This is a genomic window from Roseibium sp. QJM3NY_11 (assembly GCF_056173175.1).
This window is the reverse complement of record NZ_CM149660.1, coordinates 4,196,564-4,424,877: the sequence shown is the minus strand read 5'-3', so window position 1 is coordinate 4,424,877 and position 228,314 is coordinate 4,196,564. Positions and strand designations below refer to the sequence as shown.

Genomic DNA, 228,314 nt, shown 5'->3' with positions numbered 1-228,314 from the left:
CCGCGGTTTCCGCGCCGCAGGTGGAACAGAATGAAAGCGGTCTTCTCTTCAGCTTCCTGAAGTCCAGATCGTCTCTGGAAGGTCTCGGGCTCAGAACACCTCGCAACGCCGGTGACACCGAAGCCCTCCTGCTGGAAGTTTCCCTGATCTCGGAGCGCCTCTTCAACAACAACAACGCCGCCAAGGGGATCGCCCAAAGTGTTGCTAAGCGCAATGAGCTGAGCGAGATTCACAAGAATTTCCTCAGTATTGAATCCCTGCAAAACGGCATTCGGACCGAGACCGAAAAAAGAGACGAGAAGCTCGCCGGGAAAGCGGCACTTGAGACCGACCTGTCCGCGCTCCGCCAGCAGGAGAGCGATCTGCTCGTTCTCGTTTCAGGCCTGTCGGGTGATCCGGAAAAGACCGATGAGCTGTCTGTCGCAACGCAGCTATTGAACCAGGTTAGGGAAGAAATCGGTGCGCTTGAGACCGGAATTTCGACGCTTGGTGAAGAAATCGGCCAGTTGGAGGCCACGCTTGGTGAATTGAACGGAATGTTGCAATTCGCGAGTTTTTTCGGCGAATTTCTCGGAAATATATTGTTGAAATTACTGTATCATACAGATATTCAAGAACTTGAGAAGGCGCAGAAACATGCGCACGGAGACGATCAGCAGGAAAAGTCCACGGCAGTCTTGCCCGAGTTCCAGAGAGTGCTGGAAATCGATCTCGAGGACTCCTTCATTCAGGATTTGATTGGTGAAGACCTGCGTCAGGACGAGCTCGAAGAGCTCACGGAACTGACAATCGGCCTGTCCGGGGTCCTGGTTCAGATCTCGGACGTATTGCTTCAACTAGGTGATCTCGCCGAGGTCGATCTCGATGCGGTCGCCAGGGAAAACAACAAGGAGAGAAGGCTGCAGCTTTCTCTTTAAAAAAACGGCTTCAGGCAATCTGTCCAGGTGATCGGCAAAACATCTTTTGCCGGGACAGGAGAAGGTTGCCGGACATTTTTATTATAACAACGTCGTGCCGAGTTTGAGAAACGTAAGGGTTGCTCCATGATTACCCGCGATGAGGCAAATCTGCTGCTGAGTCACTTGGCGAAACGCTTCGACATAGCCTCACTTGAATTGAATGACGTCAACACGGTTGTACTGGCGTTTGGAGAAACCAACGAATTGATCATCGAATTCGTTGAACAGGGAGGCCTGTTTGTCTTCTGGTGCGTTGTCGGCTCGCTCGCGTCCCTGTGCGGGGACAAGAAACAGCTGGAGTTCGCCAAATATCTCCTGAACAAGAACTTTCCGAGCAAGGCTCTTAACGGAGCCTATTTTGCGACCGATTCCGAACTCGATGTCGTTCTGCTTGCGCGCCGGGTTGAGTTCAATCCGTCTCAGAGCGCCGAGTTCATTCAGGGCGCCCGGGTTTTTGCCGAACAAGCGCTTCACGTGACGAAGGAACTGGACAAAGCTGTTCTGGAATTGCCTGGTCATGAGCCTGCCGAGGCCATGGCTCTGCAAAGGGGCGATGAACACGACACCACCTTTATCCGGGGCTAGTGTGACGGTATGAACGATATTACCCGTCCCGGACAAAAGCCCTTCCAGGTTCCCGTTGCGCCCGAGCAGCAGGTTCACGGGACCGGCACGACCCGGGACAGCGGCGAAGGCGTGCAATTCCGCAAGGCGGACGAAAGCTCGATTGCCAGGCTGCTTCAGGGCAAGATCGCGCGTGAGCCTGAGATGCCCGAATTTTCAGGGCAATCCATTATTTTCCGATCGGCACGGGACAACAAGAATTGAGCCGGGCGCTGCCGGCCGAGTTCTGAGACCCTGGCGCTGTTCAATCCTGTCGGTGGCATTGTGAGCGCGACATTGCTCTGGCGACAATCGGCGCGGCCGTAAAAAGAGGGGGGGGCGGACGGAGCCAGGGTGCGCAATATAGGGCTCCCCGTGTTCATGGGCTCAGGCGTTCAGGGGGCCAAGTTACGCCTCACGCCGTTCGGTGCGCCGGTTTTCAGAACTTCGGGCTGGTCCGCTCCCTGGTGTCAGCGATCCGCAGGCGGATCCGGAAACGAGGGGAAGCCGTTCCCGGCGGCACCTGACCCATCGGCCGGTCCGACACGGTGATCGCCGCTCTCCATATCGATGACGCCGTGCAGAAGGGGGGCTGCGTAGAGAGAATGGCGGTTCTGGTTCACCCAGGCCAGGATTTCCGCGATCACATCGAACCATTCATCTGCAATGAAGCCGTCGATCTCCGTATCGGCGTAAAGCGCGCGCGCCAGCGGGACGTTGCGGAAGACCGGCACGCCGGCCAGTTCGGCCTGGGTTCTGAGCTCATGCGCATAAAGATTGCGCCCCTTGGCGACCACCATGGGCAAGGGGGCGATTTCCGGCTTGTAGTCGATCACGACCGCGAAATGCGTGGGATTGACGACGACCGCGGTACTCTTCTTGGTGCGTTCGACGCCGTCGCTCATGATCAGTTCCTGCGCCAGCTGTTTGCGCTGTCCCTTCACGATCGGGTCCCCTTCGCTTTCCTTGTATTCCCGCTTCACCTCGTCCTTGGACATCATCAGGCTCTTGTTGTGGTGATACCGCTGGTACATGAAGTCCAGGGCCGCGACGATGACGAAGGCAAGGGCGGTGTAGAGCAACGTTGTCAGAAGCAGGGAGCTTGTGACCTGTGTCAGACACGGCAATCCGCAATAGATGGAATTCAGGTAGGGCGAAATTGCATCCCGTATCACGTAGAACAGGAGAACCGACAGGAAGACGATCTTGATGATCGACTTCAGCGTCTCCACGACCTGTTTCATGGAAAATATTTTTTTCAAACCCTGGGCAGGGTTCACCTTTTCCAGTTTCGGCATCAGGTTGTCGAAAGCGAAAATGTTTCCGAACTGCAGATAGTTCGCGGCAACCCCGGTCAGAATGACGACACCGATCACAGGCAGAACGATCGCGATGCCGTCGTTGAAGGCAATCCCGATCCCGCGATAGGCACTCGCGTGAAAATCCTGTCCGTGCAGGCTGGCGATCTGATCCATGAGATCGACCAGACGGTTGAAGGTCGAATCCCAGGTGAGCCAGAGATAGGCGATCACGCTCATCAGGGACACGGTGGTCACGACTTCCTGGCTCCGGGGGACCTGTCCCTTCGCCCGGGCATCCCGCGTCTTCTTGGGTGTGGGTTGTTCCGTCTTTTCCCCGGACGACTGGCCGCTCATGGTGTTCCGGTCTCCCGGGGGGCCGGGTCGGAAAGGATTTCAGTGCCCTGTTCCAGGATGGAATACAGCTTGTCGGTCAGTTCGAAGAACAGTGACTGCTGGTCGCTCGCGAAGGGAAACATGATCTTGATGTAGAAGATCAGAATGAAGATCGCGATCGCGCTCTTGATCGGCATGGCGAGGACAAAGACCTGAATCTGGGGGGCGAAGCGGCTCACCAGTGCCAGGGCGAACTCGGACAGAAACATCATCGCAATGACCGGAGCTGCGAGAATGAACATCGTGCGCATGCCCAGATCCAGAACTTCGAAGATGAGGACCGGAAACTGGTCGGAGACCAGCGGAATCATGTTTGTCACCGGCCAGAGAACGAAGCTCTTGTAGAGCAGTTCCACGATCACCAGCATGCCGCCGATGGCATAGAAGTAGGTCACGAAGGCCTGTGAAAACAGGCTGCCGAGCGGAGAGGTCTCGTGCCCCTGCAAGGGATCGATACTGGAGGCGATCGCCGCGCCGCGCTGGTTGTCCATGAAGTCGCCCGAAGCCGTCACCGCCCAGAAGATCCAGCCGATCATGTAGCCGAAGACAAAGCCGATCGCGTATTCCTTGGCGAAATAGAAGGCGAAGACCGACAGGTTCTCGCCGATCGCCTCCGAATACGCCATGTTCACCGGCACCAGCGGCAGCGACAGAATGAGGATGCAGGCGTTGCGGGCCAGCCGGGGAACCGCGGACGCGTTCATGATCCCCGCCATCGCGATGAAGGCATAAACGCGCGGCAGGGAGATCAGCAAGGCGAGCAGCAGGTCTTCAAATGCGAGAAAGATGGACAGGGGACCGCCAAGCATGCCGGGACTACCTTGTCAGCTCGGGGAACGTGTCGAACAGGGTGGCGGTGAAATTGAGCATTTCACTGCCGAGCAGACCGGCCGTCGCGGCAATGGTAAGGGCGACCGCGACCAGCTTGATGGCAAACGAAAGGGTCTGCTCCTGGATCTGCGTGAGCGCCTGCAGAAGGCTGACGATAACGCCGACGACCGACGCCACCACGATAGGCGGCATGGACAGGAGCAGAACCAGCACCATTGCTTCGGTAAGGACATGAAGGGCGTCGGCCGGGGCCATGGCGAACCAACCTCTAAACGTAGGTCTTGACCAGGCCCAGGATCAGGCGTGACCAGCCATCGACCATGACGAACAGGAACAGCTTGAACGGGAGCGAGATGGTGAGCGGAGAAACCATCATCATGCCCATGGCAAGCAGGATGTTCGAGACGATCAGGTCGATTGCGATGAAGGGCAGATACAGGAGGAAGCCGATTTCGAAGGCTTCCCGCAACTGGCTGACCGTGAAGGCTGGCAACATCACGACGATGCTGTTCTCGTCGATCTGGCTTGCCAGATCCGGCGGCCAGAGTTCGGAAGTCGCCTTGAGAAAGAAACTCCGCTCCCGGTTGTCGGCGTGCTTGTCGAGGAATTCCAGAAGAGGGCCCTTGGCCGCGTTATAGGTCTCTCGCAGGCCTTCGAGATTGCCGAACGTGAAGTCTCCGTTCGCCACGATGTCGAAGGTCTGGATAAACACCGGCGCCATCACATAGGCGGACAGAATGATGGCAAGCGCATTCAGCGCCATGTTCGGTGGAATTTGCTGCACACCGAGGGCGTTGCGGACAAGCAGCAGGACGACCGAAATCTTGATGAAGGACGTTGCGACGACCGCCAGGAACGGCACGATGGCGGCACCGGCCAGAACGAGGATGAGATTGAGAGGATCCATGAGGCGCCGTCACCCGTCCTGACGCGACGGGCTGAGCAGGATCCTGTTGAGCCGGACCGCCAGTCTGTCATCGATACGAACCAGATCGCCCTGGGCAACCGGCAGGCCATTTGCATTCACCGTTACCTTGGTGTCGCTGGCGCTGATTTCTTCGGGCAACGCGACCACCGCGCCACTCTGCCAGCTCTCGATCTCGCTGATCGGGAGCCTTGTGGAGCCCAGGGAAAAGGAGACCGCGATCTCGAGCGGGCCGACGGCCAGGGCCTCATCGTCCTGACCGCTGCCTTCTGCCGGCAAAGGCAAGTTCCCGTCATTGGTCATAAGAGCACCTGATTTTTTATTGTCTGTCAGAGAGTTGAACGAGTGAACCGGACCGCACACCCAGCCGTTTTCGCCTGCCTCGAAAATGAAAACATGGTTTTCGGCCAAAATGGCGCATTGGCCCTCAGTGGCAGCCTGCGAGAACAATATGCAGTCTCCGGGCTCCAGCCCGCGCAACTCCGCCACAGTCAGCAGCGCTGTACCGATCAGGCGTTCGGCCGTTACGAGAATGTGGTCGCTGAGCAGAGAGTGATTGTGCCCGGTGGAAGGCGCGTATCGGCACAACTCAGCGCAGAGATCGTCCGGTTTCGCTCCGAGCGTGAGCTCTATCGCGTCATCGTTCGTCATGAAGATGTTGCAGGAAAACCACTGCAAATCGGCGGCTTCCGCATGCCCCAGCAAAGTGGTCATGCCCACCGTGGGTCCCAGCCGCAGCTTCGCGGTCAGATCCTCCGGCAAGGCTGACAGACCTGTCATCAGCATGCCGTCGTTCAGCGCATCGGCGAGGTCCGACGGCATATCGGTCAGGTCGGCCAATTCAAGGTCCAGATCGCAGTAGGACTGAAACGGAAAGGTGTCGACCCTGACATAGGCGTGGCGGTTTTCCCCCAGAAAGACTTTCCGCACCGATGCCGCATCCGGTGGGGTCTGACGGAGGGTGAAGCTCAGGCCGGCGCCTGTGCCAAGCGGGATCGTCTGACCGGCATAGGTCATTGCAGCATTCCACAGAGCAATGTTCTGTTCGCTGAAATGAAAGACGGGAGCCGACCAGGTTTCGACGATCATCCGCAACCGCTCCGGAACGGCAGACCGAACAGGGGTTCGTTCTGTTCCGATCCGGACACCAGGGCGCGGCCTTCGTCCGGGGCGGCATCCGCTCCATCCGAAGACTGCAGGATCTTGATGCGCCTTCCCGGGAAATGGGCCTGCAGGCTTTGCCCGAGCTGATGGGCGGCGGCGAGAAGCTGCTCGTTGACATCCCGGGTGGCCGCGTTGGCGGGCAGACAGAGTTTCACAGTGACCAGGGTGTCCCCCAGGGTCACCTCGATCCTGTTCAGGCCTGTCCCGGCCGTCTCCAGGGGGATGTTGATCTTCACCGGTGCGGAGGGAATGGAAGGTCCGGGTCTGGCCGCCGCCTCCAGACATTTGGTGACGTGTTTGAAGATCTGTTCCACACGCGTGTCGACGTCCGGGCGGGAAGGAGAGGCAGACAACGCGCCCGGTGCGCTGCTCCGGCCGGAAAGACCGGCCTCCAGCAACACGAGAACAACGCCTTCATCAGGATCGTCGTCGTCGCCCCGTTCCCGTGCATCCCGGTCCGCTCCGGTATCGAGGAGTTTCTGCTGAAACAGGGAGGACCGTTGAGACAGCGCCGCGTCGGCTCCCTTGTGCTGCCCGAATGCCGGTTTCTGATCACGGCTGTAGCCCTTGTCGTCCCTGGAGGAGGAGCCCTTTTCTCCCATCGTGGACTGCGACCCGTGCCGGCCGGCATGACGATCGACGCCATGGGAGGTCATCTGCGGCCGGGCGGGGTCAACAGGGGGGCGAATTGAATGGGTCATGCGGGCACCGGCCTTCCTTTGGCGAACAGTTCCTCGATTTCCGCCTCTTCGGCTCTCTCGGCCTGATCGGCGTGTTCGCGCACCAGGTCCTCCAGCATCATGTCGAACTTTTCCCGCGTCCGCTGTGCCACTTGATACGCTCGATGCGCATCATCGACTTCCTCGGTCAGCCTGAGGCACCGCTGGATGGCCATCTCCAGATCGTCTTCGAGATGTTCGTGATCCTTGTGCAGTTGAACGACTTTTTCCTTGGTTGCGTCGATCTTCTGGGCGTCGACGATCTTGCGCATGATTTCCTGGTAGACGGCGGCCTCCCGGTCCGGAAGCGCGGCGGCGCTGTCCTCGACGGCTTTCTCCTGCTGCCGGCGTGACCTGACGGCTTCGGACAATTGCTCGCGCTTCGCCCTGAGCGAGCGCAGTGCCGTGTCCTCCCGGGTTGCCTTGACCTTCTGGAGAATGCGGAACTTCTCGATCATGACAGCACCGTCTTCAGTTTCTTGAGGGACACGTCGAACGCGTCGAACTCATCGGTGCCCTGTTTCAGGAAGTCGTTGATCTGCCGGTTTTTCTCGATTGCCTCGTCGGCCCTCGGATCGCTGCCGGCCTTGTACTCGCCAATCTTGACCAGCAGTTCCACATCGGCGTAGGCGGCGAGAAGCGTGTTGGCTTTCGCCGCCAGAGCCTTGTGCTCCTGGGTGATCACCGCATCCATGACCCGGCTCTTGGAATTCAAGATGTCGATGGCGGGATAGTGGTAGGACGACGCGAGCTTGCGGGACAAAATGATGTGGCCGTCGAGAATGGACCGGGTTTCGTCGGCCACCGGCTCGTTCATGTCGTCGCCTTCCACCAGAACCGTGTACATGGCGGTGATCGAGCCCTTGTCGTTCATGCCGACCCGTTCCATCAGCTTTGGCAGGTTGGCGAAGACGGAGGGCGGAAAGCCTCTGCGTGTCGGCGGCTCTCCCGCGGCAAGGCCGATCTCGCGCAGGGCGCGCGCAAAGCGGGTGACGGAATCCATGAGAAACAGGACGCGCTTTCCCTGGTCGCGGTAATATTCGGCAATCGCCGTGGCGACGAAAGCCGCCTTGGCCCGTTCCATCGAACTCTTGTCCGATGTCGCCACCACCAGTATGGCCTTTTTCATGCCTTCCGGGCCGAGGTCGTGTTCAATGAATTCACGCACTTCTCGCCCGCGTTCACCGATCAGGGCCAGAACGGTGACATCGACATCCGCGCCTTTCACCAGCATGGACAACAAGGTCGATTTACCTCCGCCCGCAGCCGCGAAGATCCCCATGCGCTGGCCTTCGCCAATGGTCAGGAGGCCATCGATGGAGCGGACGCCCATCGAGATCGGTTTGTCGATCACTTGCCGGGTCATGGGATCAGGCGGGTCCTGGTAGACCGGGTAATGGGTCTGAGGCTGGAAGATATCGGGCTTGCCGTCGACAAAGTTGCCGAGCCCGTCCAGCACGCGTCCCAGAAGCCCGTCGCCGACCGGAACCCGAAGCACCTCGCCGGTCGGATAGACCTCGGTCCGCGGCGCGACGCCGTGGGTCTCGCCGATCGGCGACAGCAGGGCTTCGCGATCGACAAAACCGACGACCTCTGCAAGCAGCCGCATTCCCGTGGATCGGGTGTAGAGCTCCACGATCTCGCCGATTTTCACATTCGAAACGACGGCGTGAATGATGGTGCCGAGCACCTTCGTGACCCTGCCGCTCATGACATAGGGATCGTGGTTCTGGACAGCCGTCCCGATGGCCCCGGCAAAACGCCCGAGGCGCCGGTCGATGAGGTCGCGTTTCTGCCGGGTTGCCAGGGCGAATTCGGAGAGAGGCTGCAAGGTCATTCTCCGGTTTCCCGGGCAAGTCTGGTGTCATCCGCGGGCGGCTTCTTTCCCGCAGCCGCTTCATCGATCACCATCGCCAGTGCGTCGAGCTTGTTTCCCAGGCTGCATTCGATGCGGCTGGTGCTGGACTCCACGACCAGATCGGGAACCGTGAGGCCGGCATCCTCGATCAGTTCGATCGACTGGATCTCCGGGAACTGGGATTTCAGCTTGCTGGCGACAGGCGCGAAGCTGTCGATGAGGCTTGGCGGGAGGAAAATCTGAACACGGCTCTCCCGGCGCATTCTCTGCAAGGCACTGTGTGTGGTCGCTTCGGCAAGGGCGGCATCGTCGAAGGTGGAGATGATCTTTCGAACGGACTCCTTCACGAGAGCGGCCAGATCCGCTTCCAGCTCCAGAAGCTTCCTGTCGAGATACACCTGTTCGGAAAGCAGTCTGGCGAACGCCTCCTTGTCTGCCTGCTCCCGCCCCTCGAGATAGCCGCGTTCCTTCTCGCTCTGATAGTGGGCACGTGCCGTCTCGGTGATCTCCGCCGACGTCTGTTCTGCCGCCCGAACGACGGAATGGGCTTCGTCGAGGGCGGCCATGTCCCGTGCCTTGATCACGCCATCGCCCCTGGAAACGGCAAGGTTCACGTTCTCGGGACAGTAGATCAAATTCACCATGTCAGCCCCCGGTGCTTGAGAAGCATCTTCAGTTCCGAGGATTGCTCTGCGCTCAGCACGGGAGCCTTTTTGTGCTCACCCGCCGTCGACCTGGGAAAGCGCCAGGAAAACAGGGAGGCGCAGCCGCGGTCCGCCGATCTGACAAAGGCAACGAGTGTGGCAAGACCCTCCCGGATGGCGGGGTGGATGTCAGCCGGGGAGGCGGGGGCGGCCGCCTCTGCGCCCGCTTCCGTTTCTGCTTCTGTTTTTGCTTCCGGGGGGCTGCTGGCGCTGGTCTCGGTTGAGAACACGTCACTCAGCCGGACCGCTCGGCTGCGTTCGGGCAGACCGGGATAGAAGGCCGGTGTTTCCCTGACCGCGGCGAGAAAGGCGTCCTCGCCGAGGACATCCTCGATCCGCTTGCGTTGGGATTTCAGGACGCAGGACCTGATTTGAGGAAAAAGCTGGACGGCGGCGCAGTGGCGGGCGAAATCGAGAACCAGTGCAGGATCGATCTGCAGAAGTCTGACAGCGATTTGCATGTCTTCATTCGTTTCGAGCTTGTTCGCCAGTCCCTGGCCAAAGGAAAGCTCCGGAAGACCCAGGTTTTTTGAAACCGCTCGATTGAGAGGGCCGCGAAACGGCGGCTGACCGGCCAGACGCCGGACCGCGCCCGCATCCAGGGGAGGCAATGACAGGTGGTCCTCATGGAGAAAATCGAGCGGACGCGCCAGACAGGCCGCCAAATGGGCGAGCTGTCCGATGGTGCGCCGTTCAAAGGATGCAATCCGCTGCCCCATGGTGGTCCCGTTTATTCCGCGATGTCGGTTTGCAGGTCGGCGCCGGCCTCGATTTTCTTTCGGGCACTGCGGGCCCTGACAAAAGCAAACAGGGTGAGCAGGTTCGAAAGAACCAGGACCGCCAGGATGACGCCGGAAATAACGAGAAGCTGCCAGAAATACTGCTGATCGCTGGCGCGCACGCCCAGGCCCGGAAGCACGGTCGCGATCGTGGAGCGGGCCTGGTCACCCATGATCTTCGGCCGTTCCGATCCGACCAGAACCACGGTGACATTCTCGTATTCGACACCCTCGATCGAGTTGCTCACCAGGCGCCGGATCTGGGGGGTGAAGAAGTCGAGATCCACGTCGATGCGGTGCTTGATGAACACAGCAGCGGAAGACGGGCTGACTTCCTCGCCGAGACTTGGATCTTCGGGAAGGACGATGTGGACACGCGCGGTCAGGACGCCGTCGATTTCGCTGAGCGTCTGCGAGACCTCTTCCCCGAGCGCGTAGATGAAACGGATGCGCTCCTCGAACGGAGACGACATGATGCCGCTTTTCTCGAAGACCTTGCCCATGGAAATACGGGTCTCGCGCGGATAGCCGTTTTCCTTGAGAACCTCGATTGCGCGGGCGAGCTCGGTCTCTTCGACCAGCAGGGTGACGCCCTCGTCCCCCTTGTATTCCTTGGTCGCGCTGATGCCGTTCGTCATCAGGATGGCCAGCATTTCGTTGGCATCGCGCTCGGACAGACCCGTATAGAGGTCAAGCTTGCATCCCGAGACCAGAAGACAAAGGCTGATCACCAGGATGCGAATGACATAATTCACGTTCAAAACACCACTCATTTCGTGAATCATCGTGCGGCTACTGGCCCTTCATCAGGGTGTCGAAAGTCTGCGTCGACTTGCCCGTCAGCTTGGAGGTGACATCCATCAGCAAGGAGTATTTGACGACTTCGACCTGGGTCGCGATCAGCATTTCCGTGCCGCTCATGGACTGCGAGGAGATGTTCCCCAAGCGGGCCGTCTGGTCATCGAAAGTGCTGCGCAGGCGGCTCAGACCGTCCAGGATCGTGTCGCCGCGGCTGTCATGCACGGAACTTGCCGCCTCTGTCCCCTGAACGGATTTTTCGAGATCCAGGCCCCGCAATGCGCGGTTCTTCTCGACAGCCAGGGCATCCGCATCCATCTGGCCATACGTCTTGACGGCCTCCGAGGGCGCCTGGGCCTGATTGATATGCTGCCAGTTCGGCTGGATGGAAAACGGGCTGCCTGCCGTGGACGAAGGGGCGGCGATGACGGCCGGAGAGTTGTGAGGCGAAACGGCCATCGGGTCCTGGGCGCGCTGCAAGGCGCCTTGAAACTTGTCTACCGACGCGCCGGGTTTCGACCCCGGAAAGTTCACCTCCTGGACGGAGGAGACGCCGGTTTGTGTGTCCGGCGAGAACTGCGCCAGGCTTGTCGTGCTGGTTAGAAAACTGCTGACCGCTGCCATCTGCTGAACGCCTTGTTGTTACGACCGGCCGAGCCGGAGCATCTCTTGAATGTCGTTCCTGAGTGAATGCCCGGATTGCGGGCCGGACCTTTCACCGGGCTTTCCCGGGATCGGTCCGCAGGCGGCTGAAGGTTTGACCGTCCCTCTCTACGCCTGAATGTCTGTCAGAGTGGTCTCCGCGAGTTGCGCAAACGGGGTATCGGGCGCGGTGGAGACGACGGCTTCAAGCACTTCCCGGCCCCGGGGCACGTTCCCTTGCTGAACGAGGGCAATTCCCAGAAAAGTCCTGGTGGCGACGGTTGTGGGAGCCTTTTCCAGCTCCTTGATGGCCGCGCCGGGGTCGCCCGCCAGAATGCGGATCATCGCGCCGCCAAGAAAGCCGGCTTCCTGTTCGGGACGCAGTGCCCGGATCGCCTCGAAAATGGCGTTCGCGTGATCGTTCATGCCCCGTGATCCGGCGATGAAGCCGATATCCGCAAGAAGCTGCAAGTCCTGCGAGGTGATTATGTCGTCGATCGCTGCCATTACGGATCCAAATGCCCGGCGGCGTGCTGTCCGCCTCAGGGCTGTTCATGTTCCGGGACGCGACAAGCGGCCCCTCTCATCGTTCACACTTACGAAAGAATAAGGAGGGGGACTGTCTCATTTAGTACACCGGTGAATGAAGATTCAGCGTTTGTTCAGCGCACTCTAGCGATATTCAAATCGACGGCTGGCCAATCGTAATGACCCGCATTTTGCACCTGATGTCGAAACGCAACGACGTCATCCTGGCGTTCCTGTTGATCTGCATCGTCTTCATGATGATCCTGCCGCTGCCTACCATTGTTGTAGACACGCTGATCGGTGTGAACTTGTGCCTGTCCGCTATCCTGCTGATGGTCGCCGTGTATCTCTCCGAAGTCGTTCAGTTCTCGGCATTTCCGTCCATTCTTCTGCTGACGACCCTGTTCCGCCTGGCCTTGTCGATCACGACGACCCGTCTGATCCTGCTGCAGGCGGATGCGGGGCAGATTGTCGAGACATTCGGCAATTTCGTGGTGTCCGGCAATCTGGTCGTCGGCGCGGTGATCTTCCTGATCCTGACGATCGTCAATTTCATGGTCATCACGAAGGGCTCGGAACGTGTGGCGGAAGTGTCCGCGCGTTTCTCGCTCGATGCGATGCCCGGCAAGCAGATGTCGATCGATTCCGACATGCGGGCCGGCATGATCGAAATGGACGAGGCCAAGCGCCGACGGGGCAAGCTGGAAAAGGAAAGCCAGTTGTACGGCGCGATGGACGGCGCCATGAAATTCGTCAAGGGCGATGCGATCGCCGGCCTGATCATCATCGCGGTCAACATCATCGGCGGGGTGCTGATCGGAACCGGCCAGCGGGGAATGGAGACCGGCGAGGCCCTGGACATCTATGCGATCCTGACGATCGGTGACGGCCTCGTCTCCCAGATCCCGGCCCTGTTCATCTCCATCACCGCGGGCTTCATCGTTACCCGTGTTTCTTCCGACGAAAATGCCGATCTGGGCAGCGACATCGCGCACCAGCTCGTGAACGAGCCGAAAGCCCTGATGATCGCGTCGGGTATTCTGCTGGGTTTCGCCGCGGTTCCGGGTTTCCCGCCAGCGGTCTTTGTTCCGCTGGCCATTTTGTGCGGTGGCGGCGGTTATTTCATCATGCGCAACCGCAAGCGCGCAGCCACCGCCGAAACCTCCAATGTCATGCCGAGTTTTGCATCGGCGATCGAAGCGAACGGCGCTGCGCCGTCCTTTCCCGCCGTTGACGGTGATTCCGGCACGTTTGAGAAAGTGGAGCCGGTCACTTTCGCGCTCACGGTGCCGCTCATCGTCGACATCGCCTCGACCGTGCGCGGAGCGATCCGGCCGGAAAAGCTGGACAATGAGGTCGCAAGGGTGCGCAGGGCCCTTTATTTCGACCTGGGCGTTCCCTTTCCGGGCATCAACCTCAGGCTGAACGACAATCTCAAGGAGGGCGAGTACCGGATCATGGTCAATGAGATTCCGGTGGCCGCGGGACTGGCGCGGCCCGGTTATTTCATTGCCCGGGAAACCGAGCCCAATCTCAACATGTTCGGCATCCCGTTCGAGGTCGGAGAAGATTTCCTGCCCAACACGCCGAGCTACTGGGTGGCCATGAAGCATCTGGCGACGGCCCAGCGGGCGGGTATCCAGATCATGACCCTGTCCTCCATGCTGACCTTCCACCTGGCCCACGTCCTGAAGAACCACGCGTCCGAGTTCATCGGCATTCAGGAAACGATGTATCTGATGGGCCAGATGGAAGCCAATTTTGGCGAACTGGTGCGCGAAGTGACGCGGGCGCTGCCCGTCACCACCATCGCGGACATCCTGCAGCGGCTCGTGAGCGAGGAGATTTCCATTCGCGACATGCGGACGATCCTGCAGTCGCTGGTGGAATGGGGGCAGAGGGAAAAGGATCCCATCATTCTGACCGAACACGTCCGCAGCGCCCTGAGCCGCTACATCACCTTCAAATTCTCCGGCGGCCAGAGTGTCATTCCGGCCTATCTGCTGTCGAAGGAGGTCGAGGACGAGGTGCGCGGAGCCGTCCGGCAGACCAGTGGCGCCTCCTACCTCGCCTTGTCGCCCGATGTGCACCGCCAGCTGATTGCGGCAATGAAAAGCGCGCTCGGGGACCTGAGCCAGCATGCGATGACACCGGTGATGGTGGCTCCCATGGATATCAGGCGTTTCATGCGCAAGATCGTCGAACGCGACTTTCCCGATCTTCCGGTCCTGTCCTTCCAGGAGCTGGCCCCGGACGTGAACATCCAGCCGCTTGAGCGGATCAAGCTGATGGGCGCCCAGCAGCAGAAGCTCGCAAGCGCTCGATAGAGATTGCCAATGTCCGGACCGCCATGAAACTCGTGATCTACTGTCTGTGCGTGGTTGCCGCGCTTCTTATTCACGCATTGGTCTTCGGCCTGCCGGCCGGGGCCGCCTTCGTTGTCGTGCTGTTTCCGATTGCGGCGGTGCTCTATTGCGTTCTGGCCCTGTTCCTGTGGCATCAGAAAACCGGTCCCGGAAACCAGGTCGGGGCCGTTCTGGCGACATTCAATTTCCTCTTCATCGGCTATTGCGTTCTGTACCCGCTGATCTGGCCCGATGCATTGGCGGACGGCGGCTTGAGAGCTGCGGTTCTGTCGACCACCCTCTGGCCGCAAATTTTCGTCTGCCTCTTTTCCGGCATCGTCTTCGTGCAGCTCGACGGCCTCCAGGCGCTCCGGGAAGGGCATGTTGGCAGGACCGGCATCGCTGCCTATATCGCCTTTGGCCTGGCCATGACACTTGCCTTCTTCGCGGGGCTCAGAACAGTCTATGGACCCGCCCACGGCGAAGCCTTGACGGGGACTGCCCGAGCGGTCTTCGGCGGCTCCGCGATCCACTATCTGATCTTCATCTTCTTCTTCATCGCCATCGCCTACACGATCCACGCGGCAGTCGGTCTTCATGCACCCAATCCCCATGGGGGGCCGAGACGCAGGTTCATCAAGATACTGATCGGAACGCTGCCCCTCCTGGGGTTCCTCGGCACGGTTCTGGGGATCATGGATGCCCTGGGCGGACTGCCCGGGCTGTTTCTGGGGGACAGAACGACCGCCTCGGATCTGTCTTCCGAACTTGCTGCCAGCTTGTCCGGCATTTCGCTGGCCTTCGAAACGACCATGCTGGGTCTGGTGACCAGCCTGGTGGCCACGCTCGGACTGAGTTATGTCGAAAAACGCGAGGCGGAAGCGGTTCTGCGTAGGCAGGAGTTGGCCGATGACATCCTTTGACGAAGACGGCGGCGATGTCGTGAGCTCCTTCGATTCAAGCGCGGATGTGATGATCGGCCTCGTGGCGGTTGTATTGCTGGCGGTGCTGATGGTTATTCCGCTGACCGACTTCGCCCACACGCGCAATCTCGTCCAGGAGCAGACCATCGAGGCGCTGACACGTGCCGGCAAGCTGACTGTCGCCGGCCGGGACGCGCATGTTTTCCTGGCATTGCCCGACCGGCTGGTCCTGCCCGGGTCCGCCGGGCGGGAGGATGCGATCCACGTGGATGACATTCTCGATGACGCCGGTTTGCAGGCGCGGATCGCGAAGCTTCGCCGGGACAATGCGGTTCCGGTCCTGATCGTCACGGAACGGGGGCAGGAAAGCGCCTTTCTGGTCGAGACGGTCCTGAACCGTCTGGGCGTTCCTGCGATCTCGAGGATATTTCTCGACAGCTCGTGCGGTTACCTTGCGAATGATGCGCGACCGGCCTCCTGTGTGCAGGAGACCGTTCTTGCCTCAAGCGATGGATCCTGACCATGCAGCGCGGGATGGCCGTCATTCTGTCCGATATCGCGGCAAGCACGCTCGCGGTCGCATTGTTCCTCTATATGCTTGTGCAGGTGATCGGACAGACGGCGGTCTTGCCGGATCCGGACGCCCCGCAAGTCGGGCCGGAAATCGAGGATGCCTTCAACCTCCTGACGTCCCCGCCGCTGTCTTCCGGGCAAATGGTCGAGGCGCTCCATGCCCGCACAGGTGGGCGCGCGGGTGCGTTCACGTTGATTGACGTCTTTCCCGACAGGCTGGAGATCTCGACCTCCTCGGCGGTGACGGGCGTGGAGACGCCCGTCACCGTGGTGCGGCGGGACGCGGTCCCGCAGGCCCGTTTGAACGCTGTCCTGTCGGACGCTCGGGCAAGGGGGGCAGAAACCATCGTCTACGTGTTTTCCAACCAGTTGCTCAATGTGATCTTGCGGGCGGGAACAGAGGAAACCCGGAATGCCGTATTCATCAACGTGCCGGTGGCCCTGATGCAAAAAGGGACGGACGGACGCCTCGACTGGTCCGTCGGGCTCCGCCGGCTCATGCATGTGCAACCGACGTACCCGCAGTTCAGGTCCTCGCTGGCAAGGCTCCTTGGCGCCGGCTCCGCGCCTGCAGGGAGCACTGCCTCAGCGGGCCATGAGGCTTCCGCCAGCGGTGCCGTCAGCCGAGGCCGCGGACTGCTGGACCGGCTCGCCACCGGGCTGGAAATCGCCGCGGTCTTCGTTTTGTGCGGTGTGAGCGGGTTGATTGTCTGGTGGACGGAGCGCCGGTTCTGACTGTTTGGGGTGATAATTTTATAACTTGTTGAAAAATATCGGTAAATCGGCTTTTTGCCGAACGTGTATCAATGTCCTTTATGCGCTAAATATCAATAAGATTTATGGAAATACGCCCAAAATGAGTACTATTTATCACACTGTTAAGTCGGCTCTGTGGTAGAACTGTTAACAAGAAGTTAAGGGCGGGAAGTTCGATCTCATGAACGGGATTACCAAATACGAGGGCAATTCGACGCAGATCGGTGGGCAGCCGGAAACCCCTTCTAGGGCGGACGGGGCGCAGGGCAACGTTCAGGACAAAAACGGCGGCGGTGCGCGTCTGGATGCGGGCACTTTTGAAAATTACCTCAATCAAAAGGCCTTTCTGGAATTCAAGGACCCTGCCAGTGCGCAGCAATATGAGTTCGATGCCGTCCTCAATGAAATCAAGAGGGAAGCTTCCTATCAGGAGCTGAGCAAGGCGGACAAGCCGTGAAATCCCGCATGCCAACCTTGATTGTCGGTTTGGTTTTTACGTTAGTTCCCAGGTTGAGTAGCGGCGTTCGATAATGATACACTGGTTACCTGAAAATTCTGAGCTCTCCCCGAAGATCAAGGAAGCGATTCTAAAATATTCGGCTCGGAATGTTTATTCCAAGAACGGGATTGTTTATTTTCAGGAAGACAAGGCCGACAAGTTCTACATAGTCCTGTCAGGTTATGTCCGGCTGTCCTACATCATGGAGGATGGCACCGCGATCCTCTATGCGATCGTGCCGCCGGGGCAGAGTTTCGGCGAACTCGGTGTCTTCGACCGCTCGGTCTACACCGATACAGCTTCCGCGATCGGGTCGGTCAGCGTTCTCGCTGTCAGCGCCGGCGTGTTTCACTCCAACGTCCCTTTCAGCTCCGAATTGCGGGAAGCCCTGAGTTCCCTGATCGTGGATCGCTACCGCACCTATATCGACGTCACCAAGAGCCTCTACCTCAGCAATCTCTCGGCCCGGCTTGCCATGTCCCTGCTCAGGCTGGTGAACAGCCTCGGGCAGACGATCGACCTGAACGGCAAATCCTGTCCCTATCTGGGGTCGATGGTCACGCAGAGCGATCTCGGGGCGATGGCACGCGGCACGCGCGGCAACGTCAACCGTGTCCTGAAGAGATGGGAGCGGGAGGGGCTGATCCTCGTTCAGGATCGCAAGGTTATTTTGCTCGATCCCGATGAACTGGAGAATGTTGCGATCAGAGGGGGAGATACACAATGAACGGCCTTCACGATCCAGCCCGGATGGAGACAGGTTTCGATTTCGGCATGACAGACCTTGAAGAACAACTGGCCGGCGAAAATGGCCCTGAATTGAAAAAGGACATCGCGGCGAGACTGGCGGCGAAAGCCACGGCATTGGCCGAGTTGAAAGCCTCCGGACTGGCACCCGCGGAGTACGAAAAGGCGGAACGCGCCAGTGCGGGCCTTGCGGCTGCTTATGACGTCCTCATTCGCTTTCCGGTCAACAAGACCGGCGGCGAACAATAATTCGAAGACAGGCTGCAGGAAGGTAAAAAAATGGCAAACGATGTTTCAAGAGCCCTAGGCTACACAGGGTACGAATTTAAGAAACCCACAACCGATACCTTGCCGGGCGGTGGAAATCCGAGACGGTTCGACGCCACTCGTGACGGTTTCGATCTGGTCTTCCGTCAGACCGAACTGCAGAACCAGATCTCGGCCATCGAGGAAGACATCCGCAATATCGAACAGAACGCCAACCTGTCCGATACGGAAAAGATGTTCTCCATGCAGATGGCGATGAACTCCTGGTCCGCGGTCACCAACCTGCGTACCAACATGCTCAAGAGCGTCGCGGACTCCCTGAAGACGATCACCCGGAACGTCGCCTGATTAGGAAGGCCAGAAGCGGCTTTCGGTACGCCCTGTCAGGGCGCATCGAAAATCGCAAGGCGCTCGGGAATGAGCGCAGGCAGGGCAGTTCCGGATTGCCCTGCTTCGATCTTTCGGTTCCTTCCCGGATGTGCCGGGACATGGCGTGTTTTCAGTTTCTTGTACGGCGACGGGTCCTAATGCCATGAAGTCACGTGGGAAAAACAACGGCCCTTTGATCCTGAAGGCCCTTTCCGGGACCCAGTCCGGGGTTGAGGTCGCATTGGTCGAGGGGGAGTACACGCTCGGCTCCGGCCAGGACGACGATCTCCAGTTCGTCGATGTCTGCTTGAAAAGCGGGCATGCCAGGATTCGGGTCGAGGACCAGATGATTCTCGTCGCCGGCGGAGCCGGCAGTGTTGTCAACCAGGCCGGCGTCGTCATCGATGCCGGTGACGACGAATGGCGGGAATTGGCCGCCCTGGAAGTGATCACCATCGGCTCCAGCAGTTTTGCCATCGGCTCGGCGGACGCCAACTGGGCCGACCTGACCGCATCGCTCGACCGGTCCATGGCCGCGCCACGCAACCCGGACAAGACCAGGCCGGGTAAAAGACACGAGACGGCGGCGGACAGTTCCGGCAGGGGCGACTGGATGAAATATGGCGCGGCCGCTGCAAGCCTGGTGGTTCTGGTGGCGGCGATCTTCTGGCTCACGCTCAATACGGTCATGGCCGAGAAAGGACTGGCCGACGCAAGGCAGTCCGACAGTCTGGACATCGTGCGTGCGGCGCTGGACCAGCACCCGTTCGGCAAGTCGATCGATTTGCGCCAGGAGGTGGACGACGCCATATTTGCCACCGGTTATGTCAAGAAGCCGGTCGAGCGGCGGGCCCTGCACAACGCGGTCGCCGAGACCGGCATTCCGGTCAATCTCCGACTGTGGGTCCTGTCCTCCATCAGAACGCAGATCGACGCCGCCATCGAGAGCTTCGATGTTGAGGTTCAATACGAACTGTCGGACAAGGGGGTTGCCTCCTTTGCGGGCGAAATCCTTTCCGATGACGATGCCGACCGGTTTTTCACCTATGTCCGCGACGAGATTTCCGGAATTTCCGTCCTGAATTCAAGCGTGCACACGGCCAGTTCCTTTTATGACGAAGTCATGAAGCTGGCCGCACGTTCCGGCATCAACAACACGGTTCTGTTTCGTCTGGTCGATCAGCGGATTGAAGCCAGCGGCGTGGTGGTCACCGACAAGCTGGATGCCTGGGTCGGTTTCCTCCAGGCCTATGCCCGCCGATATGCCGATCATATTTCGCTCACTTCCTATGTGCAGCTTGTCAACGAACAGGGGCAGGTGATCGCACAGCCCAATCTGGCGCAGCTCGGGTCGCCGGAGCTGGTGGGCCGGACACGGCTGCCAGGAGAACAGGACGCGCCGGATCAGACCGCCGTGCTGGACCTGGCCCGTGTGAAGCAGGGATCATTTGGCGCCTCTGACATCTTTCAGGGCATCGACGACGGCTTGATCACCAATTCGGTGCCGGACGACAGGCCCTCGGGGCCGCGCTCCGGAACCCCGTCCGACACCAGATCGATTGCCGACAGCAGGCAGAACGCGAAGCTCGATTTGGCAACGGCGCACGTGGATCTCTCCAGCGGCATTCGCAGGCTGCTTGATGCGAAATCCGATCAGGAAAGAACCTCCCGCTCAGACGATACGGATCCCTCCGGCAATTCAGAGGCCGGCCCTGCGCCTGTGACGGGTCCGCAAGATGAAACGGTCGATCGGGTTCTGGAAAAATGGGATCGCGCGCTCGCCAATGGCGGCAGTATCGCGGACAGCCTGCCAATCGGATTTGACTTGCGAGACGATGTCGCCCTCCCTGGTCAGGAAAACATGCCTCGCCAAAAAGACTTGCCCGGCCAGGACAACTTGCCCGGCCGCGAAGCAGATCTGCCCGGTTCGGGGGGGCAGCCGGATGAACTTGTCCCGCCCATAGAGGCCGCGTTGCCGGACAACCCTGCTGCGCGCGACGAAACTGAACCGGCAAGGTTGAAGGCGGGAAAGTCGAAGGATCGGATTCTGTCGTCTGGCCGCGCCCGGTATCTGCCGCTCGTCCTCAATCCTATTTCCAGTCAGGAACGCTGCTGGGACGGCTCCCTGATGAAGATTTCCGAAGTTCCGATCGTGCTGTTCTGGCTGGACTACCTGAGTTTGACGAAGGATATGTCCCTGGTCGATTTCGATCAGGCGAACCAGTATCTGTTGCTTGAGGCCGCGCTCAACCCGGACCGGACGCGCCGATGCGCGCAACAGATGGCCCTGAAGCAGGGCGTGCCTTTCGACAAGATGTCCCTCTACCTCGATGAGGCCGAGCGCAATCCTCTGTTCATCCGGTTCCTGGTGCGCGACTTTCAGGCGGAGACGATGGAGGTTGCAGGTGTGATGCTCCGCGAGCGGGGGCGTTTCATTCAAATGCGGGACGGGACCAAGGTTCGGGAAGGCAGCTCACCCAACGTGGAGAGCAAGCTGGCCAGTGTCGGTGCCCTGGGGGCCCTGCTGCAGCGGGACCGGGGGCTTACGCCAATTATTTACTCAGAAAATCTCGCATGGAAAATGAGTAACTAACTGCCTTTTATAGTGAATTTCGTTCAAGATAAGGCGTTCGTCACGTGCACGGCGTTTCCGGAGCGCGACCAGAGTAAGATATGCGGAATGGACAGATAAAAATGAATGTGGCTCACAGGAAAGGTGGTGTTGGCAATCTGAAACGGCTGCTTGGTGGATTTGTCTTTTCTGTTCTGGCCTCGTGCACAGCGTCCCCCGACAGCGATTTCGACCTGGCGACACAACCGTTTCTGGCAACCGATGGTCCGCATGTCGGCAGGGGCGGAATCAACACGGCGTCCGTGAACCGCGGTCCCTCGGCGAACGCGGCGATCGGCTTTGTCGGCGTTATCGAGAATGAACCGACGAATATCTCGTTTTCGGTGAGGGAAGCCAATCAGAATCTCGTTGACGTCAGGCGCGCCGGCGGCGTGCCCGGAGATCCGAACGAGAGCGTCACCATATCCTTCGACAACGATCCGCTGGAATATGTCGTCAAACAATTGCTCGGCGGCCTGCTGTCGGCCAATTACTTCATGTCCGAAAATGTCGAGGGCCGGGCCACCTTCAAGACCGAAACCCCCGTTCCGCGGGCACTCGTGCCCTCGATCGTCCGCGATATCCTGGCGCGTCACGGATACGTCATGAAGATTGTCAACGGCGTCTACCAGATCGGCACCGCCGAGACGATCGCTGTTCTTGAGGCGAATGCCGCTGTCGGCGTCGCCGGCGAGTATGAGAGCAAGGTGGTTTCCCTGAAGCAGGGCAGCGCGGAGGAGATCGCGGCGGTGGTCGCGCAGATCCTGCCTGCGGGTGCGACCGTCACCCCCGTGCCCTCGAGCAATTCGCTGGTCTTGCGCGTCAGCCCGTCCGACGAGAAGGCGGTCATGGCCCTGGTCCGCGCGCTGATCGACAACAGCAATGGCAATGATCTTGTCGCCGTCCTGCCGCTGCGGGAAAGCCCGCCGGAAAAGGTCGCGGCGTCGATGAACGCCTACTTCAGCACATCGGGCAGTTCGGCGCGTGAAATCCCGCTGATCATTCCGCTTGAGGACCAGCAGGCATTGCTCATCGTCGCCAACAATCAGAGGATCATGCGAAATGCCCGCACCCTGGTGCGTGGTCTCGACAAGGACAACCGGGACACGCCCTCGCTGCGCATCCTGCAACTGAGCCATATTCCGGCAATCGAGATCTCCGAACAGCTGAATGCGATCTTCGCGGCGGGAGGGCCGAATACGCGATCGCCGGATGGCTCTGAAACCGCAGGCAACCGGGACGGGGAAGCCCCTGGAGCCGATGGGGCAACGCAGGTCGGCGGCGTCGAAGGCGGCGACTCCGTCACGGCTCCGCCAACCATCCGGACGTCCAACGGATCCGGTCAGGCATCGCCTGTGGCGGCCCGTTTCGAGCTGGAGCGCCAGCTGTCCGCCCGCAATGCCGGCAAGGTCACGACAAACAGGCAGACGGATCAGGGCATCTCGATCGTTCCGGACAACCGCAACAACGCGCTGCTGGTCTATGCGACCTTCAAGCAGTTCAAGCGTATCCGGGAGGTGGTCAAGGCACTGGATGTGCCGCTGGCCCAGGTGGTGATCGAGGCGACGATCGTGGAAGTCGAATTGAACGACGACCTGAGTTACGGCGTGCAGGCGTTTCTGCGCGGCGACGGTGTGTTTGTGCGCTCGTCCCGGTTGCCTGAACCCGGCGACAGCGGCAGGGCCGGTGGCGTCGCGGGATTCGAAATCGATACCGGCGATATCACCACGACCATCGTTCTGGAGGCCCTGCAAACGGTCACCGACCTCGAAATCATATCGTCGCCGTATCTGACGGTTCTCGACGGGCGCGCCGCACGGCTGTCCGTCGGCGACCAGATCCCCTACCTGGTGCAGTCGACAAACGCTTCTGAAACCGGAACCACCACGACCACGAACGAGATTGAGGTCCGGGATGTCGGCATCATCCTTCAGGTCACGCCGAATATCCGCGCCGACAATTCCGTTTTGCTCAATGTGCAGCAGGAGGTCAGTTCCGCGCAACAGACCGGTGCGGGAGAAGACCTGACCCCGGTGATCTCCCAGCGCACCATCAACTCGGACATCGTCGTCCAGTCCGGCAAGACGGTTCTGCTCGGCGGCCTGATTCAGAGCCGCTCGGAAAAGGTCACCAGCGGTGTGCCGGTCATCTCCAAGGTGCCGGTCGTCGGCAACCTCTTCAAGCAGACGGACGACGTACTCGACCGGACCGAATTGCTGGTCATGATCACGCCACGGGTGGTCCGCCGCTCCCTGCAACTCGACAGCATCACCCGGCTGTTGAAGGGCCGCCTGATCAAGTCCAAGTGATCCCGGATTTGAGTTCGGATTTCGGCCCCGTCCGCGCCGAAAGCATGGTGAGACCCGTGTGACGGACAACGGAAAAACGGCCGGGACGAAAGAATTCGGACCTCCGCTCCCGGCGGCCCGAACAGCCAGGCCCAGGCCCGCAAATGCCATTCCTCAATATAGCGCTGGCACTTGCAGATGCGGATGGCTAGTTTTTTTGAAACCACCCACCACATGCCCGGCGCCAACGCCTGGCATCTCGACCATCCGGACGATTTCTACGCCCGCCTTCTGAATGCCCATGAGGGCCTGGGCAAACCGGAAAGCTATGCTTTGCCGCGGCGACATCCGCTGGGTCACCGGTCGTGCAGCGCCCCGGATTCTGCTTCCGGTCCGGCAGGATCGGGCCGGCGCTACAGGACACGCGCGGTGCACCAGGCTCATTGATCCGAAGGATTCAGCCTGGAAATGAGATCGTGAATACCTTGTGCACCTCCGCCCAGAACAAGGGTTGACACAACAATGTCCAACACCGTCAGTTCGAAGGAGAGGGGATCCGCCCTGGTGCCAAAAACTTGCTCCAGAATGCGGAACCCGCCGGCTGACAGAGCGCCGCCGAGAATGGTCAGGATCAAGGTGGACAAATACTGTTTGGTGATCTTGAGCTGCGCGACGTCCTCTGAACTGGCACGAATTGCGTCGGGGCTGAATGCATCCGGTTTGGTCACATTGCTGGAAACGCCGTCATTGGACAGAAAGGCAATCCGTTCATCCTGGGTTGCCAGTGACTCCAGGATCGCCCGCTCGTGGGCCAGCTTGGCGGACTGAGCGGCTCTGAAGGCCGTTTCCCTTGTCTTGTTGGCAATCTCCTGCGGCCCGCAGATCACCGACAACAAAACTTCGACAGCGCGTTCCAACAGCATTGCCAAGGCCGCGGCCGTGCCAAGGACCGTCATGAGATTGGCTGGAATTTCTTCGGAATTCATCTCGATGACTTTTGAATTCGCGCCCCATACAACGAGCGCTCCCATTGCAATGACAACGAAAATACCGCGGTTCAGCGCTTTTTTCGGAACAAATCTTGCTGGTACCATATCTGTGTCAGACATAAAGTGTCTCCTTGTGTTCACCTGTTGTTTTGGCTCGCTATCACCTTCGAGAGCTTGGGAGCCTCCAATGAGTCTCGTGTGGGGCGCTCTGTTTCATTCCGATTGTGGTGAGCCCCGAGAAATCACCGATGGTTCGGTCCATCGGCCGTCTTGCACACTGCCTCCGTCACCGGGTTTAGCGTTGTTCTCTGGTTCCGATCAGGGTTTGGTGCCTGGCCCGAATTGCGCTGGGGCACGATCCATCAGGTCGTTGCTGACAGCCTGTGAGTGACTGCGGCGCACACCAACGTGAGCCGGCTGGCCAAGGCCGCGCGTTCGAAAACAAGCGCTGTCATCGATCCGTCCTTGTGATCTTGCCGACGCCCAGAATGAACGGGATCGAGTAGCACCATAAGAAAAGTGTATCGAACGCGTCGATGTCGATGGGCGGACGGATCAATCCCGAATGGGGGCCACGAATTGATTGATTGCGCGCCAGGCGCAAGAAGTCCGTCTCAGCCGCAAATTGCTGCGTGAGCGGGTCGTCCCTGTCGCTCGGAACACCCATGGACAAAGCCCAGCCCGGCCCTGGCGAGCCATCGAAAAAGAAATCCATGCTGGCTTTCATGAGGACCCCGTCCGGGCGTTGCGTCAGGGTGAAGGTGCCCTCAAGTTCATGGCCCTGTCCGGGCGTGAACGTGCCGTGTCCGATGAGCATTCTACGTCTCCGTCAAGTTGTGCGGTTCAAGGTGCCCGGCCGGGATGGGAACCTCCCGGCCGGGTCGGGCTCGTCAGGGGGCCATACGCGGTGCAAGGGTCACGCCGTGCAGCACGCCGTCGCGATCGATTTTCACCGCGGTGACCTCGTCGCCTTCCTGCACGCCTTTGCCTTTGGTCAAGAGCGTCGAGGGCAGCGTCCGCCTGGTAAGGAGCGGCACCGTCATCGAGACGTTTTCGTCTCGGTGATAGCAGTTCATTTGCTCGCGCAGGATGCCGAGCGTGATCGCCTCGCCCAGGAGCGCCGACTCGATGTAGTCGGTGTAGTAATGGACCCCGGCGATGTTGCGTCCGTTGGAGATGTTCCAGCACAGTTTGTTCAACTCGCCCTCAAGGGTGAGGCCCTGTTCGATCTTGAGCGTGCGCAGGTCGATGGTCACATCATCCATGCTGACCCCCGGATCGGGAACAATCGCATCTCCTCCCGGCAGCACCACATAGGTCGGCGTTGCCGGGTCATCCTTGTCGCGCATCGCAAAGAATGCCTTGAGCAGCGTCACGCATGCCCCGGCCACTGTGGCATGCCCGGCGCCATAAGCGGGATGCATTGGGGACCCTTCCGGAAAGGCCATCGGCAAGAGCCAACTCGGCGCGTTTCCAGGGCTCTGGAGATCCTTGTTGATCTCCTTGTTGTGCTTACGGACGTTTGTGAGAAGATCCGAAAGCGCGGGCTCTGTCCCCATGCCATTGGGAAACAGATAACGCGCGACAGTTCCCCCAAGTGTGTTGCGGGCTTTGTGTCCGTGCGGAATTTCAACCGGAACTTGATTGCCGTTGCCATCGGTCTCGGTCTCGCCCGAGGGTTTGTAGCCGGACAAAACGGTATGGAACAGCGCTCCCAGAGCCTCCGGCCGCAAGCGGCGATGCACCTGGAATTTCGAAGCGCGTACGGCCCGCAGTGCCCGGCTTGATACCTCGGTCACCAGCGTCAGCAGGTGCGGGCCGCCAAACACTGCGAAAGGCTCGCGGTTGCCGCCGGATCCGCCCGCACCATTGGCCGTGTTGCCATGGAAGGGGATGCCCGGATCGTACGCGTAGCCTTCGGCCAGCATGATCAGCGTGGCGTTCAGATAGGCCTGATACAGCTGGTCGTCATGGACATAGGTTGCCAGGTCGCGCAGCCGGGTGAGCGGGCGATACTGGGCCGCGCCCGTTGCGCTGAGCAAATCCTCGCTGACCTTTTGCTGATCCTGGACGCTTTGCCCGTCTGCTTTGGCCTTTGCCGCAAGCGCCCGCAATACGCCGCGCGCGTCAAGGGCGTTTTGAACGTTGCGCCAATCCTTCCAGGCCGTCATGTAATCGCGCCCCGGCGTCGCGATCCGCACCGCCTGATCGATACGCTGGGTTCCGTAGACGATCTGCCCGGACTTGCGCGGCTCGGTGCGCGCGTCTCCAGGACAGGAACCACCGGTCCCCATCACCATGAACTGCGACAGGAAAGGGGTCGGCCAGGGATCTTCACCTTCGCCCCGATAGAGGTTCTTGGGCTCCTGGGTCGTGCCAAAGCGCCGCCGCCTCCGGCGTTCCTGGAGCTTCTCGTCATTCGGTGCCGCGTGCCCCTTGAACCAGCGAAACCGTGAAAGAAGATCCGCTGAGCCTTGCACCTTGGCATGGTCGTCGTTGATCCGTTTGCGTGCGGCCGCGGTCATCGAAGCAGTCAGTTCATCGATCAGGGATTTGTCCATATACGCCGCGACAGGAAGGTCCCGGTCGAGCGCCATCTGATAGACTTCCGCCATTTCCGCGACCAACTCCGCCGACTGCGCATCCGGTGCGCGCGGGGTGGCAATAGCGAACGCGTCGGGTCCTTGCAGAACATAAGTAAATCCGCCGGTCGGGCTCTCCCACTGACGGAACAATTTGTCGAAGTTCATCGGGTTTCCGCAGGCGTCCGTTGCAGGCGGTTTTGGAACATGCCCGCCATCCAGATCGTCTTCGGCGTACATGGTGACAAGTGGCGCATTGGCAAAAGCCATGGGATCGTGTTCGAGCAGACCGTCGCGAAACTTTTTATAGTCATCAGGATCGACGAGACCGTTCTTGTCGTGCTTCAGACCCTTTCTGAAATTGAAAATATACGGGACGTCTTCACCATTGCAGGGATGCGTATCGAAGGGCAACGCCGTGGATTGATTTGCGGCCTTGATGCGCCGCATGCGGGCCGAATTCCGGCGAGCTTCTGGGTCAGGCAGTTTCATGGTCTCTCTCTCTTTGTCATCAGGCGTGCGTTGCAAAGAGCGGCGGAGCGTGCTGCCGGTGTTTTCAATCGCGGCATATCGGCGTGACCGCCAGTCTTTAGGCGCCGATATTGTGCGGAGCGGCCAATACAGAAATGTTATTAAAACGTTACTGCGCGCAGTTTTTCTTGGTGCAACGCAGTGAAAAGCATGAAAAAATTGTGAATATTATAAAATGAGCATTAAGTATTGCGAGTTTGCTGAGGCTTCTTGAGATTTGTGATGCGCGCGGAGGTGTTGCCGATACGGCCAGCCAATGCGGAAAGGCTGTTCCCGCCTATGCCGCTGCGTGATTGCGCCAACCGTGCGCGCGCACCACAACTGCGACTTTTCCTTGGCCCTAGGAAGCGCTCGATGTGACGTGAAACAGCCTTCGCAAGCCTCGCTCCTGGTCGCGCGAAAGCCCTGCGACGTTGAACAGGTGCCGGTCAGATAGAACTGGCGCCTGCAAAGGTGGATGGTTAGGTTTCCTCACTCACCACATGATTGGTCCGGAATGTCCTTCACGATCCGACAACTTCAGTATTTTGTCGCGGCTGCCGAGCGCAGTTCGATTTCCCGGGCGGCCAAGTCCCTGAACATTTCCCAGTCCTCGGTCACCGAGGCGATCAAGGAACTGGAAAGCGATCTCGGCGTGGCCCTGTTCGAGCGGCATTCCCGGGGGCTGACGATCACCCACAAGGGACACCAGTTTCTGCGCCATGCCACATCCATCATGGCCAGCGTATCCAACGCGAGACGGGCCTTTGTGGAGCCGCCGGACGCGTCGCCGGGACGATTGCAACTCGGCGTGACGTCACTGGTCGCCGGCTATGTCCTGTCGGATATCCTGTCGCGCTTCCGCCGGGCCTATCCCGGCGTGGAGGTGAGCGCCCTCGAGGACACCGGCGAATATCTGGAACACCTGCTGATCGGCGGTGAGCTGGACGTTGCCGTCATGGTGGTCTCCAACTTGCGCGACACCATGGCCCTGCAATCGGAAATCCTGGAAGTGTCGCCCTATCGTCTCTGGCTGCCGATCGGCCACCGGCTGGAAACGCCGGACAGCGTCTCGCTGCCCGATCTGATGGGCGAGCCGCTGATCATGCTGACGGTCGATGAGATCGAGGAGGCGACCGGCAAGCTTCTGGGCGCGCTGGGCTCGCGGCCTCCCGTCGCCTTCCGCACACGCTCGGTCGAGGCGGTCCGATCCCTTGTCGCGACCGGCGCGGGCATTGCCATTCTGCCGGATCTTGTCTACCGGCCCTGGTCCCTGGAAGGGGACCGGATTGAATCCCGCGACGTGAGCGGCAGCCTGCCCGTGGTTCAGGTCGGCATCGTCTGGCGGCGGGGATCCACCCCCAATCCGACCACGGCCAACTTCATCGAACTGGCCAAGGCTCAACGGATGCTGCGCAACCGCTGACAGAGGCTTCCCGGCCTGCACTCTCAGTCCAGGCCGGTTACGGATACAGTCGGTATTTTGATATCGGAAATACCGATGGCACCTTTCTGATTTTTGAAATTGCGATTGCGAAGGCGGCGGAGCACTCTTGCCGGCATAAAAACCAGAAAAAGCGCCTTCCGCACACGTGATCCTTGAAGAGGGGAACCTTTGATGATGAAGAAATTTCTGAGTTGCTGTTCGATAGCAACGATTGTGGCATCCCAGGCCGCAAGCGTGCAGGCCGCAGACATGGTGACGGAATTGGGCGCGCCGGAAGGCACGGTCTCCATCGTCGCCTGGCCGGGCTATATCGAGCGCGGTGAAACCGACAAGAATTTCGACTGGGTCACGTCGTTTGAGGAAAAGTCCGGCTGTTCGGTCGAGGTCAAGACCGCGAACACCTCCGATGAAATGGTTGCCCTCATGAACGAAGGCGGCTTCGATCTCGTGACGGCTTCGGGTGATGCCTCCCTGCGCCTGATCGCCGGCAAGCGCGTTCAGCCGGTCAATGTGGACCTGATCCCGAGCTGGGGCGATGTCGATGACCGCCTGAAGAGCGCGCCCTGGCATACGGTCGACGACGTTCACTACGGCACGCCCTACATGTGGGGTCCGAACGTCCTGATGTACAACACCGAAGCCTTCGCCGAAGCGCCGACCTCCTGGAAGGTCGTCTTCGAGGAAATGACCCTCTCCGACGGCGAAAGCAACAAGGGCCGGGTTCAGGCCTATGACGGTCCGATCCACATTGCCGATGCCGCTAATTATCTGATGTTCCACAAGCCGGAATTGGGTATCAAGAGCCCGTATGAGCTCAATCAGGAACAGTATGACGCCTCTCTTGACCTGTTGCGCGGGCAGCGCAAGCTGGTCTCGCGCTACTGGCATGACGCCTTCATCCAGATCGACGATTTCAAGAACGAAGGCGTTGTGGCTTCCGGGTCCTGGCCGTTTCAGGTCAACCTGCTGAAAGGCGAGGATCTGCCGATCGCCTCCGTCCTTCCCCAAGAAGGGGCCACGGGCTGGGCCGACACCACCATGATGCACGCGGACGCCGAACACCCGAACTGCGCCTATCTGTGGATGGAGCACACACTCTCGTCCAACCTGCAGAGCGACCTCTCGGTCTGGTTCGGGGCCAACCCGTCCGTTCCGGCGGCCTGCACCGACGGGCGCGGCATGCAGACCGCGGAGGGCTGCACCGCGAACGGACTGGACGACTTTGACAAGATCAAGTTCTGGACCACGCCGGTCTCCAAGTGCGACAGCCAGGAACAATGTGTTCCCTACTACCGCTGGGTGTCCGATTATATCGGCGTGATTGGCGGCCGCTAAACCGGGACAGCTTTTCGAAGGAACCTCAACGGACCCGTCTGCCGGCCCAGGTCACTGGCTCATCCATGAGACCGTGACCCGGTCGGCAGGCGAAGGAACCCCTGTGAACATGCAATCTGCCGTCCTTTTCAAGACAGTTTCCCGCCACTACGGCGACATCCGGGCCGTCGATGCGGTCGATCTGGAAGTCCGGGCGGGCGAGTTCTTCGCCATGCTTGGCCCCTCCGGCTCGGGCAAGACGACAAGCCTGCGCCTCATCGCCGGGTTCGAGCAGCCGACCTCCGGACACATCGAGATCTTCGGCGAGACCGCCGAGGGGGTGCCGCCCTATCGGCGCAACGTGAACACCGTCTTCCAGGACTATGCTCTCTTTCCCCACATGAGCGTGCGCGACAACGTCGCCTACGGCCTGATGATCGCCGGCATGGGCAGGAAGCAGCGGCGCGCGAAGGCGGAGGAGGCTCTGGAGCTTGTCCGCCTGCCGGGCTACGGCGACCGCGCGACCAGCGCCTTGTCCGGCGGTCAGCGTCAGCGCGTTGCCCTTGCCCGAGCACTGGTGAACGAACCCAAGGTCCTGCTTCTCGACGAGCCGCTTGGCGCGCTGGATCTCAAGCTGCGCGAGCAGATGCAGGACGAGTTGAAAGGCCTCCAGCAGAGCCTCGGCATCACCTTCATTTTCGTGACCCATGACCAGGGCGAAGCCCTGTCCATGGCGGACCGCGTCGCTGTCTTCAATGAGGGCAGGATCCAGCAGGTCGGAACCCCGGAAGCAATCTACCAGCGCCCGGATACGCCCTTCGTGGCGGATTTCGTCGGATCGTCCAATGTCCTGCCTGCGGATATGGTCCGGGAATTGAGCGGCAGGGCAGGGACGGCCAGCCTGCGTCCGGAAGCCATTCGCCTCAACGGCGGATCGGGTCCTGAGGCGACCGTCGTCGGGCTCAGCTACATGGGCGGGGCAACAAAGGTCAGGCTGGCATTCAGGGACCTGACCCTGGTGGCGTTGGTCGCCTCCGGCGGCATGGTTCCGCAACAAGGCGACACCGTCACCGTCGACTGGGCCCCCGATGCACTGCATGTCATGGGGCAGGGGACATGAGTGTCGTCACCGCCTCCGCCATCCTGCCGGTGCAGCCGGGCCTGTTGGCCCGCTTCTCCGATGTGCTCTGGCGCAGGCCGTCCGTTCTGCTCGCCGTCCTCCTGGGCCCGCCGGTCCTGTGGCTCGGGGTGATCTATCTGGGCTCGCTCTTCGCGCTGCTGGCGCAGAGCTTCTTCTCCATCGATGAGTTCACCGGGCTCATTCAGTATCAATGGACCCTGAAGACCTATGGCGAACTGCTGCACCCGGTCAATCTGGACATCATCGCGCGCACCGTGCTGATGGCCGCAGCCGTGACGATCGCGGCCGCGATCATGGCGTTTCCGGTCGCCTATTTCGCCGCCCGCTATGCAACAGGGCGCTGGAAAGCCCTCTTCTACATCGGTGTCATGCTGCCCCTGTGGTCCAGCTATCTGGTCAAGGTCTATGCCTGGAAGCTGATCCTTGCCAAGGAGGGCATTCTGACCTGGGCTTTCACCAAGGTCGGATTGATGCCCGTGCTGGAGGCCTTTCTGGCAATCCCGGTCATTGGCGGCAATTCCCTGTCGGTCAGCTACATCGGAACCTTTCTCGTGTTCCTGTATGTCTGGCTGCCCTTCATGATCCTGCCGCTTCAGGCCGCCCTGGAGCGTGTGCCTGCCAGCCTGCTCGAGGCCTCAGCCGATCAGGGCGCAAAACCGTCGCAGACCCTGCGCCATGTGCTGCTGCCGCTTGCACTGCCGGGCGTTGTGGCCGGGTCCATCTTCACCTTCTCGCTGACCCTCGGAGATTACATCATTCCCCAGATCGTCGGATCCTCGCGGCTCTTCATCGGCCAGGCGGTCTATGCGCACCAGGGCACGGCCGGCAACATCCCGCTTGCGGCCGCCTTCACCGTGGTTCCGATCGTGATCATGGGATTCTATCTCTGGGGTGCCAAGCGGCTGGGAGCGTTCGATGCCCTTTGATCGCACCGCGAAAAGCAAGAACGGCAAGGCTCCGCTGGGTCTGAAGATCGCGGCTGCCGGCGGGCTCGTGTTCCTGCATCTGCCGATTGCGCTGATTTTCGTCTACGCCTTCACCACGGAAGAAAAGAGCTATCAGTGGCCGCCTCCCGGCCTGACCGTGAAGTGGTTTGCCGTGACCTGGGCAAGGCCGGACGTTCTGGGAGGCACTGACACTGTCGCTGCAGGTGGCCGCCATCTCCACGCTTGTCGCCATGGTGCTGGGCAGCTTCTGCGCGGCGGCTGTCGCAAGGTCCCGCTTTTTCGGACGGGAAGTTGTCTCGCTTCTGGTGATCCTGCCGATCGCCCTGCCGGGCATCATCACCGGCATCGCGCTTCGGTCCGCCTTCAATCTCGCGGACATCCCCTATTCCATGTGGACGATCATTCTCGGTCACGCGACCTTCTGCGTGGTGGTGGTCTACAACAACGCGGTGGCCCGGTTCCGCCGCACCTCCGCCTCGCTCATCGAGGCGTCCATGGACCTGGGCGCCAACAGCTTCCAGACCCTGCGGCACGTGATCCTGCCGAACATCGGCACGGCGCTGCTCGCCGGCGGCATGCTCGCCTTTGCCTTGTCCTTCGACGAGGTGATCGTCACCACCTTCACCTCCGGTCAGCAGGCGACCCTGCCGATCTGGATGCTGGAAGAGCTGGTGCGTCCCCGCCAGCGGCCCGTCACCAACGTGGTGGCCATGGTGGTGGTTCTCGTGACCTTCCTGCCGATCCTCGGCGCCTATTACCTCACCCGCGACGGCGACAAGGTCGCCGGTCACGGCAAGTGACACGACGCGAACAGACAGTTCACACAGGAGCGACCCAATGGATACTCAAATGCTCATCGGCGGTGCTTTCGAGGCAGGAACGGAAGCCGAGGAAGCCATCATCAATCCGCGCACCGGCGAAACCATCCTGTCCCTGCCGGAAGCCTCGCTCGACCAGGTGGAACGGGCGGTTGCCGCCGCCGACAAGGCCTTCGCAACCTGGTCCAGGACCACACCGGCGGACCGGGCGGGCTATCTTTTGAAAATCGCCGACCGGATCGAGGCGGAGGCCGATGGCTTCGCCGCCCTGGAGGCCTTGAACTGCGGCAAGCCGATCAATGCGGCCAGGGAAGACGAAATCCCGGCCATCGTCGATTGCTACCGGTTCTTCGCGGGCGCGGTCCGCTGCGTGCCGGCCTCGGCGGCCGGCGAATACATGGAAGGCCACACCTCGATGATCCGGCGGGATCCGATCGGCATCGTCGCCTCCATCGCCCCCTGGAACTATCCGCTGATGATGATGGCCTGGAAGCTGGCGCCCGCCATCGCCGGCGGCAATACGGTGATCTTCAAGCCCTCCGAGCAGACCCCGCTGACGGCGCTCAAACTGGCCGGGATCCTGGCCGAGGAGCTGCCGGAAGGCGTTGTCAATGTCGTCCTTGGCCGCGGCGACAGCGTCGGCAATGCGCTGATCAACCACCCCAAGGTCAACATGATATCCATCACCGGGGATGTCGCCACCGGCAAGAAGATCCTGCAGGCCGCCTCCAAGACGGTAAAGCGCACCCATCTTGAGCTGGGCGGCAAGGCCCCGGTCATCGTCTTTGACGACGCGGATCTGGAAGCCGTGGTCGAAGGGCTGAAGGCCTTTGGCTATTACAACGCCGGTCAGGACTGCACCGCGGCCTGCCGCATCTATGCAGGCGCAAAGATCTACGACAGGTTCGTCGCCGAGCTGTCGTCCGCCGTGTCCTCCATCAGATTTGCTCAGGAAGACGACACGCAAAACGAGATCGGGCCGCTCATTTCCCTGCGCCAGCGCGACAGGGTCGCCAGTTTTGTGGAACGGGCGCTGGAACAGCCGCACATGGAAGCGACGGCCGGAGGCAAGATGCACGGCGGCAACGGCTTCTTCTACCAGCCGACCGTGATCGCCGGAGCGCTCCAGTCGGACGAAATCGTGCGCCGGGAAGTCTTCGGGCCGGTGGTCTCCGTCACGCGCTTCAGCGAAGACGAAGAGGCGGTCAACTGGGCCAACGACAGCAATTACGGTCTGGCGTCTTCCGTGTGGACCCGGGACGTCTCCCGGGCCATGCAGACCTCCGCGCGCCTGCGCTACGGCTGCACCTGGGTGAACACCCACTTCATGCTGGTCAACGAGATGCCTCATGGCGGCCTGAAACAATCCGGCTACGGCAAGGACATGTCCCACTATGCCCTGGAAGACTATACCGCGGTGCGCCACGTCATGATCGCCCACGGCTGACGCTGCAAGCGCAGGGTGACGTCTGCTCCGGTTTGGCACCATTTGAGACCGCCGGGCCGTCTCGGATAAAGCGGCAGTGCTGCGGGCGCGCGCTGTCGCACGGGCGCCTGGTAGGCCAGTGACGGCCGGACCCGGTTTCCGGGTGGTCTCGGCTAAACTGTGGGGGAAACCTTCGGGCACGGCGCAAGCTTTGCCCGACGCGCTTGCCGGAAGCCATGTGACCAGAATGGACCTTGAAAAGAATGGTCGGAGTGAGAGGATTCGAACCTCCGACCCCCTCGTCCCGAACGAGGTGCGCTACCAGGCTGCGCTACACTCCGACTTCTTGTTTGGATCTTGATGCAAGATCCAACGGGAACAGCGGGGCGGACCCGCGCTGCGTGGAGCGTCATTTAGCAAAGCTGACCTGTTCCCGCAAGGGCTTTGCTCCGGCACCCTGATTTTTTTTGAAAACCGCGAAATTCCGCAAGGGGACGGCCTGACCGGGAGGCGGGTTCTGGAGGTGACGCGCCTGCCCGGGCAGCCCGCATGTGCCGATTTGCGCTGCCTTTCAACACAGCTTTCCGCGGGGGCCGGGCGCGCTGCAGTCTCCGGGCCTGCCGGGCCTCTCGAGCCCCGTCCGAACACCCGGGGACTGGTGCGCCACGCGCCATGACGTGCCCCGTCCCGAAGAGGTGCCGGCGCGCGCCAGTCCGGTTCTGAAACGCCGTGTAAATCCGCCTGGGGAAAACCCTGCGCGAGGGCAGGGGCAAGAGCCGCGGGAAGGCTTGCGCATCGCAAACGACATCGTTATACAGCGTTCCCACGGCCTTGGGGTGTAGCCAAGCGGTAAGGCACCGGTTTTTGGTACCGGCATGCGAAGGTTCGAATCCTTCCACCCCAGCCAGTTTTTCCTTTTCGAAAATCTGATTTTGAATCTGTGCGGCTTGAAGCCCTGTCAAAGCCGGATAGGGGTGCAACATGCGCAGCCTGATGTTGTAGCGCGCAACTTCGTTTGGCATTTCGCGCAACTTCACTTGGCACCCAATTTTTCAGCTGACTGCCGTTCGGAACTTTCTCTTACTGAAACTCGTCGAATCCCAGCTTAAGGTGCAAAATGGGCGGGAAGCGTTCGTTTGTTGCGATCAAAACGAATGACCGAAATGGGACCTGTCGAGTTCACATGGGTAGACGCAGAAGCTGACACTCAACACGAGTGCAAGCTATATTGAGAAACGTCAAACCGTGATGAATAGTAAAGCATTGAATGAACGCCGCACGAGCACAAGCTAAATCGCTAATTTTGACGTGGTTCGATAAGGGCGAGCCGACAGCGTTACACCGTCGGCGATTTGCCGCCGATGTTGATCGCTTCTTTGATGCGCTTCCAAAACGGGCAAACTGGTGTGAGTGCCTCTCGACACTCCTAGATGACGAAGGTGCTGTGGATTTCTCGATGAAGGGATACGAATGGCGCGCCCGACCGAGCGGAAAGGGGCTTGTCGTTAGCTCGATCGTGCCTGGCTGGAGTTTTGGCTGGCGGGGAACTCTCAAGGACGACATTGCCGCCGATGCCCTTGGATGGTTAGGGCATTACGCTCGGCAATATATACACCGGTCCAACATCGCGAAGGTGCTTATGGCTGTTTGGGAGAGGAATGGGCTCATCTTACATCCCTTCGGCACAGGCCTAGCAACGCAACGATACAGCAATGTTTGGCCAAAGCCGTCGAACCAAGAGATTTTTGCACAGGCTGAAAGAAGTTGCGCAGATATGTGGGGCACTTTCAGCGCAAAACCACGAGACTATCGTTCCAAGTGGGCATCGAGAAATACTCTCGACCCTGCGATCCATCAGGGCGTTTTCCATTTTCTCCGAGCTCAGAGCTTAATGTCTGCCGAATTCGAACTGGAAGCGTTGGCTGCCTATGATTGTGTACTGCATTCGCTCCAATATTTTGATTGGAGTTGGGCTCCGGGCAATCCGAAGCGTGATCGACGAGACCTTATTCAGGCGCTCGGGCTTGGTAAAGGCGCAGGAGACCTTGCCGAACATATCTATTTTCTGCGCAACCAGTTTGTTGCACATGCCGGCGGCTGGCGATGGTGGGATGCTGTCGAGTATCTCGAAAACGACTTGAGTGCAGATGCAGACCGTTTGGCATCTCGGGCATTGCGTAAGGCAGCGGACATCGAGCCGAAGTATCGACGCATCGACCCGGCTCCATCGGATTGGGCACTTTGGTTAGAAGACAATTTCCCCCAGATTTGGTCAGCTATTTGGTTTCGCGATGCCTAAAAGCAGCGGCAGAATTCCGCTAATCCGAAATGGACACAGAACGTCATGCAGGGGAACGCGAAGCCGCCATTCATTGATTCGGTGCCTATAACTGTTCAGGGCCAGTAGCGGCTATCGCCGCTAGCGCTCCTCAACGGACAGGTTTACCCTTCGCCGCAACAATCCGCTTGGCTTCGGCAGCCAGCCTTGCCTGTCGTTCTTCAATTAGTTCAACCATGACATGTTCCAGCATTTCGAAGCAGCTCATCAGGTCCATGAAATCTACCACGCCATCATGACTACCCGCGTTGCCGAGCCACCGAAGGGCGTCCAGGAATTCTTTTTGTTGGGGTTTAATTTTTGTCAAAAGCTCTATGCGAGCGGAAAGGGTGAGATAGTTGCCGTTGTCTGTTTTCCTTTGTATCTGAAATTGGTCGAGTAGATATTCTACGACAATCCGCAAACGGTTGGCGCAGGACGCGTAGTCATTCCAGAACAGTTCGAACGCTTTTTTTAAATGGTTCTTAGCGTCGACATTTAGCTTCTTTGGAATTTCGATGATTGGAGGTGCCGGCCGAATTGAGAAGATTCGGTAGCTCGTCGTGGTAAAGCGCACTTCCTGCCCGCTTTGCTCGTCCCACTGCAAATTCTCGTCACTACGGTATTCGCCGGCTACCGTCGCTACTTCACCACAAAATCCACTTTTGCAGACCATGAAAGAGATGAAGCTACCTTCAGACAGATCCCCCTGAAGACCTTGTTTTTCAATTTCTCGGCTGATGTGCGCAGGCTCTAGCAGTTGGACATCACCCTTCCTAACTAGTTTTCCTTTTGTGCATCGAGGACAGGGAAGTCTAGGTAGTGACCCATACGATTCCCTCCATAAACTTTTGTCCATGAGCCCTCCGAACCAACCAAATATTATCGAAACAACCTTGCAGGTCTTCAAGTAATAAATCGTCTCTAAAACTGACTATGCCAGTCACAACCGATTTACTCAATCTTAGGTAAGAAGGCGTCTATGAATCTATTGGCTATTCGCAACTCGTAAGGCGTCTTTCAATTGAAAGCCACTTCGGGCTCAAAGCGGCCCTTTGCTGTATCCAGTGCTAACGACAGCTTTGGGCCGTGAACTCCATTTCTCTGAGGTCCCGCAGTAATGTCTTCCTCGAAGATGTCCAGGAGCTAGCCCGCTTCGGCAATCTCCCGGACACTTGTTAGCATTTTCGCTTAGACACTCATTTAAGCTGCCTTTGAAAGTCGTTCGCTGGCGATTTCATAATAGGCTTCTTCGCGCTCGCATCCAATGAAACGCCGGCCAGATCTCAGGGCCGCGACACCAGTAGTGCCAGAGCCCACAAACGGATCCAGGACGGTCCCGGTCGGGCAGACCCGAACCAGTGCATCCATCAGCGGTACCGGCTTGCCGGTCGTGTGGAGCTTCGGCCCTCCGGCCATGACACCGCAACGAATGACACCAGGGTAGGTCGGCCCGTCCTTGTCATGCCAGGCTCCCTTGGAACCCCACAAAATGAACTCTGCTTGCTGCCGGAACCGGCCCTTGGCCGGGCGGCAGGCTTCCGTCTTGTCCCAGGTGACCTGCCACGGGATTTTTCCTCCAACATTGATAATCAGGGGCCGGGAGTTTACGTCTATCCAGAAGATCTGCCATTCTTGAGGTAAAAACGTGCATACTTTCGATGTCAAAGTGATTTGGGTGCCCAAAGAACTCGGCGGTCGCTCGTCGCAACCCGGTGAGGGTATGAGGTGCGGGATTAGGTGGCAAAAGGAGATCGAGTTTTGGACAGAGAACTATACTGATCTCATTATAGAAAGATCCCAAACAGAACAGAATACGGGTCTCTCAATTTTGAAATGCTCGTCTGTTTCGAATCTGATACCTAAAAAATTCCTCGCTAGCGGCTCTCCGGTCGAATTACTGGACGGGCCAATAGTTATTGGCGTAGGAGTATTAGTTTAACTCTTATTCTAAGCTTCCTAATCAGGTCTTGTGTAGATACTTCAAAATCATAAAAAGGATCAATATCCGAATTATTTCCACATATGTTCGAACTTAGCGTTGTCCTGCGGGAAGCAGACGCTATGCTCTCTCTTGATTGCAAAAGTCATGACTTATGCAACGCGTCTTTGGGTGATGCAAAATCAAAGGCTTGAACTGGTGCGAAAGTCAGTTGTCCAATTCCGTCATTGTGAGTTGAGGTTTTGCGACGTGGCAGACAGCGTGCCTGCGTCGGTCGTGCAAAGGTTCCTATGAGCGCTTGAAACAATTGAAGCACCGATTCGAAAGCGGCCATTGGCGCATGTGCAGCCAAAGCTCACTTTGTCCGCACTGCCGTCGGTCCCGCGAGGAAATTCGAAAGTCCGCTTTGAAGCCTTTTGAAACAGCCCGTCAACCCATCTTGAAAGTTGCTACCTCGAATTTACGCGGCAATTGAATTCATTGCTCTTTTTCAAATGGCGCAAATCGCGCGACGGGTTTTCGCGGTTCGGTGCGCCAAGTGAAGTTGCGCGGCCCGTTTCGCCTGGTCTCGCCCAAAGCGGCAGAAAACCGCCAAAAACCGTTTAATCCCACTTAATCCCGGAAAAGCCTTATGGGCCATGTGTTCTTGCGCGTTACAAAAACACGGTTGCTGCCGTTCGTTTTAACTGCGGCAAAGGTCTGGTTTGAGCCCAAAACACCCCTGAGGTTAAAAGGCGGCCTCGATCACATTTCCCAGATCAGAACGACCGAGGACGCCTCTTTCGACGCTTCGCTAAGCAGTCAGATGTAAATTAAATTTGTTTCCATCAGGATCACGAAAATATCCTCCATAGAAGTCGCGTCCTCGTAACCCTGGTGCGCCTTCGTCGATTGCTCCGAGTTCAAGAGCCAACGCATGTATGGCGTCAACTTGCGCGCGATCTTTTGCGACCAGAGCAATCATTATCCCATTCCCTGAGGTCGCGGTTTCCCCGTCAAAAGGGCTAGTCACGATAATCATGGGTGTTTTCGGTCCAAACGAATAGCCAATCATATTGTCGAGACTGTAGGCTCGTGCGCCGTTCATTGCACCGAAGATTGAGTCAAAAAATTTCGCGGATGCAGACAGGTCGTTCGACCCGATGGTGATGTAACCGATCATTGGTTCCGTTCTCTTGCATAAGAATTCCGTTCACCTCTGGCTAGGAGGCGTGTGTTAGATCATCAATGGATCTTTCTGGAATGCTTAGGCAATCATGAGTGACGTGATAGCAGCTGAGACCTGCGTGTCAAACCGTTGAGCGCCAAATGGCAACTTTGTCCGCATAGCTGCCAGTCCCGAGAAGAAGGTCGACAGTCCGCTTTGGAGCATTTTGACCAGTGACGGCGGCTTTTGGCCATCCGCCATTCGGCATCCGCGCCCTGGAAAGGCCACGAGCCCGGCATGCGGCCGTCAGGGGCTGGATTCGCATAACGTATGATATGGAATTCTGTTGGAGGGCAGGGCGGAAAATTGGCGGCATTTGACGAATTTTTGAAGCGCTCTGAAACGCCCCTTCAACCGATATTGAAAGTTGCTATCTCGAAATTGCGCGATAATTGTTTCCATTGAGCTTCTTCAAATGGCGCATTTCGCCTTCCCGCAGATCGCGCATTTTGTGCCAAGTGAAGTTGCGCGGACGTTTTCGCGGGGCCTCGGCCGAAGTGGCAGGAAACCGCCAAAAACCGCTCGATCCCATCTGCGTCCCGGAAAAGCCTTGATCCGCCATCCGTTCTTGCTCGTTACAGCAGGTCACTTCAAGGTCACATATTCCGGCAAAGGCGAACGAAAGCGGCTGCCCTACCTGAAATAGAAGGTTTCGGCGAAAAAATTGAACCACACAGTCTCCGGTCAGCCCGGCGCAGTTCAATCTTCCTTTTGTCAGGCAAACATACCAACTTCATGGTAGTCTTCACTCTGATTGGGGAGAAAATTATCATGATTGCAACTGTTAAATTAATGGAATTAATTAGAAATTCCGCAAAAGTCTGTCTGCCACTATTTGCGGTTTTTATCCTGTTGGGTGTCACCAACATCTCTTCGGCAGATGACACACATTCAGCTGGTAAAATTTGCGACAGCTACTACGCGCTGTGCACATCCGCGCCTTGCGTTCCCGATCCGCGTGCACCGCTCACTTATGGAATTTGCGCTTGCGAAGTGCGCGAGGGATTGAATTTCGGGCTGCAGACCACGTGTGATCAACGCAAACCCTTCCAGTCCATGACGGACGGGTCGACCAGTAAAGTCGATGATATCGCGGAAATCACGACAGCTTCGGCAGAACCCGTAAGCTTGAGATCCACCTATTCGTTCGGGCAGGCCGCCGATAAATCGGTGATGCAGTGCGCGCCGGGCAGTGCGTGGACGGACTGTCTCGACGCGCGCTGTACACTCGACCCGACAGACCCGCTGAAGGCGATCTGCACCTGCAAGATCGGCACCAAGGACGGGGCCCATGCAGACCAGGATTTTGTGACCTTCGGCGGCGACTGCAACACACTGTCCTGCGTTCCGTCTCTCTGGTCTGCCGCCACGGTGCCTTCCTTTGCGATCGGTACGGCTGCCATGACAGATGCGTTGGGACTGCAGGAGGCTCCTGTATCGTATTGTGTGCCGGAACATAATGCCGATTCCGATGCCGAGTGAGGTTATGTAATCGCAGGCACCATGGGGCCCTGAACAGGCCATCCAATGGGTTCCTGTTTGTCGAGATTGGTACAAGTCGCATCAATTACCTCGCATCGTCGGCGATATCGAATTCCGTGGGCGCCACGAACCTGCGGTTTTCCCTTCCCGCCGGTTTCCGATCGCAGCGGTGTCCCCGCCAGGCTCAAAAAACCAGCGGGTCTTGATGGAGAACATTTGTCCGGCAATCAGGTTTTGGCCTTCCTCTGACCGGGGCACATGTTCCGGGCGAGCTGTGCCCCGGAGGTCGTTGCCGCAGTCGTGCGGCACTTTTGCCGGCGTCGGTATCCGGACCGCCTTTTTCGAGCCCGCATCACCTTGAGCCCGCATCACCTTGAGCCCGGATCACCTTGAGTGCCGGGTCACCTTGAGAGAATGACGATTGCAACAGTTGCGATGCGCGGACCCTCAAACCGGGCCGCGCGGGCAGGGCCGGTCACGGGCGCCGTTACGCAATTCAGACGCTCGGTAACGTCGTAACCCCTCGTGCAATTGCCAGCCGCGCCCTGCTGCAGCACGGTGCCTGCCGTATGAAACCGGGGATAGGTCATGCCCAACAACGACACAGGCCGGGAAGCCGCCTTTTTTGAAGCTTTCCGTAGGCCATCGTGGATTGTCATGATGGTCGTCCAGATGCTGTTCGGTCTTGGCCTCGCAGTGGCGTTGATCGTCAAGTACTACATGCTGATATTCGGCACGCAGAGCTGCGAAGCCGATGGAACAACACTCGGGAATGCCATCTGGTGCACCTCGACGTTGGAGATTGTCGCGCATTTTGTCATCGCGGTCGCCGGGATCCGGTTTGCCGCCTTCATGTTTTCGGACCGCCCGCGCGCGCTGCTCGCGCCGTTGTTCATCGCTCTGGTCGGCGTGCTGCTGTTGTTCCTGTCGAGCCTTTCGACAGTGACGGCATCCTGGCCGGTGGCGGCGGTTATCCTGACGTTGCTGGCTTGCTGTTCGGCGGTTTTTGCCGCACGGCAAGTCCTGCGTTCCCGGTCTACGGACCCCGGATAACTCCATAAAAAGAGACGCCTTGTTATGTCGGCGCACTTGGCGTGATCTGTGTTTGACCCTGTGTACGGCACCATTCGTGCCAGCCCCTGCGAGCGCCAGACAGCTTGTGGACGGCGGGAAACTTCAGGGAGGAACAGGAATGAAAAAGGCACTTCTAGGATCACTATCCATAGTGGCCATAATGACGGCGGGTGCGACATCGGTGTTGGCGGCGGAGCCGTTGAAGGTCGGCGTGCTGGCCACTCTTGAGGGGACATACACCGTTTTGGGAGAAGACGGTGTTCGCGGAATCAAAACCGCGCTTGCGCAAACCGACGGGACAGCCGGCGGACGTGAAATCGAGCTGATCATCCAGTCCACCGATACGTCGCCGGACAGTGCCCTTCGCGGCGCGCGCAAGCTGGTCGAACAGGATGGTGTCGAACTCGTGATCGGACCGCTTTCCGGATCCGAAGGCATCGCGATCCGCGACTATTCGAAGACCCAGCCCGGCGTCACGTTCATCAATGGGGCCTCCGGTGCGATGGAGACGACCTATGTCGACCCGTCGGAGAATTTCTTCCGTTTCAACACAGACGGATCGCAGTGGTCCGCCGGCCTCGGGGATTATGTCTTCAATGAAAAAGGCTACAAATCGGTCGCGACGGTCGGTGAAGACTATTCCTTCATCTACACGCAGGTGTTCGGGTTCGTGACGGAGTTCTGCGCGGCGGGTGGTGAAATCACCGAACGGCTGTGGGTGCCGCTGGGCACCAAGGACTTCGGATCGATCATCGCCGCGCTTCCCGATGACGTCGATGCGATTTATGTCGGCCTTGGCGGCGGCGATGCCGTCAACTTCCTGAACCAGTACCAGCAGGCCGGCGGCGATGCCAACCTCATCGGTGGATCGATCATGGTGGACGGCACGGTTCTGTCTTCCGAAGGATCGGCCAAGAAAGCCCTGATCGGAACACCGTCTTCGGGTCCGCAGGCGGACACCTGGGAGGATCCGAAGTGGCAGGCCTATGTGAAGGCGTATCAGGACACGTTTCCGGCGGATGAGCGCTTTCCGTCGCCGTCTCTTCTGGCGACCGGCTATTACAACGCAACCAATGCGATGCTGGAGTGCGTGAACACCGTCAACGGTGACCTGTCGGACGGCCAGGCGGCGTTCCGGTCCTGCTTGAGCAATCTGTCGCTCGATGCACCGAACAAGACCATCACACTTGACGGGAACCGCCAGGCGATCGGGACGAACTTCGTGTCCGAAGTGGTCGAGTTGCCGGATGGAAGTCTTGCGACGAAAATGGTCAAGATGGTTGACAATGTGAACCAGACCCTGGGCCTTGACGAGGAAACCTTCGCCGCCATCGGCTTGCCTGGCCGTGAAACACCTGAGTGCAAGACCTCTTATTGACCCCACAATCTGTCGGGCGGCACATGACTTGCCGCCCGATTTTTCTGGCCTTCCAATTCGCCGGTGAGAGCCCATGACGCTCATCACATACCCGACGCGTGTGCATTTTGCTGATGGCGTGCTCGAAGACGCATTGTACTCCGAACTGGAGAAAGCCGGTGCAACGCATCCATTGCTGATATTTGAAAGCACGTTGGTGCAAAGTGAACTTTCCGAACGGGTTCAGACTGGCCTGCCTTCGGCGGCGAAGCCATACCAGTTTTCCTTTGCGCGTCACCACGACCTCAGACACGCTGCGGCGCAGGCCTCCGGACTGGCGCCAGGCGCCGATGCGATCGTGGCATTCGGATCGGCACGTGCAATTGAACTGGGGCGGAAATGCCGATACGCCCTGTCCCGAACTCAAAGGAACCGGCCGGAACTTTACGTGGTTCCAGGTGCCGACGGCTTGCCCAATCCGTGCACGCGCAAGCTGGAAAGCTGGCGCGCCGGCTTGCCCTCCGTTCTGATCTGCGATCCCACCGTCACCCTTGATGCCGACAGTCGGCAGAGCCAGCGAACGGCGGTTCTCAGCCTGATCCGCTGTTTCGAAGCCTATCTGGCGAACGCCTACAATCCGCCCGCCGATGGCATGGCCCTGGATGGGCTCACGCGATGTGTGGTGAATCTGCCCAGGATCGGGAAACTGGCAGGAATAGACCTGCAACGGGAGTTGATGGCGGCCTGCCTGAATGCAGCGTTGTCCCAGGAAAAAGGTCTTGGCCCGTCATTGACCATGTCGGCGGCACTCGCGCGCACGAATCCGGATCTTGACGAGGCTGAAATAGCGCGCCTGGTTTTACCCGGCGTGATCCGGAAACGTGTCATGGCGCCTGAAAAGGCAGACATCCTGCTTAAAGTGCTGGGCAGACAGGAAGATGACCTGCACCAGGCGGTCGGGCGCATCCTGTCCGGCATCCCGATGGCTGCATCTCTCGCCGACATGGGCATTTCCCGGACCGACCTTGATGATGCGGCGGATGCCGTCGCCTCGACACAAGGTCTCGATGTGGGAAGTGCGCGATCGGTGCTTGAATCGATTTATGAAGAGGGCGTTGGATGAAGCCGCTTTTGATCAATGGTGCCTGGGTGACGACCTCTCATGCGACCGGGAACATCAATCCTTCCGATGTGAATGATGTCATCGATCAGTACGCGCAGGCCGGTCGTTCGGAAGCGCAAGCTGCCATAGCTGCTGCGGCGGATGCATGTGAAACATGGAGCCGGAGCGGCCAGCAGCAACGTCACGATATCTTGCAGTGTGCGGGCCAGGAGATCCTGGCCCGGAAAGACGAACTTGGAAATCTGCTGGCGCGCGAGGAAGGCAAGATCCTGTCAGAAGCAATCGCCGAGGTCACCCGTGCCGGTCGGATCTTCCTGTTTTATGCAGGCGAAGCGCTGCGTCTGCGCGGCGAGGTCATTGCCTCCGTCCGGCCCGGTGTCGGTGTTGAAGTGACGCGTGAACCCGTCGGTGTGGTCGGGATCATCGCACCGTGGAATTTTCCGATTGCCATTCCGGCCTGGAAGATTGCTCCGGCGCTTTGTTATGGAAACACGGTGGTCTTCAAACCGGCAGAGCTTGTCCCTGGCTGTGCATGGGCGTTGGCCGACATTCTCCACAGGTCGGGCGTTCCCGCGGGTGTATTCAATCTTGTGACCGGCCCTGGGTCCGTCGTCGGGCAGACCATGCTGGATGATGCACGCATCGACGCCATCAGTTTCACCGGGAGCCAGGCAACCGGCGACCGGGTCGCCGCGGCAAGTCTGCCCCATCAGCGCAAGATCCAACTGGAGATGGGTGGAAAGAACCCTCTGGTCATTCTGGATGATGCCGATCTGGAGATCGCCGTGCAGTGCGCGCTCGACGGCGCTTTCTTCTCGACGGGGCAACGATGCACGGCGTCCTCCAGACTGATCGTGACCGAACGGGTCCACGATCGGTTTGTCGGTGCACTTGCCGAGCGTGTGTCGGCACTGAGGGTCGGCCATGCCCTGGATGCCTCATCGGACATTGGTCCCGTGGTGAATGCCGTCCAGTTGGCGCAGGACCTCGACCATATTGCCGTCGCGAGAGCGCAAGGGGGTGTGTTGCGGGCCGGGGGCGAGGTCGTGGAGCGCGAGACGAACGGGTATTTCCTTCAACCCGCACTTGTTACCGAAACCCATCCCGACATGCGCATCAACAGGGAAGAAGTCTTCGGTCCGGTCGCGTCGGTTGTCAGGGTCCGTGACTATGACGAGGCCCTGGCGGTTGCCAACGACACGGAGTTTGGCCTGTGTGCCGGAATTTGCACCACGAGTTTGAAATACTCGAGCGATTTCAAAAGGAAAGCGCAAGTCGGGATGGTTATGGTCAACCTGCCCACAGCCGGCGTTGACTATCATGTTCCGTTCGGCGGCAGCAAGCGGTCAAGCTATGGTTCGCGCGAACAGGGGAGCTATGCTGCCGAGTTTTTCACGCGTGTGAAAACGGCATACACCTCACCATGAACGCATGTTTCGGACAGTGTTTCCGCTGCGACAAGTCATGAGAAGTAACCTTGAGTATGATTATTGACCCCAATGGCTTGCAAGAGTAGCGCGCCTATGTCCCGATGAAGACTGCGTTTTATCGAGATGAGAAAACTGAGGACTTTTTGGATGAGGGGAGGAACCGTGAGTTTGGATATGCCGAGGTAACGCAGCGCAACAATAGCGCGCCTGTGCCGGGCAGAATCATTACGGATTTGGGAGGGTCCAAAATGAGCCATGCAATCGCAGTTTGTCACGGTCAGTTTGGGCGTGCCGCACTATACCGTCTGGACAAAACCATCATCACGCACGCGCATCGCGAGGGGCATCTGGTGTTTCTCGTTGACGGCCCGGCAGCGACCCTTGTCAGCGACGACAAGACCTGCAAGTTGAACGCCACCCACGCGGCGGCCGTAAGTCCCTGGGCACCGCATAGCTTCCATGAAGCTGAAGGCGGGGATCATGTCTGTCTCGTGCTCTACATCAAGCCGATGTGGTTTCTCGAAAACTCGTCGTCTGCCCAGAATGCGCTGAAATTCGGAAGGGCGGAACTTGAGGTGACCACCGAGATTCAGGGTTTCGTCAATCACCTCACGGCGCTCCTTCTGGAAAATGAGGATCAGGGCCAGTTCGACACTTTGCTGTTCGGATTGACCAAGGCGAGTTTCGATCAGTCCTGGTCCAATATCGACAGCACGGCGCGGCTGAATGCCTTCAACCGGTTCAGCGATTTCCGTGTCCGCAGGTCCTTGCGTCTTATCCAGGAACGCATGGGCGAAGATATGGAAATGGAAAAGCTTGCCCGTAGCGTGGGCCTTTCCAGGCCGCATTTTTTCAAGTTGTTCAAACAGTACATGGGGGTGACCCCGAATGTTTACATGAACACCTTGAGATCCGAACGGGCAATCGAGGAATTGCTGGGCACCGACAAGTCCGTCACGGACATTGCCTTTGATCTCGGTTTTTCGTCGCAGGCGAGTTTCACGCGGTTCTTTTCTTCGAACGTCGGTATCGCTCCAAGTGACTACCGCCGGGTTGCTCATGTGACCTGAAGATGCTTTTCCGATGATGGGAAAACCCAGCAGACTTTGGGGTACGTGCCTTCGCCAGAACACCCGCTAGCATCACTCTCAACAAGCCCCGACTGCGGGGTGTGGGAGGAAAGAGTGCAGCAGGTTTCCACAAAGGGCGAAGTGACGAATAGTCTGCGTGCGGGTCAATCCGCATGAGCCGCTTTGCAAACGCACACCCGGTCTGGACGGCCATTCTGGCGCTCGCGGTGGTGATCTTGCTGTGGCTGATCTTCGCGATCTGGCCCGCCGGGCTGGTCGATGTGATCGGTAAAAAGAAGATCTTTCTCAGTGCGCTTTTCAACGGCATCACTCTGGGCGGTCTTTATTTCCTCGTCGCCAGCGGCTTCACGTTGATCTTCGGGTTGATGCGCAATGTGAATCTCGCCCATGGGTCGCTCTACCTGCTTGGGGGATACGTCGGTTTTCATGCCGCCGATATTACTGGCTTCTGGCTCCTGGCGTTCCCGGTGGCATTCATTCTTGTCGGCATCTGCGGCGTTCTTCTGCAGATTCTCGTTTTCCGCCGGATGGAAGGGCAGGACCTCCGCCAGACACTGGTCACGATCGGCATCTCCATTGTCGCAGCAGATCTGATGCTGTGGGGCTTCGGCGGAGATTTTTTCAACATCTCTCCGCCTGCATGGTTGTCCGGGCCGATCGAGACACTGTTCGTGACAGGTCAAAAACGCAGCGGTGACCTAGTCTACATGAAGTATCCCATGGTCCGCATCGTGATTTTCTTTGCAGCTGTCGCCGTGGGAATTGCCATGTGGCTGGCGCTCAATCGGACCCGTATCGGGATGATGATCCGGGCAGGTGTGGATGATCGCGACATGTTGTCTGCAACAGGCGCGCGCATCCAGATCGTGTTTGTCGGCGTCTTTGCGCTGGGAGCCGGGCTGGCCGGTATCGCCGGTGTTGTCGGCGGCACGTTCCAGTCAGTTGCGCCGGGTGAAGATATCCGGTTCTTGCTGGCGAGCCTGGTCGTCGTCATCGTTGGCGGCATGGGCTCAATCCCGGGCGCCGCGCTGGGCGCACTTCTGATCGGTCTGGCCGAACAGTTCGGGTCGGTCTATTTCCCGACGTATGCAGTGGTTCTGACATTCCTGATCATGGTTGTCGTGCTGGCGTTTCGTCCGCAAGGCCTGATGGGGCAGGGCTAGGCGATGGCAGACGCAACCTCGAACCTCATCGAACAACGCGGCTTCAGGTTTGAAACTGTACCGCCGGCCTATTGGGTGATGGGCGTCGTTCTGCTGGTTCTGCCGGCTTTCGTCAGTCCGTTCGTGATGTTTCAGATCATGGGATGGACGTTCATCCTCGGCATCATTTCCCTCAGCCTGATGTTTCTGGGTGGCTATGGCGGCATGGTCAGCTTGGCGCAGATGGCGGTCGCCGGATTTGCCGGCTACATGATCGCGATTTTTGGCGACAGCGCGATTTCCACGATTTCGCAAGGCTGGGCGTGGTGGATCGCAATCCCTCTGGCTCTGTTTCTGACGGTGATCCTGTCTGCTGCCATCGGCTGGCTGGCCGTTCGCACCGAGGGGATTTACACGATCATGATCACGCTCGCGATCGCCGCGGCGTTCTTCTATTTTGTCCGACAGAACTACGACCTCTTCAATGGCTTCCAGGGGTTCAATTCCGTGCTGCCGCCGATGCTTTTCGGCGTCGACTGGCGTGGCCCGTATGCCTTCTATTATCTGGCGCTGTTCTGGGCGGTCTGCGGTTATCTGCTTGTCCTTTACATCAGCCGCGCCCCTTTCGGGCTCGCGTTGCAAGGCGTGCGGGACAATCCGCGTCGGATGGCGGCACTGGGCTACAACGTCACCGCCCATCGGGTTGCAGCCTATGCTTTCGCAGGATTGATAGCCGGTGTCGGCGGCATCCTTCTGACATGGCAATCCACGCAGATCTCACCGGGTACAATCGGCATCGGTCCTGCAATCGATATCCTTGTTATTGCGGTCATCGGCGGCCTCCGGCACCCGATTGGTCCCTTCATCGGTGCGTTCATCTATGTGCTGCTGAAGACCTTCGCAGTGGATGTCCTGGTCAGCCTTGGCCTGGCCGGGGAGCGTTTCCAGCTGGTGATCGGTCTCGGGTTCCTTGTAATCGTGCTGTTCTCGCCGGACGGCATTCTCGGCCTGTGGGCCCGGTTCCGCGCAAATCGCAATCGCGACCCGCTGACCGGCAAGGATCGGGGAGACAACCCGATATGACAGATGCACTTGTCCAGAAGGGATCATCGGTGCAGGGCGGTGCCGGGTATGCCCTGGAACTCCGCAACATCTCCAAGAAATTCGGCGCCCTGGAAGCGTTGTCCGAGGTGAATATTGCTGTGCGTCCGGGGGAGAGACGCGCGGTGCTCGGCTCCAACGGGGCGGGAAAGACAACGTTGTTCAACTGCATCACCGGTGACTTTCTGCCGACAAGCGGTGCAATCCGTTTCTTTGGAGAAGACGTCACGGTCTTTCCGGCGCAGGAGCGCATCCGGCGCGGCCTGCGCCGGACGTATCAGATCTCCCTGCTGTTCAACGGGCTCACGGTGCTCGACAATGTCTATCTGGCCTGCCGCGGTGTTTCGCGGGGAAGGTTCTCCTTCAAACGGCCGAGCAAGTCCGATGCATTGATGCAGGCGGCCGAAGAACTCGTAGCGACGGTTCATCTGACCGGTGCGCTGAACACATCGGTCAGCGACTTGTCCTACGGTCAGCAACGCCAGCTTGAAATTGCCATGGCGCTGGCCGGTGCCCCCCGGTTCATTCTTTTCGACGAACCGGCTGCCGGCCTGTCGCCGACCGAGCGTGCCGAACTCGTCAAGATCCTGACCGGCCTTCCCGGGCACGTCGGCTACATCATCATCGAGCACGACATGGACGTTGCCCTTCGGGTGAGCGAAATGGTCACGATGATGCACAACGGCCGCATCTTCAAGGAAGGCAAGCCCGCGGAAATCGAGGACGACCCGGAAGTCCAGGCACTGTATCTGGGAGGCGGCCATGAGTAGCGGCAGCGGCGCGCCCATCCTCGAGGTCAAGGACCTCAACGTCTTTTACGGGCAATCCCATGCGCTGCAAGGCGTCAACCTGACCCTCGGCAACGGTGTCCTGTCCGTTGTCGGGCGCAATGGAATGGGCAAGACGACGCTTTGCAAGGCGATCATGGGTCTGGTGCCGGTGCGCTCGGGCGCCATCAGTTTCAACGGGCACAGTCTTGCCGGACTTGGCCCGGCGGATATTGCGCGGCTGGGTATCGGCTATGTGCCGCAGGGCCGGCGGTTGTGGAAGTCCCTGACAGTTGACGAACACCTTCGGCTGGTTGCCACCAGGGGCGGTGCCTGGACCCCGGAGCGGATCTACGGCGTCTTTCCGCGGCTGGCGGAGCGCAAGTCGAATGGCGGCGCGCAGTTGTCGGGCGGTGAGCAGCAGATGCTGGCGATCGGCCGGGCCTTGCTGTTGAACCCCAGACTTCTGGTCATGGATGAGCCGACCGAAGGCCTTGCGCCTGTCATCGTAAATCAGGTTGCGGAGATGTTGCTCCGGCTGGGACAGGAGGGGGACATCGCTGTTCTGGTCATCGAACAGAATATCGGGGTTGCCTGCTCTGTTGCCGAACAAGTTGCCATCATGGTCAATGGCAAGGTCAACCGGGTGATGGACGCAGGGCTTCTGGCTTCCGACAAGGACCTGCAGCAGGCATTGCTGGGTGTCGGGCGTCATGCCCATGATGAAACACCGGATGACGTTTCCGATGCCGGCGTCAAGGGACCCGAACCGAAGGCACACGGCGCCAGGATCTATCTGTCAAATCCCAGGATCCCGACACGCTGGACGGCGTCCGTTCCGGTCGATGTTCTGGTGCGTTCCGCCCGTACGGTCACGGACGTTGAAGCGGCACCGCTCGCGACCACCACGACGGCGGTCACCGGTCGGACCGGAACCCTCTACGTGTGTGGAACGCTCGATACCAAGGGCGCTGAATTGCGCTACATGCGCGACATCATCAAGACACAGGGTGTCCGGGTGGCGCTGGTGGACCTGTCGACCAGCGGCAAGCCGTCCGGTGCAGATGTACCACCCGCTGCGGTCGCCGGTTTTCATCCTCGCGGATCGGCTGGCGTTTTCACCGGCGACCGGGGCAGCGCCGTTGCCGGCATGACTGTCGCCTTTGAGCGCTGGATGCGTCAGCGAACCGACGTTGCCGGGCTGCTGGCCGCTGGCGGGTCCGGGGCAACCGCTCTTGTTTCACCTGCCTTCCGGGTGCCGCCTGTCGGCGTGCCCAAGTTGATTGTCTCCACAGTGGCAAGTGGCAACACGGCGCAATATGTCGGCGCCTCGGACATCACCATGATGCATTCGGTGGCCGACGTTCAGGGCCTCAATTCGATCACCCGCGAAGTGCTTGGCAACGCCGCCAATGCTGTTGCGGCAATGACCAGGGCGCGCCAGAGCGCCAAGCCGGTGAACGACAAGCCAGCCATTGGCCTGACCATGTTTGGTGTCACCACGCCATGTGTCCAGCAGGTCATATCCCAACTGGAGACCGACTATGATTGCCTGGTCTTCCATGCCACCGGCACGGGTGGCCGTGCGATGGAAAAACTTCTGTCCTCAGGCATGCTGAGCGCGGTCGTCGACATCAGCACAACCGAAGTTTGCGATCTGGTTGCGGGCGGTGTCTTTGCGGCGGACGAGACCCGGTTTGACGCGATGATTGCCAGCAGCCAGCCCTATATCGGGGCGTGCGGTGCGCTGGACATGGTCAATTTCAATGCCCCCGAAACCGTTCCGGACCACTACCGCGGCCGGCTGTTCTACGAGCACAATCCGCAAATAACGCTGATGCGCACGAGTGTTGAAGATAACATTCAGATCGGCCGTTTCATCGGCGAGAAGCTGAACCGGATGAATGGTGTGGTCAGGTTCTTCCTGCCGGCCGGCGGCGTGTCGGCACTGGACAAGCCGGGCGGACCCTTCTGGGACCCTGCTGCCAACAAGGCGCTGTTTGAAACGCTGGAACAGACCGTCAGGACAACCGCGAACCGGCAGCTGGTCCGCGTCCCCCATCATATCAACGATCCCGAATTTGCCGAGCTTGTGGTCAAGACCTTCAGGTCTTTTCACGCCCGCCCGGCACAACCTGCCAGGAAAGCCTGATCCATGTTTGACCGCGACACCTTGATGAAGAAGTTCCGCGCAATGCGCGACGCCGGTGAACCCATCATCGGCGGGGGAGCCGGCACGGGGCTGTCGGCAAAATGCGAAGAGGCCGGCGGCATCGATCTGATCGTCATCTACAATTCCGGACGCTACCGGATGGCCGGACGCGGATCCCTTGCCGGGCTGATGCCTTACGGCGACGCCAATGCTGTCGTCATGGAAATGGCTGGTGAGGTTTTGCCGGTGGTCTCCAGAACCCCCGTCCTTGCCGGCGTATGTGCGTCCGATCCGTTTCGTCTGATGGACAGGTTTCTGGATCAGGTGAAGGACGCCGGGTTCAGCGGTGTACAGAATTTCCCGACGGTCGGGCTGATCGACGGCACCTTCCGGGCCAATCTGGAAGAGACCGGCATGTCCTATCAGCTGGAAGTCGACATGATTGCGGCTGCCCACAAGAAGGGCCTGCTGACCACACCGTATGTTTTCTGCGAGGCAGATGCTGCGGCGATGGCCAGGGCCGGTGCCGACATCATAGTTGTTCATCTGGGGCTGACCACAGGCGGCTCCATCGGCGCGGAAACAGGATGCACGCTCGAGCAGGCTCCGGCGCTGACCGATGCCTGGGCAAAAGCGGCCCTCGACGTGAACCCCGATGCGATTGTTCTCGTGCACGGCGGGCCGGTCGCGATGCCGGAGGACGCGCAATTCGTTCTCAAGAACACCCGGTACTGCCACGGATTTTACGGGGCGTCGTCGATGGAGCGGCTGCCGACCGAAATTGCGCTTACCGAGCAGACAAGAAAATTCAAAGCGATCAACCGTTAAGTCGGCTTGGCGGGAGGAAATCACATGACCGGCGAACTCATTGGACAACTGATCTTGTGGCTCATCATGGCCGTGATCGTCATTTTCATCCTCTACTGGGTGATGAACTGGCTCTATCGCAGATCCACCAAGGAAATCGCTTTCGTCAGAACAGGTTTCCTGGGCGAAAAGGTCGTGATCGACGGGGGCGCGTTCGTCTGGCCGATCGTTCATGACATCACGCCGGTGAACATGAATTCCATGGACCTTCATGCGGTCCGCGAGAAATCCGATGCCCTGATAACCAAGGACCGGATGCGGATCGATGTCGAGGCGTCCTTCTATGTTCGGGTCGCCCAGTCGAAAAAGGGTGTGACGCTTGCCGCGTCCACCCTGGGCCGGCGCACCCTCGAGCCCGAACGGATCCACCAGCTTCTTTCCGGCAAGTTCATCTCGGCGCTGCGCTCGGTTGCAGCTGAAATGACGATGGAAGAGCTGCACGAGCAGCGGGGCGACTATGTAAACCGCGTAATTGCGATGGCGCAGGAAGGCCTCGACAAGAACGGCCTTGAACTTGAAAGCGTCGCCATTCTGGATCTGGACCAGACAGATATCGAGTTCTTCAATCCGTCCAACCGGTTTGATGCCGAGGGTCTGACGTTCGTCGTCGAAGCCATCGAAGCCCGCCGGAAACTGCGCAACGACATTGAACAAAATACAATGCTGCAGATCCGCTCGCGAAATCTGGAAGCCGAAAAAGAAACCCTGAATATCGAGCGTGAGAGTGAATCTGCACGTTTGGAACAGGAACGCGAGATTGAATTCAGACGGGCGCAGCAGCGCGCCGAACTGGCGCGCGAGCGCTCCGAACGGGAAAAGGAAGCTGAACAGGCGACCCTGCTCAGCCGCGAGGCAATCGAGACTGCCCGGATCGCAAACGACGAACAGATCGCCGAGGCGCGGATAGCCTCCGAGCGAACCATTCGCCAACAGGAAATCGAACGGACCCGGGTGATCGACGAAGCGGAGATCACCGCACGCGAGAAGATCGAAACCGCGCGGATCAATCAGGAAAAAGTACTGACCCAGACGCGGATTGCCACCACGCAGGATACCGACTCCGCGGATATCGCGGCCAGGGAAACCATAGAAAAGGCGCGCATCGCCCAGGAACGGATCATCACCGAAGCACGCATTGCGAAAGATCTGGACACTCAGCGCCAGGAGATCGAGCGCAAAAGGACGATTGACGCCGCTGAAATTTCCGCGCGTGAAACGACCGAACGGGCCCGTATCGCGCAGGAAGAAAGTGTGACAGAGGCTCGTATCTTGCTGGAACGGAGCACACGAGAACGCGAAATTGCGCGCAATCTGGCTGTCGAACAAGCTGAAATCGCTGCCCGGGAAGCTTCGGAAAAACTGCGGATTGCGCAGGAGCGCACCATCAATGCCGAGCGCATCAGCTCCGACAAGGAAACCAAGACACTTGAAATTGCACGTCGCGAAGTGCTGGACGCCGCCCAGATCGAAGCGGACCAGGCGGTCGAAGCGGCCCGCATCGCGCGTGAGAAGGTCATAGCCGCGGAACGCATTGCCTCCGAACAGGCAACAAGATCCCTCGAGATCATGCAGCGTCAGACCCTGGATGCCGCAGAAATAGCGGCAATGGAAGCCACCGCAAAAGAGCGGATTTCCCAGGAAGAACGCGTCCGCCAGTCTGAAATCTCCCGCAATCAGGCGATAGATCAGGCCGAGATCGCCAGCAGAGAGCTTGTCGAGAAGACCCGCATTGCCACGGAAGCGCGAACAGCGGTCGAGCGGATCGAAAACGAAGAACGTACCAGGGAGCGGGACATCGCCCGCGAACAGGCGATTGCCTTCGCCGACACGGCACAGAAAGAGGCGGTCGAAGCCAAGCGGATTGCCAAGGAGAAGAAGCTGGCGGCAGAGCGCATTGCCTTTGAACAGGACATGCGTGAGCGTGAGATCGCCAGAAACCGCGCTGTGGACGTTGCCAATGTCGCGGCTCAGGAAGTCGTGAAGTCTGCCAAGATCAGCGAAGCCACGCGCATCCGTGCTGCCGAGATTGCCAGAGATGCGGAAGTGCGCAGCCGCGAGATCGAGAAGGCGGAGGCAACCGAAGCCGCTGAAATCTCAAGCCGCCGCTTGCTTGATCAGCAGCGGATCGAGAAAGAGGCCGAAACCACGGTCGAAAAAATTGCCCGCGACGAGAAGATCCGCAATCTCGAAATCGCCCGCAACAAGGCGCTGGACGCCGCACAGATTGCCTCCGATGAAGCGATCGAGGCTGCAAGAGTCGCCAAACAGCGGACTGTCGATGCAGAGAAGATCCTTGCGGAGCAACTGATCGATACCAAGAAACTGGAACGCAAGAAGGCTCTGGAACAGCTGGAAATCGCCCGGGTTCAGGTTCTTCGCGAAGCCGAAATCGCCAGCCGCGAAGAAGTCGAACGCGCCCAGATTGCTTCCGAACGGGGTCTGGACGACGCGCGTATCGGCCACCAGACCGAGCGGCGCCGTCTGGAAATCGAGCGGGAGAAAGTGGTCGAGGAAATCGGGATGGAAAAGGCCATCGCTCTTTATCGCAAGTCACTGGACAAGAGCGCCGCTGCCGTGGAGGCCGAAAACGCCCGTGCGCGCGCTGTTGCCGCTGCCGAGCAGGCAACGACAGCCGGCGAGACGGAAATTGCGCTCCGGGCCAAGACCGTCGGGATCACAACGGCAGAGCTCGAGGCCGAGCGAAAGCGGATTGCGGCGGAGGCCGAGAAGGTCCGGGCAGCGGTCGAGGCCGAAGCTGCAAGGCTCATCAACGAAGCCGAAAACGTTCTTACGGACGAAGCGCGTCATTCTCTCTTCAAACGCAAGCTCCTGGAGCATGTCGAGGGCATCGTGGCCGCCTCCGCCAAGCCGCTTGAGAAGATCAACGACATCAAGATCATGCAGCTCGGTGGCTCGGGTACCAGAGGGTTCGAGTGGGCGGCTGACGGCAACGGATCCGGCAGCGGTTCGGGCGGCGGTGGAGGTGGTGGCGGCAGCAGCCCCACCGACGAGGTGATGAACTCCGCACTGCGCTACCGCGTGCAGGCACCCATGGTCGACAGCCTGCTGAACGACATCGGTATCGACGGCAGCAATATCGCGAAATCGACGATCTTTCGCGATGCCAGCGACATGACCCGCGCAGCTTCTGAAATCAAACGCACCCAGGGTGCGAAGGAAAACAAATAATGGCCCGGGTGTTTGTTTCATCTGTGATCAATGCGTCGGCGACGGACGTTCGGGAGCGGATACGCGACTTCAACGGAATGCCGAAGTGGCATCCACGTATCCGCGACAGCCGGATCGAGGACGCTTTTCCAAGCGACAAGATCAGTTGTATTCGCAATTTTCATCTGCAAAGCGGCGACATGATCCGTGAGCAGCTTGTTGGCATGTCCGACTATGACCTCTTCTACAGCTACACCATGCTCGAAGGACCGATGCCGCTCACGGATTACATTGCGACGATCCGCTTGACCCCCGTTACCGATGGCGACCGTTGTTTTGCCGAATGGTCCGCGGAGTTCAACTGCGATCCGGACAAGGAAGCGGACCTGGTCAGCGGGATCGCGACCAACGTGTTCCAGGGCGGGTTTGATGCGCTCAAAAGGCACTTCGGGGGCTGATCGTGGTCAAGGTGGTTCGCAGCACGATACTCAAGGCCCCGATCGAGGCCGTCTGGGAGATCTTGCGGGATTTCAATGGTCATGACCGGTGGCATCCGGCCGTGGCCTCCAGTCAGATCGAGCGATCCCGGGAGGCTGACCGGATCGGCTGCATCCGTCGGTTCAAACTGACCGACGGTGCAGAGCTGCGGGAACAGCTTCTGGCGCTGTCGGATGCCGATACCGCCTACAGCTATTGCCTGCTCGATACGCCGATCCCGCTTCTGAATTACGTCAGCCACGTGCAGCTCATCCCGGTCACGGATCTCGATCACACGTTCTGGCGCTGGGAGGGTTCATTCGATGCGCCCGCCGCCCGGCGCGAGGACCTCATGCAGATGGTTGCCACAGACATTTATGACGCCGGCTTTGGAGCAATCCGGGCCGAATTGGGCCTGGAGGGCTAGGATGTTATCGGTCGAGACCTATCAAACGATAACGGAGGCTGCCGGCGCGCTGGGAGACCGAAGCCGGTACATCGCGGGCGGAACGCTGGTGATGCGTGCCGTGACCTACGGCGACCAGAGTTTTGACCGGATTGTCCGGGTTCGTCAGACAGACAGGAACATCGGCAACGATGCGGCCGGTTTGAGGATCGGGGCTGGCGCCACCATGTCCGATATTCTGGCATCCGGAGATGCCGAGGTGCTGCATCCGGTCGCGCGTCTTGTGGGTGGGCCGGCCCTGCGCAACATGGCGACAATCGGCGGCAATCTGTTTGCGCCCAATCCTTACGGCGATATCACCGTGGCGCTTCTGGCACTTGATGCGCAGGTCGTCATGGCCAACGGCCAGTCGCTTCCGGTCGAAAGTTTCCTGTCGGGACGCGATCAACTGCGCGGTCTTGTTGCAGCCGTCACGTTGCCGCGGATCGAGCCCGGCAGCTTCCTGTTCAGCAAGGTCAGCCGGGTCAAGCCGAAAGGCGTTTCGGTGATGTCGATTGCCGTGTCTTCCCGGCGCGGCGAGCCCAGGGTGGTGTTTGGCAACATGGGCCTGCTGCCAACGCGCGCCCGGGCCGCTGAACGCGCTCTGGCACAGGGCAGCGATGCAAACGCGATTGCCGCTGCCTGTGCGGTCTGCACGGAAGGTCTGGCACCTGTCGACGACGCTCTGGCCTCAAGCTGGTATCGGCGCGAAGTCGCCCCGGTCCACTTGAGACGGCTGCTGCAAAACGGAGGACGGGTCTGATGCCCAAAGCGCCGGTTACATTCATACTCAACGATGCCGAGGCAGCACTCTTCGTCGATGCCGGGGCGCCGTTGATTGACGTCCTGCGGCGAGGTGTGGGCGATCTGACCCCCAAACACGGTTGCGGTCAAGGAACCTGCGGCGCCTGTACGGTCCTGATTGACGGGAAAGCCCACTTGTCGTGTTTGACGCTGGCTGAAACCGTCGAGAGCAAGCGGGTCGATACAACGGCAGGTCTGGCCGGCGGCCCGGAGCTGCATGCCCTGCAAGACGCCTTCATCGAGGGCTTCGCGGCACAATGCGGGTTCTGCACATCCGGCATGCTGATGGCTGCCAAGGCTTTGCTGGACGCAAATCCGGATCCGTCGCGTGCCGAGGTCATCGAGGCCATTTCGGGCAACCTGTGCCGTTGCACAGGCTATGAACCGATTGTCGATGCGATTCTGATGGCAGCGGCACGAACGCAGCGGAGGGCTGTGTAATGTCCAGCATCGAATTTCGCAAAGACCTGTTTGCCAACGAGCGGGACGATAACCTCAAGGAAATCGGCAAGCCGACCGTTCGTCAGGACATTCTGGGCCACGTCACGGGCCGCACGCCCTATTATGACGACCATCTGTTTGACGGCATGTTGCACATGCGGGCGGTACGCTCGCCGCATCATCATGCCGAGATCCGGTCCATCGACACGTCGGCCGCCGAACGCATGCCGGGCGTCCGCCGGATTGCGACGGCCAGGGATGTGCCAAACAACCTGAACACCCTGTTGTCCCTGATCAATTTCGGCCGTGACGATGAACCGCTGTGCGCCCATGACAAGGTTCGCTACCGCGGCGAAGCGGTCGCCTGGGTGATTGCCGACACCGAACGCCAGGCACGCGATGCGGTCGCCGCGGTTCGGGTCGACTATTCGGTATTGCGGCATGTCCTGGATGTGGAGGAAGCACTCGCACCCGGCGCACCGGTCGTCAATGAGGTCTATCCCAACAATTCATTCGATTACCACGCGAAATACGATCACCAGAAACTCCGTTTTGGCGATGTCAATGCCGCCTTCGCGCGTGCCGACCATGTCATCGAGGCGGAGTACCAGATGTCGCCCATCGAGCAGGCGCCTATCGAGACCTGCGGTGCGATCGCGGCGCCGGAAACCAACGACCGGTTTGTCTGTCACACCAACACCCAGGCGCTGTTTTTCTCACTTGGAACAACCGCAAAGCTGCTCGATATGGCGTCCAGCCGGCTGCATTTCATCGGTGGTACCGTCGGCGGCGGCTTTGGCGGAAAGGTCGATTCAATCGTCGAGCCGACGGCCGTTCTCGGCGCGGTTCTGACCGGCCGGCCGGTCAAGTTTGCCTGGGACCGCCATGAGGAGATGCAGGTTGGTGCGCCACGCGGTGGTGAACGCTGGCGGCTGAAGGATGGAGTGATGCACGACGGGCGGATCATCGCCCGGGAATTCACCGGTTTCTTCGACAGCGGTGCCTATATGCGCCTGTCGCCTTACGCGATCATCAAAGGTACCGGGCATTTGCCCGGCCCCTATTCAATTCCGAATGTGGCTTCCAACGTCTATTGCTGCATTACCAACCGGACACCTGCGACCGCCATGCGCGGTTTCGGGATCACGGCTGTCGATTTTGCGATCGAGTGCCAGATGGACCGAATTGCCGAGGCCGTCGGCATGAACCCTGTCGAACTGCGGATTCTCAACGCCTATCGCGACGGTGACATGAAAGCCCATCGGCGCAAGGCCAAGAACACGGCACTGATTGAATGCTGTCAGGTGGCTGCGAGCAAGGCCAACTGGCCGATGTCGGCCTCGGCGGCAAGCCAGTCGTCGCTTGCAGGAGGCGGGCAGGGCGACCGCGGTGCCATCCCCGAAAGCGCGACCGACGAAGAAGGCCGGATCGGCGATCGTCGCCAGGGCAAGGTTGCCACGACGTTGCCGAGCAAATCCGCCAGCGGCCGTGTTCCGGCCGGAACACATACAGAAGCCATCGTCGAGGCACCGGTGCAGAACCCGGACATGCAGATTGATGCAGAACGTATCGGTCACAGGATGGGGGCAGCGCCGACTGCGTCAACGACGCCGTCACCTCCGGCAACGCCGGCAAGTGCAGCCCCGCCGGCGCTTGCGCCAGGCCAGCCTGTTGCGCCTCCGCCGCCGCCGTCTGTCCCGATACCGCCCAGCGCGGCACCGTCAGGCGCGGCCTCACCGGTTGCACCGCAACAACCTGCAGCGCCGTCCCCAGCCACTCCGGCACCTTATGAGCCGGCGCAGCCATTCAATCGGGGCGTCAAGCGCCCTGGCAGCTCGCCCTTCACCTCTGGTTTCAGGAGACGCTGAGATGGCAGTTCACAAAGGCCGCGGCTTCGCCTGCATCAACTACCCGATCGGCATGAACCTTGGCGGTGACCCAAGCCAGGCGCTGGTTCATTCGACACCGGATGGCAAGTTCATGGTGGCACTGAGTTCGATAGATCTGGGCCAGGGCATGAAGTCGGTCACCCGCCAGATCGCGGCGGAAACCCTGGGTGTTCCGGTGGCAGATGTCTATGTCGATACGGCAGACAGCGATACCGGACCGCATTGCATGGGGTCCTTTGCGTCACGCGGCACCCACAGGGTCGGCAACGCCGTCATCCGGGCCGCCGCGGAGGCCCGCAAACAGATGATGGAAGCGGCTGCCGAAGAACTGGAAGTCAATGCAAGCGATCTGGATACCGACGGGGCAGGGAACATCCACGTCAAAGGCGCGCCGTCCAGAAAGATCACGGTGGCCGAAACGGCGATTGCCGCGCAGTTCAAACAGGGACGCACATTGTCCGGTCGCGGGATCTTCCTGATCCCGCCGTCGCAGGCCAATCCCGAAACCGGGGAAATGACCCCGGTGACCTGTTTTGCCCATGCGGCGCTGGTGATTGACCTCGAGGTTGACGACGAGACCGGTGAAGTCACGGTGCAGCAGATCAATTCAGCCTATGAGGTGGGGCGTGCGCTCAATCCGAAGCTCGTTGAACAGCAATTGATTGGCGGCGCGTGGATGGGGGTCAGTCATGCCCTTTATGAAACCACGGAGCCCTATTATCCTGATCGTGATCATGGCCCGGATGACTTCAACAGCTATTTGATGCCGGGGCCGGGCGAGATCGTGCCGCACGATATTGCCGTTCTGGAACGGCCGGCCGAAGACGCGCCTTTTGGCGGCAAGGGTCCGGGGGAGATGTGTGCAAACCCGGTGCTGCCGGCGATCGCCAATGCGATCTACAACGCCATAGGTGTGCGTTGTGACTATTTGCCGATCACACCGGAAAAGGTTCTCAAGGGACTTCAGGCCAATGGCGGCGCCCGGCCACAAGGAGTGCGCTCCTAGTGGTTGTCCGGCCCACCATAGCGGGGATTTCCGATCCGTCCGGCCTGCAGAAGGCACTGGTCGACGCGCAGTATCTCGCTGATGACGCTTTGTCGACGGCGGCCTATCTGTCGCTGGCGCTCGGCAAACCGCTGCTCCTCGAAGGCGCGCCGGGCGTCGGCAAGACGGAGGCCGCCAAAGCCCTGGGCGGCGTGCTCGGTCGCAGGGTGGTACGTCTGCAGTGTTTCGAAGGCATCGATTCCGCCGCGGCTCTCTACGAGTGGAATTATCCGCGGCAAATGCTGGCGATCCGGCAGGCCGGGGACAGCTACATAAATCTCTACGCAGAAGAATACCTGCTCGCGCGTCCGCTGCTGGAGGTGTTGCGTGACCCGGCCGGATCATTGCTGCTGATCGACGAGATCGACCGCGCGGATCACGAATTCGAAGCGTTCCTGCTCGAGTTTCTGTCGGACTTCAGCATTTCCATTCCGGAAACCGGAACGGTGAGGGCCGTTCAGGCTCCTGTGGTCGTGCTGACCTCCAACCGCACGCGCGACCTCCATGAAGCCTTGCGCCGGCGGTGTGTCTATCACTGGATCGATTATCCGGATGCCGCACTTGAAGCCAGGATCGTCATGGCGCGCGCCTCAACGGTGGCGGAAGCGACTGCGCGGGCCGTGGTCGCCTCGGTTGGCCATTTGCGGACGGAGCCTCTGGCCAAACCTCCGGGTGTGGCCGAGACCGTCGAATGGGCAGAAGCCGCGACGCTCTTGAATGCGCAAGGTGTGCGTTGGCCGGAAGCCTTCAGGCGGTCCATCGGTGTGGCGCTGAAGGACCACGACGATCTGACCTATCTGGCCGACCGCCTGACGGCCATCCTGCCGGGAGAAGCGGCGTGACCCTGCCAAGCGCGCTGGACCCGTTTTTGCGTTTTGCGCAAGCCCTGCGCCGGGCCGGTTTTGCCGTTTCGCCCGATCAGACAACGGATTTCATTGCCGCCATCGGCCTGCTGGGGCCGCGCGACATGACCGATATTCACCGCGCCGGGCGCGCCCTGTTTGCGATCCCGCCCGAGCGGCTTGCCGAGTATGACGCGCTTTTCCGCGCAGTGTTTCTGGATCAGGTCCTTCAGGCACCGGCCGAGGGGGACGAAGAGGATGAGGTGGAGGCATTCGAGCCGACGACCGAAAGCCGGGTGATCGAGGCGGCTGAGGAGGACAGCGAAGTCGGCGCGGAGGCAACGGTGGAAGAACGGTTGGGGCAACGCCCTCTGCAGGAAAGCCGGGAAGAGGCATTGCGGCGGCTCTTGAGAGACGCCCCGGCCTTGCTGCCGCGGCGCCGGTCCTATCGGCGCGGGACCGCCAAATCCGGAGACCGCATCGATATGCGCCGGTCGCTGCGAGATGCTGCGAAGCGCGATGGCGAGGTGCTGCGCCTGTTCCAGTCCCGGCGCAAGACACGGCAAAGACGGGTTGTGCTGCTGATCGATGTTTCCGGGTCGATGAAAGACCGCTCCGAAGCATTGCTGCAACTGGCGCATGCGGTCGTGCAGGCAGCCGACGCGGTCGAGGTCTTTACGCTCGGGACCCGGCTGACACGGATCACCCGGGCGCTGCGGCCGGCCGATAGCGGGCAGGCACTGGCGCGCACCGCCCACGCGGTTGCCGATTTTGACGGCGGCACCCGGATCGGCGATGCCCTGTCGGCGTTCCTGTCCGTTCCCCGCTATGCGGGTTTTGCGCGCGGCGCTTCGGTCATGGTGCTCTCGGACGGTCTGGAGCGCGGTGAACCTGACGAGATGATCGATGCCGTCCGCAAGTTGTCGCGCATCGCCTGGCGTCTCGACTGGTTGTCACCGCTCGCCGATGACCCCGACTACCAGCCGGTCACATCCGGACTGGCCGGTGTGCTGCCGGTTCTCGACTTTCTTGGCAATGGTGCCAGCACCGCAGCCGTTACCGACCACATTTTGACAATGGCGAGGCGCACATGATCGACGCACACCATCATATCTGGTTGCAGAAGGATCTGCCCTGGCTTCTGGGGCCGGAGCAGCCCCGGATTTTCGGTCCTTACCGAGCGATCATGCGGGACTACAGCCTTCACGAATACCGTGCGGACCTGGCAGGAACGGGAATCACGAAATCCGTCTATGTACAGGCCAACTGGGCACCGAACTGGTTCGAGGACGAGGTGGCCTGGGTGCAGGAACAGGCAGACAGTTACGGCACCATCGCGGGCATCGTCGGGTATGCGGATTTTACCGCTCAGGACGTGACGGACCAACTGGATCGGCTGAAGAAATACCCGCTGATGCGCGGCATCCGGCAACAGTTCCACTGGCACGAAAACCCGCTCTACCGGTTTGCACAGGACCCGGATCTGTGCCGCGATGCTCAGGTCCGGAAGAATGTCGCCAGGCTCGCCGATTATGGCTGGAGTTTCGATCTGCAGGTGTTTGCCGGCCAGATGGAAGGAGCCGCCGAACTGGCAAACTCCTGTCCGGACGTGACCTTCATCCTTCAGCATGCGGGCATGAAGGAGGACACCAGTGCTGACGGCCACAAGATCTGGAAGGACGGCATGAAGAGGCTGGCGGACTGTCCGAATGTCGTCAGCAAGTTGTCGGCCTTCGGCACGTTCATTCACAAGAACGATCCGGAATTCATCGCGCAGATGGTGACCGACACCGAAAAGATCTTTGGTGCCGACCGCTGCATGTTCGGATCGAACTATCCGATCGAAAAACTCTGGACCAGCTACACCGAGCTTTTTCACGCCTTTCAGGATGCGGCGAGCGCCCTGTCCAAAAAGAAACAATCCGCAATCTTCAATGATACCGCAGCCCGGATTTACCGGCTGTAACATTTAACGGGAGGAGCCGATATGGCCTTGCAAATTCACGTGCTCGACTATGGTGATATCGAGCTTGAAACGAGCTTTCTGGTTCTGGGACATGAATGTGGGCGGACGCGGCGCGTCCCGGTCTACGGGTTTCTCATCCTGGGCGGGGAGTATCCGGTACTGGTCGATACCGGTTACCGGGACAACGCCATCATGGAAAGCCTGGGGATGCGCGGGTTGCAGTTCCACGACAACATGATCGAGAACCAGCTGGCGAAACATGGACTGAAGCTTGGCGATATTCGCTACATCCTGCACACCCATCTGCACATCGACCATGCGGGCAAGGACGATCTCTTCCCGATGAACACCACCGTGGTGATCAACCGCAAGGAAATGGAATTTTCGGTCTCCGGCATCATGTTTCCGCAATATCCGAAGCCGGACATCAAACATCTTGTCGACCGGATCTATGAACCGGAAGCGATGCAGTTTCTGGATCTCGACATTACCGGCGCCGAAGAGATCATCCCGGGTGTCTGGTGTGAAGCCGCGGGTGCCCACACAGAGGGCAGCATGAATGTAATTGTCGAAACATCCGAAGGCCTTGCCTGCATTTGCGGCGATGTCATCTATGATTTCAACGATCAGATCGTCAATCACGTGATGACCAACAACTGGAAAGAACCGCGTGTGACCGGCAATCACTCCCAGAGCAAACGGGAAGAGAAGGGGGCCATCAAGAAACTCCTGAACAATTATACCTTCCTGCTGCCGATCCATGACCGGCCAGCGAAGATTGAACGGCAAAAGGTGGTTGGCCGGCTCGGCATGCAGGTTCCGGGGGCCATGACCGAAACCGTCCCGAACCGACCCTGGTTCCCTGTTTGAGGCAATCCCGGCCGACAGGCGTCGGCCGGGCAGTTATTGGGAGCATGACGCATGGCACATCAGGCGATCGCAGACGGATTTCACAAGATCATTGACGTGAATGAACCGGTTCGGCATCTGGGGACCGGCTTCATCTTTACCGAGGGGCCGCTTTGGCACCCGGTCGAGAACCACCTGATCTTTTCGGACATGCCCGGCGATGTTCGCCGCAAGTATGTGCCCGGACAGGGCATCAGCGAGATTGCCCGCCCGTCCAACAAGGGCAACGGCATGACCTATGATGCCGACCTGAATCTGTTGATCTGCGAGCATACCACCAGTTCCGTCGTGCGGGTGAACAGGGATGGAACGCGTGAAACGCTGTGCTCGAAGTTCGCTGGCAAGGAGCTCAACAGTCCGAATGACATTGTTGTCGCCAACGACGGCAGCATCTATTTCACCGACCCCACCTACGGTCGCCAGGAGCATTTCGGCGTTCCACGTCCGACACAACTGGACTTCCAGGGGGTCTATCGACTGGCGCCGGGACATCGGCCGGGCGATGAGCCCCAGTTCGTGGTCGACAAATACCTGTTCGGTCAGCCCAACGGCCTGTGTTTCTCGCCCTGTGGCAAATGGATGTGGGTGAATGACACCGATCAGGCCAACATCCGAATGTTCGATGTGGCCGGCGATGGTCATCTGACCAATGGCCGTCTATTTGCCGGCGGCATTCGCGACGACCAACTGGCCGGGCTGCCGGACGGCATGAAGGCCGACCAGGACGGCAATCTCTATGTGACAGCACCGGGCGGTGTCTGGGTGTATTCGTTCCACGGCGAACTGCTCGGCAAGATCATCTGCCCTGAAATGGTCGCCAATATGCACTGGGGCGGGGACGACTGGTCGACCTTGTTCCTGTGCGCTTCCACCTCGCTCTATTCTGTAAGAACGCGCAAGCGGGGCAGGGAAGAACCGTTCATGCGGTACAGGTTCCACCCTCCAAAAGCCCAGGAGCTCCCTGCTGTGACAATTTCCGCAGCTTCTCCGCTGATCCTGAAAGATCACCTTGAATTCCGGATCGAGGGCGCGCGTACAGCGATGATCCTGCAAGATCTGCAAAATGACGTGATGATTGACGGGGGCGCGTTTGCAGCCACCGGATCTCCGGATCATGCCCGCGACCAGAATGTGGTTGCCAATGTCCGGCGGCTGGCGGACGCCGTCCGGTCTCGAGGCGGCATGATCATTCATGTCTGGATGGTCTTGGAACCGGGAGCGCCGTATCTGTGCCAACATGCGGAGCTTCAAAAAGGATTGAAGGACAACAAGGCTCTGGTGCGCGGGACCTGGGGCGTTGCGCCGGCTGCGGGACTGGAGCCGCAGCCCGGTGACCTGATTGTCGAGAAGATGAGCATGAGCGCCTGGGAGACCTCCCGTCTTGACGCCTATCTCCGCCACGGCGGCCGCGATACGATCATAAACACCGGCAGCTGGACGAACATGAGTGTTGAACACACGGCCCGGACCGGAGCGGACAAGGGCTACCGGATGATCGTCCCCGAAGACGCCTGTTCGACCATGAATGCGGATTGGCACCAGGCCTCGATCAATTACGCGATGCAGAACGTGGCAGCCGTTACCAGAACCAACGCGGTGATTGCAGCGCTCGCCTGACGAAACAAATCCGGCTGAAGGACGACCTTCAGCCGGATACACTCTGTCCAACGCCACAAAAAGCCTCAGCCGGGCATGGTTGAATGGGCCGGCAATTGCGGGTCCATTGGCGTGCTTGGGACGGCGGTTGAGCAGTAGATGTTCATCATCGGTCGTATGAGAGAGGCGTCATCGACGGAACCGGCCCGAAGTCCGAGGGTTCCCGGTCGGTTGGTGTTGCGGCTGAACAGTTGCGAGCCGCAGTTTTCGCAAAAGACCTTGGTCATCGACGCGCCGCTGTCCGCACTGTGACTGAAGCTGCGCGGATACCCGTTGATCGTCACCTTGTCTTCGGGAACAAACATCGTTGTCGCGTGAACCGAGCCCATGGCCTTGCGGCAATCTGTACAATGACAGTTGAGGACAAGCGCCGGATCTGCTTCGCACGAATAGGTCACGCTGCCACACAGGCAGCCGCCGGTAAATCGGGTCATGTCAGTCTTTCTTTTGGGTCAAACAGGGAAGGCAACCACATTCTGGCGCTGATCACCGAGGCCGGAAATGCCGAGAGATACGGTGTCTCCGGGACGCAGGAACTTTTGCGGTTTCATGCCCATTCCAACACCCGGAGGCGTGCCTGTGATGATGATGTCACCGGGCATGAGTGTCAGGAAATCGCTGAGGAAAGACACGATCCTGGCGACCGGGAAGATCATCGTCGACGTGTTGCCGGTCTGGCAACGCATCCCGTTGACGTCGAGATAGAGGTCCAGTGCCTGCGGGTCCGGAACCTCGTCCCTGGTCACGAGCCAGGGGCCGACGGGCGCGAAACTGTCACAGGATTTACCCTTGACCCACTGGCCGCCCCAGTCCGATTGAAAGCTCCGTTCGGACACGTCATTGACGACACAATAGCCGGCAACATGGCTCAGTGCTTCCGTCTCCGGGACGTGTTGGGCCTTTGTCCCGATGATGACGCCGAGCTCCACCTCCCAGTCGGTCTTGACCGAACCCCTTGGGATCGTGATCGGATCGTTGGCACCACTTGCCGGACAGGCTTTCATGAACAGGATCGGGTGTTCCGGGATAGGAAGATTGCTCTCCTTTGCATGGTCGGAGTAATTGAGGCCAATGCAGAATATCCGCCTGACATCCGAAAGGATGGGGGCATAGTCACCGGCAAGGAGCGGCAGGAGATCAATGTTTATGCCACGCAGGTGATCGAGCGCTGCGGGTTCAACCGACCCCGGTGTGATGTCTGCTGCATGACCACTCAGATCCCGCGCCAGACCCTCGTTGTCGATCGCAGCAGGGCGAATGCCGTTTTCAGTCCGGATGCGGCAAAGTTTCATGCGTGTGTTCCTTGTTGCTGAGCGCAACATAGGCGAGCGCCTCGACTGCAGGCGTATCGTTTGGTCTTCTTTTTGTTGCTGGAAAAGGTGCGGCACGGGGGACACCAGCACCCGGCGCTTCCTTCGGCAGGGTCTTCGCAGCGAGGGCGCAGTCCGCCTGATCCGCGTTTTCTGTCAATTGCGGTTGATATTACACCTGGTGCGTGCTCAGGACCCTGGCGGCCGCATTCCGGGCATGGTCGGCGATGCTCGGGTCCCGTGTGATGAGAGCGGCCACGATGGCACCGTCGATCAGGAGGGCCAGCTCATGGGTCAGCCCCTCCGCGTCTTCTGGCCGGGCTTCACGGGCCAGGTCGCGTATCTTGTCGAGGACGACGGTCTTGTGCCGGAGCGCAATGGCGCGCATGCGGTCGTCATCCTTGTCGTGCTCGGCAACCGCGTTGATGAAGGGGCAGCCATAGAAATGCTCTTCGGCGAACCACTTTTTCAAAACATCGAACAGATGGACGAGCTTGTCCGACGACGTGCCGGGCAGGGCATCGACCTCTGCGACGAACCATGTGCGCCAGGTCTCCCCCTCCCGTTCCAGAACCGCCTCGACCAGCCCCTCCTTGGAGCCGAAGGCCTTGTAGAGGGTCGTTTTCGCCGTGCCCGCCGCTGCAATCACCGCGTCCACGCCGGTCGCGTTGATGCCCTGCTTGCAGAACAGGTCCGAGGCCGCCAGCAGAAGGCGCTCCCGGGCGGAGCCACGGTCCGGGCCGGAATTGAGGGTGGCAATGCCGTGTGACGTGGCGCTTGAAGTGGGGGGCACCGGAAAACCTTTCCTAAAGATACCGACCGATCTGTTTCCTTTCACTACTGGACCAACGCCGGTTTTTCAATCCTGCAATGTGCACAGCCGGGGTGAACCTCAGGTACACCGGCGCGGAATTAGGCTGTCTTGGAAGGCGTTCGGTCGTAAATTGTGCAGTGCATATCGAGCGGTTCTTTTGCGGATTTGTTAAAAATATTAATGAAAACAAATAGTAACACGTAAATCACTGAGTTGGCATGGTCTCTGCTTATAGGAAACAGAACGGTATGTTTCTATCTGGAGTAGACCATGGCTGGCGGTGCTCATATTCAGGCGATCGGGATTTCCCACACCTACAAGGGGGGCGGGGCGAAGGCTCTCGGGCATATCGACCTTGAAATCTCTCCGGGTGAAGCCCTCGCGCTGATCGGCAGGTCCGGATGTGGCAAATCCACTCTCCTGCATGTCCTGTCCGGCCTGTCTCTTCCGACGGCGGGCAGAGTTCTGGTCGATGGCGCACGCATAACGGAGCCGTCGCCGAGCCGGATCATGATGTTTCAGGCGCCAAGCCTGTATCCCTGGATGAGTGTCGAACAGAACGTCGGGCTCGGCCTGCGCTTCAACGGCAGGACCAGGGAGGCAGGCAATCGCATTCCTGAAGTGCTGGAACTGGTCGAACTCGGCGACTATGCAAAACGCAATGTCCAAGATCTCTCCGGCGGTCAGCAACAGCGTGTCGCGCTTGCCCGTTCTCTTGCGTTGAAACCCGAAGTCCTGCTGCTCGATGAGCCTCTCTCGGCGCTCGACGCCTTCACCCGTCATGCGCTGCAACGGGACATCCGCCGGATCTGCAAGGATCTCGGCATCACCCTTGTGCTGGTCACGCACGACATCAACGAAGCCGTGATGATGGCCGACCGCGCTCTGGTGATGAAAGCCGATCCCGGCGACATCGAAGCCGAGATCAGGATCGACATCGCGGGCGACCGACTTCCGTCCATGCCTGACTTCGCGGAGGCGCGCCGCAAGCTCGTGACGGCCTATGAGACCGCTGCCGGCATGGCAATGGCCGAGGCCCAGGGCTTCATTCCATTGGACAGCCTGAACGCTCCAGCAGCGATTGATCGGCTGGCAGCCAATTGATCCGTTTTCCAGACCAACAAAGGCATCAGACCATGAGCAAGACCGACAGCACTTATCTCGACAGCCTGAAGACCGGGCAATTCGACTGGGCCATGGAGAAATGGGCAGGAGAGGCCTACGCGGGAGATTATTCCCGCCGCCAGATGCTGAACATGTTCGCCAAGGGCGGCCTGTTCGCGTCGCTGTCCGGGCTTCTCGCCTCATTGCCCCAGATGTCCTACGCCCAGGAAGATGAGGTCGTGCGTATCGGCTATCTGCCGATCACCGATGCGACGGCATTGCTGGTGGCCCATGCCAAGGGTTTCTTTGCCGATGAGGGGCTGGAGGCCGAGCGCCCGACCCTGATCCGCGGCTGGTCGCCTTTGATCGAGGGCTTCGTGTCCAACAAGTTCAACGTCGTCCACTTCCTCAATCCGATCCCGATCTGGATGCGCTACAACAACAAATTTCCGGTCAAGATCATGGCCTGGGCACACACCAACGGCTCCGGCCTCGTCGTTGGAAAACACACCGACATCACCGACTTTTCTCAACTGGGCGGCAAGCAGGTGGCGGTGCCGTTCTGGTATTCGATGCACAACATCGTGCTCCAGTACGCGCTGAGAGCGTCCGGTGTCACCCCGGTCATCAAGGGGCCGGGAGAGCCGCTGGCCGCAAACGAATGCAATCTTCAGGTCATGGCGCCGCCGGAAATGCCGGCCTCCCTCGCGGCCCGCAAGCTCGATGCCTATATCGTTGCGGAACCCTTCAACGCACTTGGCGAGATGAAGGCCGGTGCACGCATGCTGCGGTTCACCGGCGACATCTGGAAGAACCATCCCTGTTGCGTGTTGTGCATGCACGAGGAAGCGACCAAGGCGCGTCCCGAGTGGACCCAGAAAGTGGTCAACGCCGTGGTGCGCGGTGCGATCTACGCCTCGACCAACAAGGCTGAAGTCGCCGAGATCATTTCAAAGAACGGCGAGGGCTATCTCCCGGCACCGGCCCCGGTCGTCAAGCGGGCCATGACCGAATACGACCTGCCCGCCTACCGCGACAGCGGGGCCGTCCAGCATGTCGATGACTGGGGCAACGGCCGCATCGACTTTCAGCCTTGGCCTTACCCGTCGGCCACCAAACTGACGGTCGAGCAGATGAAGCAGACCGTGGTTGGCGGCGACAAGAACTTTCTGGCGGACCTCGACCCGTCCTTTGTCGCCGACGATCTGGTGGATCGCAGCTTCGTCAAGGCATCGCTTGAAAAATACCCGGAGTGGAAGAACGACCCGTCGGTCAATCCGGATGACCCTTTCAATCGCGAGGAGGTCCTGTCGCTGTGAGCGAGACGAGCCCGATCATAACGCGGGAGGCCGGTTTCACGCCGGCTGCCGCGGTGGCCGGCACCAGGCCTTTCCTGTCTGAGGACATGAAGGGCAGGTTGAGCGGCAGCCTCGAAAGCCTGGGTTACACGGTGGCCGGCCTGGCCCTGCTTTTGGCAGTCTGGTGGGTTGGCGGGCGCATGGTTGAAGCGTCCGATGATCTTTATGCCTTCGCTGATTTCGCGCCGGCCCCGACCCTGCTGCGGCTGAGAGAGATGATCGCGACAGGGGAGGCGTTCCAGATAACGGTTCCAAGCCTGGTCAGGGTCGCTTCGGGGTTGTTCTGGGCCATCGTTATCGGCGTGCCCGTCGGCATTCTGGTCGGCGCGATCACGGGCTTCCGCAAGCTTACGAATGTGCCGTTTCAGTTCCTCCGGATGATTTCGCCCCTGTCCTGGATGCCGATCGCGGTCATGGCCTTTGCCACCTGGGAAGGCGCGATCGTCTTCCTTATCGCGGTCGCCGCCATCTGGCCGGTCCTGTTTTCGACGGCTTCGGGTCTCAGGCGCATCGAACCTTCCTGGTTCAAGGTGGCCCGCAACCTGGGTGCCCGGCCCTGGCACATGCTGTTTGTCATCATCCTGCCCGCGATCTCGCAGGACATTCTGGCCGGCATCCGCCTGGCGCTTGGCGTCGCCTGGATCATCCTCGTTCCTGCCGAATACCTCGGGGTCACGTCCGGGCTCGGCTACGCCATCAACGACGCCCGCGACACGCTCGAATACGACCGGCTCGCGGCCACCGTCGTGATCATCGGGGTGATCGGGTTCAGCCTGGACACCCTGTTGCAGCTGGCCATCGCAAAACTCAGCTGGCTGCGATCATCCTGATTTCATTTTGCCCAAGGAAACCAAGAAGGAGAATTTGATGTCCGAACCTGCAACAGCCCTGACGGGATGTCTGGCACCAATCGACAAGGGCGGTCTCGATGCCCTGATCGAAAATGGCAAGAAGAACCCGAAAGCGGTCAAGACCCTGAAATGCAAGACCGTTGCGGAAGGCCGTTTCCGGCATGCCAACTACATCCGCGACCTGGATCCTTACATTGTCGACGAACCGCCGGGCCTGCTGGGCGACGACACCGCGCCGAACCCGTCCGAAGCGTCTCTGGCGGCGCTTGGCTCGTGCATTGCCGTCGGTCTGCACGCCAACGCGGTGCACCGGGGCATCACCATCAATTCGCTCGAAGTTGAACTGGAAGGCGATCTCAACATCACCGCTGTCTGGGGCACGGGCGATGTCAGCGAGAAGCCGGTCGGTTTCACCGATGTGCGGATCAATGTCCACATGGACGCGGATGCACCGCAGGAAACGATCGATGAACTGATCGCCCATGTGTGCCAGTGGTCGCCGGTGTTCAACACCTTCTCGCGGCCGGTGAACATGGTCGCGGCGTCTCTGTGATGCCTCCGGTCCGCCCCGCCGCCTCAGGCGGGGCGGACCGTCCCGACAGTCAAACTCCGTCCGCGGAACGAGGAGGTGAAAAGATGAACGCACAGGTACAGCTCAAGACGGTCGAAGATGCGGTGTCGCGGCAGAGCGTCCCGGGCATTCTGGCGAATGTGGCGCGGATCGCGAAATCCGACCTTGCTCCGCTGGTTCAGGACATCGATCTGAAGGGCGTCTACCCGGAAGCCGTGATGCGCGCGCTTGGCAACGCCGGCGCTTTTGCTCAACACGCCCCGATGGCCGCCGCAGATACAAGTTCTCCCGAAGCCTTCGATCTCGAGACGTTGATTCGCGCCATGACGATCGTGGGGGAGGAGTGCCTTTCGACCGCCTTCTGCGTCTGGTGTCAGGATGCACTCGCCTGGTACATCGCGAATTCCGAGAACGAGACTCTCAGGCAGACCCTGGGCCCAAAGATCGCCAGTGGCGAAGTTCTGGGCGGCACCGGCCTGTCCAATCCGATGAAGTCGCTTTTCGGGATCGAAAAGCTTCGTCTGAAAGGCGTTCGTGTCGAAGGGGGCTATGAAGTCACGGGCACTTTGCCCTGGGTCTCGAACCTGGGCGAAGATCATCACTTCGGAATAGTCTTTTCCTTGCCGGAGGAAAACGAACACAAGGTCATGGCCGTCGCCGATTGTTCGGCCCCGGGTGTAAAGATCTCTGAAAATGACGATTTCGTTGCACTGGACGGGACCCGGACCTTTGCCATCCAGCTGCGCAAGGCGTTCATCCCGGCAGGGAGCGTGCTGGCGGATCCGATCGACGACTATATCCCGCGCATTCGCGCAGGCTTCATTCTGCTGCAGGCCGGCATGGCCTTCGGGATGATCCGCTCCTGCATCGATCTCATGGAGCAGGCCGGCCAGACCCTGTCGCACGTCAATTGCCACCTCCCGGATCAGCCGGACGATTTCAGGTCTCAGCTTGAAGCGATGGAGACCGAGGTTTTCGAACTTGCCCGCACGCCCTTCGACACGTCGAAGGAGTATTTCATCCGCGTCATCAAGGCGCGTCTGGCGGCGGGCGATGCGTCGGTGGCCGCCGCACACAACGCGATGCTTCATTGCGGCGCGCGCGGGTATGTGCGCCGCGGTGCGGCCCAGCGGAGACTGCGAGAGGCCTATTTCGTGGCCATCGTGACGCCCGCCACCAAACAACTCAGAAAAATGCTGGCAGACCTGGGTGCTGCCTGATCACACCGCATTTCCAACGAAAAAGGAGCATGACCATGACGGACGGAACCCTGATTTCTGCCTCGGGACTCGAGAGCCTCGTTGCAAGTGAACCCTGTGTCGTGATCGATACACGGGCCCCGGAAGCCTACGCCGCCGGTCACATTCCCGGTGCCGTCAATCTGCACGATATCTTCACTTACCTGGCAACCTCGTCACCTGAAGGCATTGCCGAATTGCGCGGAAAATTCGCGGAGGAATTCGGCTCGGTCGGTCTTTCGGGTTCAGAAACCGCGGTGATCTACGAACAGTCGATGGCGTCCGGCTTCGGACAGTCCTGCCGGGGCTATTTTCTGCTGCAGTATCTCGGATATCCGAAGATCAAGGTGTTGCACGGCGGCTACGAGGCCTGGGTTGCTGCCGGCCTGTCACAATCAACAGAAGCTGCCACACCGTCGCCCGGGGTCTTCCCGGCTTCGGACAGCGGCGCCGACCTGATGATGGACGTCGCCGACATGATGGCGGCTGTCGACAAGGACGATGTCGTCAAGCTGGATGTGCGCGACATCGACGAGTGGATCGCCGAAAGCTCTTCACCCTATGGCAAGGATTTCTGCCCGCGCAAGGGGCGCATTCCGGGGGCCAGGTGGATCGAATGGTACCGGATGATGAAGCCGACGGCCTCCGGACCGATGATCAAGTCCAGGGAAGAAGTCCTGGCGGAATGCGCCACGGTGGGCATCACGCCGGAGACGCCGGTGGCGCTCTACTGCTTCAAGGGCGCGCGGGCGTCTAACACCTATCTCGCACTGAAGGAGGCGGGTGTGAAGGACGTGAAGATCTATTTCGGTTCCTGGAACGAATGGTCCCGTGACCCTGCGTTGCCGATCGAAGAAGGCCTGCCGTTCTAAGGGCGGTCTTGCGCCGGCGGCGGCAGCCTGCCGCCGGCGCCCGGACAGTGAAACAGGACATCGAACATGAACGCGCCGATTGTGATCGTGGGGGCCGGGCAAGCCGGCCTGAAAACGGCCGAGACATTGCGGTCGAAGGGCTTCGACGGAGACCTTGTGCTTTTCGGGGATGAGCATTGGCTCCCCTATCAGCGTCCCCCCTTGTCCAAGGCCTATCTCAAGGGCGATCTGGCCGAGGAGCAGCTTTATCTCCGGCCGGAGGCCTATTTCGACGCCCATTCAATTGAGTTCCGGATGGGGGCAAGGGTCCTGGGGCTCGATGTTGCCGCCGGAAAGGTCTCCCTGGGCACCGGTCAGGAGCTGGCCTATTCCAGGCTGGTCCTGGCGACAGGCACACGGGCCCGGCAAATCCCGCTGCCGGGCGCGGATCTGGGCGGCGTCTTCAGCCTGCGCGGCATGGATGATATCGCCCCGCTTCGAACCGCGCTGGAAGCCGCCGAGAGCATCGCGATCATCGGCGCCGGCTACGTCGGCATGGAGTTTGCCGCGGTCGCCGCGCGCATGGGCAAGGTCGTGCAGGTGGTCGAGGCCCAGCCCCGTGTGCTCATGCGCTCGGTTGCGCCGGAGATGTCCGAGTATTTTCAATCGCTCCACCGCCAGAACGGCGTCGAGTTTCATCTTGGCGTCGGCGTTGCGGCACTGGAGGGCCGAAACGGGGCGGTGGCTGCCGTGAAGCTGACCGGCGGCAAGGCCCTGAAAGCAGATCTCGTGCTGGTCGCGGTTGGTGCCGTTCCCGTCACCGACCTTGCCGAGGCGGCGGGGCTGGACGTGGCGGCGGGTATCGTCGTCGATCGAGCCTGCAGAACATCGGCCCCGGACGTTTTTGCGACCGGCGACTGCAGCCTGTTTCCCTCAAGAAGATACGGGCGGCAGGTGCGCCTCGAAAGCGTACAGAACGCCATAGACCAGTCGAAGGTCGCTGCCGGCGCAATGCTGGGTGAACAGGTCGCCTACGATCCCGTTCCCTGGTTCTGGTCGGATCAATATGACTGCAAACTGCAGATCGCCGGTCTGTCGGAAGGCCATGATCGCACGCAGCTGGAAGGGGACCCCGCCAGCGGCAGTTTTTCCCTGAGCTATTTTTGCGGAAGCCGGCTTCTCGCCGTCGACGCCGTCAACGCACCGCGCCAGCACATGATGGCGCGCAAGGAATTGGCCCGGCAGCCCGAAGCCGAGGCAGCCTGATTTCTCAACCCCACACCGAAACCCAACCTGGAGAGCACCCATGAGCACCGTAACGACCATGCCATCCGCCGATGCAACATTGGCCCCCCTGATGACCAAACTGGAGATGACCGAACTCGTCATGGCCGCCAAGTTCGCGAGGCAAGCAAGCTGGGCGGACATTTCGGCTGCGGCCGGCATGTCGGACGTCTTTGTCGTGTCTGCCTGCCTTGGCCAGAATGCCCTGCCTGCGGAAGCAGCAGCGAAGGTCGCGAGTTTCCTCGGTTTCGGCAATCGCACCAGGGATGTCGAGATCGCTCTTCAGTTGCCGCCGAAAAAAGGCCAGGAGGCCGAAACGGTTTCCAAGGACCCGTTGATCTACCGCTTCTTCGAAATCACCTACGTCTATGGCGACACCATCAAGGAACTCATTCATGAGGAATTCGGCGACGGCATCATGAGCGCGATTGATTTCGACCTGAAGATCGAGCGGGAGGAAAACCCCAAGGGAGACCGGGTCAAGATCACCATGTGCGGCAAGTTCTTGCCCTATAATCAATGGTGACAAAAGAGAAACCGCCAGCCGGACCGGATTGCGGTTCGACTGGCGGCGCCTGAATGCAATTTGCCGTCCTTCCAAAGTAGGGAAGCGACCGGCGGCCCGAGGGGGGAGGGCCGCCGGACGTATCACCCGCCGGAAGGAGGAGCAGGCGGGGTCTGTGGGGTGGCGCTGCAGGTGGTGACGCCGCCAAAACAGCCGTATTTCTCGCCTTGCAGGGAGGTCTTGTAGGCGACGCCCGCGCCCGGCGCCTCTTCCGGCAGGGTCTCCGCGGTCAGGACGAAGTCCGCGTCCTCCTGAAAGATGACCACGAAATCGGATCCGCCGAAGGCAAAGTTTGCGAATTCCCAGCCCTTGTCGGTCATGGCGTCCTCGGTGACCCAGTCGCGTTTCACGATCGAGGAAACCTGCGCCATGCCCATTGGCGAGATCACCACGGTGCCATGGGATTCCGTCTCGATCCCGATGACCATGCGGGTCTGGCCGAACTGCCAGTCGGCGGTGTCCTGCGGATCGTAGTGGTCAACCTCCTCCGGCCGGCGGGCTTCCGCCCAGCCCGATTTCATCCGGACGCCCGATTGCAGGTGCTTGAGGTAGACGATCTTGCCGGCGACCGGCACGTGAAGCCGGTGATAGTTGTTCACGTTGAGGAACTGGTGGGTCCAGGTGCCCTTGTTGAAGATCGCCGGATCGATCGCGCCGAACGTCTCCAGGACGGTTTCGCCATCCTTGCCCAGGATGAAGTCGGCGACGTTGCTGTAGAGCTGTCCCTTGATCACTTCTCCGCCCTGGGAGATGCCATCATAAGTCGTCACCAGCTTGCCGTTGCCGCTGATCGGCCACCATCCGGCCGACGTGCTGTCGCCGATGGCCACAACCGTGGCCGGGTCGTCATACCCCTCGACGGGGCGGGAGCCGGTGGGAAAGGTGGCAGCGCACAGTTCGCGGGTGAAAAAGTCCTGGAACGTGGTGTAGCCGCCCTCGGGCGGACAATACCAGTCGCCGAAATTCGGGTCGCCGGTGAAGTCGGGGACATGAACGGCCGAGGCGGGGGTCTCCAGATAGTGTCCCCATTCCTCCGCGATGTCGCGCATCCAGTTGGAAAAGGCGTCGTTTTCGAACTGGATCTGGCCGCGCGGATCGGTAGTCAATTGCCGGTCGACCAGGAAATAGCTGAAGGACAGGATGTCCAGGATATTCCAGTTGCAGTAATTGGTGCCATCCATGCTGACACGGATCTTGCCGTCGTAAATGCCACTGTCGATGTTCTGCGGCGGATAGGTGACCAGGGCGTCGATGAAATCGTAATAGTCTTCAAGGCTCGCCACCGGGTTCGTGTTCGGATCGGAATTGATGATCTGACCGAGTTCGATGGAGCGGGTCAGTTGCTCCTGCAGCGCCGGATCGCCTTGAACCAGCGACATCAGCTTTTCCGTTGCCGGTTGGCGGCCCGGGTCCGGACAGTCGGCGGTCTGCGCTCCCGCCGCAGACACGCAGAGTGTCACAAGAAGGCCGGGTAGGAGAGAGAGACCCGACGCTCGAAAGAGAGAAGTGACAAGGCGGATGTGCATCAAGAAAGGTCCTTTGGCTTGAAAAACGTGTCGATGGGGGCACGCTGCCGGCATTCAAAGGCGGATACTGTTCTTGTTTGCAAAAGAAGATATTCTATTTCAGATATTTATTCAAGGAAAATGCAACCCTAAATAAGCATGACTTGCCGGAACGAGGCACCGGCACCCGAGAAGACAGCCTCAAGAAACGGGCCCCTCGCGGCCTGCGCCCGTGTCTGGACCGGGGCCAGCACTGGGGCCGAAACTGGTACCGGGACTGTTGCCGGGGAGAGGTGCATCGTGCCGATGAACATAGGCGCGGATCAGCGCCGCCCGTTTGGGCCGGAAGCTGTCCGCCCCGCGTTGGAGGGACATGATCCTGCTGATGTGGAACAGGCGGTAGTCGTCGCGAAGGCGGCACATCGCGAGCAGCACCAGGCTCGTCTCGCTGTAGGACAGGCCCAGCGGCCAGATATCGCGGGTGGTGACCCGGTCCTGCAGGTCGCGGTAGGTCATCGTCAGGCTGAATTCCTGCCAGCAGGCCTCCCGCAGCAGGTCGAGATCGACCGTGACGGGCGGCCGCTCGTCCGGCTTGCGCCAGGTGCGCATGATCGTATGCATGGCGTGGCGTGCCTGGCTGTCCGGCAGTGTCGCGATGATCCTGGCCATGGCGCTACGGCCCGCGTCGATCAGCGTGGGATCGCCGATCTGGTCGAGGCCGCTCAGGGCCAGCATCAGGGCCTCTATCTCGATCCGGGAGAAACTCTGAGGCGGCAGCACCGGGTCCTCGGTGAGGGAATAGCCGAGGCCGGCGGCGCCGTCGATCAGCGCGCCGCCGGCACGCAGGGTCGCGATGTCACGGTAGAGCTGGCGCAGCGAGACACCGGTTTCCTGCGAAAGCCGCGCGGCGGTCACAGGCTGGGGAAGCCGCCGGAGCAGATCCATCAGGCGCATCAGTCTGTCGGGTCGGGCCATTTGCTCCTGCCGTAATCTGTCAGCAGGGGGACGCTATACCCATCCCGCCGCAACTGAAAGACCTCGACATTGAAAGGTTCCGACCATGACAACACTTTTTCACGCCCCCAACAGCCGGTCCTCGACGGTTGTCGCCCTGATCGAGGAACTGGGCGCGCCAGTTGACATCCAGGAAGTGACGATCCCGCGCCATGACGGCTCCGGCAGTCACGATCCGCGAAACCCTCATCCGGAAAAGAAGGTGCCCTTTCTCGTCGACGGCGACGAGCGGGTGCGCGAGCGCGGCGCCATCATGCTCTATCTCACCGACAGGTATCCGCAGGCCGGGCTGGGACCCGTTGAAGGTGCGCCCGGCCGCGGAGACTATCTGTCCTGGATGTTTTATTATCAGGGCGTCATGGAGCCGGTGATCGTGCTGCACATGGTCGGCGTGTCCCATCCGGTCATAGACGCCAACCTGCGAAATCTGGATGCCGTGGTCGAACGGCTGGCGGAGACCCTCGAACGCCGGCCCTATCTGCTCGGGGAAGACTATTCCGCCGCCGATCTTCTGTGCAGCAGTGTTTTCCTGTGGCTGCCCGATCTCATGCCGGACAACAAGGTGGTCAGGGACTGGATCACGCGGTGCGGCGAACGTCCGTCGGTGAAACGCGCCCTGGAGCGGGACGCTCAGACGGGCTGACCGGTCGAAGGACATCGAGGCCTGACGCAACAGGCCCCTTTCAGCGCGTGCCGAAGAGGGCCTGTTGCCGTCATTCAATGTCTCAGCGGCGCTTGCCGAAGGTGGGCTTGCCACCGCCTGCGGGCCTGGGGCGGGCTGCCGGTGCCGGTTCGCTCCTGGAATCGTCGAAGTGCTTTCGCTGGAAGAAATTGTCGGGGCTGTCGCCGCGTTCGTCGATTTCGCTCTTCAGCGCCTCCTCGGAGGTTTTCAGAACCTGGGCGCGTTGCGCCGAGACCGGACGTTTTTCGCCGAGAAACTGGACACCGCAACGCAGGCCGTCTTCCCAACGGCGTTCGCAAGTGACCTCATAGTCCTCCAGATCGATATGCAGGTCGAATTCCTTCGGCAGCATGTAGGCCTGCTCGAACTCGAGCAACGCGCCGCCCTCGGAAATATTTCGGATGGTGCAGGGAATGGACCTGAGGCCGTGCTGAAAGACCATCTTGCCCTTCTTGAAGACACGGGCCCGCCGCTCGCGCGGGAACTGATCGCTGCTGCTGTCTTCCGCAGGTTGCTGCGGGATCGATTTGGCGTCCGACATGGTCACCTCACGTTTAGGTAGTGCCTGAGGGTGATTTGCACCCAGTTCATCGTACCCTAGCAGAAAAGGCATTGCCAATCCGTGAATCGACCTTCCCAAGGGGAACTCTCCCTGTGCTGCGCAACAAAACGCCGCCCGCCGGGTCCAGAGAAACCCGGGTGTTTTCATTTCGCGCCCATTCGTGGAACAGCATTCCTTGAATTGATACAGGTTCTTTCATTATCTACGGGCAGGCCCTAAGAGCATGGGTTGCGGACGTCCAACGAAGTCCGGGCAGATCGAGGCATTGATGACGGAAGACCAGATATCCTTTTTGAACCAGCTGGCGATCCGCGCCGGTGAGGACATTTTGAAAGTCTACAGCGAACCGTTCGAGGTTCTGAGCAAGACCGACGGATCTCCGGTGACCAAGGCCGATGCCGCGGCGGAGGAAATCATTCTGGCGGGTCTTTCGGAGCGCTTTGCCGGCACACCGGTGATTGCGGAAGAAGCCGCAGAGGCCGGTGCATTGCCGGCGGTCAGCAGCCGCTGTTTTCTCGTCGATCCGCTGGATGGAACCAAGGAGTTCCTGAAGAAGAACGGTGAATTCACGGTCAACATCGCCCTGATCGAGGACGGCAAACCGGTCTTCGGTGTCGTGTCCGCTCCGGCGCTGGGCGAGATCTATTGGGGCGGCCTGATGGAGACCGCCAGCGGCACGCGCACCGCCGCCTTCACCGGCCGGATCGAAAACGGCGCGGTCGCCGATGCCCGGGAAATCACCGTCAGGACGCCGCCTCCGGAGGGCCTGAGCGTGCTGGCCAGCCGGTCTCACATGTCGGCGGAGACCGCCGACCTGATCGGCCGGGTCAAGGTGGCCGAACAGCTTTCGATCGGCTCGTCTCTCAAACTGTGCTGGGTGGCCGCAGGGCGCGCCGATCTCTATCCGCGTCTTGCTCCGACCATGCAGTGGGACATTGCCGCGGGCGACGCGGTGCTCCGGGCGGCCGGAGGCGTTCTGATCCATGCCGCGAGCGGAGAGGATTTCGTCTACCGCGTACCGGAAAACGCCAGCAAGGACGACTTGCGCAATCCGTATTTCATCGCCGCCAGCGGTCGGCAATTGCTTCAAGACCTGGCACCCGCCGCCTGACGCGGAGCCTGGACTTCGAGATCTCGGCCGGACTGCCGGCTCAACGGAAAAGCGAACATGAACATGCAATCTCAGGGGATCACGCCCGAGCGCCTCTCCAACCTGAAGCGGCTTGAAGCGGAAAGCATTCATATCATCCGCGAAGTTGCGGCCGAGTTTTCCAATCCGGTGATGCTCTATTCCATCGGCAAGGACAGCGGCGTGATGCTGCATCTGGCCATGAAGGCATTCTACCCTTCAAAACCTCCGTTTCCCCTGCTGCACGTGGACACGACCTGGAAGTTCCGCGACATGATCGCCTTCCGGGACGAGACGGCAAGCCGCCTGGGCATGGACCTGATCGTGCACACCAATCCGGAGGGGCTGGAGCGCGGGATCAGCCCGTTCGAGCACGGCTCGTCGGTGCACACGCACATCATGAAGACGGAAGCGCTGAAGCAGGCGCTGAACAAATACGGCTTCGACGCGGCCTTCGGCGGCGCGCGCCGGGACGAGGAAAAGTCCCGCGCCAAGGAGCGGGTGTTCTCGTTCCGCAATGCCGCCCATGGCTGGGATCCGAAGAACCAGCGCCCGGAACTGTGGAGCCTTTACAACGCCCGCGTCGCCAAGGGCGAGAGCATCCGCGCCTTTCCCCTGTCCAACTGGACCGAACTCGACATCTGGCAGTACATCCTGACGGAAAACATTCCGATGGTGCCGCTCTACTTCGCCGCCGTGCGGCCGGTGGTAAATCGGGACGGCATGCTGATCATGGTCGATGACGAGCGCATGAAGCTGCAGGCCGGAGAGGTCATCGAGGAGAAGCTGGTGCGGTTCCGCACGCTCGGCTGCTATCCGCTGACCGGCGCCATTGAATCGGACGCCGACACGCTGCCCGCGATTGTCCGGGAAATGCTGATTGCCCGCACGTCCGAGCGCCAGGGGCGCCTGATCGACAAGGATGAAAGCGCCTCGATGGAAAAGAAGAAGCGGGAAGGGTATTTCTGAGATGACGATCGCGAACCTGGAAGATGCCGCCGAAACGGCCGTCACAGACTATATCATCGCCCAGGAAACCAAGGACCAGCTCCGTTTCCTGACCTGCGGCTCCGTGGACGACGGCAAGTCGACCCTGATCGGCCGTCTGCTCTATGACACCAAGCTGATCTTCGAGGATCAGCTGGCAGCGCTTGAGCGCGATTCCAAAAAGCACGGCACTGTCGGCGAGGAAATCGATCTGGCCCTGCTGGTCGATGGTCTGGAGGCCGAGCGCGAGCAGGGCATCACCATTGACGTGGCCTATCGTTTCTTCGCTACCGAAAAGCGCAAGTTCATTGTCGCCGACACCCCGGGTCACGAGCAGTACACCCGCAATATGGCCACTGGCGCCTCGACCGCCGATCTTGCCGTGCTGCTGGTCGATGCCCGCCACGGGCTGATGGTGCAGACCCGGCGCCACGCCTTCATCGCATCGCTGCTCGGCATCCGTCATGTGGTGCTGGCGATCAACAAGATCGATCTGGTCGACTTCTCCCAGGAGCGGTTCGAGGAGATCCGCAAGGACTTCGAGACCTTCGCCAACGGCTTCGATTTCGAGAGCCTGCAGGCGATCCCCATGTCCGCGCGCTATGGCGACAATGTCACGGCAAGCAGTGACAAGATGGGCTGGTATTCCGGCCCGACCCTTCTGGAACACCTGGAGACCGTCGAAGTCGGCGAGCACGCACTCGAGGCGCCGTTCCGGTTTCCGGTGCAGTGGGTGAACCGGCCCAACCTCGATTTCCGCGGCTATTCCGGGACCGTCGCCAGTGGCCGGGTTGCCGTCGGCGACGAGGTGGTCGTGGCGGGTCCGGCGAAAATCTCGAAGGTGAAGACCATCATCGGCGCCGGCGGCGAGGTCGCCGACGCGGTGGCCGGAGAAGCGGTCACGCTCACCCTGGAAGACGAGATCGACATTTCCCGCGGTGATCTCCTGTCGTCGACGGCGCACCGGCCGGATGTGGCCGATCAGTTCGCCGCCCATGTCATCTGGATGTCCGACGAGCCCTTGCTGCCCGGCCGGCCCTATCTTCTGAAGATCGGCACGCGGACCGTGACGGCGACGGTGTCGGAGATCAAGCACAAGATCAACGTCAACACGTTCGAGCATGTCGCCGGCAAGACGCTGGAACTGAACGAAATCGCCTTCTGCAATTTTGCCCTGTCTTCTGCCGTACCGTTCGATCCTTATGAAGCCAGCCGCACGACGGGCTCGTTCATTCTCATCGACAGGATGTCGAATGCGACGGTCGGAGCCGGCATGGTCTGGTTCGCGCTGCGCCGGGCCAGCAACATTCACTGGCAGGCGCTCGATGTCGACAAGACTGCCCGGTCGGAAAAAATGGGCCAGAAGCCCGCGGTGCTGTGGTTCACCGGCCTGTCGGGGTCCGGCAAGTCGACGATCGCCTCGATCGTGGAAAAGAAGCTCCACATCGACGGAAAGCACACCTATACGCTCGACGGCGACAATGTCCGCCACGGTCTCAACAGGGATCTCGGCTTCACCGATGCGGACCGGGTGGAGAACATCCGTCGTGTGGGCGAGGTCGCCGGTCTGTTCGCCGATGCGGGCCTGATCACGCTGGTGTCGTTCATCTCGCCGTTTCAGTCCGAGCGCCGCATGGCGCGCGACCTGCTGGGCGAGGGCGAGTTTATCGAGGTCTTCATCGACACGCCTATCGAGGAGTGCCGCAAGCGTGACCCCAAGGGTCTCTACGCCAAGGCGGACCGCGGTGAAATCAAGAATTTCACCGGCATCGACAGCCCCTATGAAGCCCCGGAAAACCCCGAGATCCACATTCGCAATGTCGGGCGGGATCCGGAGGATATCGCCGAGGAAATCATCGGCTACCTCAGGGAGCACGGCTTCCTGAGCAGCGCCGGCGTCGATGGCGAGGGGATTTAGGACGGTCCCGGTCGACCGGGCTTTTCCCTAGGTCCGGTTGCGCCGGCTGAGCGTTTGTTCCCAGCGAAAGGCGTCGCCGACAATCCGGTCGAGATCGTCCAGCTCGGGCTGCCAGTGAAGTTCAGCCCGGGCAAGGGCGTTGTCGGCGATCACTTCCGGGCAGTCTCCCGGGCGCCGGGCGCCCATCTCCACCGTGAAGTCCGAACCGGAGGCGGCCTTCACGGACCGCACCACTTCAAGAACGGAAAACCCCCGCCCATAGCCGCAATTGGCGATCAGGTTGTCGCCGCCCCCGCGCAGGCGTTCGACCGCGAGCCGGTGTGCGCTCGCCAGGTCCGAGACGTGGATATAGTCGCGAATGGCGGTCCCGTCCGGCGTGTCGTAGTCCTGGCCGTGGATCGTCAGCGCCGTGCGTTTGCCGGTTGCGGCCTCGCAGGCGACCTTGATCAGGTTTGTGGCATTGCGGGTCGACTGGCCCGAACGGCCGCGTGGATCGGCCCCGGAGACATTGAAATACCGCAGGGCGGTGACCTTGAGGTCGTGGGCGTTGGCCGCGTCCAGCAGCATCTGTTCCGTCATCAGCTTGGAGGACCCGTAGGGGGCCTCGGGCCGAAGCGGTGCGGTCTCAGCGACCGGAAGGCTGTCAGGCATGCCGTAGACGGCGGCAGTCGAGGAGAAAACGAAGTGCTTCACACCGCATGCGACGGCGGCTTCCAGCAGTCCCAGCGAATTGACCGTGTTGTTGCGGTAGTATCGCAGCGGATTCTCGACGGATTCAGACAGGATGATCGAACCGGCGAAATGGAGGATGGTCTCGATGCCGTGGTCCCTGAGGATCGTCTCGATTGCATCCTTGTCGGCGATATCGCTCCTGTAGAACGGCACGCCTTCCGGGACTAGCCAGTCGAAGCCGGTGCTCAGATCATCCACGACCACCGGGGTCTCTCCGGCGTCCAGAAAGGCCAGCACGGCATGGCTTCCGATGTACCCGGCGCCGCCGGTTATCAAAACGGTCATGGAATCTGTCAACCTTTCTGTCATCGACCTGTCAGATGTATCAGTGATACGTGATTCCGCAGGACCGGACCATGCAGGGCATATCCCTGGAACGGGACTTTATGATTGCCCGTTCCGGCGAAGCCTTCTAAGACCAGCGCCATCGACGCGTTCCGCATCTCTTACCTCCGATCGAAAGGCTTTGAGCACAACATGAAAACCGTTCTGGTGACCGGCTCCGCAGGATTTATCGGCTATTTCCTGTGCACACGTCTGCTCAAGGACGGATTTCGCGTGATCGGCCTCGATGCCATGACCGACTATTACGATGTCCGGCTGAAGCAGCGCCGCCAGCAGATGCTGCAGCAACACGAGCATTTCAGGGCGGTGAACGACCGGGTCGAGACCCCGGAGCTGCTGATGTCCCTGTTCCGCTCCGAAACGCCCGACTTTGTCATCCACCTGGCCGCCCAGGCCGGCGTGCGCTACTCCATCGAGGCTCCGAGATCCTATCTGGAAAGCAATATCTGCGGCACGTTCGAGTTGCTCGAAGCCGCCCGCGCCTTTCCGCCCGAACACATGCTGCTCGCCTCGACATCCTCCGCCTACGGCGCCAACACGCATATGCCCTACACGGAAACGGACAAGGCCGACCACCAGATGTCGTTCTATGCGGCGACGAAGAAGGCGACGGAAAACATGGCGCATTCCTATGCCCATCTCTACCAGTTGCCGGTCACAATGTTCCGTTTCTTCACCGTCTACGGTCCGTGGGGACGGCCCGACATGGCGCTGTTCAAGTTCACCAAGGCGATTCTCGAGGACCGTCCGATCGATGTCTACAATCACGGCGACATGAAGCGGGACTTCACCTATGTGGAAGACCTTGTCGAGGCCATTCGTCTGCTGATCGACTCGGTTCCGGTCCGTCCCGCCGATGGCGAGGAGGTGCCCGAGGGCGATAGCCTGTCCCCGGTCGCGCCCTGGCGCGTGGTCAATATCGGCAACTCCACGCCCGTGCAGTTGACCGACTACATCGCGGCGATCGAGGCGGCGACCGGAAAGAAGGCGGAACGCAACCTGATGCCGATGCAGGCCGGCGACGTGCCGGCCACCTGGGCCAATGCGGAACTGCTGCAGCACCTCACCGGTTACCGGCCGAAAACCACCGTTCAGGAGGGTGTTGGCCGGTTTGTGGACTGGTACAGGGACTATTACCGGATCTGAGTCTGAACGCAGCGGACCGCGCTGAGTTCAGCCGGCTTCCTGCGGTGGCTGGCAGACATCCACCCATTCGCCAGCCGTGATTTCCACCAGCCGCTCTGGAGAAATCCGAACGGCGGCGTTGGTGGCTCCGGCGGCCGGAATAACCTCGTCGAAATCCTTCAGAGAGATGTCGCAATAGACAGGCAGGGGCCGGGCGAGACCGAACGGGCAGACGCCACCGACCGGGTGTCCGGTCAGTGTTTCGACCTCTTCCAGCCCCAGCATTTTCACCCTGCCGCCAAACGCAGCCTTGGCCTTCTTGTTGTCCAGGCGCGCATCACCGCGGGCGACCACGAGAAAGACCCGGTCCTTGACCTGGAACGAGAGCGTCTTGGCGATCTGGCCCGGAACAACGCCATGGGCCTGTGCGGCCAGATCGACTGTGGCGCTGCTGCGTTCCGTCACGATCAGATCGAGATCCGGCGCGGCGGCGGCGAGGTGCTCACGGACACTTTCAAGGCTCATGTGAAACAGGCTTTCCCGGACAGGTTTGCAGGTGGCATCGGACGCGTGTGTGCGGCCTTGCGCGAGGGCCTCAAGCGGCCACAATTTGTGCATACCAACAAAATGAGCCTGATGTAAATTAGGAAACTGTTAGTGTTGTTATTAAACGGATTTTAACCTTTTGGCTTCTAGAGGTTACTATTGGCGGTTGCGAAGCTCCGGTTTCCAGGCCCCGCAGGATCTGTCTTTGAAGGAATGCCGGAAATGGCGGAAGCCATGACAGGTGGAACGCGTGCATGTCCTCCCGCGCTGGAGGAAGACGACGAGGCAGACCTCGTGCATCACCGGCGCGAGACTGGTGACCTGGTGCTTCTTGTCGCGAAAAATGTCCTGTTCTGGGGAAGCATTTTCCTCAGCATCTTCGGGCTCTACGCGATCGTTGCAGCGTTGTAATACCAACCGCATCGACACGGTCTTCGCGAAACCGTGACAGCATCGGTCCCGGTGCGCTTTCCCCGAATTGAATTCCTGAATCATTGCTCCGGCGTCGCGCGGCTCAGCGGTCCGCGTCGAGCCTGTTGACACCGAAGTGATGGTCCGGACGGAAGGTTTCCGGCAGGGGATGCTCCGCGCTCTTGCCGGTCATGTCCGCCACCAGCGCCTCGGCAACCAGATGGGCGATGCCAAAGGAAATCTTGTACCCGCCCGTCGCCGTGAACACGTTTTGAAACCCGGGCAACCGACCCGCCAGCGGGTCGCGCTTGTGGCAGCGTGGCCGGATGCCTGCCCAGTCCGACAGGACCGCCCGTCCTGAAAGCTGCGGGCAGAAAGCCGTGGCACGGGCCAGAAGTTCCCGTGACCGTTGCTGAGACGGGGTATTGTCCTTAAAAACCTTGTCCGAGGTGCTGCCCACGGCCACCGTGCCGTCGTCATGGGGAACGACATAGAGACCGTCGCAGTAGATGGCGGGCCGGTTCTCAAGCCCCCGGCCTTCCAGTAGCAGCGCCTGTCCCTTCTCGCCGCGCCCGATCCGCTCGCCGGTCAGGGCGGCGATGAGATCGAAGGCCGCGTGACCGCCGGCGATGACAAGCCGGCGCGCCCTGACCGGTGTCTTGCCACCCGCAAGCAGGACGCGGGACGACCCTTCGTCATGGCCGGTGACCTCGACGCCGGTGACAATCTCGCCATGACGATGGACGAAAGCGGCCAGCGCCGCCAGGTAGAGGCGCGGCGACACCCGTGCGGCCAGGGTCTCATAGACGATGCCGTGGGGAGCCGCGTCCGCGTCGAGCCAGTCGGACCGGCTGCCGGCGGGTTCCACCTCGTAGGAAAAGCCGGTTTCCCGCGGATGCCAGCGCAACCTGCTCTCCTCCGCGCGTTCCAGATGATGCTCCAGCTTGTCGGTGGTGGTGAGCGGCAGAATGCGGCCGCAGCGATGATATCCGCAGCTCAGACCGGTGTCCGCTTCCAGCCGCCGGACCCTGTCCTCAAGGCACATCAGGGCCTGGAACTGAAATTCCTTTTTCGGGTTCCAGCGTGCCGGCATGTGCGGCATCAGGGCGCCCAGCACGCCGCCGCTCGATCCGGCACCGACACCGGACTTTTCCAGAACGACGGTTGTCAGTCCTGCTTCGATGGCCGCGCGGGCGACCGCAAGCCCGAAAATGCCGGCACCGGCCACGGCCACGTCATAGGTCTCTGAACTGTCTGGCACCATGTGCGGGCGGGTCCTGGCATTGCGCCGGCGATTGATCGATGTTGATCGATCCGGCGGGTTCTCTTATGAGAACACTTCAAGAGTGGCAAGGCCCCGCGAGAGCCCTTGCCGGGAACGGCACTTTCTAGGGCAGAAACCGAGGCAATGTCCATCAAACCACCGGATCTGGAATGGCTCGAGGGCGGCGTGCCCCGCGCGCGGGGCTTCGACGACACCTATTTCTCCAGGGCGGGCGGTCTCGCGGAGACCCGGCACGTCTTTCTGGCCGGCAATCGGCTGCCTGAGCGTGCCGCTGGCCGTGACCGCCTGACCATTGCCGAATTGGGGTTCGGCACGGGTCTCAATTTCCTGACCACGCTGGATGCCCTGAACGGCCTAGAGGCGGCGGCCGGCCTGACGTTCGTGTCCTTCGAACTCCATCCGATGACACGGGACCAGTTGGGGCAAGTACTCAACGCGTTTCCGGAGCTGACGGCTCTTGCCGATGCGCTGCTGAAGGTCTGGGCGCCGGAGCCCGGCTGGAACCGGATCCCGGTCGCGGGGGCGCAGCTTCTGCTTGGCGTCGGCGACGCACGCGCGCTGATCGGCGACCTGACCGTCGAGGACACGGCCTCCTCGCCGGGAAAGATCACCATCGCCCCCGTCGATGCCTGGTACCTGGACGGGTTCAGTCCGGCCAGAAACCCCGAACTCTGGGAACCCGGTCTGTTGGAAGCGGCGGCGGGCCTGACGGCGCCGGACGGCACCCTTGCCACCTACACGGCGGCCGGCTGGGTGCGGCGCAATCTTCAGGCGGCCGGTTTCACGGTCGAGAAGGTCAGGGGCTTTGCCGGAAAACGGGAAATGGTCGTCGGACGGAAGGCGTAACGCGGAAGCGGCTCATCGCGTCAGGGATTGGAGCAGCCAGTCGCGGAACCTGGTCATGGCGGCGGTCTCCTCGCGCGATTTCAGCCATGTCAGCCAATAGCTGCCGGTCAGGACCGTCGTCTCGAACGGCTGCACCAGCCGCCCGGACTTCAGATCGTTCTCGAACATTGCAACCGGCACCAGCGCGGTCCCCAGGTCCTGAACAGCGGCTTCCGCCATGGTCAGCGAGCTGTCGAACATCCACCCGCGTATGCGTGGTCGCGGCAGACCGGCGGTTTCGAACCACCGGCTCCATTCGTCCATCCGGTAGGTGCGCAGCAGCGGTTCGTGGATGAGGCTTTCCGGTGCGGTGACCCGGTGCGCCGTCCGCGGTGAACAGACCGGGGCGAGCGGGGCGGCCATCAGATGAACCGCCTCGGTGCCGTGCCAAGCACCGTCGCCGAACCGGATGAAGCAGTCGAGGCCGTCGGCCACCATGTCGGCGCGGTTGTTGTTGGTCTTCAACCGCAGATCGATCCGGGGATGGGCCTGGGCGAATTCCGGCAACCGGCGCAGCAGCCAGCCGGTGGCGAAGGTCCCGACGACGCCGACGGCCAGCACCTCCCTGAAATTTCCATCCTCGAACCGGCTCAGCGCCGCCCCCATGCGGCGGAAGGCATCCGTCAGCACGGGCAGCAGCGCCTGGCCCTCGTCGGTGAGGGCCACCCCCCGCGGGAGACGCTCGAACAGGGAGACCTCGAGCAGTACCTCGAGCGCTTTAACCTGGTGGCTCACCGCCGTCTGGGACACGCGCAATTCCAGCCCCGCGCGGGTGAAGCTGCTGAGCCTGGCCGAGGCCTCGAAGGCCCTGAGAGCGTTGAGCGGCAGTTGGGAGACATCCATGACAGCCCTTTCAAGGCCAAGTTTTATTCATGTCTAACCAGAATATTGATCATTTGCCTAATGAATTCATGCGCTGCATGGTGACTCTGTCCTGATGGATGGGGGCCAGAAGCGGCCCCTTGAAACAACCGGGACGATTGCAACCGATGTCTGGAGAATTCGATGATGCCTTCACTGCGCCGCAGGGCGTTGACCCTTGCGCTTGTCTGTCTTGCCGGTCCCTTCGCCGCCGGCCCCGCGAATGCCGCCGACTTCGACCCGGTGCCGCTCGCCCGTGCCGTGGAGGATATCTCGAGCCGTCTTTCGGCCCGGGTCGGGGTCGCCGTGATCGATACGCAGACCGGCAGCCGGTGGTCCCACAAGGGCGACGAGCGGTTTCCCACCAACAGCACCTTCAAGGCGTTTTTATGCGCGGCGCTTCTGGACGCCGGCGCGAAGGGGACCGCCGACCCCGAACGCCGGGTGACCATCCGCCGGGACGATATCGTCTCCTATTCGCCGGTGACGGAAAAACGCATTGACGGTGCCCCCGTATCGCTGCGCGACCTGTGCGAGATCACTGTGACCATCAGCGACAACGCGGCCGCCAACCTTGTGTTTGAGGAGATCGGCGGACCACAGGGACTGACCGCCTATCTGCGCGGTATCGGCGATGACGTTACCCGCGTGGACCGATGGGAACCGGACTCCAATTCCGGCATACCGGGAGACGAGCGGGACACCACCAGCCCGAACGCGGCCGCCGACACTCTCCGGAAACTCGTGCTGGAAAAGACATTACCCGATGAGGCCCGGCGGACGCTGTCAAACTGGCTGGTCGGTAACAAGGTCGGTAATGCCACCTTGCGCGCCGGATTGCCGGACGGCTGGCGGATCGCCGACAAGACCGGGGCCGGTGCCAACGGGTCGCGCAACAACATCGCGGTGATCTGGCCGGACGGCCGCAAACCCGTGGTCATCGCCATCTACATCACGCAAACGAAAGCGTCCTTCGAGCAACGCAACGCGGCCATCGCCGAACTCGGCACGGCTCTCGCGGCAAGTCTCGGGGATTGACCGGTGACTTTTTCGCTGGAAGGAAGGGGCATGCATCCCGGAAACCGTGCCCTGACCTGGGCATTTGCCATCGCGCTTTTTACAACCGCGTTGCCGGCCCCGGCCGCCTCCGAAACGCGGGAGGAGCGGCGTTCAAGAAACTGCGCCTATTACCGCGAGATGGTCGCGCGCGCTCTTGAAAACATCGACACAGACGCCTTGTCGTCCGGGTTTTCCCATGCGCACGACGGGTTCGTCGCCGGAGGCTGCCTGGTCACAGGGGCTGCCTGCCCAAAAACCCCGGCGGACTTTGCCTTCGCCGATTTGCTGACCATCATGACCGTCAGCGCGAACATGGGCAGCACGTTCACGCCGTTCCGGTGTCCGGTAACGGAGCGTGAGCGGCGTCATTGAAACGCAAAACGCCCCTGCATGGGGGCATGCAGGGGCGTTTTGCGGGCGAGGTCCCCGGATCGGCATTGATCCGGACCCTCATTTGCGCTGCGGGGAGCTGCGGATAAGACCTTGTTGAAGGCCGCGATCCTGCGGCGTCCTGAACAGTAAACGCGCAAACAGGGAACCGGTTCCATGCCGAATGTTTTTTCCGGAGCCCTGTGGCAATCAGGGCGTGAATTGCGGCGCCTCAGCCCATCTCCGGCACCGGCGTGACCGCCTTGCCGGTGTCGAACCAGCTTTTCAGGTTGTCGACCACAAGTTGGCCCATGGCGTTGCGCGTTGCCTGCGACGCCGAGCCGACGTGGGGCAGCAGGGTGACACGGGGAAGCTGCATCAGCTTTTCCGGCACGTTGGGTTCGTCTTCGAACACATCCAGTCCGGCACCGTGTATCGTGCCTTTTTCGAGTGCGGCGATCAGGGCCTGCTCATCGACGACGGTGCCCCGGCCGATATTGATCAGGATGCCTTCCGGCCCCAGCGCGCCCAGAACTTCGGCGTTGACGGCATGTTTCGTCGCCGCGCCGCCGGGCGCCACCACCATCAGCGTGTCGCAGGCCGCTGCCATGTCCTTCAAGGTGGCGTGATAGGGATAGGCGACGCCGTCCTGCCGGCTGCGACCGTGATAGTGGATCGTGAGGCCGAATGCTTCGGCGCGCTTCGCGATCGCCTTGCCGATGCGTCCCAGCCCGAAAATGCCGAGCGTGCGGCCCTGCAGGGTCGCCTGGGTCAACGGGTAGGCGCCTTCGCTGACCCACTTGCCCTCGCGAAGCCATGTCTCCGCCTGACCCAGTTCCCGGACCGTCATCAGGAGCAGGCCGAGCGCGGTGTCCGCCACTTCGTCGGACAGCACATCCGGCGTGTGGGTCACCATCACTTTCGCGTCCAGACAGTCGCCGGTATTGACGTGATCGTAGCCGACCCCGAAGCTGGAAATGATTTCCACATTGGGAAACTTTTCCAGAAACGCCTTGTCCATCTTGCCGCCCATCGCCGCCACACCGCGGATCTTCGGCCCGATTTCGGCCAGCATCCCGTCCGGGCTTTCGGCCTCGAACAGCTTGTGAACGGTGAACTCCGCCTCCAGCTTTTCCAGAACGAGCGGCGGCATCGGGCGGGGCATCAGAATATCGACGGGTGTCATGGCGGATCCGGTGGAATGGGAATTTGAAAAAATGCGTGTGAAGCTTACGAGCAACCGCTCCGGGAAAAAAGGCCCAATTGTCTTGCGCGGGTACGGTTGTTTCAGGAGGTCCCGGATACACGAATCGGCTTGCGGCGAACCTGCGTTTTGCCGGACCGGTGAGGAAACGCAGGACGCAGTTCCTGAAACCGGCCATATTTCGTGCTGCAACCACAGCGCCTTGAATCAGGGGGCCCCCGCGCTCGCACGGACCTGCCGGTTTCCGGATCTGCGCATAGCCGGGGCTGCGCTTGTCTGCAAAGACGATATCTCGGGCAGGCCCTGCTTCCTTATCCCTCTTCCCCCATTGCCCCGAACGCCCATTTCGCCTAAAAGTCCCGGCAGAAATCCAATCGATCCCGACAGCTTGTTTCAAAGTGGAGACGCGGAGCCCCATGGCGCGCCAGTTCATCTATCACATGCACGGCCTCTCCAAGGCCTATAACAACAAGAAGGTCCTCGACAACATCCACCTCAGTTTCTACCCGGATGCCAAGATCGGTATCCTGGGTCCGAACGGGGCCGGCAAGTCGACGCTTCTGAAGATCATGGCCGGTCTCGACAAGGACTATACCGGCGAAGCCTGGGCCGCCGAAGGCGCCAAGGTCGGCTATCTGCCGCAGGAGCCGAAGCTGGACGAGACCAGGACCGTGATGGAAAACGTCATGGACGGGGTCGCCCACAAGCAGGCCAAGCTCGACCGCTACAACGAGCTGATGATGAACTACTCGGAAGAAACCGCGGACGAGGGTGCCCGGCTTCAGGACGAGATCGACGCCCAGGATCTGTGGAACCTGGAAAGCCAGGTGGAAATGGCGATGGAGGCCCTGCGCTGTCCGCCGGGTGATGCCGCCGTCGACAACCTGTCCGGCGGGGAACGCCGCCGTGTCGCGCTCTGCCAGCTGCTGCTCTCCGAGCCGGACCTGCTGCTGCTGGACGAGCCGACCAACCACCTGGACGCGGAAACTGTTCACTGGCTGGAGCGGCACCTGCGCGAATTCAAGGGGTCCGTGCTGATCATCACCCACGATCGCTACTTCCTCGACAACGTCACCGGCTGGATCCTGGAACTCGACCGCGGCTCGGGCATCCCCTACGAGGGCAACTACTCCGCCTATCTGGAGAAGAAGACCAAACGCATGCAGCAGGAAGGCCGCGAGGACATGGCACGTTCGCGTGCGATTTCCCGTGAGCGCGAATGGATGGGCATGAGCCCGAAGGGCCGCCAGACCAAGTCGAAAGCCCGTATCCGCGCCTTCGAGGACCTGCTGACCGCTCAGGAAGAGCGCATGCCGTCCATCGAGCAGATCCTGATCCCGGTCGGCGAGCGTCTCGGCGCCAACGTCATCGAGGTCAAGAATGTCTCGAAGGGCTTCGAAGACCGCCTGCTGATCGACGATCTGTCCTTCAAGCTGCCGCGCGGCGGCATTGTCGGCGTGATCGGCCCGAACGGCGCCGGTAAATCGACCCTCTTCAAGATGCTCACCGGTCAGGAAAAGCCCGACAGCGGCGAGGTCATTGTCGGGGACAGTGTTCATCTGGGCTATGTCGATCAGTCACGCGATGCGCTCAACCCGTCGAACAATGTTTGGGAGGAAATTTCCGGCGGCGCCGAGATCATCTATCTCGACGACAAGGAGATCAACTCGCGCGCCTATTGCTCGTCCTTCAATTTCAAGGGCCCGGCCCAGCAGGCCAAGGTCGGCGATCTCTCCGGCGGTCAGCGCAACCGGGTGCATCTGGCCAAGGTCCTGAAGCAGGGCGCCAACGTGCTTCTCCTCGATGAGCCGACCAACGATCTCGACACCGAGACCCTGGCGGCCCTGGAAGACGCGCTGGAAAGCTATGCAGGCTGCGCCGTGGTCATCTCGCATGACCGCATGTTCCTCGACCGTCTTGCCACCCACATGCTCGCGTTTGAGGGCGACAGCCATGTGGAATGGTTCGAAGGCAACTTCGAGGACTATGAAAAGGACAAGGTCCGCCGTCTCGGCGCCCATGCCGCCGACCCGCGCCGGATCAAGTACAAGCCGCTGACGCGCTGAAGCGCAGCGGTCTGACCGAAAATCCAGCCCCGGAGCGCCGCTCCGGGGCTTTTTTCGGCCTGCATTGCCCGTGAGCCGCCTGTTCGACATGGCGGGATCGAGAGCATGCAGTGGTCAGGCCGGTCGGTCGCGAAATCCCGGACCCGGCGCGGTCTCGCGGACCGATTGATGTGCGGAACCGATGGCATCCATCAAGGAGTCTTGCTGGTTCCTTCGCGCGCGGCACGCTAAGCTCCGCCGCATCAGGACCAGTGGCAGAACAGGATCTTTATCGTATGGACCAGCTTGCGCTTTCGCCGGACGGCCCCCGGGTGACGCCGAAGTTCAGGACCGCCGGCGAGGTGACCGGCGTCTTTCGAACCACGTCGCCCGATGAATTCCAGACCGGTCCCGTCGATGCGCTCGATCTGGATTTCCAGGGCATTGCCGGCGACCGCCACGCGGGCTTCACGCGCCGCTCGGGCGGGCGTGAGCCGTGGTACCCGCGCGGGACGGAAATGTGCAATGAGCGGCAGGTTTCCCTGCTGTCGGTCGACGAACTCGCCGGGATCGCCGCGCGTCTCGATATCCCGGTGCTGAAGCCCGAGTGGATCGGCGGCAACATTATCGTTTCCGGCATCCCCAGGCTGAGCATGGTTCCGCCGCGCACCCGGCTGGTCTTCGAAGGCGGCGCGGTCATCAGGGTCGACGGCAACAACGTGCCCTGCCGGATTGCCGGTGCCGCGATTGCGGAACACAATCCGGGCCGGGACGGTCTCGACCTGCTTTTTCCCAAACGGGCAATGTATCTGCGCGGCCTGGTGGGCTATGTCGAAAAGCCGGGAACGGTCCGGAGCGGGCAGGCCGTCGTCGCTCATGTTCCCGAGCAATGGATTTACGAAGGCGTCTGACCGCCGGTGCTGCGCTGGCCCCCTTGACCGAAATAGGAGTTACCCATGTTGCCGATACACCACCTGATCGAACAGGCACCGGAGCCGGTTGCGCCGTTTTCCCACGCGGTCGAAGCCGATGGCTGGGTGTTTGTCACGGGGCAGATGCCGACCTGTCCGGACAACCCGGACGCACCTCTGCCGGAGGGGATCGAGGCGCAGACGTTAAGAGTGATGGAAAATCTCAAGCTGGTGCTGGGAGGTCTTGGGCTCGGTCTGCAGCACGTGACCTTCGCCAGGGTCTATCTGACCGAGTTCAAGCGTGACTATCAGGCGATGAACGCGGTCTACCGCGCGTTCTTTGAACCGGGCAGGCTGCCAGGCAGGACCTGCGTCGGAGTTTCGGGTCTTGCGGTGGATGCCCTTGTCGAAATCGACCTGGTCGCCCGCAGGCCCTGACCGGTCCATGGTTCCCAGGGGTGGCTCCGGCCGCACATGCCCCGTCAGTCCTCCGGATCGTCCGGTACTTGCCTGTTGCATCCCCAGCCCCGCAGGACATCGTTCATGTCCTCCCGCACGAAATGGCGCGCCGCGTCCCGGTCATAGCCTTCGTCCAGCAGCGTGTCGTAATCCGTCAGGGCGTGACGCACATGGCTGGTGGTGGCCTGCCACAGCGCGATGGAGGGCGGCAGGTGACGCAAATGGCCGGCCAGGGCGAGCGCCAGGATCGCCTCGGCATCCGCCATTGGAACCCTGGGGATCAGGACGCGCAAGGCCTTGCGCATGTCCTTCTGGCGTTTGGTGCCGCCGGTCATGAAGTTGCCGGAAAGGAGCGGACGTCGCCGGTCACGCCCTGGAGCGTATCTGGCGGATTGCGGCGTCGGTGTGCGCGAGAGGAAGGCCCGAGACATGTTCGCCCGAGGCGGCTTCTCTCAAGACGGTTTCGAAGGGAAGCGGCAGGCCGAAATGATAACCTTGCACGAACTTGCACTGCATGGCCTCCAGCAGATCCAGTTGGTGCAGTTCCTCAACACCTTCCACCACGCATTGCAACTGCATCGACCGGCACAGGTTGAGGATTGACGTGACAACACCGCTGGCAACCGGGTCCTTGATGCCGGCAACGAAGCTGCGGTCGATCTTGACGCAATCGATCGGCAGCCGGTGCAGATAGCCGAGACTGGAATAGCCGGTGCCGAAATCGTCCAGCGCCAGCTTGACCCCGGCTTCCCGCAGCAAGTGCAGGCAGCCCTCCGCCGTTTCATAACTCCCGATCACGGAGGTTTCGGTGATTTCGAAGGTGATCCTGCGCGGATCGACCTCCTTTTGGCGAATGATATTCAGCAGCTCGGTCACCGTCGCGTCTGAGGTGATGTCCTGGGCTGAAAGGTTGAATGCCAGACTGAGGCCGCCGGGCAGCGCGTTGATCTGATCCACGGCCTTGCAGAACAGCGCGATGGTCATCCGGTGGATCAGGCCGGTACGCTCGGCAATCGGAATGAATTCGTCCGGCGGAACCTTGCCCAGAACGGGACTGGTCCAGCGCGCCAGAGCTTCGAACCCGACGATGACCCGCGCGGGCAAGGATACGACAGGCTGGAAAAAGACCTGAAACTCCCGTGTCAGATCGGCGCTCTGCAACGCGCTTTCAATTGCCCGCTCGGAGCGGATCCGCGCCTCGTGTTCGGAGGAATAGACGGTCGTCGATCCGCGGATCGTGGTCTTCGAATTGTAGAGGGCATAGTCGGAACGATCGAACAGGCCATGGGCGGTTTTACCCGCTTCCGGGTAATAGGCAATGCCGCAGGAAGCTCCCACCGACACCTGCAGGGCGCCGATGCGGTAGGGGTCGCTGATTATCCGGCAGATCTGCTTGCCTGTTTCCGCCGCGTCCTCCAGCGCTCCCATATAAAGAAACCCGAATTCGTCACCGCCGAGCCGGCAGATCTCGACATCTTGCAGATCCATCAGTTTCAGGCGGTTGCCGACTTCGCTCAGAAGCTGGTCGCCGAGCTGATGGCCGTAGGTGTCATTGATCGGCTTGAACCGGTCCAGATCGATCACGCCGACGGCAAAAACCTCGTCTCGGCCTGCAACGTCCCGGATCAGGCCCTCCAGCCGGTTGAAGAAGTAGCGTCTGTTGGGCAGGTCGGTAAGGGCGTCGGTCTCCGCGAGCCGGGCATTTTCAGCGCTCAGTCGCTGGGTTTCCTTTTGCTTGGCGGCCAGCTCCGACTGGGACCTGATCAGCTTGCAGAAACCGTTGTAGGCGGTGAACAGCACCTGGAGAATGACCAGGCAAACCAGGAAAATGTTCAGCGCGATCGCGATATAGACGTCCTGGTTCTGGCTGAGATAGTGGACAAGATACGGTATGGTGACGATGAGCATCACCATCAGGGCGGCTTGCGGCAGATGCATCAGGCAGAAGATGCATCCCATGACGGTGATGGCGATGAAAAGGGCGACATGCCCGCGTTCCGACGGGCCGCCGAACGTGTCGAGACTGAGAGACCAGGTAATATAGATGACGGCGACGATACTGCCGAGAATGACGGTCTGCCGCATTTTCCGGATGGCTTCGTCCGGTCCCGGAGTGTTTGCACCCGCCCGGATCCAGGCCACGAGCCGGAATGTGGTCAGCACCAGAATGGGGGCCAGGATTCCGACGGTCAGATAGGTCGGCGCAACGTCGTAATGGGTATAGGAGACCGCGATGGCGTTGACCATCAGCAGAGCATAGAGGGAAGGGATCTGGGTTTTCAGCTCATTGTACTGCGCCTGCGCGATTTCCGGATGACGGGGATCGATCATCATCCATCTTGCGAAGGCCCGGATCTTTTCCATCATGCTCTCCTGTTCTATTCTTTTCTAGCGGAAAGAATGTAAAAAAATGCTTGTTTGTTGTTTTTTCGGTCGCTTGATATCCGGGGTTCACGCGATATCGAGATAAAAGTCAGTATAAATTCAATCTATGTCACGACTCAAGGTAGAAGTTACTCTTCCTGCAATTGATGTATTGTGCGTGGGACTTGGCATTCCCTTGCAAAACGGATCATGAACTTTTTATGTGGCGCGGAACACACCAGCCGGCTGCGCGGAGCGACTCGATGCCTTCGCGTCAATCATGAAACGGCACGGGTTTTTCCTTGTTCCCTCCGGGTTGTTCAAGGCCTTGCGTATGAATTTGTTGAGTCTTTATTCTAGCAGTTTAAATTCGCGGCCACACTATATTTGTCTTTTGTCTAAAGAGTTAACAGTGCGTCGTTGTCACGTTTACACCCTCACGTCTCTGCCGGAATAAGAAAAGCAGACTATTTTTTAATGAGAAGAATGGGCTATATAGTGAAGCATGGCAGACCGTACGCGAACCCGTCTCTTGAATGCGCTTAAATCCGCAGGCCCGCAAACGGCTGCGGATCTGGCAACCGGGCTCAAGGTGACGACGGTTGCCGTCCGGCAGCATCTTGAAGGTCTGCATCGGGACGGATTGGTGGATTTCGAGGACCTCAAGGGGTCGGTGGGGCGGCCCAAACGGGTCTGGGCCCTGACCCGGGCCGGTCATCAGCAGTTTCCCGACAATCACGCCAATCTGGTGCTGGGTCTGCTGAACGGTCTGGGCGATATTTTCGGCGCCGAGGGGCTGGACAAGCTGATCGCGCACCGGGAAGAGCAAAGCCGCACCGCCTACATGGCTGCCGTGGCCGGCGCCGAGGATCTGCCCGGCAGGCTGGATGTCCTTGCGCACTTGCGCAATCAGGAAGGATACATGGCGGAAGTGGTGGCGGATGAAAGCGGATATCTGCTGATCGAAAACCACTGTTCGATCTGCGCCGCCGCGACCGCGTGTCAGGGGTTCTGCCGGTCCGAACTCAAGCTCTTCAAGGACGTCCTGGGGTCTGAAGTCTCGGTCGAACGCACGGAACACCAGTTGTCGGGAGACCGGCGCTGTGTCTACAGGATCGAACCGCACGCCTGACGCGAAGTGGCTGGCCGGACGAGGAGTATCGGGTGACTGTCAATAAACCGCTCCTGGCAGGGATTGTCGAGCGCTATTTTCGCCCCTTTGAAACGCATATCAGACCGCTCGACCTCCCGGTAACACCGCTGCCGGACAAGGGACCGCTGCACCTCGTCTGGCATTTCGCGAAACTGTTCCGGTGGCAGCTTGCGATCGTCAGCGTGCTTGCGATGATTTCCTCCGGTCTCGGTCTGGCGGGGATCTGGGCCATCGCGTATGTGGTTGACGGCGTCACCGAGGCCGGGGCCGCGTCGTTTCTGCGCGGCAATGTCTGGCTGCTGGCCGGGTTCTTCGGTCTGTTCGTCATCATCGACCCGCTCGCCTTTCTGCTGCGCCAGACCTACGCCTTCCAGACGGTCCGGATCCTGCTGCCCGCCGCCATGCGCTGGCAGGCGCACAAGGCGGTGGAAACCCAGGACCTTTCGTTCTTCGAGGACACGTTCGCCGGTCAGGTCGCGTCCCGGATCGCGCAGGTCACCATGTCGGTGCATCGTCAGATGATGCTGGCCATCGAAACCGTTCCCTTTCTGGCGATCCAGTTCGGCGGTTCCTTCCTTCTGCTTCTGGCCCTCGCCTGGCCGTTGGCGATCCCGGTGTTCGTCTGGATCGGTGCCAACATCCTGGTGGCCTGGGCAGCCATTCCGACCTACATGCAGCGCGCGGCGAAGGTCGCTGCGGCCAACTCGCGCGCAACCGGCGCCATGACGGACGTTTATTCCAACATTGCCATGGTGAAACTGTTCGCGGCCGAGGATTCGGAGGCCGGTGCCATCCGCAAGGTCATCGGCGAGACCATCGACACCCGCCACAGCGAGAACCGCTCCTACATCCTGACGGACAGCAGCGTCTATTTTCTCAATGTCCTGATGATCCTGGGGGTGGTGTCCATCGGCTTCTGGGGCCTGACGGAAGGCTGGGTTTCGATCGGTGATTTTGTCGCCGGGCTGACGGTGACCCGCGCGCTCTCGCATGCCTCGTCGAGTTTCATCGGTGTCGGGCAGGCCATTACCAGCACGCTCGGCACCATCCGCGACGCCATGCCGATCATGACCAGCCGCCCGGAAATCACCGACCGCCCCGGGGCCGGGCAGCTCAGTGTGGCCAGGGGAGAGATCCGCTTCGAGAAGGTCACATTCGCTTACGGCGAGGACAGGAAACCTGTCCTGGAAGACTTCAATCTCACTATCAGTGCCGGCGAGAGGGTTGGCCTGGTCGGGCTGTCCGGCGCGGGCAAATCGACGGTGATATCGCTGCTGATGCGCCTCAGGGACGTGTCGGCCGGCCGCATCACGATCGACGGACAGGACGTCCGGGAGGTCACCCAGGCGTCGCTGCGCAGCCGGATCGGCGTCGTGACCCAGGACATTTCGCTGCTGAACCGGTCCATTCGCGACAACATCCGCTACGGCCGCCCGGATGCGGGCGACGATGAAATCCTCGAAATCGCCCGCGCGGCCGAAGCCCTTGATTTCATCATGGAGCAGAAGGACAGCAAGGGCCGCACCGGACTGGACGCACATGTGGGCGATCGGGGTGTGAAGCTCTCCGGCGGCCAGCGGCAGCGCATCACGATAGCCCGTGTGCTCCTGAAGGACGCGCCGGTGCTGATCCTGGACGAAGCGACGTCCGCGCTCGACAGCGAGGCGGAGCTTGCCATCCAGCAGAACCTTTCCCGGATGATGGACGGACGCACGACCCTGGCAGTCGCCCACAGGCTGTCGACGATCGCGGCGCTGGACCGGCTTGTGGTGATGGACAGGGGCCGGATCGTCGAGGCGGGATCTCACCGGGAGCTGCTGGCCGCGGGCGGGCTCTACGCGGCTCTCTGGGAACGCCAGTCTGGCGGTTTTCTGGCGCTCAATGCGGCCGAGTGAGGCCCTTTCGACGCGGTCGAACAGAGCCCGGATTGACCAGCGTCATATGCGTGAAGAACGGCTGATCTTAGAGTGAGTGCGTCCAGCCGGACCGGCGTCTGCAGACCGGCTGCGAAAAACGCGCGTGAATCGGAGACTTCGGATGAACCTGCACGGCGAGGGCGGTGGCGACAGCGGACCCCACGGGACGGATGGCATGCCTCATGGCACCGGGGATCTGGAAGCGCTTTTCCGTGACGTGGCGACCCTGAAAAGGGATGTGGAAACGGAGGCGGACCTGCTCTTAAAGGACTACGGGGTCTCCGATCCGGGCCCGGAGATCGTCAACCTGGCTCACTATGTCTGCCTGCGTCGCCGGGATATCCGGTCCCTGCAGCGCCATTTGATGCGTGTTGGCCTGTCTTCCATGGGTCGGCTGGAAAGCCGGGTGGTGCCGACGCTCGACGCGGTCCTGGCGGCGCTGTCCGCCATGACGAGCCGGAAGCAGCTCGCAACGTTCCGCACGGATCACGCGTTTTTTGCCGGCGAGCGCAGGCTTGAGGAGGCCGCCGCCGTTCTGTTCGGCCCGAAACCGGAGACCCGCAGGGGCCGGATCATGGTCACCTTTCCGGCCGAAGCCGCGCAAGACGCAGAATTCGTGCGCGACCTCGTGCGCAAGGGCATGAATGTTGCCCGGATCAACTGCGCACATGACGATCCCGATACCTGGCGGAAAATGGCCGGCCATGTGCGGGCCGCCGCAAAGAAGGAGGGGCGGGATGTGCGCATCCTGATGGACATCGCGGGCCCGAAGATCCGGACCGAGTCGGTCTTCCGTCTCAGGAAACCGTCCCGGCTGCGGCAAGGCGACCGCTTTTGCCTGGTGCTGGAGCCCGCGCCTGGACCGAAGCCGGACACGAATGTCAGCGCAAGCGTATCGCTGCCGCAGATGGTTGAGCGGCTGCAGGCCGGCGACCGGGTGCTTTATGACGACAGCAAGCTGGAGAGTGTGGTCGAAACGGTAGCCGACGGCACCGCGACCGTGCGGGTGACACGATGCGCCGCCGATGGCGTGAAGATAAAGCCCGGGAAAGGCCTCAATCTTCCCGATACGGCTCTGGGCGTGTGCCCGCTGACTTCAAAGGACAGGACCGACCTGGAAACCGTCATCGAACTCGCCGACATGGTCGGATATTCTTTCGTCAGCCGCCCGGAGGATATCGACCTCCTCGAAGACGCGCTCGAAGACATTGGCGCCGGGCACCGGCAGCTGGGCGTTGTCGCCAAGATCGAACGGCCGGAAGCGGTCCGGAGCCTCCCGGCCCTGAACGCCCGTGCCAGCGGCAAGCGCCCCCTGGCGATCATGATCGCGCGCGGGGATCTGGCTTCCGAGATCGGCTTCGAGCGGCTTGCGGAAATGCAGGAGGAAATCCTGTGGCTGTGCGAGGCCGCCTCGACACCGGTGATCTGGGCAACCCAGGTGCTCGAAAGCCTGGTGAAGTTCGGCAGCCCCTCGCGCGGGGACATGACCGACGCGGCGATGGCCGCACGCGCCGAATGTGTGATGCTGAACAAGGGCCCGGCGGTCGGTGAGGCGGTTGAACTGCTCGACCGCCTGGTCGCACGCATGGAAGGCCACATGATGAAGAAGACCCCGACCCTTCGTGCGCTGCATTCCTGGTAACCCTGCCTGGTAACCTGGCCTGGTACTCCGGCCTGGTATTCCGGCCTGGCAATCCGGCGGAGCGCTTCCGCGGAACTGAATATCGTCCGCAACATGTTGATTTTCCGAAATCCGGCTGACAATACTCACGCATGGACAAGAGAGACCGCGCCGTTCTGTTCCGCGAGCGCCTGTCTGACGCTTTGCGCAGCCGGGAGATGAACCGAAGCGACCTGGCCCGGGGGGCGGGTCTGGACCGTTCGACCGTATCCCAGCTGTTGTCGGAAGATGCGCCGCGGCTGCCGAACGGTCAGGCGCTGGCGGCAATCGCGACCGCCTTGAACGTGTCCTCGGACTGGCTGCTGGGTCTGTCGACCCACCGTGGTGCGGCGGCTGAGATCCTCGACCAGGCGGTCCAGGTGGCCGAGACCGACCGGCATCCGGTGGATGAGCACCTGCTTGCCTGGTATCGGGACGCGGTCGGGGTGAAGATCCGCCATGTGCCGGCCAACCTGCCGGATGTCCTGAAGACCGAAAGCGTGCTGGCGTATGAATACGCCGGGCAAACCCTGCGCACCGCGGGGCAGGCGATCACCGGAACGCGGGACCAGCGGGCCCTGCTGCACCGGGCCGAATCGGACATGGAAATCGCGCTCTCGAAGGAAGCGCTGGAAGGGTTCGCGCGCGGCGAGGGGCTCTGGGCAGGCTTGCCGGTTGAGGCGCGCCGGCAGCAGCTGGAGGTGATGGGCCATACATTGAGCGACCTCTATCCCTCGCTCCGCCTGCATCTGTTCGGCGCCACCGACCGGTTTTCGGCGCCCTTCACCGTGTTCGGCCAGAAATGGGCGGCGCTCTATCTGGGTCAGCGCTACCTTGCGTTCTCCAACACCCGCCACGTGCAATTGTTCTCCGGTCACTTCGACGACCTCGTCCGCCATGCGGTGATCCGCTCGCACGAAGCCGGAGATTTCGCGGTCGATCTGAGCCGGAAGATCTGAACATTGCCGCCGTCCGTTGCCGTTTCCGGTTCCGGAAAAGAGGCTGCTCCCGCCGCCAACGCTTTGCCGTCAATGCGCGCCCTGATGATGGGTCGATTTGGCGGCGGCGACGGTTTTTACCGGGTTGAAACTGTCGGCTTCGGCCATGTCCCAGTAGGTGGAAAAGCCCGGGATGTTGTGCGACTTGTCGAGCAGCGCACCATGCCTGAGCCAGGTGAGCGCAACGCTGGCCGGCATGATCTCGCGCAGACCCTCGTGCAGGTAGAAGTGTTCCGGCTTGAATTCATTGGGGTGATCGAGACCGGCGGCCGCGGTGAAGTCGACCAGGGCTTTCAGGGTGTTGTGATGAAAATTCGCCACCCGCTCCGCCTTGTCCGGCACCACCAGCGCCTTCTGGCGGAGCGGGTCCTGGGTGGCGACGCCCGTCGGGCAGCGGTTGGTGTGGCAACTCTGCGACTGGATGCAGCCGACGGCGAACATGAAACCGCGTGCGGCATTGACCCAGTCCGCCCCCAGCGCCATCGCCCCGGCAAGGTCGAACGCGCTGATCAGCTTGCCGCTGGCGCCGATCCTGATGTCCTGGCGCAGTCCGGTGCCGACCAGGCAATTGTGCACGAAGGTCAGACCCTGGCGCAGCGGCGTCCCCAGGCGGTTGGCGAATTCCAGGGGGGCCGCGCCGGTGCCGCCTTCCGCGCCGTCGACAACGATGAAGTCGGGTTTGATTCCGGTTTTCAGCATGGCCTTGACGATGGCCATGAATTCCCAGCGATGGCCGATGCACAGCTTGAAGCCGATCGGCTTTCCACCTGAAAGCTCGCGCAGTCTGGCAATGAATTCCAGCAGTTCGACCGGTGTCGAGAACGCGGAGTGGGACGCGGGCGAAACGCATTCCTTGCCGACGGGAATGCCCCGGGCCTCGGCGATTTCCGCCGTCACCTTTGGGCCCGGCAACACGCCGCCATGACCGGGCTTGGCCCCCTGGCTCATCTTGATCTCGATCATCTTGATCTGCGGATCGACAGCCTGCTTCCGGAATTTCTCCGCATCGAAGCCGCCGTCGTCGGCCCGGCACCCGAAATAGCCGCTGCCCAGTTCCCAGACGAGATCGCCGCCGCCCTCGCGGTGGTAGCGCGAGACGCTGCCTTCTCCGGTATCGTGATAGAAATTCCCGGCCTTTGCGCCCTTGTTGAGCGCCAGAATGGCGTTGCCCGACAGGGAGCCGAAGCTCATCGCGGAAATGTTGTAGAGCGACGCGGAATAGGGCTGCGCGCAATCCGGTCCGCCGATGGACACGCGCATGTCGTCCTGCCCATGCGGTTTCGGACAGATCGAATGGTTCACCCAGCCATAGGAGCTGTCATAGACATCGAGTTCCGTGCCGAAGGGCAGCACGTCCTCGACGTTCTTGGCCCGGTCATAAACCATGGACCGGCGTTCCCGCGAAAACGGCCGGCCGTCCTGGTTGCTCTCGAAGAAATATTGTCTGAGTTCAGGCCGCACCGCCTCGAACAGGAACCGGAAATGACCGGACAGAGGATAGTTGCGCAGAACGGCATGCCGGGTCTGAAACAAGTCGCGGCAGCCAAGGCCGGAGAGCGCGGCGAGTACCAGGAACGGCCAGAAAAAATACCCGCTCACTGAGACCATGAGCACCAGGGTGACGAATGTCAGAAACAGGCATGAGCCTAGGACGGCGTAGCGGGCTGGAAACACGGGACCGGGACTCCTTTTCGGGCGGGCTGTCTACTTGTGTCAGGACGGGGCCGAAAAGGAAAGAGTTGTTCCTAGTGAGAGACTTGCCGCGTCTCCAGCAACTCGGCCAGTCGTGACGCAGTCCCTGTGGCGCCCGGTTCACCTGCCATGATCGCCGCCGCGCGTTCCGCTCCTTCCCTGAAGGCGGGGCTGTCGAGATCTCCGAGAGCTTGCCTGAGCGTTTCGGGTGACAACGCGCTTTGCCGGATCGGCTTGGGTCCGGCGCCGATCTTGTGAACCTGTTTCCCCCAGAAGGGCTGATCCGCGAAGACCGGGCATACGAGCGACGGCTTGCCCCAGCGGATCGCCTCATGCGTCGTGCCCGCCCCGCCATGGTGAACGATGGCCGCGCACCGGGGAAAGAGCCAGCTGTGGGGTGCCTTCTCCAGAAGGAAAACGCGCCCGGCCAGATCTGCGGGCAGATCCATGGGTGAAAGCCCGCCCCATCCCGTGGCAAGGATCGCCCGCCGGCCGCTGGTTCGAAGTGCCTCCAGAACGGTGGCCGTCAGCGTCTCCGGATGCCGGCTCGGCATGGAGCCGAAGCCGAGATAGACGGGCGCAGGACCCGCCTCCAGAAAGGCGGCAAGCTCCGGTGGCGGCCGGTAGCCGGCCTCGGGCTCGCTCAACCAGTAGCCGCAGGCCCAGGCGTGCGCCGGCCAGTCCGCAGGTGTCGGCACGAGGGCGCGGGAAAAAGCCTGCAGCGACAGGGGCACGTTTCCGTCAGGCATGTGGCCGTCGATCAGATCGCCGCGCATTGCGCATTCTGCGTCGGCCTCTGCCTTCACCGGCTTGAGCAAGGGACGAAGCCCGGCCTCCATCAGGAAACGGCCTGCGCGATAGCTCCAGCGGTTGAGACCGCGGCCCAGATCCGGCAGGCCGAACAGAGGGATCGGGAAATCGCCCGTCGGCGCGGTCACCGGCTGCAGGGCCGTTGGCAGGGCCGGGACGTTCAGCCTGCGGCCGACCAGGGTCATCACGCAGGCTTTCAGGTTGAACAGAATGAGGTCGGGGCGTTCCTCCAGGCCGGTTTGCCAGAGCTGCCGGGAGATCTCCTTTTGCAGGTCGATATTCTGCCGGGCGGCCCTGATCTTGCCCTTGAAAGTGAACAGCGCCGCCTGCACCTCCGGGCTTTGCAGAAGCGTCTGATAGTTGATCGGCACCGGCCGGGACCGGGCGCCGGCAGCTTCGATCATGTCGTCGAAACCTTCGCCGGTCACCAGGGTAACCTCGGCACCTTGCGCGGTGAGCGCCCTTGCCAGGGCGACATAAGGCTGGACATCGCCCCGTGTGCCCAGGCTCGCAATCAGGATTTTCTTGCGGGACAAGGACATACAGTGCTCTTTTGTTGCTATCCGCCGGTCCGGTTGACATGGAGGGCCGAGGCCGCAATTGCAACCCGCCTGGACCAGTCGGCGGAATTCGAAATGCCGGAGGAAGGCCCCCTGATGCTGACCAGTTTCACCCTCCGCACGAACGGGCAGGGGCTTTACGAATTCACGAACCAGGTGGCGGACTGGCTTGCGCAGTCGCATGGTTCTGACGGCCTGCTCACGCTGTTCGTGCGTCATACATCTTGATTTGCAGTAGTCTTCTCCGTCTTTCCGATTATTCCGGATGATTGAGCATCAACAGGCACATGCTCGAAGGAGTTGGAGCGTGTCGCGTCACAATGAACCCAATTGATGTGCCAGGCCCTAATCCAACTTCAACGAACAGAGACCAGCTTGTCGAGGTTGGCAATAATGGGATGGTGGATTTTGACGTCAAAGACATGAACGTGATTTTAGCTCGACTCTCAGCTTCATCGGCATGTCTACAAAGATGAAATGATCATATTCGTAAGTCGGGTGGAGTAAGATCAAAGCGACTTGTGGCAATTGTTTTTTAAATATCGTATAAATTAAATTATCTAGAAATGGATTTTACAATTTTTGAATGTTAATTGCGGGTATAATTTGGATAGGTAGAATTTATGTTGATTAAAAAGAGCCTGGCAACTTTATCAATATTTTTTTTTACTCTCATCTTTGGGCAGCTCTCCGCGGTGTCAATTTCGTTTGCTGATGCCTTGGGTAAGCATGCCGTGTGGGATGCACGGGAGACCGTCCGCTCGCAAGGCGGGTCGGAAATTCGTATTCATACTTATGCGAACTTTGGCGACCTGCGGGCAGTCGGGCGGGAACTAGCTCGTGGCGTGTCAGTCGACATTACCGACGCCGGCGGCAATACCACGTTGATCCATGCGGCGTCCGGCGGGCGTCTTTCAATTGTAAAGCTTCTGCTTGCTCATGGGGCGCAGATCGACCACCAGAATCGCATGGGGCTCACCGCACAGCAAGCCTCGATTATCCGGAAACATGACGAGACACCTCTTTACCTGATCCGGCAGGGGGCAGACGTGAATGTGGGGTTGGGGAGCAGTCTCCCGATAATTTCGCCTATCAGTGCCGGGAAACCGGAAATTTTGCGCGCTTTGCTGGATGCTGGAAGCCGCATTGGTGTAGCGAACGATGAAGGGCTATCTATATGGCAACTGCTCGGTCACCCAAATCTGGTGAAGTTATACGGCAGGATTAGGGTAGCTGACCTTTCGGCAATCATCCAAGAAGCGCAGGCGGAGCGCTCCAGAAGGGACAAAATTTTCGATGAAGAAAAACTCGTAGTCACAATCGAAGAGAATGGGATCTGCGAAGTTTTTAAAGGAGCGGTCAAGATCGATTCGGAGTCTTGTTCGCTGGAAGCGCGCGCCAACGCTTTCGAATTCATAGTTAAAACTTATATTTGGCCGTCGGGCGCAAAAACAGTGATTGAATTTATTGAAACCTTTGCCGAAAGAATCAACGGGCAGCCTGTCACCAGCGTCCAGGTAAAAGGCAGGGACTGCTACCTAAATAACACGACCGGCAATACGTTCTGCTATGTCTCGGAAAAGTCAGCTAAATTAGAGGTCTTGCAGAAGAAAGGTCGTCGGAATGCAGATCCAGTGATTTTGCAAGGCACTTGTCAGCAATGGAAGGTAGAGGAACTGGTACTTTCTTACGAATGTACAGGTGAGCTGGCGCCTGACTGCGGAAATTTCGGTGGGCCATGTTTCATCACTTATTCCGGCGAGTTCATCGTCGACGTTACGGTCGGCTGGAACGGTCCCAGATTTCCGATAGCGATTGAAAGACCAAATGCTGATGACTTTGATGATGCGGCCTTGGCGGTCCGGGAGGGGAATGACTGCGTCAAGAACATGCGTACCGGATCCGTTTTCTGCTTTCTGGAAGTTGCGCTGTCAGACAAGCCGCCTGCCAGCACCAAATCTGCCACGCAAGATCGCCCGAAAAACGATGGAACGCCGAAGCCAATGAAACAAGCCGTGTCCACAGCGGATGAATGTAACGTTCCCAATAAGACCGGACAGACGTACGGACTGAATGCTCAGAACTATGTCGAGGAGATCCAGAGCTTGTTGAAGGGCCCCAAAGGGAGTCGCGGCGAGGAATTGCTTTGCCTTTTCATTGCTGAAATTTACGGTTTTCCGAAACAGTGTGTCAGCCGCGCGACACGCTTGGAGGCCGATCGCCTGTTTGCAAAGATGGGTTGCTAAATACAGATATTGGGCCTTGGGGACGCTGCTCGAATATTGACTCGGCGCGCTATCGACAGTTGAAGGCGCTGTTCGATAGCAAGGCGACATCCGGCAAGCTTTCGGAGAAGCACGGTCATTCTTGCCAGGAAAACCGAGGAGCAGTCAGGGAATACGCGTGCTCGGCAGTGTTGCGAGGTGGGGCAATGTCTTGGTCAAGCTCGTCTGCCATTGTTCAGGCATGTACAAAAGGATCTATGTCCATCCCTGCAAAACAGCTCCCAGCGCCATAGCCGGCAACGACCGCTATCTGACGCTCGCAAAAACAACGTCCGCCCGAGGTGCCTCCGCTTACGGGCGTAGACACCATGAGCCGGTCGCAACCGGTTTCCGGTGCCGTCGCCCTGATACAGACCCTGGTCGAAGGTGCGACCTGGCCCTGGGGACGGAGATGTGTTTTCGCTTGCCGGATGAAATGGCTCTCTTCCATTTCAGATGGTATTGGGAGAATAGTTGGCGGTGCCGAATTTGCGTCAGTTCCCGGGGCATTAAATGCAGACCAGTTTCACGCTCCGCACGCAAGGTGCAGGGCTTTACGAATTCACGAACCAGGTGGCGGACTGGCTTGCGCAGTCGCATGGTTCTGACGGCCTGCTCACGCTGTTCGTGCGTCACACCTCCTGCTCGCTGCTCATCCAGGAGAACGCCGATCCGGACGTGCAGCGCGATCTGAAGGCCTTTTTCGAACGGCTCGCGCCGCCGGCGGATCATCCGGCCATGTCCTATCTGGTCCACACCCTGGAAGGCCCGGACGACATGCCCGCCCATATCAAGGCGGCGCTTCTGCCTGTCTCCCTGTCCATTCCGGTCGAGGCGAGCCGGATGGTGCTGGGCACCTGGCAAGGGATCTATCTGTTCGAGCACAGGACCCGCCCGCACCAGCGTCAGGTGGCGGCGCATTTTCTGACCGGTCGTTGATTCCTGCCCTGGCAGTCCGCACTGAAAACAAAGAGGAATCGCGAAAACTTGTGACGATTGTCACATGGGTCAGCATCGGCCCGGTATCGGCCCGGTATCGGTCTGACAGCCTGACAGCCTGACAGCCTTGCTTCGGCAAAGCTGCGGGCGAGCCGGTGTTCCTCAGCCCCTCAGCCCCTCAGCCCCGCAGAGCCGGCAGGCCGACGCCGGTGCTCTCGAAACCGCCGTCCGACGCGATGGTCTGGCCGGTGACGTAGCTGGCCCGGTCCGAACACAGGAACGCGATGACCTCGGCGATCTCCTGCTCGCTGCCGTACCGGTTGAGCGGAATCGCATCGTGGTAGGCGTCGATGATCTCCTGGCTGTGTACCGCCATGGCGAGCTTGGTGCGCACCGGTCCGGGGCAGACGCAATTGGCGCGGATACCGTATTCGCCGAGTTCGGCGGCCTGCTGCCTGGTCAACTGTATGACAGCCGCCTTGGATGTGCCGTAGGCGACCCTGAGGGTCGAGGCCCGCAGGCCCGAGATGGACGCGATGTTGACGATCGCTCCGCGGGTGTCCTTCAGTGCCGGGATGGTTGCCTGCGACACGAGAAAGACCCCGTCCAGATTGGTCTCCATCACCCGGCGCCACATGGAAAAATCGCACTGTTCGATCGGTCCGAATTCGGCGACCCCGGCGTTGTTCACCAAGGCATCGAGCCGGCCGAACCGTTCCAGGATCGCCGGGACGGTCGCATCGACCTGTGCCGCGATCGAGACATCACAGACAAAGGGCGCGGCGCCGTTCAGGTCCCTGGCGGCGACGGCGAGTTCATCGCTGTCCCGGTCCAGCATGGCGACCTGCCAGCCCCGTTCGAGCATGAGCCTTGCCGTGGCGAGACCGATGCCCCTAGCGGCACCGGTGATGAGAACGGTCTTCTGGGTCATGTCGCGGATATCCGTTGAATGGGGGAGGCTGAAACTATGCCGACCGGCTGCTGAAGCCGGTCGAATCGATCGGAAAGGCGTGCCTGGCCTGTCAGCGCATCGAGACGCAGATCCGGATCGCGCCTGCATTGTCCCAAAGGGCAATGTCCTTGTCGTTGATCCGGAATGCGTAGACGCCCGCAGGGTCACGCGAATTCACGGCAAGCGCGGCGAATTCGGCGAAGGGAACGATTCGGCCCGCCTGGTCGCGCACCAGCATCTCGCCGAACGCGTAGGACTGGTCGAATTTGTAACCGAAGAGCGGGCCGAGTTTTTTGGCCGCCTGTCCGGAATAGCCGCGCGGACCGACCGGCGCGGCCTGGCCGGCAATGACGCTCCACGTGCCGGAATAGCCGACCTTGCGGATCTTGCCGGTGGGCAGGGACAGTTGCTGCCAGCCTTTGCGGGACTGAACGTCGACGCAGTGATCCGCCGCGACGGCGGCGGCCGGGAAAAGGCCTGTCAGAAACAGCCAGGGCGATAACAACACGGTGGGGGCAAGTCTCATGGGCTGATCCGGAAGGTGATTTGATGCCCTTAAGGAGATGGCAGTGGTCCGGTCGTGTCAAGACGGCAAGTCCAGACGCCCAGCCGTCATGCCAGTTCTCATGCCAGTCACCACACCGGTTATCAGGGCAAGTCAGGCGGACAGGTCATGTGGCCGGAGCTGCCGGCGGTCACGGATCACACCAGCTTCACGCAGGCTTGCCTTGCAAGTCTCGACTGGCGGACCCACATCGTAAGGTGAACGATGAGGGTCGTTCCTCCCCAGACTGGCGCCGTGCTTCGCAGAAGCTGCGGCGCCTTCTTTTTTATCAGGACGGTGTTGTTGTAGGATCGCCGGGTGACCGGCACGCCCCGATCGGGACGCGCCTGTCCACGTCACGCCCGCCACGTCAGCATCAATGCCGTGAAAGGGCGTGGTGGCCCGCGCCGTCGGACGGGGACGGCGCGGGCTCTAACACCGGCCTGAAAAGGAGGGGCTCAGGTCGCGGTGTTAGCCGCAGCCGCCAGCAAGGCAGCAATCTGATCTTTCAGGTGAAGCCTTTTCTTTTTCAGCTCCTCCAGAGCGTCATCGGATGCGGGTTCCAGATCCGTTTCGATCCGGTGCACTTCCCGGTTGATGGTGTGATATTCATCGGACAGACGCGCGAAATGGGCGTCGCTGGTTTTCAGGGTGTGCAGCGCTTCCGCCGCTTCCGGGAATTCTTCGTGAAGTTCGTGTGGCACGTGGCTCATTCTTGCCTCCTTGTGAGATGCACAACGTGCCGCCAACCGGCTGCGCCGACCTTGAGACAGATCAATCGGCAGCGCATTTGCGGTGGCTGAAATCGGTCGGGGCCGATCGATCTGGCTCGAATCCGCAAATGACGGCAAGCCGCCCCTGCGGCAGGCCATCCCTGAGCGTTCGGATTTGGAAGGGAGAATTGGGACACCGTCGCTGGCCGGGAGTGCTTCCCGGGCGCAGAAAGTCGTCAGATGGCGGCGGCCTGTTTCAACTTGGGCAAACGGCCTTCCGCGGGCATCCTGTCTTTGAGGGTCTGTTCAAGCAGGTAGAGCGCGAAGTCGCGGATCGGCATGGGCCGGGCGAAATAATAGCCTTGCGCAAAGTCGACATTCCGGGTCCTCAGGGAGGCAAGCTGTTCGGCGCTCTCGACGCCTTCCGCGCAGACTTTCATGGCATGCGCATCGGCAATGCCGAGGATTGCGTGCACAAAGACCCCGCGCGCGCTCTCCGTCGTCGTGCCGAGGTCGTCGATGAACATCTTGTCGATCTTCACCACGTCGGGGTTCAGGGCCTTGATCTGGGCGAGATTGGAATACCCCGTGCCGAAATCGTCAATCGCGATCTGGCAGCCGATGCTGCGCAGGTACTCGAGCGATTTGGCGATGCTGGTCCCGGTGCCGATGCCGGTTTCCAGGATTTCGCAGCTCAGCGATATGTTCGCCTGAGTCGCGGTTTCGAAAACCGGCGACTTGATCACGGTCTGGATTCGCTCGTCGTCCAGATCCACCTGAAAGAAATTGACGCCGACCTTGAAGCCCGGACGTCCGGCCAGCAGGGGCGTCAGATCCTGCAGCGCCTTCGCGATGATGATCTCCGTGAATTCCCAGGTCAGTCCCTGTTCCTGGATGATGGCGATGAATTCATCGGGAAACAGCTTTCCCTGCGCATCCTCGAAACGCGCCAGAACCTCGCAGCCCTCGCATGTCATCGTGTTCAGGGTAACGAACGGCTGGAAGTGGGGTTCGAAGCCCTTGCCGCCATTCTTGATGGCGCGCCGGATCCGGCCGGCGGGGCTGTTGCGTTGCCGGACGATGCGGCGCAGCCGCTGGGACACGAGAATGCCGATAATGAGACTGAACACGGTGAATATGGCGATCAGGGAATCGTTGTCCCTCATGACCTTGCCGGCATGGATCTTGGTCAGGTAGCAAAGCCTGACCGGAGCGTCACCGCAGGCATGGGCGTACACATGGCCGAAGACGGGGCCGAAGCTGTCGCGTGACTGTTTCAGCAGGTCGCGGTTTCCCGCCATGCGGAAAAGTTCGGCATCCGGATCCTGCGTGTTGGAGATGTACAGCAGGCTGTCGGTGGTCTCCGGCAGGCCCCCGGTCCGGTAAAAGGACACCGCGTAGCGGTTCTTCTTGATGAGAGTGACATCGTCGACACCCGCAACAGCCCTGAACGGTGTCCGGTACCAGGCCACGCGGCCGTCCGAAAACGGGCTGGTGATTTCCGGCGGCCCAAAGTCGAATGCCGGCTCGAAGCGGCCGAAACTCGAGGCACAGGTCGTTCTGGTATCGCCATCGGGGAAAAACCAGATGTTCGTGATGTGATTGTCGTTGTAGACGATCGTATTGAGCTGGTTCAGGTGCTCGGTGCCGCAATCTTGCGTCGGAAGAGCTTCCAGCTCGGCGTAGAGCCTGTTGCCACCGTCAATATTTGCAAGCCAGATGCTGAACAGACCCGATGTCCGCTTTTGCAGGTCCCGGTGTGCCTCGAAGGCGATGCCGGACCAGGCCAGCATCATCATCAGGACAAACGTCGTCAGACCGGCGAGAATGGCTGGCAACAGGGGGCGGTTAAAAAGCGTGTTCAGGTGTCGAGCCATTTATGTGCAAGGTTCTCCTGCAGATTTTCTAACGCGCGCGGACTTAAGAACATGTCAACCGGTAGCATTAAAGTCGATTAACGTCTTTTGCTTGTGTGAAAGTCGCGGCAACAGCGTCCGGAAGGCATGTCGGTTTGCAAACCCGACTGTCTCCGGCGCCGGTATTCTCCGCGGGCTCAAGTCGATGGCCCGGATAATATTGCTCCGGTGTGCCCGCGGGTGTCATCGCTGGCCCGATATTGTCACGCGACATTCGAAGCGACGCAAAGGTACGAAAATTTGTTCTGTTTTCACATGATCTTGCAAAAGACAGACTGAGGCTTTCTCCTGACAGGAGGCTGTCAGGAGGGGTTTGCTAATCGTGGTCTCCGTTACACCAACGAAGGAGACGTCCGATGAGCTTTACACCCGATAATTTCACGGTCTGGATGGAAATCCCGGTTTCGGATCTGGACAAGGCGATCCGCTTTTACAACGACGTGTTCAAGACGGACCTTGGACGGGTCAAGGACATGGGTCCGAACGAATTTGCAATGTTTCCAACGAAAGAGCAGGGTGGCGTCGCGGGGCACCTCTATCCGGGAACGCCCGCGCAGAAGGGAACGGGGCCGACCATTCACCTGGCTTGCCCGGACAGCCTGGAAGCAACCATGGAACGATTTGCGAAAGCAGGTGGCGAAGTCATCTCCGATCCGATCGCAATTCCGGCGGGCCGCTTTGCCTATGGCATCGATCCGGACGGCAATTCGGTCGGAATGTTCGCGTCCTGAGGACCTGACGTCATGAGACGAGCCGACCGCCTGTTTCAGATCGTGCAATACCTGCGCGGCGGTCGGCTCGTCAGGGCCCGGCAGCTGTCCGAATGGCTGGAGGTCTCCGAAAGGACGATCTACCGCGATGTGGTCGACCTTCAGGCCTCCGGTGTCCCGATCGAGGGCGCGTCCGGTGTCGGCTACATCCTGCGGGACGGCTATGACCTGCCGCCGCTCATGTTCACACGCGACGAAATCGTTGCCCTGCTGGCCGGCGCGCGCCTCATCAGGGCCTGGGGCGGTGTCGCCATGGCCAGGGCCGCCGAGGAGGCAATGGTCAAGATTGATGCTGTCCTGCCGGAAAAGAGGCGGATACGTCAGAACGAGATCGAGATCCATGCCTTCGCGCCGGAAATGACCCAGCAGGTCCGGGCACATATCGATTTTCTGGAGGTCGCGGCCGATGCGCGCAAACGGTTGTCGATCGCCTACAGCGACAGCAAGGGCGATCCGAGCCGCCGGGTGATCCGGCCTCTGGGGCTCTGGTTCTGGGGCAAGGTCTGGACGCTCGTTGCCTGGTGCGAACTCCGCCAGGATTTTCGTGTCTTCCGCCTCGACCGGATTTCCGAACTGCGGGAAGAAGGCGACAATTTCGCTGCCGAGCCGGGCAAGACCCTCAAGGATTTCTACCGCTCTTTCGAGGAGGAGGACAAACGCAAGCGCGATGCCTGAAGGGCCGGCGACGGAGGAACGTGATCTTGAACGATGCGGCTCCCGGCGAAAAGCATCTCCGGTGAGGCCCTATCCTCGTCCAGAGCGGCGTAGCCGTTGCCGAAGATCTCCCGCAGGAGCTTGCGTTTCATGGCGACGGCATAGTCGTCATAGGTCGCCGCCACCTCGACGAAGGCACCGGGGCCCCTGATGACCTTGGCGCCGTAATAGCGCGCCGCCGGCGTATCGGCGCCGGAAATGACCAGACCGTTGACTGTAACGCCCTCGAAGTTGAACGCCTTGTAGGCGCTTTCCGGGCCGAAGCCGTCGTTGTTGATGCCGTCCCCGGCAACGTCGATGACCTTGCGGGCACAGCGCCGGGGCGCCTGTTGCATGCGCACCGCGGCATGCCCGAGGGCGTAGCCGATCGCAGTCGGGAACTCCGTGTAGCCGCGCGGCGCCCGGCGCAGGATCTCGGCGGCCTCGTTCGCGCTGGCATTGTCCCAAAGGTGCTTCCAGCCGAGTTGCTCCAGTTGCTTGTGCCGGCCACTCCATTCGAAACTGGTCACCCAGATGCCGCCGACGGCAATGATCGCCTGGACCACTTCGGGATCGCGAAGCGCATCCGCAAGTCCGTTGATCTGGAGCGCGTGTTCTTGCGCATCGACGCTTGCCGAACCATCCATTGCCAGCACAAGCGACAGCGAGCAGGCATGTGCCTGCGGTGCGCAGCCGAGCAGAAAGGCGACGGTCAGGACCCGCTGCAACCAGCCCATGACACCTCGTTCGCGCAGGAAAAACCGGCGCCGGGACATCAAGGGCTGCAGGCGTCGACCGGACATGTTGAAATCCTAGAGCCTTTGCGGAAGATGGCAAATCAATTGAGCGGGACAGGGACCCGGGCCTCGCGGCGCCGAACAGGACCCTCCCGGACTGCCGGAATGCTGCACTGCAAATTTTTTTCGGTGAGCCTCTTGAACCGGCCGAAACAACTGGGGCAGGGTTAGGGCATGTATGCATCACATGGATTTCTGCGGTCTGATATCGGCGACGTCGATGTCGTTTATCATGACGGCACCTATCATCTCTTCCATCTGGTGCTGCCCAATCACGACTTCATCGCCCATGCGGTCAGTTCCGACGGAATGACCTGGCGCCGGGTCAGGAACGCGCTGTTTGTCGGCGAACCGGGAGACTGGGACGACGACATGCTGTGGACGATGCATGTCACACCCGACCCCGACCGTCCGGGCGAATGGCGCATGTTCTATACGGGACTGGCGCGGTCCGAACACGGTCGGGTGCAAAGGGTCGGCATGGCCCGTTCTACGGATCTCTATCACTGGGACCGCTGCAATCACGGCCACTATCCGCTCGAAATTCCCGCACCGCACTACGAGAGTTCGATCGACGAGGGCCGGCGCTGGGTCAGCTTCCGGGACCCGTTTTTCTATCAGGACGCGGAGACCGGCGACCGGCTTCTGCTCAGCACGGCGCGGATCAAGGACGGACCGGTCATCCGCCGGGGCTGTGTCGGACTGGCGCGGGAAGTGACGCCCGACGTATTCGACTTTGAGGCGCCGCTGTACCGTCCCGGCCTCTATGACAACGTCGAGGTGCCGAACCTGTTCAAGCTGGACGGGCGCTTCTACCTGATGGGGTCGATCCGGGAGGATATCAAGATCCACTACTGGTATGCCGATGCGCTTGAAGGCCCGTACCAGAACTTTTTCAACAACGTGATCCTGCCGACTGGCAACTACGCGGGCCGCATCTGCCGCACCGACGACAAGTTGCTGTTGTTCAACTTCTTCTCCAAGACGGAAAATGTCTACGGACGCGAAGTGGTGAAGAAGCTGTTGCCGCCGCCGAAGGAAATGGTCACGGACAGTGCCGGGCGTCTGAAACTGAAATCCAGTTCGGTCTTCGATTCGCTCATCACCGGGCGGCAGATCGTGACCGCGTCGTACCAGTGCAAGTTCCTGTACGACAATCCGCATGCGTCCGCGGTCGACCGGCCCGACGGCCTGCACCTGTCCTGCAAGAGCGGATACGAGGCCTTCATGGTGCCCGGACAGCATGAGGACTTCCGGCTGCGCGCCAGTCTGATGCTGGAAGGGCTCGGCAAGACCGGACTGGTCCTGCGCATGAACGAGGAGGGCGACGGCTATTACCTGTCGCTGGACCTGGTGAACGGCGTTGCCCAGATCCGCGCCTGGGGGGCGAACCCGACACCGGAATTCGAACATGCCTTCCGCTACGAGCCCCTTCAGGAAGCGCAATTCCGGGGCAGCGATCACGGCCCCTGGTGGATCGAGGTGGTTGCCCACGGCATGTATCTGGAGTTCTCCATCGACGGACATGTCGTGCTGTCGCTGGTCGATGACAGTTTCACCGAAGGCGGCATCGGTTTCTACACCGAAAGCGCGGCGGTCTGCCTGAAGGATCTTCACGTCGAGACCCTGAGCCGGCCTGTCAGCGAGGACGCCGTTGAAACGGTCTACACCGCGACGAACCCGGCCCCCGATACGGAGGCGGAGGACTTGTGAGTGAGGCGAACGGCAGTCCGGATCCGTGGCTGCTGGTCAGCGACATCGACGACACCCTGACCGGAAGCCGCGCCGACCTCGCTCGGTTGTGGGATCGTCTCAAGGCGCACCCCGGCACCATCCGCCTTGCCCTGAACTCGAGCCGGCCGGCCGCGAGCGTGGACAGGACACTCGCGGATTATTTTCCGGACGACTTCCGGCCGGATGCGATCATCACCGGTTTGGGAACCGAAATCCGTCTGGGCCGTTCCTTTCTGGACACCTGGCGCCGGCAATTCATTGACTGGCCCGACAGGGAAATCCGCAAACTGGTCGAGGGCATGGGCTACACAGCGCACGAGGACATCTTCCAGACCGAGGGCAAGGCGAGTTTCGCCGTGGCCGGCCGGGAGGACGCGGACAGGGTTCTGGAGCGTCTCCGGAAGGAGGGCATTGCCTTCAGGTCGATCTATTCCGGTGCCGCCGATCTGGACATCCTGGCGCCCGAAGCTGGCAAGGACGCCGCCATGCGTCACCTTGCCGGGCACTTGGGCATCCCTGTCGAGCGGACTGTCGCAGCGGGCGATTCAGGCAACGACCTGGCCTTGTTCGAAGCCGCCGGCCGCGCCATCGCGGTCGGCAACGCGCGCGAGGAACTTCTCGCAACCATGCCGCGTCACAAGACCTACCGCGCGACAGCGCATCATGCCGCCGGGGTTCTCGAGGGGCTGATCGAATTCGGCCTGCTGCCGGAGCAGTAGGCCGCATATCCAGTCCTTCCGGAACACGGCGGGCGGATCGACGATCAAAAACAAAAAAAATGGCCTGGGAAGATGGAGCCACACGCCCACAGGAAAAGGTTGGACCACATGAACAAGCACAACATCGGATCACTTCTGATGATTTCGCTGCACGGCTATGTCGCGGGCTCGCCCGAACTCGGAAAACCGGACACGGGCGGCCAGGTGGTTTTCGTGCTGGAGCTCGCCAAGCGCTTTGCCCGGCTCGGCTACAGGGTCGATGTCATGACCCGCCAGTTTGAAGGCCAGCCGGCCGAGGATGTCGTCAATGACAATCTGCGCGTGGTGCGCGTTCCCTTCGGCGGCGACGACTTCATCCGCAAGGAGGACATGCACGACTGGTACGGCGATTTTGTCACCAACGCGCTTGCCATGATCCGTCACCGCAACATCCAGTACGATGTCATCAACAGCCACTACTGGGATGCGGGCGTCTCGGGTCAGAAAATCGCCGAGGAACTGCAGATCCCCCATATCCACACGCCGCATTCGCTCGGCTGGTGGAAACGCCACGACATGGCCGGAGCCAGCGAAGAGGAGATGGCGGGCTACCGCTTCGAGGAACGCATCCAGAAGGAATTCGTGCTCTACCGCAATTGCGATCATGTCATTGCGACGACCGAGCAGCAGACAGATCTGATCGTCGAGCAATATCAGCTCCCCAGGGACCATATCTCCATGATCCCGCCCGGGATCGACGAAGGCCGCTTTACGCCCGCCACGCCGGGCAAGGTGGCCGCAGTGCGCCAGAAACACGATTTTCGGGACACCGATATCTACGTCGTCGGCCGGGCCGCCGAGAACAAGGGGTACGACCTTGCGATCGAGGCCCTTCCCAGCCTCCTGAAGCTTCAGCCGGACGCACGCTCGTGCTGGCGGCGGGCGCCAATTCGGACAGCGACATCGCCCTCCTGGACCAGTGGAAGCAGGTCGCTGCCGAAAAGGGCGTGGCGGATTCCATAAGCTGGCGAGGATATGTCGCCGACGAGGACCTTGCCGATTTCTACCGGGCGCCGGGCATCTTCGCATTGCCGTCCCGCTACGAGCCCTTCGGCATGACCGCGGTGGAAGCCATGGCCTGCGGCACGCCGACCGTGGTCACGGTCCATGGCGGCCTGTTCGACCAGATCGAGTTCGGCCGGCATGCCCTGGTCGCCGATCCGAAGCGGCCGGAAGAATTCGCCGCCATGCTCAACATGCCGATGCAATATCCCTGGCTGCGCGAGACCCTGTCCGTGGAAGGCGCCCGCTTCGCCCGGCGCGTCTTCGGCTGGACCGGCATCGCCCGCCGCACCCTGCAGGTGTTCGACCACTTCAAGGGCCGCTACGATGATTTGCAGACGGAGGATCTGGTGGCGCTGTAGGGGAGGGGCCGTTTCGGGATAGACTGGCCGGTCAAGTGCGCTCCGAGGCGCGGCAGCGCTTGTGCCTGTCTCTTCTGTCATCAACTCTGTTGATCGAAAAAGAGGCTGATCACCACCCTCGGTGTCACCCCGGCCAAGCGCAGCGCCGAGCCGGGGCCTACTCGCGATGCCGCTTGCAGAAGCAACAGCGGTTTGCGCAAGCCGTGCTGCGAATGGCTGCACTCCTGTCGCTGGCCAGGAGGTTCGCATATGCAGTGATCCACAGGACATCCAACAGAAGCTCTGCAAACGAGTAGGCCCCGGATCTTCGCTGCGCTGCGTCCGGGGTGACCCCGAGGGTGGTGATCAGCCTCTTCTTGATTCAACTGAGTTGATGACGCCGAGAGGGGGCCCCCACTCGGCTGCAAGCGGAAAGAGCTATCGGGACCCGCAGCCCCGCCACCCCCGAGGCGCCTTCCCCGCCATCGCGCGGGGATCCAGCCGGTGTCGCCTCGCGACGCGCAGCTCGCGGAACACTCTCATGTCATGGTCGAACGGGTTCCTGTTTGTTGAGTTTGGTAGAATTGTCCTGGCCTTCGTTGTGTGCCTTCTGACGGTCCCACCGGCAGCCGGTCGCCGTGGATGCTTCGGTTCAGCCCGTTGGCGTCCGTAGATGAAACCGCCGGGTTGATTTACTTGTGCCCCTGGTATGTTAAAGGGCTTTCATGCGCACTTCGATCATCGACACCATTGCCACGATTGTGTTTTTCACCGTGTTCGCGACCTTTTCGGAACTCGTGATCGCGGGAATGGACCTTGCCTCCGTCCTGACGACCCGGCTTGTCATGATCCCGGTGATGATCGCGACGGGACGCCCCTACACCTTCTGGCGCGACTGGCTTTTCTCACAGGTGCAACCGCGCGGGCGTTTGAGCACCGTGGCGGTGGATATTGCCGCCTTTCTGGTGTTCCAGGTCCCTGTCTATGGGGCGACGCTCATGATCGCGGGGGCGAGCGCGACGGAAGCCCTCGTCGCGATCGGTTCGGCCATTGTGTTCATGGTCCTGCTCGCGCGGCCATTCGGCCTGTTCGTCGAACTCTTTCGTCGCCTGTTCGGCATCGAACAGGCTCGGTGATACGCGCCCCTCGTGCTGACATCTGACTCACAATCATGAGTAACTACGCTGCGACAGCAGGAGGGACCCTTATGGCTGCAGTGGAACGAATGACGATCACCATGCCCCCCGAAATGGCCGAAACCTTGCGCCAGACGGTTGCTGGCGGAGAATACGCCTCGACGAGTGAAGTTGTCCGCGAGGCATTGCGCGACTGGACCCGCAAACGGGACACGGAGCGGCAGGAACTGGAAGCCTTGCGCGCGGCGATCAAGGCCGGTCTGGACAGCGGCCCGGCCATTTCCGCGGATCAGGTCTTCGCGGAACTCCGCGCGCGGTACACAGCGAAACCCTGACCCGTGCCTGACCTGCTTATTCTGCCTGCTGCCCGGGATGATCTTGTTGAAATCGGAGACTTCATCGCCCGCGACAGTCCTGATCGTGCGGTGTCGTTTCTCGCCGAGATCGAAGCCACGATGCGCCAGGCTGCCGAGCGTCCCGATAGTTTCCCCCGGCGTGACGATGTGTGCGAGGGCGTGCGTTCAGCTCGACACGGGCGCTACCTGATTTTCTGTCTTCAAGCAAGCGACGAGGTGAGAGTTATCCGTATGCTGCACGGGGCGCGTGATTTGCCGGTTGCGTTGGGCTGAGGGATGCGTGTGTTCACGGGGGCACAAGACGTTGCCTCGAATGCTGTCGCTAACCGTGGCTGATTGAATGCCCGGCCAGGGCGGGAAGTGGACCTTTTGTTGCGGTTTAACCGAACGGCTGCAATGCGGGATCAAGCCGCCGTTCACTGTTCTCCGTCATCGCGTATTGGAGAAAAGAGGCTGATTGCTTAAGGGAGAGATTTTGGCACCTCATCACCATTCAGGCTAGAATTGGTGGGCGAAAGAAGAAGTCGTGACGCGCCTATCAGACCCTCCCAGACAACATCCAACGCAGCACCAAGAGACAAGTCTTCTTCGTGCTCCCAAAGGTAAATAGCCTTTCCTATCGTGTCGGTAACAAAGGTTGCGAGCGCGGTGGCGGTTTGACGATTACCCGTGCGCTTGCAAAGAGCCTGTGTGAGTTCGTCGCGTTCGGCAGTTAAAAACCCGTCAAGGATGCCGCGCGCTTTCTCATTCGACCGGAGGACTTTTCCCACCATCCGAAGAATGTCTTCATCTCCCGCCAGAGCTTCCATTTGCCTGTCCAAAAGCTGTTTGATATCTGCCGCAATCGATCCTGATCCTTGGCGCAAGATTTCTTTGTCTTCCTCACTAAAGCCCGGGGGATGCCCGATCGCGGCGGCTTCCTTGTTGGCATAATAGTTGAAGAACGTTCTCGTGCTGACGCCAGAGGCGGCGGCGATGCCTTCTGTTGTTATGTTTTCAAGGCCGTTTTGCATGGCTATTTCCAGAGTGGCTCTCTGGATTTCAAGCGCAGTTTCCTGTCGCCGCTTCTGTCGTAACGAAAGTGTCATTGATCAAAACCTTGCATAGTCTGCAAAAAATGCATACCAAGCAACTTGTCTGTACGCAAGTTAAGGGCTGGAAAGAAAATGAAACAAGCGGGAAAGATCGCTCTTATGGTCGCCATCATAGGTGCAATGTGCGTAGCCCTTATGCTGTTTGGAGCGCGATTGGGTCTCTGGGAACCGACTACTGGCCTTGGGCTCTACCGAAATTTCCTCAATCCACTGGGCGCAGTGATTACCGGTGTCGGCTTGCTCGCAATGATTATTCACGTTCTCCGAAAAGAAAAAGGCAGAGCCATTTCAGGCGGCGTTGCAACTTTCATTGGTGTGCTCTGCCTGGTGCCGATGATCACTTCGACAAGCAATCCTCCTGTGCGTTCTGCGCCGATCAATGACATCACCACCGACACGGCCAATCCACCAGCATTCTTAGTATTGGATGATACGCGCGAGGGTGCCCGCACTTCACTCGAATATGCTGGAGCAAAAGTCGCTGAAATCCAGGCTGCTGCTTATCCTGATATCGCACCGCTAGAAACCGACCTCGCGGCTGATGCTGCCTATGCCCGCGCTCTGGAGGTTGCTCAGGATATGGGTTGGGAAATCATCGCGTCTGACGCAGAAAACCATCGATTCGAGGCGACGGCACGGACATCCGTCTTTTACTTTGCAGATGATGTTGTGGTTGTCGTGACTGAGCTAGGAAGTGGTAGCCGCGTTGACATGCGCAGTGTTTCCCGCATCGGTCGCAGTGATCGAGGCGTTAACGCCGCCCGTATTCGCGACTTTCAACAGCAATTCGAAAAATGACCCATTCGGACAGGATTGACCCATGAAAAACACAACTCCGATTTACACCACCATGATCGCTGCTTTAATTGGCCTGACCGTCCCTCAAGCGTCGTTTGCCGATGCTCCTGAAATTAAGACAGTAGGGCCCGTGATTTATCTCGCCGACAACCTGGAGGAAGAGGCCATGCTTGGCTGGTGTATCGACACCGATGGCCGCGAATTCACTGATCTGCTTCATGCGCACTCCTGCAAACCCGCAGGCGACGACGTACTTTTTTCCTATTCTCCAGACAGCGGTATGATTGCTTCCGCGACCTACGAGAACAAGTGCATGGCGTACAACGCGCCAGAAAACGCCGTAAATCCGTTCGGTTTGATCGATTGCGACAACTCGGCTTCAAACCAGAAATTCACCTATGATGAGGCCAGCATGGAATTGCGCCTGGGCACGGATGCGACGCAATGCCTGACCGTCTCCCCAATCATCGACGACGCGGGCCCATTCCAGTCACGTGACCTCATTCTCGCATCCTGTGACGAATTGGCCCCGAGCTTCAAGCAATGGGTCATTCGAGACTAATCCGTGATAACGTTTCGCTGGAGCCACGTACCATCTCGTCGGCATGGTTCCGACGTGAAAGTCCCCCAAGCCCCGAGTGACGCGCCCTCAGCTGTGGCCATGAACTCTCGCGAGCGGCGCCTATTTGGTCAAAAGCAGCCCTTCTCCGCTTCTCTCCCCAACGACCGCTCCTGGCCGGAAGGGACGGTGCATGCAATTCCTCTGAGGGCCTGTTTCGCCGAAACGACGGTCGGGACCTGACGGTTCCTCCCACCCCCATTCCCTGGTTCAGCTTGCGTTCATGTGAAATTGATTACACCTTGCCCAACACTTCGTGAGCAGAACCGGAATCGGACCCGTGAAACAGATATTTTTCCTATTCATATTCTTGTGCGCCGCGGTGGCTCCGGCGCAGGCGGCCTGTCTGTCGGATGCGCAGGCCCGCAAGGTCGTTGCCAGCGGCAAGGCGGCACCGCTGGGTTCTGTCGCCGGCCGGGTGAAGGGGGACATTCTGAAAGCCCAGCTTTGTGAGCAGGGCGGCGGCTATGTCTATGTGCTGTCGGTCAAGAACGGCGGCAAGGTGACAACTGTCACAGTCAACGCCCGTTAGGGTGCGCTTAAGTTGGTACCCCGAGGGGCACCGCATCCGTTGGCACAGCGTCTCACCTCACTGAACCTTTGAAAAGCCGGACCTCATGCGCATTCTTGTTGTTGAAGACGACACCGATCTGAACCGCCAGCTCGTTACCGCCCTGGAAGAGGCCGGCTATGTGGTCGACAGCGCCACGGACGGCGAGGACGGGCATCATCTGGGCGATACCGAACCCTATGACGCGGTCGTGCTGGATCTGGGCCTGCCGACGCTGGATGGTCTGTCGGTTCTGGAAACCTGGCGCCGGGACGGGCGCACCATGCCGGTGCTGATCCTGACGGCTCGCGACCGCTGGTCCGACAAGGTCGCCGGGATCGATGCCGGCGCGGATGACTATGTCGCCAAGCCCTTTCACATGGAGGAGGTGCTGGCCAGGGTGCGCGCGCTGGTCCGGCGCGCCGCCGGGCATGCCTCCAACGAGCTGACCTGCGGACCTGTCCGGCTCGATCTGCGCGCCGGCCGGGTGACGGTCGATGGCGGCGCGATCAAGCTGACCTCCCATGAATACCGTCTGCTGTCCTATCTCCTGCATCACCAGGGCAAGGTGATCTCGAGGACGGAGCTGACCGAGCACCTGTACGATCAGGACTTCGACCGGGATTCCAACACGGTCGAGGTGTTTGTCGGCCGCTTGCGCAAGAAGATCGGCTCGGATCTGATCGAGACCATTCGGGGCCTCGGCTACCGCCTTGGAGCCGCAGGTGACGACTGATCCGGCCGCCCCGGCCGCAATCCGGCAGACGTCCGGGCCGCAGCGGTCGCTGTCGGCCCGTCTGGTCTTTGTTGCGGCCATCTGGTCCGCGGTCGCGCTGGCGCTGGCCGGCATCTTTCTGGTGAGCCTTTACCAGCGGGCGAGCGAACGGGCTTTCGATGCCCAGCTCGAAATTCACATCAACGCCCTGATTTCGGAAATGCTGCAAACCGACGTGGACGGTTCGCCGGCGACGCCACGGGCGCAGGTGACCGCGCCGAGCTACCGGGGCGACCCGCGCTTCTCGTTGCCCTTGTCCGGCTGGTACTGGACTGTGCGCCGGGCGGATGACCCGTCTATCCTTTATGCATCGCAATCCCTTGTCGGCGATCCGCTGAACGCGCCTGCGATCGGGCAGGACGACACCAGCGCCGGGTTCATCGTCGGACCGAAGGGCGACGAGATCCGGGTCCTGCAGCAGCGCATCACCATCGAGGATGTTCCCTATGTCATCGCCGTGGGTGCTTCGACAGCGGTTTTCTGGGCGGAAGTTTCCGAGTTCGGGCGCCTGGTCGCGCTGACCCTGTGTATCGTCGGCATCGGGCTCATCCTTGCGATCTTCCTGCAGGTCCGGATCGGTTTGCGCCCGCTGGGCCGGCTGCGTGCCTCGCTCACCGCCGTGCGCCAGGGGGAGGCGGACCGGATAGACGAGGCCCTGCCGCGCGAGATCGCGCCGCTGGCGGTCGAACTGAACGCGCTGATCGTTTCCAACAGGGAGATCGTCGAGCGGGCCCGGACCCATGTGGGCAATCTGGCGCATGGTCTGAAGACCCCGCTGTCGGTGATCGCCAACGAGGCGCGGGCCTCGGGAGGCCCGCTGGCCGACAAGGTCTCCGAACAGGCGGGGATCATGTCCACCCAGATCCAGCATCACCTGGAGCGGGCGCGCATGGCGGCGCAGCACCGTGTCATCGGGGTGTCCTGCGAGACCGAACCGGTGCTGTCCAGGCTGATCCGCGCCATGGACAAGATCTACCGGGACAAGGGCATGGAGATTGGCTTCGATCAGCAGGAGGAGATCCGTTTCCGCGGAGAAAGCCAGGATCTTGAGGAAATGAGCGGCAACCTCATCGACAATGCCTGCAAATGGGCCGGCTCCAGGGTCACCGTCCGTGTCGCGCCGCTGATCGATCCCGCCAGCAACAGGGACATGTTCGCCATCACGGTGGAGGATGACGGACCGGGGCTGACGCCCGGCCAGCGGGCCGAGGCCGTCAAGCGCGGCAGACGGCTTGACGAGACCGTTCCGGGAACCGGTCTCGGACTGTCGATCGTCGCCGATCTCGTGGCCCTTTACGGCGGTACGTTCGATCTGGACGGGTCCGATCTGGGAGGATTGAGAGCGCGGCTCGTCCTTCCGGCGCTGCGCAAGGAATAGCGGCTATCTGTCGGTCTTCGCCGGAGCGGCGATGCCGTTACCGTGATAAAGTGTGACACAAAACACACCCACAAAGACCTGTTTGTGGCCAAGTTCGGCCACAAATGGAAAATAACAATGAGTCGATTGCCGGCACGCGCCGGTTTCCACCCCTCCGGGAGCTTTCACGCATGCGTTTGCGCGGTGCCACATGTCTTGCTCTTGCCATGGTCCTGGCCGGATGCTCCCTGACGTCCGGTTCCAAGGAACCGGCGGGTTGGGGAAGCTTCTTCGGCGACCCGAACGCGAATGGGACCAGGTCGGAGGCAAATACGGCGATATCCGTCCTCGTGAACAACGAATTGGGCGATGCGCTCGATCCATCCGATCGCCGGGCCGCGGAAGAGGCGCAGGACAGGGCGTTGCGCGCGCGCGGTGTCGGCGTCTCGGTGGCATGGCAGAACGATCGCACGGGACGCAGCGGCCAGGTCCGGCCCGGCCCCGTCTATTTCGTCAATGACACCAGTTGCCGGGAATTCACCCACGAGATGGTGGTCAACGGACGCGTGCTTCAGGCGCGCGGGGCCGCCTGCGAATCCGAACGCGGCAAGTGGCAGGTGATCGGCTGACCCGTTCCGGGAGCCGTTTTCCGGCCGCCAAGTGACTGCTTTTTCTCAATACTTGCTTAAGTCTTCTGCCGTTAGTATCGCCGCCAAAGGGACCGCGATGTTGATGCTGTGAATGACCTATTCGGACCAGCTTGAAACCAAACTGAAGACTTACCTCGGCAGCCTGCGCCCTCAAGCGGTCCAGGCCCTGGTCCGAAATCTGGAACGGGCGAAGACCCAGAAGGATGCCGACCCGAATCTTCAGTTGGTCCTGTCAGCCGCCGTGGCGCTGTTGCGCAAGCCGCAGCCGGTCCTCACGGATGTTCCCGGTGGTGAGCAGCGGCGCGGCCAGATCCAGCGCATGTTCTTCGCACCGCTGACGGCCTTTCTCATCAATGAAACCCTGCCGAACCGGCAGGAAGGCCGCGTTCACCGCGGCATGCTTGACCGCATCTGGAAATGGCTTGGCCGTGATGTGATGTCGGCCGATGTCCGCATGGTTCTCGAACAGGCAGGCAATGCCGCCGTCAGCGGCGAGCGCATCGATGCGCTCGTTCAGGCCCTGCGCTCACGCGCGGTCGAGGCTGTCGGCGAAAAGCTGCGCCAGGCAGAGATCTCCGAAAAGGAACACCGCCGGATGGCCGCCGAACTCGGCGGCGCGCGCGGCATTGCCGAATTGCGCGACATCCAGAAGATCTTTGCGGCTGAACGCTGGTTGATGCCGTTCCTTCAGAACATTCCGGACCGCATCAATGAAAACCGGCTGAAGCGCGACACCGATGTCCTGCGCATGGTCGACAACTGCTCCGCGCGCTTTCCGGACCATGTGCCGGTGATCGCGGCAGCCCTGGTGGAACGCGCCGAGACGCCCTCCGCCCTGTGTGCCTTCGCGGGCCGTCTGGCCGGCGACACCGATGCCAAGGCGATTGCCGGGTCGCCGTTCGCCCCGTTCGTGGACATGGTCATGAGCGAAGCCGAACGGTTGCAGATCCTGGCCCTCGATCACCGCAACCACAATCCGGACCCGGTCGCCTTTTCACAGGCCCTGTCCGAATATCACACGCTGGTCCGCGGCGTCGAACGCGATATGGACCTGTCGGCAGCCGGCAAGTGGCAAAAACAGCTCGCCGACACCAAACGCAGCATTTCCGGTGTGGTCACCGGAGAACTGAACGGCGCCCACAGCAGCGTCCGCAAGGCACTGCAGGTGCCCAAGTTTGACGAGACCGGAACGTTGCAGGTGGACAAGAGGGCGATAGACGATGCCGTGCGCGCCCTTCGTGTCGTCAACATGGTGCGCAATGCTTCCGAGACATTCGCCGTGAACGACATCGGCAAGCGCACACGGCAAGCCGTCGAACAGACGCTCGAGATCCTCGCCCGGTCCCTGATCACGGATCTGGGAAAACTGCGTGCTCCCCAGTTGGAGGCCCAGATGGCGGCGGCGGACGTGGCCATCATGCTGTCCGAAATCTATTTCGGTTCGGATTATGCCGCCCAGTTGCGCCGCAGCCGTCAATCCGCCCTGGCCAAGGCCCACGCCAATCAGGCTGGCACCGCGGGCGCGCCAAGTCCGGAGCGCAAGCTCGTCGCCAATGCGCTCGGTCGTCGCTGAACTTTCGTCTTCCGCCCCTGAATGCCGAGCCGTTCGGGCAAGCCCCTGCGGAGTGCGAGCCGCGACCCCCGGTCACAGCACGGCCGCCTTGCTTTTGTCCGCATTGAACGGTCTATAGTGCTGCAATGACCTTCTGGATCCTGATCGCTTTTCTGACAGGCGTGGCCGCGCTGTCGGTGTTGGTACCGCTGACGCGCAAACGCGCTTCGCCGGACGATGGGGCCATGCACGCCGACGAGGCGGTTTACCGCGACCAGTTGCAGGCGATTGAAGCGGAACTGGACCGCGGACTCATCGAGGCGGAAGCGGCCGAGGCCGCGCGTACCGAGATCGCCCGCCGGCTTCTGGCCGCCCACGACAGGGACACCGACCCGTCGCTCAAGAGTGGCAAACGTCCCCGGCTCAGGGTGGCGCAGGCTGTTGCCCTGTTCGCGCTCCCCGCTGCGGCCTGCGGGCTTTATCTCTTGCTCGGATCGCCCGGTCAGCCCGACCAGCCGCTGGTTGCCCGCCTTTCGGCGCCCGCTCAGAACCAGAATGTGGATGTGCTCGTGGCCCGGGTGGAACGGCATCTTGCGGACAATCCGGAAGACGGCCAGGGCTGGGCGGTGGTCGCCCCCGTCTACATGTCCCTGGACCAGCCCTTGGCCTCGGCCAGGGCCTATGCCAATGCAATCCGTATTCTCGGACCCCGCCAGGATTGGCTCACCGACATGGGCGAGGCGCTGATGATTGCCAACCAGGGGCTGATCACGGCGGATGCCCGGCAGGCCTTCGAACACGCGGTCACTCTTTCCCCGGACGCGGTGAAGCCGAGGTTCTTTCTCGCCATCGCGCTCGGACAGGAAGGGCGCACGGACGACGCGGTCGCAGCGTGGCAGGCGCTGTTGAAGGACGCGGACCCGGCGGCGCCATGGGTCGGGGCGGCTCAGCGGGAGCTCGCGGGCCTCACGGGCACCGAAGCACCGGCTGCCGACTTGCCCGGCCCGAGCGGCGAGGACATTGCCGCGGCTCGGGAAATGAGTGCGGACGACCAGCAATCGATGATCCGCAACATGGTCTCGGGTCTCGCCGAGCGTCTTCAGGCAGAAGGCGGCTCCGTCGAGGAATGGAACCGGCTGATCCGTGCCTATATGGTTCTCGGAGAGAGGCAGGATGCGGAAAGGGCCCTGGAATCGGCCCGGGCCGCGTTCGCAGGCACCCCCGAGGACTTGACCCGGATAGAGGATGCGGCGGGCCAGCTCGGTCTCACGGGATCGTGACGGCAGGCGAGGCCCTGTCCGAAACGCCGGACGCAGTGGAATTGGACTTCGAACGGTGCGCATATGACACGTAAACAAAGACGGTTGACACTCATCGGAACGGCCGGCGCGGTTCTGGCGGTCGCCCTGGCACTGATCCTGGTCGCCCTGAACGACGAGATCGTTTTCTTCCAGAGCCCCACCGATATAGCAGAGCAGTCCCGTCCCGACGGACAGCGCATCCGGCTGGGCGGGCTTGTCGAGGAAGGCTCGGTCGTCCGCTCCGACAATGCCGTGGTGCGGTTCCGCGTGACCGACCTGGAGAACGTGATACCGGTGACCTACAAGGGCATCCTGCCGGACCTCTTCCGCGAGGGGCAGGGGGTTGTGACCGAAGGTATCGTGGGCGCCGACGGGGTCTTCGTTGCGGACAGCGTTCTGGCGAAGCATGATGAAAACTACATTCCCAGGGAAGTGGCCGAAGCGCTCAAGGACCAGGGGCATTGGCAGGGCGGCGAAGAGGCCGCCAATTGACTTTGCGGGCAGGTCGCGGCTGGACTGAGGATCGAATATGATTGTCGAATTCGGACACTACGCACTGGTACTGGCTTTCGCCATGACGCTGGTCCAGTCGGTTCTGCCGGTTTGGGGCGCCCTGAGCGGGGATGACCGCCTGATGGCGATCGCGCCGCCTGTCTCCGTTACCCTGTTCGTTCTGGTCCTCTTGTCCTTCGTCGCCCTGACCGCCGCGTACCTGAGCTCGGATTTCTCGGTGCTGAACGTGGTGGAAAACTCCCATTCGGCCAAGCCGCTGCTCTACAAGTTCACCGGCGTCTGGGGAAACCACGAGGGCTCGATGCTGCTCTGGGTGCTCATCCTGGTTTTCTTCGGCGCCCTGGTCGGTGTCTTCGGCGGCAATCTCCCGGCCGATCTGAGAGCTGTGACGCTTTCGGTCCAGGGCTGGGTTTCGGCGGGGTTCATCCTGTTCCTGCTGGCCACGTCCAACCCCTTCACCAGGGTGTCCAACCCGCCGCTGGAAGGCGCGGATCTCAATCCGATCCTCCAGGACATCGGTCTGGCGATCCACCCGCCGCTGCTTTACGTCGGCTATGTCGGGTTCTCGATCACGTTTTCCTTCGCCGTCGCCGCCCTCATTCTCGGGCGCATCGATGCCGCCTGGGCCCGGTGGGTGCGTCCCTGGACACTGCTGGCCTGGTGTTTTCTGACCCTGGGCATCGCGATGGGGTCCTACTGGGCCTATTACGAGCTGGGCTGGGGCGGCTGGTGGTTCTGGGATCCGGTTGAAAATGCGAGTTTCATGCCATGGCTGGCAGGCATCGCGCTGCTGCATTCCGCGATCGTCATGGAAAAGCGGGAAGCACTCAAGGTGTGGACCGTGCTGCTTGCGATCTTCACGTTCTCCCTGTCGTTGCTGGGAACGTTCCTGGTCCGCTCGGGTGTGCTGACCTCCGTGCATGCCTTCGCGACCGATCCGACACGCGGCGTGTTCATTCTTGCCTTGCTGTGCTTTTTCATCGGCGGTTCCCTGGCTCTGTATGCCTGGCGGGCGCCGATGCTGAAGCAGGGCGGGCTGTTCGCCCCCATCAGCCGGGAGGGCGGCCTTGTGCTGAACAACCTGTTCCTGACCGCGGCTTGCGCGGCGGTGCTGGTCGGTACCCTCTATCCGCTCGTGCTCGACGCGATCACCGGCGAGAAGATTTCCGTCGGCGCGCCCTTCTTCAACCTGACCTTCGGTCCGCTGATGGTGCCGCTGCTCATGGCCGTTCCCTTCGGACCGATGCTCTCCTGGAAACGCGCCGATCTGGCGGCGGCCTGCCAGAGACTGTATGCGGCCTTCGGTCTTGCGCTGCTGCTGACACTCGGGACGTTTTATGCCTGGGGCATGGACATGGTGCTTGCTCCGCTCGGCGTTGGCCTGGCCGTCTGGGTCATGGCGGGGGCCGTATCGGAAATCGTGACGCGTGTGAAGTTTTTCGAAATCGGCCCCCGGCGCGGGTTCGCCCGGCTCGTCGGCCTGCCGGGATCCGCCTGGGGCACCGCGACCGCGCATTTCGGCGTTGGCGTCACCGTGCTTGGCATCGTCACCGCGTCGGCCTTCCAGGAGGAGCATGTTCTGACGATGCGCCCGGGCGATGCGGTTGAACTTGCCGGCTATCAGGTTGCCTTCGACGGCGCCGCGCCCCGGCGCGGACCGAACTACACCGAGGAAGTCGGGCACTTTTCTCTCCGCAAGGGGGGAGCGCTCGCAGCCGAGCTCGAACCGTCCAAGCGGATCTATACCGCCCGTCAGATGCCCACGACCGAAGCCGGTATCTTCACGACCGGTTTCTCCCAGCTCTATCTCTCGCTTGGCGAGAGCCGGGGCGACGGGGCAGTCAACGTCAGGCTCTACTACAAGCCGCTGATCACCCTGATCTGGATCGGCTGTGTGATCATGGCGCTCGGCGCCGTGTTTTCCATGGCGGACCGGCGGCTGCGGGTGGGGGCGCCGAAGCCGGCGCGCAAGCGCAAGATCCAAACGGCCGCGGCGGAGTAGGGCGATGATCCGGACCCTCATGAAAACCCTGCTGCTGTGTCTTTGCGTTTTCGCCACGCCCGCGCTTGCCGTGGCGCCGGACGAGATCCTGGACGACCCGGCGCTCGAGACCCGGGCCAGAACGCTTTCGGCCGGGCTGCGCTGCATGGTCTGCCAGAACCAGTCCATCGACGACAGCGACGCACCGCTGGCGAAGGATCTGAGGGTTCTGGTGCGCGAGCGGCTGGTGGCCGGCGACAGCAACGAGGAAGTCATCGACTATCTGGTGTCGCGCTACGGTGAATTCGTGCTGCTGAAGCCGCGCTTCGCCTGGCACACCTTGATGCTGTGGGCGGCGGGGCCGCTGGCGCTGATTGCCGGGCTGATCGCGATTTTTCTGGCCCTGCGCCGCAAACGCAGGGGGCGCGATTCTGCCGAGGAAAATGTTCCCCTGAGCGAAGACGAACAGCGCAAGCTGCGGGGCATCCTGAAATCGGGTGCGGACACCTGATAGTTTCCGCCAAGGGTTGCTTTCAAGAAGCATACGGGCAAGTATCTCGCAGTTATTTTATGTTTTGAGATACGGCAGTCCATTATGCGCGGCACGAAGCTGCAACCGGTTCGATCGCAGAGGCTTTTTGCGGCGTGGTTCACGCTGCTGGTCCTGTGCATCCTGCAATTGCCGGGAGCGGTGCGCGGGACAGCGGCGGAAGCTGAACCCTTCAACGAGAAACGCCTCGCGCTCGTGGTTGGCATTTCAGATTATCTGACCGTTCCGGATCTGGAAAACACCGTCCGTGACGGTGCGTTGATCGCCGACACGCTCAGGTCTTTGCGCTTCGACGTGATCGAGGAATACAATCTCGGTCTGAACGGCTTTCGCGCGCTTCTGGACAGGTTCGAGTTCGAAGCCGAAACCGCCGATGTCGCGATCGTCTATTTCGCGGGTCACGGGGTCGAGGTCGGCGGTCAGAACTTTCTGATTCCCGCGGACTCCACGGCGGCCTCCCGCAAGGAGGTCGCGCAGACATCTGTCTCCCTCCAGGATATTCTGGGGGCGGTCGACAAGGCCCGCCAGCTCCGCATCGTCATCCTGGACAGCTGCCGGAACGATCCGTTCGCGCGTGACGGCAACCTCGAGATCGTCACGCTTGATCAGCCGGCCACGGTGAACGGACTGGCCCCTCCCTCTCCCGAAAGAGGCACGCTCGTTGCCTTTGCGGCGAAGGACGGTGCGACGGCTCTGGACGGGGACGGCCGCAACAGTCCCTTCGCCCTGGCGATTTCGGAGACCCTCAAGTCCAGCGATCTGGAGATCGGACTTGCGTTCCGGCAGGTGCGCGACACGGTTCTCAAGGCGACGAACAACTTTCAGGAACCGCACACATACGGATCGCTGTCGGGGGAACCCTATTTCCTGGCCGGCCGGAAGCAGGCAATCAACACGCTGGAAGCCAAAGAGCGGAAGAATGCCTGGAGTGAGCTGGAGGTCGATCAGGAAAAACAGCTGGCCGTGCTTGCCGGCAAGGGCGACATCAGGGCGCTCAAGGGATTGGCCTACATGCGGCTGAACCCCAACGAGGAAAGATACGATCCGGCGGCAGCCGTGGCGCTGCTGCAGAAGGCGGCCGACGAAGGCGACCCGGAGGCGATGTTCGAACTGGCCAGGCTCTATGAGCAGGGGATCGGCGTCGATCAGGACATCGAGCGGGCCCTGAAGCTGTTCCACCTGTCCGCGGACAAGGATTTCGCGGACGCCATCAACGATCTCGGATTTCTGCATTTCCAGGGCGGGCTCGGCGTTCCGCGCGATCCGAACAAGGCGATGGCGTATTTCGCCAGGGCCGCGGATCTTCGGCATCCCGAAGCCATGTTCAATTTCGCAGCTCTCATAGACGACGGCACGGTGGAGGGCCGCGATCTCGACGATGCGGCTGCCTATCTTTACCAGTCCTTGCGCACGGGCAATGAACAGGTTCTCGACCTGCTTTCGGAACGTCCGACAATGTTCAAGCAGGGCACGCGGCGTGCGCTTCAGAAAAAACTGACTGAAAGAGCATTCTACGATGGTGCCATAGACGGGCAATTCGGCCCGCAAACCCAGCGGGGGCTGCGGCGCGCCTATGGAATTTCAGAATAAGACGATTTGATCCGACCGACCCCATTTCAGGGCCGGTCTGGCCGAAAACAAGACTTCTTAAGGTGACACAAGGGAAATTTCTGATGCATAAGTCATATTCAGCCAATTTGTTTTCCATTTTTCTGGGCTTGCTGATGGTCTGCGCCACCCCGGCGGCGGGCTTTGCCGCGCGCACTGGAGACCTCTACCCGCAACCGGCCCCTTCAGGCATTCCGGAATTGCGGTTGCTGACGGACAACCGCGGCTACGGTCCGGAAGGTTCCGGCACCGTCAGGCTTGTGTTCGCCGATGATGTGACCGGGGCAATCGTGCGACAGATCAACCGTGGCACCGCCGAATGCGGCCGCATCGACAAGGTCTACCGGATCGACTGCATGCGCCAGGTCTACAAGCAGGCGGCGGGCGCAACGGGGAACCGCCGGGACTATTCGGCGGTGAATGGCGAGCTGCGCAAGCTTTCAAGGACCTTGAACGGGATTGTCGGCAAGAATGTCGACCGCAAGGCGGGCAAGATCAAGGTGGGCAACAAGTCCTACCGGGCGGTGACCCGGAAGGCCCTGCGCCAGGCTAGCGGCCAGGCCTCCCAGGCAGTCAGTGAAGCCGCGACAAAGTTGCTCCGGTCCGGCGGGAATGCCAAGAAGCGCAAGGTGCATTATACGCGCATCGCGAACGCCGTGAATTCGAGCAAGAAAATCCTGAGGTCCTGAGGACATACGAGCGTGCCCGCTGTCCGGGGGCTGCCTTGAACGGGCCTCGGGCAGCGGGCGCATCGGTGCTGTCACACCAAGGTGTGACTTGCACCTCTTGCGCGCGTGCCTACCTCTGATGCAGTGAAGCTGGAGGTTCCCGAATGTCAATCCGACCCATGAAACTGGAATTCGACGGTGCCCATGGCGCCAGGCTGGCCGCCCGCCTCGATCTTCCGGCCGGAAGAATCCGCGCTTTCGCGCTCTTCGCCCATTGTTTCACCTGTTCCAAGGATATTCCGGCCGCCCGCCACATTGCCGGTGCTTTGGCGGTCGAAGGGATTGCGGTACTCCGATTCGATTTCACAGGGCTTGGCGGCAGTGGCGGCGATTTTTCCTCGACCGGCTTTTCTTCCAACGTGGCAGATCTGAAGCTCGCGGCGGACTTTCTCCGCCGGAACTACGAGGCGCCCCAACTGCTGATCGGTCACTCCCTGGGTGGGGCGGCCGTGCTTTCGGTTGCCGGGGACATCCCCGAGGCGCGGGCTGTCGTGACCATCGGAGCGCCCGCCGATGCCGACCACGTGCTCCATAACTTCAACGGTGCGGAAGAGAATATACGTCGGGACGGTTCCGGAGAGGTGGACCTGGCGGGGCGGACCTTCACGATCCGCAGTGAATTTCTGGACGATCTGGCCGAGCAGACGGTTCGCGACAAGGTGTCCAGGCTCGGCAAGGCGCTTCTGGTGATGCATGCGCCGCTTGACGACACGGTCGGTATCGACAACGCGACCGGCATCTTTGTGGCCGCAAGGCACCCGAAAAGCTTCGTGTCCCTGGACAAGGCCGATCATCTTCTGAGCAGAAGCGCGGACGCCGCCTATGCGGCCCGGGTGATTGCCGGTTGGGTCAGCGGCTATCTCGATCCCGAGCCCGTTGCATCCGCCGGTGAAGCCGGGGATGGGGTGGAGGTGGTCGAAACCGGTCAGGGCAAGTTTCAGGCGATGGTCGCCGGCGGCCCGCACCGGCTGATTGCCGACGAACCGGCTGCCTACGGCGGGCTGGACAGTGGCATGTCGCCTTACGGCTTCCTGTCCGCGGCGCTTGGTGCCTGCACGGTCATGACCCTGCGCATGTACGCCGACCGGAAGGGTCTGAATGTCGACAGGATCGGCACGCAGGTTCTGCATGGCAAGGTCCATGCGGCCGATTGCGAGGATTGTTCCCGGGACCTGAGGGAGAAAGCCGGCCGGATCGACAGGTTCGAGCGGATCATAACCCTGGAAGGTGATCTCGACCCCGACACGCGCGCGCGCATGCTGGAAATTGCCGACAAGTGCCCGGTTCACAAGACGCTGGAAGCCGGCGCGGCGGTCGTGACGCACTACCGGAGCGACAAGGACTGAGTGTCGCGATCGGCGGCATTGCCCTGGTTCAGGCCGCCTGTCCCTGCAACGTCTGCAGCCGGATCTTCATGTAGGAGAGCAGACGGCGGGCGTCCCGCTCCGTCAGGGACTGGTAGTCCGACACCCAGTTGTCGACGGTGGATTGCGATTGCTTGTTGTGCATCGCGCGCGCCTTGCACAGGGCCGCGTAATCGTCGCTTTCCACGCCGATCGCCCGGCACAGCACCGCAATCCCGGCGGCATCATAACGGACAAGCACATTGGTCACGTATTTCTGCTCAAGGCCCGCCATTTCCGAGAGCAGAAAACTGATGTCGTGAAGATTGTTGGACAGGGCAAGCTGTGTGATCGATTTGCTGATCGAGCGCAGACCGGCCCGGATTTCCTTCAGTGTGGCCTTCACGTTGATCCGTGTCGCCTTGCGCTCCAGTCTGGAACCCGCGACGACCTTGCTTGCCTTGTGAAACAGGTCCCGGATGAGGTCTTCGTTGTCCGCGCGCAACTGGCGGATCCGGGACTGCTGCTGATCCGGCATCTGGTTGATCAGCTTGTCATAATCGGATTCCGTGATGTCGGCGCGCTCCATCATGGCATCTCGGATGGTCTCGTCGCGCTCGGCCAGTTTGAGCAGAAGCCGTGATCCCCATTCGGAAATCTCCGCGCCTTCATTGGCCGCAACCGACTGTTTGACGGGGCTCTCGCCGCGTTCCAGCAGCACATCGGTAACATTCGGTTCCAGATGCTTGCGTTTCGAAATCGCCAGCAGGTGACCCTGACCCATCGTCTTTGCAAGTTTCAGGATGTCTTCGGTCTTGAGCACGTTGGATGACGTCAGCATCGGCCTGGCGATATCGATCTCTTCGCGTGCCAGTTCGTAGGCCACTGCGTTGGACGTATTGTCGATCGGGGCCAGTTGCTCGGAGAGCATTCTTTTCTGATCGGATTCCATCGTCGGAAGCATGCCTTCGAGCACCGTGTTGAAGAGCGTGATCTCCTCCATCTGGTAGTTCTCGGCCCCTCGTACGAACAAATCGGTCACATGATCGACGAGTTGGTGGCGTTTTTCCGGCGTGCTTTCCTGGGCCAGAGACAGAAGTTCATTGAGCATTATGAGGTCATCCGTTCAGATCTTGCCGGATCTTACTCACAGACAGTTTACAAGTGTCTAAAGTGCCGGGCAAATTTGGATGAAAAATCATTGGTATTGTCAATAATAACAATAATATTGAAGGTGCGTAAGTGAAATAACGTAAGGTATATTACTTTAATATTGCTAAATGAATATTTGAAGTGATTCAGGAGGCGTAAGCAGACGGGCAGAAATCGTCACGCCAGGCCAACAGGTTGACCTGCTTAAGGGGTCACGCCTTTTTCCGAAACGCCGACATCCATCGGGACATCCCATCCCATCGGAAAGATTGTGGGGATCCGGCTGAAGCTGAAGCCTGCTCCGATGACAAAGGGTCTGGCCGGAAGACCGGCCAGTGTTCGGTCATAATAACCGCCGCCGTTGCCGAGACGGTAGAGATCCCGGTCAATGCCGACGACTGGCGCAAGGACGATGTCGGGGGCCTGTGGCTCTCCGCTCGCGGGAACCGGAATGTTCCAGAGGCCCCGGACCATGTCGCAGCCTGGATACCAGGGCCGGAAGATCAGCGGCGCTTCCCTGGCCGCAACGATGGGGAGCAGGACGGTCTTGCCCCGTTGACACAGCTCGGCCATCAGCGGCCTCAGGTCGGGTTCGCCCCTGATCGGCCAGTAGGCGGCAATCGTTTCGAATGACCGCGCCTCAAGTAAGTGCAACAGATGTGCACTCAGCGCTTCAGTGGCAGCCTGCCGTTCCGTGTGGGACAATTGCTTGCGCCTTGCATAGAGGCGCAAGCGCTCGGATTTTCTGAAACGGCTGACATCGCGGAAGGTTTGCCGGTCAACCAGGTGACCGCCGATGATCAAGTGGGCGTGGCAAGGGGGATCGCCCGGTTGTTCTTCGTCATCGGACATTCTGGATTCCGAGCCGGAGCTGGCCTCAGGCCGCCTGTTCCTGCTTGACGGCCTTCAGCCTCATTTGCATGAGTGCCAGCAGACGTTGGGCATCGGTCAGGTCAAGCATGTGATAGTTTGTAAGCCATTTGCTGCCGGTGCTTTCAGGGAACTTGAGGTGTTTGCAGCGTTCCTTGCAGATTGCCTGAAATTCCATCGCACCGATACCGGTTGCCCGGCACACCGTGGCAATGCCGGTGGAGTCGAAGCGCACCATCAGATTGTGCACGTATTTCATCTCCAGCCCCGAGAAGAACGCCAGCAGTGCGACCGCGTCGAGCAGGTTGTGTTCCCGGGCGAGCTGATAAACCGCCTTGTTCAGGGTTGTCTTGCCGAGACGGATCCCCATCAGCCAGGCCTTCGGATTGATTTTTGATGGTTTTCTCGGGAGTTCCGTGCCGGTAGCGACATTGCCGTCGTCGCGGAACAGGTCCTCGAGCATGGCCTCGTTTGACTTGCGCAGATGCCGGATACGGTCGCCCAGTTTTTGAGGCATGTCCTTCACCAGCGCTTCGAACATCGGCATGGTCAACTCCGCGCCGAGGTTCGCCGCGACGGCCTGTTTGACTTTCCGGTCGCCGCGCTTGACCAGCATCTTGCTCAGGTCGGAGCTGATGTGGTCTCGCTTGGCCAGGCCCAGAAGGTGTCCCTGTCCCTGGGTTTCGGCGATTTTCAGGAGGTCACTTTCCTTGAGACAGGTCGAGCGTTCGAGCACCGCCTCCGCAATGGGAAGGTCGTCGCTGGCCAGGGTTGCGGCGAGATTGGACGACAGTGCCCTGACATCGGCGAGTTTCTCCGACAAGGTCTGCCGGGCTTCGGGAGAAAGGGAATCATAGACCCCCTCAAGCATATTGTTCAGAAGATGCGCTTCATCTGATGCAGCGTCTTCGGAACGTGCAGCCAGCAATCCGGTAACGTGCTCGGCGAGCTCGTGTTTTTTTTCTTTTGAACTGCCTTTGGCAAGGTCGAGAAGTGCATTGGTCATGAATTGCCCTATCAGGTAGAGTTTCACCAATAATCCTTTACAACCGGTGAAAACCGGCAGAAGACCTGTCACAACTGCTGATGCATTTCTCAGTAACCCGCATGTCATCAACGACGCTTGATACTGGATGAGGGAGTTGACCACGTGCCGGCATTGGGCCATGGACGGTCATGATGAAGTCCACGATCCTCTATTCTTTCCGCCGCTGTCCGTATGCGATCCGGGCCCGGCTGGCGATTGCAGCAGGTGGCTGCAGTGTCGAGCTGCGCGAGATCGTGTTGCGGGACAAGGCGCCGGAGTTTCTTCAGACGTCACCGTCGGCCACGGTGCCCTGCCTCAAGCACGCAGACGAGGTCATCGACGAAAGCCTTGATATCATGCTGTGGGCACTGGACCACTCGGATCCGCAACAATGGCTGCAACCGGAAACGGGCAGCCTGACGGAAGCGCTGGACCTGATAGGCACCTGTGACGGTCCGTTCAAGCGCAACCTCGACCGTTACAAATACGATACGCGTTACCCGGACGCGGACCGGCAGGAAGAGCGATCAGCGGCGGCGGACTTTCTTGTCGCGCTCGACGGGCGCCTGGCCCCGGGCGGGTGGCTGTGCGGCGGCCGCGCCTGCCTTGCGGATTATGCCATCCTTCCGTTCGTGAGGCAGTTTGCAAACACGGATCGGGCCTGGTTCGACGGGCAGGACTGGCCGGCACTGTCACGCTGGCTGGAAGATTTCGAGGCTTCCCGCAGCTTCCAGGCCGTGATGTTGAAATGGCCTCAATGGCGCGCCGGAGACGCGGTTGTCCTGTTTCCGTAACAGCGGGATGCGGCCTGGCCGGCCGCAGGCCGTTCCACGGATCATCGAAAAGACCGGCCCGCAAACCGACACGGCCCCTGTGGATAACGGCACACATATCCCCAACCTTACAAAACCTTAATGTCGCCGACAGGCGCCCGTAAGGATGGCTTCCCTATCTTCCACTCGAACCTGAAAGCACGAGTCCCCGTGTGCGCTTCGGGAAATGGCCTTCAATTCGAATGTCGATAGAGGAAGAAAATATGCAAGCCAATCGCTCTGTCTCTCCGCTGCGGTCCCGCCGTGCCAGGTTGCTGGCCGGTGTCGTCGCACTCGGTGCCGCCGGTCTGATGACCACGCAGACACTCGTTCCCGGTCAACTGGCATTTGCCGAGGCCGTGCGCGTCGAAGCTGCCGCCCCTGCGGATTTTTCCGATGTGGTGCGCACTGTCAGCCCGGCAGTCGTAAGCGTTCAGGTGAAGCAGGCAGTCGAGCCGCGCATGATGAATTTTGGCGGACGTGGCGGTGAAGGCAGCGGCAACGGAAATGGCAACGGTTTCGAGGAGTTCTTCAAGGGTCTGCCCGAAGGCCACCCGTTCGAGCGCTTCTTCCGCGAATTCGGCGGCAAGGGGCAGGGCGGCAAGACCCAGCCGGACAAGCCGCGCAGCTACGGTCTGTCCCAGGGCTCCGGCTTCTTCATCTCCGAGGACGGCTTCGTGGTGACCAACCACCACGTGATCGACAAGGGCACCGAATTCACCGTCATCGACCAGAACGGCGACGAGTATAACGCGACGCTGATCGGCGCCGACAAGCGCACCGACCTGGCCCTGCTCAAGGTCGAAAGCGACACGGATTTCACCTATGTCGATTTTGCCGACGAAGCTCCCGAGGTTGGTGAGTGGACCGTTGCCATCGGCAATCCGTTCGGTCTGGGCGGCTCGGTGACGGCCGGTATCGTCTCGGCACGCGGCCGTGACATTGGCGCTGGACCATACGACGACTTCATCCAGATCGATGCCCCCGTCAACCGGGGCAATTCCGGTGGACCGGCATTCAACATGCATGGTGAAGTGATTGGCGTGAATGCGGCGATCTTCTCCCCGTCCGGCGGCAATGTCGGCATCGCCTTCGCGATCCCGGCATCGACCGCTCAGGACGTCATCATGGAACTGAGGAACGGCGGCACCGTCGTGCGCGGCTGGCTGGGCGTCCAGATCCAGAACGTCAGCGCCGACATCGCGGAAAGCCTCGGCCTTGACGAGGCCCGTGGCGCCATCGTCGCCGAAGCACAGGAAAACAGTCCTGCCCGGAAGGCCGGCCTGCGTTCCGGTGATACCATCCTGGCCGTGAACGGCGCCGACGTAGAGGACCCGCGCGAGCTGTCCAAGATCATCGCCGCCTACGAGCCGGATACCAAGGTCGACATCACTGTCTGGCGCGACGGCGAGACACAGGATGTGACCGTGACCCTTGGCCGCCTGCAGGACCAGGAACAGGTCGCGGCGGTTCAGCCGGAAGCCGAAAAGGCCAGGACCAGTCTTGACGACCTCGGGCTGGTGCTGACCACCAAGGCCGAAGCCGGACTGGAAGGCGAAGGCGTTGTCATCGCCGAAATCGACCCGGACAGCCCGGCTGCCGAGAAGCGCCTCAACGCCGGCGATGTCATTCTCGAAGTTGCCGGCATGAAGGTCGACAGCCCGCAGGATGTGCTCAAGGCGCTCGAAAAGGCCGGCAAGGATGGCCGCAAGGCCGTGCTCTTCCGGGTCGAGACCAACAACAACACCCGGTTCGTGGCCCTGCCCATGAACCTGGCCTGATCAGGGCCGGAGCAATCCGGCACCTGTACGGCATGACCGGCCTGCTCTTTGCCCCAAACCCCGACGGGCCGGTCATCGCCAACGTCATGCCTCCGCACAAGGAAGGCAGACCGAGGGTTTTGCCCCAAACCCTGACTTCTGGTGGTGGCGTCTCACATCCGGCGCCGCCACCAGCCATTTTCTTCCCGCCCAACTCAATGTAAAAGGATGACATGTTGAGGATTCTTGTCATTGAAGATGACCCGGAAGCGGCAAACTACCTGGTCAAGGGCCTGAGCGAGCTCGGCCACACCGCGGACCGGGCCGGCGACGGCCAGACCGGGCTGCAGATGGCTCTGGACAGCGAATACGACATCCTTATCGTCGACCGGATGCTGCCGAAGCTCGATGGTCTTTCGGTCATCCAGGAACTGCGTGCCCAGGGCAATCACACCCCCGTCCTGATCCTGTCCGCGCTTGGTCAGGTCGACGATCGTGTGAAGGGGCTGAAGGCCGGCGGCGACGATTATCTTCCCAAACCCTATGCTTTCACCGAATTGCAGGCCCGCGTCGAGGCACTCGCGCGGCGCCCGAAATCGGCCAGCCAGGTCGAGACGACCTACAAGGTCGGCGACCTGATACTCGACCGCATGGCGCATGCCTGCCGCCGGGGAGATACCGACATTCCGCTGCAGCCGCGCGAATTCCGCCTGCTGGAATACCTGATGCAGCATGCCGGCCAGGTGGTCACCCGAACCATGCTTCTGGAAAATGTCTGGGAATATCATTTCGATCCGCAGACCAATGTGATTGACGTTCACATCTCGCGCCTGCGCGGCAAGATCGACAAGGGCTTCGAGACACCTCTCCTGCATACGATCCGGGGTGCCGGATACACGATTCGTGACGCGGCTTAGACGGTTCACACGCACGACGGCGTTCAAGCTGTCGCTGCTCTATATCGCCGTTTTCACGGTGATGTCGGGGTTTCTTCTTCTGTATGTGGCGGACAACACCGATCATCTGATGTCGGAGCAGGTGGTGCAGTCCGTGGATTCCGAAATGAAGGATCTCGCGGATGTCTATGTGCGCGGCGGTGTCCGCGAACTGGTGGACACCATCGGCCGGCGGTCCCGTCATCCCGATGCCAGCCTCTATCTTCTGGTCGACTTCGCGGGCAACGCCCTTGTGGGCAACATCGCCCGGCTGCCGACCACCGTTCTGGAAGAGGCGGACGGTGGCCTGCGCCGGGTCCGCTACACCCGTATCGGCCAGGACCTGGAAGGTGTCGAACGTCAGGCCATGGTGCGCACGTTCGAGCTGCGCGGCGGTTTCCGCCTCCTGGTCGGGCGGGATCTCGGTGACCAGCTCAGATTTGCCAATCTGCTGGCCAATGCGCTGCGCCTCTGGCTGATCGTCGTCGTGGTCATGGCCGCGATCACCTGGCTGTTCGTCAGCCGGCGGGTGATGAAGCGCATCGACGAACTTTCCGCCACCAGCCGCACCATCATGCAGGGCGACCTGTCCGGACGGCTGCCGATCGCCGGAACCAATGACGAGTTCGACAGGCTTGCCGTCAATCTGAACACCATGCTCGATCGCATTGAAGTGCTGATGCAGTCGATGAAGGATGTCACCGACAACATCGCCCATGATCTCAAGACCCCGTTGGCGCGTCTGCAAGCGCGGATCGAGACGGCGCTGCGCGAGGCGAAGGGCGAACAGGGCTACCGGAGCGCCCTGGAGGCGGCACTGGAGGAATCGGACCAGTTGCTGCGTGTCTTCAATGCGCTGCTGCATATCGCGCGGATCGAATCCATGGCTCCCGGATCGGTGATGGCGCCGACGGATCTCAACAAGCTTGTTGCCGAGGTCGCGGACCTTTACGAGCCCCTGGTGGAGGACGAGGGCGGCCGGCTGGAAACGGCGCTCGCACCAGGCCTCAGAGCGGACTGCAACCGCGACCTTGTCAGCCAGGCCCTGGTCAACCTGATCGAAAACGTCCTGAAATATGGCCGCCCGCAAGACGGGAAGCTGGTGATCCGTCTGTCGGGAGGCGAGGAAGACGGCCGCGTGGTCCTGGAAGTCGCGGACAACGGACCCGGAATTCCGGAAGGCGATCAGGACAGGGTGATGGAACGGTTTGTCCGGCTTGAGGAAAGCCGTTCGGAACCCGGTACAGGCCTCGGTTTGAGCCTGGTCAAGGCGATTGCCCGCTTGCATGGGGGAGACTTGCGCTTCAAGAATGAGGGGCCGGGACTGAAGGCCCGGATCGACCTGAAACCGGTCAGCAGCAGGAGCGGGCATGAACAAGGTGGAACAACCGGACAGTCCGGACAACCTGGACAGCCCTGACGGTTGCGCGGGCATTCTTGCCGACCGGATCGCCGTGGTGCCCGGCACCCCGGATCCGGACCACGCCGCCCTGTTTCTCAAGGATCTCCTGGCTTGCACGCAGGCGGGGGAAGCTCTGAGCGCGCTGTTGCGGGAGAAGGCCGGACTGGAAGCCTTCCTGACCGGTATCATCGGCAACTCACCCTACTTGCGCGATCTGATGCTGGCCAATCCGCCGCGTCTGCTCGATCTGCTGCGCGAAGCGCCCGAAGTCCGGCTGGACCGGCTGCTTGTGTCGGCCCGTGAGGCCAGGGCCGAGGACGAGGCCGGCATCATGCGATCCCTGCGACTGCTCAAGCATGACCTTGCCCTGACGCTGGGACTTGCCGACATCTGCGACGCCATCGATCTGACCCGGGTCACCCATGCGCTGGCCGGGTTCGCGGATGCGGCCCTGACCGCCACGATCCGCTTCTGTCTTGCGGACCTTGCCCGCCGCAACAGGTTCGAGCCGGCCGATCCGGAGAAGCCTGAAGTTGACAGCGGCCTGATCGTGCTGGCCATGGGCAAGCACGGTGCCAACGAATTGAACTATTCCTCCGACATCGATCTGATCGTGCTCTACGATCCGGCGAAAGCGCCGATGGCCGGCAATGCGGAAGCTCCGGTGGAATTCGTCCGGCTGACAAGGCGGCTCGTGAAGATCATGCAGGACCGCACGGAAGACGGCTATGTTTTTCGTACCGATCTCCGGCTGCGCCCCGATCCCGGCGCGACGCCGCTTGCCATGTCTATCCCGGCGGCCCTGGTCTATTATGAATCCCTCGGCCAGAACTGGGAACGCGCCGCCCTGATCAAGGCGCGGCCCTGCGCGGGCGATATTGAGGCCGGCGCGTCCTTCCTTCATGAAATCGCCCCCTTCATCTGGCGCAAATACCTGGACTTCGCCGCCATTGCCGACGTCCAGTCGATCAAGCGGCAGATCCACATGCACAAGGGCCACGGCACCATCGCGGTCGCGGGCCACAATGTGAAACTCGGGCGCGGCGGCATTCGCGAGGTCGAGTTCTTCGTCCAGACCCAGCAGTTGATCGCCGGGGGGCGCAATCCCGCACTGCGGGGGCGGCGCACGCTCGAGATGCTGGATGCGCTTTGTGACGCGGACTGGATCCGGGCGCGCACGCGGGACGACATGGCCGGAGCCTATGGTTTTCTGCGTGATGTCGAACACCGCATCCAGATGCTGAACGACGAACAGACCCAGCTCCTGCCCAAGGACGAGGACGGTTTGCGGCAGGTGGCGGCACTGATGGGGTTTGACAGTCTCCAGGCCTTTGAAACGGCCCTTCTGGAACATCTGCACGCGGTGCAGGGACATTATGCGGAACTGTTCGAGGACGTGCCGGCGCTGTCGTCGGAGATCGGCAACCTGGTCTTCACCGGTGACGACCACGATCCGGACACGCTGGAAACCCTGGCGGGGCTTGGCTTCAAACAGCCGGCGGAAGCGGCCGCGATCGTCAAGTCCTGGCATTTCGGACGCTATCCGTGCACGCGCTCGACCAGGGCACGCGAGCGGCTGACCGAAATGCATCCGGCGCTGCTTGGCGCGCTCGCGGCCACGGAAAACGCGGATACGGCGCTGCGCGCATTCAACAGCTTTCTGGCGAAACTTCCGGCCGGCGTTCAGCTGTTTTCGCTGCTGAGGTCCAACCCCCAGCTCCTGACACTGCTGGCGACGACGATGGGCGCCGCACCCCGCATGGCCGAAACCGTTTCCAGGCGGGTTCATGTGCTCGATGCGGTGCTGGATCCTGCGTTTTTCGGGGCGATGCCGAGTGTCGAGGAATTCAGGCAGGGTCTGGACCGCACGCTCTCTCAGGCGCGGTTTTATGAAGAAGCGCTGGACCGGGCGCGCATATTCACCCAGGAGCAGCAGTTTCTGATCGGTCTCAGGTTGATTTCCGACACCTTGTCGGCCGACCGGGTCGGCTTCGCGCTGGCCCGGCTTGCCGAAGTGGTTGTGGACCGGTTGCTGACACAGGTGATCGCCCATGTGAACGAGAGCCATGGCGACGTTCCGGGCGGCAACGTGGCGGTGCTTGCCATGGGCAAGCTCGGCGGGCGGGAGATGACGGCGGCCTCGGACCTCGATCTGATCCTGCTTTACGAGGCGCCGGAGAACGTCCGGCAGTCGGACGGCAAACGGCCGCTCGCCGTCACCCAGTATTACACCCGCCTGACCCAGCGCCTGGTCACGGCGCTGTCCGCCCCGACGGCGGAAGGCCTGCTTTACGAGGTCGACTTCCGCCTGCGGCCATCCGGCAACGCCGGTCCTCTTGCCACGAACCTTGCGGGCTTCATCGCCTACCAGAAGAAGGAAGCGTGGACCTGGGAACACATGGCGCTGACGCGGGCGCGGGTGATCGCCTCGACCTCGCCGGACTTCCGCGACAAGATCTACGACAGCATCTGCGGCACCCTGGTCCAGCCGCGCAACCGGGAAAAGCTTGCCGACGACGTGAGGGAGATGCGGGCGCGGATCGAGAAGGACAAAGGCACGAAATACATCTGGGACCTCAAGCACGTTGCCGGAGGTCTCGTCGATATCGAGTTCATCGCGCAATTCCTGCAGCTCGCCCACGCTCAGGAAGACAGGTCGGTCCTGGCCCAGGGAACCGAGCAGGCCCTGGAAGCGGCCCGCGACGCGGGCGTCCTGGGCGTTGACGACGCCGAACTGCTGCTGGAAGCTCTGCGGCTCTACCATCGCCTGACCCAGGTTCTGCGCCTTGCACTGTCCGGAAAATTCGTGCCTGCCGAGGCGCCGCGCGGCGTGCTCGACCTTTTGGTGCAGGCGTCCAGTGTTCCGACCTTCAAGCGCCTGGAAACGGAACTCGCCGATCTTCAGTCGCGGGTGCGGGCGACCTTCGAACGGTTCGTTGGAAGGGTTCAACCCGCCGGGAACTGATCCGCCGGGTCTCTCCCCTTGCCCGCATGTCCGCGCGGCGCCCTGTTCCCGCCTTGAGAAACGAGATCCGCTTGGGCCGGAACCTGCAACGGTTCCCGCAGCCCATCGACTGAAAACTCCTTCCAGGAAAAAGACCGGCTTGCGTGCTTGCGCGGTGACGCGCGGCACAGGGATGCCGCCGCCGGATCCTCCATATACCGGTCACGAGCCGAGCAAGGAGAATTCAATTGGCGCTGCATCGGGATTTGAAGAACATTACTGATTGGGCGTGGCTGGCAAGAGCGGACCTGATGCGGAAAGCCCGGGCCACCGGCCGGCCGAAAGGACAGACACATCTGGCGCGGGGCAATCCCGCGGTCAAGGAGATTTACGGCTATATCTGCGGCGCGGTCAAAGGAACGGCTGTTTCCGAAAGGACGATGACCAGATTTTCCCAGACACTCTACAGGAAGCTCCACAACAAGCTTGCTGGCCGTATCAGGTACCTCTGCCAGACCGACGATGTTAAGGAAATGAGGGACCTTTCCAATTTTCCGGCGCCCAGAGAATGGGTCGGCGCATTCATCCATTTTCAGAAGCGCCCGATGCCCGCATGCACCGAGCGTGTCTATGTGAATCTCAAGGAGCCGACGAGGGCGAATGCGTTCAGCGCGATTCTGAAGAAGATCTGGCATCTGCCCGGCGTCAGCAGCGCGAAGGTTGCCGCGCCGGGGGCGGTCAAGACGGACACGGTCCTTGTTTACTGCGACACCAGGGAAACACGTCAGGAAGTCATCAGGATCATCACCAGGTACAGGAAAAGAAACCTGAGATACTTCGGTTCGGAGCTGCCGAAACTGGTGGCTTCGGCAGGGACGGGCATCGGACACGGCGCCGAGCCGCCGGACATTCACCCGGAAAGACCGAACAGCCAGAGGTTCGAAGCCGGAGACACCGATGGCCAGAGCTTCAATTACTACCGGGCGACGCTCATCTTCATCGCGCTCGAACGCACGCAGTTCCCCGAGGAAATGTCCCAGGATTTCAGCAGGGCGGGTGTCAATCTGACCGGATTCCAGAATGCCAACCGGAGACACGGAATGCATCTGGACATTGCAGGGCAACAGAAGAAGCAGGTGAACGCCGTCCGGAACATGGGTCAGAAGATGGAGTTCGAGCAGCGCGTGGAGGAGGTCTTCCGGCTCGCGGGACTGGATGCGGCCCATCCGGAAACCCAGGGCGATCCTATCCTGAATGCGCCGCCGCCGCCCCCGCCGCCAGCACATTGAGGAACGGCCCCAATCGTGCGACGCCGCCGCTCAGGCGGCATCCTGCTCCGCCAGGGGCAGGGTGAAACTGACCGTGGTGCCCTTCCGGACCTCCGAGCGGATGCTCAGGCTGCCGCCGTGCAGGTCGACCAGAGAGCGGGCGATGGCGAGGCCGAGGCCCGAGCCCTGGTGTGTCTTGGTGAACTGGTTTTCCACCTGCACGAAGGGTTTCGCGAGCCGTTGAATGTCTCTGGCGGAGATGCCGATGCCCGTATCGCACACCTCGAACCGCAGCTTGTCGCCGCGCGGGTGCGCCTTGAGGGTTACCGTGCCGTTGTCGGGAGTGAACTTGACGGCGTTGGCGAGCAGGTTCAGCAGGATCTGTTTCAGCGCGCGCTTGTCCGCCTTCACATGAAGATTGCTTGCCACATCAGCCGTGACCGTAATGTTTTTCTCGGTGGCCGCACCGGTGACGATCCGGCCGGCATCCTCGGCGGCCGCCGCGGCACTGACGGTCTCCGTCTCGATACTCATCCGCCCGGCCTCGATCTTCGACATGTCCAGAATGTCGTTGATCACGTTGAGGAGATACGTTCCGGACGAATAGATGTCCTTGCAATAGTCTGAATAGCGGTTGGTGCCGAGCGGTCCGAACATCTCCTGGGTCATGATGTCGGAGAACCCGATGATGGCGTTGAGCGGCGTGCGGAGTTCGTGAGAAATATTTGCAAGAAACTCTGACTTGGCCTTGTTGGCGGCTTCCGCCCGGGTTTTTTCTTCCTGATACTTGTCGGCCATTTCAACCAGCTGGCGGGCTTGGAATTCCAGGGTCTGCCGGGATTTCTGCAGGTCGGAGACGGTGGCCTTGAGCCGTTTCTCCGACTCCATCAGCTTCTCTTCGTGCTTTTTCAGGGCGGTGATGTCCGTGCCGACCGACACGAAGCCGCCATCCTTGGTGCGGCGCTCTGAAATCTGAAGCCAGCGCCCGTCCTCGAGCTGGGCTTCATAGGAACCTTCCGGTGCTCCGCCGCGCTGGCGCACGGTGACCCGCTGCGGCGCGATCTCCGTGTTGGAAGCCGCGGCCATCACGTCCTTGTAGGGGGTCCCGGGCTTGATCACCGCATTGGGCAGGTTGTGCAGGGACTGGTAGTTGGAATTGCAGATCACCAGCTCGTTCTTGAGGTTCCACAGCACGAAGGCTTCGGAAATCGTCTCGATCGCGTCGCGCAGGCGCAGATCCGCCATGCGGCTTTGCTCTGCCAGTTCGTGCTGTTCGGTGATGTCGATGCAGATCCCGATCAGGTGCGGTTCGGCCCGTCCCGGCTCGGACTGGATCTCGCCGCGGGCGCGCAACCAGATCCAGCTGCCATCCGCGTGGCGCATGCGGAAGGTTTCATCGACCAGGGTCTCGCCGCTCTCCAGCAGGTGTTCGGCCAGGCCGAGCAGGTCGATGTCGTCCGGATGGGTGATGTCGGCAACATCCCCGAAGCTCAAAATGTCGTCCTTGGGTTCACGCCCGAGCAATTCGTAAAGCGATGACGACCAGAACATCCGCCCGCGGGAAAGGTCCCAGTCGAACAGGCCGCAACGGCCATGGGTCAGGGCGGTGTCGATGCGTCCCCGCGTGGCGGCATACATGTCGTCCGCGGCTTCTGCGCGGGATGCCTGGCTGAAGAAGCCGTAGATGACGGCCAGGAGAACGAGAGAGGTGCCGACGAACAGGGTCACATTCGCTGAAAGATCGTCCCGCCACTTGGAAAAGATCGCGCTTTCCGGCTGGAGCACGGCGATCATGCCCAATTGCCCTTCAAGATGGTGGACTGTCACAAGGGACTGGACGTCACCGGCGCCATCGCCGAAATCCACGGGAACAGGCAGGACGCCCGCGCGGGCGCCGAATACCGTCAGCGGTTGCGAGGGGCCGAGGATGTCGCTGATCGGGCGGCTTTCCAGTGAGGGCTGGGCCGGGGCCGAGGCGACGATCCTGCCGGTCTGGTCGGCGACCAGAAAGATGCGCCCCTTGCTGGTGGCGCCCGCCGGAAGGCTGTCGGCCAGGATGCGCTTGAGCGTGGTCCGGTAACCGGTCTTCGGCAGGCCTTCTTCCGGAAGGGCGAGGCCGCTGGCGACCACAGAGGCCATCAGGCTGAGGGTTGTTTGCGCGCTTTGCCGGGTCTGGGTGTGGTCATTGGCAAGTTCGCCGGCACGGAAGACGGCGAGCACGAATATGAACAGGATGGCAAGGCCCGGAATGAGGCGGCGCATCAGCGCGTCGGAGCGTGCCAGGCCGTCACGAAAGGAACCGACCATCGAGCGCAGCGGCAGACCCGTCAGGGTCGCACTATTCTCAACATCGGAATCCTTGTCGCCGCGCCGCTCAGATGCGTCGCCGGCCAGTGTTCGCGCCATGGAAAGTGTGCCTCAAAATCCGCCGCTTCGGAGATCTCCCCGAATCACTTCCATTTGAATCAAAAGGTTTGGTGTTGTCCAGACCCGGGCAAGAAGAAAATGGTTAACGCGCGCCGGGCTTTTCTGCTCTTGCGTTAACCTCTTCCAGTATTGCGCACTATTGCAGGGATCTGTCGACAATGTCGCGGCTGTCTCTCGATAGATTTTCGTAGGAAGAAACCCTGAGGAGCGCGGATTCCGCAAGGGCAGATCTCTGTGGGTCAAGCGCGCGCCAGGAGCGGAAGCTTGTCAGAAGTCGCGAGGCGACTTGCGGGTTCCGCTTGTCGATCTCGAGTGCCGATTCGGCAATCAGCTCGAAACCGGCTCCATCGGGCCGGGCAAACTGGGTGGGATTGCCGGTCGCGAAGGACTGGAGCAGCGCCCGCACGCGGTTCGGATTGGTCGGATCGTAGAGCGGATGGATCATCAGGTCCCTGACCTTTTCAACGGTCTCGGGACCCGGGTCTGTGGCCTGCGTCATGAACCATTTGTCCATTGCCAGGGAATTGTGTTCATAGCGGGCGCGGTACTGTTCCAGCGCTTCGTCTTTTGCCGGCATTGCATCATGGACAAGCAGGGTCAGCGCCGCCAGCCTGTCCGTCATGTTGTCGGCTGACGTGAACCGCTCCAGCACGATCCCGGCCGCTCCGGATGCGGACACCGCGCAATAATGGAGCGCCCGGTTGGCGAGTGCGCGTTTTCCCGCGGATGCCGCGTCCGGAGCGTAGGCGCCAGCCGGCACAAGCTCCGTCGCCTGTTCCAGGAACGCCGCAACATGCGCCCGGCCGATCTCCCGGCGCAGGACCGCGCGGGCGGCGTGAATGTGATCCGGGTTCACGTTCTTGCCGATTTCCTGCGCGATATCGGCCTCGCCCGGCAGGGTCAGGGCCAGGGCGCGGAGCGCTTCGTCCAGGGACATGTCGCGCAAGGTGGCGCCGAACACGTCGATCACGTTGCGCGAACACACAGGCGGATGGCCATCCCCGTGGAGCGCGGTCAGCCGCACAAGGTCCTGCATGGCAAGATCCTGGACCGCCTGCCAGCGGTTGAACGGGTCCCTGTCATGGGCCGCCAGGAAGACAAGGTCTTGCGGATCCTGCTGCTGATCAAGACGCACAGGAGCGGAAAATCCGCGCAGAAGCGACAGAACGGGCCTTGAGGCGATGTTGCCGAAGCGGACCTTCTGGCGGGCCTGGTCCAGTATCAGAACATCACCGGAAATCTGCGCGCCCTCCGCGGACGTTACCTCAAGGTCCTCTCCGTTGGGACCGAGAAGACCGAAGCGCAGGGGGATGACGGCGGGCTTGCCGGTTTTCTGTCCGGGAACCGGCGGGATCTCCTGGCTGAGCGACAGCTCGAAGGTCTTGCGGCCGGGATCGTATTCGGTCTCGACGGTGACGACGGGTGTGCCCGCCTGCTCGTACCACAAGGAGAACCGGGACAGGTCCGAGCCGGTGGCATCCTCGAAACATGCCAGAAAGGCTTCGATGGTGGTTGCGTCGCCGTCATGGCGGTCGAAATAGAGATCCAGGCCCGCCCGGAAGGCGTCGTCGCCCAGGAACGTCTTCAGCATGCGGACGACTTCCGCGCCCTTCTCGTAAACGGTCGCTGTGTAGAAGTTATTGATCTCGTGATAAATTTTCGGGCGAACCGGATGCGCCAAAGGGCCTGCGTCTTCCGGGAACTGGTGCGACTTCAACAGGCGCACGTCGGAAATCCGCTTGACCGCTCGCGAGCGCATGTCGGAAGAGAACTCCTGATCGCGAAACACGGTCAGGCCCTCCTTCAGGCACAGCTGGAACCAGTCACGGCACGTGATGCGGTTGCCGGTCCAGTTGTGGAAATACTCGTGTGCGATCACCGCTTCGATATTGGCGTAGTCCTGGTCTGTCGCGGTTTCCGGGTCGGCCAGAACATACTTGTCGTTGAAGATGTTGAGGCCCTTGTTCTCCATCGCGCCCATGTTGAAGTCCGACACGGCGACGATGTTGAAGACGTCCAGGTCGTATTCGAGACCGAAAACCTCCTCGTCCCAGCGCATGGAGCGCTTGAGCGAATCCATGGCCCAGCCGCAGCGGTCCTGCTTGCCGTGCTCGACATAGATGTTCAGCGTGACCGGCCTGCCGGACGCGGTGGTAAAGGTGTCCGTGACCCGGGCCAGGTCTCCGGCGACAAGGGCGAACAGATAGGCGGGCTTGGGATGGGGGTCGTGCCAGACCGCATAGTGGCGGCCGCCGGTCTCCAGATCGCCGGTTTCAGCCGGATTGCCGTTCGCGAGCAGGACCGGACACGTCGCCTTCGGCGCGACCAGCCGGGTCGTAAAGACCGCCAGATTGTCCGGCCGGTCCAGGAAATAGGTGATGCGCCGAAAGCCTTCCGCCTCGCATTGCGTGCAGTAGGTTCCGGAGGACCGGTAAAGACCCATCAGCTTGGTGTTGGCGTCCGGATCGATTTCGGTTTCGAGCGTGAGTTCGAACGGCTCACCCGGCGGCGTCCGCAGTTCGAGCCGGTCGTCGGAGGCGGCAAAGGCACAGGCGGGCAGGGGCTCTCCGTTCAGCCTGAGGGCCTTCAGGGTCAGCTCGTCGCCGTCCAAAACGAGGGGCGTGCCCTCGGCCGTTTCCGGCTGTCTGTGCACCGACATAGTCGCGGTGACCAGGGTCGCCGTCGGCTCGAGTTCGACATTCAGATACACCGTGTCGATGCGGTAGGCGGGCGGATAGTAGTCTTCCAGCCGGATGGCCGGCGCCGTTTCGGAACGCATCTGGAACTCCTGGACAATCGGTCTGCACACAATGCGAGCATGGCGCGCGCTGGGCTACCGCGTTAGCACGAACCGGAAGAACAGCCAATTGCGCATTCTCGAACAGGCGCCCGTGACATGCACAACCGGCACGCGCGGATCCGTCCGTTCAGGAGCGTGCGGGTTCTGTCACAGCGGCCGGGACGGAAATTTCGCCGGACACCGGCATCCCTTCGGCGTTTCGGAAGGCTTGCCGCAACTTCGACCGACGGAAGTTGGCCGTTCTTCCGGATCAAACTCCATAATTGAATTCCTTCGTTTCGAGGGGTTTCCTTATACGGGAAAATGGGCCAAACAGCACCACACAAGATGGGGCAAGGAAAGCTGGGGCAGGATCCGGCGAAGAACCTGTCGAATGGGGATTTTGGTTTATGAGCCGCTTGGACAGTTTTATCCGCCGCATGACATCGCAGAAAATTTTGCTGGAGTACCTCGTCAACAGGGTCAATGAAGTCGAGGGTCCGGTTCTGGAACTGGGGCTGGGCAACGGCAGAACCTACGATCATCTGCGCGAAATCTATCCGGACAAGGAAATTTTCGTTTTCGATCTCACGATGAACTGCCATCCGAGCTGCGCGCCCGATGCCGAGCACATGATCCTCGGAGATATTCGCGACACGCTTGCGTTCTGCGGTCCGCGCGTGAAGGCCAGAGCCTCCTTCGCTCACATCGATATCGGATCGGCGGACCCGACCAACGATCTTGCGATCGTTCACTGGCTCGCCCCGGTTGTCGACGAGCGCATGGCGGTCGGAGGCTTCGTGCTGTCGGCGCTTGAACTCTCGCTGCCGAATTTCGAGGTGCTCGAAAAACCCGATGGCATTCATCCCGGCCGCTATCACATCTACCGCAAGACTGCCGAGGCCTGATACCGGGGCCACGCGAGGAATTCCGAAATGAGCGCGCCGCTGGAAGGCATCAAGGTCGTTGAACTCGCCCGCATACTGGCCGGTCCATGGACCGGACAGACACTCGCCGATCTCGGTGCGGAACGTCATCAAGGTGGAAAGTCCGCAAGGGGACGACACAAGGGGCTGGGGGCCGCCTTTCGTCAGCGACGAAGACGGCAACGACCGCGATGCGGCGTATTTCCACGCCTGCAACCGGGGCAAACGCTCGATCACGGTCGATTTCCGCACCGAAAAAGGCCAGGACATCGTCCGCCGGCTTGTCGGTCAGGCCGACATCCTGGTGGAGAACTTCAAGGTCGGCGGTCTTGCCAAATACGGACTGGACTACGACAGCCTGCGGCAGGTCAATCCGAAGCTGATCTATTGCTCGATCACCGGCTTTGGCCAGGAAGGGCCCTATGCCCACCGCGCGGGCTACGACTTCATGATCCAGGGCATGGGCGGCATCATGGACCTGACCGGTGAGCCGGACGGCAGTCCGCAAAAGATCGGGGTCGCCTTCGCCGACATTTTCACCGGCCTTTATGGTGTTGTCGGAATTCTCGCCGCCCTGCGCCGCCGCGACCAGACAGGCGAGGGCGAATGGGTCGACATGGCCCTTCTCGACGCGCAGGTCGGTGTTCTCGCCAACCAGGCCCTCAACTACTTCGTCTCTGGCAAGGCGCCGAAACGCCTCGGCAACGCCCATCCGAACATCGTGCCCTATCAGGTTTTTCCTGCAAAGGACGGTCACCTGATCATCGCCGTCGGCAATGACGGTCAGTTCCGGCGCCTGTGTGCGGTACTCGGCCTGCCGGAGCTGGCGGACGTTCCGAAATTCGCCACCAACGCCGCGCGGGTCGCGGCAAGGTCGGAGCTGGTGCCGCTTCTTTGCGCTGAAACGGAGACGCGGACCCGGGACGACCTTCTGGCCGCGCTCGAAGGCGAGGGCGTGCCGGCCGGCCCGATCAATTCCGTCGAGGATGTCTTTGACGATGCACAGGTCAGGCACAGGGGCATGAAGGTCGATTTGCCGGCAACCGGGGTGGCAAACGGGTCGGTCGCCTCCGTGCGCACGCCGATCAGGTTCGCGAATGCGGAGCTGGTTCTGGATCGGGCGGCGCCCGCTCTGGGAGAACATACCGCGGAAATTCTCGCAGAGCTCGGCCTTCGGTCCGATCCCGCCGGTCGCGAGCCGTCTGACTGATTAGTTGCCGGCCGTCGCCGCCATGCGCTGACCCGAACCCTGTGCCTCGGAGGCCGTCTTGAAAGAACCGGAATTCCTGAAGATCCATGACGCCAGCGTGCTTTCCGACGATTGGGGGAAACTGACCCGATACAGGTTCGCCTATCGGCGTCGGGACGGCACCTGGCAGGACCTGACCCGCGAAGCCTATGATCGCGGCAACGGCGCCACTTGCCTGTTGCACGATCCGGACACCGATTGTGTCCTCCTGACCCGGCAGTTCCGGCTGCCGGTGTGGCTGAGCGGCAGGGACCCGTTCCTGATCGAGACGCCGGCCGGTCTGCTCGAAGGTGCGCGCCCCAAAGAGCGCATGCGCGCCGAACTGATCGAGGAAACGGGTTTCGATGTCTCGCGCCTGGAGCACCTTTTCGATGTGCACATGAGCCCGGGGTCCGTGACCGAATATCTGTCGTTCTTCATCGGGACATACCACCCGGGCGATCGTGTGTCGGCAGGGGGCGGTGACGAAAGCGAAGGCGAGGACATCGAGGTGATGCATGTGCCCCTGGCGCAGGCGCTCGCCATGATCCGGTCCGGAGAGATCGCCGACGCGAAAACCATCATCCTGTTGCAGGATCTCGCGCTTCGGCGGGCCGGGCTCCTGACCAGTTGATCGGCCGGTGAGGCTACCGCCTTAATTTGACGCGTTCTGGCAGGCAGGGTCAGGCAAACGCGGGCGGACGGGTTCCCATCAGGCCCGGTTCGTATAAGCTGCCAAACGACAATGAGAGGCTTTGCCTGACAATGACCAAAAAGCGCAGTGATCGCCGGATCATGCTATCCCTGACGACCATCGTCGGGCTCGGCTTCGGTGCATTTGTCGCCGTCGCACTGGGTCTGGTGCTGGCGCTCTCGATTTCGGCCAATTTCCGCAACACGTTTTCGCTGCTCAACGACAAGACCATTCTCAGCACACAGGCTCTGGAAACGCAGCTGCGCACCCACTTCGCCTCCGTCGAAAACGCCATTATCGGACTGAAACCCTATTTCGATGAAGGCACGATCGGCATCGACACGCCGGAACGAACGCTCCAGGACCTGTCGATCGCGCTGAAATCGAACAAGAATATCACCACGCTTGCGGTCACCGGTCCCGATGGCCGGCGGCTTGGTATCTACCGTGCGCCCAATGGCAAGCTGTGGCGGATAAATTCCGATGCGCCACCGCCGGGCATGACCATGAAGAGGTTGCCCCAACTGGGCGCGGACAGTCCCGCGACCTGGGGCGCGCTGGTGAAACATGAAGTCGGGCTGTTCGCGAATGTGTCCGTGCCGCTTGTCCGAGACGGCCAGGTCATCGGGATGCTGACCGCGGCCACATCGATGGAGGCGCTGGGCCGGATCGTCTCGCAACAGGACGAAGGCCTGGACAACACGGTTTTCGTGCTTGCGGACGGCGAACAGGTCATCCTGCATTCGGATGCGGACTGGCTGCAGACCGGGGGCAGCATCAGGGATAATTTGCCGGCGAGCTGGCAATCGCTGGGCGATCCGGTTCTGGCCGAGATGGCGAACGAAGAGACGCTGGAAGAATTTCAGAAAGCCGCCGACCTCGGCATCGAGGTGTCGTTCGTCAAGGCCAACAATGCCGACTACATTTTGATGAAGGCGCACCTGGACGGTTTCAGCGACAAACCCTGGACCGTGGGGCAGTATTTTTTGAGCGCGACCGTTTCCCGCGAAGTCCGGCGATTGGCCGGGTCGATGTTCGTCGGCCTCGGTGCGCTGGTCGTTTCCGTCCTGATCGCGTTCTGGATGGGGCGCCGGGTGGCCAGGCCGCTGAAGTATCTGGCGCTTCAGTCGAAGCGTGTCGGCACCTTGTCGCTGAACGAGGTGGAACCGCTGCCGCGCAGCCGTGTCGCGGAGATCGATCAGGTCGCCCTGGCCTTCAACTCCATGGTGGAAGGCCTGAAGGCCATGAACACCTATGTGCCCAGGTCCCTGTTCATCAAGCTCATGCGCCTTGGCGGCAGCTCCGCGGCGGACGCCCGTGAAGCCGAACTCACGGTTCTGTTCACCGATATCGTCGGCTTCACGGCCCTGTCGGAACATCTCAGCGCCGAGGAAACGGCGCGGCTTCTGAACGACCATTTCGCCATTCTGGTGGAGGCGGTGGAAGCGGAGGACGGCACCGTCGACAAGTTCCTGGGGGACGGCATGCTGGCCTTCTTCGGCGCGCCGGATGCCCGGCCGGACCATGCCGAGGCGGCCATCCGGACGGCCCGTCGGATTGCCGTCGCCCTGAGGGAGTCCAACCGGAAAGCAGTCGCCGAGGGCCGCCCGCCGATGTCGCTGCGCATCGGAATTCATTCCGGGCCGGCGGTTGTCGGCAATGTCGGGGCGCTCGACCGGTGGAACTACACCGTGGTCGGCGACACGGTCAACGCGGCGGAGCGCCTTCAGACACTCGGCAAGGAAGTCCCGGACAATCCGGAAGTGACGATCCTGGCGAGCGCTGCCACCGTTGCCCGCCTGCCGGGAGAGCGCCATCACAGAGCCGTCGGCGCGCATCATCTGCGCGGACGCAGCGGGCCGATCGAGGTCTATTGGCTCGACCCGTTCGGGAGCCCCGAGCTGGAAGCGGCCGAACCGGTGCAGGCGCCCGGCACGGCCGCCGAGTAGATCTGCCCCAGCGGAACGCCGCGTGGCGGGCACCCGATGAGCCCCCAATTCACTGTTTGTGACGCAGATCACACAAATCCAGCGAGAATTCTGCATTGCTATCAGCGGGCAAATTTGATTGTCTTTCAAATGCAATAGGGGCTTAGTAAGCCTCCTTAGGACAATCCCTGGCTGGGAGGAAGCGTGCGGTGAATGTTCTCTCTATCGAGGGACTGACAGTAGATTTTAATACGGCGGAAGGCCGGGTTCGGGCGGTTGACGACGTATCGTTTGTCATCCCCGAAAACCGGACGGTTGCGCTCGTGGGCGAATCCGGCTCCGGCAAGACGGTCATTTCCCAGACCATCATGGGGCTCCTGCCGCAGGCGGCGACCATATCTTCCGGAAAAGTGATCCTGGCCGATCCCACAGGGGCGGAGCCGCCGGTCGACATCGCGACGCTCGAGCGCAAGGGCGCGAAGATGCGGCACCTGCGTGGCAACCGCGTCGCCATTATCTTCCAGGAACCGATGACCTCGTTGTCGCCGCTCCATACGATCGGTGACCAGATCGGCGAGGCGGCGCTGCTGCATCGCAATGTTTCAGGCGCGGAAGCGCGCGAATTGACCAGGACAATGCTGAGCCTGGTTCACTTCCCGGACCCGGAGCGGGCCCTCGACACCTATCCGTTCGAATTGTCCGGCGGCCTGCGCCAGCGGGCCATGATCGCCATGGCCATGATCTGCCGGCCGGCGCTTCTGATCGCGGACGAACCGACCACGGCACTGGACGTGACCATCCAGGCTGAAATCCTGAAGCTGATCCGCGAGGTCCAGGCCGAATTGCGCATGTCGGTGCTGATGGTCACCCATGACTTCGGCGTTGTCGCCAACATGGCCGACGAGATCGCGGTCATCTATCACGGCCGGATCATGGAAAAGGGCACGGCCCAGCAACTCTTCTCGGACCCGCAGCACGACTATCTCAAGGCCCTGCTCAATGCGGTGCCGAGCTTCCATATGGCCAAGGACGAGCGCCTGGTTCCGATTCGCCCGATCGTGCTCAACTCGGAGGATCTGACCGCCAACCGCCCGCATTGCGATGTCGCCCCGGGCGAGCCGCTCGTCGAAATGCGCGATGTCACCAAGAAGTTCACCCTGCGCAAGGGCTCCCTGCTGGGCGGCAAGGTCAGGACAATGACCGCGCTCGACAACATCAATCTCACCATACGGCGCGGCGAGTGCCTGGGTCTGGTGGGCGAATCCGGCTCCGGCAAGACCACCGCCGCCAAGGCGATCCTGCGGGCGCTCGATATCGAGGGGGGCAAGGTCCTTTACAATCGCGGCAACGGGCTTGAGGACATCGCCGGATTGAAGGGGCCGAAGCTGATGGACTATCGGCGCCGGGTCCAGCTGATCTTCCAGGACCCGTTTTCCTCGCTCAATCCGCGCAGGACCATCAACGACACACTGATGGAGCCCTTCGAGATCCACGGCATCGGCACGGTGAAGGAGCGGGCGGAGCGCGCGCGCAACCTGATGGACCTGGTCGGCTTGGATCCGCGCTTCCTGCGCCGGTATCCGCATTCCTTCTCCGGCGGTCAGCGTCAGCGCATCGGCATTGCCCGGGCGCTTGCGCTCAATCCCGAATTCATCCTGTGCGACGAGCCGACATCGGCCCTTGACGTGTCTGTCCAGGCCCAGATCCTGAACCTGCTTCAGGACCTGAAGCGCGATCTCAACCTGACCTATCTGTTCGTCAGCCACAATCTGGCTGTGGTGGATTATGTCGCCGACCGGATTGCCGTGATGTGCCGGGGCCGTCTCGTGGAACTGGGCGAGACCCGGACCGTCGTCGGCAACCCGCTTCATCCTTACACCAAGGCGCTTTTGTCGGCGGTTCCCGAGCCGGACCTGTCGACACCGCTTGATTTTGCCGCCCTCGATGCCAACCGGGCATCGGAGCCGGAACTGTGGCCGGAACCCTTCCGCATCGAAGACGGGCAATTGCCGTCTCTGGTGGAAATGGAACCGGCTCATTTTGTCTGCGCACCTGGTCTGAAGAACACAAGGGCGCTTGAGGGGACTGCAGCATGATTTTTTCCAATTCACTGAGGGCGGGTCTGTTCGTGACCGCGGCCCTTCTGGCGCAGCCGCTCGCCGCGCTGGACCTGAAGGAGACGCCCGGTCTCGATCCCTCCCTGCCTCCGGTGGCCGAGCGGCTCCCGTCCGAACCCCTGATCGTCGACCTGGAAGCCAAGCGCCGTACCATCGGCAAGCACGGCGGGTCGCTCGACACGCTGATCGGCCGGGCCAAGGACGTCCGCCTGATCAATGTCTGGGGCTACGCCCGTCTCGTCGGCTACAACGAGGATCTGGATCTGGTTCCCGACATCCTTGAAGATGTCGAGGTCGAGGATGGCCGGATTTTCACGCTGCACACCCGGGAAGGTCACAAATGGTCCGACGGGCATCCGTTCGGCGCCGAGGACATCCGTTATTATTTCGAGGACGTTGTCAGCAATGAAAGCCTGAATCCCTCCGGGCTGCCGCCATTCCTGGAAGTCATGGGCAAGGGCCCCGTCTTCGAGGTCCTCGACGACACCACGGTCCGCTTCACCTGGGAGGAACCGAACCCGCTGTTCCTGCCGGAACTGGCCAAATCGCGGCCGCCGTTCATTTACCGGCCGGCGCATTACCTGAAGCAGTTTCACGAAAAATACGGCGATCCGGATTTCATCGCGGCCGAAGCCGAAAAGGTGAAGGCGCGCAGCTGGGCACCGCTGCACAACAAAAGAGACGACATGTACAACGCCCGCAATGTCGCGCTTCCCTCGTTGCAGCCCTGGGTCCGCAATCGCGATGACAGCGATCTGCGCTTCATCCTGGAACGCAACCCCTATTATCACCGTGTCGACAGTGCCGGCCAGCAACTGCCCTATATCGACGATGTCGTCATGACGGTGGCAGACGGCAAGCTGATCCCGGCGAAAACCCAGGCGGGTGAAAGCAACCTGCAGGCACGCAACCTCAGTTTCGCCGACATCACGGTGCTGAAGCGGGGCGAAAAGCAGAACGACTACAAGACTGCGCTGTGGTCCAACAGCAAGGGCTCGGAGATTTCGATCCTGCCCAACCTGACGGTCAAGGACCCGGTCTGGCGCGAGCTCGTCCGCGATACGCGCTTCCGTCACGCGCTGTCGCTCGGCATCGACCGCAACCTCCTGAACCGGGTTCTGTTCTTCGGCCTCGGCAAACCCGGCAATGACACGGTCCTGCCGGCAAGCCCGCTCTACAAGGCCGCCTATGCCAGCGAGTGGGCGCAATACGATCCGGACAAGGCAAACGCCCTTCTGGACGAAATCGGCCTGACGGAGCGCAACGGCGAAGGCATCCGGCTGTTGCCGGATGGCAGGCCGCTTGAAATCATCGTCGAAACCGCGGGCGAGGAACAGGTGCAGGACGATGCGCTCGAACTGGTCACCGAGACCTGGCGCGAAATCGGCGTCAAGCTGTTCGCAAAGCCGAGCCAGCGGGACAACCTGCGCGAACGCGCGATCACCGGCCAGTTGCTGATGTCGGTGTGGTTCGGGCTGGAAAACGGCATCCCGACCTCGGAAATGCCGCCGGAAGACCTGGCACCGGTCCGGGGCGACATCCTGTCCTGGCATTCCTGGGGCGACTATTATGAAACCAATGGCGAGGGCGGCGAGAAACCGGACTGGGCACCTGCGGAGCGGCTGATGGAGCTCTACAATGCCTGGCTCGTCTCCAGGACCCAGGAAGAGCGGACCGCGATCTGGGAGGAAATGCTCCAGATCCATGCCGATGAGACCCTCCGGATCGGACTGGTGTCGGGCGTTCCGCAGCCGGTGGCGATCAAGGACGTGGAGAACGTGCCGCTTGAGGGCATCTACGGCTGGGATCCGGGCGCTCATTTCGGCATCCACCGGATGGATGAGTTCTACATGACGGACTAGAAACTGCCGGAACCGGCCGGCAGGCAGGCGGTCTTTCAAGGGCACGGCCCGGGCTGCCGCTTGCGGTGGGACTGAATCCGTTTCAAAGGAAACGGAAATCGAGCTTGAGAGCAACTCCTTCGGGACGGACCGTGCTGACACGGGCCTTCCGGAGGATCGGACGGGCCAGGGGGAGTTCAGGTGCTCTATTACATTCTTCGCCGGATACTGATGATGATCCCGACCCTGTTGGTGATCAGCCTTCTGATATTCTTCATCATCGAACTTCCCACCGGTGACTATATTTCCAACCAGATCGCGGCGCTGAAGGCGTCCGGGGAACAGTCGTCGATCGGCAAGCTTGAGTTTCTCAGGAAGGAATTCTCGCTCGACCGGCCGTTTTTCGAGCGCTATCTGATCTGGGTCGGTCTCTGGCAGGGCCCGCACGGGTTCGACGGGCTGATCCAGGGCAACTGGGGCTGGTCGTTCGAGTTCGACAAGCCTGTCGACCAGGTCGTCGGCCCGACCCTGCCGCTCACGGTCGTGCTCAACTTCGCCACCATCCTGTTCGTCTATGTGGTGTCCTTTCCGATCGGGATCTTCTCCGCCACGCGGCAGTATTCCTGGGGCGACTACGGCTTCACGTTGCTGGGATACTTCGGCCTTGCGACGCCGAACTTCCTGCTCGCGCTCATTCTTCTGTATCTGTTCAACCGCTGGTTCGGCCTGTCGGTGGGCGGCTTGATGGCGCCGGAATACATCGACCAGCCCTGGAGTTTCGACAAGGCGATGTCGGTGCTGGCGCATCTGATCGTGCCGACGATCGTCATCGGAACCTCCGGCACGGCGGCGATGATCCGGCGGCTGCGCGCCAATCTGCTGGATGAGCTGCACAAGCAGTATGTCACCACCGGACGCGCCAAGGGCCTGAAGGAAAACCAGCTTCTCATCAAGTATCCGCTCAGGATGGCGATCAACCCGTTCATCGCCGATATCGGCAACCTGATCCCGTCGATGGTGTCCGGCTCGGTGATCGTGTCCGTGGTGATGAGCCTGCCGACCGTCGGGCCGGTGCTGATCTCCGCGCTCCAGTCCCAGGACCAGTTCCTGTCCGGTTTCATCCTCTTGTTCGTGGCGGTCCTGACCCTGATCGGCATGCTGATCTCCGACCTCTTGCTGGCGGTGCTTGATCCGCGCATTCGTCTGGGCGGGAGGGCATCGTCATGAGCATCGACACAAAGGACCCTGCCGGAGAGCGCCAGGTCGAGCATTATGTCGATCCGGCCCCGTTCAACCCGACTGTCACCGAAGAAATGACGCCGGAGCAGGAGCGCTTCTTTCAGGCCTCGCAATGGCAGATCATGTGGTGGAAGTTCAAGCGCCACAAGATCGCGGTCTGGTCCGGAGTGGTCCTGATCCTGTTCTACATGACCGTTCCCTTCGCGGAGGTGATTGCGCCCTACAAGCCCAACAGCCGCGACAGCATGCATCTCTATGCGCCGCCGCAGCCGATCCACTTGATTCATGACGGCGCGTTCGTCGGGCCGTTCGTCTATGGCATGACGTCCGAGATCGACATGGAGACCCTGCAATGGGTGTTCAAGGACGACACCGACCAGGTGCAGAAGATCCGGTTCTTCTGCCGCGGCGATACCTACAGGTTCTGGGGCCTGTTCGACGCCTCGTTTCATCTGTTCTGTCCGGCCGAGGACGGGACGCTGTTCCTGTTCGGCACCGACCGGCTCGGCCGGGACCAGTTCTCCGGACTGATCTACGGCGCGCGCCTGTCGCTCACCGTCGGCCTGATCGGCGTCACCATTTCCATCGTGCTGGGGCTGTTCTTCGGCGGCATCGCCGGCTATTTCGGCGGCTTTATCGACAGTGTCATCCAGCGCGCGATCGAGATCATCCGCTCCCTGCCGGAACTTCCCCTCTGGATGGCGCTGTCCGCCGCCCTGCCGATCACCTGGAGCCCGGTCTGGATCTATTTCGGGCTGACCATTATCCTGGGCCTGCTCGACTGGCCGGGGCTCGCCCGCGCCGTCCGCTCCAAACTGCTGTCCCTGCGCGAGGAGGAATACGCCAAGGCGGCGGTGCTGATGGGGGCAAAGCCCAAGCGGGTGATCACCCGCCATCTGCTGCCCGGCTTCACCAGCCACATCATCGCCTCCGCGTCCCTGTCGGTGCCCTCGATGATCCTGGGCGAGACGGCGCTGTCCTTCCTCAATCTGGGTCTGCGCCGGCCGGCGATCTCCTGGGGCGTTCTTCTCAACGAAGCCCAGAACATTTCGGTGGTCACCGTCTATCCCTGGCTGATGGCGCCGGTGCTGCCGATCATCATCGTGGTTCTGGCGTTCAATTTCCTCGGCGACGGTTTGCGCGACGCGGCAGATCCCTATAAGTGATGCTGTTGAAAATCCATTCGTTCCGGCGGGCCTTGCGGCCCGCCTTTGCCGTCAGGAAACACCATGTCTAAAAACGCCACCACCGCCGAAGGCTGGGATGAGGAATATGAAGCCGGGCGCTGGGCCTTCCTGCGCTCGCTGCCCGAAAGCGGCCGCTACGGCATCATCGGCATGTGGTTGAGCCTGACAGGCGCCATGGACGAGGTTCTGGACATCGGCTGCGGCGAGGGGCTCTTGTACGAGCGCCTGCAGCCCATGGGCATCAAGCGCTATGTCGGCATGGATCTCTCCCCGGCTTCGCTCGAAATCGCCAACGTCGACCCGGCCATCGCGAGCCTGCGCGCCGGCGACATGCATACCTTCGAGCCGAAGGAGGGCGAGGCTTTCTCGGCCATCGTCTTCAACGAGGTCCTGCATTTCGCCGAAGACCCGGCCGCCCTCGTCGCCCGCTACCGCCCGTTCCTGAAGAAGGACGGCGTCATCGCCCTGTCCATGTATTCCCCGAAGAAGCCGGAGTCTGGCGCCAACCGCCTGATCAATGCCCTGTGGCAGGCCACCGACGACGGCAGCCAGTGGGACGTTCTGGACGACTACCGCCTGGTGTCCGACAAGAAGGGCGTCACCTGGCGCATGCGGCTGGTCAAGCCGGTCGGGTGAAGGGAATTGGTTCGGTCTGAGTGCGAGCAGAAGTCAACTAGGGCTTTTGGTCTGGGATTCTGATCGGCTCTGGCGTGTTGCAATGGGCGGGGAAGAGACGTTCGCTGCACGATGCACCAACGGCGGCATAGCGGACAAAGCACCAATTTGCTGCGGCTGCGCCAAAGTCTGCTTTTCTTTTTTTCAGACTTTCGGGCTTGGCGAGTGCATGTATGTAGGCAATTAAACCAATTAACTAATTAACCGTATGGTTTAATATGTATCACATGATACAAGATGACCAACTTGACGCGGCCTTCGCTGCATTGGCCAATCCAACACGCAGAGCGATATTAGCGCGGTTGGCACAGGGGACTGCGACAGTAAATGCGCTGGCAGAGCCATTCGATATGTCGCTTCCGGCAGTTTCAAAACATATCCGGGTTCTTGAGAACGCGGGACTGATCAAGCGCGAGAAAGATGCCCAATTCCGTCCTTGTACGCTTGATGCCACCCCTATCGAAGCCGTTTGTGATTGGACGCAACGCTACCGGCACATTTGGGAAGCACGATTTGATGCCATGCAAACCTATATTGACGACATAAAGGATCGGTCTGATGAATGACCAGCCAAACTGGGTACGTATCGAACGGGAATTTAAAGCGCCGATTGAGTTGGTTTGGAAGTTATGGACCGACCCCTCACTGTTCAAAAAGTGGTATGGCCCCAATGGGATGGCTGTTCCGGTTGCTGAAATGGATGTGAAGGTTGGCGGCACCCGCAAAGTTTGCATGTCTATGCAATCACCGGAACGATCCATGACGATGTGGTTCACTGGCGTCTACAAAGAGATCAACTCGCCGCATCGGCTCGTTTATACGGAAAGCATGTGCGACGAAAACGGTGTGATCATCCCACCGCAAAAGATGGGCATGCCCGAGAACTTTCCTGACATTACCGAAGTCATTGTCGAGCTCAGCGAAACGGACGGAATAACCAAGATGACCATGGTGCATATTGGTGTTGAAGCCGGAACCGCAGGCGCGGGCGGTTGGAACCAGGCATTCGACAAACTCGCTGCTTTGCTCACGACACGCGCGCGCGGTGAAGTTTGATATGCGTGCATTGGCAGTCCTTGCGTTTGTGACACTAGACGGTGTCATGCAAGCACCCAGCTCGCCGGATGAAGACCGTTCAGGTGATTTTGATCTTGGAGGATGGGCAGCGCCATATTGGGAAGGCGTTATGCCACACGTGGAACAAACTGCCATGTCAGAACCCTATGACATCCTGCTTGGGCGCAAGACTTATGATCTATTCGCTGGTCACTGGCCGACCTCCGAGGCCTCCAAAGCATCAGAGAGGCTCAATGCGGCGCAAAAACATGTTGCAACATCAACAACCCTTACCATCGAGTGGCAGAATTCTCATGCTGTGATGGGTGATATCGGTGACGAGGTATCGCAACTGAAATTGCAGGACGGACCATTGCTTCAGATTCACGGCAGCGCGAAGCTGATCCAGTCGCTCCTTCGGCACGGCTTGATAGATGAGTTTCGCATTTGGACGTTCCCGGTCGTTATTGGGGCTGGAAAGCGACTATTTGAACGTCCTCACCAGCCCTTGAATTTGACGTTGCATTCAACGGAAGCCCTCACAAACGGCGTCGTATCGCAGATCTACCGGAAGGCTATTTGATCGCCAATGCAGATCTCCGTGAACGGCGCAGCATTTAACACAATTGGCTCAATGCTGCCGTTAGCTGCATCTTGCACGGATGACTGCTGCGTAGGACAAGCCCGACCTCCGGCGCAGACGTACCAACGTCCGGTCTGGTGAACCGTCCCCCAACGGTGGTTTTTGGTATGTTGTGCGGTTGGCTGACAATAATGGTGGATGGAAAAAGCCCAACAGATAATTCAGCAAGATTGGTCAAGCACGCCTTACCGTGAGCCAGTAGCACTAAAGAGGCCACGAAGGAGACGCGATAAAGATGGCCCTTGAGCATTACCATGCCCGGATGCAGCGCGTGCTGGATCACATTGAGCAGCATCTCGATGATGATCTCGATTTGGATGTCTTGAGTCGCGTTGCTGCATTCTCAAAGTACCACTTTCATCGGCAGTTCTCGGCTCTGTTTGGGATTTCCCCGCATCGGTATGTTCAACTCGCTCGCATGAAGCGAGCATCATACCGGCTTGCTTTCAGAGAAACGGATGCGGTCACCGACATCGCGTTGGACGCCGTTTATGAAAACTCCGAAACATTTACGCGTGTTTTCAGGGAGCGGATTGGGCAATCACCATCAGAGTTCCGCCAAACACCCGAATGGCAATCGTGGCTTGCAACCTTCGACCCACTGACAAAAGCTAGGGACAAATACATGACAAATTATAGCAAAGACGATGTGAACATCACAGAATTTCCCGCAACCGCCATTGCTGTGATGGAGCATCGCGGCGACCCTAAAAAAATAGGCGATACGATTCAGCATTTTATTGCATGGCGAAAGACTGCTGGGCTGCCGCCACGTGTCAGCGATACATTCAATATATTTCACACCGACCCGCTCAAGACATCGCCTGCGGAGTTTCACATGGACTTGTGTGCTTCGACAGATCAAAAGATTGCGCAAAACGACGCAGGCGTCAGAGCCGGAACACTCCCCGCCGGACGTTGCGCAGTCCTGCGCATGACTGGGTCAAGCGATGATCTTGAGGAGGCCGCTACGTTTCTTTATCGCGACTGGCTACCCGCAAGCGGGGAAGAGACGCGAGACTTCCCTTTTTTTTGCCAACGCATAAGCTTCTTTCCTGACGTTCCAGAAAACGCGGCTGTTACTGACCTTTTTGTATCGCTGAAATAACGACAAACGCTCCCGCCACCGGTGGGAGTGTCTCTTGACGCCGACTTCTGAAGGTGTTCCAAAAAACTCGTTTTGGAGCACGCGCAAAACGCCCTGTATGACGCTGTCACAAAACCCGTTCAAAACCTACGCAGTTGTTGAAGGTTTTTTGGCACTACCGTGATATCAGCCTTTAGCTGCAGAGCAACAAATCGGAAAAATGGGCTCGAATCCGACCTTTGCCGCAAACTGCGCGAAGGGCCGCTCAGGCCCGATTGCGATCAGCCTGAACAATCACGTCAATCGAACTTCCGGGGCGCTCGCAAACAAAAGGCCTGTCTCCCATTCACCTTTCTCCTGGACCATGAGCGCGTGAAGTATTTGGCAGACAAAACCCGGCCACCAAAATTTTCGGATCCAGCCCTTTCAGGGATCAAGGCAATGAATTAGGAAAGAATTCTTCAGATTTTCCAGCGGGGTGAGGGCAAAATGGAACAACGCAAACTGGGGGCCAATGGGCCGGAGATTGGCGCGATCGGCTATGGGGCGATGTCCTTTTCCGACATGTACGGGGTGACGAACGAGACGGAAAGCCACGCCATCCTGAATGCCTGCCGCGATCTGGGTGTCACGCATATGGACACGGCAAATGTCTACGGCATGGGGAAATCGGAAAACGCCATCGGGACCTATCTGAAAGCCGATCCGGGCGCGCGGGACGAATTCGTCATCGCGACCAAGGCGACGATCACCCGCGATCCGGACGGCAACCGCGGCTTTGACAATTCGGCTGAGCATCTGGAAACCGAGCTGGACAAGTCGTTGCAACGGCTCGGTCTGGAATGTGTCGACCTTTTCTACGCCCATCGCCGCGATCCGCGCTTCACCCCGGAGGAAACGGCGGCCAATCTCGGCCGGCTGGTCGAAAAGGGCAAGGCCCGCGCGATCGGTCTTTCGGAAATCGCGCCCGCGACCCTGCGGCGCGCCATGACGGCCTTTCCGATCGCCGCCGTGCAATCGGAATATTCGCTGTCAACGCGGGCGCCCGACCTCGGACTGGTGCAGACCTGTGCCGAACTCGGTGTCGCCATGGTGGCTTTCTCGCCCGTGGGCCGCTCGCTGCTGACGGACACCCCGATCCCGCGCGAGCGGATCCCCGATCTGCCGTTCCTCAGCGCGAACCCGCGGTTCACGGAACCGAACCTGACCGAAAACCTGCGCATCATGGCAGGCTTTCGCAAACTCGCGGCAGAGATGGGCACAACGGCGGCGGGTCTGGCGAATGCCTGGCTGCTGAGCCGTGGGCCGCATGTGATCCCGATCCCGGGAACGCGGTCGGTGGATCACCTGCGCGAGTGCATCTCGGGCGCGGCCCTCAACCTCACGGCAGAGGATCTGGAGCGTATCGAGGCCGTGCTGCCGGTCGGCTGGACCCACGGCGACCGGTACTCGGAGGCGCAATGGGCCGGACCCGAGCGGTATTGCTGAAACGAACCTTGACCTGAACAAGGAACCAGGATCAAAGGTCCGTTCTCAAGACGCCTCGGACCGTGAACCGCCCCGGGTTTGCCGGAGGCTCCAACTCCTGAGTAGGATGGAGCACCATGAGCAAAACGACGAACAAGTTTTCCCCTGAAGTACGTGAACGAGCGGTCCGCTTTGTGCTGGATAATGAGAGCCAGCACGGGTCACGCTGGCAGGCGATCGTTTCGATTTCGGCGAAGATCGGTTGCTCGGCGCACACGCTGAACGAGTGGGTGAAGAAGGCCGAGGTGAACAACGGCTCCAGGCCGGGTATCCCGAGCGAGATGACCGATAAGATGAAGGCTCTGGAGCGGGAAAACCGTGAGCTTCGCCAGGCCAATGAGATCCTGCGTAAGGCGTCTGCTTATTTTGCTCAGGCGGAGCTCGACCGCCCACTGAAGCGATGATTTCCTTCATTGATGAACACCGTTCGGTGCTCGGGGTCGAGCCGATCTGCAAACTGCTGCCGATTGCCCCGTCGACTTATTACCATGCCATCGCCAAACGGGTCGATGCGGGTCGTCTGTCGGCGCGTGGTCGCCGCGATATCGCTCTGAAGATCGAGATCCGTCGTGTGTTCGAAGAGAACTTCCGGGTCTATGGCGTGCGCAAGGTCTGGCGGCAATTGCAGCGGGAGGGCTTCGATGTCGCCCGTTGCACCGTGGCGCGGCTCATGAGGGCGATGGGGCTTCAAGGGATCATCCGTGGCAAGCCGGTCAAAACGACGTTTCCGGACAAGTCGGCACCCAGTCCGCTCGACCGCGTGAACCGTCAGTTCAGGGCTCCGGCACCGAACAGGCTCTGGGTTTCGGATTTCACATATGTGTCCACCTGGCAGGGCTTCGTCTACGTCGCTTTCGTCATCGATGCATTTGCCCGGCGTATCGTCGGCTGGCGTGTCAGCAGGACGGCGCATGCGACCTTCGTTCTTGATGCCCTGGAGCAAGCACTTCATGACCGACGTCCCGTTCATGGCGGTGGCCTCGTGCATCACTCGGACAGGGGTGTCCAGTACGTGTCCATTCGCTATTCCGAGCGGCTGGCAGAAGCAGGCATTGAGCCCTCGGTCGGGAGCGTAGGCGACTCATATGACAATGCTCTCGCCGAAACGATCAACGGTCTTTACAAGGCCGAGGTCATTCATCGACGTGGACCGTGGCGCAACTGCGAAGCCGTCGAGTTTGCCACACTCGAATGGGTCGACTGGTTCAATCACCGGCGTCTTCTGGAGCCCATAGGAAACATCCCTCCGGCTGAAGCGGAGGAACGATACTACGCCACGCTGGATCAACCGGCGGTCGCAGCATAACTTAAACCAAACAGCCTCCGGAAAACCCGGGGCGGTTCACCGCCTTTGAAACCTGCCCGGCACGACGCCGGACAGGTCAGGTTTCACATGCCCCAATTCCTACCGGATGAACAGCATTTCCTGATAGGTGGGCAGCGGCCAGAGGTCGTCGGCGACGAGGGTTTCCAGGGCGTCGACGTGGCCGCGGACTTCCAGCATTTTCGGCAGCACCTTGTCCTTGATCATGAAGCAGTGGGCGGAAACGCTCTCCGCGTCGTGCTCGCTGGATTTCAATGCTTCCAGCTCCGCGACGGCATCCTGAAGCTTCTTGATCAGGCCGGTCACCCTGGTGATGGTGTCATGGTCGGCCTCGACGCCGAGTGCCTTCAGGTTGACCAGGCTTGACGCCAGTTCGCCCTGGTAGCGGACCGCCGCCGGGAAGACCATGGTCTTCGCCATTTCCACGACCAGGTTGGATTCCACATTCACGCTGGCGACATATTGCTCGGCATAGACCTCGTAGCGCGAATCCAGTTCGCGTTCCGATAGCACGCCGTATTTGGCAAACAGGTCGGTGTAGGTCTGTTCCTTGAGGACGCCAAGGGCATCGGGCGTCGCGACGAGATTGGGAAGGCCGCGCTTTGCCGCCTCGACCTGCCATTCGTCCGCATAGCCGTCGCCGTTGAAGACGACGCTCGAACACTCCTGCCAGACGGACTTCACGTAGGCCGCAACCGCTGCGCCGAGCTTTTCCTGCGTGCCGGTGTCGGCCGCTTCCAGGGCCGTTGCCGCTTCGTCGAGCGCTTCGGCCATGATGGTGTTCATGGCCACCATCGGCCCGGCGATGGACTGGTTGGAGCCGACCGCGCGGAATTCGAAGCGGTTGCCGGTGAAGGCCATCGGGCTGGTGCGGTTGCGGTCGCCGGAATCCTTGGGGATCTGCGGCAGCACATCGACGCCGATGTTCAGCGGCGTTTTCTTCGAGGTCACCGGGCTGCCGTTGACGATGGATTCCATCACCTGGTTGAGTTCGGTGCCCAGGAACACCGACAGGATGGCGGGCGGGGCCTCGTTGGCGCCCAGGCGGTGATCGTTGGAGGCGGAAGCGACCACGTTGCGCAGCAGTTTGGCGTGCTTGTAGACCGCCGAGATCATCGCGGCGCAGAAGACGAGGAACTGCGCGTTCTCCGCCGGTGTTTCGCCGGGGTCGAACAGGTTGCCAGCCTTCGGCGAGCCCATCGAGAAGTTCACATGCTTGCCGCTGCCGTTGACGCCGGCGAAGGGCTTTTCGTGCAGCAGGCAGGTCATGCCGTATTTCTGCGCCACCTTCTTCAAGGTGGTCATGACCAGCTGCTGGTGATCGGTGGCGACATTGGCCATTTCATAGACAGGGGCCAGCTCGAACTGGCCGGGCGCGACCTCGTTGTGCCGTGTCTTGGCCGGAATGCCGAGCTTGAAGCATTCGCGCTCGACCTCGAACATGAAGGCCTGGACGCGCTCCGGAATGGCGCCGAAGTAATGGTCGTCGAACTCCTGGCCCTTGGGCGGCGGCGCGCCGAACAGGGTCCTGCCGGCGGCCAGCAGATCCGGGCGCGCGTAGAAGAAATTGTTGTCGACCAGGAAATATTCCTGTTCCGCACCGGCCGACGATGACACGAACGGGCCGTCGGTGCCGAAGAAACCCAGCACCCGCTGTGCATGTTTGTTGAGGGCCTGCATCGAGCGCAATACAGGCGTCTTCTTGTCGAGCGCCTCGCCGGTCCAGGAGACGAAGGCCGTCGGGATGCACAGGGTCGTCCCGTTGGGGTTCTCGATGATATAGGCCGCGCTGGTGACGTCCCAGATCGTATAGCCGCGTGCCTCGAAGGTCTGGCGGATACCGCCGTTGGGAAAGGACGACCCGTCAGGCTCGCCCTGGATCAGCGCCTTGCCGGCGAAGGTGCCGATGGTGCCGCCGTTGCTGTCCGGATCGAAGAAGGAATCGTGCTTTTCGGCGGTCAGGCCGGTGAGCGGATAGAACACATGGGCATAGTGGGTGACGCCCTTGGAGATCGCCCAGGTCTTCATGGCCTCGGCGACGGCATCGGCAGTGTCGATGTCCAGAGGCTTGCCGGAGGTGATGGTGTTCTTCAGCGACTTGAAGATCGCCTTGGGAAGGCGCTGCTCCATCTCGTTCAGGCTGAAGACGTTCTGGCCCCAGACGCTGCTGGTCGGGCTGGATGCGAAATCGAAACCGGATTCCACCGGCGGTGTCGATGTGATCGTTGAAATTGCGCTCAGACGCGCTGCGTTTCCGCTCATGCTGGTCCCCAATACGGCTTTTGACATTGAGAGAAAACGCAAGTTTTGTGCCACGTCAGGACGGGTAAAACGGGGGTCTTTCGGGCCTGTCTCCGCAAAGCCGCCTAAAGAATGGACACGGGCGCAGGGCGCTGCCTTGGGAACAGGCAGGCGGGGGCAATCCGGGTTTCACTCACCCCGTGAGGGAGTGCGGCCGCAATTGACCGGACAGACCGATCCGGATGGTGTGTCATGGGGCATACAGTCAAGGCGTCCCCCAGGCTCCGGCTTTGCTTGCCCGGGGGAACGCCGGTCTAAGCGGTCATGTGCCGCCGCGCAGGCGCCTCAGCCCGGCAGCACCACGATAGTGGACTTGCCGCCGGTGTTGCGCAGGGCGTGAATATCGGCAAGGTCCGGGTCCGCGCGCCAGGCCTTCGCGGCGTCCGCGTCCGGGAAGGACAGCAGAGCGGCGACATTCGGGGTGTCGAAGGCGGCTTCCAGAACCAGCGGTTCCGGGTCGGCGGCGACGACGCTGCCACCGTGTTTGGCAAGCGCTTCGGCGGCCTTCTCGCGATAGGCCAGAAGGGTCTCCTTGTCGGTGACGGTGATCAGGGCGAGGGCTTGAACGGGCATGTCGAATTCTCCTTCGGTTTCGATATGCGAACACTAGCCGGGATGGCGCATGCGAAAAATTCTTCAAATATGTAACGCCCATGTGCAAATATGCACGGCATGGACAACTGGGATGATTTGAAATTCGTGCTCGCCATTGCCAAGGCGGGCAATGTGACCCGGGCGGCGCGCACGCTCGGCGTGACGCATTCCACCGTCTCGCGCCGGCTGTCGGCGCTGGAGGACCGGCTCGGCACGCGGCTGTTCGACCGCTTGCCCGACGGTTTCCGGCCGACCGCGGCAGGGGATCTGGCGGTTCTGGCGGCAACACGGATGGCGGCGGAGCTGGTCGATCTCGACACACGGATGACGGCGCGGGACGCGGACCTGGAAGGACCGCTCAGGGTGACCGCCGCGCAACTGATCTATCAGGTGCAGCTTGCCGACATCGTCGCCCGGTTCAAGGAACAGCATCCGCAGATCGACGTGACCATGAACGCGGCCAACGAGATCCTCAGCCTGCACCGGCGCGAAGCGGATATTGCCGTGCGCGTCACCGACAAGCCGGATGAGACCCTGTTCGGACGCCGCGCCACCGGCCAGAACCGGTGTTTTTATGTCTCGCGGGAATTTGCCCGCCGCCACGGGGACGCGCTGGTGGAGACGGCAACGTCCCGGCGCGTGCCCTTTGTCGCGTTCAAGTGGTGGGGCAACAAGGTGCCGAAGGAACTGCGTGCGCGCTTCCCCAATGGCGAAGTCGCGACCGTAACCGACGACATGGTCACCAAGCACGCGGCGGTTCGGGCGGCCATGGGGATCGGCCGGCTGCCGTGTTTTCTGGGGGACATGGATCCGGACCTGATCCGCCTGCCGGGGGTCGAGCCGTCACGCTATTTCGACATCTGGATCCTGACCCATCCGGACCTGAGGAACGTCGCCAGGATCCGTGCCTTCCTGCGGTTCGCCGCCGACGCCTACAAGGCGCGCAGCGGACTTTATCTGGGCGAATGATCCCGTCGGGCCGCAACCGGACATGGCATCAGATCCAGCGCCGGACCTGCGCCCGGTAATCGTCATAGGCGTCGCCGAAGAGTTTGCGCAGGCTGTCTTCCTCGGGCCTGATCTGGAATTCCGTCATGTACCAGACGAAACCGGGCACGATCACCACCGCTGTCAGCGTGCCGAGACACAGGGCCAGCGCCATCAGCAGGCAGGCGAGGCCGAGATACATCGGATTGCGGCTGAAGCGGTAGATGCCGCCGCTGACCAGCGTGGTCGCGCGGTCCGGTGCCATCGGATTGAACGTGGTCTTCTTCTTCACAAACGCCCTGACCGCCTGAAGGGCCGGGACCATTCCTGCAAGGGCGAGCAAGGCCGCCGGAACCAGCCTTCCGGGCGCCGCGGCATTCAGCACCGGCAGCAGCCAGGCCCCGGCGGCCAGCAGGCCGGCGGCGATCAGGAAGACGGCGACAGGGGGAACCTTCAGATGCATGATGCCTCAGATCTTTTCAAGTTCGATTGGCTGCCCGTGGGGTGTCGCGCGGGCGGCCCTGTCCCAGGCGGTCCTGAGATCGGCGAGCTGGCCCGGACCGGCAACGCCCTTTGCGGTCAGCAGCTTTTCGAACGCGGCCAGCCAGTGGTCGTAATAGCCGGTCAATGCGTCGCCGCTGTCGTCCATCCCGTCAAGCGCCAGTTCCGCTCCGAGTGCCTCGGCCCATTCGCTCCAGGAAAACACGCCGGCCTGATGGGCCTTGACCGTCATGGCAAAGACCCGGGCCTCCCAGGGGGTGCTGAACACAGGCCCGCCGTCCTGGTCCAGCGGCAGGCGTGGCGGCACGGGCATGTCGTCAGGCAAGGTCAAGGTAAGGCTCCCACAGATCGAGGCGCAGGCTCAGCGCCGGGTCGCTGTCCGGGCCCCAGATATCCCGTCCCTTGAAGGTGACGCCATAAAGCCAGGCGGGCTGTTCACCTTGTCGGTGGGCATTTGTATCCGGAAAGACATGGACGCCGTGAACCGCCTCGACACTGCCGACGGCATCGCGGGCGTAGCGGGGCAGGCGCGTGTGGTGTTCGGGATGCATGCGCCTGGTCCGGACCCTGTCGCCGACACGGTAACGGGCCGGCTGGTGTTCGGGCCGGTCGACCGCAGCGCCTTTGGCCAGGACGTCTGCGACATCTTCGGCCTTCAGCACCCGTTTGACCTGTTTCGGCCCGACCAGCACCTTGCCCTGTTTCAGTTCCTCGTCGGTGACGAGGCCGTGGGTCACGACCAGCTTTTCCAGTCCTTTGGCCCAGATTTCGTAATAGCTTGCCGACAGATATTCGGCCGGAGGCAGGGATTCCCGCGCAAAGCGCGAGGCGTCCAGCGTCCAGGCTCCGGTCGCGCCCATGGCCAGGGTCACCGCGAAGGCACGCTCTTCCCAGCGTGCATGGAAATTCAAGCCGTCGTCCCGTTCGATCGGGCCGAACCCCATCTGACCGCCGAGGTCCTGCGCGCCGTTCATGCCACCGGCTCCTTCCCGCGAGGATCGATGGCAAGGCCGGTCCCGATCATGCTGTCGCGGGTGACCAGGCCGGCCAGCCGCTCCTCGTCCCAGTCCCCGGTGCCGGGCGGGCGTTCCGGTATCACCAGGTAGCGGATTTCCGCTGTCGAATCCCAGACCTTGATGTCCTTGCCCTCAGGCAGTTTCACGCCGAATTCGTCCAGCACGCCGCGCGGGTCACGAACCGCGCGTGAGCGATAGGGCGCGGACTTGTACCAGACCGGCGGCAGGCCGAGCACGGTCCACGGATAACAGGAGCACAAGGTGCACACGACCATGTTGTGGGTGGTCCCGGTGTTCTCCACTGCGACCATGTGTTCGCCCTGGCGCCCGGTAAAGCCGAGTTCGGCAATCGCCGCCGTGGCGTTGCTCATAAGTCTGTCCCGGTACTCCGGATCCGTCCAGGCCTTGACCACCACGCGCGCGCCGTTCTTCGGACCGATCTTCGTCTCGTAGGTCTCGATCAGCGCATCCAGGGCGGGCGGGTCGACGTAGCCCTTTTCGCTCAGAAGCGTTTCCAGCGCCCTGACGCGCAACTCGATCTCGGAAAGGTCTGAATGATCGTGGTCGTGGTCATGACCGGACATGGGTGGCTCCTTGAACTGGGCGTCTCTCATATGAGGATGCGGTTTCGGCGCTGTCAATTGCACCGGCTGTCGAGACAGGAATGGCCTGGTTCAGCCCGGCATCGGCATGCGGGCAAGAGAGCTGCCGGGGCGCGCGCGACCGTCCGGTCCTGCTGCACGGCAATCACGCGATATAAACCACGTTCACGTTGAGGAGATCCGCTCTTATGCAACGGGACCGGCGTGCATATCTGCGGCGGCGAAGATATCGCAACGACCTGTCCCATGAAGGAAGTCAGAACGTCCATGTCCATTACACTCCGAAATCTCATCCTCGCCGGCCTGGTGGCCGAAGTCGCGTTCGAGGTCTATGCCTGGTTCATTTCTCCGCTCATTTTCGGAGTGGTCCTGCAGCCGGCAAACCTGATCGTCGCACTGGCGAATCTCGGCCTGGGCGTCAGTCTTCCTTACTGGGTCGGTTTTCTCGTGCACTTTTGCGTCGGCGCCATCGGGTTTTCCGCCTTCGTGCTTGTGACCCACATGATCACCAGGCTGAACCTGGTCCTCGCGGGCGCGGTCGCGGGCGTGGCCCTGTGGTTCGTCGCTCAGGGTCTCCTTGCACCGGTTGTCGGGCGGACTTTCATGATGGGCTTCGGAGCGTATACCCAGTCGTCTTTTGTCGGACATGTCGGCATGACGCTGATCGCCGGGTTCGTTCTTTTAAAGCTGCGCCCCGCGGAAGACCGTAAGCTGGCGGAAGGTCTGGGCGGCGCATCCAGGGCGGACGGGTCGATGTAGCCCTTTTTGCTCAGAAGCGTGTCCAGCGCCTGACGCGCAGCTCGATCTCGGAAAGGTCGGAATGATCGTGGTCGTGGTCATGACCGCATATGGTCGGCTCCTGTTTGCCGATTGGACTTCATATGAGAACGGGACGGCTGTGAATTCAAGGCTTGTGTCGATCGCAACTGGCGAGTGCCCAGCCCGCAGCTCCGTCCCGGACTTGATCCGGGACCACTTGGACGAGTCCAGCTCAAGACCGGGGATGCCGGATGAAAAACGGCCGTAGCCCAACCTTCCGCGCTTTCCCCGACTTGATCGGGGATCCAATCGTTTCCAGAGCGGTTGAAAAGAGAATATGGCCGTCCGACATGCTCCGACCCGATCATCCACAGCGGCAAGCGGCAAGGTGGATTGGATCCCCGCGACGAGGCGGGAAAAGCGCCGCGGTTGGGTGGGGCCTGTCTTCATGAACGGGTTCCGCGCAGACAGAACACGGTCGCCCCGACTCCTTTGGGGGAATCTCTGACAAGCCGTTTCCCAGCGAGGCCATCTGACGGCACACTCGTCGCCTTGAGATATCTCGAAGGAGAACAGTGGTGAGGATTGGGCTCGGCGGTGGGTGCCATTGGTGCACCGAGGCCGTCTTTCAGGCAATCGCCGGCATTTCGAACGTGGACCAGGGCTTCATCCGCTCCGATCCGCCAGAGGACGCATGGTCCGAAGCCGTGGTCGTGACCTTCGATCCGGCGGCACTGCCTCTGGAGGTTCTGATCGAGATCCATCTCCGAACCCATTCCAGCACCTCCCGCCACAAGCTGCGCGGCAAATACCGCAGCGCGGTCTATGTCTATGACGCCGGCACGGGGGTGAAGGTCGGCCGTATCCTGCGCGACCTGCAGCACGGCTTCGACGAACCGCTGGTGACCAGCGTGCTGACGCTCGCCGACTTCAAGGCCTCTGACGAGCGCTTCCGCAACTATTTCGCAAACGGCCCTGAGCGGCCTTTCTGCAAAAGCTATATCGATCCCAAACTGGCGATGCTCAGGCGTGAATACGGCAACAGGCTGCGGGCGGTGGAGGTTGAGGCGGCAGAGTAATTTCGGAATTCGTGACGAATTCTGGAACCGGCTTTCCGATGCTCCCTCCGGCCAATTCTGTCCTGACCGGTCGGGGTCTGCGCTTCGCCGCGGTGAGGGTGCCTTGGACGGAATTTGGGCTACGGATGCGGGTGCGGAAATCCATGGCGCTCGGTGAGGGCCGTCAGGATGGCGTCCTTGTCGTTGATGAACCCGCCTTCTGCGAGAACCAGCACCGGCAGGCTCTGATTGTCTTCGCCAAGCAGGTTCACCAGTTCACCCCGTGGTATTGGCCAGGCGATCCGGCGGACATTAAGCCCAGCGCCGAGAGCGGGACAGGAAGCGAGAACCCCTTCCATGAGTGCGCAGTGCCAGCAATAAAAGGTCTTGCCCGGATAGTCCGGATCTTTGAACCCGGGAGCGAGCAGGAAAAGCGTGTCCGTCATCCTGCAGCCTTCTCCGGAGGTCCGCCAGTGTGCTCCGCGAACAGCCCCTTCACACCCGGCCAGTCCGCCCCCTCGTGATGCGCGGCAATCGCCAGAAATTCCTCGAGAAATGCGAAGCAGCCGTCGTCATGCACCAGATGGTGGGTCAGCAGTCCGAGCGGCTCGGGTCCCGTGTTGCGCCGCCGGGTCATCTGCAGGTCGAAGCGCAGGCGGGCGCTTTCCCAGCCGATGAAACGGACATCCTTTTTCCACTTGATGATGTCGACATGGGACTGGACCTGATGGGCCCGGGGGAAATTGAACCAGGTAAAGCTTGAGAGGCCCGTCAGGCCGATGTCCGGCAGGCGGCGGGAGATCTCCGGAGCGATCCGGTTCCAGGGGGGCACCATGGCGGCGATGAATTTTTCGCCGAACAGATCCGTTAGCCGCGCCTTGCCGTCGGAAAGCTGTACCATCAGGTCGGCCGGATCGCGCCTTGTACCGAGTTCGGCCGCCTTTTCACCGAGATCCTTGCGCTGGAAATTCCGATGCTGCCAGCCGTGCTGCAGAACCAGCGCATGCGGTTCATCGGCGAGCCGCTCCGCCAGCGCCTGCGTCGCCGTTTTCGGAATGACGGCGAGGGCGATGTCGACCTGGTGCCGGTTGGCGATCTCCAGCATCCGGTCGAGAGCAGGCGTCGGCTCGATGGCATCATCATCGCGCCACCAGAACCGCACCTTGCGGCCGCGCTCGGCGAACCAGTCGAGATGGCGGGTCAGATCGTCCCGGAACCGCTGGAGGTCGGAGGTCATGAGGGTCTGTCTTGCAGGTCGGCGAGCAGAACGCGAGCACTTTCTTCAGCCCCGCCCAGCCGGACGGCATGCGTGCTGCGGGGCAGGGCGAGGGCATCGTCGATTGCCGCCGCCAGCCGTTCCGGTGTCAGGCCCGTTTCCGGTGTGACAATTGCCCGGCCATGGCGGGCAAGGGCATCGGCGCGCTGGGTCTGCTCGGTCTCGTTGGCCTGGGCGAACGGTACGAAGACAGCCGGGACACCCGCGACCAGAATGTCGAGCACGGTGTTGTAGCCCGCCTGGCTGACCGAAAGACGCGCGTGTTTCAACAGCTCCGGGAAGTCCCTGCGGGCCCGCTCGACAAGGATGCCCTCCGCCGCGCTCTGCCGATAGATGGCAAAGGCGTCGTCGGAAATGTCGTGCCCGATCAGGACCCGCCAGGGCGCGTCCTCCGCCCGTCTGGACAGGGGCCTTGCGTCAAGCACCGCCGACAGCAGCGCCCCGGCAACGGCGCCGCCGCCGCAGGACACGATCACCTCGTCCGCGCCGTCGCGGCTGCCGGAAACCGGGCGCGGCGCACCGCCGACATAACCGGTGTAGCGCACCAGGTGATCGACGTCGTCGGCAAACGGAAAACTGTCGGCCAGAGCGATGAAGTCCGGATCGGAATGGGCCAGGATGCGGTCGTAGTATTTCAGCGCCTGGTCGGCCATCCAGCGTTCTTTCCAAAGCTCCTTCTTGCGCACCAGGATATCGCGGATGGACGTGGCGATCAGCGGAGGTCTCGACCGTGCCCTGGCTGTATCCAGCAGCGGTGCCAGTTCGAAATCCAGCTGGCGCCGCCCGAACGGATAGGTCTCGGTCAGGAGCAGATCGTAATCCTGTTTCTCAAAAGCTTGAATCGATGCATGAACCCTGGCGGATTTCCAAGCATCGTCAACAGCTTCACCTTCCGGTGTGACAAGCTGCTTGAAGGCGGCGTCCGGACTTTTGCAGGCCGGCAGCTCGATCACGTCCAGCGGGCCGGTGTCCAATGTCGGCGGGATCCGGTTGCCGCTGGCAAGCGTCACCTCGACGCCGGAAGCCGCAAGCGCCTTGCCGATGCCTGCTGCCCGGACCACGTGGCCGGTGCCCAGCAGATGCTGCACGTGAATGAAGGCTTTCAGGCTCACGACTTTGAGGCCTCTCTGCGCCGGGCATGGTTGCGCACCGCCTTTTCCGCGAGGGCTTCCAGCCGGGCCGCTCCCGACGACAGACTGTGCAGATCGAGAATATGCTGCCGCGCGGCGGAGCCAAGCCGGTCGGCGAGTTCCGGCTCTTCCAGCACGCGGTTAAGGTTCGCCGCGAGCGCGGCGGCATCGCCTTCCGGCGACAGCAATCCCGTTTCTCCGTCGCGGACGATGTCGGGAACGCCGAAGGTGTCGCCCGCGACGACGCCGAGCCCGGCGGCCTGGGCTTCCAGCAGAACCAGGCCGAACGCCTCCCGGATCGCGGGCCACACCAGAAGGTCGTGACGGGCGTAGAGTGCCGGCAGGGCGTCTGGTGAAAGCGCGCCGAGAAAGGTCGCCCTTTCGGGCGGAAACAGTCCGCGCACATGGTCCAGGACCGGTCCGTCGCCGGCAATCGTCAGATGCCAGGGCAGGGTGCGGATCCGCCCGAGAGCGTCGGCCAGGATTTCGTAGGACCGCTCCTTGTCGCCCGCGCGCATCATGCCGACGGCCAGCAGCTTGAGGGGCAGGGCTGCCAGCGGCTTGGCGGCGGTCGAGGCCTCAAGATACGGCTCGGCATCCAGAAAGGGCAGCAGAACCGACAGGCGCTGGTGCGGCACGACCTCCGCAAGGCATTCGGCGTCCGCATTGTGAATTGCCGCGACCGCGTCGGCGCGCTCCAGGGCGCTGTCGGCTGCGGCAAAGCCCAGGGCCCAGTCACCGGTGCGGCGTTTCGGAGCGCGGCTGGCTTCCACGATCGCATAGGGCAGGTCGAACCGGTCCGCCAGCGCCGGTCCAATCCAGTCCGGTGCCTTGTGATAGAGATGATAGGTCAGGATGAGGTCCGGCCGGTAGCCCGTCCGCTGCCAATCTCCTGCAATCCGCTCCGCTTCCTCAAGCGCCTGCGTCCGCATCTCCGCCTGGATGGCGTCGCTGCCGTCCTTGCGCCAGGACCGGAAGCGGCTGGCCACCGTGACGTTGTGGCCGATGCTTTCAAGCGCTTTCACGATGAGGCGCCCCATGGTGCGGTCACCGGAGGGAACGGGGTGGTCCAGGGGCTTCATCGGCGCGGTGAAGGCGATTTTCATGGGTATCCCGGGGGTCTGCGGACATTCAAGACGAGAGGGCGTCACAGCACCTTGCGGAATTTCTCCGCGAGGCGGTCAAGGCCGGGGTCGGTGGAAAACTCCGAGCGGACCCGCTTTGACGCCGCCAGGCCGTATCTTTGCCGTTGGTCCGGGGACCGGATCAGCCGGGTCATGGCGCTTGCCAGGTCTTCGGGCGCTCCCGGTTCGACCAGCACGCCGGTCTCGCCGTCGACGATCAGTTCGGGGATTGCCGATACCCTGGTGGAAAGACAGCACAGGCCCATCGACTGGGCTTCCATGAGCACGTTCGGCAGGCCGTCCCGGTCACCGGTCCTGGCAAGCTTGGAGGGCAATACGAACAGATCGGCCTCCCGGCAGGCGGCGATCACCTCTTCGCGCGGCTGCGCGCCCCGCCAGGTAATCCGTCCGGACACCCCGAGTGCATCCGCCTGCGTTTTCAGGGCATCCGACAGCTCGCCGCCGCCGATATGGGTGAAGGTCCAGTCGAGATCGGCCGGCAGCCGGGACAGGGCCTCGAGCAGATCGTCATAGCCCTTCTTTTCCACGGCGCGGCCGACGGAGACCAGGCGCACGGGGGCGCCGCTTCCATCCCGGGTGGACGGAGTGCCGGACGGCTCTGGGAACCCGGAGAAATCGAGACCGTGATAAAGCAGCTCCACCTTGGCCGGGTCGTCGGCGAGGCCTTTCAGGTGCGCGGCATTGACGGCGGTGCAGGTCACGCCCCAGGCGGCATCGTTGATCTTGGTCCTGAGATCCCAGTCCGGACTGGTCCAGATGTCCTTGGCATGGGCTGAAAAGGACCAGGGCAGACCGGCAATGTGCGCGGCGTAGCGCGCCGCCGAGCACGGCGTGTGCAGGTAGTGGGTGTAGATCCAGGTGATGTCGTCGGGAAGTTCATGGGCGAACACGCAGCCCTGGGCCCAGCGCCGTTGCCGGTCCGCGTTGGACTGGCGGGCGAAATCGGCATCGAACTGCGCCTTGGCATCCTGGTAGGTCGGCTGTTTTTCAGCCCAGCGCCTGGCGCGGGCAACGCGCGCGGGATCGTCCCTGACATATTCGGGCAGATACATCACTTCAGCGGAGATCTGCCGGTGCAGGTCATGGATGAACGGATCGTATGGCTTGCGCAGGGCAACGATGAGAACGCCGATGCCGCGCCGCTCCAGCCCAAGGATCTCCTGAGCGATGAAGGTTTCGGACAGGCGCGGGTAGCCTTTGACGACGATGGCAACTCTGGACATTGCTCAGCTCTTGAACGGGGGAGGGGTGCTTCCGGCGAGGTCTCAGAAATTGACCAGTTTCCGGTTGCTGGTCTGCTGGTCCTCGAAGATCTCGCCGACGCGGGTGGAGATGATCTCGAGCCCGCCGAGAAGGTTGTCGACGCCGGCGGAGGAGGGGGAGGGCATTTCCGGAAGGTCCGACAGGGCCTTGGCCATCAGGTCGGGGTCGGGATAGCGGTCGATCGGCAGCACCTTGAGCAGCCCGCTCTGTTCCGCGCGCTCCGCCCGGATCGCCTGTTCGCGGCGCGGGACAACGCGCGGGACCATCAGCGTTGGCTTGTCGAAGGACAGGATCTCGCAGAAGGTGTTGTATCCGCCCATGCCCACGATCGCGGTGGCGTTGGCGAGATACGGCTCGATCTGCGGCGTGAAGCGGATGATCTCCACGTCCCGAAGATGCTCGGCCCGTTCGCTGAACTGGGCGGCGGCCGCCGCGGGCATGAACGGTCCCAGCACGATCAGCGCCGGAAACAGGGGGATCTGCCGCGCTTCGTAGGCGCGCATGACCCAGTCGACCATTTCAACGCCGTCACCGCCACCGCCGGGTGTGACCAGAATGTAGGGCTCTTCGTCGAACGGGGTCGGCGCCGGCAGGTCCTGGGCGGACTTGGGCAATTCGCGGCGCAGGAACCCGGTGTAGCGCAGTTTGTCTTGCACGGAGCCCGGCAGTTCGATCCCCTCGACCGGATTACAGATGTCCTGCGGACCGTAGACCCAGATGTCGTCATAAAGGTCCCGAAGGGCTGGATAGACGTTCTTCCGGTCCCATTCCTCCTTGAGGATTTCGGGATCGTCCATCACGTCGCGCAGTCCGAGCACCAGACGGGTGTCGGTTTCCTTGAGCGCTTCGAGGGTCGGCAGCACCTCGCCGCGCAGGCCGAGCGGTTCCTTGTCCACGATGAAGATGTCGGGATCGAAGACCTTGGCCGTGTGTTCGATGATGGAGGACCGGATCGCGAGGGTCTGGTCGATGTTGATATGCAGCGACAACGGCGTGTACTCGCCATTGCGCAGCTTGATGACCCCCGGGATGCGCACAAAGTCGACGCGGGACCGGAATTCGAAACTGCCGATGATCGGCGACCCGGACAGGATCAGAACGGACAGGGTTTCGAAGTCACCGACGAGCGACTGCGCGATCGCGCGGCACCGCCTCAGGTGGCCGAGTCCGAAGGAATCATGGCTGTAGATGAGGATCTTAGGCGTCTTTGAACTCATACTGCCCCTGAATTTGTAAACCAGCCTTGCGAGGCTTATGTCTCAATTGATCGGGTTTTGTCACGCGCGGATATGTCTTGACACGGAACTATCGACAAGGAACGGTCTGCGGACCCTTTCAAAGTGGTTGTTGCAAATGCTAATCCTGGCTGGCGCCTCGTTCTCTGTTTGCTAATATACCAAATATGATCTGCTTGCATATGTTTGATCCCTATCTGTTTGGATGACTGATGGAAAAGAGCCTTTTCGGTTTTATTTGGAAATACAGTTCCAGGCAGCAGATCTTCATTCTCATGGTCACCGTGCTCACCTATCCGGTGGTCTATGTTTTGCTGGAATTGCCGAAACTCATCGTCAATGACGCAGTTCAGGGTGCCAATTTTCCACGCGCTATACTTGGCTTCGATTTCGATCAGATCCCGTATCTTGTTCTGCTGTGTCTGACCTTTCTTTTTCTGGTTGTCGTTTCCAACAGTCTGAAGTTTTACCTGAACGTCTACAAGGGGCGCCTGGGCGAGCGCATGCTGCGGCGTTTGCGGTTCGAACTGTTCCAGCGGGTCCTGCGCTTCCGGTTGCCTCATTTCAGGAAGGTGAGTTCCGGCGAGATCATTCCCATGATCACGTCGGAAGTGGAGGATGTCGGAGGGTTTATCGGCGAGGCCTTCGCGCTTCCTGCCTATCAGGGCGGCATGCTGGTTGTGCAGATCGGGTTTATCTTCATGCAGGACCCATTGCTGGGCCTGGCCGCGATCAGCTCCTATCCCATTCAGGGTTATGTCATTCCTTACTTGCAGAAGCGGGTCGTCATTCTGTCGCGCCAGAGGGTGCGCAACGTCCGCGTGATTGCAGACAAGGTGGGCGAGAGCATTACCGGCGTGGCGGAGATCCATGCCAACGACGCAGCCGCCTGGCATTCGGCCGACATATCCGAGCGTCTGTATGAGAATTTCAGGATCCGCTACGAGATCTTCAACCGGAAGTTCCTGATCAAGTTCCTGAACAATTTCATGAACCAGTTGACGCCGTTCTTTTTCTATCTGATCGGCGGTTATCTGGTGATCGAGGGCAATCTGAGCATCGGTGCGTTGCTGGCGGTTATCGCGGCCTACAAGGATCTTGCCGGCCCGTGGAAGGAGCTTCTGTCGTACTACCAGATGACCGCCGACGTCAGCGTCAAGTATCAGACGGTCGTCGAGAATTTCGATCCGCCGGACATCTATGGCGCGGAGCGGCTCACTGCGGATGACAAGGTCCAACTCAGCGGCGATCTGAAGTTCGACAATGTGAGCTTTTCAGGTGGGGCCGCCGGCCAGGAGGTCATGGACATTTCACTGACCGTTCCCGCGGGGACCGCCTGCGCGATTGCCGGGCACGACGGCTCCGGCCGATCGGAAGTGCTGCAGCTTGCAGCGGGGCTGGTGTCGCCTTCCTCGGGCAAGATATGCATCGGGGACCACGATCTCGACAAGCTGACAGATTCGACGCTTGGTCGTGAAATCGCCTATGTTGGCGGGGCGGTGCACGTGTGGACCGGAACCATCCGCGACAATCTTTATTACGGCCTCCGTCACCGGCCTCTTGTTCCACCCGAAAGAACGGGCGAGGACCTCAGGAACTACAATCGCCGTATCAGCGAGGCGAAGCTCACCCTCAATCCCGTCTACGATCTCGCCGCCATCTGGGAGGATCTGCCGGCCGCGTCGGTCGAGAACGAGAAGCAGCTCGACCAGAAGGCTCTTGATCTTCTCAAGGCGGTGAGACTCGACAATGATATCTACCGCCTCGGCCTGCAGTCGCGCTTCGATCCGTCGCTGGACGACGGCTTCGCCGACAAGATCCTCACCGTGCGCAAGAGCCTGGCGGACCGGATCGCCAAGGAACCCTCGCTGAAGGGCCTCGTCGAACTCTGGCACCGTGACAAGTTCAACGCCAGTGCGAGCCTTGCGGACAACCTCTTCTTCGCTGTGCCTTCCGACCCGGAAATCACGATGGACCAGGTGCCGGACCTGGAGGACGTCAAGGCCTTCCTGTCGGAAACCGGCTTCGACAAGAAACTGCAGAAAATCGGCCTGAAGATCGCCGAAACCATGCTGGAACTGTTCTCGAACGTTTCCGGCGACAGCGGTCTTCTGGGGGCCTACTCCTTCATCACGCTGGACGAAATTCCCGATTTCGAGCGCATCGTGCGGGTCGCGAAGTCGGGGCAGCAGCGCCCGGGCCTGAGTGACGCGGACCGGTCCCGGCTGACCGGACTCGCGTTCAAGCTTGTTCCCGCCCGTCACCGTCTTGGTGTGATGGATGATGACCTCAAGGAGGAAGTCATCGAGGCGCGCAAGCGGTTCCTGGAAGACGTGGTCAGGAACAACGACAAGTTCGTTGCCTTCGATCCGGACGTTTACCTGCCGCCGCTGACGATCGAGGACAACCTGATCTTCGGCCGCGCGCGTGTGGATCGCCGGGACGCACGCCGGCGCATTGACGATGTCATCCGGGCGATCGTTGAGGAGACCGGGCTGCGTCAGCCGATCGTGTATGCGGGCTTCGGCTACCACGTCGGTGTCGCCGGATCCAGGCTCTCCGCCGGGCAGCGCCGCCGCATCGCCCTGGTGCGCGGTCTTCTGAAAAACGCGAAAATCACCATATTGGATGATATCGCCACCGGCATGACGGAGGAAGACAAGGTCCTCCGCGACAGCCTGAGGCAGATCTTGTCCGGTAGAACTTTCCTGTATGGCACGTCCAACGCCGAAATCGCGGCGGAATTCGATCAGTGTTTCGAATTGGACCAGGGACGGATTTCAGACAAAGGATAAGATAATGGCGGCAACAATGGACGGGCGGCAGCCCTTTGCGATTTCGCTCGGCAAGGACCGATCGAATGGCGTGACACGGCAATTGCTTTGGAGGACGACATGACCCTGGAAACCGAGGTTGAGGCTCTTCGCAAGGTCCCTCTGTTTCACGGAATTGACGAAACCAAGCTGCGGCTGCTGGCCTTTATCAGCGACCGCACCGAATACCCATCGGGCGAGCGCTTGTGTTCTCAGGGAGAGGAAGGCGATTGCGCCTTCATCATTCTGGCCGGCGATGCCGACGTGCTGGTGCAAACGCCCGAGGGCGAGAAAAAGGTCGCTCAGGTTTCCGAAAATTCAATTGTTGGCGAAATCGCAATTCTGTGCGACGTACCAAGAACCGCCACACTGGTTGCTGCGAACAACATGGATGTTTTGACCGTCTCGAAGGACGACTTCTTGAAACTTCTGAAAGAATTTCCGGATATTTCACTTGAGGTGATGCGCACCCTTGCATTGCGGCTTGAAAGGACAACACGGGACCTGGCCGATGCGCGCCGTGGCGCCTCCAGTGGCTGAGGCACGCGACGTTCAGTTTTGGAACGATCAGCTTTTGGACCTCTAATCCGGTTCCGCCGGACCTCCGTTGACCCAGGGAGTAACATGTGACCGAGGAATTTTGGCTTCGTTGCTGGGGCGTCAGAGGATCCACTCCGACGCCTGGGTCAAGCACACTGCGCTATGGTGGCGAAACCTCCTGCTTCGAGATCCGGGCGGGGGACGCGCTGGTGCTCGTGGATTGCGGCTCCGGGGCCCGCAATCTGGGCATGGAACTGTGCAGCAGCAAGACGCGCTCCTTTGATCTGCTGTTCACGCACACGCATCTTGATCACATCTGCGGCCTGCCATTTTTCAAACCCGCTTACGACCCGAGTTTCGAGGTAACCGCCTGGGCCGGTCATTTCCAGGATGGCACCAATCTCATCGATATTGTCAGCCGGATCATGTCGCCGCCGATCTTCCCGGTCGCCGCCAAGACGCTGAAAGCCGTTGAGTTCAAGTCGTTCACCGCCGGGGATACAATTCCCCGCCAGGACGACCTTGTGATCCGCACGACGCGGCTCAACCACCCCGGTGGCGCCTGTGGTTACAGGTTCGAGTTTCACGGCAAATCCATCTGCATCATCACGGATCACGAACACGGCGATCCGGAGATCGACGCCGCGCTGCCGGATTTCGTCCGCGGTTCGGATGTCATGATTTATGATGCCATGTTCACCGATGACGAATACCGGACCTTCAAGGGCTGGGGGCATTCCACCTGGCAGAAGGCCGTGCAACTGGCAAAAGCCGGCAATGTCAAAACACCGGTCCTGTTTCACCATGATCCGCGCCGCTCCGACGACGAACTCGACGAGATCGGTCTGGCCGCGCAAAATGCCTATCCGGGCATGCTGGTCGCCAGCGAAGGCATGATCCTGCGGCCGTGACGTGCTTGTCCTGCCCTGAGCGCGCCGACACTCAAGTCTGACCGCCCGCTTTCCGACCGCCCGGCAACCGGCTGACCGGTCCGGATCCCAACAGTCTGGCCGCCGTGCAAACAGCGAAAGGCGCCCCCGCTGCTCGTTGTCACTTTCAGGTGGCCCCCGAAAAACGGGCCGGCGTGCCACGGGGCAAAGGGAACGGCCAGGGAGCGGCCATGGGCTACCAGAAACAGGACACTCTCTGGCATCAGGCTCCGAACAATAAAAAAAGGGCGGCCAGAACGGCCGCCCAAAAAAACACTACTCTTAAAAAATTGACCGTCCGCCGGGTGCAGGAATGCGGGAATTCCTTGAAGTGCATCCGGAAAGCATCCAGTCGAAACTTGAAAGAACGTTACGGCTGAATACCAAATACGATCAATAGTTGTTTACAGGGTGTATACGTTAAGTGCATGGTCCATTTGGACTAAAGGACGACAAATTTACCGGTTGAGGAGCTGGGTCGCGTTGATGTCCTGGTGAAGGAACAAAGGCCGCTGGGGGGTGGTGTGGTCGTTGCCGCTGAAAAATATTTTTACTTGTCGAACCTGGCGGTTTCTGCCGCCATGGATCCGGGCCGGTGGCAGAAATTTCTGGATGAACTGAGCCAGGTTCTGGGGACGCGCATCTGCACCCAGTTGATAGGATACGACAATCTCACCGGAGCAGCGCCGCTCGCCTTCAGCTCCGGGTATGATCCCCATATCCTGGAACTCTACGAAAACTTCTATGCCGACAAGAACCCGTTTGCGGCCAGATTTTCGAATTTCCCCACCGGTGAGGTCATGTCCACGCATCAGCTCTGCCCACCGGACACATTGAAGAAAACGCCTTTCTATGCCGACCTTCTGGCTCCGAGCGAGGACATCACCGGAGGCGGCGGATCCATGCTGGCGTCCGATACCAGCAGGATGTTCCTGATCGGCGGCAACATGCGCGCGAAGGATCGCGACAGATACGAAGCCGATTGGCTCACGCTGTGCCGCAAGCTCGCGCCGGTCATCCGGCAGTCTCTCGAAATCAACCGCACGATTTCAGGGCTCTCATTTGAAAAATGGGCGTCCGAACAGCATTTGCTTGGAACAGGTACGGCGATACTCGTGGTCGATTCGTCCCTGACGGTCCACTATGCCTGCGCCGAGGCGCGCAAGATGCTCGACAGGGGCACGCCGATCGGCAGCGGCTTTCAGCGCCGCCTTCAGTTCCGGTCCTCGCAGGTTCACAGCGAGTTCGCGGCGTTTGTCCGGCTGCAGTCGAAAGACGCTTTCAACATTTTCAGGAACTGGCGATTTGAGGATGACGGCGGACAGCGATGGGCCGGCCGGACAATGGCACTGAATCTGGCGGATCTGGATGAATTGCCTTTCGGTACTTTCGTGACCAGACCCGATTCCGGTGTCCTGCTGGCGCTCAAGCCGGAACTCAGCCGGATGTCTTTTCAAGATCTTGTGAGACAGGTGCTTGCACTGAGCCAGGCGGAAGCCGTCACAGCGATGAAGCTGGCGGACGGCCTGACACCCGCCGAGATCGCCCTGGACCGCCAGATCAGCATTCATACTGCGCGCAACCAGATCAAGTCGGCTCTGGCCAAGACCGGGTGCCGGCGTCAGAGCGATCTGGTTCTCAAGGTGGAACAACTGCGTCTGCACGGCACCCGTCCGGCCTAGCCCGTCACACTCACAACCGGTCACTTTCGCGCGGGGTTCTTGCGCAACTTTGCCGGTCGGAGGAAACTCCGGTCACGTTTTGTCTTTTTCCGGCGCCAAGGTGGCCTTCTTGCTGAATACGGTTCGATATATCCTGCGCGGCGGGCCGCCCGAAACCGGGCTTCCGGACCGTGTGCGGGCCGAAATACGCGCCAGGGAAGCATCCTCGGAGCAATTGATCGGCTGGGTGCAGCTGGGTCTGGTCCTGTTTTTCGCCACCCTTTACGCCATTGCCCCCAGGGCCGAAGGTACCGCCGGTTTCAATTTCGTGCCGTTCGCTCTGGCGGCCTATTTCCTGTTCACGGTGACACGGCTGCTGCTGTCCTATCGCTTCGAGCTGCCGCAATGGTATCTGCTGATATCGATCGGGGTGGACATGGCGCTGCTGGTCGGCCTGATTTTTTCCTTCCACATCCAGTACGGACAGCACCCGACCTTTTACCTGAAGACCCCGACGCTGATGTATGTCTTCATCTTCATCGGTCTGAGGGCCTTGCGTTTCGATCCGCGGTTTGTCCTGACAACCGGGCTGGTTGCCGTGGCAGGCTGGCTCGGGCTGGTCTTTTATGCGGTGTTGGCGGACATGGACCATATGCGGGTCACCCGCAATTACGTCGACTATCTGACCGGGAACACCATCCTGATCGGCGCCGAGCTCGACAAGACGATGGTCATCCTGTCGGTGACCGTGATCTTGTCGGTTGCGCTCTACCGGGGACGCTCGATGCTGTTCGAGGCCAGCAGGGATCAGGCCGCGGCGATGGACCTGCGCCGGTTCTTCGCGCCGGAAGTGGCTGCGTCCATTACCGGCGCCGACACGGAATTGCAGGCGGGGGAAGGCAGCCAGAGGGAGGCTGCGATCCTTTATGCCGATATCAGGGCCTTCACCTCGACTTCCGCGGCGCTGTCCCCGGAAACCGTCCTGGCCGTGCTGGCGGAATATCAGAACATGGCCGTCGAGGTGATCAATGACGAGGGCGGCCGTGTCGACAAGTTTCTCGGCGACGGCATCCTGGCCACCTTCGGGGCGGTTCATGCCTCCGGCACCTATGCGGCGGATGCGTTGCGAACGGCTCAGCGTCTGGTCAATTGCACGGAAGCGGAGCAGGGGCGGTTCAGAGCCGCGGGCTGGCCGGGTCATCTTGAAATCGGGGTGGCCGTGGCCGCCGGACCTGTCACCGTCGGCGTGATCGGGTCGAAACACAGGCTGGAATTCACGGTCATCGGCGATGCGGTCAACAGGGCAGCCAAGCTGGAAGATGCCAACAAGGTGCAGCAGTCCAGGGCGCTGACCGACAGGGTCACCTACGACCTTGCCTGTGCCCAGGGCCTTGGCAATCCGCTGGTCGAAGCGCGCCCCGGCGCGCAGGTCGCCGGTATCGACACGCCGGTCGACCTAATTGTCCTGGCTGGAAAGACCCTGCTGCCGCCGGTGCCGCCGAGCAGTCCGGCCGCTGCGCAGCCATCGGGAAAGTCTTGACCGGGCGGTCAATCTCGGTCACTTTGCGAACTTGATTGACCTAATCGTCAAAAAGAAAGATTAAATCCATTTTTTTCAATGGATTACATTGAATGGGAGGCTGACTTGAAACTGGATTCTACACTTGCTGCCATCGTGACAGGCGGCGCTTCCGGCCTTGGCGCCGCAACCGCGCGCATGCTGGCGGCCGAGGGCGTCCGGGTGACCCTGTTTGATCGGAACGCAACCCAGGGCGCAGTTGTCGCTGATGAGATCGGCGGCGTCTTCGCCGATGTCAACGTCACCGATCAGGCCAGTGTCGAAGCCGGGTTTGAAAGCGCGCGCAAGGCTCATGGCCAGGAACGTATCCTGGTGAACTGCGCCGGGATTGCCCCGGTCGCCAAGACCACGTCCCGTGGCGAGGCGCATCCCATGGACATGTTCGAGAAGGTGATCGCCGTCAATCTGGTCGGCTCCTTCCGCTGCATCTCGATTGCCGCGACCGGCATGGCCGCGCTCGATCCGGTCACGGAGGACGGTGGCCGCGGCCTGATCGTGTCGACGGCGTCCGTTGCCGCCTTTGACGGTCAGATCGGGCAGGTGGCCTATGCCACGTCCAAGGCAGGTATCGCCGGCATGACGCTTCCTGTCGCCCGCGATCTGTCCCGCTCGGGCATCCGTGTGATGACCATCGCACCGGGCATATTCGAAACGCCGATGCTGCTCGGTCTGTCCCAGGAAGTGCAGGAATCTCTTGGACAGCAGGTGCCGTTTCCCTCTCGCCTCGGCAAGGCCGCCGAATACGCGCAACTGGTCCGGTCCATCTGCGAGAACGACATGCTGAACGGCGAAACCATCCGGCTGGACGGCGCGATCCGCATGGCGCCCCGATAACCTGTGGCCGGCGGCGGACCGGCGAAGACCGCCGCCGGCCGCTTCGGGTTTGAACGGGCTTCAGCCGGCATAGCTCACGATTTCGAATTCGATGCCGTCGTCGTCATGGAAATAGAAGCGGCGGCCCGGTTCGTAATCGCCGTGGTTCTTGGTCTTGTATCCACCTTTGAGAATGCGCGCTTCCGTGGCATCCAGATCGTCGACGGCAATGGCGACGTGGTTGAGGCCGCCACGGGTGTGATAGCTGACGGCATCCGACGCCGCTGTCCGTCGGGCAGGCGTATAGGCAGCGATGTAACTGCTGTCGTTGCCGATATGGTAGGTGGTGCCGCCTTCGAGACTGTCGCCCTTCCAGCGGACCTGCCATCCGAACCAGTCCTCCAGCCGTTTCGCCGTCGCTTCGGGGTCGCTGACGGTCACGTTCACATGTTCCAGAAACGCAGTGGTCATTTGCTGTCCTTTCAAAGATTGACCTTGTTGGGACACTGGAGATAAATGCTCAAGTAAGGTTGAGGTCAAGAGCGGCGGGACGAAAAAGTGAAAAGGGTACTCAGAGGCACCGATCCCCTGACCATCGGCGAACTGGCGGACCGGACAGGACTGTCCGTCTCGGCGATCCGTTTCTACGAGGAAAGGGGCCTTGTGCATCCGGGCCGGAACGCGGGCGGCCAGCGGCGGTTTCTGCGTGCCGACATTCGCCGGCTGTCCTTTGTCCTGGTCGCGCAGGAATTCGGCTTTTCCATTGCGGAGATCGCGGAGCAACTGAAACGCTTGCCCGAGGGCAGGGCGCCGACCAAGGCGGACTGGACAAGGATCAGCCGGGAGTTCCGGTCTCATCTCGACCGTCGCATCGAACGGATGACCGCGCTTCGGGACAAGCTGGACAGCTGCATCGGCTGCGGCTGCCTGTCCATGAAAACCTGCCGGCTCTACAATTCCGGAGATGCCGCCGCCAGAAAAGGCCGTGGTCCGCGCTATCTGCTGGGCGACCGGCCGGATGTCGAAACGTGAAAACCGGCCCCCTGGCGAGGGCCGGGTTGTCGATCGATCTTCTGGAGCCGGAGCATCGCGCGTTCCAGAGAACACAGGATGCTCCGGGCCAGAGGGCCCGGGTTCAAGGGCCGTCAGCGATTGTCCAACTGCGAGCGGACCCGTTTGAGACCCAGTTGCGTGATGCGGTAAGGGCCGCTGTTTCTCGACGAGATATACCGCTTGTATTTCAGTTTGCGGAACAGCCGCAGGGAACAACCGCCCCAGAACCAGCCTTCACGGGTAACGGTTTCATGGGAAATAGCACGGCCGTCCTCGTTTTTCTCCACGAGGATGTAGCCGCCTTGAGCCAGCAGGTGCAGGACCCGTTGCTCGGCTTTGGAAATGTCCATTGATACTGAGATGCCTGAATTTGGATGCACGCCAGCAGTCACCGCAGCAAGACGCATGCGGTGCTGATTTGCATTTCACCCGGCTGAATTCAGCCGGGGCTTATCGGGACTCTTGCAATCCGCGCATAAAACCTCTCAGTGGATAAAAAGGCGATTAGCATGCGGGTGCGGGCACGGCAACATTCCGGCAGCCCGGGGCAGGGTGCTTTCCGGTGAGGTGTTGCAGAAAGGTTTCTCACCGGGCGCCGTTGAGCCGACGGCCCGGTCAACCGGACCACGCTCCGCGATTCGTTCCGCCGGCAAACGGCACGGATCCATAAGATACGGCATTATCGGGAATTCTTTGGAATTAACTGCGCTCGGCCGGCCAGTAGCCGCTATCCGGGTCACGGGAGATGGCCACGGCCCTGACATCCCTGGAACTGCAGGCTGCGCAGGTGAGCGCCTTGCTCAGGTCCGAGACCCTGCGGTCTCCGGAAAAACGGGAGCTGTTCAAGTAGCGGAAACGTCCGCAATGGTTGCAAAGTATCGCAAGCCGGCGGTCGGTTTCGCCCACCAGGTCAACCGTGGGGTCGTCGGGTTCAATATATGCAAGTAAAGTCATGTATTTTAATCTAGCCGAGCAAATGTCATGGAAATTCGAGCGATACGTATTATTACGCCTTCTTCGTTTATAATATCACGATATCGAGCCTGGTAAAATAGTTAATTAATACATGACTATTCATTCAGGTTGTTTGTGCCTGGAAATGATCAGAAATACTTGCTCGGGATGTTGGAGTGCAGTTGTTTGCCCATTTTCGCCGTTTTCAAGCTGACAGCATGGAACCATTTGCCGCGTCTCGCGCCGGCCGGAAGCGGACAAAACCCTCGCAATTTCAAACGACCGGCGCTATGAGAAACCCATGACATGGCTTTCAGACACATGGTTGGACCTGATCGGATTGTCCGGTCTACTGAACCCGTTTGCGCTCCTGATCGGCGCTTACCTGGGCTGGCGCGCCGACAGCGCCCGGAAATTGTGGATCGCCGGATTTGCGGCGGCTGCGCTGTCGCTGATTCTGGATGCGGCCACCGGCCTGCTTCACTTGCCGCAGCTCGTATCCCAGGACGCCGGCGCGCTGGCGATGTTTCCGTTCCGGTTCGCCGGTGGGGGGCTTGTGTCCGCTCTGGCATTCTGGTTCAGCCGCCGCCGGAAACACGGCTGACGCCGGCAAGTTCGGGCTCAGTTCTGCAGCCAGCTGTTGAACAGCGCCGCATTCGCGCATTCGGGCAGGACCTGCCCGGCGCCTTGCGGGTGATCCCGCAGCCATTTGCGGCAGGACTCCGTTGCCGTGCAGTGCATGCACCGAAAAGCGGCGGAATTCGACACCGAACCTGAATGGGTTCCGGGGGGGCTGTCTTTCATGGCGTCGATCGTCTTGAGCATCCTGCCCATCAGTTCGGCGCGCTCGTTGAGGCGCTCCATCCAGTTCACGCTTCATCTCCTCCTTGCGGTACCGGCCTGTTTCTTCTTTGGCGCCTTGCTTGTTCTGCCGCTGGCCGGATGGCCGATCCGCCCACTTTGGTACGGGCGGCTCCGGAATGCCTTGATCAAGGTCAACTACAGCCTTCCCTCTGGGCAGGCATTAAGAAACCAGCCATACTCGGCCTTTATGATTTTGTAACCCAGCGCCAGAGAACGAAACCTCCGCACCGGATGAGAGGGAATGGTTGAAACGATCAGCGCAACGCCGCTGCCTCAGGGATCCGGTGCCGGATCCGCCACCCAATTGCTCGAGCCCGGAACGGAACTCAAGGCCAGGGTCGAGAGCAATCTTCCCGGTGGCGTCGTCCGTCTCGCGACCGCCGATGCCAGGATCGACCTGCGCATCTCCACGCCCCTGCCTGCCAATGCGGAAGTCACCGTCACGGTCTCGGGCAGCAGACAGCAGCCGGCTATCCTGATCAGGACGGAGGCCACGCCTGCTCCTTCCACGCAGCCGGCCCCGCCTCAGGGCCAAAGTGGTCAGCCCCTTCAACCGGAAATCCAGTCTGCCGCTGGCCAACCCTCCCAGGCCGGTGCGGCGAGCGCGGTTGTAAGGCCCGTGTCTCCAGGGGCGCATCTTGTTCAGATCCTCTCCGCGGGCACGGGGCCGCAAGACAGCGCCGCCCGCCCGCCCGCCACTTTCCCGGCCGCCCCCCTCCCAATTGGCGGCCCCGCGGCCGCCGCGTCTCCCGGGGCGGTGGCTGCCACCGGGCAGGCCGGCGTGCCGACAAACGCGCCGTCTTCCGGTCAACCTCCGCCATCCGGCGCACCGCAGGCGTCTGCGGGCAATGCCCTCCAGCAAGCGGGGCCAGGGTCTCTCCGGACACCGGCGGGAGGACCTGCAACGTCCCAGGCGGGGGCTTCAGGATCACTGCAGGGGCAAGGTCCCGGCAACACGCCGGGGACACCGCCAACGGGCGGCGGATCGGTGCCCGCCGGCTCGCCGGCTCCGGGCCAACCGTCTGCCGCCGGCCCGGCCGCACTGCCGGCTTCACAGCTTCCGGCCGGCCAGCAGGGCGCAGCGCTTCCGCCTGGAGCGTCTCAAGCGGCGACGCCTGCAGGCGTCCAGGGCGCGCCGAGTCCGGCGGGCCCCTCCGCACCGGCGCCCCCGTCCGGTGCAGCGGGAGCGCAGTCGGTTTCCACCGCGACAGGCGGAGCAGCCGGTACCGCACCACTTGCAGCAGGATCGGTGAGCCACGGTACGGCAGCGCCGGTTGGCCAGGGCAATGCGGTCACAGGACCGGCGTCCGGGCCGGTCGGCACCGCGGTTCCGGCCAGTGGTGCGGCCGCCCCGTTCCAGGGGGCGGCGGCTCAGGGGCCGATATCTGGCTCCGGCGCCAATTTTCCGGCACAGCCGGTGCTCCCGACGGGGGTCGCAATACCGCTTGCGGCAACCGGGACACCAGGATCTCAAATGCCCGGCACCCCGGCACCGGGCACAACGACGGCGTCACAGACAGCGGCTTCGGCAAGCGCCGCCGCTGGTGCCTCGCAAAAGGCGGCGGCGGTTCCTACCGGGCCGGGAGTCTCTCCGGGGGCCACCCAGGCAAGGCCGACGGCGGCAGGCGCCTATCCGCAGCTTGCCGGATCTGCCGTTTCCACGCCCTCGGCCGGTTCGCTCGCAGCGGCAGGTTCGCAGGGGCCCGCGACCGGGATCGCGGGCGGGCTGCAGCAGGCCCTGTCCGAGCAGCAGGCGGGCTTGACCGGACTGTTTGCGCAGGTCGGCAGCCTGATGAGCGCACAATCGGCAGGAAAGGTTGCCATGCCGGACACTGTGGTCAAGGCCATGCAACAGATCCTGGGATTGCGGCTGAACGCATCCAGCCCGCCGACGGCCACAAGCCTGCAACAGGCGGTGCGCCTCTCGGGCCAGTTCAGGGAAGCACAACTGGCCCAGCCGGGAAGCACGTCGGCCGGCATGCCGGATCTCAAGACCGCGCTGCTTTCCTTCAAGTCGCTGCTCCAGCAACTCGGCGCGCGCTCGGAAATCGTTCGGCCCGCCGGGCAGCCGCCGGCTCCCTCCCGGCACACCTCGCCGCAGGGGCAGGCACCGCAACCGTCCGGCGGATACTGGGCCGGCGCGGCGCCGCAAAACCTGCAGGCCCTTCTCAAGGAGACCAACTCGGCACTTGCCCGCCTGCGCATCACCCAGCTGACGAACACCGGCCTCACGCAGGACAGCGGCCCCCAGTCCGCGTCCAGGCCCATGGACCTGGTCCTTGAAGTGCCGCTGGCGCTGGGACAGGAGACGGCGATGATGCAGATGCAGGTCGGCCGGGATGGCGCCGGCAACCGGGAGGACGGTGAAGAGGATCCTGCCTGGCGGTTGCGGTTCGCACTTGATCTGACCGCGACCGGTCCCCTGGAGGCCGCGGTCAGTCTGCGCGGCGGCGGCACCTACGCCAGCCTCTGGGTCGATCGCAAGGAGACGTTCGACATGCTCAATGCCGTCAGGGACACGATGGAGGCCGCTTTCGCCGATGCCGGTCTCGATCTGCAGGAATTGCGGCTGATCCGGGGGCTGCCACCCAAGACCGCGGCCCTTTCCGGGGCCAGGGTGGACCGGCAGTCTTGAGGGGGCGGCAGTCCTGAAGGGAGAGGAACTCGTGAGCAGCAAGGAAACGGACAAGAAACTGGCGGTCGCCCTCGGTTATGAAAACGAAGGCGCGCCGGTGGTCACGGCCAAGGGAACGGGGACCGTTGCCGAACAGATCGAACGGCTTGCCCGGGAAGCCGGCGTTCCCATCGAGCAGAACCCGATGATGGCCGAAGCTCTTTCCCAGATCGAAATCGATCAGGAAATCCCGATGGAACTCTACCAGGCGGTTGCGGTCCTGATCGGTTTCATCATGCGCACCGGTCAGGCGCAGCACCCGCCATCCGGGTGAAAGCTGTCACCCCGCGCAAGGAAACCCTTGCGGGCCAATCAATTCCCGATTAGGTCATCAGACTGCCAATCATTCGCGCCGCAGCAAGTCCATACGGGTCGCCGCCGTCTTGCCTGCCGGGCATGAAATCGAAACGAACAGGATTTTTGACGACCATGACGCTTGTCGACGTACGCACACCCGATCCGAAGAAATTCATCAAGGGCGCGACCGGCGATTGGGAAATCGTGATGGGTCTGGAAGTCCACGCCCAGGTGACTTCCGAAGCCAAGCTCTTTTCCGGTGCCTCGACCGAATTTGGCAGGGATCCCAACGACAATGTCAGCCTTGTGGACGCGGCCATGCCGGGCATGCTGCCGGTCATCAACGAGGAATGCGTGCGCCAGGCGATCCGCACCGGTCTTGGCCTGAAATCGGAGATCAACCTGAAATCCGTTTTCGACCGCAAGAACTATTTCTATCCGGATCTGCCGCAGGGCTACCAGATCTCCCAGTTCAAGCAGCCGATTGTCGGAGAAGGCAAGATCCTGCTCGACATGCCGGACGGACAGGTCGAGATCGGTGTCGAGCGCCTGCATCTCGAACAGGACGCCGGCAAGTCGCTGCACGACCAGCATCCATCCATGTCCTTTGTCGACCTGAACCGTTCCGGCGTGGCGCTGATGGAGATCGTCTCCAAGCCGGATCTCAGATCCTCTGACGAAGCGAAGGCCTATCTGACCAAGCTGCGCACGATCCTGCGCTATCTGGGCACCTGCGACGGCAACATGGACCAGGGCTCCATGCGGGCCGATGTCAACGTGTCGGTGCGCAGGCCGGGCGGCGCTTTCGGGACCCGCTGCGAGATCAAGAACGTCAACTCGATCCGCTTCGTCGGACAGGCGATTGAATACGAGGCCCGGCGCCAGGTCGCGATCCTGGAGGATGGCGGTTCGATCGATCAGGAGACCCGCCTGTTCGACGCGGTCAAGGGCGAGACCCGGTCGATGCGCTCCAAGGAAGAAGCGCACGATTACCGCTATTTCCCGGATCCGGACCTGTTGCCGCTGGAATTCACGCAAGGATTTGTCGACGAACTGGCGCAGCATCTGCCCGAATTGCCGGACGACAAGAAAGCCAGGTTCGTGAGCGATTACGGCCTGAGCGCCTATGACGCCGACATTCTGGTCGCCGAAAAGGCCTCCGCCGATTTTTTCGAGGATGTCGCCAAGGGCCGTGACGCGAAGCTCGCCGCAAACTGGGTGATCAACGAATTCTTCGGCCGCCTGAACAAGGAAGGCCAGGACCTTTCCGAAAGCCCGGTGTCCGCCGACCAGCTCGGCGCGATCGTGGATCTCATCAAGAACGGCGTCATTTCCGGAAAGATCGCCAAGGATCTGTTCGAAATCGTCTGGACCGAGGGCGGCGACCCGGCGAAAATTGTCGAGGACCGCGGCATGAAACAGGTCACCGACCTGGGCGCGATCGAGGCGATCGTCGACGAGATCATCGCCGCCAATCCGGAAAAGGTCGAGCAGGCGAAAGACAAGCCGGGCCTTCTGGGCTGGTTCGTCGGCCAGGTGATGAAACAGTCCAAGGGCAAGGCCAACCCGCAGGCAGTCAACGATCTGCTGAAACAGAAGATCGGTCTGGAGTAGGAGGGAGCCGGGATTGTACTGTCTTCCCGAAACCTTGCTGACAACCATGCGGCTTGAGGGACGTGCCTGCGGATCTGGTCTGCTGGCTTCCGGTGCAGTGAGCCCTTTGACGCGTGTCGCGTCAGATTGAACTCAGAAAACCGCCCGAACGCATTTGCAATGCAAACGCTGCCTCTGGCGTCTTACTGCATCCAGGAAGCCGCTTAAACGCAACACGCAACAGCCCGGGCGTCGAGGCCGTTGAGGTACCTGGACCATATCTCCATTTGCCGGCTTCAGCCTGGCAGCAACCGCTGCGGTGCGGCGGGGGCAGGGTTTTTTGATGGGAATTGCCTCCTGCTTAGCCAATGTGCCACCTGCCTGAATTGCAGGCAGAGCGGCCCGCGCCCGCGCCCGTCCCGCCACCTGATCGCTTGAGTTTCATTTGGCACGGGAGTTGCTGATCCTCCGGACAAGAACCGGGGGAAATGCCTGTATGGCGAAATCTGGATTTGCATTGGCAGGCAGCGATGGCCAGCCTTAGATTTTTTGAAATCTACCGGAACCCTGACTACCTCTGGCTGCTGGCCCAGGGCGCGCTGGTCAGCGCCGGTCTGACGGTGGCCGGCGGTGTCTGCGGGTTTTTATGCGCGATCCTTCTCGCGGCCGTCCGACACTACAGGATCCCGGTTCTCTCCCAGGCCGCGACTGCATATGTCGAGTTCATCCGCAACACGCCGCTCATCGTGCAGATGTTCTTCATCGCGTTCGGCCTGCCGATGCTGCTTGGCTACCAATGGCCGTTCTGGGCCCACGCCCTGCTGGCGCTCAGCGTCAATTTTTCCGCCTATTTCGCAGAAATCCTGCGTGCCGGCCTGACATCGGTCGCCGACGGTCAGATCGAGGCATCCGACGCACTGGGGCTGCCGCGCTGGTTGTGTTTCCTGAAAATCAGCCTGCCGCAGGCAATCGCGTCCATGTACCCGTCGCTCAACAGCCAGTTCATATTCCTGTTCCTGACGACCGGTGTGATTTCGGAGATCGGCGTGACCGATCTTACCTGGGCGGGCCTTTACATCGACAGCCGCAGCTTCCGCTCCTTCGAGGTGTTCTTCACGCTGACCGTGATCTACGTGCTGATGTCGCTGATGTTCAAAAGCATTCTAACACTCCTTCACGACCGGCTGTTCAAATGGAAGGTGGTCCGGTGAAGGAAATGTTCGTTGCCCTGCTTGGCAAGCCTTTCGGCATCGTGCTCTTCCAGCTTCTGGAGGCGACCCAGTTCACGGTCTATCTCTCGCTCGTCGCCTTCCTCGGCGGCGGCCTTATCGGACTGGCGGTCACCGCGGCCCGTGTGTCGCCCATTCGGTATCTGCGGCGGATCTTCACGGTCTACACCTGGTTGTTCCAGTCGGTGCCGCTGCTCATGCTCCTGTTTCTGCTCGGGCTGGGCGTGCCGCATCTCTTTTCCGTTTCCGTCGATCCCTGGTACGCCGCCGGCGTCGCCCTGACGCTATACACCAGCGCCTATCTGTCGGAAGTCTGGCGCGGTGCGATCACAGCGGTGCCGACCGGCCAGCATGAGGGCGGCAAGGCACTGGGCCTTACCTTTCCGCAGATCATGGTTCTCATCATCCTGCCGCAGGCGTTTCGTCTCGCGATCGCGCCGACCGTCGGGTTCATGGTGCAGATCATCAAGGGAACCTCCCTTGCCTACATCATCGGTTTCCATGACCTGATGACGGTCGGCAAGCGCTGGGCCAACTCGCCTGTCCCCGGCACCCAGCCGTTCGTCATCTATCCGATCATGGCGATGATCTACTTCTCGCTCTGTTTTCCGTTGTCCTTGTGGAGCCGGCGTCTTGAAGAGCGTCTGGGGTCCACAACGTCCAGGGGCGGGGCAGCCGCTGCCGCCCGACCGAATCGCGCATGAAAAACATCTTTAAGGAGGGTCGCGCAATGTTGAAGAAATCAGTGGGATTGCTCGCGGCGGCGGTTTCCGCCGCGTTGATGCTGGCAAGCCCGGCATCGGCGGAGCTGAAGGACATTCTGGAAGCCGGAACGATCAAGATCGCAACACCGGAAAACTTTCCGCCCTTCGGCTCGCTTGGTGCTGATGGCGAATACGAAGGCTACGACATCGATGTCGCCAGGATGATCGCAGAGGACCTGGGCGTCGAACTGGAACTCGTTCCCGTGACCTCCAAGCAGCGGATTCCGTTTCTGGACACCGACAGGGTCGATCTGGTGATCTCGACCCTGGGGGCCAATCCGGAGCGCGCCAAGTCGATCTGGTTCTCCCATGCCTACGCCCCATTCTTTTCCGGTGCGTTTGCGAAGCCGGACGTCTCCGTTGACACAATCGCGGACTTTGCCGGCAAGAAGATTGCCGTCACCGGGGGAACGCTTGAGGATCTCGCGATAACGGAAGATGCGCCGGAGGGCGCGGAGATCATCCGCTTCGGTGACAACGCCGCGACCATCGCAGCTTATGTTTCCGGCCAGGCGGATGTGATCGTGACCGGAAACATGGTTGCTCTCGGCATTGCAAACGACAATCCGGATTACAATCTGGAGAACAAATTCATCATTGCGAACTCGCCGTCCTACATCGGCGTGAAGACCGGCAACATCGATCTCCTGCAATGGGTCAATGTCTTTGTGCTGCACAAGAAGCTGAACGGCAAGCTCGACGGGCTGTCGAAGAAGTGGCTGAAGACCCCGCTGCCTCCGCTGCCGGCGCTCTGACGCGCGAACGGCCGAATTTCGACAGGTCAAAGACTGATACAGCGCACGGCGGACGATCCGCCGTGCGTTTTCGCATTCGCGACCTGTATGCCACCGAATGGACCGGTGTTGAATGAAGGTCCGCCGAATGAACGGGTCATGATGCTGCGGCGCCACAATCTCCTGTCCGGAATGTCAAAAATCAGAACACCGAGGGTTACAGGCAAGCGGAAATTTTGTATCCCGAACCCATGACACCGGCGACAGAAACCGCACGCACCGATCAGACACCGTTCTACGCCACGCCGGCGGGCGTCTGGGCCATCGTAGCGCTGTGGGGACTGTCGCATCTCCTGCTGCGCGCGCTGGCAACGCCTGTGCTCGGCACCGACGACATGTTCGAGACCGTGCTGGTCCAGACGCTGGAGCCAGGCTACATGCTGCGCCAGCCGCCGCTCTACGAGTGGTTGCTATTCTCCGCCCAGCAGGTCTTCGGCCCGGGCATCTGGTCGGCTCTTTGCGTGAAATACAGCCTGATTTCGGTTGCGGCGCTGTTCCTGTTCCTGATCGCCCGCAAGGCGATATCCGATCCACGCCTTGCCGCGCTCTGTGTGTTCTCCTATTCGCTCTACTATCAGTTCGGCTGGAACCTGCATGAAGGCGTGACCCATACGGTCGTGCTGACCACTGCCTGTGCGGCAAGCGCGTTTTTCTTCATCAAGGCGCTGGAGACCGGACGGCTCGGCTTTTATCTGCTCTTCGGCCTCGCCGCTGGCACCGGACTGCTGGGAAAACACTCCTATCCTCTGTTCGTGCTGGCGCTGCTGCTGGCCGCAATGAGCGACCGGGTCTGGCGCAACCGGCTGCGCGTCGCCGGGCTGGCTCTGGTGCCGCTGGCGGCATTGCTCGTCTACAGTCCCTACGCCTTCTGGATCCTGAACGATGGCCTGACGCTGCTGGCCTCGGTGTCCGACACCATGGGCGTGAGCGCCGGAGAACCGCACGCGCGACGGGCTGCACAGGGGCTGGGCAGGCTCGCCTTCGGACTGATCGGCTTTTCCGTGCCGCTGGTCCCGGTGCTGGCCCTGCTGTTCTGGCAGCGGTATCTGGGCCGGAGGCACGCCGCGACTCCCGCGGTGTCTGATGTCGCCCGCTTGTGCGGGCGGACGGTCCTGGCGATGATTGTCCTGACGGCGCTGCTGATTGCCGTGACAGGCGCGACTTACGTGAAGGAGCGGCACATGCATCCGCTCCTGCTGTTGCTTCCCGTCTTCCTGTTCGCCGATCTGGAGCGCTTTGCGTTCAGGCGTCACTGGCGCTGGCTCGGTGCTGTCGTGCTGGCGCTGGTGGCTGTTGCCTTTCTGGCCCGGGTGCCGGGCATTGTCGCGCCGGACCGGTTCTGGTGCGGCGGCAAGTGCCGGCACATGAAACCCTATGCGGATCTGAAGGCCCCTCTGGCGCTCCTGGGAGCGGGCGAGGCGACGCTGATTGCCGATGACGGCTATACTGGTGGCAACCTGCGGGTTCTGTTTCCCGGTGCCCGCGTGGTCACCAAGGCGATTGCCGCCAGAACCGCACCGCGCGACAAGTGTTTCTTCATCTGGGAGGAGGGCGACGCGGCGCCCGCAACCCCGGCAGCGCAGCGCTATGCCGGCAAAGCGTTCTGGGACGCCGCAGCGCCGGTATCGAGCGTTTACATGACCGGCGCCTGGCCGCATCTGTGGAAGGCGCCGGACTGGCGCACGACCTGGTGGGGCGTTGCCGAGTTGTCCGCAGACGACCCGATATGCCGGTAGGAGGCACAAGGTGAGTAATCCGATCCGGATCGAAAAAGCGCAGTCCGGCCAGCTTCGGCAGATCGTCGGCATCATCAATGCCGGGGCGACATCGGTCCGCAAGGACCGTGAGTTCTCCGACTGGCAGGACTACCGCGCCGCCTTCGATGCGCTGCGGAGCGCGCCGGAATGCGATATTTACGTTGCGCTGAACGAAGACAACGAAATCGTCGGTACCTTCCAGATCCACTTTCTGAAGGGCATCGCCTTCAAGGGCCGTCCCCGGGTGGAACTGGAAAGCGTGCACGTGCGCGCCGACCGGCAGGGCGCCGGTATCGGGCGCGCGATGATGGCTCATGCCGAAACGCTGGCGCGCGCGGCGAATGCCTGCGTCATCCAGCTCACCTCGAACAGGGAACGCGAGGGATCGCACCCTTTCTACAGGAAGCTCGGCTACGACCAGAGCCATCTGGGCTACAAGAAAATGCTCTGACGCTTCGAAGCAGGCGACGTGTCAGTTCACCTTGCGCCAGGTTTCCTTCTCGCAGACATTGAAGACGACGCGCACGCACCCCTGAACCTGCAGGGTCGAGGTCCCGGTCTTGCGCAGCGTCGCATTGGCGCTGAAGCCGCGGCGTGGATCGTAGACCCGGCCCGTCCATTTTCCTGATTCAGGCTTGAGCCGCCAGAGCACCTTGAGACCGAGGACCTTGCGGGCTCTCTTGGAGTGATCCTTGTTCTTGACGTCGGGTGTCGATCGCACCGTGTAGCCGTTGGGCGCCTTGAAATCGACGACCCGGCCGCAGGGCACCTTGCCGCAAGGGGCGATCTTGATGACCGCGCCGGCAGGCGTCTTCCAGTTTCCGGTGATGTCCGGGGCCGCGAGGGCCGGACCGCCCGCGGGCAGCAGCAGTGCCGCAACGAGGGCGGCGAGGGCCGGTCTCTGCAGCCGGAATTTCAGTTCAGGGATCGAAAGGCCGTTCATTCCAAGAATACCCCGCCGCAGTGCTGGTCAGAATTGCAGGTCGATTTCTGACCGGCAAATGCGACAGAGCCATGGCCGGATCATCGGGAATCGGCGGCGGAAGGGGTTTTCCCGGACTTTAATCGACCCGGATCCAGGTCTCGCCCTTGCAGATGAGTCCGCCCATGACACAGCCCTGCAGCTTCAGCCGGTCCGTCGTGGTCAGTTCGATGAAGCCGGTATAGGTCTTGCCGTCCTCGGCGTTATAGACCTTGCCCTTCCACTGGTTGTCCTTGCCGGTCGGTTTCATCGCCTGGACGATCTGGACGCCGACAAGCGGCCGTGACCTTTGCGCGGTGTCCGGGTTGCGGTCGTCCTTGCGGGGCTCGCGCAGCCAGATCAGTTTGCCGCACAGCGCGCCGCCGCAGGGGCTGATCCGGATCTTGGACGCGCCGTTCGGACGCAGCCAGTCGCCCTGCGCGTCGGCGGCCAGCGACGGTGCTGACGCAGTGGCCAGGACACCGGTCAGGACACCGGTCCTCAGCAGCGCGGTGGTCAGTTTGGATTTCAGCATAGGTTCCCCCCAAAGCCGATACATTCCGTTTACGGAAACGGAATGTATCGGCTTCCCGAGCATCTGCAAAGCCGTCACCCAACGTCATGTCCGCAACTTTCACGCCGGCTGCGTCCGGTCGGTGCGAATGGAGCTGCGCGGCCGCACCTGAGAGGCCTTAACAACAGGACTTTGACCATGGAAAAGAATCCATGGTGAACAGAGTGTTGAGGAGCCTTGTCAAATTTTCAGAGAAGGTGATTGATTTTAAAGGTAAATCCGAAACCTTATGATTACCGCTCTGTAAATTTCAGGTTTGTTTAAGTGTTTGTTGGCATTGCGTTAAACGTGATTTTTAACGGGCCTTTTAACTGCTGCTGATGAAGTGTGTCTCAGGAAACGACGGGGAAAGCTTCGCAAAAGCTTGGGTTTCTTAGATCAGCTTGTTTGCGGGTGTGCGCACCCGGCAACGGACAACCGATCGTCTTATGGGGAAGGGGCATCCCACCTGCGGCCAGAACGGCCCGGGGTGCTCCGGTAAGTCAGACAGAGGATGAAAAGGGGAGCAACATGGCTCGTTTTGAAGTGCATTCGGCCGACATGGCCAGTTTTGGTGAAAAGCCGGTCACGGCGGATATCCTGTTCCAGATGGGTCTGGACAGTGCCTGTGGCCGTCACGGCGCGACCGACCTGGTGACCGCGCACAAGTGGTTCAACATTGCCGCGCTCAAGGGAAACCGGGATGCCGCCCGCTACCGCAAGGAAATCTCCTGCGAAATGGACCCGTCCGAGATCGCCGAAGCCCAGCGTTCGGCCCGCGAATGGCTGTCGATGCATTGATCCGGAACGGGGCTGCCGGCCAAACGGCATCTCAACCCGGAGCAATCACCTGACGCGGCAGCGTGAAACGTCGCTGCCGCGTCCACCAGGCATGTTCGGCATGCTTACCCGGCTGAAGTGCCGGGCCTAAGACTAATGAACCGGAGCCAGTCCGTGGTCGTCCCAGAGCGCCCGGTCTATCGGTTCCCCCAGCGCGTATTCGAAGCCGGCGATCGCGCGGCCGCCTGCGTCCAGGCGGCATCTGTAGGCAATCTCATACCAGACCCGACTGCTGCGCACAGCGCCGGCGGCGACATGAACCGTGTTTCCCTTCCGGGTGGCGTTTCTGAAGGCATGTGGCGCGAGCCGTGTTGGCCGGAACCCCGGCCTGTCCCTGCGCACCTGTTCCATGGCTTCCAGGGCGCAGATCTGTTCCGTCTTGTCCGTGCCCGTCAGGGACGCGAGCGCGACGCTGGCCTGGCGCGAGCGCGGGTCGCTCATCACGGCGCCGGCCAGCAGCGTGGTCGCCGTGACCCAGGTCCGGCTGGGCTGAGCGGGTATCGAACCGCGTCCGCTCGCAGGTGGCCGGGTGAGGGAGGCGGTCCCGGGCTCCGCCGGATACGGCCGCGCCCCGGCGGGGCCGGCTGCCGGATCGGGTGAAGGATCGGGTAAAGGCCGCACGAGACGGTCCGTCACGATTTCCACCGAAACGGTTTCCTGCGGCACCAGCTCGGGAAGCGGCGGACCGCTGCGCCACAAGGAGGCATCGGTTGCCACGGCGAAAAGCGCAAGATGGAGCCAGAGCGCGCACACCCAGGAAAACCGTTGTGCGACAAATCGGGTCAGGGGCGCGGTGGGATAAAGACTTGAGATCGCGGGGCTCCGATACCGGTCCTGATCGAAGAAGTCGCCATCGCAGCAGATGAGTGCGGCTGAATTGTGGACCGGGCAGGGCCTGAAAGATTGTGCAACGACGGCTGGAGCGGCAATGGAGCCCTGTCAGGGGACTGTTCCGCCGGACCGTTCCCGGATTGCGACCATGCCGGCCCGTGTCCTGGCGGCGCAATGGGGAAAACGGACGCCCCGGGAAAAAACGCCTTGAACTGCGAGGCTTTTGTTCGTAAACGGGCTTTACCGGAGAGGTGGCCGAGTGGTCGAAGGCGCTCCCCTGCTAAGGGAGTAGGCCCGGAAGGGTCTCGAGGGTTCGAATCCCTTCCTCTCCGCCATTTTTCATAAATGATTGTATCTTCGAACCCGTTTGACGGGATCAGAGCAACAGATCAAGTCTTCTCAATTCAGAGTAAGCCTGCCCGTTTATGGTATGAGCGTTTTCCGGGCATAGTGATCAGCCGGACGACCACTAAGCCTGTGGGAGTGTCATCGCCGTGAACGGACCGATGGCCCCTAAACTTAAAACGCTCGGATACGGTTGTTCCTGGCATTGTGTTCCAGCTCAGCCAGCCCCAATAGCTCCAGCGTCGGGCCAACATAGTTTGCAAAACGTCCCCGGTAGCCCTTGCGCAAGCCGTAGTAGCCACCGACCGGATTGCTTTGTGATCGAGCCCAATCCTCCAAAGAACCCGGCTTCGTCGCTTTGCCCTCGTCAGCGTTGCCAAGCAACATCCAGTCGCCATGCGCCTTTAGCATCGCATGAGCATCCTCAAGGGCTCGAAGTTGGTAGGACAATCTCGTTTTGCCAACTTGCACGACCAAGGCAGGCGGGTCATTTGCTTCGTCCTTCCACACTTGAAATTCGGACGTCAGCGGTGGCGTCTGGAGTACCCAAGGGTCTTTTTCAGTACCAGACCCATAGACTACATCATTCATCGCTTTCTGCCTTTTCTTTCAGTGCGTGTGCAAACTTTTCAAAACTCGAGTTCAGATCTGGAATGGATTTCACGATTAACCCTGAAAGAACTCCGCTAAAGACCTCCTTCATACTGAAGGTGGTCATATCGTTTGTCTGTGACAGCCGGAACGTCCTGGTACCGGTAAACAGTCCAAGTGGCATCCCTCCTCTCCAAATCATTTTGTGGGGATCTTGAAGCGTCGTGACCTTCAGCGCAAAGGCTCTTTGGGGACTGACCTCAGACCAAAGCTTGATGCGGCTGTTCAAGGAAAGGGATCCATCGATCCGAAGAATACCAAATGGCGTCGGATCACTTTGTAAGTCTTCGGTTAACACAGCCCACACCCTTTCAACGTCAGCCGATATTTGAATGGATACGCTATAAATCTTCATTCTCGTCCCTCTCAAAAAAACACTTTGAAAGTTCATAAATTAGGTAACATGACATCTATTGTCATGTTTGGAAAATCACTATGCGTGCAGCACGTCTTCTTCAAATTCTGCTCCTTTTGCAAAACCGTGGTCGCCAGACATCGGTTCAACTCGCTCTGGAGTTGGAGGTCGCTCCCCGCACGATCCTTCGCGATGTGGACGCTATGACTGAGGCGGGTTTGCCGGTCATCGTTCATCAGGGGAGTGGTGGTGGGATCGAACTGGGTTTTAACTACCGCACGCGCTTGACGGGTCTGGCGAGGGACGAGGCGGCCGCACTTGGTCTCATTCTTGACGCAAAAAATCCCATGGTTTCAACTTTAGGCCTCGAGGGCGCAGCCAAGCGCGCTAAAGCAAAGTTGATTGAGAGCCTCCCTGACAACACGAGGCTAGAAGCGAAGAAAAGCTCAAGCAAGTTCGTCCTCAACGAAAACCCTGCTGTCCATGGCAAACGACATCGCGCAATGGCGCTGGCCGTTCTAAATGGAACAGTCGTTCGCATTCGCTTCGCCACACCGACAGAACAATTGATCTATCCAATTAGGTTGGAAAAGAACGATAGAACTTGGTATGTGCACGATAGCCTGACCGAGACGGATCTACCCATAGAACGCTGGGGGCGGTTGAATATCTCAACGGTGCGCATTCCAGTGACCAAGCGCGGTTGATAAAGTAGAAGCGATCCACAAACAGACCTTCCTGCCAAGCGCGGAACTTTCAGGGAAGCATGTATGAACTGCCTTCCCCTGCAAGTGATTTGTCGATGCACCTTTGACCCTGCTTCTATGTATTCGGTCTGTTTGTGGGGCCGTTCGATTTGCCCCCGACCAAGATGGGAAGTCGCGCGTCCTGTTTCTCGTTAGCTCATCGGCACTCGGGGGCAATTTGACCTGCTGACCTGCCACTGATCTTTCATCCAGCCGCGACTAGAGCCCGGTTGGAATTTACGCCTGTTGGCGCAGGTTGAGCAAGCGCCCGATACGCGGTGCTTTCATCTCTCGAAGCGGGGCGGGCGCTTGCAGTCGCCAGGGTCCGCGCATAGTCAGCCGGGGTCTGGTAGTCCAAAGCGGAATGTGGGCGCTCGGTGTTGTAGTCGGCCAGCCATGCGGCGATGACCACGCGGGCATGGGCCAGGTTCAAGAACATCGTCTCGTTGAGCAATTCGTCCCGCATCCGACCGTTGAAACTCTCCACGAAGCCATTCTGCATAGGTTTTCCTGGTGCGATGTAGTGCCATTCAATGCGGTTTTCGGAACACCACCGCAGGATCGCGTTCGAAGTCAGTTCCGTGCCGTTGTCGCTGACAATCATGCCGGGCTTTCCTCGACGGTCGATCAGGGCTGTCAGCTCACGTGCAACACGGCGCCCGGAGATCGAAGTGTCCGGGATGGCTGCCAGGCATTCACGAGTGACGTCGTCCACCACGTTCAGCACCCGGAAGCGTTGGCCTTTGGCAAACTGGTCATGCACGAAGTCCAAAGACCACCGCGCGTTCGCACGAGCTTCGACCAGGATCGGCGCCCTTGTCCCGACAGCCTTGCGCCTGGCCTTCCGCTTGCGCACCGTCAGCCCTTCTTCGCGATACAGCCGATAGATCCGATTGATCCCGGAGGGCTCCCCCTCGCGGCGCAGCAGAACGAAGAGCCGCCGGTAACCGAACCGGCGACGTTCATTGGCCAGCTCACGCAAACGCCCACGCAGCGCTGTGTCCGGCGCACGTCGTGACCGGTAGCGGATCATCTTGCGATCCGCCCCTGCAATACGGCACGCCCGCCGTTCTGAAAGCCCGCAGAGTGCCTTCAGGTGCGCGACAGCCTCGCGCTTCCCGGCAGGCGTCACCACTTTTTTGAAACCAATTCCTTCATCGCGGCGAGATCGAGCATCTGTTCTGCCAGCAACTTCTTGAGCTTCGCGTTCTCGTCTTCTAAACCCTTCAGCCGTTTAGCTTCCGACACTGTCATGCCACCAAACTTGGCCTTCCAGTTGTAGAAATTGCCTTCAGACATGCCGTGCTTACGACACAGATCGGCGCACTTCGCACCTGCCTCATGCTCCGCCAGAATGCCGATGATCTGCTCGTCCGTGAATCTCGTTCGTTTCATTGTCCGTCCTCAAGTTGGATCGGACTCTAATCAACGATGGAGGAAAAATCCCGTGGCAGGTCACCAGCGCTTCTATTCATAGAACCTTGGAGAGTGCCGCAGTGTAGGCCATTGCTGGGCGTCATGCCCATATACAACGACTGCTGCTTCCCTTTTTGCGACATCCGATATCTTCTGAGTGCTGAGGCGAATGGTCGGCTCGTCGTCCATATCGGTGATATAGATGATGCGTGTTTCTGCATCTGCCATCGAACTGTGCATGACGGCGTCTGCGGCGAGCAAGACATTGCCAGTGAGCGGAAGACGCACAAGAATGGACTGATGGCCAGGGACATGCCCGCTGGTTTCCAGCAGCTCCACGCCGGGAACCAGTTCTACATCGCCGTCAATGAGACGATACCTGAGCGAGGGATTGTCCCAGGCAGCTCGGTTGGCTGCAAAGCGAGGATGGGCGCTTTTGGCCAAGTCGTAGTGTTGACGCTGAATGACAAATTCGGCGCTCGTGAATAGATCGTGGTTGCCGGAATGGTCATGGTCAAGATGTGTGCAGACAAGGTAGCGGATATCTGACGGCTGAAGACCAATTTCCTCGAGACGCGCAATCACGGTATCTTCCGGCCTGATCTCGACCGAAAGTCCAGGCGGATTTTGAGGATCATCAACTGCGGATAGAGGCCAACCGGAATCAACGAGTATATTTGTCCCGTCAGCAGTTTGAATCAGATAACCCGGCACCGGCACGTCACCGGGCTGCATGGTGCCGAGATGAAGCAAATAAAGACGCATATTATACCCTTTTCCATTGCGAGATTGGAGCTTTGCCCCAAATGGCGAGGGCTGTATTGAAGAAATGGGACAATTGACTTCAAAAATAATATGCGATGCCAGACAACGGATTGTTTGTGCCGAAGTGTTCGGTTAGTCGTGTCCGAGCCGTGCGAGAGTAGGCTCCAGGGGTCACACCCAGTCGCCGTCGCCAACTTCTTGTCTGATGTGCCTGGTCGCTAAATCCGTTTTTGGAATCGCCAGATCCGGCCTGAACACTCTGTAAGCTCGAATGCAACCGCTCCAGGCTCGCGAGTTCCTTTGGTCCAACTCCAAGATGTCTCTGGAAGAGGCGGTTAAGCTGCCGACGATCTACTTCAGCGAGCTTTGCTGCCGTCTCGACAGTTTCTCCACGATGCAAAGCGTGGTGTGCCATAGCGATCTGCCTGCTCTCCGGAACAGCTTGAATGTTGCTCAGCCGGGAAATCAGCCATTGATCCAGAACCCCCGCGATTCGTAGGGGCGTAAGAGCTGCACCAACGCTGCTTTTTAGGGATTTTGCCGGACCGTCACCTGTGACCGCGCCAAGATCAAGCAACCTGTCGGCACTGGACGGTCCCGTGTGGGAAAACAGCCGTACAAGGCCCGATACTGTCAGCATCACCATGACGAAGTAGGTGTCTGACCATGAACACCAAGAACGGTTTTGAGACTGCAGCCCCAGCAATGCCACGTCCGGAACCAAGCGTCCGTTTTCCTCCGCGTTGGGGCGCCCTATGTTGACTGACAAAACCGCATAGGGAACCGGACTGGTTCGGATCATGGCTCCGGCATGGTCTCCCGGTAGGTCTTCAACAAACCAATAGCCCTGAACCAGGGTGGCAAGGTCCCGGGCAGGAGGAAGAATTTTGAACATCAAACCTCTGCTCTGTTCAGCGCCTTCAGAAGTTTTCGCTTTTTGATACCGAAGTGCTCGCCCTCATAATAGTCGGAATTCGACATAGGCAGGAAGACGATGCCGAATTCCGAAAGGGGAGGAGCTCCGGTTGCCGGGACGCGGGCCTGAAACCGGTGTGGACATTTCCTGGCTAGGAACATATAGTGAACATATGACAGTGTCTGGAGATCGAGATGCAGGATTTCAGTTCCTATCTGCCCGGGATTTTTCTCGCGTATTCTGCCTTTCTTCTGGCGATTGCGAGTCCCGGCCCTAACATTCTCGCGGTGATAGGCACGTCGATGGGGGTGGGGCGCCACTCCGGAATTTCACTTGCGCTGGGAGTTGCCAGCGGTTCGTTCACCTGGGCGCTTCTGACAGTCTTCGGGTTGTCGGCGATCCTGGCGGCCTACGCGTCGGCGCTTTGGGTCATCAAGATCCTCGGCGGGGCCTATTTGCTGTGGCTCGCCTTCAAATCGCTGAAGTCCGCCGCGTCCAGACATGATATCGAAGCCAGGGAACTGGCCGGAGGGCGGCGCACGCCGTCCGGGTATTTCAGGCGCGGATACGTCATCCAGATGACCAATCCGAAGGCCGCCCTGGCCTGGATCGCCATCATTTCTCTTGGGTTGCAGAAAGGTGCGCCGCTTTGGGTCGGCGCCGCGATCGTTCTTGGCACCTTCCTGCTGTCGATTGCCATCCATGTGCTCTACGCGGTGGCCTTTTCCACCCCTGTCATGGTCCGCCTTTACGGCAAGTCCCGCCGTGTCATCCAGGGCGTTCTGGGAACCTTTTTTGCTGTTGCGGGTGTTCGCCTGCTGACTGGCCGAAGCTGAGCCGGAGCTGAGCCGGATCGCGTCAGGGTGGGCAAAAGTGGACAGGCAACAGAAAGGCCGCAGCAGATGGGTCCGCGAGGGGGCCTCGATCCGGCCCCGTTCAATCCGGTATCAGTCGGCTTCAACGACCAGTTTGAGGTCCGTTCTGGCCTGCTCGATTTTTATGCCGGGCGGGGTCGTCATCATGTCCAGGAGCATCGTGATCGACCGCAGGTGCAAACTGGTTGGATCCAGTGAAAAGGATCCGTTTTCGCCGTTGAAAGTGGCGAGATTCAAGGATGTGTACGCGCTGATTCTGTACGTCCCGTCATCGAGCGACGTGACACCGTATTCCGTGTGCGTGCTGCCCGGGTCACCACCTGCAAGCATTGCCGGCAGCAGGTCCGGATCCTGACATTCGATTGCCATGAAATCCGCGAAGAGCCCCTGGTGCGTGAGTGCCGTGACCGCTCCTATATGATCTTCCCGAATACCCGCTTCGGCCAACTGGTCAAACAGGGAAGGCCCATTGTCATCTGGGGCTCCCGGACCGGCCAATCGGGTCCCGTTGATATGGTAGGGAGTGTTCCTGTTGGCATCCAGGACAAACTGGTGATGGACGCCCAGCTGGCCGGAGGGGGTGCTTGCGGGACCAGTGGTGCGATTGTCGCCGGGGACCTCAAGAGAAGCCAGATGAGCCTGCAGAACTGTACCGATCTGTTGCTTCATTGAGTTCCGCTGGTCAGCATTGAATTCGCGAAAATTCAGGTCTCCGTCGGCCATGGGGAACTGGCTTGCCAATTCCGCCTGCTGCGCCTTGTGCCTGTCAACCTGTTCTGCCACCAGTCCGAATTCTCGCAGCGAAACACCGTGTTTGGTATTCAAATGATTGCTTGCACTGCCGTTCGTGAAGACTTGCGACCAGATCTGCTCGGCCTTGTCTGCCCCGAGTTCGTTTTTCAATGATTTGAAAAGCGCTGTACCCGCGGCTTCCTTCTTTGCCATCCGCTCTTCGGCTGCTTTCCCGCCCGAGCGATTGAACTTTTTGGAAACATAGAGCAGCTTCTCGTCGGAGAAACGAAGCGACTTGTGTCCGCCGTGTGATCTGCGCGTTTCTTCGATGCTCGTTCTGAGCTGATCGAAAGTCGGCGGTGGCTGATTGCTGATGATCGGGCACATATGAAGTCCTTGAAGGTTATTTCAGTGAAGCGAAAACCGGCCGCAGCTAGATGCGCAGCCACTCCGTGGGCTCGGCCACGGCTGCGGCAGCTTCGCCGCCATGTGTTTCCTGCCCTTGCCAGGTGACGATGATGGTCGACCAGATCTCTTGCAAGTTGCGGAAATTCTTGAGGGCTTCGAGGAACACCTGCGGCGGGATATCCGTGTCGCCAAGGTCCACTGTCAGGGTCACATCGCCCTCCGCGCCATCGAGCCCCAATCGCATTCCGTCCGCCGTCATGCTTTGCTCATTGGCAAGAAACAGCAGTTCATAAAGGGCCTCCCTGCGGTGCCCGGGCAGGGGGGCGACGGGCGCCGTCAAAAGAAAGGAACCGGTCTTTTCGAACGGGACGAGAAAGCAGGGGGGCCCTGTTTCAAATTCGAGGACCCAGATATCGGGACCGCGGCACGCCGTTGCGGCGCCGGACCCCAGAAGCCTGAAAGCTTCACTGCACAGCAGGTCCAGTTTTTCAGCTTTCGAACTGTCCATTCAGGTACTCCTTCGCCGCCGCGCGCTCTTGTTACCTGTCTCTAGCGTTCCAGACCCCACCTGAGTGTCACAAAGAGCACATGCCACTGGCTTTATCGGCCAGAACCGCGCAGCGATAACAGGGGCGGGACAATGACGACTAGTCTTTCGGCAGGTCGGGGGCCGGCTTCTTGCGAATTCAGCTGGCGCGACCTGACCGCACCCGTGCAGCACAATGATTGCCGTGCCGGTGCCCAATTCATCCGGAAAACCTCTCGAACCGAAGGCTCCGGCCAACAGTGTGAAAAAGGTATGCATACCAGGTTTGCCGCCTGACGCGGCGCAGGAGATCTGAACCCGGCTTCCTGTTTCTGGTGACGCAATACGCATCCGTTTTTTTAGCGAGGGTTCCCGAGGCGTCTTTACGCCGTGTTAGGCCGCGCGCTGATACTGATCTGACACCGAAGTTTGAACAGCCGGGTTCTGGCGTTATCCGTTTGCTGCGGTGCTTGTGAGGACATACAGGCAGGCACACAAACAGTCGAACGCCTTGAAATGAACCACATCAATCTGGCAACCGACTTAGTTAGGGCAAGAGTAAATGCGTTTTTCGAAACAGATCTTTTGGGCAGCATCCAGTCTGGTTCTCGCCAGTTTGGCTCACGCGAACCAGGCAAACGCAGAAGACAACGTTCTGTCCGGATTCTACGTAAAAGGCGAAGCTGGTGCTTCCATCGGTGGTTCCGCCGGCAAAATTACGTTTCGGGATCAAACGGGATCGACGGCCCGAACAAAAAATTCCAATCTCGGGTTGGGCGGGTCGTTCGGTCTTGGCGTGGGTACCAGTATCACGGACATGTTCCGCACCGAGTTGATGTTCAACTATCGAACAGGTCACCAGTGGGATGCAAGGATCGCGAATTTCAGCGCCAATCAACGATACGACGCTGACTTGTCTTCCTATTCCCTCATGGCAGCCGGTATTCTTGATATTTACACCTTCAAGCTTGGGTCGATGGAACTGACACCCAACGTCTCGGGAATGGCGGGTATCGCCATCAACCGGACGGGTAATTTTACAGCAACAACTCCCGGATTTGCCAACGCGGTGTGGGATGGCGACACTTCAACCAATCTGGCGTGGGGCCTGGGCGCCGGCGCGGGCATCAAATTGTCCGAAAAGGCCACGCTCGACCTGGGGTACAGGTATGTCGATCTTGGAAAATTCAAGTCGGGGACCAAACTGACTTCCGGTGCGACCGGCAACCTGAAAAAGCGCGTCGAAGGGGACTATACAACGAACGAACTGATGCTCGGGCTGCGCTACAAGTTCTAAAATGCCTGGTTTTTCACTGCAGCCTTTTTTCAGACCGTACACGCGGTAAATGTCATTGCAAAGGAGCGGCTGCCTGACCCCGGTCGGGCAGCCGCTTCGCTGCGTTAGGCGGCTCTTAGGCTGCGTCCGCGCTTCTGCCGGGCGTACGCCAGGGGGCAGGCTCTGTCCGTCAGGCTCTGCGCCTGATATCGACGCCACCAATTGCGCAAGGGCCGGATGACGCCACAGCGCAGGCGGCTCATCCCTGCATGAACCGTTCGCTGGCAAATCCACGCCGTGACCCGTACAGGCCCGGACAGGTCAGGGGCAAACCGTGCCGATGGACATCGCACGGAGAACAGTCGATCAATCTGCGGAACAGATTGAAGCCAGCAATCCCTCATTGTTTTGGCTCACAAGGTCAAGCCTTGTGACGCCACGAGTATACATGGCGGCCTTGACCGAGGAGCCGGGTGTTTTCGGAACCGCGATGGTCAATGGGGGTACGGTACCACCGGTCGCACTTGCTGTAACATCGCCTACTGATCCCCCCAGGAACTCCAGAATAGTTCCGACATGTTCCTCATCAAAATCAATGGTCAAGCCGCCGTTTAACTGGATGGAGCCGTTTTGATCCGAGTGGGTAGATGTTCCCGGCGTCGAGTTCGAGATCGTGTAGCCATTGACGCTGCTCAATGGGAGCTGGGAGTTTGCCGGGATCGCGTCGCACGAGGCTCCTCGGGCTTCCATCGCAAAGCTGAAAAGGGCGAAAAATACAAATATGACAAACGTTTTCATGTTCTTGTCCTCCATCTAATCCATGAAAAGCCGGGAAAGACTCGGTGGTATTGGTTCGGTATATGGAAGTTACTTAAGTAAAATTACGTATATATGACTTGAATATTTAATAATTATACAAATACACGGAAAAATTGCAATACTTCAGGAGTGCGACACATCTCGCCAAGGCGCATGTACGTGACTGCGTGTGTCAGCCACGTACATGCGCACCAGACATTCTGTCACCCAACCGGTCCTCAAAAAGAATTCTTTGGAACCGCCGACCCGTCCAGCCGTTCTCTCAACATCGAATGCGAGCCTGTCCGGCTTGCCTGACGAGCACCGAACAGCCGCTCCTTCGAACGGCTCGGGTGGTATCAACTCAAGGAGAATTCCATGAAACGTTTTGCGGCAATCGCACTGGTCCTGTCCGGCACCTCCATGCTGGCAGCACCCGCCATCGCGCAAGACAAGGGGCCGGGTGTCAAGGTCGGCACGCTGACCTGCGCGCTGGTTCAGGAAACAAATTTCATCATCGGGTCGAAGGCGACGCTGAACTGCAGCTACGATCCGGCCACGGGTGGCGACAGGGCCCGGTACACCGGCACGGTCCGCGATTTCGGTCTGGACATCGGCACGACCAGCGAAGCGACCCTGGTCTGGGGCGTCCTGGCCCCCAGCGCGGACATGGAGCCGGGCGCGCTTGAAGGCGAATACGGCGGCGTGACGGCCGGCGCGAGCCTGGGCGCGGGCCTGAAGGCCAACGCTCTTGTCGGTGGCTTCGACAAGTCCGTTGCCCTCAACCCTGTCAGTCTGGAAAGCCAGACCGGCACCAACCTGACATTGGGTGTCAGCCATCTGACGCTGACCTCGGCGAACTGACACTCACGACCTGAAAACACCTGGAAAGGCCGGTCTCGCGACCGGCCTTTTTGCCGTTCAAGTCCTGGCCCCGACTATAAGGCCAGAGAGAAGCCGCCATGTCCGGGGCAGAGGCCTGCCACCCGGCCCTCCGGGTGGCCTTCCCCGACTTGATCGGGGATCCAGTCACCCTTTCAGCCTGTTACATATCTCTCTGCTGCGAGGATGGACCTGTCCGGGGGGACTGGCGATCCGGATGTCCTCGCGCACTGCTCTGGAATTGAAGGGATCCCCGATCAAGTCGGGGAAGGCGTCGAAGCGAGGGGAATGCCCGTCCGGAGTGCCGGAAGGCACAAGCAATCAATCCTGTTGGAAAGAAAAGCCTGGCCACACCCCGGGTGGCCTTCCCCGACTTGATCGGGGATCCAGTTCCTCTTTCAGCCCGCCACCTTTCGGTTCGCTGCGAGGATGGATCTGTCCGGTGAAACTGGCGATCCGGATGTCCTCGTGAACTGCTCTGGAAACGAATGGATCCCCGATCAGGTCGGGGAAGGCGCCGAGGGGGGAGGCCTCTTGCGGAGAGCTGGAAGGCACGAGCAATCCCGGAGGGCGGGCGGCTGAACCGCATCGGCTTCAGCAACAAAAACGGGCCGCTTGCGCGGCCCGTCTCGTCAGTTCTCGTCTCGTCCCCCGTGGGGCGCGATTTACCTGGTCAGCGTGAGGCTGTCCGGGTTCTGCTTGTAGGACGCCGCTTCGAACGTCTTGGCGTTTTCCAGCTCTTCCTCGGTGAAGGGAGCCGTCACCAGCAGGTCGCCGTTCTCGGTTTCGAACATGCGCAAGCTGTCAAAGGACACGGCGACCGGCTTTTCACCGAAGCCGAGGAACCCGCCAACATCGATGACCACCGCCTCGGCCTGACCGTCTTCACCGATCAGGATCTGCGCGATTTCGCCGATATTGTTGTCCTGGCTGGTGTAGACGTCAGCGCCGATGAGGGCTTCGGTCGACACGGTTCTGGCATCAACCTGCGTGTTCTCCGCAGTCCAGTTGCTGTTGACCGCTTCGTCGATACGCTTTTTGGCCGGGTCGATCGCTTCCTTGCGGACCGTCTCGTAGGAGTTCTTCGCGCCGTTCGAGATCTTGTTCATCTCGTCGCGAACGGAAGAGGTCGACATCCAGTCAGGAATGTAGTCGGGCCGTTCATACGATTTGGCGTTTTCCAGCTCTTCGCGACTGGCATCGCTGACAACCATGAACTGGTCGTCGCCTTCAGAGGCGAAGGACAGACGGGAGAAGTCGAGTGCAACTTCCTTTTCCCCCAGGCCCAGGAACCCGCCGACGCCGACGATCACGGCGCGGACGTTGCCGTCACGGCCAATGATGACGTCATTGATGTCGCCGATTTCCTCGGCTTCGTCGGTTTCACCGGTCATGACGGCCTTGCCGATCATGTTGGTGGCCAGAAATCCGGTGGTCGCATTCGGTGCGAGGGTGTGGACCTCGAACTCATAGAGACCGGAAGCCTGCGTGTCGCCGGCTTCCGCGCCGGTGTTCACGGTCGTGTCGCTCTGGGCAATGGCGCCGGTCGCAACCGTGGCAACGAGAGCAGTAGTGGCAAGAAGTTGGCGAATCATGAACTTAATCCTTTCGTGATTTTATTCGAAAGTCGTGATTACATTTGGTAAACTTTCGGGAGTTTGTTTTGTTCCAATAAAAAACGCGCCCGGAGGCGCGTTTTTTATTATTGCCTTTATTTAGGCTAACTGGCTGGAGCCGCGCGGGCCGGCGATGAGCCAGACGATGAAGCCGACGACCGGGAAGATCAGGATGCCGAGGGTCCAGAGCAGTTTGGCTCCGGTCGATGCGCCACTCTGAAAGATTTTCAGGATGGCGTAGATGTCGAGAATGACGACGAGCAGTCCGAGAATTCCATATTCCATGATCACGTATCTCCAATTGATAACTGTGACGAAAACGGAGTTGGCGTAGAAAAAGTTCCGATATTTGTGAAAAAAACAGCACGCACGACGCGAAAGATGATCATGCGACAATCAAATGAGACCTGCCTGACGAAAAAATACCAAAATAATGAGGAACTCATTTGCCAAAGCCGCGTTTCCCGGACATGCATCTTATAATGGAGGTTTCTATGCTTTCTTGGGCTTTGTTCTTTCTGGTGGTTGCTTTGATCGCCGCTGTTCTTGGATTTGGCGGAGTTGCCGGTACGGCCGTGTCGATCGCCAAGCTGATCTTCGTCGTCGCAATCGCCCTGTTCCTGATTTCCGCGGTGATGCACCTGGTCAGGGGCCGCAGGGTCTGACGGTCCCGAGTCGACCGGACGTATTGAAAAAGGGCGCTCCAGGGCGCCCTTTTTTACGTGTTCTTTTTCCTGGTTGCTTTTCTTGCGGCATGAAGCCGGCCGGAGATCTGGGTCCGGTCCGGTCCGCTCTCGATCGAAAAGCGTGCATCCCGGGCGATGGCAACCAGATGCCGCCGCAGCAGCGGCAGATGTTCAGGCCTTGAAACCAGCGCCATTTTTTCCAGCGCCTGGATCAGGTGATCGAGCACCAGAATGTTGGTCTTGGCCGACTGGCGCAGCGGCCGCATCGCCGCATTGAGTATGTCGTGCACTTCCAGAAGATCCAGCCAGACACGCGGCGTGCCGTCCTTGTCGCTGAGCAGCGAACTCGGCGCGCCCCGCTGCAGGATCCCGGCGATGCTCGCGGACAGATGGTCGATCGCGCTGATCGCCGTATAGGCGTCGTTGATCCCCGGCGACAGCGCCCGCAGCGCGATCTCGACCATCAGGTGGACCGAGAACTGGATATCGCCTTCCGGCGCGCGTGCCTTTGAAACCTGGAACGCGGGATGCAAAGCCTCCAGCTCCGGATCTTCGGCCCTGGTGCGCACTTCGGCGATCGGCATGCGTTCAATCACAAAGGTGCCTGGTGGCACCAGCACCTCGACGAAGCCGTCGACGGTCTGCGCAAATTTGATCAGCGCGTCACTGTCGATGAAGGTGACATAGCCACTGCGTTGGGCGACGGCTGGCCAAACCGGCAGATCCGGGATCTCGTCGCGGTCGTCGGGGGCCTCGCGTGGTTCATGGGTCAAGAGGGTATCAATGGAGCTGCGCAGGGAGGCCTGGATCCGGCCTATTTCCGCATCGACCCTGATGCGGCCGGCGACATCGTTCACGAAATAGACCAGCCAGAAGAAACTTGCGGCCGCGAGGGCGATCGAGGTGGCAACGGAGAAGCGCACTTCACGCCCGTCATCGACAACAAACAGGACCAGCAGCGCATAAAGGAACGTGGCTCCCAGCAGGCCGATCGTGATCTGGGTGGTGCGGTTGCTGGCGAAGGTTTCCAGAAGCCGGGGAGATATGTTGCCGGCGGCAAGCGTGAAAACGACAAGCGTCAGCGAATAGACAAGGCTGATCACCGACATCATCGCGCCGGCTATGGTCGAGAGGACGGACCGGGCGCCTTCCGCGCTGATCGTGTTGTAGCGCAGGCTGTCGAAGGCCTTTGACAGGAGTTTCTGGTCGTCGACGACCAGCGCGAGGCAGGCCAGCAAAGCGCCCAGAAGGGCGATGCAGACGGGAATGAACAGGAATCCCTTGACCAGTTGCTGGAGCTTTTGCAGGCGGACATTGCCTTGATAGGCCAGTGGCATTTCGGGTTCTTTCCCTTGGGTCCAGAAGGCGTCCGGACGGACTAGATTTCCTTGTTGACCTGGGCGTGTGCGACCAGCGCGAACAGCGCGGATCCGCCGACAATGTTTCCCAGCAGCGTCGGCAGCAGAAAGTCGGCGACGCCCTCGATCAGACTTGCATCACCGGTCCAGAAACTGAACACCGCCTCGACGGACCCGGCGACCACGTGGGTCAGGTCGAGCGCAGCGATCAGCCAGGCCATCAGGAAAATGATCGCGACCTTGGAATTCTCGGCGCTTGGCAGCAGCCACACAAGCGTAGCCACGATCCAGCCGGCGACGATGCCACGCAGGAACATCTGGTCCGCGGGGATTTCCATCATGTGCCGGGAAAGCTCGGCGACCGCCGCATGAACCTCGTCCGTCACGAACAGACCGGAGGCGAGGGCGCTGCCGAAAATCAGGGTGCCCACCATGTTGGCCGCGAACACGATGACCCAGAGCCGTGCGACCCGCAGGTAGGTCGTCCGCTTGCCGGTGCTGATCGCCGGAAGAACCGCCGTCAGCGTGTTTTCGGTAAAGAGCTGCTGGCGGGCCATGATCACGATCAGGAAACCGACGCCGTAGCCGAGGTTCTCGACAAGATGGCGCCAGCCTGTATCCGGCAGATGGGCGCGCAGCAAGGCCTCCGCCAGAACCGAAAACCCGATGGACAGGCCTGCTGCGATGCCCGACCACCACAGGTTCCTGGGCGCCCTGGCAAGTTCCTCTTCGCCCTCCTGACGGATGATCTCATAGACCACCGCAACTCTCAGCCGCAGCTTGTCGCCGACTTCAGCCAGGTCGTTGTCGCTGAGCCGTGTGCCGTCCTCCCGCAACCGCTCTTCCGTCAGATAGCTCTCGTTTTCGGCGATGTCGCTCTCGGGGTGCTTTGGAGATTTGCTCACACGGCTGTCCTTTTGAAAAAAAAAGGCCGCGCGCCAGGCGCGCGGCTCAGTGTGCGGGGCAAAAGCTGTCGGATGCGGGACAAGAGCCGTCGGCAAGAAGAAACGGCAAGAAGATCAGAGGGACAGGGCTTCCTGGATCAGGGCCGCTGATTCTGCAGCCGCCACTTCGGACCGTTCGAACGCTTCGTTGCCGTTCATCAGTTCTTCCAGCCGCAGACGGGCACGTGATACACGGCTTTTGACAGTGCCGACCTTGACGTCGAGAATGCCGGCGGCTTCCTCGTAGGAGAACCCGCTCGCACCGATCAGGATCAGGGCTTCACGCTGGTCATCGGGCAGGACCTGCAGAGCGCTGAGAAAATCCTTGAGCTCAAGATGTCCGGCCTGTTGGGGCTTCGATTCAAGGGTCGCCGCATGTTCACCATCCGGATCGGCGACTTCACGCTGCATCTTGCGTCCGACCGAATAATACTGATTTCTCAGGATCGTGATCAGCCATGCCGTGAGGTTCGTGCCCTCGGTGAACTTGTCCTTGTTGGCGATCGCCTTGGCCAGGGTTTCCTGGACGAGGTCGTCGGCGCGATCCCTGTCCCCGCTGATGGACCGCGCGAACGCGCGCAATCTGGGGATGATATCGACCAGATCCTGTTTGAAACTGGCGTTGCTCATTTTGAGGTCTCCTCGCCGGTGTCCTGGTCTTCCTTGTCGCTGTCATCCAGCGCGGAAAGCAGATCGAGCATGTCGGAGGGAATATCCTCGACAAGAGCCTCGTCGTAGACCTTCTTGAGCTGGCTTCCGATCCAGTCTTCCTTGCTGTTGGCTCCGACGGTGGGCTTGATGGTACCAAAATCGGAGGCCGCCCGATTTGGTTGGGATTTATGTGCCATGGCGTATTCCTAAACGTCTGATATGGGGCGCTGTCCTTGAAATCTGACTGTAAACGCCACGCGGAAAAAAAAGTTCCCTCGGCGTGGAACTTTTTTTTTGCTCGCGCATTTTCAGCCTATTGGGGCGTCAAACGCCAACAGCAATGGCCGCGAACAAGCGGTGTCACGTTGAGGAATTCCTACATGTCCATGAGCCTTTCCCAAGAAATCGCGCCTTTGTTGCCTTACCTTCGCCGATACGCGAGAGCATTGTCCGGTACACAGAAAAGCGGCGATGCCTACGTTCGGGCCTGTCTGCAGGCGTTGGTGGCGGACCAATCCATAATCAGCACTGACGACGGCGTGAAGATCGGATTGTACCGTCTCTTCCACGTGTTGTGGAATGCCACCGTCATTCCGCCGGTGACCGATGGCGGGTCTGCCTCGATCTTCGAGCAGACCGCCCAGCAGCGGCTGTCCAGCATGGCGCCGGAAAGCCGCCAGACATTGCTCCTGTCCACCCTGGAAGGATTTTCCATCCCGGACACGGCCCGCATCATCGACCGGAGCGAAGACGAGGTTACCCAACTCATCAAGGACGCCATTGATGAGATCGACCGTCAGACCAAGACGGAGGTCCTGATCATTGAGGACGAGCCTCTGATTTCGATGGATCTCACCCATATTGTCGAATCGCTCGGTCATTCGGTCACGACCGTTGCCCGTACGGCAAGCGACGCGATCGCTGCGGCGAAAAACAAGGCGCCGGGGCTTGTTCTGGCCGACATCCAGCTGGCGGACGGATCGTCGGGCATCGACGCCGTCAAGGAGATCCTGTCCGAGATGTCCGTCCCGGTTATCTTCATCACTTCGTTTCCCGAGCGGCTGCTCACCGGCGAACGTCCGGAGCCGACTTTCCTGATCACCAAGCCGTTCAATCCCAATACGGTCAAGGCCGGGATCAGCCAGGCGCTGTTCTTCAAGGGTGCGGACGCGGTTGCCGCCTGAGGCGGCCACAGCTGAACGCGAGCCGACGGTGCGGTCTGCCCCGGTGTGACCGG

Annotated in this window: 217 protein-coding genes, 3 tRNA genes, 2 pseudogenes and 1 other annotated feature (1 of these 223 cut by a window edge); of the genes and pseudogenes, 143 read left to right on the top strand and 79 right to left on the bottom strand. The window is 60.8% G+C overall.

Annotation, left to right across the window (positions count from 1 at the left end; all coding sequences use genetic code 11):
• From AC0VX3_RS20350 to AC0VX3_RS20340, 3 genes are all read left to right on the top strand, one after another.
• On the top strand, positions 1–917 hold the 3' portion of the coding sequence (locus AC0VX3_RS20350; protein WP_475522049.1) for a hypothetical protein. Its footprint begins 97 nt before the window's first position; the window shows 917 of its 1,014 coding nt (coding positions 98–1,014); the start codon falls outside the window, past its left edge; its stop codon occupies positions 915–917.
• 126 nt (positions 918–1,043) lie between these two features.
• Positions 1,044–1,544 carry a type III secretion system chaperone gene (locus AC0VX3_RS20345; RefSeq protein WP_348150847.1) on the top strand — a complete coding sequence of 167 codons (501 nt, stop codon included), beginning with the start codon at positions 1,044–1,046 and terminating at the stop codon, positions 1,542–1,544.
• Positions 1,545–1,553: 9 nt separating this feature from the next.
• The gene (locus AC0VX3_RS20340) at positions 1,554–1,787 is read left to right on the top strand and encodes a hypothetical protein (protein ID WP_475522048.1); all 234 of its coding nucleotides are present in this window, start codon (positions 1,554–1,556) and stop codon (positions 1,785–1,787) included.
• Positions 1,788–2,032: 245 nt separating this feature from the next.
• On the opposite strand, the gene sctU is transcribed toward AC0VX3_RS20340, so the two are convergent.
• From sctU to AC0VX3_RS20275, 13 genes are all read right to left on the bottom strand, one after another.
• Entirely contained in the window at positions 2,033–3,217 is a 1,185-nt protein-coding gene (gene sctU / locus AC0VX3_RS20335) for a type III secretion system export apparatus subunit SctU (protein ID WP_475522047.1), read from the bottom strand.
• Positions 3,214–4,065, bottom strand: a complete 852-nt coding sequence (gene sctT / locus AC0VX3_RS20330; RefSeq protein ID WP_475522046.1) for a type III secretion system export apparatus subunit SctT — start codon at positions 4,063–4,065, stop codon at positions 3,214–3,216. Before sctT ends, sctU begins: the two co-directional genes overlap by 4 nt.
• A 7-nt stretch (positions 4,066–4,072) precedes the next feature.
• Entirely contained in the window at positions 4,073–4,342 is a 270-nt protein-coding gene (gene sctS, locus AC0VX3_RS20325) for a type III secretion system export apparatus subunit SctS (RefSeq protein WP_475522045.1), read from the bottom strand.
• Positions 4,343–4,355: 13 nt separating this feature from the next.
• Positions 4,356–4,994 (bottom strand): type III secretion system export apparatus subunit SctR, encoded by a 639-nt coding sequence (sctR, locus tag AC0VX3_RS20320; RefSeq protein ID WP_475522044.1) that lies wholly within the window; start codon positions 4,992–4,994, stop codon positions 4,356–4,358.
• 9 nt (positions 4,995–5,003) lie between these two features.
• Positions 5,004–6,101: a FliM/FliN family flagellar motor switch protein gene (locus AC0VX3_RS20315; RefSeq protein ID WP_475522043.1), complete on the bottom strand. Its 1,098-nt coding sequence runs from the start codon at positions 6,099–6,101 to the stop codon at positions 5,004–5,006.
• Complete coding sequence (locus AC0VX3_RS20310) at positions 6,098–6,877, bottom strand: hypothetical protein (protein ID WP_475522042.1); 780 nt, start codon at positions 6,875–6,877, stop codon at positions 6,098–6,100. Before AC0VX3_RS20310 ends, AC0VX3_RS20315 begins: the two co-directional genes overlap by 4 nt.
• Positions 6,874–7,353 (bottom strand): type III secretion system stalk subunit SctO, encoded by a 480-nt coding sequence (gene sctO, locus AC0VX3_RS20305; RefSeq protein WP_475522041.1) that lies wholly within the window; start codon positions 7,351–7,353, stop codon positions 6,874–6,876. Before sctO ends, AC0VX3_RS20310 begins: the two co-directional genes overlap by 4 nt.
• The gene (sctN, locus tag AC0VX3_RS20300; protein WP_475522040.1) at positions 7,350–8,732 is read right to left on the bottom strand and encodes a type III secretion system ATPase SctN; all 1,383 of its coding nucleotides are present in this window, start codon (positions 8,730–8,732) and stop codon (positions 7,350–7,352) included. The genes sctO and sctN overlap by 4 nt, the downstream gene beginning before the upstream one ends.
• Complete coding sequence (locus tag AC0VX3_RS20295; protein ID WP_475522039.1) at positions 8,729–9,397, bottom strand: hypothetical protein; 669 nt, start codon at positions 9,395–9,397, stop codon at positions 8,729–8,731. Before AC0VX3_RS20295 ends, sctN begins: the two co-directional genes overlap by 4 nt.
• Positions 9,391–10,176, bottom strand: a complete 786-nt coding sequence (locus tag AC0VX3_RS20290; RefSeq protein ID WP_475522038.1) for a hypothetical protein — start codon at positions 10,174–10,176, stop codon at positions 9,391–9,393. The genes AC0VX3_RS20295 and AC0VX3_RS20290 overlap by 7 nt, the downstream gene beginning before the upstream one ends.
• Before the next feature lie 11 nt (positions 10,177–10,187).
• On the bottom strand, positions 10,188–11,009 hold the full coding sequence (sctJ, locus tag AC0VX3_RS20285; RefSeq protein WP_475522037.1) for a type III secretion system inner membrane ring lipoprotein SctJ: 822 nt from the start codon (positions 11,007–11,009) through the stop codon (positions 10,188–10,190).
• A gap of 19 nt (positions 11,010–11,028) precedes the next feature.
• Positions 11,029–11,658 carry a hypothetical protein gene (locus AC0VX3_RS20280; RefSeq protein ID WP_475522036.1) on the bottom strand — a complete coding sequence of 210 codons (630 nt, stop codon included), beginning with the start codon at positions 11,656–11,658 and terminating at the stop codon, positions 11,029–11,031.
• A gap of 147 nt (positions 11,659–11,805) precedes the next feature.
• On the bottom strand, positions 11,806–12,183 hold the full coding sequence (locus tag AC0VX3_RS20275; RefSeq protein WP_475522035.1) for a tetratricopeptide repeat protein: 378 nt from the start codon (positions 12,181–12,183) through the stop codon (positions 11,806–11,808).
• Between the two features lie 200 nt (positions 12,184–12,383).
• On the opposite strand from AC0VX3_RS20275, the gene sctV reads away from it, so the two are divergent.
• From sctV to AC0VX3_RS20220, 11 genes are all read left to right on the top strand, one after another.
• Positions 12,384–14,531: a type III secretion system export apparatus subunit SctV gene (gene sctV / locus AC0VX3_RS20270; RefSeq protein WP_475522034.1), complete on the top strand. Its 2,148-nt coding sequence runs from the start codon at positions 12,384–12,386 to the stop codon at positions 14,529–14,531.
• A 23-nt stretch (positions 14,532–14,554) separates the two neighbouring features.
• Positions 14,555–15,472, top strand: coding sequence for a MotA/TolQ/ExbB proton channel family protein (locus AC0VX3_RS20265; protein ID WP_475522033.1), 918 nt, complete (start codon positions 14,555–14,557; stop codon positions 15,470–15,472).
• The gene (locus AC0VX3_RS20260) at positions 15,459–15,992 is read left to right on the top strand and encodes a hypothetical protein (protein ID WP_475522032.1); all 534 of its coding nucleotides are present in this window, start codon (positions 15,459–15,461) and stop codon (positions 15,990–15,992) included. The genes AC0VX3_RS20265 and AC0VX3_RS20260 overlap by 14 nt, the downstream gene beginning before the upstream one ends.
• Before the next feature lie 2 nt (positions 15,993–15,994).
• The gene (locus tag AC0VX3_RS20255; RefSeq protein WP_475522031.1) at positions 15,995–16,780 is read left to right on the top strand and encodes a hypothetical protein; all 786 of its coding nucleotides are present in this window, start codon (positions 15,995–15,997) and stop codon (positions 16,778–16,780) included.
• 202 nt (positions 16,781–16,982) lie between these two features.
• A complete protein-coding gene (locus AC0VX3_RS20250; protein ID WP_475522030.1) occupies positions 16,983–17,258 on the top strand; it encodes a hypothetical protein in 276 nt (91 codons plus the stop codon).
• Positions 17,259–17,331: 73 nt separating this feature from the next.
• Positions 17,332–18,027: a Crp/Fnr family transcriptional regulator gene (locus tag AC0VX3_RS20245; protein WP_475522029.1), complete on the top strand. Its 696-nt coding sequence runs from the start codon at positions 17,332–17,334 to the stop codon at positions 18,025–18,027.
• Complete coding sequence (locus AC0VX3_RS20240) at positions 18,024–18,296, top strand: hypothetical protein (RefSeq protein WP_475522028.1); 273 nt, start codon at positions 18,024–18,026, stop codon at positions 18,294–18,296. Before AC0VX3_RS20245 ends, AC0VX3_RS20240 begins: the two co-directional genes overlap by 4 nt.
• A gap of 30 nt (positions 18,297–18,326) precedes the next feature.
• Positions 18,327–18,662, top strand: a complete 336-nt coding sequence (locus AC0VX3_RS20235; RefSeq protein ID WP_475522027.1) for an EscF/YscF/HrpA family type III secretion system needle major subunit — start codon at positions 18,327–18,329, stop codon at positions 18,660–18,662.
• Between the two features lie 184 nt (positions 18,663–18,846).
• A complete protein-coding gene (locus AC0VX3_RS20230) occupies positions 18,847–21,276 on the top strand; it encodes a hypothetical protein (RefSeq protein WP_475522026.1) in 2,430 nt (809 codons plus the stop codon).
• A 101-nt stretch (positions 21,277–21,377) separates the two neighbouring features.
• Entirely contained in the window at positions 21,378–23,603 is a 2,226-nt protein-coding gene (locus AC0VX3_RS20225) for a secretin N-terminal domain-containing protein (protein WP_475522025.1), read from the top strand.
• A gap of 183 nt (positions 23,604–23,786) precedes the next feature.
• Complete coding sequence (locus tag AC0VX3_RS20220; RefSeq protein WP_475522024.1) at positions 23,787–24,029, top strand: DUF2783 domain-containing protein; 243 nt, start codon at positions 23,787–23,789, stop codon at positions 24,027–24,029.
• Here the strand turns inward: AC0VX3_RS20220 and AC0VX3_RS20215 are convergent.
• The 3 genes from AC0VX3_RS20215 to AC0VX3_RS20205 all read right to left on the bottom strand — a co-directional run bounded on the left by AC0VX3_RS20215 (position 24,023) and on the right by AC0VX3_RS20205 (position 27,603).
• Entirely contained in the window at positions 24,023–24,691 is a 669-nt protein-coding gene (locus tag AC0VX3_RS20215; protein WP_475522023.1) for a hypothetical protein, read from the bottom strand. The two genes, AC0VX3_RS20220 and AC0VX3_RS20215, sit on opposite strands and share 7 nt — an antisense overlap.
• A 331-nt stretch (positions 24,692–25,022) precedes the next feature.
• Positions 25,023–25,388, bottom strand: a complete 366-nt coding sequence (locus AC0VX3_RS20210) for a hypothetical protein (protein ID WP_475522022.1) — start codon at positions 25,386–25,388, stop codon at positions 25,023–25,025.
• A gap of 73 nt (positions 25,389–25,461) precedes the next feature.
• Positions 25,462–27,603, bottom strand: coding sequence for a phosphatase PAP2 family protein (locus tag AC0VX3_RS20205; RefSeq protein WP_475522021.1), 2,142 nt, complete (start codon positions 27,601–27,603; stop codon positions 25,462–25,464).
• A 577-nt stretch (positions 27,604–28,180) separates the two neighbouring features.
• On the opposite strand from AC0VX3_RS20205, the gene AC0VX3_RS20200 reads away from it, so the two are divergent.
• The 6 genes and pseudogenes from AC0VX3_RS20200 (at position 28,181) to AC0VX3_RS20175 (ending at position 34,777) form a co-directional block, all read left to right on the top strand.
• The gene (locus AC0VX3_RS20200) at positions 28,181–29,089 is read left to right on the top strand and encodes a LysR family transcriptional regulator (protein ID WP_342894679.1); all 909 of its coding nucleotides are present in this window, start codon (positions 28,181–28,183) and stop codon (positions 29,087–29,089) included.
• A 195-nt stretch (positions 29,090–29,284) separates the two neighbouring features.
• Entirely contained in the window at positions 29,285–30,445 is a 1,161-nt protein-coding gene (locus AC0VX3_RS20195; protein WP_475525214.1) for an ABC transporter substrate-binding protein, read from the top strand.
• Positions 30,446–30,554: 109 nt separating this feature from the next.
• Complete coding sequence (locus AC0VX3_RS20190; RefSeq protein ID WP_475522020.1) at positions 30,555–31,544, top strand: ABC transporter ATP-binding protein; 990 nt, start codon at positions 30,555–30,557, stop codon at positions 31,542–31,544.
• Positions 31,541–32,491 carry an ABC transporter permease gene (locus AC0VX3_RS20185; protein ID WP_342894681.1) on the top strand — a complete coding sequence of 317 codons (951 nt, stop codon included), beginning with the start codon at positions 31,541–31,543 and terminating at the stop codon, positions 32,489–32,491. Before AC0VX3_RS20190 ends, AC0VX3_RS20185 begins: the two co-directional genes overlap by 4 nt.
• Positions 32,481–33,312: pseudogene (locus tag AC0VX3_RS20180) on the top strand (ABC transporter permease). Before AC0VX3_RS20185 ends, AC0VX3_RS20180 begins: the two are co-directional and overlap by 11 nt.
• A 37-nt stretch (positions 33,313–33,349) precedes the next feature.
• Complete coding sequence (locus AC0VX3_RS20175; protein WP_475522019.1) at positions 33,350–34,777, top strand: gamma-aminobutyraldehyde dehydrogenase; 1,428 nt, start codon at positions 33,350–33,352, stop codon at positions 34,775–34,777.
• A gap of 243 nt (positions 34,778–35,020) precedes the next feature.
• Here the strand turns inward: AC0VX3_RS20175 and AC0VX3_RS20170 are convergent.
• Positions 35,021–35,097: transfer RNA gene (locus AC0VX3_RS20170), tRNA-Pro, on the bottom strand.
• Positions 35,098–35,588: 491 nt separating this feature from the next.
• Here AC0VX3_RS20170 and AC0VX3_RS20165 point away from each other — a divergent pair.
• Positions 35,589–35,663: transfer RNA gene (locus AC0VX3_RS20165), tRNA-Gln, on the top strand.
• Between the two features lie 360 nt (positions 35,664–36,023).
• The gene (locus AC0VX3_RS20160) at positions 36,024–37,055 is read left to right on the top strand and encodes a hypothetical protein (protein ID WP_475522018.1); all 1,032 of its coding nucleotides are present in this window, start codon (positions 36,024–36,026) and stop codon (positions 37,053–37,055) included.
• 130 nt (positions 37,056–37,185) lie between these two features.
• Here AC0VX3_RS20160 and AC0VX3_RS20155 read toward each other — a convergent pair whose 3' ends face one another.
• The 3 genes from AC0VX3_RS20155 to AC0VX3_RS20145 form a co-directional block, all read right to left on the bottom strand.
• Positions 37,186–37,932, bottom strand: coding sequence for a DUF4145 domain-containing protein (locus tag AC0VX3_RS20155; RefSeq protein WP_475522017.1), 747 nt, complete (start codon positions 37,930–37,932; stop codon positions 37,186–37,188).
• Between the two features lie 344 nt (positions 37,933–38,276).
• Entirely contained in the window at positions 38,277–38,741 is a 465-nt protein-coding gene (locus AC0VX3_RS20150; protein ID WP_475522016.1) for a DNA-methyltransferase, read from the bottom strand.
• A gap of 1,067 nt (positions 38,742–39,808) precedes the next feature.
• Positions 39,809–40,177, bottom strand: coding sequence for a VOC family protein (locus tag AC0VX3_RS20145; protein WP_475522015.1), 369 nt, complete (start codon positions 40,175–40,177; stop codon positions 39,809–39,811).
• 816 nt (positions 40,178–40,993) lie between these two features.
• Between AC0VX3_RS20145 and AC0VX3_RS20140 the strand changes: the two genes are divergently transcribed.
• The 23 genes from AC0VX3_RS20140 (at position 40,994) to AC0VX3_RS20030 (ending at position 67,411) form a co-directional block, all read left to right on the top strand.
• Entirely contained in the window at positions 40,994–41,704 is a 711-nt protein-coding gene (locus AC0VX3_RS20140) for a hypothetical protein (protein WP_475522014.1), read from the top strand.
• A gap of 588 nt (positions 41,705–42,292) precedes the next feature.
• Positions 42,293–42,757: a hypothetical protein gene (locus tag AC0VX3_RS20135; protein WP_475522013.1), complete on the top strand. Its 465-nt coding sequence runs from the start codon at positions 42,293–42,295 to the stop codon at positions 42,755–42,757.
• Between the two features lie 139 nt (positions 42,758–42,896).
• Entirely contained in the window at positions 42,897–44,156 is a 1,260-nt protein-coding gene (locus AC0VX3_RS20130) for an ABC transporter substrate-binding protein (RefSeq protein ID WP_475522012.1), read from the top strand.
• Positions 44,157–44,229: 73 nt separating this feature from the next.
• Positions 44,230–45,258, top strand: coding sequence for a dehydroquinate synthase/iron-containing alcohol dehydrogenase family protein (locus AC0VX3_RS20125; RefSeq protein ID WP_475522011.1), 1,029 nt, complete (start codon positions 44,230–44,232; stop codon positions 45,256–45,258).
• Entirely contained in the window at positions 45,255–46,685 is a 1,431-nt protein-coding gene (locus AC0VX3_RS20120) for an aldehyde dehydrogenase family protein (protein WP_475522010.1), read from the top strand. Before AC0VX3_RS20125 ends, AC0VX3_RS20120 begins: the two co-directional genes overlap by 4 nt.
• A gap of 251 nt (positions 46,686–46,936) precedes the next feature.
• On the top strand, positions 46,937–47,758 hold the full coding sequence (locus tag AC0VX3_RS20115) for a helix-turn-helix transcriptional regulator (RefSeq protein ID WP_475522009.1): 822 nt from the start codon (positions 46,937–46,939) through the stop codon (positions 47,756–47,758).
• A gap of 173 nt (positions 47,759–47,931) precedes the next feature.
• Positions 47,932–48,942 carry a branched-chain amino acid ABC transporter permease gene (locus tag AC0VX3_RS20110; protein ID WP_475522008.1) on the top strand — a complete coding sequence of 337 codons (1,011 nt, stop codon included), beginning with the start codon at positions 47,932–47,934 and terminating at the stop codon, positions 48,940–48,942.
• A 3-nt stretch (positions 48,943–48,945) separates the two neighbouring features.
• Complete coding sequence (locus tag AC0VX3_RS20105) at positions 48,946–50,004, top strand: branched-chain amino acid ABC transporter permease (protein ID WP_475522007.1); 1,059 nt, start codon at positions 48,946–48,948, stop codon at positions 50,002–50,004.
• Positions 50,001–50,792, top strand: a complete 792-nt coding sequence (locus AC0VX3_RS20100; protein ID WP_348150963.1) for an ABC transporter ATP-binding protein — start codon at positions 50,001–50,003, stop codon at positions 50,790–50,792. Before AC0VX3_RS20105 ends, AC0VX3_RS20100 begins: the two co-directional genes overlap by 4 nt.
• A complete protein-coding gene (locus tag AC0VX3_RS20095) occupies positions 50,785–52,941 on the top strand; it encodes a Tm-1-like ATP-binding domain-containing protein (RefSeq protein WP_475522006.1) in 2,157 nt (718 codons plus the stop codon). The genes AC0VX3_RS20100 and AC0VX3_RS20095 overlap by 8 nt, the downstream gene beginning before the upstream one ends.
• A 3-nt stretch (positions 52,942–52,944) precedes the next feature.
• Positions 52,945–53,769: a phosphoenolpyruvate hydrolase family protein gene (locus tag AC0VX3_RS20090; RefSeq protein WP_342895706.1), complete on the top strand. Its 825-nt coding sequence runs from the start codon at positions 52,945–52,947 to the stop codon at positions 53,767–53,769.
• 24 nt (positions 53,770–53,793) lie between these two features.
• Complete coding sequence (locus AC0VX3_RS20085; protein WP_475522005.1) at positions 53,794–56,997, top strand: flotillin family protein; 3,204 nt, start codon at positions 53,794–53,796, stop codon at positions 56,995–56,997.
• Positions 56,997–57,434, top strand: coding sequence for an SRPBCC family protein (locus AC0VX3_RS20080; RefSeq protein WP_475522004.1), 438 nt, complete (start codon positions 56,997–56,999; stop codon positions 57,432–57,434). The genes AC0VX3_RS20085 and AC0VX3_RS20080 overlap by 1 nt, the downstream gene beginning before the upstream one ends.
• A gap of 2 nt (positions 57,435–57,436) precedes the next feature.
• Positions 57,437–57,880, top strand: a complete 444-nt coding sequence (locus AC0VX3_RS20075) for an SRPBCC family protein (protein ID WP_475522003.1) — start codon at positions 57,437–57,439, stop codon at positions 57,878–57,880.
• 1 nt (position 57,881) lies between these two features.
• Positions 57,882–58,661: an FAD binding domain-containing protein gene (locus tag AC0VX3_RS20070; RefSeq protein WP_475522002.1), complete on the top strand. Its 780-nt coding sequence runs from the start codon at positions 57,882–57,884 to the stop codon at positions 58,659–58,661.
• The gene (locus AC0VX3_RS20065; protein WP_475522001.1) at positions 58,661–59,143 is read left to right on the top strand and encodes a (2Fe-2S)-binding protein; all 483 of its coding nucleotides are present in this window, start codon (positions 58,661–58,663) and stop codon (positions 59,141–59,143) included. The genes AC0VX3_RS20070 and AC0VX3_RS20065 overlap by 1 nt, the downstream gene beginning before the upstream one ends.
• Complete coding sequence (locus tag AC0VX3_RS20060) at positions 59,143–61,011, top strand: xanthine dehydrogenase family protein molybdopterin-binding subunit (protein WP_475522000.1); 1,869 nt, start codon at positions 59,143–59,145, stop codon at positions 61,009–61,011. Before AC0VX3_RS20065 ends, AC0VX3_RS20060 begins: the two co-directional genes overlap by 1 nt.
• 1 nt (position 61,012) lies before the next feature.
• Positions 61,013–62,038, top strand: a complete 1,026-nt coding sequence (locus tag AC0VX3_RS20055; RefSeq protein ID WP_475521999.1) for a xanthine dehydrogenase family protein molybdopterin-binding subunit — start codon at positions 61,013–61,015, stop codon at positions 62,036–62,038.
• Entirely contained in the window at positions 62,038–62,919 is an 882-nt protein-coding gene (locus tag AC0VX3_RS20050) for an AAA family ATPase (protein WP_475521998.1), read from the top strand. The genes AC0VX3_RS20055 and AC0VX3_RS20050 overlap by 1 nt, the downstream gene beginning before the upstream one ends.
• Positions 62,916–64,013, top strand: a complete 1,098-nt coding sequence (locus AC0VX3_RS20045) for a vWA domain-containing protein (RefSeq protein WP_475521997.1) — start codon at positions 62,916–62,918, stop codon at positions 64,011–64,013. The genes AC0VX3_RS20050 and AC0VX3_RS20045 overlap by 4 nt, the downstream gene beginning before the upstream one ends.
• A complete protein-coding gene (locus AC0VX3_RS20040) occupies positions 64,010–64,885 on the top strand; it encodes an amidohydrolase family protein (RefSeq protein WP_475521996.1) in 876 nt (291 codons plus the stop codon). The genes AC0VX3_RS20045 and AC0VX3_RS20040 overlap by 4 nt, the downstream gene beginning before the upstream one ends.
• Positions 64,886–64,906: 21 nt before the next feature.
• Positions 64,907–65,755, top strand: a complete 849-nt coding sequence (locus tag AC0VX3_RS20035) for an N-acyl homoserine lactonase family protein (protein ID WP_475521995.1) — start codon at positions 64,907–64,909, stop codon at positions 65,753–65,755.
• Positions 65,756–65,806: 51 nt separating this feature from the next.
• The gene (locus tag AC0VX3_RS20030; protein WP_475521994.1) at positions 65,807–67,411 is read left to right on the top strand and encodes an isochorismatase family protein; all 1,605 of its coding nucleotides are present in this window, start codon (positions 65,807–65,809) and stop codon (positions 67,409–67,411) included.
• A 65-nt stretch (positions 67,412–67,476) separates the two neighbouring features.
• Here the strand turns inward: AC0VX3_RS20030 and AC0VX3_RS20025 are convergent, their stop codons facing one another.
• The 3 genes from AC0VX3_RS20025 to AC0VX3_RS20015 form a co-directional block, all read right to left on the bottom strand.
• Entirely contained in the window at positions 67,477–67,884 is a 408-nt protein-coding gene (locus AC0VX3_RS20025; RefSeq protein WP_475521993.1) for a GFA family protein, read from the bottom strand.
• A gap of 18 nt (positions 67,885–67,902) precedes the next feature.
• Entirely contained in the window at positions 67,903–68,742 is an 840-nt protein-coding gene (locus AC0VX3_RS20020) for a fumarylacetoacetate hydrolase family protein (RefSeq protein WP_475521992.1), read from the bottom strand.
• A 190-nt stretch (positions 68,743–68,932) separates the two neighbouring features.
• Complete coding sequence (locus AC0VX3_RS20015) at positions 68,933–69,553, bottom strand: TetR/AcrR family transcriptional regulator (RefSeq protein WP_475521991.1); 621 nt, start codon at positions 69,551–69,553, stop codon at positions 68,933–68,935.
• Between the two features lie 291 nt (positions 69,554–69,844).
• Here AC0VX3_RS20015 and AC0VX3_RS20010 point away from each other — a divergent pair, with 291 nt between their 5' ends.
• From AC0VX3_RS20010 to cynS, 8 genes are all read left to right on the top strand, one after another.
• Positions 69,845–70,678: an ABC transporter ATP-binding protein gene (locus AC0VX3_RS20010; RefSeq protein ID WP_475521990.1), complete on the top strand. Its 834-nt coding sequence runs from the start codon at positions 69,845–69,847 to the stop codon at positions 70,676–70,678.
• A gap of 32 nt (positions 70,679–70,710) precedes the next feature.
• Positions 70,711–71,997, top strand: a complete 1,287-nt coding sequence (locus tag AC0VX3_RS20005) for an ABC transporter substrate-binding protein (protein WP_475521989.1) — start codon at positions 70,711–70,713, stop codon at positions 71,995–71,997.
• A gap of 86 nt (positions 71,998–72,083) precedes the next feature.
• Complete coding sequence (locus AC0VX3_RS20000) at positions 72,084–72,866, top strand: ABC transporter permease (protein WP_475525213.1); 783 nt, start codon at positions 72,084–72,086, stop codon at positions 72,864–72,866.
• 37 nt (positions 72,867–72,903) lie between these two features.
• Entirely contained in the window at positions 72,904–73,440 is a 537-nt protein-coding gene (locus AC0VX3_RS19995) for an OsmC family protein (protein WP_103222392.1), read from the top strand.
• An 83-nt stretch (positions 73,441–73,523) separates the two neighbouring features.
• Positions 73,524–74,678, top strand: a complete 1,155-nt coding sequence (locus tag AC0VX3_RS19990) for an acyl-CoA dehydrogenase family protein (protein ID WP_475521988.1) — start codon at positions 73,524–73,526, stop codon at positions 74,676–74,678.
• A gap of 35 nt (positions 74,679–74,713) precedes the next feature.
• Entirely contained in the window at positions 74,714–75,568 is an 855-nt protein-coding gene (locus AC0VX3_RS19985; RefSeq protein WP_475521987.1) for a sulfurtransferase, read from the top strand.
• Between the two features lie 66 nt (positions 75,569–75,634).
• Positions 75,635–76,813 carry an NAD(P)/FAD-dependent oxidoreductase gene (locus tag AC0VX3_RS19980; RefSeq protein WP_475521986.1) on the top strand — a complete coding sequence of 393 codons (1,179 nt, stop codon included), beginning with the start codon at positions 75,635–75,637 and terminating at the stop codon, positions 76,811–76,813.
• A gap of 40 nt (positions 76,814–76,853) precedes the next feature.
• Positions 76,854–77,357 (top strand): cyanase, encoded by a 504-nt coding sequence (cynS, locus tag AC0VX3_RS19975; RefSeq protein ID WP_475521985.1) that lies wholly within the window; start codon positions 76,854–76,856, stop codon positions 77,355–77,357.
• Positions 77,358–77,479: 122 nt separating this feature from the next.
• Here the strand turns inward: cynS and AC0VX3_RS19970 are convergent, their stop codons facing one another.
• Both AC0VX3_RS19970 and AC0VX3_RS19965 read right to left on the bottom strand, forming a co-directional pair.
• Positions 77,480–78,775, bottom strand: coding sequence for a phosphatidylserine decarboxylase (locus tag AC0VX3_RS19970; protein WP_475521984.1), 1,296 nt, complete (start codon positions 78,773–78,775; stop codon positions 77,480–77,482).
• 327 nt (positions 78,776–79,102) lie between these two features.
• A complete protein-coding gene (locus tag AC0VX3_RS19965; protein WP_475521983.1) occupies positions 79,103–79,876 on the bottom strand; it encodes a helix-turn-helix transcriptional regulator in 774 nt (257 codons plus the stop codon).
• A gap of 85 nt (positions 79,877–79,961) precedes the next feature.
• On the opposite strand from AC0VX3_RS19965, the gene AC0VX3_RS19960 reads away from it, so the two are divergent.
• The gene (locus tag AC0VX3_RS19960; RefSeq protein WP_475521982.1) at positions 79,962–80,558 is read left to right on the top strand and encodes a glutathione S-transferase family protein; all 597 of its coding nucleotides are present in this window, start codon (positions 79,962–79,964) and stop codon (positions 80,556–80,558) included.
• An 82-nt stretch (positions 80,559–80,640) separates the two neighbouring features.
• On the opposite strand, the gene AC0VX3_RS19955 is transcribed toward AC0VX3_RS19960, so the two are convergent.
• Positions 80,641–81,138, bottom strand: coding sequence for a PilZ domain-containing protein (locus AC0VX3_RS19955; RefSeq protein WP_475521981.1), 498 nt, complete (start codon positions 81,136–81,138; stop codon positions 80,641–80,643).
• Between the two features lie 289 nt (positions 81,139–81,427).
• Between AC0VX3_RS19955 and cysQ the strand changes: the two genes are divergently transcribed.
• The 3 genes from cysQ to cysN are packed head-to-tail and all read left to right on the top strand — an operon-like array spanning position 81,428 to position 85,193.
• Positions 81,428–82,270 carry a 3'(2'),5'-bisphosphate nucleotidase CysQ gene (cysQ, locus tag AC0VX3_RS19950; protein WP_475521980.1) on the top strand — a complete coding sequence of 281 codons (843 nt, stop codon included), beginning with the start codon at positions 81,428–81,430 and terminating at the stop codon, positions 82,268–82,270.
• 57 nt (positions 82,271–82,327) lie between these two features.
• Positions 82,328–83,257, top strand: a complete 930-nt coding sequence (gene cysD / locus AC0VX3_RS19945; RefSeq protein ID WP_342895733.1) for a sulfate adenylyltransferase subunit CysD — start codon at positions 82,328–82,330, stop codon at positions 83,255–83,257.
• Between the two features lies 1 nt (position 83,258).
• On the top strand, positions 83,259–85,193 hold the full coding sequence (gene cysN / locus AC0VX3_RS19940) for a sulfate adenylyltransferase subunit CysN (RefSeq protein ID WP_475521979.1): 1,935 nt from the start codon (positions 83,259–83,261) through the stop codon (positions 85,191–85,193).
• 27 nt (positions 85,194–85,220) lie between these two features.
• Here cysN and galE read toward each other — a convergent pair whose 3' ends face one another.
• The gene (gene galE, locus AC0VX3_RS19935) at positions 85,221–86,210 is read right to left on the bottom strand and encodes a UDP-glucose 4-epimerase GalE (protein ID WP_475521978.1); all 990 of its coding nucleotides are present in this window, start codon (positions 86,208–86,210) and stop codon (positions 85,221–85,223) included.
• A gap of 192 nt (positions 86,211–86,402) precedes the next feature.
• On the opposite strand from galE, the gene AC0VX3_RS19930 reads away from it, so the two are divergent.
• Positions 86,403–87,416: an NAD-dependent epimerase/dehydratase family protein gene (locus tag AC0VX3_RS19930; RefSeq protein WP_475521977.1), complete on the top strand. Its 1,014-nt coding sequence runs from the start codon at positions 86,403–86,405 to the stop codon at positions 87,414–87,416.
• A 27-nt stretch (positions 87,417–87,443) separates the two neighbouring features.
• Here the strand turns inward: AC0VX3_RS19930 and AC0VX3_RS19925 are convergent, their stop codons facing one another.
• Positions 87,444–87,920: a YbaK/EbsC family protein gene (locus AC0VX3_RS19925; protein ID WP_475521976.1), complete on the bottom strand. Its 477-nt coding sequence runs from the start codon at positions 87,918–87,920 to the stop codon at positions 87,444–87,446.
• Positions 87,921–88,163: 243 nt separating this feature from the next.
• On the opposite strand from AC0VX3_RS19925, the gene AC0VX3_RS19920 reads away from it, so the two are divergent.
• Positions 88,164–88,352 carry a hypothetical protein gene (locus AC0VX3_RS19920; RefSeq protein ID WP_342895737.1) on the top strand — a complete coding sequence of 63 codons (189 nt, stop codon included), beginning with the start codon at positions 88,164–88,166 and terminating at the stop codon, positions 88,350–88,352.
• A gap of 103 nt (positions 88,353–88,455) precedes the next feature.
• Here AC0VX3_RS19920 and AC0VX3_RS19915 read toward each other — a convergent pair whose 3' ends face one another.
• Entirely contained in the window at positions 88,456–89,616 is a 1,161-nt protein-coding gene (locus AC0VX3_RS19915) for an NAD(P)/FAD-dependent oxidoreductase (RefSeq protein WP_475521975.1), read from the bottom strand.
• Positions 89,617–89,760: 144 nt separating this feature from the next.
• On the opposite strand from AC0VX3_RS19915, the gene mnmC2 reads away from it, so the two are divergent.
• A complete protein-coding gene (mnmC2, locus tag AC0VX3_RS19910; protein WP_475521974.1) occupies positions 89,761–90,483 on the top strand; it encodes a tRNA (5-methylaminomethyl-2-thiouridine)(34)-methyltransferase MnmC2 in 723 nt (240 codons plus the stop codon).
• A 12-nt stretch (positions 90,484–90,495) separates the two neighbouring features.
• On the opposite strand, the gene AC0VX3_RS19905 is transcribed toward mnmC2, so the two are convergent.
• Positions 90,496–91,365, bottom strand: coding sequence for a LysR substrate-binding domain-containing protein (locus AC0VX3_RS19905; RefSeq protein ID WP_475521973.1), 870 nt, complete (start codon positions 91,363–91,365; stop codon positions 90,496–90,498).
• Positions 91,366–91,539: 174 nt separating this feature from the next.
• On the opposite strand from AC0VX3_RS19905, the gene bla reads away from it, so the two are divergent.
• Both bla and AC0VX3_RS19895 read left to right on the top strand, forming a co-directional pair.
• A complete protein-coding gene (bla, locus tag AC0VX3_RS19900) occupies positions 91,540–92,421 on the top strand; it encodes a class A beta-lactamase (RefSeq protein ID WP_475525212.1) in 882 nt (293 codons plus the stop codon).
• Between the two features lie 30 nt (positions 92,422–92,451).
• Positions 92,452–92,814, top strand: a complete 363-nt coding sequence (locus tag AC0VX3_RS19895) for a hypothetical protein (protein ID WP_475521972.1) — start codon at positions 92,452–92,454, stop codon at positions 92,812–92,814.
• A 229-nt stretch (positions 92,815–93,043) separates the two neighbouring features.
• Here AC0VX3_RS19895 and AC0VX3_RS19890 read toward each other — a convergent pair whose 3' ends face one another.
• Positions 93,044–93,997 (bottom strand): 2-hydroxyacid dehydrogenase, encoded by a 954-nt coding sequence (locus AC0VX3_RS19890; RefSeq protein ID WP_475521971.1) that lies wholly within the window; start codon positions 93,995–93,997, stop codon positions 93,044–93,046.
• Positions 93,998–94,431: 434 nt separating this feature from the next.
• On the opposite strand from AC0VX3_RS19890, the gene ettA reads away from it, so the two are divergent.
• The 3 genes from ettA (at position 94,432) to AC0VX3_RS19875 (ending at position 97,409) form a co-directional block, all read left to right on the top strand.
• A complete protein-coding gene (gene ettA / locus AC0VX3_RS19885) occupies positions 94,432–96,081 on the top strand; it encodes an energy-dependent translational throttle protein EttA (RefSeq protein ID WP_475521970.1) in 1,650 nt (549 codons plus the stop codon).
• A 275-nt stretch (positions 96,082–96,356) separates the two neighbouring features.
• On the top strand, positions 96,357–96,971 hold the full coding sequence (locus tag AC0VX3_RS19880; protein ID WP_475521969.1) for an MOSC domain-containing protein: 615 nt from the start codon (positions 96,357–96,359) through the stop codon (positions 96,969–96,971).
• A gap of 45 nt (positions 96,972–97,016) precedes the next feature.
• Positions 97,017–97,409 (top strand): RidA family protein, encoded by a 393-nt coding sequence (locus AC0VX3_RS19875; protein WP_475521968.1) that lies wholly within the window; start codon positions 97,017–97,019, stop codon positions 97,407–97,409.
• Positions 97,410–97,453: 44 nt separating this feature from the next.
• Here the strand turns inward: AC0VX3_RS19875 and AC0VX3_RS19870 are convergent, their stop codons facing one another.
• The gene (locus tag AC0VX3_RS19870) at positions 97,454–97,765 is read right to left on the bottom strand and encodes a DUF2293 domain-containing protein (protein WP_475521967.1); all 312 of its coding nucleotides are present in this window, start codon (positions 97,763–97,765) and stop codon (positions 97,454–97,456) included.
• A 31-nt stretch (positions 97,766–97,796) separates the two neighbouring features.
• A complete protein-coding gene (locus AC0VX3_RS19865; protein ID WP_475521966.1) occupies positions 97,797–99,794 on the bottom strand; it encodes a putative bifunctional diguanylate cyclase/phosphodiesterase in 1,998 nt (665 codons plus the stop codon).
• 505 nt (positions 99,795–100,299) lie between these two features.
• On the opposite strand from AC0VX3_RS19865, the gene AC0VX3_RS19860 reads away from it, so the two are divergent.
• The 4 genes from AC0VX3_RS19860 (at position 100,300) to AC0VX3_RS19845 (ending at position 105,482) form a co-directional block, all read left to right on the top strand.
• Positions 100,300–100,926, top strand: coding sequence for a helix-turn-helix transcriptional regulator (locus AC0VX3_RS19860; RefSeq protein WP_342895749.1), 627 nt, complete (start codon positions 100,300–100,302; stop codon positions 100,924–100,926).
• 32 nt (positions 100,927–100,958) lie between these two features.
• Complete coding sequence (locus AC0VX3_RS19855) at positions 100,959–102,842, top strand: ABC transporter ATP-binding protein (RefSeq protein WP_475521965.1); 1,884 nt, start codon at positions 100,959–100,961, stop codon at positions 102,840–102,842.
• Between the two features lie 142 nt (positions 102,843–102,984).
• Complete coding sequence (locus AC0VX3_RS19850) at positions 102,985–104,505, top strand: pyruvate kinase (protein ID WP_475521964.1); 1,521 nt, start codon at positions 102,985–102,987, stop codon at positions 104,503–104,505.
• 131 nt (positions 104,506–104,636) lie between these two features.
• Positions 104,637–105,482 carry a helix-turn-helix domain-containing protein gene (locus AC0VX3_RS19845; RefSeq protein ID WP_342895752.1) on the top strand — a complete coding sequence of 282 codons (846 nt, stop codon included), beginning with the start codon at positions 104,637–104,639 and terminating at the stop codon, positions 105,480–105,482.
• 69 nt (positions 105,483–105,551) lie between these two features.
• Here the strand turns inward: AC0VX3_RS19845 and AC0VX3_RS19840 are convergent, their stop codons facing one another.
• Positions 105,552–107,195: an FMN-binding glutamate synthase family protein gene (locus AC0VX3_RS19840; RefSeq protein ID WP_475521963.1), complete on the bottom strand. Its 1,644-nt coding sequence runs from the start codon at positions 107,193–107,195 to the stop codon at positions 105,552–105,554.
• Positions 107,196–107,266: 71 nt separating this feature from the next.
• A complete protein-coding gene (locus AC0VX3_RS19835) occupies positions 107,267–108,565 on the bottom strand; it encodes a glycosyltransferase (protein ID WP_475521962.1) in 1,299 nt (432 codons plus the stop codon).
• A 93-nt stretch (positions 108,566–108,658) separates the two neighbouring features.
• Here AC0VX3_RS19835 and AC0VX3_RS19830 point away from each other — a divergent pair, with 93 nt between their 5' ends.
• From AC0VX3_RS19830 to AC0VX3_RS19820, 3 genes are all read left to right on the top strand, one after another.
• A complete protein-coding gene (locus AC0VX3_RS19830; RefSeq protein ID WP_475521961.1) occupies positions 108,659–108,811 on the top strand; it encodes a hypothetical protein in 153 nt (50 codons plus the stop codon).
• A 395-nt stretch (positions 108,812–109,206) separates the two neighbouring features.
• Positions 109,207–110,829: an ankyrin repeat domain-containing protein gene (locus AC0VX3_RS19825; RefSeq protein WP_475521960.1), complete on the top strand. Its 1,623-nt coding sequence runs from the start codon at positions 109,207–109,209 to the stop codon at positions 110,827–110,829.
• Positions 110,830–111,360: 531 nt separating this feature from the next.
• A complete protein-coding gene (locus tag AC0VX3_RS19820; RefSeq protein ID WP_475521959.1) occupies positions 111,361–111,786 on the top strand; it encodes a secondary thiamine-phosphate synthase enzyme YjbQ in 426 nt (141 codons plus the stop codon).
• A 178-nt stretch (positions 111,787–111,964) separates the two neighbouring features.
• Here AC0VX3_RS19820 and AC0VX3_RS19815 read toward each other — a convergent pair whose 3' ends face one another.
• From AC0VX3_RS19815 to AC0VX3_RS19800, 4 genes are all read right to left on the bottom strand, one after another.
• Positions 111,965–112,717, bottom strand: coding sequence for an SDR family NAD(P)-dependent oxidoreductase (locus tag AC0VX3_RS19815; protein WP_475521958.1), 753 nt, complete (start codon positions 112,715–112,717; stop codon positions 111,965–111,967).
• 91 nt (positions 112,718–112,808) lie between these two features.
• Positions 112,809–113,264 (bottom strand): hypothetical protein, encoded by a 456-nt coding sequence (locus AC0VX3_RS19810; RefSeq protein WP_475521957.1) that lies wholly within the window; start codon positions 113,262–113,264, stop codon positions 112,809–112,811.
• A gap of 476 nt (positions 113,265–113,740) precedes the next feature.
• Positions 113,741–113,995 (bottom strand): HP1242/YdcH family protein, encoded by a 255-nt coding sequence (locus tag AC0VX3_RS19805; RefSeq protein WP_342895759.1) that lies wholly within the window; start codon positions 113,993–113,995, stop codon positions 113,741–113,743.
• Between the two features lie 236 nt (positions 113,996–114,231).
• Entirely contained in the window at positions 114,232–115,872 is a 1,641-nt protein-coding gene (locus AC0VX3_RS19800; protein WP_475521956.1) for an EAL domain-containing protein, read from the bottom strand.
• 395 nt (positions 115,873–116,267) lie between these two features.
• Between AC0VX3_RS19800 and AC0VX3_RS19795 the strand changes: the two genes are divergently transcribed.
• Positions 116,268–116,642, top strand: a complete 375-nt coding sequence (locus AC0VX3_RS19795; RefSeq protein ID WP_475521955.1) for a VOC family protein — start codon at positions 116,268–116,270, stop codon at positions 116,640–116,642.
• A 12-nt stretch (positions 116,643–116,654) separates the two neighbouring features.
• On the top strand, positions 116,655–117,356 hold the full coding sequence (locus AC0VX3_RS19790; protein ID WP_475521954.1) for a helix-turn-helix transcriptional regulator: 702 nt from the start codon (positions 116,655–116,657) through the stop codon (positions 117,354–117,356).
• Here the strand turns inward: AC0VX3_RS19790 and AC0VX3_RS19785 are convergent.
• The gene (locus AC0VX3_RS19785; RefSeq protein WP_475521953.1) at positions 117,311–118,177 is read right to left on the bottom strand and encodes a DUF1194 domain-containing protein; all 867 of its coding nucleotides are present in this window, start codon (positions 118,175–118,177) and stop codon (positions 117,311–117,313) included. The genes AC0VX3_RS19790 and AC0VX3_RS19785 overlap by 46 nt on opposite strands.
• Before the next feature lie 168 nt (positions 118,178–118,345).
• Here AC0VX3_RS19785 and AC0VX3_RS19780 point away from each other — a divergent pair, with 168 nt between their 5' ends.
• The 7 genes from AC0VX3_RS19780 to AC0VX3_RS19750 all read left to right on the top strand — a co-directional run bounded on the left by AC0VX3_RS19780 (position 118,346) and on the right by AC0VX3_RS19750 (position 123,771).
• Entirely contained in the window at positions 118,346–119,884 is a 1,539-nt protein-coding gene (locus AC0VX3_RS19780; protein WP_475521952.1) for a glycosyl hydrolase, read from the top strand.
• Positions 119,881–120,624: an HAD-IIB family hydrolase gene (locus AC0VX3_RS19775; RefSeq protein WP_475521951.1), complete on the top strand. Its 744-nt coding sequence runs from the start codon at positions 119,881–119,883 to the stop codon at positions 120,622–120,624. The genes AC0VX3_RS19780 and AC0VX3_RS19775 overlap by 4 nt, the downstream gene beginning before the upstream one ends.
• A gap of 108 nt (positions 120,625–120,732) precedes the next feature.
• The gene (locus AC0VX3_RS19770; protein ID WP_475521950.1) at positions 120,733–121,626 is read left to right on the top strand and encodes a glycosyltransferase; all 894 of its coding nucleotides are present in this window, start codon (positions 120,733–120,735) and stop codon (positions 121,624–121,626) included.
• A complete protein-coding gene (locus AC0VX3_RS19765) occupies positions 121,611–122,027 on the top strand; it encodes a glycosyltransferase (RefSeq protein WP_475521949.1) in 417 nt (138 codons plus the stop codon). The genes AC0VX3_RS19770 and AC0VX3_RS19765 overlap by 16 nt, the downstream gene beginning before the upstream one ends.
• Positions 122,028–122,731: 704 nt before the next feature.
• A complete protein-coding gene (gene alaE / locus AC0VX3_RS19760; RefSeq protein ID WP_475521948.1) occupies positions 122,732–123,142 on the top strand; it encodes an L-alanine exporter AlaE in 411 nt (136 codons plus the stop codon).
• A gap of 71 nt (positions 123,143–123,213) precedes the next feature.
• A complete protein-coding gene (locus AC0VX3_RS19755) occupies positions 123,214–123,477 on the top strand; it encodes a type II toxin-antitoxin system ParD family antitoxin (RefSeq protein WP_475521947.1) in 264 nt (87 codons plus the stop codon).
• Between the two features lie 3 nt (positions 123,478–123,480).
• A complete protein-coding gene (locus AC0VX3_RS19750; RefSeq protein WP_475521946.1) occupies positions 123,481–123,771 on the top strand; it encodes a type II toxin-antitoxin system RelE/ParE family toxin in 291 nt (96 codons plus the stop codon).
• A 188-nt stretch (positions 123,772–123,959) separates the two neighbouring features.
• Here AC0VX3_RS19750 and AC0VX3_RS19745 read toward each other — a convergent pair whose 3' ends face one another.
• Positions 123,960–124,586: a TetR/AcrR family transcriptional regulator gene (locus tag AC0VX3_RS19745; RefSeq protein WP_475521945.1), complete on the bottom strand. Its 627-nt coding sequence runs from the start codon at positions 124,584–124,586 to the stop codon at positions 123,960–123,962.
• Between the two features lie 78 nt (positions 124,587–124,664).
• Between AC0VX3_RS19745 and AC0VX3_RS19740 the strand changes: the two genes are divergently transcribed.
• The 14 genes from AC0VX3_RS19740 (at position 124,665) to AC0VX3_RS19675 (ending at position 138,920) form a co-directional block, all read left to right on the top strand.
• Entirely contained in the window at positions 124,665–125,390 is a 726-nt protein-coding gene (locus tag AC0VX3_RS19740; RefSeq protein WP_475521944.1) for a DUF1499 domain-containing protein, read from the top strand.
• 22 nt (positions 125,391–125,412) lie between these two features.
• Complete coding sequence (locus AC0VX3_RS19735; protein ID WP_475521943.1) at positions 125,413–125,952, top strand: ricin-type beta-trefoil lectin domain protein; 540 nt, start codon at positions 125,413–125,415, stop codon at positions 125,950–125,952.
• Between the two features lie 337 nt (positions 125,953–126,289).
• A complete protein-coding gene (locus AC0VX3_RS19730; RefSeq protein WP_348151129.1) occupies positions 126,290–126,541 on the top strand; it encodes a PepSY domain-containing protein in 252 nt (83 codons plus the stop codon).
• Between the two features lie 85 nt (positions 126,542–126,626).
• Positions 126,627–127,295, top strand: a complete 669-nt coding sequence (locus AC0VX3_RS19725) for a response regulator transcription factor (RefSeq protein WP_475521942.1) — start codon at positions 126,627–126,629, stop codon at positions 127,293–127,295.
• Positions 127,285–128,712, top strand: a complete 1,428-nt coding sequence (locus AC0VX3_RS19720) for an ATP-binding protein (RefSeq protein WP_475521941.1) — start codon at positions 127,285–127,287, stop codon at positions 128,710–128,712. Before AC0VX3_RS19725 ends, AC0VX3_RS19720 begins: the two co-directional genes overlap by 11 nt.
• Positions 128,713–128,882: 170 nt before the next feature.
• Positions 128,883–129,320 (top strand): RT0821/Lpp0805 family surface protein, encoded by a 438-nt coding sequence (locus AC0VX3_RS19715; protein WP_342895773.1) that lies wholly within the window; start codon positions 128,883–128,885, stop codon positions 129,318–129,320.
• Between the two features lie 112 nt (positions 129,321–129,432).
• Positions 129,433–130,914 carry a hypothetical protein gene (locus AC0VX3_RS19710; RefSeq protein ID WP_475521940.1) on the top strand — a complete coding sequence of 494 codons (1,482 nt, stop codon included), beginning with the start codon at positions 129,433–129,435 and terminating at the stop codon, positions 130,912–130,914.
• A gap of 125 nt (positions 130,915–131,039) precedes the next feature.
• Complete coding sequence (ccmI, locus tag AC0VX3_RS19705) at positions 131,040–132,173, top strand: c-type cytochrome biogenesis protein CcmI (protein ID WP_475521939.1); 1,134 nt, start codon at positions 131,040–131,042, stop codon at positions 132,171–132,173.
• 63 nt (positions 132,174–132,236) lie between these two features.
• Entirely contained in the window at positions 132,237–132,686 is a 450-nt protein-coding gene (gene ccmE, locus AC0VX3_RS19700; protein WP_342895776.1) for a cytochrome c maturation protein CcmE, read from the top strand.
• A 37-nt stretch (positions 132,687–132,723) separates the two neighbouring features.
• Positions 132,724–134,709 (top strand): heme lyase CcmF/NrfE family subunit, encoded by a 1,986-nt coding sequence (locus AC0VX3_RS19695; protein ID WP_475521938.1) that lies wholly within the window; start codon positions 132,724–132,726, stop codon positions 134,707–134,709.
• Between the two features lie 4 nt (positions 134,710–134,713).
• The gene (locus tag AC0VX3_RS19690) at positions 134,714–135,199 is read left to right on the top strand and encodes a cytochrome c-type biogenesis protein (RefSeq protein ID WP_475521937.1); all 486 of its coding nucleotides are present in this window, start codon (positions 134,714–134,716) and stop codon (positions 135,197–135,199) included.
• Between the two features lie 84 nt (positions 135,200–135,283).
• Positions 135,284–136,828: a caspase family protein gene (locus AC0VX3_RS19685; protein WP_475521936.1), complete on the top strand. Its 1,545-nt coding sequence runs from the start codon at positions 135,284–135,286 to the stop codon at positions 136,826–136,828.
• Between the two features lie 83 nt (positions 136,829–136,911).
• Positions 136,912–137,535: a hypothetical protein gene (locus tag AC0VX3_RS19680; RefSeq protein WP_475521935.1), complete on the top strand. Its 624-nt coding sequence runs from the start codon at positions 136,912–136,914 to the stop codon at positions 137,533–137,535.
• 143 nt (positions 137,536–137,678) lie between these two features.
• Complete coding sequence (locus tag AC0VX3_RS19675) at positions 137,679–138,920, top strand: bifunctional alpha/beta hydrolase/OsmC family protein (protein ID WP_475521934.1); 1,242 nt, start codon at positions 137,679–137,681, stop codon at positions 138,918–138,920.
• Positions 138,921–138,948: 28 nt separating this feature from the next.
• Here the strand turns inward: AC0VX3_RS19675 and AC0VX3_RS19670 are convergent, their stop codons facing one another.
• The 3 genes from AC0VX3_RS19670 to AC0VX3_RS19660 form a co-directional block, all read right to left on the bottom strand.
• Positions 138,949–140,028 carry a DUF2336 domain-containing protein gene (locus tag AC0VX3_RS19670; RefSeq protein WP_475521933.1) on the bottom strand — a complete coding sequence of 360 codons (1,080 nt, stop codon included), beginning with the start codon at positions 140,026–140,028 and terminating at the stop codon, positions 138,949–138,951.
• Positions 140,029–140,273: 245 nt separating this feature from the next.
• Positions 140,274–140,921: a 5-formyltetrahydrofolate cyclo-ligase gene (locus AC0VX3_RS19665; RefSeq protein ID WP_475521932.1), complete on the bottom strand. Its 648-nt coding sequence runs from the start codon at positions 140,919–140,921 to the stop codon at positions 140,274–140,276.
• 25 nt (positions 140,922–140,946) lie between these two features.
• Positions 140,947–142,089, bottom strand: coding sequence for a DUF2336 domain-containing protein (locus AC0VX3_RS19660; protein ID WP_475521931.1), 1,143 nt, complete (start codon positions 142,087–142,089; stop codon positions 140,947–140,949).
• Between the two features lie 29 nt (positions 142,090–142,118).
• On the opposite strand from AC0VX3_RS19660, the gene AC0VX3_RS19655 reads away from it, so the two are divergent.
• The 6 genes from AC0VX3_RS19655 (at position 142,119) to AC0VX3_RS19630 (ending at position 151,108) form a co-directional block, all read left to right on the top strand.
• On the top strand, positions 142,119–142,760 hold the full coding sequence (locus AC0VX3_RS19655; protein ID WP_475521930.1) for a glutathione S-transferase: 642 nt from the start codon (positions 142,119–142,121) through the stop codon (positions 142,758–142,760).
• 242 nt (positions 142,761–143,002) lie between these two features.
• Positions 143,003–144,559: a Do family serine endopeptidase gene (locus AC0VX3_RS19650; RefSeq protein ID WP_475521929.1), complete on the top strand. Its 1,557-nt coding sequence runs from the start codon at positions 143,003–143,005 to the stop codon at positions 144,557–144,559.
• 212 nt (positions 144,560–144,771) lie between these two features.
• On the top strand, positions 144,772–145,455 hold the full coding sequence (locus tag AC0VX3_RS19645) for a response regulator transcription factor (RefSeq protein WP_342895787.1): 684 nt from the start codon (positions 144,772–144,774) through the stop codon (positions 145,453–145,455).
• The gene (locus AC0VX3_RS19640; protein WP_475521928.1) at positions 145,442–146,893 is read left to right on the top strand and encodes a sensor histidine kinase; all 1,452 of its coding nucleotides are present in this window, start codon (positions 145,442–145,444) and stop codon (positions 146,891–146,893) included. Before AC0VX3_RS19645 ends, AC0VX3_RS19640 begins: the two co-directional genes overlap by 14 nt.
• Positions 146,844–149,840 carry a bifunctional [glutamine synthetase] adenylyltransferase/[glutamine synthetase]-adenylyl-L-tyrosine phosphorylase gene (locus AC0VX3_RS19635; protein WP_475521927.1) on the top strand — a complete coding sequence of 999 codons (2,997 nt, stop codon included), beginning with the start codon at positions 146,844–146,846 and terminating at the stop codon, positions 149,838–149,840. Before AC0VX3_RS19640 ends, AC0VX3_RS19635 begins: the two co-directional genes overlap by 50 nt.
• A gap of 290 nt (positions 149,841–150,130) precedes the next feature.
• Complete coding sequence (locus AC0VX3_RS19630) at positions 150,131–151,108, top strand: hypothetical protein (protein ID WP_475521926.1); 978 nt, start codon at positions 150,131–150,133, stop codon at positions 151,106–151,108.
• 30 nt (positions 151,109–151,138) lie between these two features.
• Here the strand turns inward: AC0VX3_RS19630 and AC0VX3_RS19625 are convergent, their stop codons facing one another.
• Positions 151,139–153,493 carry a PAS domain-containing sensor histidine kinase gene (locus tag AC0VX3_RS19625; RefSeq protein ID WP_475521925.1) on the bottom strand — a complete coding sequence of 785 codons (2,355 nt, stop codon included), beginning with the start codon at positions 153,491–153,493 and terminating at the stop codon, positions 151,139–151,141.
• Positions 153,494–153,650: 157 nt separating this feature from the next.
• Positions 153,651–156,293: an aminopeptidase N gene (pepN, locus tag AC0VX3_RS19620; protein ID WP_475521924.1), complete on the bottom strand. Its 2,643-nt coding sequence runs from the start codon at positions 156,291–156,293 to the stop codon at positions 153,651–153,653.
• Between the two features lie 410 nt (positions 156,294–156,703).
• On the opposite strand from pepN, the gene AC0VX3_RS19615 reads away from it, so the two are divergent.
• From AC0VX3_RS19615 to AC0VX3_RS19545, 15 genes and pseudogenes are all read left to right on the top strand, one after another.
• Complete coding sequence (locus AC0VX3_RS19615) at positions 156,704–157,201, top strand: class I SAM-dependent methyltransferase (RefSeq protein WP_475521923.1); 498 nt, start codon at positions 156,704–156,706, stop codon at positions 157,199–157,201.
• Between the two features lie 27 nt (positions 157,202–157,228).
• A pseudogene (locus AC0VX3_RS19610) lies at positions 157,229–158,429 on the top strand (CaiB/BaiF CoA transferase family protein).
• A 58-nt stretch (positions 158,430–158,487) separates the two neighbouring features.
• Positions 158,488–159,081, top strand: coding sequence for an NUDIX domain-containing protein (locus AC0VX3_RS19605; RefSeq protein ID WP_475521922.1), 594 nt, complete (start codon positions 158,488–158,490; stop codon positions 159,079–159,081).
• 131 nt (positions 159,082–159,212) lie between these two features.
• Positions 159,213–161,090: an adenylate/guanylate cyclase domain-containing protein gene (locus AC0VX3_RS19600; protein ID WP_475521921.1), complete on the top strand. Its 1,878-nt coding sequence runs from the start codon at positions 159,213–159,215 to the stop codon at positions 161,088–161,090.
• A 188-nt stretch (positions 161,091–161,278) separates the two neighbouring features.
• A complete protein-coding gene (locus tag AC0VX3_RS19595; protein ID WP_342895797.1) occupies positions 161,279–163,165 on the top strand; it encodes an ABC transporter ATP-binding protein in 1,887 nt (628 codons plus the stop codon).
• A complete protein-coding gene (locus AC0VX3_RS19590) occupies positions 163,162–165,048 on the top strand; it encodes an ABC transporter substrate-binding protein (RefSeq protein ID WP_342895798.1) in 1,887 nt (628 codons plus the stop codon). Before AC0VX3_RS19595 ends, AC0VX3_RS19590 begins: the two co-directional genes overlap by 4 nt.
• Positions 165,049–165,228: 180 nt before the next feature.
• Entirely contained in the window at positions 165,229–166,254 is a 1,026-nt protein-coding gene (locus tag AC0VX3_RS19585) for an ABC transporter permease (RefSeq protein ID WP_475521920.1), read from the top strand.
• Positions 166,251–167,432, top strand: a complete 1,182-nt coding sequence (locus AC0VX3_RS19580) for an ABC transporter permease (protein ID WP_475521919.1) — start codon at positions 166,251–166,253, stop codon at positions 167,430–167,432. Before AC0VX3_RS19585 ends, AC0VX3_RS19580 begins: the two co-directional genes overlap by 4 nt.
• A gap of 63 nt (positions 167,433–167,495) precedes the next feature.
• Positions 167,496–168,089: a class I SAM-dependent methyltransferase gene (locus AC0VX3_RS19575; protein ID WP_475521918.1), complete on the top strand. Its 594-nt coding sequence runs from the start codon at positions 167,496–167,498 to the stop codon at positions 168,087–168,089.
• Between the two features lie 266 nt (positions 168,090–168,355).
• Positions 168,356–168,694, top strand: coding sequence for an ArsR/SmtB family transcription factor (locus AC0VX3_RS19570; RefSeq protein ID WP_475521917.1), 339 nt, complete (start codon positions 168,356–168,358; stop codon positions 168,692–168,694).
• The gene (locus tag AC0VX3_RS19565; RefSeq protein ID WP_475521916.1) at positions 168,687–169,184 is read left to right on the top strand and encodes an SRPBCC family protein; all 498 of its coding nucleotides are present in this window, start codon (positions 168,687–168,689) and stop codon (positions 169,182–169,184) included. The genes AC0VX3_RS19570 and AC0VX3_RS19565 overlap by 8 nt, the downstream gene beginning before the upstream one ends.
• 1 nt (position 169,185) lies before the next feature.
• The gene (locus AC0VX3_RS19560) at positions 169,186–169,767 is read left to right on the top strand and encodes a dihydrofolate reductase family protein (RefSeq protein ID WP_475521915.1); all 582 of its coding nucleotides are present in this window, start codon (positions 169,186–169,188) and stop codon (positions 169,765–169,767) included.
• A gap of 289 nt (positions 169,768–170,056) precedes the next feature.
• A complete protein-coding gene (locus AC0VX3_RS19555) occupies positions 170,057–170,935 on the top strand; it encodes an AraC family transcriptional regulator (RefSeq protein WP_475525211.1) in 879 nt (292 codons plus the stop codon).
• A gap of 468 nt (positions 170,936–171,403) precedes the next feature.
• Positions 171,404–172,402 carry an aldo/keto reductase gene (locus AC0VX3_RS19550; RefSeq protein WP_475521914.1) on the top strand — a complete coding sequence of 333 codons (999 nt, stop codon included), beginning with the start codon at positions 171,404–171,406 and terminating at the stop codon, positions 172,400–172,402.
• Positions 172,403–172,518: 116 nt separating this feature from the next.
• Positions 172,519–173,747 (top strand): IS3 family transposase gene (locus AC0VX3_RS19545; RefSeq protein WP_475521913.1). Its coding sequence is split into 2 segments (ribosomal slippage): positions 172,519–172,807 and positions 172,807–173,747, totalling 1,230 coding nucleotides; the frame shifts between segments, so codons are not numbered across the junction.
• Positions 172,800–172,916, top strand: a sequence feature (AL1L pseudoknot). (Overlaps the previous gene by 117 nt.)
• A 99-nt stretch (positions 173,748–173,846) precedes the next feature.
• Here the strand turns inward: AC0VX3_RS19545 and AC0VX3_RS19540 are convergent.
• Together AC0VX3_RS19540 and AC0VX3_RS19535 are read right to left on the bottom strand one after the other, a co-directional pair.
• A complete protein-coding gene (locus tag AC0VX3_RS19540) occupies positions 173,847–176,027 on the bottom strand; it encodes a glutamine synthetase III family protein (protein WP_475521912.1) in 2,181 nt (726 codons plus the stop codon).
• A gap of 324 nt (positions 176,028–176,351) precedes the next feature.
• Positions 176,352–176,639 (bottom strand): DUF1330 domain-containing protein, encoded by a 288-nt coding sequence (locus tag AC0VX3_RS19535; protein WP_475521911.1) that lies wholly within the window; start codon positions 176,637–176,639, stop codon positions 176,352–176,354.
• Positions 176,640–176,738: 99 nt separating this feature from the next.
• On the opposite strand from AC0VX3_RS19535, the gene AC0VX3_RS19530 reads away from it, so the two are divergent.
• A complete protein-coding gene (locus AC0VX3_RS19530) occupies positions 176,739–177,629 on the top strand; it encodes a LysR family transcriptional regulator (protein WP_475521910.1) in 891 nt (296 codons plus the stop codon).
• Positions 177,630–177,657: 28 nt separating this feature from the next.
• On the opposite strand, the gene AC0VX3_RS19525 is transcribed toward AC0VX3_RS19530, so the two are convergent.
• Genes AC0VX3_RS19525 through nthA form a run of 4 tightly spaced genes read right to left on the bottom strand, consistent with a single transcriptional unit; the run spans position 177,658 to position 179,748 of the window.
• Positions 177,658–178,110 carry a methyltransferase family protein gene (locus AC0VX3_RS19525; RefSeq protein ID WP_475521909.1) on the bottom strand — a complete coding sequence of 151 codons (453 nt, stop codon included), beginning with the start codon at positions 178,108–178,110 and terminating at the stop codon, positions 177,658–177,660.
• A 6-nt stretch (positions 178,111–178,116) separates the two neighbouring features.
• Complete coding sequence (locus AC0VX3_RS19520) at positions 178,117–178,479, bottom strand: nitrile hydratase accessory protein (protein ID WP_475521908.1); 363 nt, start codon at positions 178,477–178,479, stop codon at positions 178,117–178,119.
• A complete protein-coding gene (gene nthB / locus AC0VX3_RS19515) occupies positions 178,466–179,122 on the bottom strand; it encodes a nitrile hydratase subunit beta (protein ID WP_475521907.1) in 657 nt (218 codons plus the stop codon). The genes AC0VX3_RS19520 and nthB overlap by 14 nt, the downstream gene beginning before the upstream one ends.
• The gene (nthA, locus tag AC0VX3_RS19510; protein ID WP_475521906.1) at positions 179,119–179,748 is read right to left on the bottom strand and encodes a nitrile hydratase subunit alpha; all 630 of its coding nucleotides are present in this window, start codon (positions 179,746–179,748) and stop codon (positions 179,119–179,121) included. Before nthA ends, nthB begins: the two co-directional genes overlap by 4 nt.
• Positions 179,749–180,033: 285 nt before the next feature.
• Between nthA and AC0VX3_RS19505 the strand changes: the two genes are divergently transcribed.
• Positions 180,034–180,525, top strand: a complete 492-nt coding sequence (locus AC0VX3_RS19505; RefSeq protein WP_475521905.1) for a hypothetical protein — start codon at positions 180,034–180,036, stop codon at positions 180,523–180,525.
• Between the two features lie 578 nt (positions 180,526–181,103).
• Complete coding sequence (locus AC0VX3_RS19500; RefSeq protein ID WP_475521904.1) at positions 181,104–181,604, top strand: peptide-methionine (S)-S-oxide reductase; 501 nt, start codon at positions 181,104–181,106, stop codon at positions 181,602–181,604.
• Between the two features lie 119 nt (positions 181,605–181,723).
• Here AC0VX3_RS19500 and AC0VX3_RS19495 read toward each other — a convergent pair whose 3' ends face one another.
• Genes AC0VX3_RS19495 through AC0VX3_RS19470 form a run of 6 tightly spaced genes read right to left on the bottom strand, consistent with a single transcriptional unit; the run spans position 181,724 to position 187,614 of the window.
• Positions 181,724–182,029, bottom strand: a complete 306-nt coding sequence (locus AC0VX3_RS19495) for a DUF3088 domain-containing protein (RefSeq protein ID WP_475521903.1) — start codon at positions 182,027–182,029, stop codon at positions 181,724–181,726.
• The gene (locus AC0VX3_RS19490) at positions 182,026–182,820 is read right to left on the bottom strand and encodes a polysaccharide deacetylase family protein (protein ID WP_475521902.1); all 795 of its coding nucleotides are present in this window, start codon (positions 182,818–182,820) and stop codon (positions 182,026–182,028) included. Before AC0VX3_RS19490 ends, AC0VX3_RS19495 begins: the two co-directional genes overlap by 4 nt.
• A complete protein-coding gene (locus AC0VX3_RS19485) occupies positions 182,817–183,971 on the bottom strand; it encodes a glycosyltransferase family protein (protein WP_475521901.1) in 1,155 nt (384 codons plus the stop codon). Before AC0VX3_RS19485 ends, AC0VX3_RS19490 begins: the two co-directional genes overlap by 4 nt.
• Positions 183,968–185,095, bottom strand: a complete 1,128-nt coding sequence (locus AC0VX3_RS19480) for a glycosyltransferase family 4 protein (RefSeq protein WP_475521900.1) — start codon at positions 185,093–185,095, stop codon at positions 183,968–183,970. The genes AC0VX3_RS19485 and AC0VX3_RS19480 overlap by 4 nt, the downstream gene beginning before the upstream one ends.
• A 41-nt stretch (positions 185,096–185,136) precedes the next feature.
• Positions 185,137–186,357: a glycosyltransferase family 4 protein gene (locus AC0VX3_RS19475; protein ID WP_475521899.1), complete on the bottom strand. Its 1,221-nt coding sequence runs from the start codon at positions 186,355–186,357 to the stop codon at positions 185,137–185,139.
• A 42-nt stretch (positions 186,358–186,399) separates the two neighbouring features.
• Positions 186,400–187,614 carry a glycosyltransferase family protein gene (locus AC0VX3_RS19470; RefSeq protein WP_475521898.1) on the bottom strand — a complete coding sequence of 405 codons (1,215 nt, stop codon included), beginning with the start codon at positions 187,612–187,614 and terminating at the stop codon, positions 186,400–186,402.
• A gap of 230 nt (positions 187,615–187,844) precedes the next feature.
• Here AC0VX3_RS19470 and AC0VX3_RS19465 point away from each other — a divergent pair, with 230 nt between their 5' ends.
• The 6 genes from AC0VX3_RS19465 (at position 187,845) to AC0VX3_RS19440 (ending at position 195,988) form a co-directional block, all read left to right on the top strand.
• A complete protein-coding gene (locus tag AC0VX3_RS19465; RefSeq protein WP_475521897.1) occupies positions 187,845–190,427 on the top strand; it encodes an ATP-binding cassette domain-containing protein in 2,583 nt (860 codons plus the stop codon).
• 99 nt (positions 190,428–190,526) lie between these two features.
• On the top strand, positions 190,527–190,985 hold the full coding sequence (locus tag AC0VX3_RS19460; RefSeq protein ID WP_342893873.1) for a cyclic nucleotide-binding domain-containing protein: 459 nt from the start codon (positions 190,527–190,529) through the stop codon (positions 190,983–190,985).
• Positions 190,986–191,071: 86 nt separating this feature from the next.
• A complete protein-coding gene (locus AC0VX3_RS19455; RefSeq protein ID WP_475521896.1) occupies positions 191,072–191,896 on the top strand; it encodes an MBL fold metallo-hydrolase in 825 nt (274 codons plus the stop codon).
• Positions 191,897–192,408: 512 nt separating this feature from the next.
• Complete coding sequence (locus AC0VX3_RS19450) at positions 192,409–193,596, top strand: helix-turn-helix transcriptional regulator (RefSeq protein ID WP_475521895.1); 1,188 nt, start codon at positions 192,409–192,411, stop codon at positions 193,594–193,596.
• 100 nt (positions 193,597–193,696) lie between these two features.
• Positions 193,697–195,115, top strand: a complete 1,419-nt coding sequence (locus AC0VX3_RS19445) for an adenylate/guanylate cyclase domain-containing protein (RefSeq protein WP_475521894.1) — start codon at positions 193,697–193,699, stop codon at positions 195,113–195,115.
• 105 nt (positions 195,116–195,220) lie between these two features.
• Positions 195,221–195,988 carry an SDR family NAD(P)-dependent oxidoreductase gene (locus tag AC0VX3_RS19440; protein ID WP_475521893.1) on the top strand — a complete coding sequence of 256 codons (768 nt, stop codon included), beginning with the start codon at positions 195,221–195,223 and terminating at the stop codon, positions 195,986–195,988.
• A 60-nt stretch (positions 195,989–196,048) separates the two neighbouring features.
• Here the strand turns inward: AC0VX3_RS19440 and AC0VX3_RS19435 are convergent, their stop codons facing one another.
• Positions 196,049–196,438, bottom strand: a complete 390-nt coding sequence (locus tag AC0VX3_RS19435) for a VOC family protein (RefSeq protein ID WP_475521892.1) — start codon at positions 196,436–196,438, stop codon at positions 196,049–196,051.
• An 87-nt stretch (positions 196,439–196,525) separates the two neighbouring features.
• On the opposite strand from AC0VX3_RS19435, the gene soxR reads away from it, so the two are divergent.
• A complete protein-coding gene (gene soxR / locus AC0VX3_RS19430) occupies positions 196,526–196,999 on the top strand; it encodes a redox-sensitive transcriptional activator SoxR (protein WP_475521891.1) in 474 nt (157 codons plus the stop codon).
• Between the two features lie 113 nt (positions 197,000–197,112).
• On the opposite strand, the gene AC0VX3_RS19425 is transcribed toward soxR, so the two are convergent.
• Positions 197,113–197,370, bottom strand: a complete 258-nt coding sequence (locus AC0VX3_RS19425; protein ID WP_342893881.1) for a YjhX family toxin — start codon at positions 197,368–197,370, stop codon at positions 197,113–197,115.
• Positions 197,371–198,275: 905 nt separating this feature from the next.
• On the opposite strand from AC0VX3_RS19425, the gene AC0VX3_RS19420 reads away from it, so the two are divergent.
• Entirely contained in the window at positions 198,276–198,578 is a 303-nt protein-coding gene (locus AC0VX3_RS19420) for a phosphatidylglycerophosphatase (protein WP_475521890.1), read from the top strand.
• A gap of 17 nt (positions 198,579–198,595) precedes the next feature.
• Here AC0VX3_RS19420 and AC0VX3_RS19415 read toward each other — a convergent pair whose 3' ends face one another.
• Positions 198,596–198,838 (bottom strand): DUF6455 family protein, encoded by a 243-nt coding sequence (locus AC0VX3_RS19415; RefSeq protein WP_475525210.1) that lies wholly within the window; start codon positions 198,836–198,838, stop codon positions 198,596–198,598.
• A 273-nt stretch (positions 198,839–199,111) separates the two neighbouring features.
• Positions 199,112–199,333, bottom strand: coding sequence for a hypothetical protein (locus AC0VX3_RS19410; protein ID WP_475521889.1), 222 nt, complete (start codon positions 199,331–199,333; stop codon positions 199,112–199,114).
• Positions 199,334–200,312: 979 nt separating this feature from the next.
• Here AC0VX3_RS19410 and fliK point away from each other — a divergent pair.
• From fliK to AC0VX3_RS19370, 8 genes are all read left to right on the top strand, one after another.
• Positions 200,313–201,473, top strand: coding sequence for a flagellar hook-length control protein FliK (gene fliK, locus AC0VX3_RS19405; protein WP_475521888.1), 1,161 nt, complete (start codon positions 200,313–200,315; stop codon positions 201,471–201,473).
• 31 nt (positions 201,474–201,504) lie between these two features.
• On the top strand, positions 201,505–201,786 hold the full coding sequence (locus tag AC0VX3_RS19400) for an EscU/YscU/HrcU family type III secretion system export apparatus switch protein (protein ID WP_475521887.1): 282 nt from the start codon (positions 201,505–201,507) through the stop codon (positions 201,784–201,786).
• A 155-nt stretch (positions 201,787–201,941) separates the two neighbouring features.
• On the top strand, positions 201,942–203,423 hold the full coding sequence (gene gatB, locus AC0VX3_RS19395) for an Asp-tRNA(Asn)/Glu-tRNA(Gln) amidotransferase subunit GatB (RefSeq protein WP_475521886.1): 1,482 nt from the start codon (positions 201,942–201,944) through the stop codon (positions 203,421–203,423).
• Positions 203,424–203,932: 509 nt separating this feature from the next.
• Positions 203,933–204,613: an amino acid ABC transporter permease gene (locus AC0VX3_RS19390; protein WP_475521885.1), complete on the top strand. Its 681-nt coding sequence runs from the start codon at positions 203,933–203,935 to the stop codon at positions 204,611–204,613.
• A gap of 5 nt (positions 204,614–204,618) precedes the next feature.
• Positions 204,619–205,335: an amino acid ABC transporter permease gene (locus tag AC0VX3_RS19385; RefSeq protein WP_475521884.1), complete on the top strand. Its 717-nt coding sequence runs from the start codon at positions 204,619–204,621 to the stop codon at positions 205,333–205,335.
• A gap of 26 nt (positions 205,336–205,361) precedes the next feature.
• Entirely contained in the window at positions 205,362–206,150 is a 789-nt protein-coding gene (locus tag AC0VX3_RS19380; RefSeq protein WP_475521883.1) for a transporter substrate-binding domain-containing protein, read from the top strand.
• Between the two features lie 230 nt (positions 206,151–206,380).
• Positions 206,381–207,925: an ArnT family glycosyltransferase gene (locus AC0VX3_RS19375; RefSeq protein ID WP_475521882.1), complete on the top strand. Its 1,545-nt coding sequence runs from the start codon at positions 206,381–206,383 to the stop codon at positions 207,923–207,925.
• Positions 207,926–207,935: 10 nt separating this feature from the next.
• A complete protein-coding gene (locus AC0VX3_RS19370) occupies positions 207,936–208,397 on the top strand; it encodes a GNAT family N-acetyltransferase (protein WP_475521881.1) in 462 nt (153 codons plus the stop codon).
• Between the two features lie 21 nt (positions 208,398–208,418).
• Here the strand turns inward: AC0VX3_RS19370 and AC0VX3_RS19365 are convergent, their stop codons facing one another.
• On the bottom strand, positions 208,419–208,889 hold the full coding sequence (locus tag AC0VX3_RS19365) for a DUF2147 domain-containing protein (RefSeq protein ID WP_475521880.1): 471 nt from the start codon (positions 208,887–208,889) through the stop codon (positions 208,419–208,421).
• Between the two features lie 118 nt (positions 208,890–209,007).
• Positions 209,008–209,442, bottom strand: coding sequence for a DUF2147 domain-containing protein (locus tag AC0VX3_RS19360; protein ID WP_475521879.1), 435 nt, complete (start codon positions 209,440–209,442; stop codon positions 209,008–209,010).
• A 579-nt stretch (positions 209,443–210,021) separates the two neighbouring features.
• On the opposite strand from AC0VX3_RS19360, the gene AC0VX3_RS19355 reads away from it, so the two are divergent.
• Positions 210,022–210,261: a hypothetical protein gene (locus AC0VX3_RS19355; protein WP_475525209.1), complete on the top strand. Its 240-nt coding sequence runs from the start codon at positions 210,022–210,024 to the stop codon at positions 210,259–210,261.
• 132 nt (positions 210,262–210,393) lie between these two features.
• On the opposite strand, the gene AC0VX3_RS19350 is transcribed toward AC0VX3_RS19355, so the two are convergent.
• Complete coding sequence (locus AC0VX3_RS19350) at positions 210,394–211,053, bottom strand: DUF930 domain-containing protein (protein ID WP_475521878.1); 660 nt, start codon at positions 211,051–211,053, stop codon at positions 210,394–210,396.
• A gap of 323 nt (positions 211,054–211,376) precedes the next feature.
• On the opposite strand from AC0VX3_RS19350, the gene AC0VX3_RS19345 reads away from it, so the two are divergent.
• Positions 211,377–211,466: transfer RNA gene (locus AC0VX3_RS19345), tRNA-Ser, on the top strand.
• 184 nt (positions 211,467–211,650) lie between these two features.
• On the opposite strand, the gene AC0VX3_RS19340 is transcribed toward AC0VX3_RS19345, so the two are convergent.
• A complete protein-coding gene (locus AC0VX3_RS19340) occupies positions 211,651–212,067 on the bottom strand; it encodes a DUF6855 family protein (protein WP_475521877.1) in 417 nt (138 codons plus the stop codon).
• Positions 212,060–212,482 (bottom strand): SRPBCC family protein, encoded by a 423-nt coding sequence (locus AC0VX3_RS19335; RefSeq protein ID WP_475521876.1) that lies wholly within the window; start codon positions 212,480–212,482, stop codon positions 212,060–212,062. Before AC0VX3_RS19335 ends, AC0VX3_RS19340 begins: the two co-directional genes overlap by 8 nt.
• Before the next feature lie 80 nt (positions 212,483–212,562).
• On the opposite strand from AC0VX3_RS19335, the gene AC0VX3_RS19330 reads away from it, so the two are divergent.
• Positions 212,563–213,189, top strand: coding sequence for a helix-turn-helix transcriptional regulator (locus AC0VX3_RS19330; protein ID WP_475521875.1), 627 nt, complete (start codon positions 212,563–212,565; stop codon positions 213,187–213,189).
• Positions 213,190–213,433: 244 nt separating this feature from the next.
• Here AC0VX3_RS19330 and AC0VX3_RS19325 read toward each other — a convergent pair.
• From AC0VX3_RS19325 to AC0VX3_RS19315, 3 genes are all read right to left on the bottom strand, one after another.
• Positions 213,434–214,623 (bottom strand): IS3 family transposase gene (locus AC0VX3_RS19325; protein WP_475521874.1). Its coding sequence is split into 2 segments (ribosomal slippage): positions 213,434–214,371 and positions 214,371–214,623, totalling 1,191 coding nucleotides; the frame shifts between segments, so codons are not numbered across the junction.
• Positions 214,624–214,695: 72 nt separating this feature from the next.
• Positions 214,696–215,409: an N-acyl homoserine lactonase family protein gene (locus tag AC0VX3_RS19320; protein ID WP_475521873.1), complete on the bottom strand. Its 714-nt coding sequence runs from the start codon at positions 215,407–215,409 to the stop codon at positions 214,696–214,698.
• 79 nt (positions 215,410–215,488) lie between these two features.
• On the bottom strand, positions 215,489–216,304 hold the full coding sequence (locus AC0VX3_RS19315; RefSeq protein ID WP_475521872.1) for a helix-turn-helix domain-containing protein: 816 nt from the start codon (positions 216,302–216,304) through the stop codon (positions 215,489–215,491).
• A 215-nt stretch (positions 216,305–216,519) separates the two neighbouring features.
• On the opposite strand from AC0VX3_RS19315, the gene AC0VX3_RS19310 reads away from it, so the two are divergent.
• Positions 216,520–217,161: a LysE family translocator gene (locus AC0VX3_RS19310; RefSeq protein ID WP_475521871.1), complete on the top strand. Its 642-nt coding sequence runs from the start codon at positions 216,520–216,522 to the stop codon at positions 217,159–217,161.
• 111 nt (positions 217,162–217,272) lie between these two features.
• Here AC0VX3_RS19310 and AC0VX3_RS19305 read toward each other — a convergent pair whose 3' ends face one another.
• A complete protein-coding gene (locus AC0VX3_RS19305; RefSeq protein WP_475521870.1) occupies positions 217,273–218,319 on the bottom strand; it encodes a hypothetical protein in 1,047 nt (348 codons plus the stop codon).
• 46 nt (positions 218,320–218,365) lie between these two features.
• Positions 218,366–218,848 carry a type III secretion system chaperone gene (locus AC0VX3_RS19300; protein ID WP_475521869.1) on the bottom strand — a complete coding sequence of 161 codons (483 nt, stop codon included), beginning with the start codon at positions 218,846–218,848 and terminating at the stop codon, positions 218,366–218,368.
• A 580-nt stretch (positions 218,849–219,428) separates the two neighbouring features.
• On the opposite strand from AC0VX3_RS19300, the gene AC0VX3_RS19295 reads away from it, so the two are divergent.
• On the top strand, positions 219,429–220,163 hold the full coding sequence (locus tag AC0VX3_RS19295) for an outer membrane protein (protein ID WP_475521868.1): 735 nt from the start codon (positions 219,429–219,431) through the stop codon (positions 220,161–220,163).
• Positions 220,164–220,508: 345 nt separating this feature from the next.
• On the opposite strand, the gene AC0VX3_RS19290 is transcribed toward AC0VX3_RS19295, so the two are convergent.
• Entirely contained in the window at positions 220,509–220,940 is a 432-nt protein-coding gene (locus AC0VX3_RS19290) for a hypothetical protein (RefSeq protein WP_475521867.1), read from the bottom strand.
• A gap of 378 nt (positions 220,941–221,318) precedes the next feature.
• On the opposite strand from AC0VX3_RS19290, the gene AC0VX3_RS19285 reads away from it, so the two are divergent.
• On the top strand, positions 221,319–221,804 hold the full coding sequence (locus AC0VX3_RS19285) for a DUF992 domain-containing protein (RefSeq protein ID WP_475521866.1): 486 nt from the start codon (positions 221,319–221,321) through the stop codon (positions 221,802–221,804).
• Positions 221,805–222,487: 683 nt separating this feature from the next.
• Here the strand turns inward: AC0VX3_RS19285 and AC0VX3_RS19280 are convergent.
• Together AC0VX3_RS19280 and AC0VX3_RS19275 are read right to left on the bottom strand one after the other, a co-directional pair.
• A complete protein-coding gene (locus AC0VX3_RS19280) occupies positions 222,488–223,417 on the bottom strand; it encodes a PRC-barrel domain-containing protein (protein ID WP_475521865.1) in 930 nt (309 codons plus the stop codon).
• Between the two features lie 120 nt (positions 223,418–223,537).
• On the bottom strand, positions 223,538–223,723 hold the full coding sequence (locus AC0VX3_RS19275; protein ID WP_342893903.1) for a PLD nuclease N-terminal domain-containing protein: 186 nt from the start codon (positions 223,721–223,723) through the stop codon (positions 223,538–223,540).
• Positions 223,724–223,932: 209 nt separating this feature from the next.
• Here AC0VX3_RS19275 and AC0VX3_RS19270 point away from each other — a divergent pair, with 209 nt between their 5' ends.
• Positions 223,933–224,103, top strand: coding sequence for a DUF1328 domain-containing protein (locus AC0VX3_RS19270; protein WP_475521864.1), 171 nt, complete (start codon positions 223,933–223,935; stop codon positions 224,101–224,103).
• A gap of 53 nt (positions 224,104–224,156) precedes the next feature.
• Here AC0VX3_RS19270 and AC0VX3_RS19265 read toward each other — a convergent pair whose 3' ends face one another.
• From AC0VX3_RS19265 to AC0VX3_RS19250, 4 genes are all read right to left on the bottom strand, one after another.
• A complete protein-coding gene (locus AC0VX3_RS19265) occupies positions 224,157–225,461 on the bottom strand; it encodes a DUF2254 domain-containing protein (protein WP_475521863.1) in 1,305 nt (434 codons plus the stop codon).
• Positions 225,462–225,502: 41 nt separating this feature from the next.
• Positions 225,503–226,387 carry a formate/nitrite transporter family protein gene (locus AC0VX3_RS19260; RefSeq protein ID WP_475521862.1) on the bottom strand — a complete coding sequence of 295 codons (885 nt, stop codon included), beginning with the start codon at positions 226,385–226,387 and terminating at the stop codon, positions 225,503–225,505.
• 114 nt (positions 226,388–226,501) lie between these two features.
• A complete protein-coding gene (locus AC0VX3_RS19255) occupies positions 226,502–227,056 on the bottom strand; it encodes a sigma-70 family RNA polymerase sigma factor (protein WP_342893907.1) in 555 nt (184 codons plus the stop codon).
• Positions 227,053–227,274 carry a NepR family anti-sigma factor gene (locus AC0VX3_RS19250; RefSeq protein ID WP_475521861.1) on the bottom strand — a complete coding sequence of 74 codons (222 nt, stop codon included), beginning with the start codon at positions 227,272–227,274 and terminating at the stop codon, positions 227,053–227,055. Before AC0VX3_RS19250 ends, AC0VX3_RS19255 begins: the two co-directional genes overlap by 4 nt.
• A 189-nt stretch (positions 227,275–227,463) precedes the next feature.
• Between AC0VX3_RS19250 and AC0VX3_RS19245 the strand changes: the two genes are divergently transcribed.
• Positions 227,464–228,261, top strand: a complete 798-nt coding sequence (locus AC0VX3_RS19245; RefSeq protein ID WP_342893909.1) for a response regulator — start codon at positions 227,464–227,466, stop codon at positions 228,259–228,261.
• The last annotated feature ends 53 nt before the right edge of the window (positions 228,262–228,314 follow it).

Coding starts and splice junctions, on each gene's coding strand:
- AC0VX3_RS19785 (WP_475521953.1), bottom strand. CDS start 118,177: ATGTCCGGTCGACGCCTGCAGCCCTTGATGTCCCGGCGCCGGTTTTTC.
- sctJ (WP_475522037.1), bottom strand. CDS start 11,009: ATGAGTGGTGTTTTGAACGTGAATTATGTCATTCGCATCCTGGTGATC.
- sctN (WP_475522040.1), bottom strand. CDS start 8,732: ATGACCTTGCAGCCTCTCTCCGAATTCGCCCTGGCAACCCGGCAGAAA.
- sctS (WP_475522045.1), bottom strand. CDS start 4,342: ATGGCCCCGGCCGACGCCCTTCATGTCCTTACCGAAGCAATGGTGCTG.
- AC0VX3_RS19250 (WP_475521861.1), bottom strand. CDS start 227,274: ATGGCACATAAATCCCAACCAAATCGGGCGGCCTCCGATTTTGGTACC.
- AC0VX3_RS20265 (WP_475522033.1), top strand. CDS start 14,555: ATGAAACTCGTGATCTACTGTCTGTGCGTGGTTGCCGCGCTTCTTATT.
- AC0VX3_RS19275 (WP_342893903.1), bottom strand. CDS start 223,723: ATGGAATATGGAATTCTCGGACTGCTCGTCGTCATTCTCGACATCTAC.
- AC0VX3_RS20035 (WP_475521995.1), top strand. CDS start 64,907: ATGGCCTTGCAAATTCACGTGCTCGACTATGGTGATATCGAGCTTGAA.
- AC0VX3_RS20060 (WP_475522000.1), top strand. CDS start 59,143: ATGTCCAGCATCGAATTTCGCAAAGACCTGTTTGCCAACGAGCGGGAC.
- AC0VX3_RS20055 (WP_475521999.1), top strand. CDS start 61,013: ATGGCAGTTCACAAAGGCCGCGGCTTCGCCTGCATCAACTACCCGATC.
- ccmE (WP_342895776.1), top strand. CDS start 132,237: ATGACACGTAAACAAAGACGGTTGACACTCATCGGAACGGCCGGCGCG.
- AC0VX3_RS20070 (WP_475522002.1), top strand. CDS start 57,882: ATGTTATCGGTCGAGACCTATCAAACGATAACGGAGGCTGCCGGCGCG.
- AC0VX3_RS19570 (WP_475521917.1), top strand. CDS start 168,356: ATGATACAAGATGACCAACTTGACGCGGCCTTCGCTGCATTGGCCAAT.
- nthB (WP_475521907.1), bottom strand. CDS start 179,122: ATGAACGGCGCGCAGGACCTCGGCGGTCAGATGGGGTTCGGCCCGATC.
- AC0VX3_RS19895 (WP_475521972.1), top strand. CDS start 92,452: ATGCATCCCGGAAACCGTGCCCTGACCTGGGCATTTGCCATCGCGCTT.
- AC0VX3_RS19825 (WP_475521960.1), top strand. CDS start 109,207: ATGTTGATTAAAAAGAGCCTGGCAACTTTATCAATATTTTTTTTTACT.
- AC0VX3_RS19920 (WP_342895737.1), top strand. CDS start 88,164: ATGGCGGAAGCCATGACAGGTGGAACGCGTGCATGTCCTCCCGCGCTG.
- AC0VX3_RS19745 (WP_475521945.1), bottom strand. CDS start 124,586: ATGACACTTTCGTTACGACAGAAGCGGCGACAGGAAACTGCGCTTGAA.
- AC0VX3_RS19365 (WP_475521880.1), bottom strand. CDS start 208,889: ATGAACGGCCTTTCGATCCCTGAACTGAAATTCCGGCTGCAGAGACCG.
- AC0VX3_RS20140 (WP_475522014.1), top strand. CDS start 40,994: ATGATTGCAACTGTTAAATTAATGGAATTAATTAGAAATTCCGCAAAA.
- AC0VX3_RS20280 (WP_475522036.1), bottom strand. CDS start 11,658: ATGGCAGCGGTCAGCAGTTTTCTAACCAGCACGACAAGCCTGGCGCAG.
- AC0VX3_RS20145 (WP_475522015.1), bottom strand. CDS start 40,177: ATGATCGGTTACATCACCATCGGGTCGAACGACCTGTCTGCATCCGCG.
- AC0VX3_RS19600 (WP_475521921.1), top strand. CDS start 159,213: ATGACCAAAAAGCGCAGTGATCGCCGGATCATGCTATCCCTGACGACC.
- AC0VX3_RS19845 (WP_342895752.1), top strand. CDS start 104,637: ATGGACAAGAGAGACCGCGCCGTTCTGTTCCGCGAGCGCCTGTCTGAC.
- AC0VX3_RS20115 (WP_475522009.1), top strand. CDS start 46,937: ATGAGCCATGCAATCGCAGTTTGTCACGGTCAGTTTGGGCGTGCCGCA.
- AC0VX3_RS20260 (WP_475522032.1), top strand. CDS start 15,459: ATGACATCCTTTGACGAAGACGGCGGCGATGTCGTGAGCTCCTTCGAT.
- AC0VX3_RS19635 (WP_475521927.1), top strand. CDS start 146,844: ATGAACAAGGTGGAACAACCGGACAGTCCGGACAACCTGGACAGCCCT.
- AC0VX3_RS19915 (WP_475521975.1), bottom strand. CDS start 89,616: ATGGTGCCAGACAGTTCAGAGACCTATGACGTGGCCGTGGCCGGTGCC.
- AC0VX3_RS19340 (WP_475521877.1), bottom strand. CDS start 212,067: ATGAATGATGTAGTCTATGGGTCTGGTACTGAAAAAGACCCTTGGGTA.
- AC0VX3_RS20130 (WP_475522012.1), top strand. CDS start 42,897: ATGAAAAAGGCACTTCTAGGATCACTATCCATAGTGGCCATAATGACG.
- AC0VX3_RS19670 (WP_475521933.1), bottom strand. CDS start 140,028: ATGCTCAATGAACTTCTGTCTCTGGCCCAGGAAAGCACGCCGGAAAAA.
- AC0VX3_RS19675 (WP_475521934.1), top strand. CDS start 137,679: ATGTCAATCCGACCCATGAAACTGGAATTCGACGGTGCCCATGGCGCC.
- AC0VX3_RS20005 (WP_475521989.1), top strand. CDS start 70,711: ATGAGCAAGACCGACAGCACTTATCTCGACAGCCTGAAGACCGGGCAA.
- AC0VX3_RS20000 (WP_475525213.1), top strand. CDS start 72,084: ATGAAGGGCAGGTTGAGCGGCAGCCTCGAAAGCCTGGGTTACACGGTG.
- AC0VX3_RS19575 (WP_475521918.1), top strand. CDS start 167,496: ATGTCTAAAAACGCCACCACCGCCGAAGGCTGGGATGAGGAATATGAA.
- AC0VX3_RS19385 (WP_475521884.1), top strand. CDS start 204,619: ATGTTCGTTGCCCTGCTTGGCAAGCCTTTCGGCATCGTGCTCTTCCAG.
- AC0VX3_RS19870 (WP_475521967.1), bottom strand. CDS start 97,765: ATGACCGGCGGCACCAAACGCCAGAAGGACATGCGCAAGGCCTTGCGC.
- AC0VX3_RS20245 (WP_475522029.1), top strand. CDS start 17,332: ATGATACACTGGTTACCTGAAAATTCTGAGCTCTCCCCGAAGATCAAG.
- AC0VX3_RS19540 (WP_475521912.1), bottom strand. CDS start 176,027: ATGAGCGGAAACGCAGCGCGTCTGAGCGCAATTTCAACGATCACATCG.
- AC0VX3_RS19285 (WP_475521866.1), top strand. CDS start 221,319: ATGAAACGTTTTGCGGCAATCGCACTGGTCCTGTCCGGCACCTCCATG.
- AC0VX3_RS19925 (WP_475521976.1), bottom strand. CDS start 87,920: ATGAGCCTTGAAAGTGTCCGTGAGCACCTCGCCGCCGCCGCGCCGGAT.
- AC0VX3_RS19420 (WP_475521890.1), top strand. CDS start 198,276: ATGACATGGCTTTCAGACACATGGTTGGACCTGATCGGATTGTCCGGT.
- AC0VX3_RS20010 (WP_475521990.1), top strand. CDS start 69,845: ATGGCTGGCGGTGCTCATATTCAGGCGATCGGGATTTCCCACACCTAC.
- AC0VX3_RS19860 (WP_342895749.1), top strand. CDS start 100,300: ATGGCAGACCGTACGCGAACCCGTCTCTTGAATGCGCTTAAATCCGCA.
- AC0VX3_RS19755 (WP_475521947.1), top strand. CDS start 123,214: ATGGCTGCAGTGGAACGAATGACGATCACCATGCCCCCCGAAATGGCC.
- AC0VX3_RS19770 (WP_475521950.1), top strand. CDS start 120,733: ATGAACAAGCACAACATCGGATCACTTCTGATGATTTCGCTGCACGGC.
- AC0VX3_RS19800 (WP_475521956.1), bottom strand. CDS start 115,872: ATGGCTCGACACCTGAACACGCTTTTTAACCGCCCCCTGTTGCCAGCC.
- AC0VX3_RS20310 (WP_475522042.1), bottom strand. CDS start 6,877: ATGACCCATTCAATTCGCCCCCCTGTTGACCCCGCCCGGCCGCAGATG.
- AC0VX3_RS19470 (WP_475521898.1), bottom strand. CDS start 187,614: ATGAGTTCAAAGACGCCTAAGATCCTCATCTACAGCCATGATTCCTTC.
- AC0VX3_RS19335 (WP_475521876.1), bottom strand. CDS start 212,482: ATGAAGATTTATAGCGTATCCATTCAAATATCGGCTGACGTTGAAAGG.
- AC0VX3_RS20125 (WP_475522011.1), top strand. CDS start 44,230: ATGACGCTCATCACATACCCGACGCGTGTGCATTTTGCTGATGGCGTG.
- gatB (WP_475521886.1), top strand. CDS start 201,942: ATGACGCTTGTCGACGTACGCACACCCGATCCGAAGAAATTCATCAAG.
- sctV (WP_475522034.1), top strand. CDS start 12,384: ATGACCCGCATTTTGCACCTGATGTCGAAACGCAACGACGTCATCCTG.
- AC0VX3_RS20020 (WP_475521992.1), bottom strand. CDS start 68,742: ATGAAACTTTGCCGCATCCGGACTGAAAACGGCATTCGCCCTGCTGCG.
- AC0VX3_RS20065 (WP_475522001.1), top strand. CDS start 58,661: ATGCCCAAAGCGCCGGTTACATTCATACTCAACGATGCCGAGGCAGCA.
- AC0VX3_RS19330 (WP_475521875.1), top strand. CDS start 212,563: ATGCGTGCAGCACGTCTTCTTCAAATTCTGCTCCTTTTGCAAAACCGT.
- AC0VX3_RS19630 (WP_475521926.1), top strand. CDS start 150,131: ATGCGGAAAGCCCGGGCCACCGGCCGGCCGAAAGGACAGACACATCTG.
- AC0VX3_RS19360 (WP_475521879.1), bottom strand. CDS start 209,442: ATGCTGAAATCCAAACTGACCACCGCGCTGCTGAGGACCGGTGTCCTG.
- AC0VX3_RS19560 (WP_475521915.1), top strand. CDS start 169,186: ATGCGTGCATTGGCAGTCCTTGCGTTTGTGACACTAGACGGTGTCATG.
- AC0VX3_RS19930 (WP_475521977.1), top strand. CDS start 86,403: ATGAAAACCGTTCTGGTGACCGGCTCCGCAGGATTTATCGGCTATTTC.
- AC0VX3_RS19255 (WP_342893907.1), bottom strand. CDS start 227,056: ATGAGCAACGCCAGTTTCAAACAGGATCTGGTCGATATCATCCCCAGA.
- AC0VX3_RS20195 (WP_475525214.1), top strand. CDS start 29,285: ATGAAGAAATTTCTGAGTTGCTGTTCGATAGCAACGATTGTGGCATCC.
- AC0VX3_RS19990 (WP_475521988.1), top strand. CDS start 73,524: ATGAACGCACAGGTACAGCTCAAGACGGTCGAAGATGCGGTGTCGCGG.
- AC0VX3_RS19835 (WP_475521962.1), bottom strand. CDS start 108,565: ATGTCCTTGTCCCGCAAGAAAATCCTGATTGCGAGCCTGGGCACACGG.
- AC0VX3_RS19625 (WP_475521925.1), bottom strand. CDS start 153,493: ATGGCGCGAACACTGGCCGGCGACGCATCTGAGCGGCGCGGCGACAAG.
- AC0VX3_RS19810 (WP_475521957.1), bottom strand. CDS start 113,264: ATGAGACTTGCCCCCACCGTGTTGTTATCGCCCTGGCTGTTTCTGACA.
- AC0VX3_RS19695 (WP_475521938.1), top strand. CDS start 132,724: ATGATTGTCGAATTCGGACACTACGCACTGGTACTGGCTTTCGCCATG.
- AC0VX3_RS20135 (WP_475522013.1), top strand. CDS start 42,293: ATGCCCAACAACGACACAGGCCGGGAAGCCGCCTTTTTTGAAGCTTTC.
- AC0VX3_RS19680 (WP_475521935.1), top strand. CDS start 136,912: ATGCATAAGTCATATTCAGCCAATTTGTTTTCCATTTTTCTGGGCTTG.
- sctO (WP_475522041.1), bottom strand. CDS start 7,353: ATGATCGAGAAGTTCCGCATTCTCCAGAAGGTCAAGGCAACCCGGGAG.
- galE (WP_475521978.1), bottom strand. CDS start 86,210: ATGACCGTTTTGATAACCGGCGGCGCCGGGTACATCGGAAGCCATGCC.
- AC0VX3_RS19435 (WP_475521892.1), bottom strand. CDS start 196,438: ATGACCACTGCGTTTCTGGAACATGTGAACGTGACCGTCAGCGACCCC.
- ccmI (WP_475521939.1), top strand. CDS start 131,040: ATGACCTTCTGGATCCTGATCGCTTTTCTGACAGGCGTGGCCGCGCTG.
- AC0VX3_RS20290 (WP_475522038.1), bottom strand. CDS start 10,176: ATGGGGCAGCGGATTGCATCCTTTGAACGGCGCACCATCGGACAGCTC.
- AC0VX3_RS19270 (WP_475521864.1), top strand. CDS start 223,933: ATGCTTTCTTGGGCTTTGTTCTTTCTGGTGGTTGCTTTGATCGCCGCT.
- cysQ (WP_475521980.1), top strand. CDS start 81,428: ATGACGGAAGACCAGATATCCTTTTTGAACCAGCTGGCGATCCGCGCC.
- AC0VX3_RS19865 (WP_475521966.1), bottom strand. CDS start 99,794: ATGGAAAAGATCCGGGCCTTCGCAAGATGGATGATGATCGATCCCCGT.
- AC0VX3_RS20100 (WP_348150963.1), top strand. CDS start 50,001: ATGACAGATGCACTTGTCCAGAAGGGATCATCGGTGCAGGGCGGTGCC.
- cysN (WP_475521979.1), top strand. CDS start 83,259: ATGACGATCGCGAACCTGGAAGATGCCGCCGAAACGGCCGTCACAGAC.
- AC0VX3_RS19685 (WP_475521936.1), top strand. CDS start 135,284: ATGCGCGGCACGAAGCTGCAACCGGTTCGATCGCAGAGGCTTTTTGCG.
- AC0VX3_RS19565 (WP_475521916.1), top strand. CDS start 168,687: ATGAATGACCAGCCAAACTGGGTACGTATCGAACGGGAATTTAAAGCG.
- AC0VX3_RS20190 (WP_475522020.1), top strand. CDS start 30,555: ATGCAATCTGCCGTCCTTTTCAAGACAGTTTCCCGCCACTACGGCGAC.
- AC0VX3_RS20175 (WP_475522019.1), top strand. CDS start 33,350: ATGGATACTCAAATGCTCATCGGCGGTGCTTTCGAGGCAGGAACGGAA.
- AC0VX3_RS19375 (WP_475521882.1), top strand. CDS start 206,381: ATGACACCGGCGACAGAAACCGCACGCACCGATCAGACACCGTTCTAC.
- AC0VX3_RS20225 (WP_475522025.1), top strand. CDS start 21,378: ATGAATGTGGCTCACAGGAAAGGTGGTGTTGGCAATCTGAAACGGCTG.
- AC0VX3_RS19280 (WP_475521865.1), bottom strand. CDS start 223,417: ATGATTCGCCAACTTCTTGCCACTACTGCTCTCGTTGCCACGGTTGCG.
- AC0VX3_RS19850 (WP_475521964.1), top strand. CDS start 102,985: ATGAACCTGCACGGCGAGGGCGGTGGCGACAGCGGACCCCACGGGACG.
- AC0VX3_RS20275 (WP_475522035.1), bottom strand. CDS start 12,183: ATGGCAGCGATCGACGACATAATCACCTCGCAGGACTTGCAGCTTCTT.
- AC0VX3_RS19795 (WP_475521955.1), top strand. CDS start 116,268: ATGAGCTTTACACCCGATAATTTCACGGTCTGGATGGAAATCCCGGTT.
- AC0VX3_RS19875 (WP_475521968.1), top strand. CDS start 97,017: ATGTTGCCGATACACCACCTGATCGAACAGGCACCGGAGCCGGTTGCG.
- AC0VX3_RS19645 (WP_342895787.1), top strand. CDS start 144,772: ATGTTGAGGATTCTTGTCATTGAAGATGACCCGGAAGCGGCAAACTAC.
- AC0VX3_RS19655 (WP_475521930.1), top strand. CDS start 142,119: ATGAAGTCCACGATCCTCTATTCTTTCCGCCGCTGTCCGTATGCGATC.
- AC0VX3_RS19735 (WP_475521943.1), top strand. CDS start 125,413: ATGAAAAACACAACTCCGATTTACACCACCATGATCGCTGCTTTAATT.
- AC0VX3_RS20315 (WP_475522043.1), bottom strand. CDS start 6,101: ATGATCGTCGAAACCTGGTCGGCTCCCGTCTTTCATTTCAGCGAACAG.
- sctT (WP_475522046.1), bottom strand. CDS start 4,065: ATGCTTGGCGGTCCCCTGTCCATCTTTCTCGCATTTGAAGACCTGCTG.
- AC0VX3_RS20110 (WP_475522008.1), top strand. CDS start 47,932: ATGAGCCGCTTTGCAAACGCACACCCGGTCTGGACGGCCATTCTGGCG.
- AC0VX3_RS20220 (WP_475522024.1), top strand. CDS start 23,787: ATGGCTAGTTTTTTTGAAACCACCCACCACATGCCCGGCGCCAACGCC.
- AC0VX3_RS19880 (WP_475521969.1), top strand. CDS start 96,357: ATGGACCAGCTTGCGCTTTCGCCGGACGGCCCCCGGGTGACGCCGAAG.
- AC0VX3_RS19550 (WP_475521914.1), top strand. CDS start 171,404: ATGGAACAACGCAAACTGGGGGCCAATGGGCCGGAGATTGGCGCGATC.
- AC0VX3_RS20040 (WP_475521996.1), top strand. CDS start 64,010: ATGATCGACGCACACCATCATATCTGGTTGCAGAAGGATCTGCCCTGG.
- AC0VX3_RS20230 (WP_475522026.1), top strand. CDS start 18,847: ATGAAGTCACGTGGGAAAAACAACGGCCCTTTGATCCTGAAGGCCCTT.
- AC0VX3_RS19665 (WP_475521932.1), bottom strand. CDS start 140,921: ATGTCCGATGACGAAGAACAACCGGGCGATCCCCCTTGCCACGCCCAC.
- AC0VX3_RS19475 (WP_475521899.1), bottom strand. CDS start 186,357: ATGTCCAGAGTTGCCATCGTCGTCAAAGGCTACCCGCGCCTGTCCGAA.
- AC0VX3_RS19890 (WP_475521971.1), bottom strand. CDS start 93,997: ATGACACCCGTCGATATTCTGATGCCCCGCCCGATGCCGCCGCTCGTT.
- AC0VX3_RS19905 (WP_475521973.1), bottom strand. CDS start 91,365: ATGGATGTCTCCCAACTGCCGCTCAACGCTCTCAGGGCCTTCGAGGCC.
- AC0VX3_RS19535 (WP_475521911.1), bottom strand. CDS start 176,639: ATGCCCGTTCAAGCCCTCGCCCTGATCACCGTCACCGACAAGGAGACC.
- AC0VX3_RS20080 (WP_475522004.1), top strand. CDS start 56,997: ATGGCCCGGGTGTTTGTTTCATCTGTGATCAATGCGTCGGCGACGGAC.
- AC0VX3_RS19390 (WP_475521885.1), top strand. CDS start 203,933: ATGGCCAGCCTTAGATTTTTTGAAATCTACCGGAACCCTGACTACCTC.
- AC0VX3_RS19615 (WP_475521923.1), top strand. CDS start 156,704: ATGAGCCGCTTGGACAGTTTTATCCGCCGCATGACATCGCAGAAAATT.
- AC0VX3_RS20030 (WP_475521994.1), top strand. CDS start 65,807: ATGGCACATCAGGCGATCGCAGACGGATTTCACAAGATCATTGACGTG.
- AC0VX3_RS19465 (WP_475521897.1), top strand. CDS start 187,845: ATGGAAAAGAGCCTTTTCGGTTTTATTTGGAAATACAGTTCCAGGCAG.
- AC0VX3_RS19815 (WP_475521958.1), bottom strand. CDS start 112,717: ATGACCCAGAAGACCGTTCTCATCACCGGTGCCGCTAGGGGCATCGGT.
- sctU (WP_475522047.1), bottom strand. CDS start 3,217: ATGAGCGGCCAGTCGTCCGGGGAAAAGACGGAACAACCCACACCCAAG.
- AC0VX3_RS20185 (WP_342894681.1), top strand. CDS start 31,541: ATGAGTGTCGTCACCGCCTCCGCCATCCTGCCGGTGCAGCCGGGCCTG.
- AC0VX3_RS20025 (WP_475521993.1), bottom strand. CDS start 67,884: ATGACCCGATTTACCGGCGGCTGCCTGTGTGGCAGCGTGACCTATTCG.
- AC0VX3_RS19715 (WP_342895773.1), top strand. CDS start 128,883: ATGCGTTTGCGCGGTGCCACATGTCTTGCTCTTGCCATGGTCCTGGCC.
- AC0VX3_RS20240 (WP_475522028.1), top strand. CDS start 18,024: ATGAACGGCCTTCACGATCCAGCCCGGATGGAGACAGGTTTCGATTTC.
- cysD (WP_342895733.1), top strand. CDS start 82,328: ATGAACATGCAATCTCAGGGGATCACGCCCGAGCGCCTCTCCAACCTG.
- alaE (WP_475521948.1), top strand. CDS start 122,732: ATGCGCACTTCGATCATCGACACCATTGCCACGATTGTGTTTTTCACC.
- AC0VX3_RS19725 (WP_475521942.1), top strand. CDS start 126,627: ATGCGCATTCTTGTTGTTGAAGACGACACCGATCTGAACCGCCAGCTC.
- AC0VX3_RS19425 (WP_342893881.1), bottom strand. CDS start 197,370: ATGGACATTTCCAAAGCCGAGCAACGGGTCCTGCACCTGCTGGCTCAA.
- AC0VX3_RS19295 (WP_475521868.1), top strand. CDS start 219,429: ATGCGTTTTTCGAAACAGATCTTTTGGGCAGCATCCAGTCTGGTTCTC.
- AC0VX3_RS20095 (WP_475522006.1), top strand. CDS start 50,785: ATGAGTAGCGGCAGCGGCGCGCCCATCCTCGAGGTCAAGGACCTCAAC.
- AC0VX3_RS19690 (WP_475521937.1), top strand. CDS start 134,714: ATGATCCGGACCCTCATGAAAACCCTGCTGCTGTGTCTTTGCGTTTTC.
- AC0VX3_RS19710 (WP_475521940.1), top strand. CDS start 129,433: ATGACCTATTCGGACCAGCTTGAAACCAAACTGAAGACTTACCTCGGC.
- AC0VX3_RS20345 (WP_348150847.1), top strand. CDS start 1,044: ATGATTACCCGCGATGAGGCAAATCTGCTGCTGAGTCACTTGGCGAAA.
- AC0VX3_RS20255 (WP_475522031.1), top strand. CDS start 15,995: ATGCAGCGCGGGATGGCCGTCATTCTGTCCGATATCGCGGCAAGCACG.
- AC0VX3_RS19980 (WP_475521986.1), top strand. CDS start 75,635: ATGAACGCGCCGATTGTGATCGTGGGGGCCGGGCAAGCCGGCCTGAAA.
- AC0VX3_RS19740 (WP_475521944.1), top strand. CDS start 124,665: ATGAAACAAGCGGGAAAGATCGCTCTTATGGTCGCCATCATAGGTGCA.
- AC0VX3_RS19380 (WP_475521883.1), top strand. CDS start 205,362: ATGTTGAAGAAATCAGTGGGATTGCTCGCGGCGGCGGTTTCCGCCGCG.
- AC0VX3_RS19265 (WP_475521863.1), bottom strand. CDS start 225,461: ATGCCACTGGCCTATCAAGGCAATGTCCGCCTGCAAAAGCTCCAGCAA.
- AC0VX3_RS19580 (WP_475521919.1), top strand. CDS start 166,251: ATGAGCATCGACACAAAGGACCCTGCCGGAGAGCGCCAGGTCGAGCAT.
- mnmC2 (WP_475521974.1), top strand. CDS start 89,761: ATGTCCATCAAACCACCGGATCTGGAATGGCTCGAGGGCGGCGTGCCC.
- pepN (WP_475521924.1), bottom strand. CDS start 156,293: ATGCGTTCCGAAACGGCGCCGGCCATCCGGCTGGAAGACTACTATCCG.
- AC0VX3_RS19480 (WP_475521900.1), bottom strand. CDS start 185,095: ATGAAAATCGCCTTCACCGCGCCGATGAAGCCCCTGGACCACCCCGTT.
- AC0VX3_RS20250 (WP_475522030.1), top strand. CDS start 16,983: ATGAACGGGATTACCAAATACGAGGGCAATTCGACGCAGATCGGTGGG.
- AC0VX3_RS19460 (WP_342893873.1), top strand. CDS start 190,527: ATGACCCTGGAAACCGAGGTTGAGGCTCTTCGCAAGGTCCCTCTGTTT.
- AC0VX3_RS19965 (WP_475521983.1), bottom strand. CDS start 79,876: ATGGCCCGACCCGACAGACTGATGCGCCTGATGGATCTGCTCCGGCGG.
- AC0VX3_RS19970 (WP_475521984.1), bottom strand. CDS start 78,775: ATGTCGCTGGTTCAAGGCGATCCGGCGCTGCAGGAGCAACTGACCCGC.
- AC0VX3_RS19995 (WP_103222392.1), top strand. CDS start 72,904: ATGTCCGAACCTGCAACAGCCCTGACGGGATGTCTGGCACCAATCGAC.
- sctR (WP_475522044.1), bottom strand. CDS start 4,994: ATGGATCCTCTCAATCTCATCCTCGTTCTGGCCGGTGCCGCCATCGTG.
- AC0VX3_RS19495 (WP_475521903.1), bottom strand. CDS start 182,029: ATGACGGACACGCTTTTCCTGCTCGCTCCCGGGTTCAAAGATCCGGAC.
- AC0VX3_RS19305 (WP_475521870.1), bottom strand. CDS start 218,319: ATGTGCCCGATCATCAGCAATCAGCCACCGCCGACTTTCGATCAGCTC.
- AC0VX3_RS19245 (WP_342893909.1), top strand. CDS start 227,464: ATGAGCCTTTCCCAAGAAATCGCGCCTTTGTTGCCTTACCTTCGCCGA.
- AC0VX3_RS19320 (WP_475521873.1), bottom strand. CDS start 215,409: ATGCGTCTTTATTTGCTTCATCTCGGCACCATGCAGCCCGGTGACGTG.
- AC0VX3_RS19315 (WP_475521872.1), bottom strand. CDS start 216,304: ATGTTCAAAATTCTTCCTCCTGCCCGGGACCTTGCCACCCTGGTTCAG.
- AC0VX3_RS19830 (WP_475521961.1), top strand. CDS start 108,659: ATGCCGGAGGAAGGCCCCCTGATGCTGACCAGTTTCACCCTCCGCACG.
- ettA (WP_475521970.1), top strand. CDS start 94,432: ATGGCGCGCCAGTTCATCTATCACATGCACGGCCTCTCCAAGGCCTAT.
- AC0VX3_RS19955 (WP_475521981.1), bottom strand. CDS start 81,138: ATGTCGGACGCCAAATCGATCCCGCAGCAACCTGCGGAAGACAGCAGC.
- AC0VX3_RS19790 (WP_475521954.1), top strand. CDS start 116,655: ATGAGACGAGCCGACCGCCTGTTTCAGATCGTGCAATACCTGCGCGGC.
- AC0VX3_RS20155 (WP_475522017.1), bottom strand. CDS start 37,932: ATGGACAAAAGTTTATGGAGGGAATCGTATGGGTCACTACCTAGACTT.
- AC0VX3_RS19415 (WP_475525210.1), bottom strand. CDS start 198,838: ATGGAGCGCCTCAACGAGCGCGCCGAACTGATGGGCAGGATGCTCAAG.
- AC0VX3_RS20120 (WP_475522010.1), top strand. CDS start 45,255: ATGAAGCCGCTTTTGATCAATGGTGCCTGGGTGACGACCTCTCATGCG.
- AC0VX3_RS19985 (WP_475521987.1), top strand. CDS start 74,714: ATGACGGACGGAACCCTGATTTCTGCCTCGGGACTCGAGAGCCTCGTT.
- AC0VX3_RS19310 (WP_475521871.1), top strand. CDS start 216,520: ATGCAGGATTTCAGTTCCTATCTGCCCGGGATTTTTCTCGCGTATTCT.
- AC0VX3_RS19525 (WP_475521909.1), bottom strand. CDS start 178,110: ATGCATCTGAAGGTTCCCCCTGTCGCCGTCTTCCTGATCGCCGCCGGC.
- AC0VX3_RS20205 (WP_475522021.1), bottom strand. CDS start 27,603: ATGCGGCGCATCAAGGCCGCAAATCAATCCACGGCGTTGCCCTTCGAT.
- AC0VX3_RS19650 (WP_475521929.1), top strand. CDS start 143,003: ATGCAAGCCAATCGCTCTGTCTCTCCGCTGCGGTCCCGCCGTGCCAGG.
- AC0VX3_RS20200 (WP_342894679.1), top strand. CDS start 28,181: ATGTCCTTCACGATCCGACAACTTCAGTATTTTGTCGCGGCTGCCGAG.
- AC0VX3_RS20235 (WP_475522027.1), top strand. CDS start 18,327: ATGGCAAACGATGTTTCAAGAGCCCTAGGCTACACAGGGTACGAATTT.
- AC0VX3_RS19530 (WP_475521910.1), top strand. CDS start 176,739: ATGGACAACTGGGATGATTTGAAATTCGTGCTCGCCATTGCCAAGGCG.
- AC0VX3_RS20090 (WP_342895706.1), top strand. CDS start 52,945: ATGTTTGACCGCGACACCTTGATGAAGAAGTTCCGCGCAATGCGCGAC.
- nthA (WP_475521906.1), bottom strand. CDS start 179,748: ATGTCCGGTCATGACCACGACCACGATCATTCAGACCTTTCCGAGATC.
- AC0VX3_RS20105 (WP_475522007.1), top strand. CDS start 48,946: ATGGCAGACGCAACCTCGAACCTCATCGAACAACGCGGCTTCAGGTTT.
- AC0VX3_RS20295 (WP_475522039.1), bottom strand. CDS start 9,397: ATGGTGAATTTGATCTACTGTCCCGAGAACGTGAACCTTGCCGTTTCC.
- cynS (WP_475521985.1), top strand. CDS start 76,854: ATGAGCACCGTAACGACCATGCCATCCGCCGATGCAACATTGGCCCCC.
- AC0VX3_RS19355 (WP_475525209.1), top strand. CDS start 210,022: ATGGCCAGTTTTGGTGAAAAGCCGGTCACGGCGGATATCCTGTTCCAG.
- AC0VX3_RS19590 (WP_342895798.1), top strand. CDS start 163,162: ATGATTTTTTCCAATTCACTGAGGGCGGGTCTGTTCGTGACCGCGGCC.
- AC0VX3_RS19960 (WP_475521982.1), top strand. CDS start 79,962: ATGACAACACTTTTTCACGCCCCCAACAGCCGGTCCTCGACGGTTGTC.
- AC0VX3_RS20085 (WP_475522005.1), top strand. CDS start 53,794: ATGACCGGCGAACTCATTGGACAACTGATCTTGTGGCTCATCATGGCC.
- fliK (WP_475521888.1), top strand. CDS start 200,313: ATGCCCGGCACCCCGGCACCGGGCACAACGACGGCGTCACAGACAGCG.
- AC0VX3_RS19490 (WP_475521902.1), bottom strand. CDS start 182,820: ATGACCTCCGACCTCCAGCGGTTCCGGGACGATCTGACCCGCCATCTC.
- AC0VX3_RS20340 (WP_475522048.1), top strand. CDS start 1,554: ATGAACGATATTACCCGTCCCGGACAAAAGCCCTTCCAGGTTCCCGTT.
- AC0VX3_RS19300 (WP_475521869.1), bottom strand. CDS start 218,848: ATGGACAGTTCGAAAGCTGAAAAACTGGACCTGCTGTGCAGTGAAGCT.
- AC0VX3_RS19805 (WP_342895759.1), bottom strand. CDS start 113,995: ATGAGCCACGTGCCACACGAACTTCACGAAGAATTCCCGGAAGCGGCG.
- AC0VX3_RS20215 (WP_475522023.1), bottom strand. CDS start 24,691: ATGTCTGACACAGATATGGTACCAGCAAGATTTGTTCCGAAAAAAGCG.
- AC0VX3_RS20210 (WP_475522022.1), bottom strand. CDS start 25,388: ATGCTCATCGGACACGGCACGTTCACGCCCGGACAGGGCCATGAACTT.
- AC0VX3_RS19820 (WP_475521959.1), top strand. CDS start 111,361: ATGCAGACCAGTTTCACGCTCCGCACGCAAGGTGCAGGGCTTTACGAA.
- AC0VX3_RS19505 (WP_475521905.1), top strand. CDS start 180,034: ATGTCCATTACACTCCGAAATCTCATCCTCGCCGGCCTGGTGGCCGAA.
- AC0VX3_RS20160 (WP_475522018.1), top strand. CDS start 36,024: ATGAACGCCGCACGAGCACAAGCTAAATCGCTAATTTTGACGTGGTTC.
- AC0VX3_RS19290 (WP_475521867.1), bottom strand. CDS start 220,940: ATGAAAACGTTTGTCATATTTGTATTTTTCGCCCTTTTCAGCTTTGCG.
- AC0VX3_RS19780 (WP_475521952.1), top strand. CDS start 118,346: ATGTATGCATCACATGGATTTCTGCGGTCTGATATCGGCGACGTCGAT.